The sequence below is a fragment of the Allobosea sp. P1_B10 genome, assembly GCF_056406735.1.
Genome location: NZ_JBFTZP010000001.1, coordinates 497,458 through 722,062, shown reverse-complemented (window position 1 = coordinate 722,062; position 224,605 = coordinate 497,458). Strand labels below are relative to the sequence as shown.

Here is a 224,605-nt window from a genome sequence, read left to right as displayed (position 1 = left end):
CCTCGGTCGCGAGGGCTCGCTGCACGGCATGGATGAGTTCGTCGAGATCAAGTACATGCTGATGGGCGGCCTTGGAGCCTGATGGCGATGACCGCTGACGAACTGAAGAAGCTCGCCGCCGCGCGCGCGCTCGAACTGGTCAAGCCGGGCATGCGGCTCGGCCTCGGCACAGGCTCGACCGCCAAGCATTTCGTCGATCTGCTCGGCGCACGCGTGGCGGGAGGGCTCGATGTGATCTGCGTCGCGACCTCGGAGTTCACGCAGGCACAGGCGCTGGCGCTGGGCATCGCGATGTCGACGCTCGACGAGACGCCCGAACTCGACCTCACCGTCGACGGGGCCGACGAGGTCGACGGCGAACTGCGGCTGATCAAGGGCGGCGGCGCTGCGCATCTGCGTGAAAAGATCGTCGCGGCGGCGTCCGCCCGGATGATCGTGATCGCCGACGACAGCAAGCTTGTCGCGACACTGGGGCGTTTCCCGCTGCCGATCGAAGTCGTGCCCTTCGGGCTCGAGGCGACCCGTCGCGCCGTTGCGGCCGCGATCACCGCCAGCGGGGCGAGCGGCGAACTGGTGCTGCGTCGCAGGCCGGACGGCAGCATCCTGCTGACCGATGGCGGGCACTACATCCTCGACGCCCATCTCGGTGCGATCGACCAGCCCGAGGCGCTCGGGGTGGCGCTGAACATGGTGCCCGGCGTCGTCGAGCATGGCCTGTTCATCGGACTGGCCAGCGGGGCGATCCTGGCAGGGTCGGACGGCCTGCGCCTGTTTGGCGCCGTCGACTGAGCCGCCCGTGCCGAGGGCAGGTGGTTTCAGGCCAAAATCCGGTTTCCACTTTTCGGCATCATGTTCTAAGGATCGCGCCACGGCGCTGCCGAACCGAAATACTGCCCTCTTGGGCCCGCCATCGCAGATGTTCTGCGCAGTACGATGAAGGACTTGAGCATGACGATCCGTCACCACCTCGCCGGCGCGGCTCTTGGCCTCGCTTTCGTCCTGGCGGCCCCCGCCTTTGCGCAGGCTCCTGCTCCGGCACCCGCGCCTGCGGCAACGCCCGCTCCGACCCCCGCCCACGTCGCCGTCGCGCGCGAGGTGCTGGAGCTGACGGGCATCTCGAATTCCTTCGACACGGTCTACTCGGAGTTCGGCGAGCAGACCCGCCGCATCGTCGGCGTGACCCGGCCCGAGCTGACCAAGGACATGAACGAAGTCATCGCTTCGCTGAAGCCTGAGGCCGACCGCAAGCGCGACGAGATGGTCCTGACAGCGGCGGACATCTTCGCCCGCAGGATGAGCGAAGCGGATCTGCGCGAGATCGCGGCGTTCTTCAAGTCGCCGGTGGGGCAGCGCTACAACGCGGCGCGCCCGCTCGCGATCGACGCGATCTATTCGGTGCTGCAGACCTGGAGCATGCAGGCGACCAATGCCCTGTTCCAGCGCTTCACCGACGAGATGGGTAAGCGCGGTCACAAGATGTGACCTGGCACGGCCTTTCCTAAGCCTAAACGGAACCCGCCTGCGCCGACGCGCCGGCGGGTTTCCTGTTTCTGGACCAGTCCCTGTTTCCCGTCCGGTTGGCTCAGTTCACCGGCCCGGCACGTCCGAGATCCTGGCCTCTGGGATGACCGGGCTGCACGCCGCTGGCGCGATTTATCATCACGGTCACGAGCCAGAGCAGGACGCCGATCCCGATCAGCACGCCGGCGATCTCGTATTGCACCATGGCGCGGCCGGTCCACGGGCCCGCGAAGAAGGCGCAGGCCAGCGCGCCGAGGATAGGCAGCGGCGTCGGCGTGCGGAAATGCCGGTGCTCGACCTTGTCCTTGCGCAGGACGAGCACCGCGAAGTTGACGACGCAGAACACGCACAGGAGCAGAAGCGCTGTGGTCCCTCCCAGAGCTGGCACCTCGCCGACGAAGGTGATCAGTGCGAAGGCCAGCAGCGACGTGAAGCCGATCGCAATATAGGGCGTGCGGCGTTTCGCGTGCACCTTGCCCAGCAGCGGCGGCAGGACATGCTCTCGGCTCATGCCATAGACCAGCCGGCTCGCCATCAGCATGTTGATCAGCGCGCTGTTGGCGACCGCGAACATGGTGATGAAGCCGAAGATCCAGATCGGAAAATTCGGCGCGCCGGCCTGCACGACCTTCAGCAGCGGCGTCTCGCCTTCGCCGAGTTCCTCGGGCGGGACGAGGGTGATCGCAGAGATCGAGACGAGCACGTAGATCGTGCCGGTGATCACGAGGCCGGCCAGCAGCACCTTCGGGAAGATGCGCGTCGGGTTCTCGCATTCCTCGGCCATGTTGACGGAGTCCTCGAAGCCCACCATGGCGAAGAACGCCAGCGTGGTCGCCGCGATCACCGGCCAGAAGGCGCCGCCGTCGACGGCGGTCTTGAACTCCAGCACACGCGACACGTCGCCCTGGCCCGCCATGATCGCCATCACGCCGATGCAGATGATGATCAGGAGCCCGGTCAGTTCTACACAGGTGAGGACGACGTTCGCCTTCACGCTCTCGCCGACGCCGCGCAGGTTCACGATTGCGACCAGGACCATGAAGCCCAGCCCGATCAGGGTGACCCCAAAGCCGCTTAGCCCGAGTCCGAAGGCGGTTGACATGTTGGCGGCAAAGGCGCGCGAGGCCGTGGAAGCCGACGTGATGCCCGAGCACATCACCGCGAAGGCGACGATGAATGTGATGAAATGGATCCCGAAGGCCTTGTGCGTGTAGAGCGCGGCGCCGGCGGCCCGCGGGTACTTCGTGACCAGCTCGAGATAGCTGAAAGCCGTGATCATCGCGACCACGAAAGCGACCAGGAACGGCAGCCAGACCACCCCTCCGACCTGCTTGGCGACCTGGCCTGTCAACGCATAGATGCCGGTGCCGAGGATGTCGCCGACGATGAATAGCAGCAGCAGCCACGGCCCCATCACGCGATGAAGGCTCGGCTCTGCGGGGCTGGTCGTTGGGGAAGCCTGGAGCGAGATGTCCGTCATGGTGCGTCCTCCGTCCGACAGGGAGGGGCGCGGAGTTCGCGGTCTCCCGGTCTCACTTCAACACATTCACGTCGCGCTTGTTCGGGCATCGCCGCCGATTGCTCAGCGCAAGCGATGCCCGGGGGGCAATGTCAGGCCATCAGGCTTCCGCTCAGTCCTCCGAAGCCTTGAACTTGTTCAGCCCCTTCATGGCAAAGGGCGCAACCAGCGCGATGAAGGCCAGGCCGAGCAGGGTCGCCGAGATCGGGTTCTCCAGCAGGATCATCGGATCGCCGAGGCTGATCTGCAAGGCTCGCCTGAGCTGCGCTTCCGCCATCGGCCCCAGGATCAACCCGACCACCATCGGCGCAACCGGGTAATCGTAGCGTCGCATGAGATAGCCGAGATACCCGAAGACGAAGAGCATGCCGAGCTCGACGGGCGATGCGTTGACGGCCAGCGTACCCATGGTCGCGAAGACCAGGATGCCGGCGTAGAGCCAGGGCTGCGGGATCGCCAGCAGCCTCACCCAGATGCCGATCAGCGGAAGGTTGATGATCACCAGCATCACGTTGGCGATGAACAGCGAGGCGATCAGGCCCCAGACGAGGTCCGGCTTCTCGGCGAACAGCAGCGGCCCGGGATTGAGCCCGTATTGCTGGAAGCCCGCCAGCATGATCGCGGCGGTCGCCGAAGTCGGCAGGCCCAGCGTCAGCAGTGGCACCAGCGTGCCCGCCGCCGAGGCGTTGTTGGCGGCCTCGGGACCGGCGACGCCCTCGATCGCGCCCTTGCCGAACTCGTCGGGATATTTGCAGAGCTTACGCTCGGTCGAATAGGACAGGAAGGTCGGCACCTCGGCGCCGCCCGCGGGCAGGGCGCCGATCGGAAAGCCGAAGGCGGTGCCGCGCAGCCAGGGCGCCCAGGAGCGCTTCCAGTCCTCTTTGGTCATCCACAGCGAGCCCTTGATCGGAATGATCTCCTCGGGCGCATGAGCGCGCTTGCTGGCGACGTAGAGCGCTTCGCCGACGGCAAACAGTCCGACCGCGAGTGTGGTCACCTCGACGCCGTTCAGGAGTTCGGGCACGCCGAAGGTCAGGCGCGCCTGCCCGGTCAGCTTGTCGATGCCGATCAGGCCGAGCGTGATGCCCAGGAACAGGCTGGTGAGGCCCCGCAACGGCGAATCGCCGAAGGTCGCAGAAACCGTGACGAAGGCGACGATCATCAGTGCGAAGTAGTCCCAGGGGCCGAACTTCACCGCGATCTCGACGAGCCAGGGCGCCAGGAAGGCGAGGCCCAGCGTCGCGATGGTGCCGGCCACGAACGAGCCGATCGCCGACGTCGCCAGCGCCGGCCCGCCGCGTCCGGCCTTGGCCATCTTGGAGCCTTCGAGCGCGGTTGCAAGCGACGCGCTCTCGCCAGGCGCGTTCAGCAGGATCGCGGTCGTCGAGCCCCCGTACATGCCGCCATAGTATATGCCGGCGAACATGATGATGGAGCCGGCCGGGTCCAGCTTGAACGTCACCGGCAGCAGCAGCGCCACCGTCAGCGCCGGGCCGATGCCCGGCAGCACGCCGACGGCCGTGCCGAGGAACACGCCGACCAGGCAGAAGAGCAGCTTGGAAGGCTCGAGCGCGACGCTGAAGCCGTTCAGAAGGGCAAGTGTGGTGTCCATGATCGGTCGCCTTCAGACGAGGAGACGTTCGAGCGGCCCCATCGGGAGCAGCAAGGTCAGAAGCTTGGCGAAGACCACGAAGATCACGAGGCCGAGCACGAAGCCGATGATCGCGTCGACAAGCAGCGCCCGCCGGCCGAAGCCACGCGCCGTGCAGGCGAACACGATGGTGATCGCGATGATGAAGCCGCCGCCGAGCGCGATGCAGGCGATCAGCGCGACCAGCCCCGCAACGATCCAGAGCAGGGCGCCACCGTCGGCTGCGTCGGGCTTGGGCAGGCCCTCGCGGAAGGCGACGAAGAAATGCGCGAGCCCGAGCGTGACGAGGCCGATGCAGACGACGTAGGGCATCGCGGTGGGGCCGACGCCGTAATTCGAGGTGATGGTCTGCTGCGAGGCGTCATAGCCGACAAGGGCGGCAACTATCAGCAGCAGGAGGCCTACGACCAGGGCTGGCCGATCGGGGCCGTGTCTCAGATTTTCGTGCATCATGGCGGTCCCCGGTGCCGGTAGGCGTGCATTGCGGGCGAGAAGATGGGTTGAGGCGACAAAGGGGCCGGTCTCCCGGCCCCTTTGCCTGTCTTCGGGCGTAGGCGCCGGGTTTACTTCACCAGGCCGACGTCGTGCATGACCTTGGAGACGCGCTCGGTCTCCGTCTTCATGAAGGCCTCGAACTGGGCGCCGCCGAGATAGGCGTCGTCCCAACCGCGGGCCTTGAGGATCTCAGCCCATTCCTTCGACTTGACCAGCTTCTCGACAGCGTCCGACAGCGTCTTGCGCTGCGCGTCGCTGAGGCCCGGAGGGGCAACGACAGAGCGCCAGTTCAGCAGCTCGAGACTGACGCCGCCTTCCTTGAGGGTCGGCGCGTCCGGAGCGTTGTCGAGGCGCTTGGGTGCCGACACGCCGATGACGCGCAGCTTGCCGGCCTTGATCTGGCCTTCGAATTCGCCATAGCCCGAGATGCCGGCCGTGACGCGGCCGCCGAGCATGGCTGCCAGCGCTTCGCCGCCGCCCGAGAACGGGATGTAGTTGATCTTCTTGGGGTCGCCACCGGCGGCCTCGGCAAAGAGCGCGGCGAGGATGTGGTCGGCGCCGCCGGCCGAGCCGCCAGCCCATGTGACCTTGGCCGGATCGGCCTTGACCCGCTCGGCCAGGTCCTTGGCCGACTTGATCGGCGAGTCCGTGGGAACCACGATGACCAGCGCCTCGGCGGTGAGCCGTGCGATCGGGGTCGTCTGGGCCAGGGTGACGGGAGACTTGTTCAGCAGGATCGCGCCGACCATGACGAAGCCGTTGACCATCAGCTGCGAGCCGTCGCCCTTGGCGTTGATCAGTTGCGACAGGCCGATGGTGCCGCCGGCGCCTGTGACGTTCGTCACCTGTGCGCTCTTGGCGATGCCGGATGCCATCAGCGCCTGCTGCATCGAGCGCGCCGTGCCGTCCCAGCCGCCGCCGGGCGAGGCCGGTGCCATGATCTTGAGTTCGAGCTGGGCAAAAGCGGCCGTCGTCAGGCCGGCGAGCGCCACGGCCGCTACGGCCGAGCGCTTGAGAATGGATGTGAGCATTGTTTCCTCCGATCGCGGATTTCCGCGCATTTTGTCACACCCTACAGCAGTCGCATCGCTGCCCTCGCTACGTCAACTCGCCCTAAGTGTATAAGGTGGCCGGAGCCATTCCTTGCGGCACAGTTCCGCTGCAGCTTCGCGGGAGGAAACGAGCGCGCCCGCCGCTCTCGCTCGCGCAGCCTCTAGGCGTTCGCGGCCCAATCGCGTAAGCGCAGGCGCCATGAACGCGCGCCCTGTCGTAAGCCTTGATCCTTTCGCTCCCCGTGCCGAGGCCCTGTGTGCGCGGCGTCTTGGCCAGCTCGGCGCCGGGTTGCTCGTTGCGTTGCCCGTCGCGATGTGGCTCGCCAATCGCTCGGCGCCCCTGATCTTCGGTCTCGGCACAGTCTCGCTGCTTGCCGCCGCCTGGTTGAGCGAAGGGTTCCGGCCGCTCCTGAGTCGGATGGGAGCGGGGCTGGCGAGCCCCATCGGTCTTGCCATCGGCCTGTTCCTGGCCTGGGCTCTCGTCTCGGTGGGCTGGAGCCACAGGCTCGGTCCGGGGCTGTCCATGTGGGGCGAGCTTGCCTTGCCGCTGCTCTGCGGCCTCGCCCTGGTCGCCAGCAGCCAGCTGCGCCTGAACTCCGTCTTCTATCGGGCGCTTGCGCTTGCGCTCTGCATTGCCGCGGCACTGATGCTGCTCGAGCTCGCGATCGGCCTGTCGCAACGCGTCATGCTGGGACTGGGCAAGGGCGTGAACCGCACCGACGTCTTCAACCGCCCCGTGCTGACCAGCCTGATGCTGACTGCCGCCGTGCTGCCCGGGCTCTGGGCCCGCCCCAATGGCGGGTCGGTCGATCGCTTGCTGTGCGTCCTCACGGTCGTCCTCGTCGCGAGTGCGACCTTCGTTTCCGAAAGTGGCGCCGCCAAGCTCGGCCTGCTGATCATGGCCGGGACCTGGGTGCTTGCCCTGCTGGTTCCCAGGTTGACGCTCGCGGTCGTCGCGCTGGGTTTTGCGGTGACCATGCTGACGGCGCCGGTGATCGGGGAACTCGTCGACCGGGCGATGCCCGAGGCGCTGCACCAGCAGCTTTCCAGCTCCCATTCCCGCGCCCGCGTCGATATCTGGCTGAGCTTTGGCGAGGCCATTCGGCTCCACCCGCTCGTAGGCTCCGGCTTCGGCGCGACAGCCGCGCTGGAAAATCACCCGGTCGCGCAATCGGTCTCGCCCGCGCATCGCGAGATGCTGGCCGTCGGCCACCCGCACAGCGCGCCGATCCAGGCCTGGACCGAAACCGGCGCGATCGGCGCGGCCTTGCTGGGCTTCGCTGGCCTCGCCTGCTTGTGGCGGCTGCGGCGACTTGCGCGCGGGGTATTGGCGCCACGCCTTGCACTGTTCGCCTCGGCCTTCGGCATCGCCGCTGTGGCGCATGGGGCCTGGCAGGGTTGGTGGATTGCCTCATTGGCGGCAGCCGCGGCGGTGCTATGGCTGGCACTTCGGCAGACGACCCTTCAGACGGAAGCTCAGGACAATCGACATGGCTGATTTCGACGTCGACCTTTTCGTCATCGGTGCCGGTTCGGGCGGTACGCGCGCGGCCCGCATCGCCTCGGGCCATGGCGCCCGCGTCATGATCGCGGAGGAAGATCGCATCGGCGGCACCTGCGTCATCCGCGGCTGCGTGCCCAAGAAGCTCTTCGTCTACGCCAGCCGCTTCGCCGATGATTTCGAGGATGCGGCGGGCTTCGGCTGGACGGTCGCCAAGCCGAGCTTCGACTGGCCGACCTTGCGGGATGCAGTTGCCAACGAGGTTACGCGGCTGTCCGGGCTTTACCGCAAGGGACTTGAGGGCGCCAAGGTCGCGATCCGGGAGGAGCGCGCCGTCGTCGAGGGGCCGCATCAGGTCAGGCTCGCCAAGAGCGGCGAACTCGTCCGCGCCCGCCATATCCTGGTGGCGACCGGTGGCTATCCGGCCTTCGATCCGCCGATCCCCGGCGGTGAACTCGGCATCTCCTCCAATGAGGTATTCCACCTGCCGAGCCTGCCCAAGCGCATGCTCGTGATCGGCGGCGGTTATATCGCGCTCGAATTCGCCAGCCTTTTTGCGCGTCTCGGGGTCGAGGTCACGCTGCTGCATCGCGGCGACAACATCCTGCGCGGCTTCGACGAGGATATCCGCACGCGCCTGCGCGATGCGCTCCAGCACGCCGGCATCACCATGCGGCTGGGCTGCACCGTTGATCGCATCGAGTTGCTGCCTGATGGTTCCCGCCGCGCCCATTGCGCCAAGGGCGATCCGATCGACGCCGAGGTGGTGCTGGTCGCCACCGGGCGCCGTCCCAACACGGTTGGCCTCGGACTGGAGGAGGCCGGCGTGAAGCTGGGCCCCGTTGGCCAGATCCTGGTCGATGCCGACTCGGCCTCGAACGTACCCTCGATCCATGCGGTCGGCGACGTCACGAACCGCATCAACCTGACGCCTGTCGCGATCCGCGAGGGGCACGCCTTTGCGGATTCCATTTTTGGCGGAAAGCCCTGGACCACCGACCACAGCATGGTCGCCTCGGCCGTGTTCACCACGCCGGAGATCGGCTCAGTCGGTCTGACCGAACAGCAGGCGATCGCGGCGGTCCATGACGTCCGTGTCTTCGAATCCGCCTTCCGGCCGATGAAGGCGACGATCTCCGGCCGGCAGGAGCGGATCTACATGAAGCTCGTGGTCGACGCGAAAACCGACAAGATGCTCGGCGTCCATATCCTGGGCCATGATGCCGGCGAGATCATTCAGGCGGTCGCGATCGCCGTGACGATGGGCGCGACCAAGGCCGATTTCGACCGCACGATCGCGCTGCACCCCAGCGCGGCGGAAGAACTCGTGACGATGCGGACCGCGCGGGCGGGGTAGGGATCAAGGCAGGACCGGGACGTCCAGCGCCCTCGCAGCGTTTGCCAGGGCTCGGTCCCGCGTTGCCAGCACCGCGCCCTTGCGCAGTGCGAGTTCCAGATAGGCCGCATCGTAGCTGGTCAAGGCGTGCGTGCGCGCCAGAGCGAGTGTTTCGCGCAAGGCCCGTGCGGATGTCTCGGTGTCGGTCGCGATCGCCAGGTCTTCCAGCAGCGCAATCCGCATTGCGATCTGAGCAGCCGAGATTCGGCCTCTACGTTGCGCCTGGAGCAGGATGTTTCCGAGTTCCAACTGGAACAGGCCTGGCACGATCGCTCCTTCGCCCTGCACGCGCTCGGCGATTGCGTCGGTCTCGGGTGAAGCCTCGTCCTCGAAGCACCATGACAATGCTATGGAGGCATCGAGGACGAGCATCAGCGCCGTCCTGCGTCACGCAGTTCCTGCCAGGTGAGGTCGCCAAGCGTGACGCCCTTGCGCGCGAGCTTCAGGCGCTCAAAAGCCTCGCTGCGGCGCGCGGCGTCAGGATCGTTCGCGCCCACGAGTCGGGCGAGCGGCTTGCCGTGCTTGGTGATGACGACATCTTCGCCCGCTGCCGCGCGCTCCAGCAGCGAGGAGAGATGCGTCTTGGCCTCGAATGCGCCAATCGTGACCATAGAATTCAAACCTGAAATTCAGACTAGTTGATAAAATAGGTTGGGCGCGATGGGAGCGCAAGCCACTGCACGCGCCTGATGTTAGGCGGGGAAGTGATCGCTGCGTTCAATATGCAAACGTATTGATTCAAGATGCGAGGGTGTTGAACCAATCAGCAAACAGCTGAAACCGAGATCTCAATAGATCAGGCTAGCACGCTGAAATGAATCGGTATCGGTCGATTGCGCTGGCGCTGCCGATCGGTCGGGCGTGCGGTACGTCACCTCGGAGGTGGTCAGCCCGGGCGTATCGGTGTATAGGCGCGGCTTCGCGCTGACAAACGGTTAACGGGCGCGATTTGCAAGCAGGAGCATGAGTGTGATGTCCGAGCGGTGGACGCCCGAGAGCTGGAGGGCAAAGCCCGTCCAGCAGATTCCGGAGTATCCGGACCAGGCAGCCTTGAAGGCGGTCGAGCAGCAGCTCGCCGGCTTTCCGCCGCTCGTTTTTGCAGGCGAGGCGCGCAAGCTCAAACGGGCGTTGGGCAAGGTCGCGGCCGGTGAGGCCTTCCTCCTGCAGGGCGGCGATTGCGCCGAGAGCTTCGGCGAGCACTCTGCCGACAACATCCGCGATTTCTTCCGTCTGTTCATGCAGATGGCGGTGGTCCTGACCTTCGCCGGCGGCTCGCCGGTGGTGAAGGTCGGCCGTATCGCCGGTCAGTTCGCCAAGCCGCGCTCGGCCCCGTCCGAGACGATCGGCGGCGTCGAGCTGCCGAGCTACAAGGGCGACATCGTCAACGACAACGAGTTCACGGCCGAAGCGCGCATCCCCGATCCGCGTCGCCAGCTCGAGGCCTATCGCCAGTCGGCCGCCACGCTGAACCTCATCCGCGCCTTCGCGACCGGCGGCTACGCCAATCTCGACAACGCGCATCGCTGGATGCTGGGCTTCGTCAAGGATGCTCCGGCCTCGTCGCGCTACAACCAGGTGGCCGAGCGCATCACCGAGGCGCTCGACTTCATGCGCGCCATCGGCATCGATCCCGAGACGCATCCCGAGATGCGCACGACGGATTTCTACACCAGCCACGAGGCGCTGCTGCTCGGCTACGAGCAGGCGATGACCCGCACCGACTCGACCACCGGTGAGTATTACGACACCTCCGGGCACATGCTCTGGATCGGCGATCGCACACGCCAGCTCGACCATGCCCATGTCGAGTTCTTCCGCGGCATCAAGAACCCGATCGGCCTGAAATGCGGTCCCTCGACCACGGTCGACGGCCTGCTGAAACTGATCGACGTGCTCGATCCGCAAAACCAGGCCGGCCGCATGACGCTGATCGGCCGCTTCGGTGCCGACAAGGTCTTCGACAACCTCCCCGCGCTGGTGCGCGCCACCAAGCGGGAAGGGCGCAACGTCGTCTGGTCCTGCGACCCGATGCACGGCAACACGGTCAAGGCGGCGAGCGGCTACAAGACGCGGCCCTTCGACCTGATCATGTCCGAGGTGAAGAACTTCTTCGCCGTCCATCAGGCCGAGGGCACCCACGCCGGTGGCCTGCATCTGGAAATGACGGGCAAGAACGTCACCGAATGCACCGGTGGCGCGCGCGGCATGACCGATGCGGACCTCAACGACCGCTACCACACGGTCTGCGACCCCCGCCTCAATGCCGAGCAGGCGCTGGAGCTGGCCTTCCTCGTTGCCGAGCTGGTCAAGCGCGACCGTGCCGGCAAGGCCCGCCCCGAGGTCGAGGCGGCCGAGTAGCCGCAACGGCGCCAGTCAAAACGAAAAGGCCGGGCGCAAGCCCGGCCTTTTTTGTAACCTGAGAGGCGATGGTTCAGAATTTGACGCCGGCGCCGACTCGCGCGGTCGTCGTCTCCACGACGACGTTGCCCTGAGCTTCCATTCGCACGTAATTTGCTTCGGCCCGCAGCAACAAGCCTCCGAACAGCGCCTCGACGCCCGCTCCGACAGTTCCGCCGAGCATGGTCGAGTTCTTGCGGCTGCTGATGAGTGTGCCGGAAGCGGATGAATAGGACTGGAGCACCGGGTCCTCCGCGGGGTTGGCATCGTACCCGGCGGCTATAACGCTCGCTCGACTGACCACCGAGCCATTACCTATGGCGAGACCGCCCGTGATGAACGGCATGAACGGCCCCATGACATAGCCGGCGCGCACACGCAGCGTGCCGACGTCCTTCAGCTCGGCAGCGGTCGCGCCCTGCAGGAAGACCGAGGTATTGTATCCGTCGCTGAGCACCCGGCTACGTCCGATGGCATCCACGGATTCACCCTTTGCGCTGTGACGGGTATAGTCCGCTTCCAAGCCAACAACGACATCTCCGATCTGGAAATTATATCCGGCGAAGCCGCCGAATGTCGAAGCGCGCTTGCCGAAGCTCGGCATGTTTAAAAGCGAAGAAGCCTGCATCTCCGCTTCGACGGTAGTCGATCTGAGATGGTTCGCGACGAGATTGGCAGCGCCGCGCCCAACCTGGAAATTTGCATCGGTGTAGCCACCGAAGCCGCCGACATAGAACCCGTTCCAGTCGGCTTGGCCAAATACCTCGGATGGCGACGGCGGCAGATCCTCTGTCTGGCTGCCACGCAGCACCGGATAATCGGCAGCGCCAGAAGCGACAGGCGTCAGGATTGTCGCGGTCAGGAGGGCAGCAACGCCCATGAATTGGATCTGGCGAATACGCATCGTCGGTTCTCCGAACGGCAGCCGGCACGTAATGGCGTGAGGCTCGTCCACAATTCATCGCCGATTAACCCTAACACCAGGTTAAGCGCCCAGAAGTCCCGGCGTTCCAGCTACGTTGCCGCCATTGCGACACCGGGCTAGAGGCAGGCGATGAACGCGACGTCTCTTTGCATTGCCCTTGCCCAGCTGAACCCTGCCATCGGCGATATCGCCGGCAACGCCGCAAAGGTGCTCGCCGCCCGCGCACCTGCCCATGCCGCCGGCGCGGAACTGCTGGTGCTGCCGGAACTGTTCCTGAGCGGTGCGCCAGCACTGGACCTCCTGGCGAGCCCGGCCTTTCAGGATGCCTGCCGCAGGGCCTGCGAGGAGCTGGCGCGCGAGACCGCCGACGGCGGGCCTGCCATCCTGATCGGCTTGCCCTGGCGCGAGGAGGGCAGGCTCTACAACGCCTATGCGCTGCTCGATGGCGGCGTCATCCAGTCTGTGCGCTTCAAGGCGGCCCTCTGCGACCGGGGCATCCGGGACGAGACCCGGATGCTTGCGCGCGGACCGTTGCCCGGCCCGATGCTGTTTCGCGACAAGGTCCGGCTCGGCCCGGTGATCGGGGAGGACATTTTGAGCGACGACGTCGTCGAATGCCTGGCCGAGACCGGTACCGAGATCCTGTTGGCCCCTTGCGCGTCGCCCTACCACCGCGATGTCTGCGATATCAGGATGAACCTCGCAGTCGCGCGCATAGTCGAATCCGGCCTGCCGCTGGTCCAGCTCAACCAGGTTGGCGGGCAGGACGAACTGGTCTTCGACGGCGCATCCTTCGTCCTGAACGGCGACCGCACGCTGGCCTGGCAACTACCCGCGTTCCGCGAAGAGATTGCTCTCACGCAATGGCAGCGCGAATCCGGCAACTGGCGTTGCTCTCCGGGCGACATCGCTGCGATCGAAACGGGCGACGAGGCGGACTATGCCGCGATCGTGCTGAGCCTGCGTGACTATATCGGCAAGACAGGCGCAGCAGGCGCTGCGATCGAAGTCTGCGGGCTGCTGGAAGCGAGCCTCTGTGCCGTGCTCGCGGTCGATGCGCTCGGAGCCGATCGCGTCGTCTGCTTGGCGATGACATCTGCGTCAGGTGGACAGGACACTGCGGAGGATCCGCAGACCGGCCTCCACCCGCTCGGTGCCCGCCTGGAGACAGTCTCGCTGGCCCCACTGGCACGGGCGCTCGAAACCGCATTGGCCGATAGCGCTGCCTACGCCCCAAGCGATGCGATGCGCGCCGATCTCGCGGACAGGGCGCGTGGCGTCATCCTGGCGGCGCGGTCGGCGGCGTTGGGGTATGTCCTGCTAGCAACGAGGAACAGATCGGCCATGGCGTGCGGGGCCAGCCTGGTCCACGGCGCCCCTGATACCAGCTTCCAGCCGCTCAAGGACGTCTCCGCGACCCAGGCGCATCGCCTTGCAGCCCTGCGAAATCGCTGGCGGCCGGCAGCGGCCTTGGGGCCCGATGGTCCGGTCGTCCCCGAACTCGGACCCGCTCCAGCAGGGCGTCTCGATGACATCCTGGACCTGCTCATGGATGAGGTGGGCGTTTTCGACGTGGTTGCCTTGGGGCACGAGCTGGAGACGGTCAAATCGGTCGAGCGGGGCCTGAGGTCTACGCAGCGGGCTCGGCACGACGCGATACCCGGTGTCAGGCTCAGCGCAAAAGCCGTGAACGGAGAGAGCCGCTACCCGATCGCGCACGGTTTCAACGATGACGGTGAGCCAAGGCTTGAACCCGATCAAGCGTTGACCAAAGGGGGTAGGGCGGCCGGCAACGGATAATTTCGATATCTAGGCCGGTTGCCCGGAGAGCGTGTGCGCGGCGCTGGCGCACTGATGGTCCCGCTTGCGTCTGACCGATTGTCTGGAATCGGCAAAGGGCTCATAAGCCGCGCATGACAACTCCGCTCGTCCGCACCGCCCCGTCTCCGACCGGCTATCTCCACATCGGCAATGTCCGGTCCATCATGCTGAACTGGCTGTTCGCGCAGCGGCATGGCGGGCGCTTCCTGTTGCGCTACGACGACACGGACCTCGTGCGCTCGAAGCCGGAATTCGCGGATGCGATCGCCGAAGACCTCGCTTGGCTGGGCGTGAAGCCCGACCTCGTCATCCGGCAATCGGACCGCATTGCGCTCTATGATGCCGCTGCCGACAGGCTGCGCGCCGCCGGCCGGCTCTACGCCTGTTACGAGACCGCCGATGAGCTCGACCGCCGCCGCAAGCGCCAGCTCGCGCGCGGCCTGCCGCCGATCTATGACCGCGCGGCGCTGAAACTCACGGCCGAAGACAAGGCGAAGCTGGAGGCCGAGGGGCGCAAGCCGCATTGGCGCTTCATGCTCGAGCCGCGCAACGTCGCCTGGAACGATCTCGTGCGTGGCGAGGCCCATGTCGATTGCGCCTCGCTGTCGGACCAGGTCGTTATCCGCGAGGACGGCAGCTACCTCTACCACCTGCCCTCGGTGGTGGACGACATCGAGACCGGCGTGACGCATGTCATCCGGGGCGAGGATCACGTCACCAATACCGCAGTCCAGATCCAGATGTTCGAGGCGCTGGGCGCGGCGCTGCCGGAGTTCGGCCACCACAATCTGCTGACCACCGCGAGCGGCGAGGGGCTGTCAAAACGGCTCGGGCATCTTTCGCTGCGTGGCCTGCGCGAGAATGGCGTCGAGGCCCTGGCCGTTGCGGCGCTGGCGGTGCTGGTCGGTTCCTCGGACGCCGTGCGTCCGGTTGCGAGCCTCGATGAACTCGCCGGGCTGGTCGACCTCAGCCATATCTCGCGCGCGCCGGCCAAGTTCGACGAGCACGAGGTCGAGACGCTGAGCGCCCGTACGCTGCACCAGTTGCCTTACGCTGCGGTGGCTGACCGCCTCGCTGCTCTCGGAATACCCGCGGGCGAGCCTTTCTGGCTCGCCGTGCGTGGCAATCTGGGCAAGCTCGAGGACGCGAGGAACTGGTGGCGGGTGGTCGAGGGGCCGCTGGACTCCGCTCATGTCGATCCGACATTCGCCGCCACCGCCGCCTCGCTGCTGCCGCCGGAGCCGTTCGACGCGACCACTTGGAAAAGCTGGACGCAAGCCGTCGGCGCCGCGACGAGCACGAAGGGGAAGGCCCTGTTCATGCCGCTGCGTCTGGCGCTGACCGGGCTGGAGCACGGCCCTGAACTCGCCGCGCTGCTCCCGCTGATCGGCCGCGACAGGGCGCTGAAGCGGCTCGCCGGCGAAAACGCCTGACCCGCCATAGCCGTCATTGCGAGGAGCGCATCGACGAAGCAATCCAGAGCCGCAGGGCTCGAGGTCTCCCTGGATTGCTTCGCTGTGCTCGCAATGACGGAGCGGGCGTCAATCGTGCCGGTGCATCGCCGAGGCGTGCTTGGTGTCGCGCATCGTCACGTAGACCAGGAGCGAGACGAAGATCACGCCGGCGAGGTAGTAGAAGAACCACTGCTCGTGGCCCTGCTGCTTGAAGAACAGCGCGATCGCCGGCGCCGTGCCGCCGAACACCGAAACCGTCACGGCATAGGGCACTGCGATGCCCGTCGCGCGGATGGAGGTCGGGAACAGCTCGGCCTTCACCACCGCATTGATCGAGGTGTAGCCGGCGACGAAGATCCAGGCTCCCGAGATCAGCAGGAACGCCATCCAGGGCGATTTGGTGCCGGCAAGCGTCGTCAGGATCGGCACCGTCAAGAGCGTGCCCGCGACACCGAAGAAGATCAGCAGAGGCTTGCGGCCGACGCGGTCGGAGATCGCGCCATAGATCGGCTGCAGGATTGCCGCGAAGATCAGCGAACCCGCGATGACATAGGTGGTGGTCAGGTCGGAGAGGCCGACCGTCTGCTTCACGAAGGTCTGCATGTAGGTGGTGAAGGTGTAGAACGCCGCCGTGCCGCCGGCCGTCAGGCCGACCACCAGCGCGACCTCGCGCGGATACTTCAGCAGGCCGCGCAGCGAGCTCTGGCGCTTGACCGGGTTCTTGCTGGCCTCGGTGAAGGCCTCCGTCTCCTGCATGTGGCGGCGCATGTACATCGCCGTGATCGCCAGCAGCGCGCCGATCACGAAGGGGATGCGCCAGCCCCAGTCGACCAACTGCTCATGGGTCAGGAAGACGTTCTGGAGCAGCAGCAGCACGACGATGGCGGTGAGCTGGCCGCCGATCAGCGTGACGTACTGGAAGCTCGAATAGAAGCCTCGATGCTCGGGATCGGCGACCTCGGTGAGATAGGTCGCGCTCGCGCCGTACTCGCCCCCGAGGCTGAGGCCCTCGATGATGCGCGCCAGCGCCAGCAGGGCGGGAGCGGCGAAGCCGATCGTGGCATAGGTCGGGGTCGCGGCGATGATCAGCGAGCCGAAGCACATCATCAGCACCGAGACTGTCAGCGAGAGGCGCCGGCCATAGCGATCGGCCAGATGCCCGAACAGCCATCCGCCGATCGGCCGGACGATGAAGCCGGCGGCAAACAGTGTCGCTGCGTTGAGCTGCTGCACCACCGGGTCGTGCGAGGGGAAGAAGGCCGGCGCGAAATACAGCGCGAACGCCGTATAGGCATAGAAGTCATACCACTCGACGAGATTGCCGACCGAGCCGATGAAGATCGCCTTGATCCGCCGCTTCGCGTCGTCGAACTCGATTGGATGGGGATGCAGCGTCGCGGGCGTCTCGGCCATCACGGGCCTCCAATGCTGGGGAGGCGCCCGGTGATGCGCTGTTGAGCTCAAGCAGCGTGCGCAGTCCTGGTCGGCGCCCCCGTCTCCGGGATCGACCTTCAATGCGCGTTGTTTTGATATGCGTCTAGGGACTGTGTTTGCGTATTAGAATGGGTAGATATGCGTTACGGGCATGGAACTAAGCCGAGTCTTGCTAATTCCTGGTGCTTGATGGGCCAAGATTCGGCGCAAGGTTCGGTGCGACGATACGCACGGTCCGCTTCTCCCCAGTGACGCTGCGGGTCTCGCGCTGGACGCCGTCGCCCTTGTCCAGCACGCGCTCACCTACGCTGTCGGGTCCTACGCCTGCGGACTCCGTGCCGGATGTCGGCGAGTTTTCGGAGGGCATCGGCTTCTCGTCGACGGCGTCTGGCACGGCCGCCGGTTGAACCGTCGGGGCCGGCGCGCCACGCCGCTTCGGATCCGCTCGCTTGGGGTCGGGCACGCGCGGGCGGGACAACTCGTCGGCGCGCTGCTGGGTGACGATGACGTCGCCCTTGCGCTTGTCGAGCAGGTATTCGGCTTCCTTCAGCGTCTGCGCCCAGCTCTGGCCCTGCGGCTTGCAGGTACAGGCGGCGTCAAAGCTGCGGGTATACTTGCCGGCATTCGGAAGCGAGGCATAGGGCGTGCCGCCGCGCGACACCGCATTCTGGATGTCGCCGCCGCTCTGCATGCCGAAGGCCGAGGTCTCGGTGCCCGGGCACAGGGCCTGGCACATCTCGTCCTGGCTGGCGCCGCCGCCGGGGCTGTTGGCGAGCGGGAAGAAGAAGCCGTCGCAGCTGCGCACGCAGACCGTATAGGGGCCACCCATGCGCGGACGCTCGGGCTCGCCATCTATCGACTGCTCGGGCTCGAGCTCGGGCAGGGTGGTCTCGATTTCACCGCGGCGCGGCTCGACACCGAATATCGTATCGAAGAATCCACGCTGCTGCGGCTGGGCGCGGCAGTTGTTGTCGATCGCGGCGGTCAGCTGGGCCCGACGTTCCTCGACGCCACCAGACGCCTGGCGCTGGAGCGAGCCGTGCTGGGCCTGCAACTGGTTGATCTGCGCACGCAGGCCGCCGCATTGCGGAGGCGCGGCCTCCCCGAAGAACAGGAAGCCGCCGCGTTCGCAGCCCATGGCGCGATACTGGTTCGTGGCCTGGGCGAGCTGGGCGCCGACGCGTTGGGCTGCCTGCGCAGCGCGCCCATCGCCGCGCTGGCCCTGCAGGCTGGCGAGTTCTGAACGCCAGGCATTGCAGGCCGGGGATTGCGCGAAGGCGGCGCCGCTGAGGCCAACCAGTGCCGTCAGCACCACACCGAGATGTCGGGTAAACTGGACTATCATCGCCGGTCGGGCCACATCACCTGTTTGCTGGCCGGCTTTCGCCGCACCGCTTGACGTTGTCAGCAACTTCATCAGCCAAACGCGACCGAACTAAGGACTGCCGCGTGGCGACGCACAGCGGATTCGCGCGGCAGGAACCACGCTCCGCATGCCATATCCGGCAGTTTCCGGCAATCAGCCTTCGTCGCTGCGATAACTGCCAGCCAGATGGCGGCCGCGCTCGTTCAGCGTCGACAGCACGCGCTCGAACACCTTGAGTTCGTCTGCGGCTATGCCCTCCGTCCAGCGCGCCTGGAACGCCAGCGCCAGCGGCACGATCTGGGCGTAGATCCGGGTTCCGGCGGGCGTCAGGGCGACGAAGGATTCGCGACGGTCCTGCCTGTTGGCGGTCCGCGAGATCAGGCCGCGGCTTTCAAGCTCCGTGACCGCGCGCGACACCTTGGTCTTGTGCATCTGCGCGAGCTCGCCGATGTCGCGCGAGGTCAACTTCCCGAACTCGCCAAGCTGCGCGATGACCCGCCATTGCGGGATGTCGATGCCGAAATGCGCCTCGTAGATTCGGCCCAGGCCGCGGCTGGCGAAGGCGCCCACGACATTCAGGCGATAGGGCAGGAACTGCTCCAGCCGCAGCGGCTGCGCGTTCTGGGCGGTGTCGGTCTCGGATGGGGAGGAGGGCGATTTCACATGCGGCCGATCGGAAGGACTTGGAACCCAGCGTCGTACCATCTGTCGATGCCCGCGCCGCTTGTCAAAGCCCGCCTTCCGGAAAATGGCAGCGCCCCTCCCGCGCCCGAGCGGGAGGGGCGACAGGCTCAGCGCGATTTCAGGCGGTTCATGAAGGCGTCGTAGGAGAGCTCGCCGAACTGCCACCAGAGCAGGTTCTCGCCGCGGAACGCGACCATCGACTCATAGCCCTTCTTGAAGTCCGGGCTCGTGGCCGAGGTTTCGGCGTAATACTCCTCGGCCGCCTTGAGCGCGGCTTCCATCACCGGCATCGGGAAGGCCTTGAGCTGCGCGCCCTGGGCCACGAGTCGGCGCAGGCCGCCCGGGTTCACGAAGTCGTATTTCGCCAGCATCCAGTTGTTGGCGGCGTCGCAGGCATGCTGCACGATCGCCTGGTAGTGCTTGGGCAGCTTCGCCCAGGCTTCCTTGCCGATGATCAGGTGCAGCATGGCGCCGCCCTCCCACCAGCCGGGATAGTAGTAATACTTGGCGACACGGATGAAGCCGAGCTTCTCGTCGTCATACGGGCCGACGAATTCCGCGGCGTCGATCGTGCCGCGTTCCAGCGCCGGATAGACGTCGCCGGGAGCGATCTGCGTCGGCACGACGCCGAGCTTGGAGAGCACCGCGCCGCCCATGCCGCCAATGCGGAACTTCAGGCCCTTGAGGTCCTCGACCCCGTTGAGCTCCTTGCGGAAGAAGCCGCCCATCTGGCAGCCGGAATTGCCGCAGGGGATCGAATAGGCGTTGAAGCGATCAAGCACACCGTTCACGATCTGCTCGCCGCCGCCGAAATACCACCAGCTATGCTGCTGGCGGGCATTGAGGCCGAACGGGATACCGGTGCCGAGGCCGAGCGTCGGGTCCTTGCCGATATAGAAATAGGTGGGCGAATGCGCGCATTCGACAGTGCCCGAGGAGACCGCGTCGAGCGCCTGCAGGCCGGGCACGATCTCGCCTGGAGCAAACACCTGGATCTGGAATTTCCCGTCGGTGGCGTCGCTGACATATTGCGCGAACTGCTGGGCGGTGCCGAAGATCGTGTCGAGCGACTTCGGGAAGCTCGAGGTCAGGCGCCATTTCACCTCGGGTTGAGACTGGGCGAGAGCAGGCATCGCGACTGGGGTCGCAGCGGCGGCAAGAGCGCCAGTTTTCAAAAAGTCGCGACGTTTCATATGGTCTCCTCCCAAAAGCTTGTTGAGCCCTTTCTGGCGTGTCTGCGGAGGAATGAAAAGACATGAAACTCGCGTCGCTTGTGAATGGACGAGATGGCCGGCTCGTCGTCGTCTCAAATGACCTCACCCGGGCGACAGACGCCTTTCCCGTGGTGCCGACGCTCCAGGCCGCGCTCGACGATTGGGGTCGGCATGCCCCTCGTCTGGCCGACCTCGCCGAGAGCCTCGAGCACGGCTCCGTGCCGTCTTTCCGGTTCCACGAGCATCACTGCGCGGCGCCGTTGCCGCGCGCCTACCAATGGCTCGACGGATCGGCCTACGTGAACCACGTCGACCTCGTGCGGAAGGCGCGCGGCGGGACGCTGCCGGAGAGCTTCTGGACTGATCCGCTGATGTACCAGGGCGGTTCCGATTCGAACCAGGGTCCGCGCCAGCCGGTTCGCGCCCGCAGCGAGGACCACGGGATCGACTTCGAGGGCGAGGTGGCGGTGATCGTCGACGACGTGCCGATGGGCACGAGCGCCGCCGCCGCACAAAAGCATATCCGCCTGGTGATGCTCGCCAATGACGTCAGCCTGCGCAACCTCGTGGCCAACGAACTGGCGAAGGGTTTTGGCTTCGTCCAGTCCAAGCCACCAACCGCATTCTCGCCCGTCACGGTGACGCCCGACGAACTCGGCGAGGCCTGGAGCGAGGGCAAGCTCAGCCTGCCGCTGCTGTGTCTGCGCAACGGCAAGCTCTTCGGCAAGCCGTCGGCCGGCATCGACATGACCTTCGACTTCGGCACGCTGATCGCCCACGCGGCCGCGACGCGTCCCCTCGGCGCCGGCACGATCATCGGCTCCGGCACGGTCTCGAACCGCGCCGCCGATGGCGGTCCCGGCCGCTCCCTCGCCGATGGCGGGCAGGGCTACGCCTGCATCGCCGAGCAGCGCATGGTCGAGACGATCCTGCACGGCGCACCCGCGACGCCGTTCCTGCGCTTCGGCGACAGCGTCCGCATCGAGATGAAGGACGCCGCCGGCCATTCGATCTTCGGCGCCATCGAGCAGGAGATCCTGCCGCACGCCGAATGAGCGTCGCGCGCGGCGTCGCCCCGGTTTCGAGCCGGGGCGGTGCCGCCGCGGAAGCGCTGGTCTAAGCCGCGAGAAGCCGTGGCCTTGCTCGCGTAGGCACGCTACGCTCGTCTCCGTGATTTCTCCGCGAGACCTAGCCGCCATGATCGACGCTGTGCCGCTCTATCCGACCACCATCCCGCTCGCCTTCTTCATCTGGGGGCCTGTGCTGGTGATGTTGCTGTTCTGGCTGGTCGGCGTATGGGCGAGCCGGCAGGGCGTGCCGCGCCTGCTCGAGAACGATTGGGACGGTTTCAACGTCGCCGACGTCGAAAAGCTGTTTGCCGCCTATGGCGATGAACGCCGGGCCCGCTATCGCAGCCGCATCTTGCCGGCGGATGCCGCCTTTGCCTTCATCTACGCGATCGTCGGCGCGATCATCGTGGCCGGACTCTTCATGCGCGGGCAGCCCTGGTGGGTCGCAGCCCTTTGCGGAGGCGGCTGGGTTCTGGGCGGGCTTTGCGACGTCGCCGAGAACCTCGCTCTAGCGCGCTTGCTCGACAAATATCCCCGGGTCGAGCCCGGCGACACGGCCTTTGCATCCACCGCGACCCGACTGAAGCTGGTGCTGTTCTCAGCCGGCATCATCGGCGCCGTCGCCGCGGCCTATCTCGCCTTCAGGCCGCTGGCCGGCTAAGCGGCCTCTGGCGCCGGCGCGTCTGCGGGGCCATATCCCCGCAGCGAGCGCTCGAGCCTGCGCCGCACTAGGAGAGTTCCATGCGCATCCGAACCACTTTCGCCGCCGCCCTCGCGCTGACGCTCGGCATTGCCGGCGCGGCACTTCCGGCGCTCGCGCAGGAAGACCTGATCTTCCGCAAGTCGACCGTCTGGAAGATGATGACGCCCAACGACAAGCTCGCGGTCTATGGCGTCGACGACCCTATCGTCGAGGGCGTCGCCTGCCACTACACAGTTCCCGAAAAGGGCGGGGTATCGGGCATGTTCGGCGTGGCGGAGGAGGTCTCGGAGGTCTCGCTCGCCTGCCGCCAGGTCGGCCCGGTCAAGTTCAAGGAGAAGGCCGAGCAGGGCGATGTCGTCTTCCGGGAGCGCCGTTCGCTGATCTGGAAGAAGATGCAGATCGTGCGCGGCTGCGATGCCAAGCGCAATGTCCTGGTCTATCTGGTCTATACCGACAAGCTGATCGACGGTTCGCCGCAGAACTCCACCTCGACCGTGCCGGTGATGCCCTGGGGCGCGTCTGGCGAGGTTCCGAAGTGTTCCGACTGGATCAAGTGAGCCGAAGGCTCATTCGCCGCAGGTGATGACCAGCGGTTGCTCGGCTGCGGCGGCTTCGACGTGCTTCGTCTTCGACAGCGAGCCGGTGAAGTCCTCTCGGTTGGCAACGCCGAACTCGGTCGCCTTGGCAAAACCCTGCGCCTCGCACCAGGCATTGGCGACGATCGTGCCGCACTCGGCCTTAGTCGAGATGCAGTCGGCGACGCCGTAGCCGTCGCCGGCCGGAATCAGGAAGGTGCGCTGGGCATTCGAGGCTGCGACGGTCTTGGTCGCGGGAAGGACCGAAAGCGACAATCCTCCGCCAACCATTCCAAGCAGGCCGACGATGGCGATGGCGCGACGCATGATACGATTCCTCCAGACCAGTGCGGCCCGAACCTTCGAAGCGGAAGAATGGTTCCGATCGGTTAAATTTAAGTGAAGCGACCGGCCATGGTGCGCCGCAGCAAACAGGCCGCCCTCTTGACGCAAAGCCCGCGCACAGGCAAGCAGAATGTCATGACGCGCGCCGCAAACCGGATTTGCATTATTTGCCGCTAGCTCTCGCTGGCCGGCTGCTCACGTCTTCGTCCTGAAACGACCCCGACAACAGCGCCCCGGCCAGCGGCCAGGAATTGTTTTGTCGTCTTTTTGGGACTTTTCGCGATGTCGCCCCAGCTCAGGCTCTACAACACGCTGACGCGGACGAAGGAGGATTTCACTCCGATCGACCCGCATAACGTCCGCATGTATGTCTGCGGTCCCACCGTGTACGACTACGCCCATATCGGCAATGCGCGCCCGGTCATCGTTTTCGATGTGCTGAACCGCCTGCTGCGGCATCTCTATGGCGACGCCCACGTCACCTACGCCCGCAACCTCACCGACGTTGACGACAAGATCAACGCCCGCGCCGCCCGCGACTTTCCGGGCTTGGCCCTGAACGAGGCAATCGCGCAGGTCACCCAGGCGACGACGGCGCAGTTCCACAAGGACATCGCTGCCTTGGGCTGCCTGCCGCCCGACGAGGAGCCGCGCGCCACCGACCATATCGAGGAAATGCGGGCGATCATCGAGCGCCTCGTCGCCCGAGGTATCGCCTATGTCGCCGAAGGGCACGTGCTCTTCCACGTGCCCGCGGTCGAGACGCTTCGCAACGCGCCGAAATACGGCTCGCTGGCGCGCCGCCCGCTCGACGAGATGATCGCCGGGGCGCGGGTTGATGTTGCCCCCTACAAGCGCGACCCCATGGATTTCGTGCTCTGGAAGCCCAGCCGCGACGGCATCGACCCCGGCTGGCCGTCGCCCTGCGGCATCCCCACGCCCGGTCGCCCGGGCTGGCATATCGAATGCTCGGCGATGTCGATGGCAAAGCTGCTCGCGCCCTTCGGCGGCGGGCTGGCTTGCGACGATCCCTCGAAGAACGTCTTCGACATCCATGGCGGCGGCATCGATCTGGTCTTCCCGCACCATGAGAACGAAATCGCGCAGTCCTGCTGCGCCTTCGGCGGCGCCGACGGGGCAGGGCGCATGGCGAACTACTGGATGCATAACGGCTTCCTGCAGGTCGAAGGCGAGAAGATGTCAAAATCGCTCGGCAACTTCGTGACCATCAACGAACTGCTGGAGACGGAGGTGTTTGGCGGGCGCAAATGGCCCGGCGAAGTGCTGCGCCTTGCGATGCTCAAGACGCATTATCGCCAGCCGATCGACTGGACGGTGAAGGCGTTGGAGGAGACGCAAGCTACGCTGCTGGAGTTCCAGGAGGTCGCGGCGCGCGGCGATGAGAAGGCAGTCGTGCCGGCTGCGATCGTCGACGCTTTGAGCGATGACCTCAACACCGCGATGGTTTTCGCCGAGCTTCACCGCCTGCGCCGGGCCGGCGACGCCAGCGGACTGCGAGGTGCGCTGCGGCTTCTGGGCTTCGGCGTCGCGCTGCAGGCGCAAGCTGCGCTGAAGGCCGAGGCGATGGTCAATGCCAATGGCGCGACAATTGACGGGCTGATCGCCGCCCGTCTCGAAGCTCGCCGCGCCAAAAACTTCGCCGAATCCGACCGCATCCGCGACGAACTCGCCGCGATGGGCATCGCGCTCAAGGACGGCAAGGACCCCGCCACCGGCGAGCCGGCCACGACCTGGGAAGTGAAGCGATGACCCGCGCCGACGCTCCCAAAATCCGGCCCGCGGGTGCGCTGTCCCTGACCATGAAGCTCGTCATGCTGGCGATGGTCATGCCGAAGGTGCTGCGGTTCAAGCTGAGGCGTGAGCTGTGACGGCTGACCGGATCCACCTGTTCGACACCACGCTGCGCGACGGCGCGCAGACAACCGGTGTCGATTTCTCGCTCGACGACAAGCGCGCGGTCGCTGCGATGCTGGATAAGCTCGGCATCGACTATGTCGAGGGCGGCTATCCCGGAGCGAACCCGCTCGACACGGCATTCTTCGCAGAAAAGCCGACGACGCGCGCGAAATTCGCCGCCTTCGGCATGACCAAGCGTCCGGGCCGCTCGGCCTCGAACGATCCCGGCATTGCCGCCCTGCTCGACGCCAAGGCCGACGCCATCGTTTTTGTGGCCAAGGCGTCAGACTATCAGGTCCGCGTCGCCCTGGAGATTTCCCTGGAGGAGAATCTCGACGGTATCCGCGAGAGCGTCGAAGCAGCCAGGGCCGCCGGCCGCGAGGTCATGCTCGACTGCGAGCATTTCTTCGACGGCTATAAGGCCAACCCCGACTATGCGCTGGCCTGCGCCCGCACCGCATACGAGGCCGGTGCGCGCTGGATCGTGCTCTGCGACACCAATGGCGGCACGCTGCCCCAGGAGATCTCGGCCATCATTGCCGAGGTCATCAAGGTCGTGCCCGGGGACCATCTCGGCATTCATGCTCATGACGATTGCGGCTGCGCGGTCGCCAATTCGCTGGCGGCGGTCGAGGCCGGGGTGCGTCAGGTCCAGGGCACGCTGAACGGGCTGGGCGAGCGCTGCGGCAACGCAAATCTGGTGACGCTGATCGGCGCACTGAAGCTCAAGGACCGTTATCGCGAGCGCTATGTTCTGGGCGTCGACGACAAGCAGCTCGCGGAGCTGACCTATGTCTCGCGAGCGCTGGATGAGATGCTGAACCGCGCGCCCAACCGGCATGCGCCCTTCGTGGGCGCCTCGGCCTTCGCCACCAAGGCCGGCATCCACGCCTCGGCCGTGCTGAAGGACCCCAACACCTACGAGCACGTCGCGCCCGAGGCGACGGGCAACATGCGAAAGGTCCTGATCTCGGATCAGGGCGGCAAGTCGAACCTCGTCGCCGAACTCGAACGTATTGGCGTCACGATCGGTCGCGACGACCCCAGGCTTGGTCGCGTGTTGCAGGAGGTCAAGGAGAAGGAGGCGCAGGGCTACGCTTTCGAGGGCGCCGATGCCTCGTTCTTTCTACTTGCCAAGCGGATCATGGGGGAGGTTCCGGCCTATTTCGAGATCGAGCGCTTCGCCGTGAACGTCGAACGCCGGTACAACGCGCTGGGCGAACTCGTCACCTTCTCCGAGGCAATCGTGAAGGTGAAGGTCGGCGACGAGATCCTGATCTCGGCGGCCGAGGGGGCTTCAGGTCCGGTCAACGCGCTCGACGTCGCGCTGCGAAAGGATCTCGGTCGCTACCAGTCGCTGATCGAGGGCCTGCGGCTGGTGGACTACAAGGTCCGCATCTTCCAGGGCGGTACCGACGCCGTGACGCGTGTGCTTATCGAATCCGCCGACGAAACCGGCGAGCGCTGGACCACCGTCGGCGTCAGCGCCAACATCATCGACGCCTCGTTCCAGGCGCTGGTGGATTCCATCACCTACAAGCTGGTCAGGGCCGGCGCGACGGCCTGAGCCGATAGGCCGTCATTGCGAGAAGCGCAGGCGAAGCAATCCAGGGACGGCTGCGCGCTACGCCGCTGGATTGCTTCGCCTGCGCTCGCAATGACGGCTAAACTGGCCGCTCAATCGACCAGGCGGATCACCCGTTCCTTGCACAGATCCATGCTGTCATTATTGCCCTCGGCCTCGTCGTCGAAACGCGCCAGGACGAAATAGCTGCAGCCGGCGGGCTTGTTCAGCTTGATCGCCGTGCTCTTTCCCGGCGCGAGCGGCTGGGCGAGCTTTCCGACGAGCCGCGACTGTTCGCCGATGGTGGCGATCTCGAAGGTGGTCAGCGGAGCCGCGCGCATGTTGGTGATCTTGATCTGCGCCGGCGGTCTCGGCTGCTGGGCGGCGGTGGGCAGGATAGCAAGCGCTGCGCTCGCACCTATGCTGAGCGCGGCAATGGCGATAACCCTTTGAAATGTCATCCTCAGTGTCCTTCCCCATAGCAGAGCGTTGGCCGCTCTCGGGATATTTGACACCCGCCTTGGGACAAGAACAAGGCGGCGTCCGGCGCAGGCCCGACCCCGCAGCTCTCCGCATGCATTCGCCCGCGATTATGCCTATATCTGCGGCCCAATCTGGAATCGCTTCAAAATGTCCCCGCTTCCTGCGCCGAACCCGGCGACGACCTTCGCGCGCTCCATGGTGATCAAGCCGGGCTCCGGTTTCGTCGCGACGTTCCGCGCACTCTGGCCCTATCTCTGGCCCGCCGATCGTGCCGACCTGCGCAAGCGCGTGGTCCTCGCCTTCCTGCTGCTGGTGCTGGGCCGCTGCGTGCTGATGGGCGTGCCGTTCACCTTCAAATGGGCGACGGATGCGCTGGCCAATACGCCCTCCAGCCTTGAGCGCTGGCTGCCGATCCTGGTCGGCGCGCCCCTCGCGCTGACGGTGCTCTACGGCCTCGCACGTGTCGGTTCGGCGGCCTTCATCCAGGCGCGCGATGCCCTGTTTGCGCCGGTCTTCATGCATGCGGTGCGCACGTTGGCGCTGCAGACCTTCGGCCACCTGCATCATCTCTCGCTGCGCTTCCATCTCGAGCGCAAGACGGGCGGTCTGACCCGCGTGCTGGAGCGGGGCCGCAACGGCATCGAGGAGATGGTGCGGCTGGGCCTGAACCAGTTGGTGCCGGTCACGATCGAGCTCGTGCTGATCATCGCCGTGCTGCTGACCCTGTTCGACTGGCTCTATGTCGTCGTGCTCGTCGCGATGGTGACGATCTACATGGCCTATACCATCAAGGCGACGGAGTGGCGCATCGCCATCCGTATGCAGATGAACGAGTCCGATACAGACGCCAACTCGAAGGCGATCGACTCGCTGCTGAACTACGAGACGGTGAAGTATTTTGGCGCTGAGGCCCGTGAGACCGCCCGCTACGATCTCTCGATGGCGCGTTATGAGCGCAATTCGGTCAAGGCCTACACCTCGCTCGCCTGGCTGAATTTCGGCCAGGCCGCGATCTTCGCGGCGGGCCTGACGATCTCGATGGTGATGGCGGTGCAGGGCTTTCGCGCCGGCACGCATACGGTCGGCGACTTCGTGCTGATCAACGCCATGCTGATCCAGCTCTACCAGCCGCTGAATTTCATGGGCACCGTCTATCGCGAGATCAAGCAGGCGACGCTCGACATCGAGCAGATGTTCTCGCTCATCGGTCGCGATCCCGAGATCCAGGACAATCCCGACGCAAAGCCGCTCGACGTCCGGGCCGGCGAGGTTGTCTTCGAGAACGTCCACTTCGCCTACATCCCCGAGCGGCCGATCCTGCGCGGCGTCTCGTTCACGGTGCCGCCGGGCAAGACCATCGCCATCGTCGGCCCCTCGGGCGCCGGCAAGTCCACGATCTCGCGGCTGCTGTTCCGCTTCTACGAGCCGCAGGCCGGGCGCATCCTGATCGACGGCCAGCCCATCGCCGACGTCCAGCAGGTCAGCTTGCGCGCCGCCATCGGCATGGTCCCGCAGGACACCGTGCTGTTCAACGACACCATTGAATACAACATCCGCTATGGCCGGCCCGATGCGACGGAGGCCGAGATCGCGGAAGCTGCTCGGCTGGCGCAGATCGACCGCTTCATCCGCTCGCTGCCGGAAGGCTACGAGACATCGGTTGGCGAACGCGGGTTGAAGCTGTCGGGCGGCGAGAAGCAGCGCGTCGCCATCGCCCGCACGATCCTCAAGGGGCCGCCGGTGCTGGTCCTCGACGAGGCGACCTCGGCGCTGGATTCCTTCACCGAGAAAGAAATCCAGGACGCGCTCGATCTCGTCAGCAAGGGACGTACGACGCTGGTCATCGCGCACCGGCTCTCGACCGTGATCAATGCCGACGAGATCATCGTGCTCGACAAGGGCCTGATCGTCGAGCGCGGGCATCACCGCGAGTTGCTGGCAGCCGACGGCGTCTATGCCGCGCTCTGGAACCGCCAGCGCCAGGTCGACGAAGCCAAGGCAACGCTCCAGCGTGCCACTGCCGAGGAGGCGCCGAGCGTGCGGGTGAGCCTGACCGATTAGGCCTCAAGCGCCTCCCGCGCCGCGCCAGCAGTCCGGCCCCAGTTTGAAACCGCTCGCATCTGCGGCCCGTTTCCTGCATTCTGACGCAACGTCGGGCATGGAGGCTCGGCGTGGTGCGGGGGGCTCGCAATGTTCGATCCGACCAGTTTCGTAGGCTTCCACACCTGGCTGAGCTTGATCGCGATCGTCGCGGGCTTTCCGATGATGATGGGCCTGCTGCGCGGATTCACCCGGCCCGGCTGGACGGGGGTCTACCTGTCCACAGCCTTTGCAACCAGCGCGACCGGCTTCGGATTCCCATTCACCGGAGTGCTGCCCTCGCACATCCTCGGCGCGATCTCGCTCGTGCTGCTCGCCATTGCCGGCTATGCGCTGTACGCACGCCAGCTCGCGGGCGGCTGGCGCAGGGCCTATGCGATCAGTGCGATGCTGGCGTTCTACATCCTGATCTTCGTGCTGGTCGCGCAGCTCTTTTCCAAGGTTCCGGCGCTGCACGCCATGGCGCCGACGCAGGCGGAGCCGCCATTTGCGATCGCCGAGGGCGCGGTCCTCCTCGTTTTCGTGGTGTTGACCTGGCTGGCGGTGCGGCGCTTCAGCAGCGAACGGCCACTCCTGCCCGTGTGACGACTTAAGGGAACAGGCGCGGCGGGAACCGCGACCGGGAAGCCTAAGGAATGCTTCCTTAGAAACGATCTAAACTATTGTAATTGCATGGAAATCCCAACTGGGGTATCGCCTGCATCTCGCTCTTGCGAGATCAGGCAGCCGCATTTCGCTGCCTTTGCGGATGGCCTGCGCCGCGCCTCCGGGACCCGGCGTGCCAGTTATGGGATTCGTGTTTCGATGCTGCGTGTTGTCCGTTTTGCCGTTTTGGCGCTCAGCCTGCCGTTGCTGGCCGGAGCCGGCTCGCCGGGAAAAGCGCTCGCCCAGGCAACCCAGCAACCGTCAGTCGAGACGCCCGCCACCCCCGGCATGACCGCAGTGCCGCTTCCCCCGCTGGCGCCGCATGGCGTGGCCATGCCCTCGACCGCCCACCCGCAGATGGTGCCAGGCATGCAGGCGCAAGCGCCCGCGGCGCAGCTGGCTCAGCCCGCGCCTGCCGCAGCCCCAGTGGAGCCCGGCACGCCTGTGCAGGTCGCGCCGGCCGTGCCCGCTGCTGCGCCGCCGGCACCCGCTGCCGCCGGCGTCCTGCCGCATGACCTTTCGCCCTGGGGCATGTTCATGGCGGCCGATATCGTCGTCAAGGCGGTGATGCTCGGCCTGGCCTTCGCGTCTCTCGTCACCTGGACGATCTGGCTCGCCAAGGCGCTCGAACTCGCCTCGGCAAAGACACGCGCCAGCCGCGCGTCGCGCCAACTCGCGGTGGCGGCATCGCTAGAAGCTGCCGCCACCGCCATCGCCGGCCGCAGCGGCAAGGCCCGCGGCACGGTCGCGGAACTGCTGCAGGCCGCCATGACCGAGCGCGAGCGCTCTGCCGGCCTCGGCGAGGATGGCGTCAAGGAGCGCGTGTCGATCGCGCTGTCGCGCATCGAGGCGCGCGCCGGTCGCTCCATGGCACGCGGGACGGGTCTGCTGGCAACCATCGGCTCGACCGCGCCCTTCGTCGGCCTGTTCGGCACCGTCTGGGGCATCATGAATTCGTTCATCGGCATCTCACAGGCGAAGACGACCAATCTTGCTGTCGTTGCACCGGGTATCGCCGAGGCGCTGCTTGCGACCGCGATCGGCCTCGTCGCCGCCATCCCTGCCGTCATCATCTACAACGTCTTCGCCCGCGCCATAGCCGGCTACCGGGCCGTGCTCTCGGATGCCTCCGGCGAGGTGCTCCAGCATCTCTCGCGTGATCTCGAGCGGGCGCGACGTGCGCCGACGGCGCCTCGCGTGGTGCAGGCTGGGCCCCAGGCGGCCGTGGCGCTGCCGCGCGCCCATGCGGAGTGACGAGCCATGGCTGTATCGCTCAAGGAAGCCCAGGACGGCGATCTCGGTGAAGTCTCCGAAATCAACGTCACGCCCTTCATCGACGTCATCCTGGTCCTGCTGATCATCTTCATGGTCGCGGCCCCCCTGTCCACGGTGGACGTCGCGGTCGACCTGCCGGTCTCCAATGCGCAACCCCAGCCGCGTCCCGACAAGCCGATCTTCCTGAGCGTGAAGGGCGACCTTTCGCTCGCGCTCGGCAACGACCCCGTGCCGCGCGAAGGCCTCCAGTCGGTGCTCGACCAGCGCACGAGCAGCGACCGCGACCAGCGCGTGTTTCTTCGGGCCGACGGTGCCGTTGCCTATCGCGACCTGATGGAGGTGATGAACCTGCTGCGCAACGCCGGCTACCTCAAGATCGCGCTGGTGGGCATCGAGGATACCGGCCAGAAGCCGGCCGCCGCAGCCGGGGTGCCTGCGCCATGATCATGCGGGACAATCCGCGGCGCTGGCTTGGCGCCCTTCGCTGGGGCGCGGCAGCGCTTGCCGTCGCCAGCGCCCACGGCGGAGTGGCCTGGGTCGCCGTGCACTGGAAGCCGGCCCATGCCGAGGCCGCTGCGGGCGCGCCCGAGCCTGCCGTGATGATCGAGCTTTCCGCGGTTTCGGTCGCGCCGGAGGCGCCTGCGGAGGAACTCCCGCCCGCGCCGCAGCCGGTCGAGGCCGAGCAGCCGCCACCGGAGTCCGTCAAGGAGACGCCTCCGCCCGAGCCCGAGCCGCCGCCGCCGGAGCCCGAGCCCGTCGTCGAGCCGCCGCCGATCGAGCCACCGCCGCCTGAGCCGGTGACGGTCCAGGTTCCCGAGCCCGAGATCAAGATTCCCGAGCTGCCGTCGATCCCCGACGCGCTGGCGGTTCTCGCGCCGCCGCCGCCGCCGCCCCCCAAGCCTGTCGTCAAGCCGGTCGAGCGCAAGCCACCGCCGAAGCCTAAGGTCGTCGAGCGCAAGCGCGTTGAGCGTCCGCGTCAGCGCGAGGCGGCCGCGCCGCCGCCGGCGCCGGCTCCGGCTGCAGCCCCCAGCCGTGAGGCTCAAGGCGCGTCGGCCCCGTCGCCATCGGTCTCGACCGCCTCATGGCGTGGCACGCTGATCGCGCATCTCAATCGCTACAAGCGTTTCCCCGGTGGGGCGCGCCCCGGCACGGTCCAGGTCGCGTTTTCCATCGATCGCGGCGGGCGCGTCCTGTCTGCCCGGCTTGTCGGTTCTTCGGGCGATGCGGCGCTCGACGATGAGGCGGTCGGCATGATCCGGCGCGCGAGCCCCGTACCGGCGCCGCCGGCCGGAGTCGGCGGCGGCGGGGCGGTTTCTCTTGCCGTGCCGGTCCGGTTCTCGCGCTGAGGGTGCAGAAGATCATCGCCCTCAGGATAGGACTAGTCCGATCGGTCGATGCGCCTTCACTCTCTGGTAGGCTCTTCGGGATACGCTTCGTATCGCTCCTACGGGATGTTCCTCGCGCTGCCTCCATTATTGGCAGCTCAGCGGACGCCTTGGGGCGATATGGTGATACGGAGCAGCAGGGCAGGTGCCAGCACGTTTTCCGGCAAGAAGGCTGATCGATTCGAGCTCGCGGTGGCTGTTTGCCAGCCTTGCAGGCGTCTCCGTCGTCGGTCTCAGTGTGAACTGGTATTTCGCGGCGCAACTCAGGTCCGCCAGCGCCGCGATCGAGAACAGTCCAGCCGCGTTGAATGCAGAAGAGCTCGCCTGGCAAGCCGAGGCGGCTGCATGGCAGGTCCTGGCCCTGACCGTAAGCTGGATCGGACTGACCCTGCTTGCGGCCGCTTGCCTTTGGACTGTGCTGCGCCGATCAGACAGCGACCGACAGAGCCTCCAGTCCACCCTCGATAGCCTACAGCCGGGCCAGCCATTGGCCGCCCGGGCAGGCGAACTCGTCGGCTATGAAGCGATCCTGACAGCTGTCGATCGCATTCGCGTCCTTGATCGCAGCTTGGCCGTGTCCGAGCAGGGCGCAATCTCGCATGCCGACATCGTCGAGCTCTGGCGTGCCTCCGTCGAACAGACGGCGCCGCAATTCGCAGCGGTGAGCCAGGTCGTCGCCGAGACTGCCGCCGCGATGCGCCTGTCGACGACCGAACTGGTCTATTCGACCGAGGAAACCCGGGGCGCCCTGGAAGAACTCACCCGCAACTCGCAGCGTGCCGAGGCTGCAGCCGTCAGCGTCTCCCTGGCGCAGGAGAAGATGATCGCCGCGAGCACGGCATTGGCTGACCGGCTCCGCTCCACCTTCAACCTCGTCGTCGAGGCCGATGGCATTGCCCGCGACGCGACCGGCCTGGTCCAGCATCTCGACGTCGGTGCCGCCAAGATCGGCGAGGTCGTGGCCTTGATCCGTTCGATCGCCACCCAGACCAACCTGTTGGCCCTGAACGCCACGATCGAGGCCGCACGGGCGGGCACTGCCGGGCGCGGCTTTGCCGTCGTCGCAGGCGAGGTGAAGGCGCTGGCGAACCGCAGCGGCCTTGCGGCGCTGGAGATCGCCGAGCAGGTCCGCAATATCCAGGAGACCTCATCGCGCTCCGCCGCCGCGATCCGCGCGATCACGGAAAAGGTGACCGAAGCGGAGCTGCATGCCTGCGAGATGTCGACGGCGCTCGACATCCAGGACAGGGCCGTCAACGAGGTTGCGAGCGCCTCGATGAAATCGCTTCAGAATTCCACCGAAGTCTGGCGCGGCGCCGCGCATATCCAGGTGCAGGTGGGCGCAACCGAACAGGTTGTCTCGATCTTCGATACGACCTCGAAGAAGGTGGCTGCTGCCAGCGCCGAACTCGATACCGCCCTCGACGACCTGCTGAAGCGCGCCGCACCCAGGTGATGCAGCTTCAGCGGCAAGCGATGGGCTGCGCCGGGCTTTCTAGCGCACGACGAAGCCGCTGACCCGCTTGGCATTGGACAGGCGGCACTGGCAGGAACTCTCCAGCGCGCGGGCCTTTCCAATGGCACAGACACGTCGCGGAGTTTGGCAGTGGCGGCCGAGCTGCCGCGCCGTCCGCACGGTTGTCGCGCGGCCTCGGGGCGCGGGCGATCCGCCATAGACGCGTTGGTACCCGCTGCCCTGCACACCAGGCGGCGTATAGGTCGAGGAGCCGCCGCTCGGCTGCAGGCGCAGGTCCGGAACGCTGTCCGTGATCGATGGCGGGCCGATACCGCGCCGCGGGCCATCGGGGGTCAATGGTCCGCTACCGGGAATGCCGACCTGCGCGAATGCCGGCAAGGCAAGGCAAAGGGCCGAAACAAGGGCGAGTGCGGCGGATAATCTGCGCGTCATTGCGAAAACCTTTTCCTCGACGGTTTCGGCCGGATTGCCTGCCCGTCAATCGCGAGGCGTCGGCGATTCTGAGCTGCGACCGGCGGGTGTGGTGTCCGGCGCCTCCTGCGTATGCTCAGCCTCCCACGCCGTCGTCAGTTCGACCAGTACATTGAGCTCCGTCTCGGCGCCGGGCGTGCCTTCCGGCAGTTGCCCTAGCGCGCGGATGCGCCGCTTGGCATCTTCATACTCGGCATGGCTCTTGAGCGTCATCGGCAGGACACCTCCCAATGCATTGAACCCGACACCATCCCGCTCAGTTCCGATGACCGCGGCGGCCGTGCCTTTTTCCCGCCCGCTTGAAACTCTCTCGGCCGGGCCGTGTTGAGGGATAGGGCGGCCGACGAGGTCCCTTGCATCGTCGGCATAACTGGCCGGGCCGTCAGGCTCGGCCATTTTTTCAGGCCGCGAGCCAGAGCAGCCGGCGCTGCGGCAAAGTCAGCTGCGCTGGAGCGCCGATCTCGAGAAGGTCCGCGCCCGAGTGGAACGGCGCATCGACGCCGATCTCGATGGCGCCAAAGCGCACGCCGTAGCGGACGCTCGCGCCGAGGAATTCGCGATGGGCGATCGTGCAGGGCAGGGCGGGGGCGTTGCCAGAGGCAGCTGCAGCGGGGATCAACTGTGCGTGCTGGGGCCGGAACACCAGCTTGGCGCCTGATGGGACGACGATGTCGCTGGTCAGCGGAACCTTGATGCCGCCATCGATCTCGAAGTGCCGGTCCGCGCCCGAGCCGGCGACACGGCCGGATATGATGTTCGCCGTGCCCAGGAAGTTCGCGACGAACAGGTTGTCGGGGTTCTCGTAGAGCTCCATCGGCGTGCCGACCTGCTGCACCGTACCGTCGTTCATCACCGCGATGCGGTCGCAGATGGTGTTGGCCTCTTCCTGGTCGTGGGTCACGAAGATCGTGGTCAGGCCCAGCCGCTGCTGGAGATCGCGCAACTCGCGCCGCACCTGGACGCGCATCTTGGCGTCGAGGTTCGACAAGGGCTCGTCGAGCAGCAGGACTTTTGGCTCGACAGCTACCGTGCGAGCTACCGCGACGCGCTGCTGCTGGCCGCCCGAGAGCTGCGAGGGGCGACGCTCGCCGAGATGGCCGAGCCCGACGAGATCCAGCGCAAGACTGACCCGGCGCTCGATCTCAGGCCGTGCGACGCCGCGCTCCTCCAGCCCGAAGGCGACGTTCCGGCGAACCGTCATATGCGGCCACAGAGCATAGGACTGGAACACCATGCCGACATCGCGCTTCCAGGGCGGCAGGGCAGAAATGTCCTTGCCGCCGATGGTGACGCGCCCGGTATCGGCCTGGTTGAAGCCGGCGATCAGGCGCAGCAGCGTGGTCTTGCCGCAACCCGACGGGCCGAGGAAAGCGAAGAACTCGCCCGGCTTGATCGCGAGATTGACGTTCTTGAGGACGTGGTTGTCGCCATAGGACAGGTTGACCCCTTCGATATCGACGGGGACGGCGGGCGTGGTCAGCGGAGCGATCGCGTTCATGGTCAGTGACCCATGCCTTTAGCCTTCTGGCTACGTTCGATGATCAGATGCGACAGGAAGGTGCAGATCGCCACGAGCAGGACCGCGACGACGCCGAGCGCCGCCCCCGGCCCCCGGCCCGCCGCCGACTGCATGAAGACGTAGAGGCCATAGGCCAGCGGCGCGTCGGAGTTGGACTGCACCAGCATCAAGGTGGCCGAAAGCTCGACCGCTGCCGTCGAGAAGGAGGTGACGAAGCCGGCCAGAATGCCGCCCGCCATCAGCGGCACCACGACGCGACGCACGGTGCGGGCCTTGGTCGCGCCGAGGTTTTCGGCTGCCTCCTCCAGCGACACCGATATCTGCTGCAACGCCGCGTGGCAGGCGCGCAGCGCATAGGGCAGGCGGCGAATGGCCAGCGCCAGCACGATGGTGATCCAGAGCGAGGCCAGCGGCGTGCCATCGGGCAGTGTCACGCCATAGAAGGTGCGGAGATAGCCTATCCCCAGCACGACGCCGGGGATCGCCAGCGCCGCTGTCGCCATCCAGTCGAGCCATTCTCGCCCGACAAGCTTAGTGCGCAGCACGAGATAGGCGATCGCGACGCCGAGTACGACGTCGATTCCGCCGGCGATCGAGGCGTAGATCAGCGTGTTCTTTATGTAGATCGAGCTCTCCCCGAAGACGCGGGCGTAATGGGCGGTGGTGAAGGCGTCGGGCAGCGGCGAGAACGACCAGATTGTCGCAAACGAGAGCAGCAGCAGACCCAGATGCGGCGCCAGCACGAGCGCCAGGATCAGGATCACGACACCATAGCCGGCAACGGCCTGCAGCGGCGTCATCTCGCGCTTGGCAAGCCCGCCGCCGCCGCGCTGCGTCGTGGCGTAGTCGCGGCCCTTCAGCGCCAGCGCCGAGAGCCACATCGCCAGCACCGAGGCGATGATCAGCACGACCGAGATGACATAGCCCATCGGGTCGGCGATGCCGATCGAGGTGACGCGCAGATAGGCCTGCGGGGCCAGCATGTCCTTGACGTTGAGCAGGAGCGGCGTCGCGAGATCGTCGAAGACCTTGACGAAGACGAGCGAGGCGCCGGCGAGATAGCCCGGCAGCGCCAGCGGGAAGACGATGCGCCGGAACAGCCGGAAGCCCGAGGAGCCGAGGTTCTGGGCCGCTTCCTCCATGGCGCGGTCGATATTGCGCAGCGCAGCGGCGAGGTTGATCAGGATGAAGGGGAAGTAGTGAACGGACTGGACGAAGATGACGCCGTTCAGCCCCTCCATGAAGCCGATCTTGAAGCCGAACCAGTCGTCGAGCAGCAGGTTGATCGAGCCGTTGCGGCCGAAGAAGAGCTGCATCGCGACGGCGCCGACGAAGGGCGGCATGATCAGCGGCAGGAAGCCCAGGGTCTGCACGATGGCCGCGCCGCGAAACACGAAGCGCGTCGTGAGATAGGCCAGCGGCAGCGCGAACACCGAGGCCCAGACCACCGACATCGCCGAGACGTAGAAGGAGTTCCACAGCGAGCGCATGAACAGCTCGGTGTTCACGAAGTCGTAGAAGTTCACCAGCGTGAAGGTCGATGTGCCCTTCTCGGTGAAGGCGACATAGATCACCGTCGCCACCGGCAGGACCAGGAACATCAGCAGGAAGGCGGCGATCGCGAGCGCCAGCGCGATCTGGCCGGGCGTAGCGGAGATGCGGCGGGCGCGCGGAGGCGTCGAGGCTGGAATTGCGGTCATGTTACTCGGCTGGGATGTTCGCTCGCGAGGCCATTCGCGTCATGGTCGGGCTTGTCCCGACCATCCACGTCTTCGACCGTCGAGCCCTTCGACCAAGACGTGGATGCTCGCCACAAGGGCGAGCATGACGGCGCGAGGGCAGTGAGGGCTTCGGCGCTGCTTACTTCGCCGCCTTCAGTGCCTCTTCCGCCTTGGCCTTGGCCTTGGCGTAGTGGTCACGGGCGAAGCTCGCCCACTGCGCCTCGACCTCGGCCTGGCGGGCACCCTTCTCCTTCGAGCCTGTGAAGGCGCCGCGCAGCTCGGGGCTGGAGGCCTGCGCCTCGCTGACCGGCATGGCTGCGATCAGGGTGCGGGCTTCGTCGGCCAGCGCCTTGGCCTGCGGGTTGGCCTTCTTGGCCAGCGCCCCGTCAACCTCGTGCAGGACCTTTGTGACATCCTTGAGCGCGTCGAGCTGGAAGGAGATCAGCTGGTCGAACAGGGTGTCGACGACGGCCGTGCGGGTTTCCGACTTGTCGACGTCGAAGCCGATCATCTTCTGGAAGCGCGGATCGGTGAAGGGGTTGGGATAGTCGGCGCCGGCCTTGGCGTAGACGGCCGGGTTGACCGGCAGGCGGCGGATGCTCGGCTCGAGCAGGACTTCCTGGCCCGTCGGCGACAGCAGGAACTCGACGAAGGCCTCGGCCGCCGCCTTGTTGGGCGGGTTGGAAACGATCCCGACATTGGCGGGCACGACGGTGGTCACGCTCGGATAGACGAACTTTACGGGGAAGCCCGACGCCTGCGCCGAGAAGGCGAAGAAATCGATGACGATGCCGACGCCGACCTGGCCGGAGTTGACCGCCTCGGGCACGCCGAAGGAGCGCTCGTTGATCGCCCGGAAGTTGCCCGACATCTCCTTGATCGTGCGCCAGCCCTTGTCCCAGCCCTCGCCCTGCAGGACGGTTTCGACGGTCAGGTGCGTCGTACCGGAGCGCGAGGGCGCCGCGATCGAGACGTGATCGTAGAAGATCGGCTTGGCGAGGTCCTGCCATTCCTTGGGGTCGGGCAGCTTGTTGGCCTTGGCGTAGCGCTCGTTCCACATGATGCCGTAGCCCGACGCGGCGAAGCCGGAATAGAAGCCGGCGGGATCGTTGATCGGGTAGGAGCCGATCTTTTCCGGGATGCCGGTCGCTTTGGGCTTGTACGCCGAGAGCAGCTTCTTGCCCTTGAGCACCTCGAAGGCATCGGGCGCCGAGGCCCAGAACAGGTCGACCTGGTTGTTGGCCTTGGTCTCCTCGAGATACTTCACGCCGGCATTGGTGTTGCGGTTCTGGACTTCCAGCGTCACGCCCGGAACGGCCTTCTCGAAAGCCTTCTTGATGGGGTCGGTAACGTCCTTGGAAAACGAGGTCACAACCGTGACCTTGCCCGACGGGGCCTGCGCGAATGCGGCCGAGGCCGTCAGGCCCAAACCGATAGCGGTCGCAAGCGCGATCCTGCGGTTGATCATGGTGTCCTCCCGAATTTGTTAGAGATCGCCGACATCGAGGTCGGGCGATCCAAGGCAGGCCGCAGGTCCACCTGCGGCAAGTCATAAAGCTGTCACAAAAGGGGTGGGCGTGTCATCTCGGTCTTTGGCCGAAGACGGCTTAATCGCAGGCGCGGGGAATGAAGTTTGCGTTGCGTCATGCCCGGACGGCGGCTTTTACGCAGATTTTCGATGCATTCTCAGTCGCGAATCCACGTCCAGTGAGAGTTCTCCCCTGAAACGCGACGCTTCGCCTTTACAGCCAAACTGGGAGCGCCTATCGCCACCTGCGACAATTCAATGACGAAAGGCGGCTCTGATGCTTGCTTGGTTTCAGAAGCTCCTGCCTAAAGAAGACAAGTTCTTCGATCTGTTCGAGCGCCATGCCGCGACCCTGGTCGCAGGCGCAGGCGCGCTCGACGCGCTCCTGTCGGGCAGGACGGCGATCGAGCCCGGCTGCGAGGCGATCTACGAGCAGGAGAATCGCGCCGACGACATCGCCGGTCAGGTCATGCTGGAAGTCGGGCGGACGTTCATCACGCCGTTCGATCGCGGTGACATCGAGGAACTGATCGGCTCGATGGACGATGCCATCGACCAGATGCAGAAGACGGCCAAGTCCATCACGCTGTTCGAGGTCGAAAGCTTCCAGCCCTGCATGGAAGAACTCGGTGCGGTCATCGTCCAGGCAGCCGAGCGCGTCACCGTGCTGCTGCCCATGCTGCGTGACATCAAGAAGCACGCGGTTGCAATCGGTGCGCTGGCCAAGCAGATCGGGGCCATCGAGGAGCGTTCCGACAGGCTCTACGATCAGGGCATGAAAACGCTGTTCAAGGACCATCAGGCCTCCGACACCATGGGCTTCATTGTCGGCGCCGAGATTTACGACCATCTCGAGAAGGTGGTGGACCGCTTCGAGGATGTTGCCAAGCGCGTCAGCCGCATCGTCCTCGAACACCTCTGAGCGACCCTCGTGGATCTGTCCAGCGTCGCTCCTGCCCTTATCTTCCTGATCGCCGTCGCGTTGCTGTTCGATTTCCTGAACGGCTTGCATGACGCAGCGAACTCGATTGCCACCATCGTCTCGACCCGGGTGCTGGCGCCGCGCTGGGCCGTGTTCTGGGCGGCGTTCTTCAATTTCATCGCCTTCCTGTTCTTCGGTCTGCACGTCGCGCAGACGGTAGGCTCCGGCATCGTGCAGGCGGCGATCATCGACGACCGCGTCATCTTCGGTGCGCTGAGCGGCGCCATCGTCTGGAACGTCGTCACCTGGGTCGCCGGCATCCCGTCCAGTTCGTCGCACGCGCTGATAGGTGGGCTCGTCGGGGCAGGGCTCAGCAAGGTCGGCTTCTCGTCGATCGTGTGGTGGGGACTCGGCAAGACGGTCCTCGCGATCTTCATGTCGCCGGCACTGGGCTTTGCGCTGGCGTTGCTGCTCGTCCTGATCGTCTCATGGAGCTTCCTGCGCGTCGCACCGATCAAGGCCGACAGCACCTTCCGCGCTCTCCAATTCGTCTCGGCTTCGCTCTATTCGCTGGGGCACGGCGCCAATGACGCGCAGAAGACGATGGGCATCATCGCGGTGCTTCTGTTCTCGCACGGCATGATGGGCGACACCTTCGCGGTCCCGTTCTGGGTGGTCATCTCCTGCCAGACTGCGATGGCACTCGGCACGCTCTGCGGCGGCTGGCGCATCGTCCACACCATGGGCTCGAAGATCACGCGCCTCTCGCCGCAGCAGGGCTTTTGTGCCGAGACCGGCGGCGCAATCACGCTGTTCATGGCGACCTATCTCGGCATCCCCGTCTCGACCACGCACACCATCACGGGCGCCATCGTCGGCGTCGGCGCGGCGCGGCGCGTCACGGCCGTCCGATGGGGCGTGGCCCGCGGCATCGTCTTCGCCTGGGTCGTGACAATGCCGATGGCGGGTGTGATCTCGGCGCTCGGCTACGCAGCCTCAGGCTGGTTCCTGACCGGGCGGTAGCGGCCGCGCTCCCGCTCAACGGCAGCGGGCACGGATACTCCCAGCCCCGCTCACGCCAACGCATTGTCCTGAAACGAAAATAGGCGCCCGCGAGGGCGCCTATTTCTGATAGCTGATGTAAAGGCGAGCCTTTCCTCAGGCGCGCATCGTCTTCGCGAGATTGTCGGCACCGCGGGCAAGCGTCAGCAGATCCGAGCCGCAGGCGACGAAGGAAAAGCCTTCGGCGATCAGGCTTTTGGCGAAGGCGGGGTCGAAAACGAGCGTGCCGACCGGGATGCCGGCCTTCATCAGCTTCCTGGCGGCCTCGCGGATGACCTCCCAGACGGCAGGGTCTGTCGGCTTGCCGAGCAGTCCGATGGCGGCTGCGATGTCGGCGGGGCCGAAGAAGACGCCATCGACACCGTCCACCTGGCCGATCTCGAGCACCTGGTCGAGCGCCGCGCGGGTCTCGACCTGGACGAGCACCGCGGTTTCCTCGCCGATGCGGCTGAAGTAGTCGCTCATGCGGCCAAAGCCGTTGGCGCGGGTGCAGCCGCTGACGCCGCGAACGCCGTGCGGCGGGTAGCGCGTGGCGCTGACGGCGCTGGCGGCCTCATCGGGCGACTGGACCATCGGGAACAGCAGGCCCGGCGCGCCCATGTCGAGCAGGCGCTTGACCAGGACGGTGTCGTTCCAGTCGGGCCGTACGATCGGCGTGACGTCGTGGGCGGCCAGGACCTGCAGCTGCGCCATGACGGAGTTGAGATCGTTGGGGGAGTGCTCGGTGTCGATCAGCAGCCAGTCGAAGCCCGACGCTGCGACGGCTTCCGTGCTGAAGGTGTTGGCCAGGCTGAGCCAGTAGCCGATCTGCGGCGTGCCGCTGCGGATGGCAGCCAGGAACTTGTTCTGGGGCAGCTTCATGATGGTGTTCTCACGCTATCGACCGGAGTGGCTCCGGCAGGGCAAAGCAGGGCAGGGCAGTCACAACGAAAAACGCGGCGGCCCGGAAAGGCCGCCGCGCTGGAATGATGTCAGCGGGGCAGGTCGCCACGCCGGGAGGTTGCCAGGACCTCCGCGACTTTCGCCTCGGACAGCCCGTATTGGGCGCTGGCGGCTTCCGTCGAGATGTAGCCGAGAGCCAGGTCGCGTTCGATATGGCTGGCCTCACGCTCGGCCGGCGCTCCGTATCCGGCACCGCCGGGGAAGGCCATGACCACCCTGCGGCCATGCGGCACGAACTGCTTGCCCTTGCCCTTCATGGCGGTGCCATCGTCGAGCGCGATCGTCGTCGGGGCGCCTGCGCCGCCGCCACGCCGCCCGCGGGCGGGATGGTGGACGCGGTCGAACATCGCCTGCATGTCGAACTCGTAGCCCTCCCAGGCGCCGACTTCCATGTGCTGGCCGAGGCCACCGCGATGGCGACCGGTGCCGCCGGAATCAGGCCGCAGTTCCTTGCGCCAGACGATGACGGGGCCGACCTGCTCGGTCGCCTCGACCGGCATGGTCATCACGCCGGAGGGGAAGGCCGTCGCATTCATGCCGTCGAGTGTCGGGCGCGCGCCTGATCCGCCGGAGTTGAAGGTCAGGACCTCGGCGCGGACCGCGTCGGCAGGGATCGGAGCGTCGCTGCGGGGACGCAGCGAGACCTGGAAGTTGCACAGGCTGCCGGCGCCTTCGGCGGGAGCCACGCCCGGCAGGATCTTGTCGAGCGCGTCATAGATGGTGTCGGGCACCATGTGGCCGATGATGTGGCGCAGCGCGACCGGGGCCGGCCAGACGGCGTTGACGATGGTATTCTCCGGAGCCGAGATGCGGAAAGGCTCGAGCGAAGCCGCATTGTTGGGAATTTCCGGCGCGATCGCGCATTTCAGCGCGTAGCAGGTGTAGGCCTTGGTGTAGACGAGCGGCACGTTGATGCCGTTCTTGTCGACGCCGGAGGTGCCGGTCCAGTCGCAGAGCACGCCGTCGGCTTCGATCGTGATCTTCACGCACAGGTCGATCGGGCGGCTGTAGCCGTCGATGCGCATATGGCCTTCAGCCTGGGCGCGGGGCAGGGCTGCGATCTTCTCCAGCGTCGCGATGCGCGAATTGGTCAGGATGAAGTCCGAGATACCAGCGAGGTCGGCGAGCTTGAACTCGACCATCATGTCGACCAGGCGGCGATGGCCGATCTCGTTGCAGGTCGCCAGCGCATAGATGTCGCCGACGAGTTGATCGGGCTCGCGCACATTGCCACGGACGATCGCGACCAGAGTCTCGTTGACCGTGCCCCGGTCCGCGAACTTCATGATCGGGATGTGCAGGCCTTCTTCATAGACCGAGTTGGCGTCGGCGCCGAAGCCGCGCCCGCCGATGTCGACGATGTGGGCGGTGCAGGCGAAGAAGCCGACATGGCGGCCCTGGTGGAAGGACGGCGTCACGACGGTGATGTCGTGCAGGTGGCCCGTGCCCTCCCAGGGGTTGTTGGTGATGTAGACATCGCCTTCGGCGATGTTGGCGCGGCCGATGCGGCGGATGAAGTGGGCCACCGCGTCGGCCATGGCGTTGACGTGGCCGGGCGTGCCGGTCACGGCCTGGGCCAGCATCAGGCCCTCGGCGTTGTAGACGCCGGCGGAGAGATCGCCGGCCTCACGCACCGAGGTCGAGAACGAGGTGCGGATCAGCGCCTGCGCCTGTTCCTCGACGACCGAGATCAGGCGGTTCCACATCACCTGGTTGGCGACTTTTGAAGTCTCAGACATGGGCGACCTCCTTCCGGTTCGTGGCGGCCGATTCGGACGAGGCGTCCTGCAGGCGGATATCGATGCAGCCATCGTTGAGGGCCACGGCGATGCGGCTCGACGGCAGGACGATGGTGGTCTCGTCCTCGGTGATGATCCCGGGGCCACGGATCGCACTGCCCGCCGACAGGTCGCTGCGGTTATAGGTCGACGCCTCGATCATCCGGCCGAGGCCGGCGTCGAAGAAGCTGCGATCGGCATGCTTCGTCGCGGCCTGCGTCGAGCCGAGCGCCTCGACGGCGACAACGGGGTTGGGCGGCGTGAATGCATTGACCGACCAGACGGTGATCTCGGCCTCGAGGCCCTTCACGGTGCGTCCGAACAGGTTGACGTATTCGCGCTCGAACCGCTCGAGGATGACCGCTGGATCGGCAGCGTTTGCCTCCTCCGGTGAGAGCATCACGGGGATCTCCCAGCCCTGGCCGGCATAGCGCATGTAGATCTTGTGCTCGGTCAGGATGTCGCCATCCCAGCCGCATGAACGCACGACGCGGGTCGCCTCGTCCTTCATCTCGGCGAAGACCTGCGTCACGCGCTGCGTGTCGAACTTCGCCAGCCGCATGAACAGGGTGCGGTTGGCCTCGAAGCTGAAGGGCGCTCGCAGGAAGCCGATCGCGGAGCCGACGCCGGCGCCCGGAGGCACGAGGCAGCGCGAGATACCTAGCTTTTCGCAGAGGCGGCCGGCATGGAGCGGCGCTGCACCGCCGAAGGCGATCATCGTGTAGTCGGAGAGATCCTCGCCGTTCTCGACGGCGTGGACACGGGCCGCATTGGCCATGTTCTCGTCGACGACCTCGGCCACGCCCCAGGCGCTCTCAGTTGCCTCCATGCCGAGCCTGCCGCCGATCACGCTATCAAGCGCGGCCGCCGAGTCCTTGGCGTAGAGCGGGATCGTGCCGCCTGCGAAGTTGTCCGGATCGATCTTGCCGAGGATGACGTCGGCGTCTGTCACGGCAGGGCGCTTGCCGCCACGACCGTAGCAGGCCGGGCCGGGCTCGGAGCCCGCGCTCTCGGGTCCGACGCGGATCTGGTTCATCGAGTCAACATGGGCCAGGCTGCCGCCGCCCGCGCCGATCTCGACCATGTCGATGACCGGGATCGAGATCGGCATGCCCGAGCCCTTCTTGAACCGGTAGGTCCGGGCCACCTCGAAGACGCGCGCGGTCTTGGGGGTGTAGTTCTTGATCAGGCAGATCTTGGCCGTGGTGCCGCCCATGTCGAAGGACAGCACCTTCTTGAGGCCGTGGCGGGCCGCGATGTCGGCCGCGAAGACCGCGCCGCCGGCAGGGCCGGACTCGACCAGGCGCACCGGGAATTCCGAGGCGCTCTCCAGCGAGATGATGCCGCCGCCCGAATGCATCAGGAAGATCGGGCAGACCGCGCCCTCAGTGGCGAGCCGGTCCTTCAGCCGCACCAGATAGCTCTTCATCAAGGGCTTGATGTAGGCGTTGGCGATCGTCGTGTTGAAGCGCTCGTATTCGCGCATCTGCGGCGAGACTTCCGAGGACAGCGAGATCATCACGCCCGGCAGGCGCTCGCTCAGAACCTCGTAGACAAGACGCTCATGGGCGTCGTTGACGTAGCAATGCAGCAGACCCACCGCGATGCTCTCGTAGCCCGCGTCGCGCAATTCATCGGCGAGCACCTCGATGTCGGCGCGCGCGAGCGGGATCAGCACATTGCCGCGTGCGTCGATGCGCTCGCGCAGCGTGTAGCGTCGGTTGCGCGCCAGCAGCGGCTCCGGCAGCGTCATGTTCAGGTCATACTGCTCGAACCGGCTCTCGGTGCGCATCTCGATGACGTCGCGAAAGCCTTCGGTGGTGATCAGAGCGGTCTTGGCACCACGCCGCTCGATCAGCGCGTTGGTGGCCAGGGTCGTGCCGTGGATGATCTGCCCGATGGCGGTGGCAGGAATGCCGGCCTTCTCGCAGACGCGGTGCATGCCCTCGATGATCGCGTCTTCCGGCGCGGAATAGGTCGTTAGGACCTTGGTCGAGAACCGTTGCCCACCCTGTTCAAGGACGACATCTGTAAAAGTTCCCCCGATATCGACGCCTAGTCGCGCCCCGAGAATGGACATGGCTGGATGGCCTCCTGTGTCTGCTATTTTCGAGGATACGAATGGCGCCCTATGTCGTCGAATTATTAATATCTATCTCTGTCGATAGAGAATATTTATCGAGGGGTCGTTTTGCGCATTAATGGTGCTGAGCGGCTCGCTCGCTTGCCAATTCCGCCGAACGTCTGAGCAGGAAATTGGCTGGTGTGTGCGCAAATGAGGCGGTGAAGGCGAGGGGCGAAGGCACCCAGTCATAGGGAATGGTCGTGAGCGTTCCGTTCGCCAGCCCCTTCTCCACCAGCGTCCGCGGCAGGGGCGCGATTCCCAGTCCATCGATCGTCATCTGCAGGCAGGCGGCCAGGTTGCTGGAGGGCACGATGCGCACCGGCCGCTCCCAGACATCGCGAAAATGCGCCGAGAGCTCCACGAAGTGCCGCGTATTGCGCGCATGGGTCAGGATCGCGTGGGCGGCGAGGTCGGCGACGCCTGCACCTTTCATGGGCAGGATCGTGGCGGCGACCCAGACATAGGGCACGGAGCCGAGATCGACATTCGTGATGTTGAAGTTGGAGATCGGCCCATTGAGCAGGCACAAATCGAGCGAGCGTGACACGAGCTCGTCACGCAGGTTGATCGTCAGGTCGACCTTGAGCTCGACGTCGACATTGGGAAAGACGCGCTTGAGATCGAGCATGTAGTCGCGCAGCCAGGTCTGCGAGATGAGCTCGGCCACGCCCAGCCGCAGAATGCCGACCTGCTGATCCGAGCGGATCGATTGCTGGGAGAACTCTTCCGACGCCTGCAGGACGCGCTCCGCATGACCCATCAGCGAATGCCCGATCGGCGTCAGGGCAACCGAGCCGGAATCGCGGTAGAACAGCCTTGTCCCCAGCACGGCTTCCAGCTGTGAGATGCGCACCGATATATTCGGCTGCGTCGTGTTGAGTCGCTCGGCCGTGGCGCGAAAGCTGCCTAGTTTTGCGACCCACACAAAACTCTCGACCTGTTTCAGGGTCCAATTTGGCATCACGCCTCCGTGCGGCGCTGTTTCGAGCGCAAAAAGAGGGCAATAATGCCCCTCGATAAAGGTCCTTTATCGCAAGAACAGAAAAATTCAATTGGATGCTATCGCTGTAACGCGATGGAGTATAGCAGGCCGGCTATGGAGCTGGACTTGAGAGCGTCTCGTTGATCCGCGCGGACAAACCGTGACGAGAGACGAAAGAGGGAAACGATGAACCGCAGAGCTTTGATCGCATCCGCTGCCTTGGCGTTGACTGTCGCCTGGACCGCGCCGACGCTTGCCCAGACGTCCTGGACGATGGCGAACGGCTATCCGGAGAGCAGCTTCTTCACGCAGAACATTCGCCTCATGATCAAGGAGATCGAGGAGAAGAGCGGCGGCAAGCTCAAGATCGATCTGCGCTCCCACGACAGCCTGATCAAGCTCGATGCGGTCAAGCGCGCGGTTCAGTCCGGCCAGATCCAGATCGGCGAAATCCGCCTGGGCGTCTACGGTAACGAAGGCGCGATGTATAACCTCGACAACATCCCCGGCGTCGCCACGACCTACGAACAGGCGACCAAGTTGACCGAGGCGCAGAAGCCCTTCTTCGATGCGCTGTTCAAGAAGAACGGCATGCGCGCGATTACCTATATCGCATGGCCGGGTCAGGGCTTTTACACCAAGCAGCCGCTCAAGGGGCTGGCCGAGCTGAAGGGCCAGAAGCTGCGGATCTACTCGAAGCAGACGCAGATCATGGGCGAGAAGCTCGGTATGGAGGCGCTGATCCTGCCCTTCGCCGAGGTTCCGCAGGCCTTTTCGACCGGCATGATTCAGGCGCTCTGGACCAGTGCGCAGACTGGCACCGACGTCCAGATCTGGGACTACGTCAAACACTTCACCTATACCGGCACGATGCACAACAAGAACGCGATCCTGGTCAATGAGCGCGCCTTCCGTGCGCTTGATCCCGCGACGCAGAAGGTCGTGACCGAAGCCGGCGAAGCTGCCACCAAGCGCGGCTTCGAGCTGTCGCAGAAGGCCGGCGAAGAGCGCGAGGCGCTGCTCAAGAGCCACGGCATGACGGTTGCCCAGTCGCCCAAGGACATCCTCGACGCCATCGAGGTCGCAGGCAAGGGCATGGTCGACGAATGGCTCGCCGCCGCGACGCCCGAGGAAAAGGCCGTCTACGAAAACTACACGAAGAGCCTGAAGTAACAGGGTCCTCCAGATCAACCATCAATCAACATTGAAAGCGAGGTAGCCGGTGCTCCGGGGGCTTCTCGATAAATTCTACGAAGCCTGCGGCTATCTCGCCGCGGTCTTCATGGTCGGTATTGCGGTGGCGATCGTCATCCAGATCGTCTCGCGGATGCGGGGTGTGACGGTGGACGCCACCGAGGCGGCGGGGCTTTGCCTCGCCGCATCGACCTTCTTTGGTCTCGCCCACACCTTCCGGCGTGGGTCGCATGTCCGCATCAACCTGATCATCGATCGCCTTTCGGCATCTGCCCGGCACAAGGTCGAGATCTTCAACTGCCTGCTGGGCACCGTCGTCGTGTCGTTCCTGGCCTGGCATGTCAGCCTGCTGGCCAAGCAGTCCTTCGAGTTCAACGACGTCAGCCCTGGCCTTTTGGCCATGCCGTTCTGGATTCCGCAGGCAGGCGTCGCCATCGGCGTGATCGCTTTCGCGATCGCGCTGATCGACGAACTTCTCTGGCTGCTGACCGGTGGTCAGCCGCGTTACGAGGCGCCCGATGAAATCGGCCTCGACAAGCCAGTGGCATAGGAACAGTTCATGGATCCGATAGTCATTGCGTCGCTGGTCCTCGCCGGCACGCTGTTCTTCCTTCTCGCCACCGGAGTTTGGGTCGCGCTGGTCCTGCTCACCTGCGGCATGGTGGTGATGGGTCTCTTCACCACGGCGCCGATGGGCTCGCTGGTCGCCTCGACTTTGTGGGACTCCAGCTGGGGCTGGGCGCTGACATCTCTGCCGCTCTTCATCTGGATGGGCGAAATTCTGTTCCGCTCGAAACTGTCCTCGGACATGTTCCTCGGGCTGGCGCCCTGGGTCTCGCGTCTTCCGGGCCGTCTCCTGCACGTCAACGTGCTTGGCTGCGGCATCATGGCGGCGGTTGCTGGCTCCTCGGCCGTGACCTGCGCCACGATCGGCCGCATCAGCGTCCCCGAGCTCGACAAGCGTGGCTACCCGCTCAACATGACGATCGGCACGCTCGCCGGCTCCGGCACGCTGGGCCTGTTGATCCCGCCCTCGATCATCATGATCGTCTACGGCGTGACGGCAGAGGTCTCGATCGCGCGGCTCTTCATCGCAGGTGTCGTTCCGGGCCTGCTGCTGATGCTGCTCTTCATGGGCTACACGGCCGTCTGGAGCCTGCTCAACCCCGGCAAGATGCCTCCGGCCGATCCGCCGATCCCCTTCCTCGAGAAGGTCTACCTGTCGCGCCGGCTGATCCCCGTCGCGCTGCTGATCGGCTCGGTCGTCGGCTCGATCTATGGCGGCATCGCCACCCCGACCGAGGCCGCCACCATCGGCGTCGTCGGTGCGCTGATCCTGGCGGCGGTCGGCGGCGGGTTGACCCGCGCAAGCTTCATGGAAAGCCTGATGGCGGCCATGCGGACCTCCTGCATGATCTCGCTGATCATCGCCTGCGCCGCCTGCCTGACGATCGCTGTCGCGTTCGTCGACATCCCGCGCTCGCTGGCGAGCTGGGTCGATGCGATGCAGCTTTCGCCCTATGCGCTGCTGGCGGTGCTGGCGGTGTTCATGCTGATCCTGGGGTGCTTCCTCGAGGGCATCTCGATCATCGTGCTGACCTCGTCGGTGATGCTGCCGATGGTCCAGGCTGCTGGTATCGACCTGCTCTGGTTCGGCATCTTCGTCGTCGTGCTGATCGAGGCCGCGCAGATCACGCCACCGGTGGGCTTCAACCTGTTCGTGCTGCAAAGTATTACCGGCAAGAACATCCTCGAGGTCACGAAGGCGGCGATGCCGTACTTCTTCGTGCTGATGCTGCTGCTCGTGCTGATCACGATCTTCCCGCAGATCGTCACCGGCCTGCCCAAGATGATGGCTGGCTGAGCCGAAGGGCTGACCCGCCGACGGCGTCAAGCCGCCGGTGGGCTCCGCCGATCCCTGCTTGTACCGGCGTTTCCAATTGTGCGGCGGAGGCCTTCCCTGGAGGGTCTCCGCCGCATTGCTATGATCGGTTTCGATTTCGCAGAATGCCTTTTCCACAATCGATTGTTCCCTGGCGCCCGCTCGGGCGCGGCTGTCGGACTCATCGAGCGCGCGCTCGGGGTGTTGCGCCCTTGCCACCGGGCATCACGGAGGGTTGGTCTAAGCTCAATAATAGTTTGTAATAGCCGCAGTGATTCGGGCCGGGGGGCTAAGTCCAGTCGTAGAACAGTGGCTAGAGCGCGTCGATTTTTGTTAAAAATGTGGTCAAAACGCCATGATGGCTCTGACATGTCGGTCTGCGTGCAGATGAGCCAATCCGGTTTCCTTCCCACCCAGCTCTGCCCACGCTCGCAGGCGATCCGCCGCACGACGGCGCTTATCGCGGCCGCGGTGCTTGCGGGCCTGGCGGGCGGCTGTGGCGAGCAGAGGCTGGCGGACAACGATCTCTCCTTTGCGACCCGCTCCATCGCGGTCGACCCGGGCCGGGCGATGATCTCGCTGTCCCCCGGCGCCCCTCCTGTCGTCAGCGTCACGCAGCGTAGCTACGAGAACGCCGTGACCCAGACCATCGCCCTCTCGACGCGCGGGCGGATAGCAGGCGAGAACGCGATCTATGTCGCCTTCCTGACCTCGGCCGATGTTCCGGAGATGGGGCCGAGCTTCGAAGGCAACCTCCTGGCGAGCCCGAGCATCGAGGATCACGCGATCGCGCTCGAGATGGAGGAGCGCCTTCCAGGCGTGACCATGGTTCCGACCGCCGCCTATGTGCAGAACCGCTACGGGCCGTTTTCCTATGCCTTCGGACGCAGCCCCGCGGGCGATGGCTGCATCTTCGTCTGGCAGCGCATCGCCGGCCAGGACAGCTTGATCCGTCCCAAGACCGGCCTGATCTCTGTGAGAATCCGCGTGTGCTCGCCCGGCGCCGCCGAGACGACGCTGCTGCGGCTTGCGTACGGCTATTCGGTCAACGCTTCGCTGAACCGGTCGGGCTGGGGTCCGATCGGCGACACCCCGCCGCCGTCGCCCGATGTGGGCCAGACGGGGGTGTCGATCTATCCGGCGCCGCTGACCTCCGGCCCCGACGCAATAGAACGCGAGGCAGCGCCTGCGCGCCCACGCCCGCGGCGGACGCTGCCGGTCAGTCCCGAAGCTCTCGAACCCATCCCTGATCGGCCATTGGAAGGATACCCGATCGTCCCGCCAGCTCCCGCACGTTGACCAGAACCGTGATGGCTCAAAGCCCGATGCGAACAACAATCTCAGTCATCGTCTGGGCCGTGATCGCGGCTGTCGTCGTGGTGCTGATCACGCTGCCAATCAGCCTGCAGGCGCACCTGATCGCCGGAGCGATCGTCGTCGCCTCGATGATCCTGCTGAAGTTCCTGAGACCCTACGGCGTCTGGCGCCTGATCGCGCTCGGGCTCGGGACGGCGATCGTGCTGCGCTACATCTACTGGCGCACGACGAGCACCTTGCCGCCCGTCAACCAGATCGAGGACTTCATCCCCGCGATGGCCCTCTATCTCGCCGAAATCTACAATATCGGCATGCTCTTCCTGAGCCTATTCGTTGTCGCGATGCCTTTGCAGCGCCGCGCCGCGCCGCCGATCGATCTCGAGAACGCACCCACCATCGATGTCTTCGTCCCGACCTATAACGAGGAGCCCGAGCTGCTGGCGACGACGCTCTCGGCTGCGCTCGCGATGGACTACCCAGCCGGGCGCGTGAAGGTCTATCTGCTCGACGATGGCGGCACGGACGAGAAATGCAACGCCGATAATTTCGTCGCCGCCAACGCCGCCCGAGAGCGCCAGGCAACGCTGAAGGCGCTCTGCGAGGGGCTCGGCGTCACCTATCTGACGCGCGAGCGCAACCTCAGTGCCAAGGCCGGCAACCTCAATAACGGCATCGCGCACTCGCAGGGCGAACTCATCGTCGTGTTCGACGCCGATCACGCGCCGGCCCGCTCGTTCCTGGCCGAGACGATCGGCTATTTCGGGCAGGATCCGAAGCTGTTCCTGGTGCAGACGCCGCACTTCTTCATCAATCCAGATCCGCTGGAGCGGAATCTCAAGACCTTCAAGGACATGCCGTCCGAGAACGAGATGTTCTACGGCGTCATCCAGCGCGGCCTCGACAAATGGGATGCGTCGTTTTTCTGTGGCTCGGCCGCCGTGCTGCGCCGGGCCGCGCTCGAGACCACCAACGGCTTCTCGGGCCGCAGCATCACCGAGGACGCCGAGACTGCGATCACCCTGCACGCCACCGGCTGGCACAGCGTCTATGTCGACAAGCCGCTGATCGCCGGGCTGCAGCCCGCGACCTTCTCGAGCTTCATCGGGCAGCGCTCGCGCTGGGCGCAGGGCATGATGCAGATCCTGATCTTCCATCGGCCACTGTTCAAGAGTGGACTGTCTCTGCCACAGCGGCTTTGCTACACCTCGTCGGCCCTGTTCTGGTTCTTCCCCTTCGCGCGCTTGATCTTCCTGGTCTCGCCGCTGTTCTATCTGTTTTTCGGGCTGCAGATCTTCACGGCGTCAGGAGCTGAATTCTTCGCCTATATTCTCAGCTACATGGTCGTGAACCTGATGATGCAGAACTACCTCTATGGCCGCTATCGCTGGCCATGGATCTCGGAGCTCTACGAATTCATCCAGGCCGTCTACCTGCTGCCGGCTGTGATCTCGGTCCTGCTCAACCCGAGCAAGCCCACGTTCAAGGTCACGGCCAAGAACGAGACCCTGGAGAGGCGACAGATCTCCCAGCTGGGCAAGCCGTTCTTCATCATCTTCGCCGTTCTCGCGCTCGGCGTGGTCGCCACCTACTGGCGCACCATCGCCGAACCCTACAATGCCGATACGACCATGGTCGTCGGCCTCTGGAACATCCTCAACCTGCTGATGGCGGGCTGCGCTCTGGGCGTCGTCTCCGAACGACCCGAAGGTCGCGCCGCCAGGCGCTTCGACGTCAAGCGCCGCGGCGAGATCACGGTCAACGGCCAGACGGCCTCGATCGTCACCGAGAACGCCTCGGTCGATGGCATCGCGCTTCGCGTGCTCTCGTCGGCCTTCGACAAGCTGCCCGTCGGCAGCGAGGCGCTGATCTCGTTCGAGACCACGATCAACATGCCGCGTGGCAAGCTGCCGATCCAGGTGATGCGCCTGGCGCCTGACGAGAAGGGCCTGCTGCTGGGCTGCCGCTATCAGCCCACGGAGCCGATCCACAGCCGGATGATCGCCGATCTCGCCTTCTCCGACGCCGAGCGGTGGACCCAGTTCCAGAAGGCGCGGCGCCAGAACATGGGTGTGGTTTTCGGAACGGTGCGCTTCCTGCGCATAGCGGTCTTCCAGACCAGCCGCGGACTGTCCTATTTCTTCGGGCTCTACCGGCTGAGACGCTCCTCCGCGACGCGCGCAGGGGAAGTGAAATGAAGCGTCGCCTGTTTCCGGCCCTGGCCTCGGTCGCCCTTCCGCTTCTCTGCGGAGCGATGCTTGCCCAGGACAGCCGCGCACAGACCGCGCCCGGCGGTCCCGCGCCCTTCATGATCGCACCACCTGGCCCGCAGCCGGCCAAGCCTGCTCCGGTGGATCCGGCGGCCGCGGTCAAGTCCCCGCAGGGTGCATCCGCAGCGAACGATCAAGCGGCGTTCGCGAACAAGCCGCTTCTTCCGGCCGCGCGCGTCAACCTCGAAGGCGAGAGCGACACCCGCAATTGGGCGTTCTACCTGACGCAGGACGAAGCCGCGGCCGATATCAGCCTCGACGTCGCCTACCAGAACGCTTTGGTGGTGATGCCTGAAGCCTCGCGCCTGACCGTGCGCATCAATGGCGAACGCGTTATCGAGCAGCCCATCGCCTCGTCTGACCGGTTGGGCCGCCTCTCGGTCGTGATCCGCAAGGGACTGTTGCGACCCGGCCAGAATACGATCCGCTTCGAGGCCGTCCATCGCCACCGGACCGACTGCACGCTGGGGTCAACCTACGAGCTCTGGACCCGGATCGACGGCGCGGGCACGCGCCTGCGTTTCCGCGGCGCCGATGCGCGGCAGTTCCGGTTCCGGACCATCGACGATCTCCCTGCAATCGGGGGAGACGAGGGCGGCCAGACCACCATCAACATCGTTGCACCAAGCGCCTCCAGTTCGATCGCCGGCCACACCATCCTGGCAGTCGCGCAGGCCGTGGCGCTGCGCGGGCGATTTGGGCAGGCAGTCGTGAAAGTATCCGAGCGGCCGCCGGAACGGATGCGCCCGGGCTCGCTCACTGTCGTCATCGGAACGTCCAATGAGCTGCGCGAGCTGCTCGGAAGCGTTCCCGAGGAGGCCGCGACGCGCAACTTCCTCGGCTTCCTCAATGGTTCCAAACTCGGACCGGCAACGCTACTGGTGACCGGGCAGGCTTGGCCCGAGATCGAGGCGATCGTCGCGAGGGTCCTGACGGATCCGGTTTCGAGGCCGACCAATATCAGCCGTACCATGATGGACACAGCGAGCTGGCACATGCCGGATGCACCGTTCGTCTCGGGCAACCAGGTGCTTCGCTTCTCCGACCTCGGGATTCCGACGCAGGAATCGACTGGCCGTCGCATGCGCGTTCGCGCCGTTACCGCCATGCCGGGCGACTTCTATGCCAACGCCTATGGCGAGGCGACGCTCTATCTCGACGGCGCCTATTCCGCCGACGTGCTGCCGGGCGAAAGCCACATCGAGATTTTCGTGAACGGCAACGTCGCAGCGACCGTGCCGCTCAACACCACGAATGGCGGGCTGTTCCAGCAATTCCCGATCACCGTCCCGCTGCGCCATTTCCGGCCGGGTATCAACGAGGTCTGGCTGGAGACAGTCACGATGACCCGGTCCGACAGCACCTGCGGCCCGGGCGCCACGTTGCCGGGCAAGAGCCGCTTCGCGCTGTTCGACACGACCTCGCTCTCGATCCCGGACTTTGCCAAGATCGGCGTCAGGCCCAACCTCGCCGCAACGGCCGGGACCGGCTTGCCCTATTCGCTCGCGTCGCATGTGGCGCTGATCATGGGTCGGCTCGATTCCGCCAATTACAGCGCCGCGGCAACGCTGCTCGCGCGCCTTGCCCAGCGCGCCAGCCGTCCGATGTCCGTCGACCCGATGGCGACGCTGACGACCATCGGTGATCGCCCGACCTTGATCGTGGCGTCGGCCGGCCAACTGCCGAGCGGCCTGCTGCCGCGCGTCGGCATCGCTGACACCGTCCGCGCCACCTGGCCGATGCGCGCCGATGCGGTCGTGGTCACGCCGGACGCTGAAGGAGCGGCCGTATTCGACGCCGTGCTCAACCGTTTCCAGGGTCGGCCGACGACGCCGGAGGCCTCCGGTGGCGGGCCGCGCGCGCCGATCGATATCCGGGATCGCTGGCACAACACGCTGGGCGGTCCGCTGGCCCGTTACTTCGTCGCCTTCGACGGCTGGATGCAGCGGACCTTCGACCTGTCCTTTGCGCAATTGCGCGCGCCGACGCGGACGACCGCCCTCTACGAACCCGCCGAGGGCACTGACCTGATCGCAGCACAGGCGGTCGATCCGACCACCAACCAGGTCTGGACCGCGTTCATCGCCCGGCGCGAGGAACTGCTGGAGAGCAGCATCGCGCGGATCGTGAGCCCGGGAAACTGGGCGAGCATGGCCGGAAAGATCACGGCGTTCCGCGGCGCGCAGGAGACGCATGTGCTCTCGGCTGACAGCACATCCTTCGTCATGACGCGGCCATTCAGCATCGCTAACATGCGCCTCGTCCTTGCCAACTGGATGTCGAGCAATATCGGCGCCTATGCGCTTGCGCTGCTGACGGCCTGCATCGGGCTTGGCATCGGCACCTCGCTAATGCTGAGACGTCTGGGGCGGCGCCTATGAACAAGCTCCTGGCCACTTTGGCGGCGACCATGATGATGCTGGCATCGGCAGCCCAGGCCGCGCTTCCCGATGGTGCCTGGGAGCTCTATCGACAGAAGTTCGTCATGCCCGAGGGCAGGGTGATCGACGACGTCAATGGCGCGATCAGCCATAGCGAGAGCCAGGGCTACGGGTTGCTGCTGGCCTGCCTCGCCGACGACCGCAGCAGCTTCGCGAGCATCTTCGCCTTCACCCGGACCGAACTCCTGATCCGCGACGACGGGCTCGCAGCCTGGCGCTGGGACCCGAAGGCGAACCCGCATGTCACCGACATCAACAATGCCAGCGATGGCGATCTGCTGATAGCCGAGGCCCTCGCTTGCGCAGGCAAGCGCTGGACAATGCCGGCCTATACGACTGCGGCGCGGCAGATCGCGCGCTCGCTGACGAAGGTCGCGTTGCTGAAGCGCGGAGCCGATACCTGGCTGATGCCGGGCGCCAAGGGGTTCGGCGAGAAGGATCGTCCCGACGGGCCGGTGGTCAACCCCTCCTATTGGGTCTTCGAGGCGCTGCCGACCATGACGCAATTGACCGGGGACCAGTCCTGGATGCAGGTCCAGACCAGCGGCCTGCGGTTGCTCGATACGCTCGCCAAGGCGAAGATGCCCGCGCCGGAGTGGCTGTCGGTCAAGGCGGCGCCCAAGCCGGCCGACGGCTTTCCGAGCCATTTCGGCTACAATGCCTTGCGCATCCCGCTCTACCTGCTGCGGGCAGGGCTCGTTGACCGGGCGCGCCTCGAGCCCTTCCGGCAGGCCTGGGCCGGCGGCACGGCCGTTGTCGACGTCACGACCGGCAAGCAGGTCGAGCCGCTGCCGGATGCCGGCTATCGCATTCTTGCCGCCGCCATGGCGTGTGCCCTGGATGGAACCGCAATCCCGGCCGAGCTGAAGAGCTTCCAGCCGACCGCCTATTATCCTTCGACCCTGCACCTTCTCTCCCTCTCGATGCTTCACGAGAGGTATCCGCAATGCATGTGAAATACACAGTTCTCGCCGTCGCCGCCGCTAGCGCCCTGTTCTACGCTGTGGGGCGACAAGGCCAGGATGCCGAACCGTCGCTTGCCGCGCCTGGCACGGTTCAGGAAGCGATGGCGGCAGGCGTCTCGCCAACCGAGGGCCCGCGGCCCCGGACCGAGGTCGCCCAGGCTCCGCCGCCAGCAGCGCCTGCTCCCGCCGGTCCGCGCCCGCCGTCCGTCGATGAGAGCGCGCTGCGCTATTTTGCGGCGCAAGGCGACACGCGCCGGCTCGAGGCCGAACTGGCCCGGCTGCGGGCACTCTATCCCGAGTGGCGGCCACCTGCCGACCTGATGTCGCCCGGTCGCACCGGGGATCCCGAGCTCGAGCGAATGTGGAAGCTCTTCGCGGAGGGCAAGATCGGCGAGGTTCGTTCCGCCATCGCCCAGCGCAGCACGGCGGACCCGACCTGGCGCGCACCGGAGGATCTGGTGGCGCAGCTCGACAATTTCGAAGCGGCGCAACGCCTGGTCAATGCCTCGAACGCGCGGCAATGGGAGCAGGTGATCAGGATCGGCACCGAGACGCCGGGCTTCCTGACCTGCGGGAATGTCGATGCGCTCTGGCGCGTTGCGGAAGCTTTCGTTCAGACCGGAAAGCTCGACCGGGCGCGTGATGCCTATGCCTATGTGCTGGGCAACTGCAACACGCCGGTCGAGCGCGTCGGAACCATGCAGAAGGCGCTGGCGACGTTGCCGGACCCGCTGACGGAAGGGCTTTTGGGGCAGGAGCGCGAGACCGAGTTCTCGAGCATCCGCGACGAGATTGCGCGGCGCCGCATCGGCCGTGCGGCTGAGGATGCCAAGCTCACAGCCTCACCCGAAGACCTCAAGCGGATCGAGGCGCTTTCGAGCGCGGCGACGACGCCCGACGACGCGATCCTGCTCGGCTTCTACGCCCTGCGCCACAACGACCCGGTCAAGGCCGAGGCCTCATTCCAGACGGCGCTGTCACGCAATGGCGGCGCCAAGGCCGCCGAGGGCGCGGTGCTGGCGCTGGGTGCCAACCGGAAATACCAGGAGGCCGAGACCCTTGGTGGGCAATGGCTCGAGGCGGGCGCCGCCAATCGCAAGGCTTATCTGGATGTCGCAACGACGTTGATCACGCAGGAGCCAGCCCCGAAGCTCGAGCGTGCCGTCGTGGAGCGTATTGCCAAGACGATCGGGACGGACCGCTACGCTCCCGGCGCGGCCGGCCTCGGCTGGTACGCCTATAACTCCGGCCAGACGTCGCCCGCGGCGAGCTGGTTTGCGACAGCGCTGTCCTGGGATGGCGGCTACGAGGCCGCTGCCTATGGGCTCGCCCTGGCGCGCCAGCGACTGCACGACACCGCCGGTCTGCGGACGCTGGTCGCCGAATGGGGCACCCGTTCCGACCGGATCGCGGCCATACTGGATCCCCGCCGGGCTCGCGCGATGCGTGGACCGCAGTTGCCCATGCGAGACGTGGCTGCGAGGGCGATGCCGGCTGCACCAATGCGCGACGCCGTCGAGCCTGCGCCTATGCGTACGGTCCGTGCACCTGTGTTGCGGCAGGAGGTGCCCGACGACCTCGCCGCAGAGCCGGTTCAGCGCCGCCAGGCGCCCGCCCGCACGGCTGATCGCTGCGGCGATGCCAGATCGGGCGCTGCCGCGCTGCAGCGCGGCTGGTGCCTGCTCGGGCTCAAGCGCCCCGCCGCAGCCGCCGATGCCTTTGACGCCGCTATGCGCACCGGCACCGGCAAGGTCGCAACCGACGCTGCCGCGGGCAAGACCTATGCAAAACTCCAGCAGGGGCTGACGACTGAGGCGATCGCGGCCGCTGCGAACACAAACATGCCGCGCGCGCAGCGCACCGAGTTCGAGGCGCTGCTCCTGTCAGAGCGCTTCTTCGCGCAATACGACAAGAGGGAATACAATGGGGCCCTCGTGACGCTTTCGGAACGCGCACGCCTGGTCCCCGAGACATCCGACCTGATGTTGATGCGAGGGTGGACCTACTTCAACCTTGGCCGCTACCAGGACGCCCACAAGATGTTCTCGGCCTTGTACAAGGCGACGCGCTCCTCGCAGTCGCTGTCCGGTCTCAGTGCGATTGCCGATGTGACACGCATCACGCGCTACTGAGTGCAGGGCGGCCCTGCGCCCGCGGAACTTCTCCTGGGCTGGGCCGTACTATCTCCAACGCATCCGAGCCGTTGGAGAACCGATGAAACCTGCCCCTCGCAGCCAGTTGGGCTTGCGCATCGCCTTGCTGGCAACCGTTCTGGCCGCGGTAGCAGGGCAGCCTGCCCTGGCCCTGACGGCCGAGGAGGTGAATGCAGTCACTTTCGCCGACCGTGACAGGCAGTCCGGCAGCGGGCCCGACCCTTTCATCGTCAAGGCCCAGGTCCTGCTCAGCAGGCGCAGCGTCTCACCCGGTGTGATCGACGGCATCGACGGCGAGAATTTCCGCAAGGCGGTGGCTCAGTTCCGCCGCCAGGAACGGCTTCCGGACGGTGAGGAGGTGGATGAACTCGCCTGGCAGAGCCTTGGCGGCGATGCCGCGAATGACGTCATCGCGGAATACGCCCTGTCTGAAAAGGACGTGGCGTATGACTTCGCGGACGCCATCCCGCGCGACTACGCCAAGCAGGCGAGGATGAAGCGCCTGTCTTATACCAGCCCGCAGGAGATGCTTGGCGAGCGCTTCCATATGAGCGAGGGGCTGCTCGGCGCGCTCAATCCGAAGCAGGCCTACTCGGACGCCGGCGCGCGCCTGCTTGTGGCGTCCGGGCGTCGCTCGCCCGAGAAGGGCGCTGCCATCCGCGTCGACGCCGTCAAGAGCACCGGAATGGTTCTCGTCTTCGGCGCGGACGAGAAGGTGCTGGCGAGCTATCCCGCGACGATCGGCAGCGAGGATACGCCTTCGCCGTCAGGCGAATATACTGTCGAGCGGGTCGCCCGGAACCCAAACTATACGTACGACCCCGAGAAGAATTTCCAGCAGGGCAAGAACACCGAGACGCTCGTGCTTCCGCCTGGGCCCAACGGCCCGGTGGGTACCGTCTGGATCGCGCTGTCGAAGCCGACTTTTGGCATCCACGGTACGCCCGAGCCGGCAAAGGTCAGCAAGACGACGTCGCATGGCTGCATCCGGCTGACCAACTGGGACGCTGAGGAAATGGCCGATCTGGTGAAGCCCGGCGTCCCCGTGCGGTTCGTGGATTGACCGGAATGCTTAGCTGCGCGCGAGCGCGATCGGCCTTGGCGTTGGCGGCCGGCCTCTGCGCCTGCCTCGCGCAGGCTGCGCAGGCCCGCAATGTCACGCAAGTCAGGAGGCCGGTCGCGCGACCGCCCGTCGCCGCGCCCCTGCCTCCGCCGCGCCCAAAGGATCTGGACGCGCCTGCGGCGCCAGCGACTAACGCTGCGCCCGCGCGCGACCTTGCGAAGCCTGCGACGCCGTCGGCCTGCCTCGCGACCTTCGCCGAGCGCGGCGGCATTGCGCTGCCGCCTGCGCCTGAGACCGCCGAGGGCGCCTGCGCCATTTCGGAACCCGTCACCTTCCGCGTCATAGCCATGCCTGACGGCTCCAAAGTTGAGCTCGACAGCGCCGTCACGGTCAGATGCGCGTTTGCGCTTGAGGTCGTGGGCTGGGTTCGCGACGATCTTCCAGCGATAGCGACCCGCGAGAACACCAAGCTGGCCGCTCTGGTGGGCGTCGGCGGTCATGCCTGTCGCCCTCGCAACGGGGCGGCGGGTGCCCCGATCAGCGAGCATGCGAGCGGCAACGCGCTTGACCTCAGTGGACTGCGGCTGGAGAGCGGCCGTACCATCAGCCTCTCGGCTACGGATGCTGCGACACGCCTTGTTCGCGACGCGGTTCAGGAGAGTGCCTGCGCGCGTTTTGCCACCGTGCTCGGCCCTGGTGCCGACAGTTCGCACAAGGACCATCTGCATCTCGACATGCGCAAGCGGTCGCGGGACTTCAAAATCTGCCAGTGGACCGTCGAGTGAGGGCGCAGGCTCGCGCCCGTTCAGCGCGCGCGCAAGGCAAGTACGATCCGGTAGGCGCGGCGGATGGCCGTCAGCGCCGCGCCAGCCGCGATGATCCACAGCGCAACGACCATAACCTCCCGATCGCCGCGCCAGAGCGGTTCGAACAGGGAGAGCAGGGCGGCTGCCGTGATAACGGCCATGCGGTGCGGCTTTGCCATCGGTCCCGAGAAGTCGGCGGGCAGGCCGCAGGCGCGGCCAAGCTCCCGCGTATAGGCCGTGAGCACCGCAAACGCGGCCGCCGCCCAGCCCAGTGCCGGTAGTCCGACGCCGTAGCCGGCGCCGACGAGTATCAGGATATCGGCGACGCGATCGGGAAACTCGTTCCAGAACGGCCCATCCGGCGCCTGCTTGCCGCCCTCGATTGCCACCATCCCGTCGAAGAGATTGCACAGCAGGCGAAGCTGGCAGAACAGGGCCGCGACAAGAAGCAGCGCGACGCGCTGGCCGCCCCCAGCCGTGCCGGCAAGCCAGAAGGCGGTGCCGGCGCCACCCGCCATCACCATGCTCGCCATCGAGATCTGGTTCGGCGTGATGTCGGCCGAGCTGAGCCGGCGCGCGATCGAGCGGGCCCAGCCGGAGTCACGGCTCGCGAGGGGGCGTCGATTATCGCCTTGCGCCACGGTTCAGGCTCCCCGGGTCCGCCACAGTGAAAAATTGTAGAGCGCCGCATAGCTCGTCGCGACGGTCAGAGGCACGGCAATCGTGCGAGCGATCTCGGGCGTGCCGCCGACCAGATGGATGGTGCTGAGCAGGGTGGCCGAGACGAGCCCGGCGATAATCGGCGGCAATAAGAGCGCGCTCGTGCCCGTGAATCGCCGCGCCAGTGCCTCGATGCCCCGCTTCAGCAGGAGCGTGATGACGGCCGACAGCGTGCCCTGGATCAACCCTGCGTAAAGCGGCGCCGGGATCGGATGGTCGCGGTTGGCGAATGCCGCCCAACTCCCCATCGCGACGAAGGCGAAACCGACATGCACGACGCTGCTTCGCACCAGCCGGGGGAGCAGCAAACTCATGTCGCCGACCAGCCGTAGCGGACGAGGTGGAAGAAGATCGGGGCCGAGAACACCACCGAGTCGAGACGGTCGATAAAGCCACCATGGCCGGCAATCAGGTGTCCCCAATCCTTGATGCCGCGGTCGCGCTTGATCGCCGACATCACGAGCCCGCCGAAAAAGCCCATCAGCACGATGACCAGCGAGAGGAACGCGGCCTGCAATGGCGTGAACGGCGTCATGAAGGATAGAGCGGCACCCACTGCCGTCGCGCTGAGCGCGCCACCGACAAAGCCCTCGACCGTCTTCGACGGCGACAGCCGAGGCGCGATCTTGGTGCGACCGATCAGCTTGCCCCAGACATATTGCAGCACGTCGCTGACCTGTACGACGATCACCAGGAAGGCGATGAGCAGGACGTTGCGCCCCTCATTGCCGGGGATGTCGAGGCTCAGCAGCGCCGGTACATGCGAGGTGCAGAACACGCAGATCATCAGCGCCCACTGCACTTCGGCAATGCGCACCAGGAAATGGTCGGTGTCGCCGCGCAATGCCGCGATGATCGGCATCAGCAGGAAGGCGTAGACCGGGATGAAGATTGAATAGAGCCCGTACCAGTCGATCCACACCAGGTAATATTGCAGCGGCAGCACGACGAAGAAGGCCGCGGCCAGTGCCCAGTGGTCGGCGCGCCGGGTGTTGGTGAGCGTGATGAATTCACGCAGCGCCGCGAAGGAGCAAAACCCGAAAAGTAGCGTCACGCCGGTCTTGCCGCCGACCAGAGCGAGCCCCATCAGCAGGACCATGACCCACCAGGCGCGTATCCTGTCGTTCAGGTTCTCGATCACGGCGTTTGAGCCATCGAGCGAAAGCCGGCGCTGCAACACAAAGCCGATTGCCGAGGCCACGATCAGCACGCCGAGCAGCCCGCCCAGCACAGCGACCAGGTTGGGATGCGGCATGGTCATGGCGCGCTCACTTTGGGAGACAATGCGAGCAGCGCGGCTTCCGCCCGCGCCAGGAAATCCTGTTTCGCTTCCGTCTCCAACACCCGCAACGCGGCGCCGAATGTGACGGTGCAGATCAGCGGGATCGGCACGAACTCGCCCTTCGGCATGACGCGGTTGAGATTGTCGATCCAGACCGGCACGAGATCGATGTCCGGCCTTGCCTTCGCGAGGTGAAACAGTCCGCTCTTGAACGGCAGCAGCGGCGCATCCGTTGTGTTGCGCGTGCCTTCCGGGAAAACGATCAGCGACGACCCGGCATCCAGCGCTTCCGTCATCTGCGCGACGGGATCACCGGTCCGGCTCGCACGATCGCGATCGATGAGCACGGCATTGAAGACGTCGCGCCCGATGAACCGCCGCAGACGGCTCTTCAGCCAGTAATCGCTGCCGGCGACAGGGCGGGTCGCAAATCGCATCCGGCGTGGCAGCACGGTCCAGATCAGCACGAGATCGCCATGGCTGACGTGGTTGGCGAAGTAGATGCGCTGGGCGTCGGTCGGTGCGACCCCGTCCCACTTGCCGCGAACCGCTGTCAGGAACCGGGCAAAGAACAGGATGAACGTGCTCGCCAGGCTAATCGCTGCTGCGCGCATTCCCGTTCCCCAACCCCAGGCAATGACCTAGCGTTCTAATCGCTCCTTGTCGATGTCCCGCATGCAGCCATGTGGCCTAAGACTTTCCAGTTTGCGGGATGCGGTCGCGAAGTCTGGGGTACTGCGCTGGTCCGGCGGCAGTAGTCTCAGCCCTGCCGACAGAACGATGCAACCCGCTCGTTTCGCAAGGCTACTTCAGGTTCGGATGCTTGCCAGTGATGGCGCCTGAAAGTCAGCCGGCAGCGCCCGACCTCAGCGGTCTGGAAATCAGGCTGCGCGCGACGCGCAGCCTGACGATGAAGCTCACCACTGTGTTCTGCGCAACATCGAGACGTCGTAGCCGAGGTTCGCAGCACGCTTGACCAGGTCGTCGTATTTGCGCTGGCCGACATTCGGCGAGCGGGACAAGATCCAGAGATACTTGCCGGAAGGCTCGCCGACGATCGACCAAGAATAGTCCGCGGCGTGATCCAGGACCCAGTAATCTCCGAAGAACGGGCCGAAGAACGAGACTTTGAGCTTGGATCCGTTCGATCCCTCGGCGAGCTTGGCCACCGCTTCGGCGGCGCGGGCAGGGCCGGTGGGTCCGCCCTCATGGCATGTGTTGATCACGCGGATGTCGCCGTCGCTGCGCAGGGAGTAGTCGGCTGTGACAGCGTCGCAGTCCTTCTGGAAACTCGCCTCGTAGCGAGCCAGCTCAAACCACTTGCCGAGATAGCGCTTGAGTTCGACCGGCTTGGCGGGCTCGGGAACCTTGGCGTTGCCGACAGGCTGGTTCGCGGAAGGGTTGCAGGCAGAAAGAAGCAGGCCGGCGGCAATGGCGGCGGAGGTCAAAAGACGCATGGCAAATCCTGGAAATGAAAAAGGAAGGTGCCCGTCAACGCCTCGCCCGCCGGCAAGTTCCTGGTCTGACTGGCGGGATTATCCGAGATTTCCAGGCGTCGTGTGAGACGACCTCAAGCGAAACTTGTGCGACGCAACATAAGTCCTTATCTCTCTCCTGCCCGAGGCAGCCCTCCCACAATTTGAAAGGAGAGATTCATGCTGAAACGGCACGATTCCGACTGTGTGCTCGACACCGAGAACGACAGTGAGGACGAGATCGAGACCCTTGAGCCCGAGGATGCGGACGTGTTCTCGCCCCGCGCTCACCAGGCAGGGTTCTGGAACTAGATACCCAAAGCGACACCGAGGGGCTGAAATCACGCCCCTCGGCGAGGCCCTGCGGGTCCCGCAGCGCCGAGACCGAGCACTTTCAAATTGCAGTCGCTGTCCCCCCGCAAGGGTTCGAATTCTTGCTCGAAACATTGGCAGCGCCTTGAATGCGTGTCGCGCCAGCGCGCTGCGTTTAACCCCAAAACACGGACTTCACCGTCCAAGGCACGCCTCATTCTCGTGAAGCCATCGCCAGGCTCGGGCGACGGAACAAGAACGTCCTCACTCCGTTTGAGCGGCAGCAGCTCGCGTGAACGCCGAGCAGATCCACGCAACGGAGATGCATCATGGAAAATGGCAGCACCGCGTCGCACGAGGGCGGGTTCAAGACCATGTCGCAACATGCGGACATGGCTGGGGGCGATGACAGCGATCTTGCAGGCGGCGCCGCGTCGGCTATCGCGTCCGGCCTGAAATCGCATGGCATCGATCCCGATCGCATCACCGAGGCTGCGGGCGAACGCGCCAGCCAGTTGCAGGAACTGGTCATGGATGAAATTCGGGCCCGGCCGATGCGCGCGCTCGGGTGGGCCGCAGCTGCGGGCTTGATCGTCGGCTTCTGGGCTTCGCGGTAATCTGATGGGCGGGCTTTTCGCCTATCTGGCTGCGGAAGCCGTCACCGCGGCAAAGCGCAAGGCGACCACCTACGGCATTCTTGTTGCCGGCGGGGCGCTCTTCTTCTTTGCCGCCGCCTACGCGCTCGATGCCGCCTATGTGTGGATCGCGCTCCGTCAAGGTCCGATCGCTGCCAGCCTCATCGTCGCGGGTGTTCTTCTGGCATTGGCGATCATCATGGTCATTGCCGCCCGCGTCGCCGCGCGCGGCGGACGACCAGCCGAGCAGATCGCGGCCCGCGCGTCCCCTTACAGTCACGCGCCTTTCCGCCGACCCTATTCCGGCAGGCGCGTGGTTGCAGTGATGGCGGCGCTGGCCGGTGCGGGTAGCGCGGCTGCTGCGCTGGCCAAGTTCAAGTCCCTGCGAACGGCTCTCAAGCGCCTGTAACTGAGGCGCCCGACTGGTATCCCGAGATCACGAGGGTCGAGCTATTTCAGCACGAGATAGAGGACGCACCCATGGTCGATCCGCGTAAGGGCGAAAAGACGGCTGGCCAGGCGCGGCGGTCAAGTGACAGCCGCCCGCGTCCCGGTTCGGAGACGCCTTCATCCGATCATTCCGGGGAGGGCTCCGGGCACGCGGCTCCTTCAGCGAAGGGCGCTCACATGCCTTCGCGTTCCCCGGGCGCCCAGAAACCCGGAAGTTCGACCAAAACCTAGGGGCCTTGTCTCAGCGAGCGGTGCCATGATCCACCACGTATCGTTGGGCACGAACGACATCGTGCGCGCCCGAGAGTTCTATGATCCGGTTCTCGCCGTTCTCGGCATCCGTCTGTTGAACTCCAGTGAGAACTCAGCCGATTACGGCGTCGGCTCGATCGCCTTCAGCCTCGAGACGCCTGTCGACGGACAGCCGGCATCGCCCGGCAATGGTGTCCACATCGCCTTCGCCGCGGGCCGCCGGGCGATGGTCGAGCTGTTCTACAGGGTCGGGCTCGAGAACGGGGGCTCGGACGCCGGCAGACCTGGGCTTCGTCCGGAATATGACGCTCATTATTTCGCGGCCTTCGTCCTCGACCCCGATGGCAACAAGATCGAGGCCGTCACCTACTCGGCAAAGTGACAGCCAGGGCGGCGAGCATGGTCCAGTCAGGCGATTTGAGGCTGACCGCGAGATCGCACCATCTCTGCATCGACATGCAACTGCTGTTCTCGCAGACTGGGCCGTGGCCGACGCCATGGATGTCTCGTGTCCTGCCCATGCCTGGCCGCGACAGTAATCTCTAAGCTCATTCGGTACCATTGGAGCAACTTTGGCCCGCGGCTGTCCGGCGCTCATTCAACCGGGTAGCCCGGTTCGCGTTTAGCTCCATCGTCCCAGTCGCGGATCGCATCGAGCAGCGCTTGCAACTCCTGCTCCTCGCTCTCGTCCCTCGGTCCACCGCGCAACGCGGCGATCCTCTGCAGAGAGAGTGCGTAGTCCTCATTTGTTTCGATCGATACGCGCAGGGGCCTCGCCTCGCGAGCACCTTCCGATTGTCCAAGGCGCGTCTTCATCACGGCCTCCATTTACATGCGTTTCACCGGCATGGCGTCATGCCGCCACGCCGGAGCCTCCGCCGAGCTCAGTCGCTCTCGTTTGACCAGCGCTCGCGGGCCTCTGCCGCGGGCACCAGCAACTTGATGGTTCTATCCTCGACCCCAACGACCAGCGCGATATCGAGGAAATGATGCGTGCCGCCCGAAGCAGGACCGCTGCGCTTCAGTTTCAGCAACTGGCCGGCAAGGCCATCGACGGTCCCGACATGAGCGCCGTCCGAACCGACGATGTCCATGCCTTCCCGGATCTGCTCGACGAACATCATGGCCGGTCTTCATTCTCGCGGTCCGATGATGGCTGGAAAACCTCCGGCTCGAGCCGGTTGTTCCGCACGCATCGTTAGAACCGCGAGGCCGGAAGGTTCGGGGGCCCCTTCCGGTCGAAGAACCGGCCGCAATCAGCTCTAGCTCACCCGACCTGTCCCGATTGGATCGCGCGCCAGACAGCCTGGGGCGTAGCGGGCATGTCCAGATGCGTGACGCCGTAGGGAGCCAGCGCATCGACCACCGCGTTCATTACCGAGGGCAGGGAACCGGCGCAGCCTGCTTCGCCGCAGCCCTTGGCGCCGACACGATTATGCAGCGTCGGCACGCCCTGGCTCACGAACGAGAAGAACGGGACATCGGCAGCCCGTGGCAACGCGTAGTCCATGTACGAGCCCGTGATCAGCTGGCCGCTGTCGTCGTAGACCGTCCGCTCGAACAGCGCCTGGCCGATGCCCTGGACGACGCCGCCATGGAGCTGCCCCTCGACGATCATCGGGTTCACGACGGTTCCGAAGTCGTTGACCATGACGTATTGCGCGACTGCGACACGTCCGGTCTCCGGATGGATCTCGACCTCGGCGACATGGCAGCCATTGGGATATGCCGATGGCGCGATCTTGAGGACATGGTCCACGTCCAGCGACTGCGGAAGCTCGGCAGCGAGCGCCGTCCCGGAATGCAGCCTTGCCGCGATGTCCATGATGCCTATCGAGCGATCAGTGCCGCTGACGGTGAAGTTCCCGGCAGCGAACTCGATATCGGCGACATCGGCCTCCAGGAAGTGCCCAGCGAGCAGCCTGCCTTTTTCCACGACCAGTTCGCTCGCCTCGATTATGGCCGTTCCGCTCGCCATCAGCGATTTCGAGCCTCCGGTGCCGCCGCCCGCGATCAGTCGATCGCTATCGCCCTGCACGAGCTTGATCTGGTCGAAGGGGACGCCGAGCTGGCTGTTCAGAAGCTGGGCGAATGGCGTCCAGTGGCCTTGGCCGTAGTCGAGCGTACCTGTGACGATGCTCACGCTACCGTCCGGCTCGAAATGGATTCCGCCCATTTCGTTGGTCGGCGGCGCCGTGACCTCGAGATAGCAGCCGACGCCGCGCCCCCGCAGCAGCCCAGCCTTGCGGCTCGCCCGCTGGCGCCCGGCGTAGCCCTTCCAGTCGGAGGCCTCGAGGGCGCGCTCGAAGAGCGCGGGAAAATCGCCGCTGTCATAGACCGTGCCCATCGGCGTCGCCCAGGGCAGCCGGGCGGACGGGATCAGGTTGCGCCGTCGCAGGCTCGTCCTGTCGATCCCCATCTCGCGGGCAGCCGTATCGATCAGCCGCTCCATGAAATAGTTGCCCTCGGGGCGGCCCGCGCCGCGATAGGCGCCGATCGGCGACGTGTTGGTCACCGCGCAACGCGTTTTGATCTCGACGAGCGGCGTCCGGTACATGCCGACGGAATTCTTGCCGATATTCATCGTGGCCATGTTGGGCCCGGCCGGGGTGAGGTAGGCGCCCATATTCGCCACGCCCGTGAAGCGCGTGGCGAGGAAGCGGCCGCGCGCGTCAAGCGCCAGTTCGGCCTCGAAGACCATGTCGCGACCGTGATGGTCCCCGACGAAGCTCTCCGAGCGCTGATCGGTCCATTTGACCGGGCGTTTCAGCTTCCGGGCCGCGTGCAGCAGGACGACGTATTCGGGGAAAACGGCAGCCTTCATGCCGAAGGAGCCACCGACATGGCCGGTGACCAGCCGCATATCGGCAGGCGTCACGCCCATGGCGGCGGCCAGGCTGTTGCGCATGCCGAACGCACCCTGGCTCGGGGCGTGCAGCGTGTATCGCTTCGCCTTGCCGTCGAAACTCGCAATGGCCGTGCGCGGCTCGATCGGATTGACCACCACGCGGTTGTTCACGATCCGCAGCCGGGACACATGCGCGGCGGCGTCGAAGGCCGCCGCGACCTTCGCGCTGTCGCCAAACTGGAAATCGACGATCAGGTTGCCGGCCAGATCGTCATAGAGCTGCGGGGCATCGGCGCTCAGCGCGGCTTCGGCATCCGTGACGGCGGGTAGCACATCGATGTCGAGCCTCACGGCTTCGGCGGCGTTGCGGGCCTGATCGGCCGTGTGGGCGACGACCACCGCGACGGGGTCCCCGACGAAGCGAACCTTGCCAGCCGTAAGCGCAGCCCGCGGAGGCTTCTTCATGGCCGTGCCGTCGCGACCGGGCACATCCATCACGGTCAGGATGGCATTGTAGCCGCAACCCTCCATGTCGGCCGCCGTGTAGACCGCGACGACGCCCTTCATCGCGCGCGCATCAGCGGCATCCACGCCACGAAGAATGCCATGCGCATGGGGGCTGCGGACGAAGGCTGCGAAAAGCTGCCCGTCGACACTGAGATCGTCGGTGTATCGCCCGTGCCCCTGCACGAGGATCGCATCCTCCTTGCGCGGCACGGGCTGTCCGATCGCAACCGACGCCGCGGGTTGAGTGCCAGGGGAAACGCGAGAGTTCATCGAGGACCGGTGGTTGAACGAGGGAAACCAAGCCTATTGATAGGTCGGCCGACGGGTCAGCCAAAGAGCGCCAGATGCAGGACCGCCAAGCGCCCAGCAGTTGTGAAACTTGCAGAATGAGCCAGCATGCGCACACAGGCATGTCGGTTGGTACTCAGGCAGCCGGAACGCTACAGGTGGTCGATGGGTCTTCGCTTCATTTTCATGCTCACACGCAATGATCGCACGGTCAGCGATGCGATGGAGCAGCTTCGCACGGCACTGACCCTCGGAGTCAGGCATATCGGATTCAAGGATATCGGCCTGCCGCTCGAGACGTTGAAGGAGCTCAGGACAGCGATCAATGCCGGCGGCGCGACCTCGTATCTCGAGGTGGTTTCGCTCGATCGCGACAGCGAGATTGCATCCGCGAAGGCTGCTGTCGAGATCGGCATCGACATCCTGCTCGGCGGGACGCGGGTCGACGACGTGCTGCCGATCATCGCTGGCACGGCGATCCAGTACTGCCCCTTCCCGGGGACGATCTCCGGACATCCCAGCGTACTCGAGGGCAGCATAGACGACATTGTCGCCAGCGCGCAGGCTCTGGCCACGCGGGAGGGCGTGCACGGTCTCGATCTCCTGGCCTACCGCTCACATGAGAACGTGCCGGCGCTCATCGAGGCCGTTTGCTCCGCGGTGCCGAAGCCTGTCTATGTCGCGGGATCGATCGACACGCCCGGCCGCATTGCCGCCCTGAAGCAGGCCGGGGCGGCGGGCTTCACGATCGGGACGGCGGCGCTCGATGGGAAATATCCCGCCGACGGCACGGATGTGCCGAGCCAATTGGCGACGATCATCCGCGATGTCGCGATGCTCAACAGGCACATCTCGCCGTTTCACAAGGAGAACCTGGACAGCGCTTTCGGGCGATTTTCCGAAACCTGGCCGCCTCAGCTCGCCGCGAGCGTCAATAACCTGCAGATCAAGCTTGCGAAGTTCGAGGGCGAGGCCGGCTGGCATTTCAACAGCCGCGAGGACGAGGTCTTCTTCGTTCACAAGGGCCGCCTGCTGATGAAGTTCCGTGACCGCGACGAGGTGATCGAGGAAGGCGAGTTCATCGTGGTGCCGCATGGCGTCGAACGCTGCCCGACTGCCTTGGGCAAGAGCTGCGAACTCGTCATGCTCGAGGTCGGGGCGGGTAGCCGTTAATTCGCGCTCGGGCAGCCGACAGAATTTTGAATCTGTCGTGCAGGCCCGGGCTTCCGGCCAGGTCAGATCTGCGACCGAGCGAGGCTGGCGACCCAATCGGAGAGCTTCTCGTTGGCGGAGCGGTTCTGCCAATCCGCAAGGCTGTAGGGCTTCGAGGCCTCAGCATCCTTGTCGAAGATCGCAATCTGCGCATTGGCAAATCGCTGATCGAACAGGTTGACGTTGGCCTCGTCGTTGAGCCTCAAGGCGCGATAGTCGATGTTTGTCGAGCCGACGGACGTCCAGACGTCGTCGACGACCACCAGCTTGCAGTGAAAAAATGTCGGTTGATATTCGCTGATCTTCACCCCGGCTTGGAGCAACTCGCCCCACAGGTGCCGGGATCCTTTCCTGACGAGGCGTGCATCGGTCTGAGGGCCGGGCACGATGATCTGCACGTCCACGCCCCGCTTGCGGGCCTCGATCAGCTGGCGCCTGATGAGGTCGTCGGGAACGAAATAGGGCGTCGCGATCCGGATGGTCTTCTGAGCCGAGGCGAGCGCGGTCATCAGCATGAGGTGCATGACATTGCGCTGATGGGTCGAGCTTATGACCACCTGCGCAGCGTGATCGCCTGCTGGCTCGATCTCGGGAAAGAAGCGGTCCCCGAGCAGCAGTTCGCCAGTCGCCTCGATCCAGTGCTCGGCGAACGCTGCCTGCAGTTCGGCCGCGGCCGGTCCCTCCAGGCGATAGTGATTGTCGCGCCATTCGGCCGGCGAGCGGGCATCTCCATTCCACTCATCGGCGATGCCGACGCCGCCTGAGAACCCGATGCGACCATCCGCGATCAACAGTTTCCTGTGAGTGCGATTGTTCATCCGGTCGATCGTGTACCAGGTCACCGGGCGGAACCGGACGACCTGCACGCCGGCATCCTGCATCCGCTTGATGAGCCCTTCATCCATCGGGATGCTGCCCACCCAATCGAGCAGGACCTTTACGCTCAGGCCTTCGCGGGCTTTCCCCGCCAACGCATCGGCGAACTCGTTGGCGATGGCGCCGCGCCAGTAGATATAGGTTTCGAAGCTGATCGTGTGCCGGGCTTCGCGGATGGCCCGCAGCATCGAGGGGAAGATCTGGACGCCGTTTACGAGCGTATCGACCCTGTTCCCCGGCACGTAGTTCGAGCCGAACAGGACGCCCATCGACGTCTTGAGCTGACGATCCGACGACGCCAGGTTGTGCGGGAGCGGTTGGCGCAGTTCCTGTGGCTCGGGCAGCAGGTTGACGATAACCAGGCAACCGAGAGCGCCCAGCGCTGCGGAAATCAGGCCGATGATGAGGGGATGGCGTCGTAGCTTCATACTCACGACAAACTCGCGGCTGCGCCCATATCGGTCGGCGACGTCAACAAGACGACGCGTGTCTAGGCGTCTTCCATGTCGTCCCGTAACCCGGAATGACATTGCGACATTCAGCCGTCGGTGGCTGACGCCCCGATGCCGGCGCCGGGATGTTCCCGGCGCTGGCGAACGTGTTCAGTTCAGGAATTCCGGCGAAATCAGGCTGGGCAGGAACAGCGAGACTTTCGGCCACATGATGATCAGGGCAAGCACGAGAAGCATCGGCATGAGCATGATCATCGTGTCCTTGATCGCGGAGCGCATGCTGATGCCGGCCACCGAGCAGGCGATCATCAGGCACAACCCATAGGGGGGTGTCACCAATCCGAATGCGAGGCTGACGATGCCGATCATCGCGAAATGGACGGGGTCCATCATCACCGTCTTGGCAAGCGGAGCCAATATGGGCCCGACGATGATGATCGCTGGAATCGCATCCAGAAAGCAGCCCACGAGCAGGAAGACGCCGGCTATGAAGAAGCCGGTCTCGTAGAAGCCCATGCCCCAGGCCGATACGCCTGTCAGGATCGCCTGCGGCATCTTGTAATACGCCATCAGCCAGCCGAAGGCCGAGGCGGTTCCGACGCAGAACAAGGTGATGCCGGCCAACTTGCCCGTGTCGAGCAGCGCCGCGTACAGCCCTTTGAAGTTCATCTCGCGATAAACCACAAGCGACAGGAACGCCGCATAGACGACCGCGATCGCTGCCGATTCCGTCGCCGTGAACCAGCCGAATACCTTGCCGCCGATAATGATGCCGGGCGTCGCGAGAGCCAGGATGGAATGCTCGAACGACTTCAGCACCTGCCGGATGGAGGCGCGCGGATAGGTCGGGTAGCCGCGCCGGACGGCATAGGCATGCACGGTCGCCATCTGCGCCACGCCGATCAGCACGCCCGGTATGACGCCGGCGAGGAACAACGCACCGATCGAGGTCGTCAGGATCCCGCCCCAGACGATCATCAGGATCGAAGGGGGAATGATCACCGCCAGAACGGCTGAGACCGCCGTGATCGCGACGGAGAAGCTGTCGTCATAGCCCTCCTTGCGCTGGGCCTCGATGAAGATCTTGGACTGGCTCGCCGCATCCGCCGTCGAAGATCCGGAAATGCCGGCGAAGAAGAAGGACAGCACCACGTTGATCTGGGCGAGGCCGCCGGGGAAATGCCCCACCAGCGCCCGTGACAGACTCATCAGCCGGTCGGTCACTCCGCCGACATTCATCAGGTTGGCTGTCAGCAGGAAGAACGGGACGGCCAAAAGAATGAAGGAATTGAACGCGTTGAACGTCTCGCTCATCAGCGTCATCGTATCGAGCCGGGGCTCGATGATCAGGATCGGCAGACAGGCGAGCCCCAGCGCGAACGCGACAGGGATCCGCAGGAAGAGGCCGAGAAAGAAGCAGCCGAAGAGGACGGAGGCAGCCTGCCCCGACGAGAGGACGCTACCGGTCATGGCGTGTGGGTCTTTCCAAGGAGGACGCGGAGATCATCGACGAATTGCTCGCCCAGGAAGGCGATCCAGCTCAGCCCTGTGATCGGCCACGCAATATGGATGAGCCAAAGCGGCATGTCGGCCAGTTCGGAGGTGCGGTTCCAGGCAAATTTGGTGAACTCGATTCCGCCGATCACGAAGACGATGGCGATCGCCAACACACCGAGCTTCGCCACGATGCGCATGAAGGCGTCGCCTCTGGCCCCGAGGTTCGGCAGCAGGTCGACGTCAAAATGTGCGGAGTCGCGTACCCCGAGTATGGCGCCGATCATGACTGTCCAGATGAACAGGAAGCGGGCCAGTTCCTCAGTCCAGATATAGGAGGGGATGAAGTCCGTGTAGCGCGATACGATCTGCAGCATCACCGGAACGACCAGGATGCCGACCGACAAGACGAGGGCAAACGATAGAAATTGCGAATAGGCAGCCGTGATGCGCCGCCACAGGCCGAGCCTGCCAGACAGAGTGGCATCCATTGTTGGGAGATCCCGCATGCGAAGGGAATGCCCTGAACGCGCTGGCGCCCAGGGCCGATGAGTTAAACGCCCGCGATGGCGGTATGGATGCCGGTGGCGTCGACTTCCTTCGCGTAGGCCTGCATGACGGGCTCGGCGAGCTTCTGCATGTTGGCGCGGTCCTCGAACGGTATGCGCTTCAGCCTGCCTGCCGCTTCGAGCCGGGCGAGGATTTCGGAATCGCCGCCGGATTCGACCTTGCGCTCATAGTCGGCCGCTTCCTTGCCGGCCTGGATCACGGCGTCCTGCAGATCCTTGGGCAGGGTCGCCATCGTCTTCATCGAGAAGCATATCGGCCGGACCGACACGGCGTGCTGGGTCATGAGGATATTCGGCGCGACTTCGTAGAACTTCATCTGCTCGATGCCTGCGGACTCGTTTTCGGCGGCCGAGATGACGTTGTTCTGGATGGCGTTGTAGATCTCGTTATAGGCGATCACGGTCGGGGACATGCCGATCGCCGAGAAGCTGCGGGACCAGATCGGCGCACCCTGCACGCGCACCTTGAGGCTCTTGAGCTCCGCGACGCTCTTCAAGGGCTTGTTGGCAAACAGGTTGCGGACGCCGCCTCCACCATAACCGATCAGCCGAACGCCGGCCTTTTTCTCGATTTCGTCGGCGATGGGGTTCAGCAGCCCCTTGTTCACCACCGCTTCCATATGCGCGAAATCGCGGAACACGAACGGGGCGTCGATGAAGGGCGCGGCCTTGGCGAAGGTCGACATATGGGCGGGGGACACCACCGCATAGTCGACGTTCTTTCCCTGCGCCATGTATTCGAAATATTGCTTCTCGAGCCCGAGAGAGGAATCCTTGTGGAGCGTGAAGTTGATCGGCTTGTTGTAGAGAGCCTTCACGCGCTCCTCGAACTTGAGAAGTCCCTGCGTGAACGGGTGCGCGTCGCCAAACTGCACGGCGCCGACAAGTGTCGGCACGGATTGCGCTCGACCGATAGCAGGGGCGACGATCATCGCGGACACGGCGCCTATGCCTTTAAGCAAGTCTCTGCGTTCCATGATAAATTCCTCTCCTGGGGTGCTCCTCTGCTGGGAGCTGCGCACAGAATGTCAGAGCAATTCAGGTTTGACCATCATGTCTGATGCAAAACAGACGGAGAGTGTCGGTCTGCCCGAAAGTCAGGGGTAGTACGGGAGCGTATTGTTTGTTCATCTCGCGGAAGAATTCGCAATCCGAAGGCTATCCGGCTTTTGAGGGGCGCGCGTTCTGGCTGGCGGTGGGGCGCTGTGCCAAGATGTCACTTTTTCAATCAGGTTCGCGGACTGCGTCAGGTTAAAGATCAGAAGACAATATAGGAAGTGATAGCCTTATTGTTTCCCGATCAATTCTAGCGTGGTTGCCGTTTCTTGGTGATTGCTTTCGGCTATACATGAGTTTCGCGCATGCCGCGGCGATGTTCGCCGGGCTAACTCGGGATGGATAGTGCTCGGGGAACGGGACCACGATGGTCCGCCCGCGCGATGGCCGGCCACCACGGGGAACCTGGGCAGCGGCAGTCCGTTGCTGTTTCGCGGCTGATCCATGTCGCGGAGGGGGCTTGCGAATGGCGGATGACAGATTGCTGGGCCATGGCGCGAGCTCGCTTCCGGCTGCAAGTGTCGAGAACTACAATCTCGACGTGAAGCATCAGGGCGAGATCGCCAATAATCGGGTCCGCAAAGGCGCATTCCTCGAAACGATAGAGAAGCTTCGCCAGGATCTCGCGAAATTCGGCGCCGACCCTCTGGGCGATGTCTCCACGGCTGAATTCAGCAAGAAGCAACTCGGCACCCTGCTCAATGGCGAAGAGCCGTTGGCTGCGGCTGTCGTGCAGACGGCGATCGATCAATTCTCGAACGACATCGCCGACGTGCTCCAGAGATTTCTGAAGGACAAGAACTGGGCCGGCGTTGAACGTATCGTGGTAGGTGGCGGCTTCAAGGAAGGGGTTGTCGGCGAGCGAACCATCGCCGCTGCATCGTTACGCCTCAAGTCGCGCGGAATCGGCGTGGATCTTGCCCCGATCCGACATCACCCTGACGAGGCCGGACTCATCGGCGCCCTCCATCTTATGCCGTCCTGGATGTTCAAGGGGCACGATGCGATCCTGGCGGCAGATATCGGAGGCAGCAACATTCGCGCAGGCGTCGTGCTGCCGCAGCTGAAAGATGCCGCGGACCTGTCCAAGGCGGCCGTCTGGAAGTCGGACCTCTGGCGGCATGCTGACGAGGAGGTCCGGCGAACGAAAGCGGTGGACTGGCTCGTCGAGGCCCTTCAGGAATTCATCGCGCGGGCCGGGAAGGCGGGTCTGAGCCTTGCCCCGTTCATCGGTGTCGGCTGCCCCGGCGTCATCGAGGCCGACGGCACGATTTCCCGCGGCGGCATGAATCTGCCCGGCGGCAATTGGGACGACAGCAGGTTCAACCTGCCCAAGGTGCTCGCCGCTGCGATCCCCAGGATCGGAGATCACGACACGGTCGTCGTGATGCACAACGATGCGGTCGTGCAGGGGATGTCCCAGCGTCCCTTCATGTCGGACGTCAAGCGTTGGGCTGCGATCACGATCGGCACCGGCCTCGGCAATGCCTCGTTCACGAACACGGCGGGTTGATTCATGCGGTTCCAGGCGCTGGCCACCGACTATGACGGGACGATCGCCCGAGACGGGATCGTGGACGACGAGACGAACCTCGCGTTGGAGAGGCTTCGGGCGTCAGGCCGCAAGCTGATCCTGGTGACGGGGCGAGAGCTGGACGATCTGGTTCGCGTCTGTATGCGGCTCGACTTGTTCGATCTCGTCGTCGCCGAGAACGGGGCCGTATTGTACGACCCGGCTGACAAGCTCGAAGCGGTCCTGTCGGGGGGGCCCTCGTTGGAGCTGGTCAACCGCCTGAAGGCGGCTGGCGTTCCCAATATCTCGGTCGGGCGCTCCATCATTGCGCTCTGGAAGCCCAACGAGGTCGAGGCGCTCGAGGCTATCCGGGATCTGGGCCTGGAGCTCCATATCGTGTTCAACAAGGAGGCCGTCATGATCCTCCCGAGCGCGGTGAACAAGGCGACCGGCCTGGCCGAGGCGCTCAAGCGGTTGGGCCTCGACGTGACCGGCGTCATTGGTATCGGCGACGCCGAGAACGATCATTCCTTCATCAGCGCCTGCGGCTACCGCGTGGCCGTCGCCAACGCGATCCCGTCGCTGAAGGACGAGGTCGACCTGGTTACCGAAGGCGCGCGAGGCGAGGGCGTCCAGCAACTGATTGTCCGCATGATCGACGCGGAAGACCAACTGGCGAGCGCCAGGCGTGGCCCACAACATCCGCGGTGAAAAGCAGCACTGCCGGTGTGTCCGGGCGTGAACCCACGCTGCCGTGGCGAAGCCTCGCTGCAGGTCTCACGGCCCGCCTGACCAGCATTTGAGCACGCGGTTGTCACGGCAAACGCAAACGCGGCTTGCGTTCTGTCGCTCATGGGCGTTGCATAGCCTGCTCAGAGCCTTGCTATCGCGCGTCATGGACATCCCTGGCCTTCCAGCGAGCGAAGAAGGAGATACTGATGACCGTCTTCGTCGTGAATGGAACCGAGCGTCGCTACGATGGCGACCCTGAGATGCCGTTGCTCTGGTACCTACGGGACGAGCTCGGCCTGACCGGCACCAAGTTCGGATGCGGTGTCGCGGCCTGTGGAGCCTGCACGATCCATCTCGATGGAGCGGCCGTACGAGCCTGCCAGACTCCGGTCTCCGCCGCTGCGGGGCTCACGGTGACGACCATCGAGGGCCTGTCTGCCGATGGCAACCATCCGGTGCAGGCGGCCTGGCGCGACCTCAACGTCTCGCAGTGCGGTTACTGCCAGCCCGGCCAGATCATGCAGGCCAGCTCTCTGCTGAAGGACACGCCGAACCCGAGCGACGAGGATATCGACAGCGCGATGAGCGGCAATCTATGCCGCTGCGGCACCTATCCGCGCATACGAGCCGCGATCAAGCAGGCAGCGAAGGGAGCACGTCCATGACGAGACATGTTCCAGACCCCGGCAACATCCTGGCCAATGTCAGCCGCCGCGCCGTCGTGCAGGGCTTGGGCGCTGGCGTCTTCGTGCTGGCCGCGGGGCTGCCTTCAGCCTCGCCCGCGCAGGACAAGAAATTCGGCGCCGATGGGATGCCCCATGGCTGGCGCGATGATCCGGCTGTCTTCATCGCCTTGGCCGAGGACGGCACGGTCACGATTACCTGCCATCGCTCGGAGATGGGGCAGGGGGTACGCACCTCGCTCGCCATGGCGGTTGCCGACGAACTCGAGGCGGACTGGGCCCGGATCCGGGTCGTGCAGGCCTGGGCGGACGAAGAGCGCTTCGGCAACCAGGATACGGACGGCTCGCGCAGCCTGCGCCACTGGTTCATGCCGTTGCGCCGCGCCGGCGCAGCCGCGCGCGTGATGCTGGAGCAGGCGGCCGCAGCCCAGTGGGGCGTTCCCGTGGCTGAGCTGCGCGCCGGCAATCACGCGATTCTTCATGCTGCCAGCGGCCGCAGCGTCGGCTATGGCGCTCTGGCCAAGGCAGCCGCTGCCCTGCCGGTACCTGACCGCAGCAATCTGAAGCTCAAGCCGGCGTCCGCCTTCCGCTTCATCGGCAAGGACACAATCGGCCTCGTCGACAACCACGACATCACCACCGGCAAGGCGATCTATGGCATCGATGCCCGGGCTGAGGGAATGTTCTACGCTGTTGTCGCCCGCCCGCCGGTCTATGGCGGAAAGGTCCTGTCGCATGATGCGGCCGAGGCGCTCAAGGTGCCAGGCGTCGTCAAGATCATCGCGATCGACCCTCCGGCGATTCCGTCTGAGTTCGAGCCGATCGGCGGCATTGCGGTCATCGCGCGCAACAGTTGGGCCGCGATCAAGGGCCGCGAAGCTCTGAAGATCACTTGGGAGGACGGCCCCAACGCCGTCTACTCCTCCGACACCTACCGAGCCCGCCTCAGCGAGGCGGCGCGCCAACCCGCCAAGGTCGTCCGCAACGAGGGGGACGTCGACCGCGCCCTGGCGGCGGCCGACAAGCGCGTTTCGGCCGAGTACTACATACCTCATCTCGCGCAATCGCCGATGGAGCCGCCGGCGGCGCTGGTGCGCATCGTCGCTGGCTCCGCCGAGGCCTGGGCCTGCACCCAGGCGCCGCAGGTGACGCGGGCGCGCCTCGCCCAGCGTCTCGGCCTGGCGGAAGACAAGGTCAAGGTCAACGTAACGCTGCTCGGCGGCGGCTTCGGCCGGAAGTCCAAACCTGATTTCGTGATCGAGGCCGGCCTGTGCTCGAAGGCGATGGACGGTGCGCCGGTCAAGCTGATGTGGACGCGCGAGGACGACCTTCATCACGGCTATTACCACACGGTTTCGGTCGAGCGACTCGAAGCAGGGCTCGACAGCACCGGCAAGGTCACCGCCTGGCTGCATCGCAGCGCGGCACCGACGATCGGCTCGATCTTCGTGCCTGATCCCAAGCATGAACTGCCCTTCGAACTCGGCATGGGTCTGGTCAACCTGCCCTTCGCCATCCCCAATATCCGGGCCGAAAACCCGGAGGCGCCCGCCCATGTCCGCATTGGCTGGTACAGGGCAGTGTCCAACATCCCCCATGCCTTCGCCGTGCAGTCCTTCGTCGCCGAACTCGCCCATGCGGCGGGCCGCGACCCCAAGGACTTCCTGCTGGAGTTGATCGGTCCGGCGCGGCTGATCGATCCCACCAAGATCGGCGACGTCTGGAACCATGGCGAGGATCCCGAACGCTACCCGATCGATACGGGTCGCCTGCGCCGCGTCATCGAGACGGCCGCGAGCGGCATCGGTTGGGGGCGCAGCCTTTCGAAGGGCAGCGGGCTCGGCATCGCCGGGCACTACAGCTTCGTCAGTTACATCGCTGCGGCTGTCGAGGTGACGGTGGGCGAGCGCGGCAAGCTGTCGATCCCGCGCGTCGACATCGCGATCGACTGCGGGCCGATGGTCAATCCCGATCGCGTCCGCTCCCAGATGGAGGGAGCGGTGGTCATGGGCGCCGGCATTGCAAGCTCGGCCGAGATCTCTTTCAGGAACGGTCGCGCCGAACAGGATAATTTCGACAGCTACGAGCTAACCCGCATCGATTCAGCGCCGCGCGATATCCGCGTCCATCTCCTTCCGACCACCGACTATGAGCGGCCGCTTGGCGGTGTCGGCGAACCCGGCCTGCCGCCCATCGCGCCGGCTATCGCCAATGCGGTGTTTGCAGCCACCGGCAAGCGGATCAGGCAGTTGCCGATCCGGGACCAACTAGGCGCTTGAGCGGGAGGCGCGCGATGATCACGCGTTGCATTGCCATCGCCATCGCGGCCTTCCATTTCGCTCTTGCAGGTCTGGCCTCGGCGTCGACCTGCACCGAGCGGATGAGCGCACTGGAAATTCGGCTCAACCAGGCGGGCGAGGCTGCGAGTTCGGCGTCGTCCGGCGGGCAGGGCGTAGCCGCGGCGCGCGAGAGCCAGGCCATGCAATCGCGCACGGAAGGCAAGCCTGTCGAGGCGCAGAGCGTCCCGCCGTTCCAGCCCGCCGGCAAGGAGGCACAGGCCACCAAGCAGGCTGCAGACGCTGGCGGTGGCGGCGACCTCGTGATGCAGGCAAGGGCTAAGCTGAATGAGGCCCGCGCGCGCGACAGCAGCGGAGACGCCGCCGGTTGCCTCGACCTAATCGGGCAGGCGGAGCGACAACTCGAGACCAGGTGATCCCTGGATGATCCTCGCCAATCTCGCGAGAGGGCGGAGCCGCGCGCTCGGCGCAGGAGATCGCGGATTGCGCTTACATCCGGGATGCCGCTGCTCCCGTCCGTTTTGGCTCAGCGCCCCGGCTGCTGAGCGCCTCGCGCTGCGCAAAAACGCGGCTGACCTCGGCCATGTTCGCCGTGTCCCATGAGCACAGCGGAACGAGGGCGTGGCCCAGGCTGTGGCCCAGCGGCGTGAGGCTGTAGTCCACGCGCGGCGGGATCTCCTTGTAGTCGGTCCGCTTCACCAGACCGTCGGCCTCAAGCTCCTTGAGCTGCTGGATCAGCATCTTGTCGCTGACATCGCGTACGGCTCGCCTGAGTTCGCCGTAGCGTGTCGGTCCGCCCTGCGCCAGGAAGTATAGGATGAGCGGCTTCCACTTGCCGGCGATGACCCGCAGCGTTGCGTCGAGCCCGCAGGTGAAGCCGGGCAAATTCGGCGTGCAACCTTGTACCGACGGAGCAGGCGGCAGGCGGTCTGGCGGAGCGGTGTATGAACGATCTGACATTTTCTGATACTTACCAAAAGGTGCATACTTGTCGATAGGTGGGTAGCGCGCCAGCTCAGTGCAACCTCAATGAAGGAGCACATCATGAGCAGGCTACAAGGCAAGACAGCAGTGGTAACCGGCGGCGGAAGCGGCATCGGTCTGGCTGCGGGCAAGAGATTCATCGAAGAGGGGGCATTCGTCTACATCTTCGGGCGGCGGCAGGAGGCGCTCGACGCAGCCGTCGCGCAGTTGGGGGCCTCGGCGCGAGCAGTCAGCGGTTCGGTGACGGATCAGGCCGATCTCGACCGGCTCTTCGCTACCGTCAAGGCAGAGCGCGGCGGGCTCGACATTCTGTTCGCGAATGCTGGCACCGGATCCTTCGCGCCGCTCGGCGAGATCTCGACCGAGCACTATGATCAGGCTTTCGACGTGAACGTGAAGGGGCTGATATTTTCGGTGCAGACGGCGCTGCCGCTGATGGCGCCCGGCTCCTCGATCATCCTGACCGGTTCGAGCGCGGGGGTGATGGGGACCCCAGCGTTCAGCGTGTACAGCGCCACCAAGGCAGCAGTCCGGAATCTGGCGCGAAGCTGGGCGCTGGATCTGCGTGGGACCGGCATACGCGTCAACGTGCTTTCCCCGGGTCCGACCAAGACGGAGCTGGCGCTGGCGGCGCTCGGGGATGAAGGCATGGACGAAATGGGGGCGAAAACCGTGCTCGGTCGCGTCGGCGAGCCCGCTGAGATGGCGGCGGTCGCCGCGTTCCTGGCGTCCTCGGACAGCAGCTACATGACCGGCGGCGAAGTATTCGTCGATGGCGGCATGGCACAGGTCTGAAACGACACTTCGCCCGGGTGCGAGGGTTTCGATGTCGGACATCGAAACCCTCGCTGTCCTGGCTCTCACTAATTCAGCGGTGCGAAGTCATCGGCTCGGCGGCAGCATCAGCACGCATCCTCGGGCTCTCGGAGGCAAGACGACACGTTTCAGCTGCCGGGCCGGGAAGGGATACGGTGGTGCGCAATGCCGAATGCGGGAGTTTGCTGGACCGCTGTTCGAGTACGCGCATCCCGCATCCTAACCAGGACAGGCTGTGCTGGTGAGTAAGACGGAGGACTGTTGCGGGACGCGAGGACGGCATTCGCCGTGAGGCTGCACTCCAACGAGATCGTCAACGCCATCGGCCCGGATGCAGACAGAGCGCAGCCTGATATCGGGACGATCCCATCGAACGTCGTAGGAAAGCACCGCGGAGCAATCCGAGCCGCTTGAATCAGATTACAGCGATTTCAGTAGGTTGGAATGGCGGAGACGGAGGGATTCGAACCCTCGATACCCTTGTGGGGTATGCTCATTTAGCAAACGAGTGCCTTCAGCCTCTCGGCCACGTCTCCGTTGGATGCTCTATGCCCGATTGCCGCGCGCTTTGACAAGCCGTCTGCGAGGAAAGATTTTTGCCTCCACAGCCAATCGAGGAAAAGCGCAGGTTTTTCGCCTAGCCGCGTTCCATGCGGGCCGGGACACGCGGACGACCAGGGAGCTGGCGCTCACTAGCATCTGCCATTCCGCTGCCATTGGCCGCGGCTGCCAGCCGAATCGCGAGCTGGTGACGGCGCACGGCCTATAGACCGGCGTGCTCTGGGCCAATCACCGGGGATTTGGCGGAGACATGACCGAGGGCTCGGGTATCGTCGAGTGCGTCGATCCATGCCAGCGCCTCGGGCAGAGTGCTGAAGACGGGCCCATGCTTGAGCGCATCCTCGGCCTCGCTCAGGCCAAAACGTATCCCGTAACCAGAGACCTCGCGACGGATGGCAATCACATGGGGCGTAAAATCCAGCACGGGCGGACGTACATGTTCAGGAGAGGGCATGGATGGAGCTCCGAGGCAGGACCTTCGCCAAACGCACCTCGCTGGAGCCGGTTCCCGATGGAGAGGGCATAGGCGACGCTTGGCTGCCAGCGGGTTTCTGCGCTCGGGATTGGGCAGCAATGTGTTTCCTGCGGGATCGCGAGGATCGAACCATCAGGCGACCATGAGGCGGGCAAACGAGCGCCTGTTCTAGCGAGGGGCATGGGCATCAGCCATGCACGGGAAACTCGGATAAGGAGTATCGCATCTCTTTTCTTATGGGATGATGCTGTGATCCCGCCACAACGAGCTCTTGCCCCGAGCAACGGATTATACCGCGGTTCCCGTCCGCGGCGCGTCCTGCTCACGCCTACCGTCGCAAGATGCTCTCGCAACGGCAACACCGCGATGTGAACGAGTTTCCGACATTGCCGCTCCACTGTACTTCACGAGTTCAGATAGGGCGAAGCCGACATCGCTCTTCCGCCAAAGACAATTGCTCGGCGTCGCCGTCCGGAGAATTCTCTTTGATTAGCACCGCGTCTATGCGAGGCACTCCGTTTGATGTGGAGTTGCTTGATGCCTGTTATCGAAATCGAACTGCCGGATGTCGCGACGTGGAACAAGACGGTGTTTGACGCGGCGGGAATCCCGCCCAAGACTCTCTACTCGACCGTGCGATTTCGAAAGAATGCCAAGGTCATCACGCAGTCGGTCAGCGAGGATGGCGAAACGCTCCGCAAGCGCTTGATGTCCATCAAGACCAAATCCGGCCCGACGGATCGCCAGATCAACAAGCTGCTCAGCGGCTACATCACATGCACTATGATCGCCAATATCCACGACCCTGAAGAACTGGCTGCTCCTTGAGCGACGCGCGAGGGCAGGCTCGATCGCCAGCCCTCGTCGTCTTGCCTATCCGATAAATGTCGTGCGGTAGGGCATGCTGGTCAGTGCTAGCTGACGTACTCCCCGTTTTCCCCACGGTCATGAGTTGCGACGCCCTATCCGAACTGGCGAATATCTATGATGACCGGCCTGAGCTACGGCCTGGGCGTTCCCGGAACGGGCACAAGACAGAGGGCCGGCCACCCCGAAGGATGACCGGCATCGTGACTGGAAAAGTCAGTTCGACCTGCAGCGCCCGGTCCGGGTGTTCTCCTTATCGCCGTCATCATAGGCGATTGAGAGACGGTCTGCGCTGAGCGCAGTGATCTTTCCGGGAAACCAGCCGGTGCCTTTGAAATTGCACTCGACCTTAGACCCGATAGCCCAGGTGTAAGGACGCACGCTGCCAACGCTCATCGTCTCCCGGTCACCGTCGTCATACTTGATCGTCAGGCGATCGCCGGACACGCTCTGGATGATGCCGGGGAACCAATGCTGGCCGTTCTTCCAGCGGGCCAGAACCCAGTCGCCCGTGGTCTGAGCCTGCGCCCCAGAAAGGGCAGCGAGCATTGCTCCGGCAACAAGAATAAGACGCATATTCATCTCCATGATGCCGTTTCGGAAACCGCCGGCGGGTCGTCATCATGGTTTGCCTATGAACCGTGGATGAAGGCTGGGCGGCTCTTCAATCATCGGCGCGCTCCAAACGAAAAAGGGCTCCGCAAACGCAAGCGCGCAGACCCCAATATTTGGGGAGAAACGCCCGAAGGCAGCCGGTTACGCCGGCCAGGCGATCGGCCGGGGCATCCCGGCAGATTCAAGACCGCGAGCCCTGCGCCAATGCTGACACCACCGGCGACGATCGGGCCGATCCTAATCCATTTTAGCGTCGGCAACCGTCCGGCAAGGAACTCCGGCGCCATCAGACGGCAGATGCCCGCAAAGCACGAAAGCGGCAGGTGCAAGCCCCACAGGATCTACTCCCCCTGCGCGTACCATCATGCCACGCATATCGTGGCGCCACTTAGTTCTTTCGGGACGGCCGTCCGGAACCAATACGTCCCGGTCTTAGGGTGCTTGTAGGGTCGCGTCATCGATAGGACCACTTGCATCGCCGGTCTGCATCACCGGTGCCTGCAAGTCTCTGATTCGCTGAGTTTCTTCGCTAGTTAGCCCCTTAGCAGGGGAATGGTGCCCAGAGCTGGACCACGGAAACCTAAGTAAATCAGCCAGATAGGGCAGGGGTGGGCAGATTTTCGTCCCATATCGTTACTATGGTTTCGCTTGGCCCCTGTCCCACCGACTGAGAGCACAGATGCGGTTCCGGATAGCGGAATCGAACGGATAACCAACAATTTGAGGAGTCCGCCGATGCGGATTGAAGACTTCATACCGACCGCCGATCCCGGCGGCGGCTCGGGGATCGTTGCTCGGTTCGCAATCCGCCTGACGCCAGATGCCAAGTTGGTTGGCTACCGCTTGCGGCAACGCGACGACGGCACGTTCCGGATGGTGCCGCCTTCCGTAGGTGGAAACACCTCGGCTCACTTCGCGCCTGACCTTTACCGATCCATCACCAATGCCGCCATAGCGGCCTTTGAAGGGCATTACGCCGTTGACCGCTCCGCAGCCTGAATTCCCACCGATCACAGACATCCACCTCGACGATGATGATGAAAAATACGTCACAACGTGGATGCACGATCCAGATGCCACGCCCGAGCAGTGCGCCGAGATCGAGGCCCAACTGGCTGAGATGCTGGCCGACGTAACTGCACGCGCCGCCCATACATCTGAACTCCGTGCTGACATGCTTAAAACCGGCCCGTTGCCGGACTGGTGGCCCCAGCGTGACAACGACAATTGTCCCGGATCGACTGAGAAGCGACCGCGTTTCGAACTCACTTGGTTTGATGATATCGCCCCCGAACTGCCTAAGGTCGAGATCATCGAAGGCGTTTTGGGCGAGGGCGAATTCAGTGTGGTTGTCGGGAAGCCAGGGTCGGGCAAGTCGGTCATCGTCACCGATATGGCATGTCACGTCGCTGCTGGGCGGTCCTGGCACGGGCACGAGGTCTCCAGGGGCCTGGTCGTTTACTTCGCCGCAGAACGTCGCTCGCTGACGCTGCGTCGGATGCTGGCTTTCAGAAAGCATCACGACATTTCCGGGCTACCTCTTGTCGTTGTCGGCGGCAAACTGGATATGACGAGCAACATCCTCGACGCGGCGGCGCTGGCCGGGGTCATCGAGCAGGCGTCTGCCGAGTGCGGCCTGCCGTGCGTTTGGGTCATCATTGACACGCTGTCCCGAGTGTTCGGCGGCGGTGATCAGAACGCGTCGAAAGACATGGGCAAGTTCGTCCAGTCGGTCGATGAAATCACTCGTAGCCTCGGTTGCCACACGACCGTGATTCACCATTCTGGTTGGGGCACTGAGGAGCGTGGAAAGGGCGCAATCGACTTGGATGGCGCCGTCGACACTTCGTTCTTTGTGCGGAAGGCAGGGGAGGGTTTCACCCTGGTCTGCGACGGCACGAACGATGGCGTGGCTGGCCCAGTGGCAGCATTTGGTCTGACGTCGGTCGCGGTTGCTACCGACAAGAACGGGGTCGTTACGACCGCGCCCGTCGTCGTACCTAAGGAGCTTGGCAACATTTCCGGCGTCATCCGCGAGCCCGAACCGGTCAAGCCTACGAAACAAGACGAGGCGTTTGCTCACCTGCTCAAGGCGATCGAGCAAGAGGGCCTATTGCCGGACAACGACCTGCTTTCGGGCGGTGAAATGGTCGTGGGAGAGGAGGCCTGGAGGCAGCGTTGTTATGACGCTGCCGGCGACGTGCTAACCGACACAAAGAGCAAATCTTTTCGGAGAGCCAAAGACGCACTGCTAGCCGCCGGCCGGGTCTGCCACGGCGCGGAATGGTACTGGCCGGCCGCCTAAGCCGGACAACGGAGCCGGACAGCCGGACAAGCTGGACATGGCGTTGTCCGGCTCTGCACATTTAAGACCCGGACATCCGGACAGGACAGCCCCGGTCTTTAGACCGGGCGTATCTGTCCGGTGTCCGGGGTGTGTGGAAGAACAAAAAAAGGAGCCCTCGGAAGAGAGCGCCTTTGAATTAATCGTAGTACCCCCGACCAAAACCAGCCGGCGGGCCGTACCGGCGATCCTCACGGTAAACGCGTTCTTCGCGATAACCGCGACCGTAGCCGCCGCGACCCGATAGCTGACGATTCGTCTCGTCGATGATCTGCAGACGCCGCTCCTTGGCCGCGGTCATCGAGAACTCGGAAGCTTGCCGATGGAAACCCAGACCCGCGGCACGTGCAGGATCGAGGAGGGCGGAGACGTTCCCGACGTTGTTATGCCATCAGAACCGGCGACGGCTGATGTCGTCGCGATGCCAATTCGGGATGGCGACGCATAACACTTGCAGTCCAGCGAGCAGCCCCAAAATACAGATATCTCGTTGATTTATTGAAATAATCCTTGACAATCGCCCTTATACAGGCCTAGATACCAACAGGTTCGGCGCTATGATGGCTCCGAATCAAAGCAAAGCAAAAAACATGAGCTGACTGCCGACCTGCATTTCGCAGGCCGGTTCTCTGTTTTGGAATTTGCAATGCTCACTTCCGGTCTAGATGCCTCGAACAACAACAACACGCCCGCACGAACGCCGGCAGAACACCGCGCCACTGTTGCGGCTTGGGCAAGCATAGCGCCAGACCTCGACCACAACGTTCTGCCGCGAAAGATTAGGCCGGCTCGCCCCCGGCATCGAGAACTAGCGGATGAGCTAAAGCCTCTACTTGTTTGGCGTTCGCTTGCCTCCGCGGTGGAAGCGGACTGCTACGCACCCGGCTGGGTATCGGCCGTCCCGGAGGATTTTGGCGCTGCAAATGACAACCAGCGGGCAGACGGCGACCATGAGATATTTCCGACACCCGAAGAAATCATGGAGCGGCTCGACGGTGTCGAAATGCTGTGGGTTGCCGAATGCGGGCTGAACGTCAAGACCCCGGGCCGGCTCGTAATCCAAGGTGGTGATGTGGAGCGTAATGACGACGGTATCCTTGTTCGCATAGGCGGACTTAGGCTATCCGGCCAGAGCGTCGGTAGGGTGACCGCCTATCGGTGCGAGAAGAAGTATCGCGATCGGGTAGTGCCCGTCTGGGTACGGGCTAAGGAGCGTCTGGTAGAACAAGTCGGCATCAAGACGCCAGCCCCGCCCGAAGCGCATCCAGCCGATCCGGACGACACGATCGATGCTCGGCGCGAGGCGAGACGCCTTCGTCATCAACTTTCGCTGCAATCCGTCGCTGTGCTCGATGCCTGCATGCGTGCCGCGAGCTTCGAGGAAATAGGCAAGACGCTCGGCAGGCAGGGTCGGAACGCCAAGGAGTGCGGCAAGGCCGCTGTCATCGCGGCGTGTGCAGAGCTGCAAGCGAAGCTGGATGCCGCGGAAATGCAAATCGCGGCCTGACTGCACTTTCTGCCAAGTAAATAACAAACACTTTGAGCGGGTTTTCCTGCCCAGTCCTCCCGGACAACGCGCCCTGGCTTCGGCTCGGCGCACCAATTCCCTCTCCGCCGCCTGGTTGTTCACGGGCGGCGTCGAGACCCGGGCCGTCTGCGGGGCGCAGGCGGCCCGGGTTATTCTTGCCCAAACGAAACCCCTATCGCAAATTTCGAGGAGGCCGCCATGAGCGCGCTTGACCTACCGCGCGTCCGCACCGGCGATGCGGCCTATGCTTCCGGCTTAGCTCCGGCTGTTCTTCAGCAATGGCTAGACCGCGGGCTTGTAACACTGAGTCCGCTCGATAAGGCATCGTCTGGAAGCGGCGATAATAGGCTGCTGACAATTCGTCGTGTCACACAGATCGCAATCGTCACTGCTCTGAACGATCACGGCGTGCCTGTCCGGGTTGCCGCCGGCATGGCTCGTAGATACACCGACGAGGGTAACGTCGGCCGTCAACCCGGCGAGCTTTATCCTACCGGGTCAACTTTCCTGGTGCAGGATACGCCCTCAGCGGCCCGGGTCGTCAACGAACTGCCGGTGCCATTCCCAATGGTCGCGATAGCTGCGGATATCGGAGAGATCGTTGCGTACACGGCGGCACGCCTTCGTTCTCGCGGGATCGACATCGATGCCGCGGCCTAAGCTGACGACGACGACTAATGGCGAGCGCGCAGCACCAAACGCTCGTCGCGCGCGGCCGCCGCCTTCATCTCCAACCTGGCACGCACTGCAGCGAGATAGCGCTGCTCGCCGAGAGGGCGCCCGCCTCGTTAGCGCGAAAGCCGTTTCGCGGCGCATGTCGCCCGGCCTGCGCCACTGACCACCCGCCACCCAGCGCCGTCCCATCCCCCGCACCGATATGCCCCCGCGGTCCGCGGCGCGCGGCCGGCTGCCCATTTTTCCGGAGATAGAATGTCCCGATTCAACGAACCCGAACTGACGCCAAGCCAGTTGGCCGATGCCCTTGAAGCGGCTCGTGCTGATGATGCTGCCGCCCTTGCCGCCGTCGAGGCCGCGAAGTCAGAGTACGAGGCCGCGCTGCTTACCGCCACGCCCGACCAGCTCAAGACACTGGACGAGGCCCGTTCCGCAACACAACGCCTCGCCGACGTCAGCCGCGCCAAGATTGCCGACCTCGATCGCCGGCACAAAGCGGCGACCGACCCGGCGCTGATCGCCGCTCAGCGTAAGCGCCGCGCCGAGGCAGTGAAGCAGACGGCGGCCGCACGGGCGCTTATGACGGAGCTGTATCCGAAGGCCGCCGCTGAAATTCGGACTGTTATCCGAGCGGTGGCATCTGCGCAGGCCGCGGTTTTGGCGAGCCGGGCCGACATTACAGACGAAGACAACTTGCCGGACGTAGAGGCGACCAGGTCAAGCCCCCGCGAATGGTCATCGGTCCTCAGCGAGGACCGCGTCAGCCTGTGGGCCGGCGCGTCGGATTCCAAGCCTCTCGATCCCGATCAGCAGGCACGTGTCGTTCCCCACGCCGAAGCCGGCAGCATCGAGGAAAGGCGCGCGATGCGTATGGCCGGTGCCAACTACGTTCCGCGTGGCAGCCTCGCCGTGGAGCACGGCTGGCTTGATTGCGTGTGCAAGACGTTCGTTCGCCGGGAGGTCTTGCCAGACTTTGCAGGCTGGCGTGTGGACGATCTCCACTCGACCCTGCGACTGCCTGCCCTGTGGGCGGGCTCGGAGGATTTTTGGGAACCGACCCGGGGCTCGCCGCACGACATCATCGCAAAGCTGGACGCGCCCTTGCGGCCCCAGCCCGAGGCACCCAAGCGCGAGCCGGTGTTCGAATACAGCCTCGCCCATTGACCCTCCCGGCGGCGCCTGCGGGCGTCGCCTTCAATCTGGAAACAGCTAATGATCGACACCAGGACCCAGCGCGGCGTGCCGCCCAGCTCAACAACCGGCCCATTCAGCTCTGCCGAAATCGCTGCGGCAGAGGAGCGGCTATTGGAACGCGCACGCTTGGATGCACTTGCCGCAGCCGCCGAGATCACGGCGAGCTGGCTCGCTGTGATTGCGCGTGCGAGCGGCGCGGCCCATCAAGGAGGCGCGCCGGCCGAGCCCACCCCAAGCCCGTGGAGGAAGGTCATCGCCCACCACAACGCCACCCATGGCTCGCCAGGCGTGTAGGGCGCCAAGGAGGACCGTCGGACGCCTTCCTGCTCGACCGCAGCTGAGCCCGGTACGACGAGTTGCGGTCCGGCAACAGACCCCCCTCGGACGGGGCCCGTCCCAGCGGCCCCTCAAACTGTCGGGTGGGGAGCCCCGGGCTATCTGGATTCGTAGCTTCGAAAAAGAGGTTGACGGTTGACGATGATGGATGGCAGCCAGGCTGCGTACGCGCGATATAAAAACGTCTCCAAGCAGACCGTAACAGATTGGAAAACAAGAGGTCTGGTGGTTTTTTCGGAAGCCGGCGGCGTGGACTTTTTGGCCACAGACGCCGCGCTGGTTGCCCATGGTATTCGTCAACCCGAAAGCAGTGAACTTGACACTCTGGCTACGAAACTACTGACGGCTGACGGTCGGGAGTTATGGTCGAAAGCCGAAGCCGAACGGGTGCTTGAGAACTACGCGGCTCTATTGCGACAGCTCGCCTACGATCGCGAAAGCGCTAAAGTCGTTGAAATCGACGACGTAATTAGCGCCGTTCGCCAAGAGTACGGCATCGTTCGCGACCGGATTGGCAAAATCAGCGCGAATGTTGTGCCGCATCTAGTGGCGCTACAATCGCCTGAATTGATCAAGGCAGCAATAGACACGGAGGTCAACGCGGCGTTGGCCGAGCTTGTCGACATCGTCCCATAGTCCGACCCAGGCCAGCCCTAAGGACCACCATGATCATCCCGACCGGCGCTACAGCGCCTGATGACGCACGCGCCCAGATGGCCACTGCGACGAAAACCGCGATCGCCGATGCATTTGGGCGGTCTGCCCGCGCCTCCCAAATCCGCGACCGCCAGGCCGAGCACGACGCTCGCCGCCGCAACCTTCTGATTGGAAATCCTAATGTCTTCGCGCACCCTTGATCTGCTCTCGCCGGTTCCTTTCGCTGGCAGGTCCGTCGACAGCCTGAGTTTCCGCGAGCCGCGTATGCGGGAATACGCCGCCCACGGCGAACCGGTGATTCAGACCCGTTCGGCTGACGGAGGTTGGGTGGTTGTCGAGAACACCGACGCTATTTTCGCTTACGCCCGCGCGCTCCTTCCCGATGACCTGGCAGGCATTCTTGACCACGTCGGATTGGCGGACCTGCTTCGCATCAAGGAGGAGGTGCTGAGTTTTTTCGGGGACGCTCGGCTGGCTGGCGCGACCAGTCAGCAAAGCTCCTCGTCCTCGAACTCAGATGGCTCGACGCCGGAGCCTTCGGCGACCTGAATTTCGGCGAAGTCGATTTTTGGATAGAGCGCGGCTTGTCAGCCGGCCAAATACGAATTGGATAAATGATGGCCCGGCTTACCGCAGAATTGGTTGCCTCCTTAGTCGATAAAGTCTCTGGACCTGCCCGCTTAATGGGGTCTGCATTGAAAGCTGCCGACGCGCAGGCACGCGCGCTTGCTGCTGCGTCCAAGGCAGGCCTCGGAAACAAATTTGCCGGCGATCTGACTCGGCTTGGGTCATCTGCAGGAACCATCGATAAAGTCACCCGCGCGTGGGAGCGTTACCGCCGCGAGGCTGGGCTTGCGGCGGACGCATCCAAGTGGAGCAAGCAGCAGATCGGCCAAGTCCGTTCGTGGGAGCGCTCGCACCTGGCCGCCCTCAAGTCGGTCGAGGCTGCAAAGACGCGCATGCACGCGCCCGCGTCGCCCCAGGCCGTCAAACGCGCTGCAAGCCCCCAGACGAGCGGTGCGGCTACTGCCGTACTGGCAGCGGCACCGCGTTTCCTCGGGCCGGCGGCGTTGGCTTACGCGGGCGTCCAGAGCGTGAAGAAAAGCGCTGCAGCCGAACGGGCAGTCACGCGGATAGGCGTGACTGCAGACGCGTCGGTAGAGTCATTAGCCAAGGTGAGCGAGACCGCCCACGGCATCGCGCAGGAAGTCGCGATGCCATACGCCAGTGTCGTTGGTGGCCTGGACGTGCTGGTGGCCCAGGGACGCAGCCTGCAGGATAGTCTCGCGTTCCTCCCGTCAGTGGCCAGGACCGCGTCAGCAGCAGGCGCGGAAATCGATGATATCGCCAACACTGCGGACTCGGTGTCGTCGAATTTCAAGATCGCCGGCAAGGATATGCAGACCGCTTTCGACATCATGGCTTCGGGCGGCAAGGCCGGAAAATTCGAGCTTAAGGACATGTCCCGTTACCTGCCATCCCTCGGGCCGGCCGCGGCGGCGATCGGGTTCAGCGGCGAAAAGGGGCTGTCAGACCTAGTGTCGATGCTGCAGGTCATGCGGAAAGGATCGGGTTCTGCTGAGGAAGCCGTGTCCAGCATGAACAACATCTTGGCCAAGATGGAATCTGACAAGACCGCCAAGGCATTCAAGGGCTTGGGCGTCGACAGCGAGGCAGCGTTCAAGAAGGCACGCAAAGAGGGCCGGAACCTCGTCGAGGTATTCGAGGAACTGGTCGACAAGGCGCTGAAGGGCGACCGGTCGCGGCTCGGCGAAATCATCGACGACATGGAATTCAAGCGCGGCACCCAGGCGCTGATGACCTATCGAGGCGAATGGCAGAAAATGTCTGCGACCATCCGCTCGACATCGGCGGGATCGGTGGTTCGCGACCTCGATAAGGTCACGAACAATGTGCAGGCGAAGCTGGATCGCCTCGCTAATGCGTACGAACGGCGCATGCGTCAGATTGGCGGCGTCATCAGCGACATATTGGTGCCGATCAGCGATAAAATCGACGAAATAACCGAAGGCAAAAACCCGCGTGTGAACGCTGTGAATGACCGGGCAAAACTGGTCGTCAGCGACCACATTGCTCGCGCTGAGATGAATGGTGAACCGGCCCGACCATACGATGCCGACACACGGCGCACCATCGACGCCCGTCGTCAGTTCCTCGATCGCCAGCAATACGAAGAGAAAATAGCCGACCTCGATCGGCGGATCGCCGAAAAAGAGAAGCAGATAGCAAGCGTCCCCGGCCCGGGTCGTGCTGCTATTGCAGCGGGCCAGGCTCGGATCCGCGCACAAGTCGCTCCACTGGTCGCCGCCCGCTCCGGGCTGACGTCGGCACAGTCCGCCGTAGACGAGACGCAGGTCAGAATCACTGAGAATGACGCCCAACGGGCGCGCCTGCGTGGCACACGTCATAAGGGTTTCGGCGACTATTATGGCGACCAGCCGACGCCTCTGGCTCCGAATTCTTCGATGTCATTCGGCTTCAGCCCGCACGGCACCCGCGGCAGCGTCGCCAATGGACTGCCTGTCGCGGCACCGTTCCCGCCCCCTCGACCAGACAGCCTGCCGAGGGCTGTGCACCCGCTAAAGTCGTTTGACGACATCTACGCGCCGCAAGTCGATTCGACGCAGGTCGAAGCGGCCAGGACTAAGGCCGGCGAGGCAAAGGAGAAGCTCAGCGAGCTAAACCAGACCGTCACGCCCACCGTCAATCTGGCGTCTGTGCAGGCGCTCAGTGCGGAATTGGACGTCGTCCTGGCGAAATTTCAACGCATCGGCGGCGCAGCAGCCGCTGCGCGATCATCAGTAGCAGGAATCGCCGGGGAGGGCGCCGGGCGGGGGCGGTCTGACATCGCCACGGCTACTGCGGATCTCAGCCGCTCCAGGCAGACCAACATGACCGACCGAAGCTATACGGGCTGAGCCGCAGCAGGGAACTTAGTACATACGAGGCCCGCCCGGCGACGCTGAACCGCGCGCACCGGGCGGGAAGCTAGAGATCAGTAACGGTAGTACCCGCGGTCGAATGAGCGTCGGCCATAGGCTCTTGCATGGGGAGGCGGGCCGTGAAAACGGCGACCATAACCCCGGCCTGGACGGTCCCAGTGGCGCCGGCTAGGACGCCAATCGCGGTCACCGCGATAGTACTGTACGGGGTCAACGCCCATGGGCGCCGCAATCGGCGCACTGGTCGCTACTGGGCTCGCTATCACCGGGCCTGTGATCAACGCCCCGAAGGTTATCGCGGCGGCCACGATAAAATTGCGCATTTCGTCTCCTTGGTTCAACGAATTCATAAATGAGCTGAAGTTGATTGAATGCCAAATGAACAAATAATTTCACGCTTATTCATAGGCGTCTCGCTTATTTTTCTGTCTGGAATAGATGAACGCAGAATGAACGGTTTTCTATTCGATTATTATTTGTTTGGCGGAACATTAGAAAAGACCTTGGGTTGTGCTGCAGCTACCGCCGATCTGGATTGTCCCGATATCGGCAGGCAGAGGAGACACAAAATGATCAAGCAGATCGCGATTATTGCGTCACTGACCGTTATGCCGGCTGTTGCGTTCGCGCAAAACGCTCCTGCCGCACAGGGTGGTGCGGCTAGCGGTGCGCTAACGGGAGCGGTGGGTGGCGCCATTGTCGGCGGTCCAGTTGGAGCCGTGGTCGGCGGCGTCGGCGGCGCTGTCGTTGGCGCGATCATCGGCGACAATACGCCGAAATTCCGCGAATATGTCGTCACCCAAAAGCGACCTTCATATGTGTACGAGCAGCCGGTAGCAGTTGGCGCAGTACTCCCGCGCCAAGGAGTGCAATACTATGAAGTACCGAGCGAATACGGGAACACGCAGTACCGTTATACCGTCGTGAACAACCGGACCGTGCTGGTTGACCCCGAAACCGGTCGCATCGTTCAGATTATCGACTGACAACTTCTGCGCCGCAATAGTTTTATCTGCTGGATTGGCGCAAATGAAGCCGGTCACCTTTTGGTGACCGGCTAGTACCTGTCCGCAAGTCGCTCGGTTGATGGATCAGCTGGTGCGTACGAGTGCGCTCTTGATGCGCGTCAGCGGCGGTTAGCTGTAGAACGAGGGATCATGCAGCCCTCGGTATCCGCGACGTGAAGGTTGCGCGCGTGATCTCGATGCTCATGCCGGCAGCGCTGCTCGTTATTTCCATAACGGCATTCAGCTGCTTGACCAACGCCTGCACAATCGCCGTCCCCAGGCCGGAACTGCTCGCGGTAATCTCGCTGAAGCCTTTCCCCACGCCATTGTCTGAGACCGTCAGCTTCCAGTCGTTGCGGTCGATCTCATAGGTCACAAGTATGATCGCGCCCGCCTCGGCGGCGGGAAAGGCGTATTTGATCGCATTGATCACAAGTTCGGTAACAATCAGGCCGATGCTGACGGCCTTATCGGACCCGATCTTACCAGCATGCGCCATCACCTTAAGGGTGATCGGCTGAGTGTCGCCAATCATGGATGAGGCGAGACTTTCGCAAAGCTTCTCCAAATAGGTGTCTACGTCGATCTCGTCGATGCCTTCAGAGGCATATAGATGACGTTGGACCTCGGCCACCGACATGACGCGCTGATGTGCATCCTTGAGATGCTGGCGGGTCTCCTCAGATAGCACGGCGCGGGCCTTCAGCAGCAAGATGCTCGCGATGATCTGGAGGCTGTTGGCAACGCGGTGCTGCATCTCTTGCAGCAAGACGCCTTTCTGGCGTAGCAGCTCCTCGGTCTGCGCGAGCAGTTTCTCTTTCTCGCGCTCGATCAACCGGCGTGCCGTGACGTCCATGAAAGCGAGCAGGATCGTGGTGTTCGCGCCGTCGTCGTAAACGACCTGCCGGGCATTCAGCAGCATCGTCCTGCGACCGATCCCAGGAAAATCATGCTCGACCTCGAAGCCGTCCATGGCAACGCGCTGCGGGATGACCGTTTCCAGAAGCACACGAAGTGCGGGAATATCCCATTGGCCATCTCCAAGCGAATAGAGCAGCCGGCCGAGCGTCTGGTCCGGCTCGACCTTGAAGCTCCGATAGAAGGAGGCGCTAGCGGCCAAGACGCGGAACTGATTGTCGAGTACGACAAACGGTTCAGGAATTGTATTGACTATCGCTTGAGCGAGCGTCTGGGCGTCTTCTAACTTCTGGAAATCTAGCACAAAAAAGCCTTGTTGTAACGCCGGGCGTTCATCTGGATCAGATCGACAACCCTCAGCATGCTTACAGCATGCCGCCCCGCCTGTCGTGGAACCAATGAAGGGGACGCGCTAGCGCCGAGAGCAAGCTGGGGGCGCCCTACATGCTGTGCAGGCCTGACAGCATGACGACCTCAAGCGTCGGCTGGCGCTCAGGCATCGCACGTGCCTCCAAGCCGGAACATCCAGGACCAGCTCGTAGTTGCCTTCGTATGTCGCCCAAAACAACGTCGTCGCAGACCACCGTTCTCGTAGTCGAGGACAATGCCATCTTGATGATGGGCGCAGTCCAGATGGTTGAGGACGCGGGCTATCTCACGTTGCAATCTGTCGGCTCTGCCGCGGCTATCAAAATGCTCGAAGCGCACGTCGAGATCAGCGTCCTTTTCACCGATATCGAGATGCCGCCGGGCGAGGACGGATTATGGCTTGCTCGGTCGGTGCGTGAGCGCTGGCCGTTAGTAACCCTAGTCATTGCCTCGGGTCGCGTCTCGCCCTTGGCATGCGACATGCCGACCGAAACTGTATTTCTGCAGAAGCCATACCGCGAGGCGGCGCTTGTGAGCGCTCTGGCAGGGCTTCGCTGAGGGCCGACCGCGGCTCCGAGCCTAATGCACGGTAGCCTCCCTGTTCTAAACCGCGTGCGCGCTAGAGCGGGGAGCCAGCGAAAGCCCGCCCGATTACCGCGGATGTAGCGGGATCGGGCGGGCAAGAATCCTCACACCACCGCCTTCTTTGGCCGCCCGCGCTTAGCTTTCGGCGTGGGCTCAGGCATCGGCTTGACCGCCGCAGCCGCCTTGCGTCCGAGGCCGATCGATTTTGCCAGGGCAGAGCGCGCTTCTGCATAATTGGGGGCGACCATCGGATAATCGGACGGCAGGCCCCACTTGGCGCGATACTGGTCGGGCGTCAGGCCGAACTTGCTGAGGTGGCGCTTCAGCGACTTGAAGGCCTTGCCGTCTTCCAGGCAGATGATCGCGTCTGGCGTCACCGACTTCCTGATGGAGACAGCCGGAACGAGAGCCGGTGCGGGCGGTGCCACTGGCTCGCCGCCAAGTTTAATGAGCGCGGCATGCGTGCTGGCGATTAGAGCGGCTAAATCGCCGGCCGGGACATTGTTGTTTGCCACATATGCGGAGACAATTTCTGCCGTGAGATCGAGAAGTTCTTGAGGGGTATCGGACATAGGGACTCCAGCGGGATTAGTCAGTCCATCCGACAAGAACAGGCTGAAATCAAGCGATAGACCAATTGCCGCGGATTATAAACCTTAGGGGAGCCGCTTGGAAGGCCCATCCGAAGCCGGCTCAGCCGAAGAGCGGGATCAGCACAACCGAAGCAATGACAACGACAACCGCGGCCCGAACCAGCACGCCATGACAGGCTGCCATCGTCTTCTCGGATTCCATTTTTTGGCCTCCCGTCGCCCCCTTTGACATGGTCGCGCGAAGGCGGTCGGACGACAATGCTGGTTTCAGGGGTAGTTCTCGTTTGGCAGGCGGCGTGGCCGAAACGGCACGGTGAACTGCAGGAGCGTACCGGGCGGCTTAGCTGGTTGTGAAAACCCGCCCGGGCGACTGTGGACGTACCGGCGCGCGGCTCGCCCTGCTTGCTGCGGCCAACGCTGTACACGCGCCATTCCGTGGGCCTCATACCAGTCATCGATTTTACGGGCCGTCGTACAGCAGCCCGCATGACTACCCGCATTTAGTGTTGCAGCGAAGAGCCGAGAGTATTCGCCAGCGCACGACCGCATACGGTTCGTTTTTTAAAGGATAAGCTTATGCACACAGAGGTCGACCAAGTGTTCAACATAGCTCAGGCATCCGCGTGCGCGGGCGTCACGCCCGAAATGGTGCTGGGATGGATGCGTCGCAAACAGTTTTCGCTGGAAGACGGAGATATCACCAACCAAGGCGACAAAGAAGCGAGATGGTCTAAATCAGGCATTCACCGCCTCGCTATATTCTGTCGCCTTGTAAGAGAAGGCAGATCTTATGCTTCAGCTAAGGTTGATACGGAAATTATTTTAAAAAACCAAACCACAGCAAAAGATATTCAGAGATTATCACCCTTCGATCCCTACGACGCGCGAACGATAATCTCCTTGACAGAGAAGCGTATCGCCAAATTGCAGCGCCGCCTCAGTCGAAGCGCTTGTTGACCGTTTCGTCTAGTTGCTGGAGCAGAGCTTCGTCGTACTCTTCAAAAGCCTCATCGATTTGTGCGCCAACCGCATCTACGAGGCGTCGAGTGATGATACGCTCAACGCGCGCATCTGCCACTTGGAAGCGGAACACGTGCTTTCCGCCCAACTCGCTTTGCGCCGTACCATTCTGAACCACTAGTCCGGCATCCTGCCAGACCTTTATTTTATTTCGCGCGCCTTGGTCGCCTATTTTAAATGCAAATTGGACATCACTATTAACAAATGAAACCTGACCAAGCCGAAGCACCTGCTGTAAATGACGTGGATTAAACCATCGGCCAATTGTTTCAACGGCGTATTTGTTTAATCCAATAGTCAACGAATTATTGTCTATAACGTCTCCTGCGTCCTCTCCCAACGCATCATGCTCTCTGAAAACAGTGTCGAATAGCTTTATTAGTTCGCGGGGCGATGTAAGTGCGAGAGTGCACATGTGCGAAAAGACATCGTCGGGATCGAGATCGTCCGCGAGCAGATCCGCGAAAGATAGGCGCCCCTCGGAAAAAAACCGAACACGCGCTTCGATAAGCTCTCTCAGATTGTACTGGTTCCACGAAATCGTGGCGTGCGCGATCTTGTCCAGCCGGACAGGTGTTTTCCCTTCGAAGTGATCTTTCACCTTGCTCCAAAGGAAAAATATCCATGAGAATCCATTGACCTCCAGAAGCTGGATCTGGGCCAATAGCGGATGTATCAAGGATGCTGTTGCCTCTGCGGAGTTGGCTGTCGCTTGAATTTCGTCGACTTTGTCCACAAGGACGACGATGCCGGAGAAGCCGAATGCCCGCACTAGGTCGGTCAGTCTGCCGAGAATTGCACGAGGGACGTTCGGCGCGTCGCCTATCAAGGATTTGAGAAGGCTCTCAGCGGGGGCCGCGACGTCGAGTGGGATGTCGCTTTTCTTTGAGAGGGCACTCACTACTGACGCGAGGATTTTCGACAGCGAATCCCACCGCTGGGTGGCCCAAACTCTGCTCTTTTCGCTCCATGCGCTATTCAACAGTCTCAAAGCTTCTTCGGTCGAAACGCTCCTGTCGATCTCCCCCACATTTAAGTAAAATCCTTGCAAAAGAGCAAGGGACAGCGATTTTTCTGCGGCGTTTAAGCCTTCGACAAAGATCGCGCGATCATCTGCGTTCATAGAGGCCAGCCACGCTAATAGCTGCTCTAATACGGCAAATGCAACAATGTTTACGATATCTCTTTCATTGAATTTACCCTTCTTAAATTGATGCTCAATTCGCGAATAATCAGTCAGATTTACGACGAATGGAAGTGTCTTACCAGTATTTGCGTCTGCGTATCTTTTCCAAATTTCATTAAATACTGTAATTCTTGTTGCGCTTTTGCCGGCGCCTCTGTCTCCAAATAGTATAAAGGTAGATAGTCCGTTTACCCGTTCCGATATTGCTTGCAGATACGGCGGGCGCACTGCGTAATCGGCAATGTTTGGTTCAGTTTCTGCGGTGTAATGTTCAAAAGGATTGCCCAGGAGGCCAAGCTTCGTAACGAGCGTCTTCATGTAGTTCCCGCAGGCATCCAAGCGACGAGCCATTTTCAGCCTCAAAAATGCGCATCACACCGCAGCAAGTCAACGCCTGCATAAGGCCAATCGACGCGGATATGCGCATCGTCCGACTAGGTCGTCCTGCTGGTAGATCTCGTTGTATGACAATACGCGTCGGTCCGCGTTGGTCTCCGTGGACAGCCTTTCGTTTGCATCGACCGCTAGGATGCGCGCCGCTTCACCCTCGACTACGATCGTATCGCCGCCGACGACTGTGGCTCGCCCGGCGATATCCGACGCGTGGGCAGGAAGGGCTAAGAGAGCGAGCGGAGTAGACTGCGCTGTCGTGGCGACGGCGTGCTTCAATCCTTTTGCATGTCTGCTGGCACGTGTCTGAGGTTTCCCCCGGGTCTGGGATTGTCGCCGCGCTCACGCGCTTTGCGCAGCTCTCCGTTCAGCCTTTCAGCAATCTCCCAGCGCTCACTCCATCGAGCATCTGTTACATAGCCCTTCACGCAATACAGGTTTCGGGCCAGTCTTTCGACATATACCCTCGCCGCATCGAGGCAGATATCCTCGGTCAGATAGAAGCTCGGATCGAGGGGGACGACCCTAGAATCAGGGTTATAGAGTGGGTTCATTAGGAACCAGACCAGATAGGCTTTCAATAGGCGATCCTCACAGCTTTGCAGGAGGTATCGAAGGTCATCTCCTGAGCATGTCAACTGCGAGCCGGCACATCGCCCCTCCGCACGGGCGCTCGGCAACTGTCACCAATGCCCCGTTAGCCCATTAACTCTGCATCTGTGATGTTCCTTTTGTGTTCTCAATTCGAGGACACGAAGATGACGCAGCCCCAACCGCAACCAGAGCCGGATCTGAACGACATCGAATGCCAAATTGCCGACCTCGTGGCCGAGCACGGCAGCGAACGCGCTGCGCGCTGTGTTGCAGGACTGGGATACGCTGCTTGCCGACGCCGATCGTTCGGGATCGCGGGGCTTCCTGCGCGGGCTATTCTCAGCCGGCGCTAGGCCCGTCAGAGACGACAAGTGATGGTGACGCGATCTAAGCGCAGCATGTCGCCCGAGCGCGCCGCTGCGATGAAGGCGTCCGTCCTGGCATTCCAACACGAAGTTCGGGGATGGTGCGGGCAGATCCCAATCGGCACGACAGTTTACGTCGCCCTGTCTAACCTCAACGACGCCCTCAATCTGGCCGACTCGCAGTTGAACGCCGCCATCGATGACAGGCGCCGCGGCAAGGGCGCAGGCGACATCCACGATTTTGATTGATGCTGCGCTCGGGAGAGCGTCAGATCGGACGATCCCGGCCCGTCGTCAAAGATTGGATAGAGGAGTTTGGCCCGAACGGTTCGGCCCAATCGGCGCGTAGCCTCCAAAGGCCGTGAGCAGCGCTGCCTGGGCAGGAACATTGTCCAAGGCCCCCTGCAGGTGAGCCACCGCCGCTCCACAGCGCTGTTTCGAAGTGGGTCACAGCTCTTCGAAACCAAATTCCCCCTGGGGCGTTACATTCCTATCCCAAGCGATCAGAGGAGAGTCCGATGGACTGGAACCGCGTCGAAGGCAACTGGAAGCAGATGAAGGGGAACATCAAGGAGCAATGGGGCAAGCTCACAGACGATGATCTAGACGTCATCGCTGGAAAGCGCGACCAGCTCGAGGGTAAGATTCAGGAGCGCTACGGCCTCGAGAAGGACCGCGTAAAATCAGACGTGGATTCTTGGTATAGCCGCCAGACTTGGTGATCGGCTGACGGCGAGCTAGCCCCGCTGCCCGGAGCATGCTCTCATCAGCGATAGCCCGGCGCCCCCGCGGCGTCGGGCTTTTCCATTTTCGTTCATGCCGCCCCTCGGCCACAACCGTCCCCACTTTGAGGCGCCCGTCTGCTTGGATACCTCGGCAACTGATCACCGGCGTTCATGTCCGATCGTGACCACGCCCGCTGCCTCTGCGCTAGAGTGAGCCCTCCGCACTCTGCAGCAAATGGTTCAGCGCCGTCTCTATCGCTGCGAGGCTAGCCTCAGCGGCGGCTTGGCCCTCTAGTGCTTCGCGCATCAACAGCCGAAACTGGCTCAACTCTGCGGCAACCCCGCGCAGGATAATTGTCGGCGAAAATGGCAGCGTCCCGCTGTGCGCAAGTCCGCTCGGCGCCGTGTTTACGGTATCTGTTCCCCTCGCGGCGAGCCGCTGATCGATGTGTTTGCTGTACTTCATCACCATCAGCATGGACATTCCGACCATGGCGGCTATCTGCTGGTGCGACTTCCCTGAGATGCGCTCGTCGCACACCTTGGTCGCCCGAAGGTCGTGCGGCGTGAACGTCGCTAAGGCTTGTCCAGCCTGTGTCGACCGATAGGCATTCCAGACCGTCCGCAGCGTGTCCTCGGTGTACGGGCGCCCGTTTGGCTTCCTGATATATGGCGCGTCACTTGGCTGCTGCCAGCCGTCGATTATCGCCAGCTCATCAGGCCTGAGCGGGCACCAATGAGGCTTTCCCTTAAGCTTCGTGATGGTCGTCATGATGCCGTCTTGGTCACGGTCGCAAGGGCGCATACGGATCAGGTCCGAAATGCGCTGGCCAGTGGCCTTCCCGAGTACTGCCAGGCGGCGCAGGGCGATCGGGGCGTGGTCGGCCGTCAGCGCAGCCCACGCAGCCTCAGAGAGCGGCTGGGCCCCGTCGCTGACCTCAAGCAGCTTGTCCACTTCACGTGTCGGATTGTCCGAACGCAAACCCTTCTGAACGGCCAGTTTCATCAGCTGTTTGATCTGAACGCGAACCATGTTGCCCATAGCAGGACGGTCTGCGAACTTGTTGATCAACACCATCACGTGAGAAATTTTGATCCCGTCGACGCGGCGGGATGCCCATGCCTCGAGGATATGATCGAGCGCCGTCCCGTACGTAACTATCGTGTTCCGGCTCTTGGCTGCCCAGGAGGGCTGTGCCTTGTAGGTCTCGACCAAAGCTGAGATCTCATGCCTCCGGTCCCGCTTAGATCGCTCAACCGGCCTCGTCAGCCGATCGTACTCCCGATCGAAGGCAGGGGATCCAAAATCAGGCATGCGGATCATTGGCCCTCGGTCGAGCTTTCCGCGGCGAGCCTGATAGTACCAATAGACGGTTCCGTTAGGTTTCTTGACCCGGAAAACGCCGGAAGGAGGCGCGCGCAACCCGCGCCGACCCGAAACGGTAACGTGGCCCATGGATTGACACCTCGCCTCGACGCGGCATCGTATCTTCCGAGCAGTCAGTGCTCAACGTCGCCGGGCCCGGATGTCACGGTGTTACCTATCCAAGAAATCGGATCTTATCACCAAAATAATCCACCTTTGATTGAAGTTCATCAATAATATCCTTCATTTCAGAGCTATATATCTCCATTTTCTCAGATTTTACATGATCAATATCTGGGATTCTGGAAATTCGATCACACAACGCGACGAGAGACTGAGCGCGCGCTGAAATTACATCGCACATCGCAATGGCGTAGAGCGTCGGATCCGGAAGGGACATGCTTCTGTTCTTTCATTGATTCAAACAATGAAGTCATAGATTGCGTACACGCTTAAGATCGTCAACAAAAAAGTTTGTAATTCGCAATTATATTATCAAGATAATCTCAGGTGATTATCTTGATAATAGGTTGATCGATTATTTTTATTAATCAACGCTAGTTATCTGTCTCGGATCGTGCTGCCTCTCGCCGGAACCCAAGCACTGGCCGCTAGCGCCCCAGCTATCACTCCCCCTAAGCTTCACGACGCCTTCGCCGCGCTTGTCAAAGACGAACTCGATGCCGGCTGCGCGATGCATTCAGTGCAGCGTCTCGCCCTCGTCGGTCTCCAAGATCTTCTTCAACCCAACGCGTTGGATTTCGGCCTGAAGGTAGTCCCAGGCGGCTTGGTCGGTTGGAAACGTCTCATCCCAGACGGTGGAGTTCCAATCCGCGTCGACCAACTCCAAGGCCCAACCTTCGCGATCATCTAGGCCGTAGATATCAACCTTGACCGTGATTCCGTCGTGCGTGATCTCGCGTGAGAGATTCGAGTGTATGACGTTGGGCTCTTTCTCGTCGCTTGCCATGTCGGTCTCCGTTTGAGCTACTGGACGCTCTTCAGCGCCACGCCCGGGCCGGTTGCTGTGTCGCCGTTGTCGAGGAAGGTGACGCCGGCTGCCTCAAGGGCGGCGCGGATGGCGTCTACTGTGCGCTCCTTAAGGTCCTCGCCCCTCTCATACCGAGTTAGCGTGTTCGTGGACACCTTCGCAGCCTCTGCCAATTCTCGAACGCCGATCTGAAGCGCTGCGCGGGCCATACGGCATTGTGCTGGGCTCATAAATCGCTACTCCGTTGCGATTTCGCCTTGACGGGGCGATACAAGGCGCTATTGTTTACACCGTAGCGAAATCGCCTCTGCGATGCAATAAGGAGCCAGCCCCATGACCATGCTTCCACGAAACGCAGTTAATGAACACGCCAAGCCGTCCGCCGGCTTTACGCCGATGGAACCCGGCGACTACACGCTTGTCATGATCGAAAGCGACTACGTCGCCAACGCCAAGGGCAACGGCATGGTGGCCAAGCTGCAGTGCCAGGTCATCGGCGGCGAATATGACGGGCGCCCATACTACATCAACCTGAACCTGGAACACGAAAACCAGCAGGCGCAGGATATTGCGCAACGTGACTTCGCAGCCCTTCGCCGTGCGGTCGGCGTGCTGTCGCCGCAGAACACAGTCGAACTCCATAACCGCGCGTTCAACGTCAAGATGGGCGTCAAGCCGCGCAAGGACACAGGCGACATGGAGAACGTCATCAAGGAGTACATTTTCGCTGACGGCGGCGCGCCTGCCAACGACAACGCGCGCCCGACGCCTGCCGCCGCCGCTCCGGAAACCGCCAAGTCGCGTCCGTGGGATAAAAAGGCCTGAGCAAAGCCGGGCGGTCGCCTGAGCCGGGAAGCAACCGGCGACCGCCCTATACCCCCTCAACCAAAGTCCGCTATGGCTCTCAAGGCGATGCGCGATCAAAGCTTGAGCTAATTCTCAGTTCTCCGGCCCGGTTGAGATAGCGGACGATGGCTATTTCGAGGGCTGATGCCTCTAGGCCTGCTACCGTGTTCGGAGCGGCGCCCTTGATCTGCCGCAGCCGAGCAATTGCGTGGAGCATCTCATCATAGGTTTCGAGGCGAATAATCGGAGCTTCCGGGTGCCTTCCATTACGATCTGACATGGAAACCTCCCCCTTTTGGAAGGGTACCTCACGGGGGCGGCCGCACAATAAACTAAGTTAATCCGAATCGCAGGCAGCGAAAACCCACAGCAGCAGCGCCGTGACAGCCCGTCAGTCGAAAGGGGGCTTCAATGGGCAAGCCGGCCACCCTACGCCCCTACTCAAAGGTACCGGTGGATGGCGGATGCTTGGATTCCCACGCCTCCAGCGCGTTGGACACACGGGCAAGCTCTGTGCGTTCCTGATGACCGCTGCTCGGGCCTAGCAATTCGGCCTTGCGCGTCTTGGCCGCCTTGTATTCGGCCTCGGATGCGATTGCCTGGCTTCGCTCGGTCGGGCCGTTGGCCTCGCTTCCGATATCCGTGGCGTTTTCCCATAGGGCGCACGCCTCGGATAATGCCGTCAGCTCCGCTTCAAGCAGCGCCTGGCGATCATCGGGTGCACTGCGGATCTCGTTCACGCGAACGCGGGCAAGCTCGTATACTTCAGGCGAGTCGATAACAGAGCGAACCGGAGCCATTGCAACCTCAATCTGTCGTTTGAGGTTGAACGGCAAAGGTCGCGTGGGTTCCACCGCACCGCGAGCGAGCCGAAAAGTCGTACGAACCCACGAGCAAGCGTGTCCTGAGCAGCGGGACTCCTCAGGCCTTAATGCGCTCAATGCGCTTGAAGGGCGGCGGTGGAAATTCGCGAAGCTCAACGCCCATCGGCGTGAACGTCACGCCGGCTCGGACCAGTTCGGAGATGATGACGTACATCGTTGATTCGTGCGGCTGGCGCTTGTCCGTTTCGAGGTCGGCGATTGTGGACTTGCCAAGGTTGAGGTTCGCGGCAAGTTCGGCCTGTGTCCAGCCGAGCAAGGCGCGCGCAGCGCGCACCTGAGCAGACAAAATCGTTGGTTCATATTTTTTGGATGAAATCATGCTTTTAGATTGACATCTGTCGCTGCGGTGCCTAAGTGCTAAGCGTCTGTTGGACCTATGTCAATATTTTAGGTTGGTTCTCGGAGGGTGGGGCATGAAACCGGCAAACGATAACCGAAGCGACTGCAGGTTTCCGCCGCGGGGTCTCTCTCGCACCGACGCTGCACATTACGTCGGTATATCGCCGTCACTCTTTGATGGCCTAGTCAGCGAAGGCCGTATGCCCGTCCCTCGAATGATCAACACGCGCACGGTATGGGACGCGCGCGAGATAGACGCTGCTTTTGACGACCTGCCGCGCAAACAAGAAGCCAACCCCTGGGATGATGAGGAGACAATCCATGTTCCGCTGCAAGATGCTGGACGGCAGCGGGTACGTCGAACTGACGCGGATCACGGAGGACACTGACCGTCACGGAAACGTGCGCCTCTATGTCCGGATGCCGGGCAGGGTCAAGGTCCGCCTGCGGGCCGCGCCGGGTTCACCAGAGTTCATGACGGAATACAAAGCAGCCGTTGCGGGGCAGGCGGCCCCCGTCGGGCCGGTGACATACCAGCAACTGACCAAGATTGCGCCAGGAACCATCAGGTGGCTCGTCCAGCGCTATTATGATTGCGCCGAGTTCAAGCAGCTGAACGCCAGGACGCGGCACGTCCGACAGCTGATCCTTCGACGCGTCTGCGAGGCTGATGGCGACAAGCCGTACGCCTTGCTCGAGCCCAAGCATATTCGGTCGCGGCGGGATAAAAAGACCGACACTCCTGAAGCCGCGAATTCAATGATCAAAGCATTGCGACAGGTTTTTGCCTTCGCGATGGCCAACGACCTCGTAAAGAGCAACCCCGCCCTAGCCGTCCCTTTCTTGAAAAAGAAGGGCGACGGGCACCATTCATGGACCGACGGCGAAGTCGCGAAATTCGAGGCACGTCATCCAATCGGGACACCGGCTCGCCTTGCGCTGGCATTGCTGCTTCTGACGGCGCAGCGTCGATCGGACATTGTCCTATTCGGGCCGGGGCATGTTCAGGACGGTTGGCTGATTTTCACGCAGGTGAAGAATGCCGAGCGAAAGCCGATATCGCTGCACATTCCGATTAAGCCGGAACTACAAGCCGTGATCGACGCGACGCCAACCGGCGCGAAGACGTTTCTCGTGAACACGTACGGAAAGCCGTTCACCGCCAATGGATTCGGCAACTGGTTCCGCGAACGTTGCGACGAAGCAGGCCTTCCGCAATGCTCGTCACACGGGCTTCGTAAGGCGGCTGCGTCGCGGCTGGCGGAGTCCGGGGCGACCGATCGAGAGATCATGGCCATCACGGGGCACACTACGTCGAAAGAGGTCACGCGCTACACAAAAGCGGCAAATCAGAAGCTGCTAGCTGAAGCGGCGTTCGGGCGCGTCGCCCCTGGTGGGCATGACGTGATAATTGTCCCACCTGTCCTAAGCGGCGCAAAGGGTGGGACACCAAGTGTCTCTAACCCTCTGAAAACAAGTCAGAAAAAGGGAGGAATGGTGCCCAGAGCTGGAATCGAACCAGCGACACTGCGATTTTCAGTCGCATGCTCTACCAACTGAGCTATCTGGGCGCCGGGAAGCGGCTGGCGCGTCCTGTTGGTGGGCGGGGTATAGTCGGTGATGCGGGGGCTGTCCAGTCGCTTGCGACAGCTTTGTCAGGCAAATTTTTGGCGCTCAGCGAAGGCGGCCGTTTTTTCCTTCCAAGCCGCCTTGCGGGGCCTTTCCTGCGCCAAACGACGGCTTCCCCGCTGGACGCTGCCTGTGGATAGTGCTGCTCAGCGTTCCTCGTCGATCTCGGGCTTGCCGGTTTCGGCCTCGTCGACGGGCTCTCCGGGAATCACATAGCTGCCCTTGAGCCAGCGTCCGAGGTCGATGTCGGCGCAGCGCGACGAGCAGAACGGCTTGAAGCGCGCCACCATCGGCTTGCCGCAGATCGCGCAGGGCTTTTCGCGCAATTGCTTTGCGGGGGGCGGCGTATTTTCGTTATCAGCCATATTTAAGCGTAATGCCTCCGTCGACGACGAGTTCGATGCCCGTCACATAGCGCGCTTCGCTGCTGGCGAGAAACAGCGCCGCATAGGCCACGTCCCAGGCCTCGCCCATGTGGCCCATCGGCACCTGCGCGTCCCGCGCCGCCCACATCGCCTCGACGTCGCCAGCGCCATAGGCCTGGGCCAATCCGGCGGAATGCTCCACCATCGGTGTCTTCATCAGGCCGGGCAGGATTGCATTCACCCGGATCTTTTCGGGCGCGTACTGCGCGGCGGTCGTGCGGGTCAGCTGGTTCAGGGCCGCCTTGGTGGCGGAGTAGCTGGCATAGGGCACACCAGTGTGGCGAATCGAGGCGATCGACGAGATGTTGATGATCGAGCCGCCTTCGCCGGTTGCAGCGAACTGGCGCTGCATCACCGGGATGACATGCTTCATCGCCAGGAAGGCGCCGGTCAGGTTGACCTTGAAGACGCGGTCCCAGGTTTCCTCGGGCAGGTCGACGACGCTGCCGACTTCCGCGATCCCCACATTGTTGTCGAGGATGTCGATGCGGCCATAGCGGCCAAGCGTGCGCCCCACGAGGTCGGCGACGGCATCGCTGTTTGTCACGTCGGTCTGGACCGCAAAGGCCTGGCCGCCCTCGTTCTGGATGAAGGCCGCGGTTTCCTCTGCGGCGGCGAGGTTGATGTCGGCGCAGATCACCTTGGCGCCCTCGCGGGCAAAGACCGTGGCCGTCGCCTTGCCATTGCCCCAGCCTGGCCCGATCGAGCCCGCCCCGGCAACGATCGCGACCTTCCCCCACAGACGTTCAGACATAGGCATTCCTCCTGGCGGCGCGCCTTGTACGGCCGGCGCGGTTGCCCGGGCAGGATCGGGGGTTATCGGCCCGGCCGCAAGTGCTCAGCAGGATGCCCAGGGGGGCGTGTTGGGCAGCTCCGCCCTAGAGGGGCGGGCTGCGCCCTTAGAGAGGCTGCTGCTGAGCCCTGGAGGTCCTGCAGGTGCGCCACGACATCCTCGCGCCTAGCCGGACGGGGCTGGGCAGCGAAGCCGCCTACAGGAACTCTGCCAGCGCCTGCGTCAGCCGCTCGAGGTCAGACGTCGAGCCGATCGTGATGCGGATGAAGTCTGCCACGCGCGGGTGAGAAAAGTGTCGGACGAGCACCGCGCGCTCGCGCAGGGCCGAGGCTACGCTGGCGCCGCTATGGCGCGGGTGCCGCGCGAAGACGAAGTTGGCGCTCGATGGCAGCACCTCGAAGCCGAGCTTCGCCAGTGATGCGGTCAGGCTTTCGCGATTGGCGATGATGGTCGCCCGGCTCTGCTGGAAATGCGTCTCGTCCTCGATGGCGGCGATGGCGCCGGCCTGGGCGGGGCGCCCGAGCGGATAGGAATTGAAGCTGTCCTTGACCCGCGTGAGCGCCTCGATCAACGCGGAATCGCCGATGGCGAACCCGACCCGAAGGCCGGCCAGCGCTCGCGACTTCGACAACGTCTGGACCACGAGCAGGTTGGGATGGTCATGGATGAGGGGCACGGCGCTCTCCGCGCCGAAATCGACATAGGCCTCGTCGATGACCACGGGAACATCGGCGTGCGCCGCCACGAGCCGCTCGATCTCCGCCCGCGACAGCGCGATGCCGGTCGGTGCATTCGGGTTGGGGATGATGATCGCGCCGCCTCGCCCGAGATAGTCAGAGGTGCGCACGCGCATCCCCCCGTCGAGCGGGACGGTTTCATGCTCGATCCCCAGCAGACGGCAATAGACGGGATAGAAGCTGTAGGTGATGTCGGGGAAGAGCAGGGGGCCGGCTTGCTTCAGCAGTCCGGCGAAGGCGTGCGCGAGCACCTCGTCCGAGCCATTGCCGACAAAGACCTGCTCGGGCGCGACCTTGTGATAATCGGCCAGAACCTCGCGCAGGCGGGTCGATTGCGGATCGGGATAAAGGCGCAGGCTGTCGTCTGCGGCCGCGCGGATGGCCTCGATCGCCATCGGCGAGGGGCCAAACGGACTTTCATTGGTATTCAGCTTCACCAGCCCGGGAATCTGGGGCTGCTCGCCGGGCACATAGGGGGACAGCCCCCGGGCCAACTCCGACCAGTAGCGGCTCACGTGCATTCCTCTTCCACCAGCGGGATTAGTCGCCAGCCCAGTTCTGGGTCTAGCCGAGGTTCATCCAGCCCATGCGGACCGGAAAGCCTTCGCCGCCGAGCAGGTTGACCGTCTCGTAGAGCGGTAGCCCGACGACGCCCGTATAAGAGCCGACCAGCTTGATCACGAAGGAGCCGGCGATGCCCTGAATGGCATAGCCGCCGGCCTTGCCACGCCATTCGCCCGAGGCGAGATAGGCGTCGATGTCTTCGCTGGAGAGGCGCTTGAAGCGCAGCCGCGTCTCGACGATGCGGTCCCTGATCGTGCCCGATGGCGTCACGATTGCCACGGACGTGTAGACCCGGTGAGCGCGGCCCGAGAGCAGGCGCAGGCAGGCGGCAGCCTCGTCGACGATCTCCGCCTTGGGAAGGATGCGCCGGCCGACCGCGACCACGGTATCGGCCGCGACAATGTAGCAGCCTTCAAGATCGGCGCGTGATTTCGCGCCGTCTCGCGCCGCTTCGGCCTTGCCGCGGGCGAGCCGCCGCGAGAGGTCGCGCGGCCGCTCGCTCTTCAGCGGGGTCTCGTCGATATCGGCGGGCAGCACTGCGTCGGGCTTCAGCCCGGCCTGCTCCAGCAGCGCGTGCCGTCGGGGCGAAGCCGATCCCAGCACGAGCATGGGCCGCCATCCGGGGTGTTTGGGAGTGGAAAAGAAGCTCAAGATGCGGCCTGACCGATGGTTCTTGCGCAAGGCGCACGCGAACCCAAGCCTCTAGAGCATGATGCCGGAAAGGGGAAATCCGGATTATGCCCGCATCGGCATCCTGGTCCTTCCGTGATCGATTTGTGTTGCGAATAACGCATGCGAACTCGGGTATTTCGAGCTAGTCATGCCGATTATGCATAAAAAGAATGCCGCTCGCCGCTTGCGTGCATTGCACAATGAGGCTGGACCGGCCACACTCGGGGGCTGCGAGCCCAGGGTTCGCGGCGTGGGCCGGCCGTCAGGCGAGGCCCTGGAATATCCGGAGTGACCCCAGAGATGACGAGATCGAGCAAGTCCCTTCAGGCTGTTGCCGGAGCGGGCGTGGAAGCACAGGCGCTTGCCGCCCGGATGGTGACGCTGCAGGCGGATGCCGGTCTGACCATCGCCATGCGGATGCCAATCCTGCTGAAGGGTGCTCTCGGCGACAGCCGTGGCCAGCGCGAGGCCGCCAAGGCGGTGACAGAGAAAATGTCGGCGGTGATGGAAAGCGGTCTGGCAGCAGGGCAGGCGGCCGCGATGTTCTGGTGGGGGCTCGCCCTCAACCCGCTCGCTCAGGTCGATTTTGCCGAGGCCGCCGCCAAGGTCGCCAACAGCACGCTGGAGCCGTTCTCCAAGCGCACCCGGGCCAATGCGACCCGCCTGACGGGCCGCAAGCGCTAACCGTTCAGCTCGCGTCTGCCGAGCTGTCCACGACGGCGGCGGCAGGTTCCGATGCAGCCGTCTCGTGTTCGCGCTCCAGCTTGCGATAGCGGGCAACGCTGAGCGGGATCAGGGCGAGATAGCTCACGACGACCAGCGCCAGCATCTCGAACGGGTAGGCGAACAGCAGCCCCACGACGATGACCGCGATGACGAATATCGGGAGCACCTTGTCGCGCGGCACCCGTGTGCCCAGCGTCTTGCCGGCATAGCAGGGGATGCGCGAGATCGTCAGTAGCGCGATGAACAGGATGTAGAGGCCGACGAAGGGGGCGCCGTATTCCTGCACGGGCACGCCGATGAACTGCAGGTAGAGCGGCAGCATCGCGGTGATCGCGCCGGCGGGTGCCGGCATGCCGACGAAGAAATTCTTCTGCCAGTCGGGCCGGTTGGGATCGTCGATCATGACGTTGAAGCGCGCCAGCCGCAGCGCCATGGCGCAGGCGAGCGTGAGCACGGCGATCCAGCCGATCGATTTCAGGTCGTGCAGGACGAAGACCCACAGCACATAGCCGGTGGCGACGCCGAAATTGACGAAATCCGAGAGCGAATCGAGCTCTGCGCCGAAGCGCGAGGTTCCCTTCAACAGGCGCGCAAGGCGCCCGTCGACGCCGTCGAGCGCGGCTGCGATCAGGATACAGATCGTTGCGGCCTCGAGCTTGCCCTCGACGACCAGCCGCATCGCGGTGAGGCCGAGGCAAAGCGCCAGCAGCGTCACCAGATTCGGCGCCAGCAGACGAAACGGAATCGGCTTGAATCGGGCGCGCTTGGACTCGACGCGCTCGGGCTCGAAAGGCGGGAACAGATCACTCATGCGAGCCGGAATACGCGCTTTTGCAGGCGTAGGCTAGGCGGGGTGCGCCGTCATCCCACGCGCGCTGCAGGCGGATGCTGCGGGGCGCGTGGGACGAGGGACGCTCAGATTCCGCGATAGATCCGCGCAGGAGCCTCGTTTGCGGAGAAATCGGCCAGGACAGTCTCGCCGGCGATCATGGTCTGGCCTTCGCCGACCAGCACCTGCGTGCCGACCGGGAGGTAGACGTCGACGCGCGAGCCGAAGCGGATCAGGCCGAAACGCTCGCCGGTACCGATGGTGTCGCCTTCCTTGACGAAGGGCACGATGCGGCGGGCGATGAGGCCTGCGATCTGCACGACGCCGATGATTCCCGAACCGGTCTCGATCGCGAGCGCGTTGCGCTCGTTGTCGTCGCTGGCCTTGTCGAGTTCGGCGTTGAGGAAGAGGCCCGGCGTATAGGCCATCTTGACGATGCGGCCGGCCAGCGGAGCGCGGTTCACATGGCAGTCGAAGACATTCATGAAGATCGAGATGCGCGTCATCGGCTCGGCCGGCAGGTTCAGCTCCGGCGGGGGCAGGGCCGAGGCGATCTGGCTGACGCGGCCATCGGCCGGCGAGATCACCAGCCCTTCACGTTGCGGCGTGGTCCGGATGGGATCGCGGAAGAAGTAGCAGATCCAGATCGTGATGATCGCGCCGATCCAGCCAAAGGGCGACCACAGATTGGCGAGGATGATCGTCGCCACCAACCCGATGGCGATGAAGACATAGCCTTCCTTATGGATGGGCACGATCACCTTGCGGACGGAATCGACGAGCGACATGAATGGGTTCCGTGGGTCTGTTCGGCGCGGCTCTGCGCGGATGTTGCGGCATTCTGCGGCGGAAGTCTCGCGCAGAGGATTGGCGCTGGTTTAGGGGGTTAGGCGTCCCGGGGGAAGAGCCCTCCCATTTTGCTCGCGGGGATGGGCCGGCGACGCCTCCCGGCGAACCGGTTTTCAGCGTCCTGGTGCATCGCCAACCCTGCTGATGGGACGCAACGCGCGATGCCACGCAGGGGAAACAGGCTGTTCGATCGCCGCCGAACAATTGGGAGGAGGGCGAACCGAAGGGCTCGCCGGCTGCTCTGCCCTGGAGCACGAGTGTCTCGAAAGCCAACAGCCTCGCCGATTCGCGTCGCACCAGCGCGCCGGCCGCCACGGTGAAGCCACTCACCGTGAGGGCGAAGCAGGAATCGAACCCGTTCCAGCGTTCCCAGAGTTCGCCGCGGAGTGGCGCAAGGGAAGCTGTGGGTTTCGTTGCGTTCGCACCATGGACTTGCGGAGGCCGGCCCGTAGGCGTACCGGCCTTTCTCGAGCCCGATCCGCAGACGCCGCTCGCTTTATCGGCGGTGATGGAGATGCCGATGACCTGGTCCGCTACGCAGTACACGAAGTTCGAAGCCGAACGGAACCGTCCGATCTTTGACCTGCTGGCGCAGCTTCCGCCGCTCGAAAGCGGCCTCGGTGCCGATCTCGGTTGCGGGCCCGCCAACTCGACGGAACTTCTCAAGCGGCATTCCCCGGGTCTCGAACTCGTCGGCATGGATTCCTCGCCGGAGATGATCGAGGCCGCGAACAAGCGCATGCCGGGAACGCGCTTCGAACTCGGCGACATCGCCACTTGGGCCAATCCCGCGCCCGTCGACGTGATCCTTGCCAATGCCTCGCTGCAATGGGTCCCCGATCACCAGGCGCTGATGCCGGCCCTCATCGACAAGCTCAAGATCGGCGGGCGCCTCGCGGTGCAGATGCCGGACAACCTCGAGGAACCCGCCCACGTCCTGATGCGCGAGACCGCGGCGAATGGGCCCTGGGCCGGCGTACTCGCCAATTCCGCCAACGCGCGCACCGCCCGGCAGGAAGTCGACTGGTACTACCGCCTGCTGCGCGGCGCCGCCGCCGAAGTCGATATCTGGCGCACCACCTATTACCATGTGCTGGCCGGCGGGGCGTCGGGGATCGTCGAATGGTTCAAGGGCACGGGCCTTCGCCCCTTCATCAACCCGCTCGACGAGGCCCAGCGCGCCGCCTACCTCGAACGCTATACCGCCGCGGTCGCGAAGGCCTACCCGGCTTTGCCTGATGGCAGCGTGCTGCTCGCGTTCCCGCGTCTGTTCTTCGTGGCGAGACGATAGTCTGCGATCTGTGAGGTCCCTACGATGCCGGACGATGGCGACGCCGTTGGGGATTTGCGAGCCTCGTTCGCCGGCCTGGCCTTCGAGGATGTCTCCTTGCGGCTCGATCATGTCTATGAGGTCGAGCTGTCACCCTGGGGCGTGCAGGCCTTCCGGTTCGCGATTCTGGCGGATGAGCGGATCGCCGGGACGATCACCTTGCGGCCCGAGGCCACGCATCTCCTGACCCATCTCTCCGGCCAGATCGGCTTTTCGGTGGAGCCGGAATTTCGTGGACGCAACCTGGCGGAAAAGGCGGTGCGCGCGCTTCTGCCTGCGGCGGTCGCCAAGGGGCTGCGCGAGATCTGGATCACGACGACGCCGGAGAACGCCGCCTGCCGCCGCACGCTGGAGAAGCTTGGCTGCGTGCTGATCGAGAGCCTGATGGTCCCGCAGGATTATGAAAGCTACGCCCGGGGCGAGCGCGCCAAGCTGCGCTACCGGCTGGACCTGGGAAAGCCGGCCGGGTGATCCCGGCCGGCCGCGTCGGCTAGCTCAGCTCTTGAGCTTGGTGTTGCACTGGCTCCAGTAGCCGCCGCCCTTCTCGATCCACTTGAGCGTGCCGTTGGCGTTGGCTGCCTTGTTGGCGTTGTACTGGTCGGCGCAGGTTTTCAGCCGCGCCTTGCCCGGCGATTCCTCCGAGTACTTCGTAGCTACCGCCTTGGGGAACACAGCGGCCTTGGCGCGAGTCGGGGCAGCCGGCATAGCCGGCTTGGCGCCGGCCGCCGGCGCGGCCATCGTCGCGGGAGCGGGCGTCGGTTCGGCGACCGCCGCTGCGGCATCATTCTCGGACGCATCGTCATCGCCGCACTGGGCCTTGCGGAAGTCGTTCCACTTCTGGCCCTTGAGCGTGTTGGCCTTTTTGGCGTCCTGGTATTTGACGCCGCATTCCTTCATCGTCAGCGCGGCGGCGGGCGTGATGGAAACGGACGCGACCGCGATCGCGGCTGCGGATGCTAAAATCATCGTTCTCAGCATGGGTATCTCCTGGGCTCGGTCCGTTGCCGGCACGCGATCCAAATCCCATTCGCGTCGCGATTCAAGTCCCGTCTTCGTGCGCGAGCCCGTCTCCCGTCAGGCCTCGCCAACGTAGCGCCGTTTCAGATGCGCCTTGAACACCGCGGCATCGAGGGGGCGGCCGGTGGCGCGGGTAAGGAGCTCGTCCGTCTGGTATAGGCTGGCCTGGCTATGGATGTTGCTGCGCAGCCAGCCGACCAGCGGCGCGAATTCGCCGCGCCCGATCGCCGGCAGGATCTCGGGATCGGCGGCGCAGGCAGCGTCAAAGATCTGCGCGGCGGTCATCGCGCCCAGCGTATAGGTCGGGAAATAGCCCCAGCCGCCGCTCGGCCAATGGATGTCCTGCAGACAGCCGACCCGGTCATTGGGCGGGGCCACCCCCAGCAGGCTCTGCATTCCGGCATTCCATGCCGATGGCAGCTCCGACAGCGGCATCGCATCGGCGATTAGAGCCTTCTCCAGCCGGTAGCGCAGGATGACATGGGCGGGGTAGGTCACCTCGTCGGCATCGACACGGATGAACCCGGGCTCCACCTTGGTATAGCGGGCGAGCACGGCCTGCGTCTCCCAGGCGGGCCCCGAGCCGCCGAAGGTCTCGCGCATCAGCGGCGCGGCGAAGCCGATGAACTCGGCCGAGCGGCAGGCCTGCATCTCGACCAGCAGCGACTGGCTCTCGTGCAGGCTCATGCCGCGCGCGGCGCCGACGGGCTGGTTCATGAAGCCCCGCGGCCGGCCCTGCTCATAGAGTGCGTGGCCGGTCTCGTGGAGCACGCCCATCAGCGCCTTGGCGAAATCGGCCTCGTCATAGCGCGTGGTGATGCGCACATCATTGTCGGCCCCGCCGCAGAACGGATGCGTCGAGACATCAAGGCGTCCGCGCTCGAAATCATAGCCGAGCGCCGCCATCATGCGCAGGCCGAGCGCCCGCTGCTTCTCGATGGCAAAGGGCCCCTCCGGCGCGGGAACCAACGGGCGCCTGGCCTGATGCTCGAGCGCCTGCTGCAGGAAGCCCGGCAGGAAGCCGGCGAGATCGTCGAACAGCAGGTCGATCTTGGCCGAACGCCCGCCGGGCTCGTAATCGTTGAGCAGCGCGTCATACGGGCTCAGGCCCAGCCGCTCGCCCTTGGCGACGCCGATCTGGCGCTGCAGGTTCAACACCTCCGCGAGATAGGGCAGGAGGCCTGCGAAATCCGACTCCGCGCGCGCCTGCCGCCAGCGCATCTCGCAGGCCGAGGTCGCCTTGCTGGAAGCCTCGACGAGATCGGCCGGCAGTGCGGTCTCGACAGTCCAGACGCGTCGGATCTCGCGCAGATTGGCGCGCTCCCATTCGCCGAGGCCCGTATCTGCGTCGGCATCGGCGAGCCAGTCGCCGATGCGGGGCTCGACCACCATGCCGTGCCGCAGCACCTCCAGCAGGGCCATGCTCTCGGACCGCGTCGGCGAGGCGCCGGCCGGCATCATCGCGGCCGTGTCCCAACTCAGGATGCCGATGGCGTTGGACAAGGCGGAGATGCGGCCGAAATGAGCGGCGAGCTCGGAATAGGCGGTCATTGGGTGTCTGCTCCGGTAATGGCGCGGAAGGGCTCTAAGGTATTTCTGCGGACTGAATCGTCATTGCGAGCGTCAGCGAAGCAATCCAGGGGCGGCAGTGCCCCACGCCGTCTGGATTGCTTCGTCGCCTTGCTCCTCGCAATGACGGTCCTGCTTGGGCGCAGGGCCAGCTCAGCCGAAAAGCTGCTTCAGATTGCGCGGCTGCGAGCGCAGATACTGGTTGGGCGCCTTGACCGTCGCGCCGAGATGGGCTGCCGCGCGCCAAGGCCAGCGCGGATCGAACAGCATCCCGCGTGCCAGTGCGACGAAGTCCGCATCGCCAGTGCCGATGATCGCCTCCGCCTGGTCGGGCTCGGTGATCAGCCCGACCGCCATCGTCGGCAGGCCGGTCGCATGCTTGATGGCGCGTGCCAGAGGCACCTGGTAGCTCGGTCCGAGCGGGATTTTCTGCGCCGCCGAAAGGCCGCCGCTCGAGACGTCGATGAAATCGGCGCCATGAGCCTGCGTCGCCTTGGCGAAGGCGATGGTCTGCTCCAGATCCCAGCCGCCCTCGATCCAGTCCGTGGCCGAGACCCGGAAGCCGACGGGATATCCGCCGGGGACGGCGGCGCGCACCGCGTCGAGCACCGCGAGCGGGAAGCGCATGCGGTTTTCCAGCGAGCCGCCATAGGCATCCTCGCGCCGGTTCGAGATCGGCGACAGGAACTGGTGCATCAGGTAGCCATGGGCGCCGTGCAACTCGATCGCCGCGAAGCCGGCTCGCACGGCCCGTCTGGCCGAGTCGGCAAAACTTTCGACCAGGCGCGCAATATCGCTCTCGCTCAGTGCGACCGGGGCCTCGGCGTGGCCCTCGAACGCGACAGCGGACGGGGCAACACGGGTCCAGCCGCCTTCGCTATGGGGCAGCTGTCCGCCGCCGTTCCAGGGCTGGGCCGTGCCCGCCTTGCGGCCGGCATGGGCGAGCTGCACACCGATCGGCATGTCGGACTGGCTTGCGATCGCGGCCAGCGTCTTCGTCAGCGCAGCTTCTGTCTCGTCCGACCAGAGCCCGACATCGAAGGGCGAGATCCGGCCCGCGGGCTCTACGGCCGTCGCCTCGATGAACAGCAGCCCTGCGCCCGACAGCGCGAGGTGGCCGAGATGGATGATGTGCCAGTCGGTCGTGCAGCCGTCCTGCGCGGAATACTGGCACATCGGCGCGATGACGATCCGGTTGGCGAGGTCGAGATCGCCGATCGGGGAGGGGCTGAAGAGCTGGCTCATGTGTATCGTGTCGCCTCGTCGATAGGGCTTGTGCATGGCGGCGACACTATCCGCATCGCCGTCACGCTGGCCATGGGCAGGGGCGCAGATGCCGGCCGCTCCTGACGCAAGGAGGTGCCCTGTGCTCAGGGCGTGAGGCTCTGGCCCGAAACCAGCCAGACCGCGAGCGGGAATGTGAGCGCAGCCAGCGCCGTCGAGGCGACGATGGCTGCCGCGATTGGCTTGCCGCCGGTTTCGAAGCGCTCGGCGATGACGAAGACATTGGCGGCGGTCGGCAGGGCGGCATAGAGTACGCCCGCCGTGACCCAGAACGGATCGAGCTGCAGCACGGGGCCTAGCAGGCACCAGACGAGCAGCGGATGCAGCACGAGCTTTCCCAGGACCAGCGGCGCGATTCGCGTGACCGAGAGCCCGCTGCCACCCCATTGCCGGGCCGCCAGGCCGAGCGCGAACACGCCGACCGGCGCCGCCGCGTTACCAAGGAAGGACAGGAACCGATCTGCGGGCTCGGGGATAGACACCCCGCTCAGCGAGAGCGCCAGGCCTGCCGCGATCGACAGCATGAAAGGATTGAGGAGCGTGCCCTTGACCAGGCCGGCGACGATCGACAGCGCCGAGCCCGTGCCGCGCCCGGCCTCGATCAACCCGATTGCCAGCGGGATCAGCAGCGCGGTGTCGAAGATGAGGCCAATCGCGATCGGCGACGCTGCACGCTCGCCGAGGAAGGCAAGCATGAGCGGAATCCCGAGAAAGGCGAAGTTGCCGCCGACCATGGCCTGGCCGTGCGAAACCGCGCCGCCATAGCTGAGCCCGCGGCCGCGCAGGAACAGTGCGGTGGACAGCAGCATCAGCACCCCGATGGCGGCCAGCGCGACGAAGAAGGTCGTGTTCCAGAGTTCCGCGATAGGCTGGCGTGACATCACGCGCAGGATCATCGCCGGCGTCGCGATCATGAATGCGAAAGTATTGAGCACGCGGACCGCCTCGGGGCCGAACAAGGTGCGCCCCGAGGCCAGTGCGCCGAGCGCGATCACGGCGAAGAACGGCGTGCTGGTGGCGAGAAATTGCAGCATGGGGCCTCGCGGAGCACGCGCCGATCGTTGTCATAAAGCGCGTCGTCATCCTGGGCGGCCGAAGGCCGGCCCGGGATCCATCATGGGGAACTGAGCCCTCCGATGGATCCCGGGACTTCGCGACGCGAAGCCCAGGATGACGATGCGCTAGGACGGCGTTGTAGTCAGCAAGCCAATCGTTCCGCCATGCTCCGCCACGCAGGGCGGCAGCGCGTCAGTTCGCCTGGAATGCCCCGATCATGTAGCTCTCATTGCCGATCTCGGTGACGCGGCCCTTCACCTCGTAGCTCGCGAGATCGACGATCCAGACCACGCTGGAATTCGACTTGCCCTTGGGCGCGCCGGTGATCGCGGCATATTTCCCGTCGGGCGTGATCGCGATGCCGCGCGGCCGCGAGGGCTCGCCGCCCGGCGTCTTCAGTTCGATTCGCTTGAGCGTCGCCGGCTGGCCCGCCAGCGCCTTCTCGACATCGATGACGTCGATGTTGTTGGCGCGGAACTGGGTGGAGAGGATGCGCTTGCCGTCCGGCAGGAAGGCGGCGACGAAGGGCCTTGTCGGCGTCGCTTTGTCGTCGGTGCCGACCAGCACGCGCGCGACCTCGGCCTTGGCAGGGTTGGCCAGCGCCTTCTCGACATCGACGATCGAGACCGTGTTTCCGGCGATGTCGGTCTGCGCGCTTTCGCGGGAGGCGTGCGCGACCAGCTTGCCGTCAGGGCTGGTCGAGATGCCGAAGCCGCCGGCCTGCACCGGAATGCGCGCGAGTTCGGCGCCGGCCTCTCCGGCGATGGCCTTGGCCAGGCTCATCACGGTGATGTCGTCGGTGCCGCCATTGGCGCCAAAAATCGTGCCGCCGCCGAGCGGGCTGATGGTGACGCCGTTGGTATCGGGGAAGCAGCCGAACTTCGGATCGGGCGCGCGATGCGGCACCGGGTCGGGCGGGCAGGGGAAGCCGGGCTTGCCAAAGGCCTGCTCGACCTTGCGGATCACTTTTCGGGTGCTGAGGTCGACGATGCTGATATGCCGCCCGCCATCCTCGTCGCCCTCGCGCTCGGCATGGGCGAGCACGGCGTGCCGGCCGTCGGCCGCGATCGCGAAGCCGGTGGGGCCAAAGCCCTCCGTCTCGATATAACCTTCAACGGCGGCGAGCGTCTCGTTGCTGGCGGGGTCGAGCGCCTTGCCGAGATCGAGGACCGTGACGGTGCCGGCATGGCCGTGCTGGAAGGCGGCCGCCGCATCGGGCCGGGTGCGACCGGAGTGATTGACGACATAGGCGCGCCGGTTGTCGGGCGCGATCGCGATCGAGATCGGCTGGCCGCTGGCGATCACGGTCTTGCCGTCGACCTCGATATCGGGCGTCACGCGCAGCCGGTTCACCACCGCCTTCGGCGTGCCGTCGTTGGCCGGGTCGATCGCCTTCTCCAGGTCGATCACCAGCACGACATTGTCCCAGCGCCCGCTCGCCAGGAAATAGTCCTTCGCCATCGTCTCCGTTCCCCCCAGCGCGCAAAGCGCCGTCATACCCGTCAGCAGCATCGTCCGTAGCATGGTCCATCCTCCCTGGATTGGCCCGGTTGCCGGGTCGTTGGTCGAGTGCCTCTCGCAGCCCTCATCCTGAGGAGCCGCAGAGCGGCGTCCCGAAGGATGCTTCAGTCGGAATTAGCCCTGTGGACCATCCTTTGAGACCCAGGCTTCGCCTGCTCCTCAGGATGAGGGCCGATGGTTCTTCAGCCGCCTCAATCCTCCAGCGCATCGGCCAGCACGCGCGCGACATGGATCGCCTCGCGTCCCGCACCGTCATGGATCTGGTGGCGGCAACTCGTGCCGTCGGCGACGATGACGTCGTCCGCTCCGGCCTTCCGAACTGCCGGCAGCAGCGAGAGCTCGCCCATTGCCATCGAGACGTCGATCGTCGCCGCGCCATAGCCGAAGGCGCCGGACATGCCGCAGCAACTCGACTCGATCGGCCTGATCTCCAGCCCCGGTACCGCCCGCAGTGTCGCCTCGACGGCGCCCATCGCGTCGAAGGCCTTCTGATGGCAGTGGCCGTGCAGATGCGCGACGCGCCCGCCCTGATCCTTGAGCGGCAGGGTGGTGGTGCCGGCCTTGATGTCGGCCGCCAGCAATTCCTCCAGCAGGAAGGCGGACTTTGCCGCCGGCTCGACTTCGGCCTTCGGCAGCAACGCGGAAAACTCGTCGCGGAAGGTCAGGAGGCAGGAGGGCTCCAGCCCGACGATGCGCGCGCCCTTGGCGACGAAGGGAGAGAGCGCGTCGAGCGTGCGCCGTGCCTCCGCCCGCGCCTCGTCGACCAGCCCGGCCGAGAGGAAGGTGCGCCCGCAACACAAAGGCCTGCCGCCATCGGCAGCCTCGACCTTGTGCAGCCGGTAGCCGCCGGCAGCCAGCACGCGCTCGGCGGCCTCGAGGTTCTCGCGCTCGAAATAGCGGTTGAAGGTGTCGCCGAAGAGCACGATGTCGCGCCCGTCGCCCTTCACGTCCGCAAGCGATGCCCTGCCGCCGCCCTGCTTCCAGGGCGCGCGCCAGACTGGCAGCGAGCGCCTTGCGCTGAAGCCGAGCAGCCGCTCGCTCAGCTGCGCCAGCGCCGGAATTTTGTCGCGCAAATTCATCAGCGACGCGAGTTTCGCGGCCAGCGGCGCGTAGCGGGGGAGGTAGGCGATCAGCCTTTCCTTCAGCGGCAGGCCGTGGCGCTGGTGGTACTGGCTCAGGAACTCGACCTTCATCCGCGCCATGTCGACGCCTGTGGGGCAGTCGCGCTTGCAGCCCTTGCAGGAGACGCAGAGATCGAGCGTCTCCTTCATCTCGGGTGAGGTGAAGGCGTCGGGTCCGAGCTGGCCGGAAATGGCGAGGCGCAGCGAATTCGCCCGGCCGCGCGTGACATGCTGCTCTTCGCGCGTGGCGCGATAGGAGGGGCACATCGTCCCGCCCGACATTTTTCGGCAGGTGCCGTTGTTGTTGCACATCTCGACAGCGCCGCCGAGGCCGCCCCAATCCGACCAGTCGAGTGCTGTCTGGACCGGGATCGGCGTGGCATAGCCCGGCGGGAAGCGCATCAGCGAGCGGTCGTCCATGCGCAAGGGGCGCACGATCTTGCCGGGGTTGAGGCGGTTGTCGGGGTCGAAGCCGTCCTTCACCTGCTCGAAGGCGCGGGTGAGGGGGCCGCCGAACATCGGCTCCACGAACTCCGAGCGCGAGATGCCGTCGCCATGCTCGCCGGAATAGGAGCCCTTGAAGCGGCGCACGAGATCGCAGGCCTCCTCGGCGATGCCGCGCATCGCCTTCACGCCCGCCTCGTCCTTCATGTTCAGGATCGGGCGCACATGCAGGCAGCCGACGGAGGCATGGGCATACCAGGTGCCACGCGTGCCATGCCGCTCGAACAGGGCGGTGACGGCGTCGGTGTAATCCGCGAGATGCTCGAGCGGCACCGCGCAATCCTCGATGAAGGAGACCGGCTTCCCGTCGCCCTTCATCGACATCATGATGTTCAGGCAGGCCTCGCGCACCTCCCAGACCGGTTTCTGCCGCGCGGGCTCCACCACTTCGACGACGGCGTCAGGGTAGCCGTGATCGGCCATGCACTGGTCGAGCCGCTTCAGGTCGCGCCGAAGGACAGCGAGCTCGTCGCCGGCGAATTCCACCAGCAGCAGGCAGTTCGGCGTGCCGCGCGTGATGTCGGCGAGCGTGCGCACGAAGAGGGGGATGTCGGCGCCCAGCACCAGCACATTGTTGTCGACGAGCTCGACCGCGACCGGCCCGAGCGCGACGATGTGCTGCGTCGTCTCCATCGCGGCGCGGAAGCTCGGGAAATGGCAGACGCCCATGACGCGATGGGTCGGCAGGGGAGAGAGCTTCAGCGTCGCCTCGGTGGTGATGGCGAGCGTGCCCTCGGAGCCGACCAGCAGATGCGAGAGATTGGGTCGCGCAGGCAGCAACTCGTCGAGATTGTAGCCGCCGACGCGGCGCTGCACCTTCGGGAAGATCGCCTCGATCTCCACGCGGTGGCTGTCGGCGAGGCCGATCATCCGGCTCATCAGGTCGCGCGCACGCACCGACTGGTTGTCGCCGACCGCGGCCTCGCCCAGCGCAAAGCCTTCGCTGTCATGGAACATCGCCTTCATGGCGAGCACGTTGTCGACCATCTTGCCGTAGCGCAGCGAGCGCGCGCCCGACGAGTTGTTGCCGGCCATGCCGCCGATGGTGCAGCGGCTAGCCGTCGAGGGCTCGACGGGGAAGAACAGCCCGTCCTTCTTCACCTGCGCGTTCAGCGCCTCCAGCACGATGCCGGGCGCGACAGAAACCGTCGCGCTCGCCGGGTCGTAGTTCCGGATGCCATTGAAATGCCGGCTCATGTCCAGGATCAACGCATCGCCGATCGGCTGGCCGTTCTGCGAGGTGCCGCCGCCGCGCGCGATCACGGGCACGCCATGCTCGGCAGCAATCGTCAGGGCCGCGGCGATGTCGGCTTCGGATTTCGGGAAGACCACGCCCTGCGGGATGATCTGGTAGATCGAGGCATCGGTAGCGTAGCGCCCCCGCGTAAAAGCGTCGAAACGCACTTCGCCCTCGAGCGTCTGGGCCAGGCGGCGCTCCAGCCCGAGATTGCGGGCGTGGGGTTTGGTCGGTTGTTCGGTCATTCTGTCATCCAGCAGGCGCAGGCACTTGGCGTCCAGGCACTTGGCGTCCAGGCACTTGGCGTCATTGCGAGCGCAGCGAAGCAATCCAGCCGGGGCAAGGCACGACGCTTGCCTCTGGATTGCTTCGCTGCGCTCGCAATGACGGTTTCATCTTATTCCGCTGCTGCGGCTTCGACCGGCCGCCCCCGCCGCCTTGCGAAGCCGAGCAGGTCGGCGAGCGGGCCCCAGAGCAGCAGGAGCATGGCGAGCACGACCAGCGTTCCCACAAGTCCGTTCGCCCAGAACACGTTGAGCGAGCCGGCCGAGCCGAGCAGCGCCTGGCGGAAGGCGTCCTCCGCGCGGTCTCCCAGCACCAGCGCCAGCACGAGCGGGGCCAGCGGATAGTCGAGCTTCTTGAAGACGTAGCCGATGATGCCGAAGATCAGCATCAGCCAGATGTCGAAGATCGAATTCGAGATGGTGTAGGCGCCGATAGCGCAGACGATTAGGATCACCGGCGCGACGAAGGAGAACGGCACCCGCATGATCGCGGCGAAGAGCGGCACGGTGGCGAGCACGATGATCAGCCCGGCGAGGTTGCCGAGATACATCGAGGCGATGAGCCCCCAGACGAACTCCTTCTGCTCGACGAAGAGCAGCGGCCCCGGCTGCAGCCCCCAGACCAGCAGGCCGCCGAGCAGCACGGCGGCAGTCGCGGAGCCCGGAATGCCGAGCGCCAGCATCGGCAGCAGCGCGCTGGTGCCGGCGGCGTGGGCGGCGGTCTCGGGCGCGAGCACGCCCTCGATCTCGCCCTTGCCGAAATGCTTGCCCCGCTTCGAGAAGCGCTTGGCCAGGCCGTAGCCCATGAAGGAGGCGGCGATGGCGCCGCCCGGCGTGACGCCCATCCACATCCCGACCAGAGAGGAGCGGACGAGGGTGGCCCAGTAACGCGGCAGGCTGGCCCAGGTCCGCAGCACGACCTTGAGGTCGATGCGCGCCTGCTTGCCCTTGAACACCAGCCCTTCCTCGACGGTGAGCAGGATCTCGCTGACGCCGAACAGGCCGATGACCACGATCAGGAAGTCGAAGCCGCGCATCAGTTCCATCGAGCCAAACGTCATGCGCAGGTCGCCGGAGATCGAATCCAGCCCCACGGCGGCCAGCAGGAAGCCGATGCAGAGCGAGGCCAGGATCTTTGCGCGGTTCTCGCGGCCCATCCCGATGAAGGAGCAGAAGGTCAAAAGGAACACCGCGAAGAACTCGGCCGGGCCGAATCTGAGCGCAAAGGAGGCCACCAGCGGCGCCACGAAGGTGATCAGGATGACGCCCGAGAGCGCCCCGATGAAGGAGGCAGTGAAGGCGGCGGTCAGCGCTTCCGCAGCCTTGCCCTGCACAGCCATCGGGTAGCCGTCGAACGTCGTCGCCACGGACCAGGCTTCGCCGGGGATGTTGAACAGGATCGAGGTGATCGCCCCGCCGAACAGCGCGCCCCAATAGATCGACGAGAGCAGGATGATGGCGGAGGTCGGGTCCATGCCGAAGGTGAGTGGCAGCAGGATCGCGACGCCGTTGGGGCCGCCCAGCCCAGGCAGTACGCCGACGATGATGCCCAGCACTACGCCGAGCGCCATGTAGCCGATATTGTGCCAGGACAGCGCGAGCTGGAAGCCGGCCATCAGTGAGGCGAGATCATCCATGCGTCGTCCTCAATAGCCCAGGGCGGCCTCGAGCGGCCCCTTCGGCAGGGGCACCCGGAACTGCAGCTCGAAAATCCAGAAACAGACCAGCGGCACGAGGACCGCCGTGAGCGCGATGGCCCACCAGCGCGAGGTCGCGATGATGCCCATGAAGACGAGGATGAAGATGCCCGCAGCCACGTAGAGGCCCAGCGGCTGGATCAGCGCAACGAACAGCACCAGCGGGCCCAAGACCCGCACGACCATGCCAAGCTGCTCATAGGTGACGAAGACGCTGTCCTGCGGCGACCTGAAGGATTGCACCAGGATGAAGACCGACGCTGCGAGGAAGATCCAGCCGACACGAGCCGGGAAGAAGCCGTTCTGCGGGCCATTATCCCAGCCGGCACCGCGCCCGTGGGAGTCGTAGAGCACCACGAGGGCCAGGAGGATGAGGATCGCAGCGGTGATCCGCTCGACCGGGCGGCGCGAAATGCCGCGCTGTGGGGGGCTTTGCTTGGTTAGGTCTGACATCGATTACTCCCGCGCGCGTCGTGGCGGACAGGCCGCGATCCGGGATCCATTCCTGAAAGCTTCGGGCATGGATCCCGGGTCTTCGCTTCGCCTAGTCCGGGATGACGCGCACCCCTCGAAAACCCGTCACTTGGCCATGAATCCGGCGTCGCTCATCAGCTTGGCGTGCAGGGCCTCATCGGTCTTCAGGAAGGAGACGAAGGCGTCGCCGTCGCGATAGTCGGGCACGAGCGCGCCGCGGGCGAGATACTCTTTCCACTCCGGCGTCTCGGAGACCTTCTTGAACATTGCGACGTAATAGGCCTGCTGTTCCTTGGTGACCTTGCCGGGCATGAACATGCCGCGCAGCATCTGGTAGCTGACATTCAGCCCCTGCGACTTGCAGGTCGGGATGTCGGCCCAGGACTGCCCGTCGGCGACCTTCTCGGTGTAGGTCATCTTCTGGTCGGAGAAGACGCAGATCGGGCGCGTGGCGCCGCCGCGCCAGTTGGCGACATCCTCGGCGGGGTTGTTGGTCGAGGCCTCGATATGGCGGCCGGAGAGCTGGGTCGAGGTCGTGCCGCCGCTGGTATGCGGAATGAAGGCGAACTTGGTGCCGCCGGCCTGTTCCATCGCGAAGACGATCAGGTTGTCCTCGCGTTTCGAGGAGGTCCCGCCGATCTTCATCGGCGGCGAGGCCTTCTTGGCGGCTTCCATGAAGTCGCCCGCGGTCTTGTAGGGCGCCTTGGCGTTGACCCAGAGCACGAACGAGTCCTGCGCCATCATCGCGATCGGCGTGTAGTCGGTCCAGACCAGCGGCAACTTCGTCGCCATCGGCGTCATGAAGATGCCGCTCGAGGTGGTGATCAGCTTGTGGGGATCGCCCGCCGATTTCTGGATTTCGAGCATGCCCTCGGCGCCGCCGGCGGCTGGCTTGTTGACGACGATGACCGGCTGCGAGGTCAGATTGTGCTTCTGGATGATGCCCTGCATCGTGCGGGCCATCTGGTCGGACGCACCGCCCGCCGCGAATGGCACGACGATCTCGATCGCCTTGGTCGGCTCCCAGGCGAGAGCGGGCATCGCTCCGCCGATGACAACCGCCGATGCGGCAAGCCAACGCTGCTTCATGGTCGTTCCTCTCCCTGTCCGCGCTCTTACGGCGTCGTCAGCGGGAGCGTAGAACCAAAAAATTTTGCATTCAATCTGAAAATCGCAATGGAACGAAGTGACGACCATGCAGTCGCCGGGGTTGCGGCTAAGCGGTCCAGCAAGGTGCTGGCTCGTTGCTCATGCAATGCTCGGTTGCGCCGCGTCGGGGCGGGCTCGCTACGCCATCTGAGACTGCGCTGCCTTGCGCTTGTTGCGCAGGTGCAGGAACAGGATATCGCTGAGCTCGCTGCCGGCGCGGCGGCGCAGCGCGTCGAGGATTGCCTCATGCTCGCGCATCGCCTCGCCCCAGCGGTCGCGATCCTTGGCGAGGTTGGCGGAATAGCGCACGCGGCGGATGCGCCCGGCGAGATTTTCGTAGGTCGCGCTCAGCGTGGCGTTGCCGGCCGCTGCGACGATCATCCGATGGATGTCCTGGTTGCACTGGAAGTAGCCATGCATGTCGCGGCGCAGGTAAAACCGGTACATCTCGTGATGGACCCGCTCGATCTCGGCGACGTCGTCGTCAGAAATCTGCTCGCAGGCTAGCCTGCCGGCCAGCGCTTCCAGCCCGCCCATCACGTCGAAAAGCTCGCGCAGATCCTCGGCTCCGAGTTCGCGAACGCGGGCGCCGCGATTAGGCAGGAGCTCGATAAGTCCCTCCGATGCCAGGACCTTGAGAGCTTCGCGCAAAGGCGTGCGCGAGATGCCGAAGCGGTCGCAGAGCAGGCGTTCGGGGATGCGCGCGCCATCAGCGAGATTGCCTTCGACGATGTAGTCGCGCAGCGCCGCCAGCAACTCGCCATGGAGCGTAGCGCCCGGGCGCGACAGCGCTGCCGTGGCGGCTTCCTCGGTCGTTCCTCGCGCGGAATGCCCGGCCATGTCTGTGTCGGCGGCGACGTCTGTCATGCCATCGCGTTACTCCAAACTCCGGTGCATGTCGAGATATTGACGGCAATCTGCGTGCTGGATGGCGGTTGCAATCCCAAAAAATGAATGCAAAAACTCGCCAACCAACAGGTGTCTCGGAACCGCCGGTTTCGAAGTCGCTCCCGGGAGGACACGTCATGGCAGCGCAGCAGGGTCGCCACTTCCTGCATATTCCCGGTCCGAGCCCAATCCCCGATCGGGTGCTGCGGGCCATGGACATGCCGATTATCGACCATCGCAGCGCCGAGTTCGCGCGTCTCGGCAAGGCTGTCCTGGAGGGCTCGAAGGCGATCTTCAAGACCACGCAGCCGGTGGTGATCTACCCATCGTCGGGCACCGGTGCCTGGGAGGCTGCGATCGTAAACACGCTCTCGCCCGGCGATACCGTGCTGATGGCGGAGACCGGCCATTTCGCCACGCTCTGGCGCCAGATCGCGGCCCGTTTCGGCATCGAGGTCGATTTCATTCCCGGCGACTGGCGTCGCGGCGCCGATCCGGCCGCGATCGAGGCCAAACTCTCCGAGGACACGACCCGCAAGATCAAGGCGGTGATGGTCGTCCATAACGAGACCTCGACCGGGGCGACCAGCCGCATCGCCGAGATCCGCAAGGCGATCGACGCCAGCGGCCATCCGGCACTGTTCATGGTCGACACCATCTCCTCGCTCGCCTCCGTCGATTACCGCCACGACGAATGGCAGGTCGATGTCACGGTCTCGGGCTCGCAGAAGGGCCTGATGCTCCCTCCGGGGCTGAGCTTCAATGCGATCTCCGAGAAGGCGATGGCTGCGTCGAAGATCAACAAGCTGCCGCGATCCTATTGGGACTGGCAGGAGATGGTGAAGATCAACGCCAACGGCTTCTTCCCCTACACTCCGGCGACGAACCTGCTCTATGGCCTCAGGGAAACGCTCGCCATGCTGCAGGAGGAGGGGCTGGACAATGTCTTTGCCCGCCACAAGCGCCTTGCGGCCGCGACGCGCGCCGCGGTGAAGGCCTGGGGGCTCGAGATCCTGTGTGAAAACCCGGCCGAGCAATCGCCGGTGCTGACCGCGGTTATGATGCCGCCGAGCCACAGCGCCGACCGCTACCGCAAGATCGCGCTCGAGAAATACAACATCTCGCTCGGCTCCGGCCTCGGCAAGGTCGCCGACAAGGTCTTCCGCATCGGCCATCTCGGCGAGTGCAACGAGTTGATGCTGCTCGGCGCGCTGTCGGGCGTCGAGATGGGGTTGGTTGCCGCCGGAGTGCCCCATCGCAGCGGCGGCGTCGCGGCCGCCATGGCGACACTCGAAGCGCCGGAGGTCGGCAATGAGCGCGCGGTCGCCTGACGGCGCGCGGCATCTCGCGCGGTAAGCCAGTGCGATGCTAGAACCGCACCGCGCCGCGCAATAGCGGCCGTCCGGAGCCCGCCGATGTCAGAAGCCGCCGCGCCCATCCTGCTCGCGATCGACGCCGGCGTCGCCACGTTGACGCTCAACCGGCCCGGCGTCCTGAACGCTATCGATGTGGCGATGGCTGAGGCCTTTCTGGCAGCGATCGAGGCCATCGCTGCCGATAACACGGTGCGGGCGATCCTGATCCGCGGCGAGGGCAGGGGCTTTTGCGCTGGCGGCGACGTCTCCCAGTTCACCAAGGGCGGGGATCCGGAGGCGGCGATCGGCGCCATCATCAAGCCGCTGCATGCGGGGCTTGTTCTGCTCGGCGGGCTCCGGCAGCCATCGGTGGCTTGCCTGCAAGGGGCGGTCGCCGGGGGCGGCTTCAGCCTGGCGCTGGCCTGCGACTTCGCCGTGGCCGCGGAGAACGCCAAATTCACGATGGCCTATGCCCGCATCGGCGCGACGCCCGATGCTTCGGGCAGCTTTCATCTGGCGCGCGCCGTCGGCATGAAGAAGGCGCGCGAAATCGCGCTGCTGGCGGAGACCTTCGATGCCGCCGAGGCGTTGAGGCTCGGGCTGGTCAATTGCGTCGTGCCGCTGGGCGAGGTCGAAAGCGAGGCGTTCGCCTTGGCCCGTCGGCTCGCGGCCGGCCCGACTCAGGCCTATGGCCGCATCAAGATGCTGCTCGATGCCTCCGGCACGAACACGCTCGGCGAACAGCTCGAGCTCGAGCGACAGACCTTCGCGGCATCGACCCGCACAGCGGATTTCAGAGAGGGCATCACGGCCTTTCTCGAAAAGCGACCTGCGACCTTCACCGGACAATAGAGCGCTCCGCGGGGCTCCACGCAGATAGCGGTTCTGCCGTGACGCGCGGGAGCGCTCAAGCAATGCGCCGGTGAGGCCTCGGCGCACCCGCAATCACGTTCTTGTGCGCTTGCGAAGGCGTTCCGGAAAACGCCGCAATCTCTGCCCATCTCCTAAGCAGGCTTATCATAAGGAGGCATGCGAGATGCGGCGCCCGCCCAAGCGTGAGTTGACCTTCCAGCTTGTCGAGACCGCGCGGTTGATGCGCACCCATATCGACCAGCGCGCGCGGCTTCACGGCACGACGCGGGCGCAATGGGGCGTTCTCGCGCGACTGCGCCGCCATGAGGGCCTCACCCAGGCGGCGATTGCCGAGATGCTCGACCTGCAACCGATCTCGCTGGCGCGGCTCATCGACCGGCTGGAGCAGCAGGACCTTGTGCGCCGGGGCCGCGATCCCCGCGACCGGCGCGTCTATCTGCTGACGCTGACGGAGGAGGGGCGTCGTCTCGTCGATGATCTCGATGCGCTGCGTGACGAGATCGCGGGAGAAGTCCTGCACGGCATCGAACCGGACGCGCTTGTGACGACCCTCGCCACGCTGGCGGCCATCCGCGAGCGGATCAAAAGCCCCGGGGCGACCGTTGCTATTGGCAGCGCGGCCTGAGGAGCGCCCGATGAAGCGTATGAGCTTTCTGACACTGGCCGTCGTGGTTGCCGCAATAGGCGGCGGTGCGTGGTTCCTGCTCCCGCACAGCAAAGGCGGTTCGGGCGACGCCGCATCTGTCGCGCGGGCGGGCAGGACTGGCGACGGTGCTCCGGTTGCCGTCGTGACGGCCGTTGCCCAGCAGGCCGACATGCCGGTGCGCAAGCGCTCGATCGGCTTCGTCGAGACGCCTGCGACGGTGGTCGTCAAGTCGCGGATCGACAGCCAGATCACCGAGCAGCACGTCACCGACGGCCAGTTCGTCAAGGCCGGTGACCTGCTCTTTGCGCTGGATGACCGCGATATAAAGGCGCAGATCGCCAAGGACGAGGCGGCAATCGCGCGCGACGAAGCTCTCCATAAGCGCACGCAGGCCGATCTCACACGCTATGAGCAATTGCTCACTAAGAACGCCGGCACGCAGCAATCCGTGGATCAGGCAACAGCCGACGAGCGCTCCGCCGCAGCGACCATCCTCTCCGACAAGGCGACTCTCGACGCCGACAGGCTCAAGCTCGGATACACCCGCATCCTGGCACCGATAGAGGGCCGCGTCGGCGCCGTGCAGGTCACTCCAGGCAATCTCGTCTCGGCCAACAGCACCGGTACCGGCCTCGTCACCATCACGCAGATGAAGCCGCTGCGGGTCACTTTCACCTTGCCCGAGCGCGAGTTGCCGGTGCTGCAGGCGGCGTTGGCGTCGGGCGCGACCGTGCCGGTGACAGCGAGCGTGCCCGATTCCGGCAAGCCCGCGGCCGAGGGCAAGCTCAACTTCGTCGATTCCAGCATCGACATGACCTCGGGCACGATTACCGCGAAGGCCGCCTTCGCCAATGACGATCTCGGCCTCTGGCCGGGGCAATATGTCGATGTCGAGCTTTCCGCCGATACGCTGAAGAACGTCACGACCCTCCCGACCGTCGCCCTCCAGACCGGGCAGAAGGGCCCCTACGTCTATGTCGCCAAGGCCGACCAGACCGTCGAGCTCAGGCCCGTCAAGGTCGCGCTGAGCGATGGCGCACGCACGGCGCTGAGCGAGGGCCTGGCTCCCGGAGAGCGCGTCGTGGTCGACGGCCAGATGCGGCTGAAATCCGGCAGCCGGATTCGCGAGCATGACAAGGATAGCAGCGCCAAGCCCGGCTCGCAGGGCACTCCGGTCGCCGAAGGTGAGAAGCAGCCATGAACATCTCGGGCTTCTGCATCCGCCACCCCGTCGCGACGATCCTGATGTCGTTCGCGCTCGTCCTGGCCGGACTGTTCGCCTACCGCTTCCTGCCCGTGGCGGCGCTGCCGCGCGCCGAATTCCCGGTGGTGAACGTCTCGGCCCAACTGCCGGGCGCTTCGCCCGATACCATGGCGACCTCCGTCGCAACGCCGCTGATCAAGCAGTTCACCACGATTGCCGGCATCGATTCGATATCGACCACGAATTCCCAGGGCTCGACCTCGATCGCGATCCAGTTCGTGCTGAACCGCAATATCGACGCGGCCGCCGCGGACGTGCAGGCGGCCATCGCCCGTGCACAGCGGCAGTTGCCGATCGAGATGACGACGCAGCCGAGCTACCGCAAGGTCAACCCGGCCGATGCGCCGATCATCCTGCTCGCGCTGAAGAGCGATGTCGTGCCGCTCTCACAGCTCGACGCCTTCGCCCAGCAGGTGATCTCGCCGGCGCTCTCGACCGTCGATGGCGTCGCGCAGGTGCTGATCTTCGGCAGCCAGAAATACGCGGTCCGCATCCAGATCGATCCCGTAGCGCTTGCTTCGCGCGGCATCGGCGTCGACGAGCTTCAACTCGCTATCACCGCCACCAACGCAAACACGCCGGTCGGGACGCTGCAGAACACCAACCAGCAGCTGACGATCCAGGCGCATACCCAACTCGCCAATGCCGCGCAGTTCGCAAATGTCATCATCGCCACGCGCAATGGCCGCCCCGTGCGGCTCGGCGACGTTGCCAAGGTCATCGACTCCGTCGAAAACACCCTGACCGCCAGCGCCTATGACGGCATGCCAGCCGTGGTGCTCGCGGTCCAGCGCCAGCCCGACGCCAACACCGTCGAGGTGGTCGACCGCGTCAAGGCGATGCTGCCGGCCTTCTCCGAGCAATTGCCGGCGGCGGCCTCGCTGGCGCTTCTCAACGATCGCTCGCGCTCGATTCGCACGGCCGTCGATGACGTCCAGTTCACGCTGCTGCTGACGATCGCGCTCGTCGTGATGGTGATCTTCGTCTTCCTGCGCCGCCTCGCTGCGACCTTCATCCCGGCAGTGGCGGTGCCGATCTCGATCATCGCCACGCTGGCCGCGATGTACGCGTTTGGCTTCTCGATCGACAATATCTCGCTGCTGGGGCTGACGCTCTCGGTCGGCCTCGTAGTCGACGACGCCATCGTCATGCTAGAGAACATCGTCCGGCACATGGAGGAGGACGGCCTCTCGGCCTATGACGCCGCGCTGAAGGGTTCGCACGAGATCGGCTTCACGATCATCTCGATCTCGCTGTCGCTGGTCGCGGTCTTCATCCCGGTCCTGCTGATGGGCGGCGTCATCGGCCGCATCTTCAACGAATTCGCCGTGGTGGTGACGGTGTCGATCCTGGCCTCCGCCTTCGTCTCACTGACGCTGACGCCGATGCTCTGCTCGCGCCTTCTTTCGGGCTATTCCGAGCATCATCAGGAGAACGCCTTCGGTCGCGTCCTCGAGAACGGATTCGCCGCCATCCTGCGCGGCTATGATCGCTCGCTGGGCTGGGCGCTGCGCTTCCAGCCTTTGATGCTGCTGACATTCTTCGCGACACTCGGCTTGAGCGTCTGGCTGCTGCAATCAGCGCCCAAGGGCTTCTTTCCGCAGGAGGACATCGGCCAGCTCCAGGTGTCGACCGAAGCCCGGCAGGACATCTCCTTCCCGGCGATGCAGGAGTTGCAGGCCGAGGTCGCCGAGGTCTTCCAGAAATCCCCCCATATCGCCCATGTCGCCTCGACGGTCGGCGGCAGCAGCGGCAGCGCGGGTGCGCTCAATGCCGGGCGGCTATTCGTCGAGCTCAAGCCTCAGGACGAGCGCCCTGCATTGCAGAAGGTGCTCGCCGATCTCAGGCGCGACCTCGCGCAGGTGCCCGGGATCACGGCCTATATGACGCCGGTGCAGAACCTGAACATCGGCGCGCGCTCCTCCAAGAGCCAGTACCAGCTCGTGGTGCAGGGCCTCGACCAGGCGCTGATGAACGAATGGGCGATTAAGCTCGCCGACGCGATGACGCGCGAGCGCGCGACCTTCATCGACGTCACCACCGACCTTCAGAACAGCGCGCTGGAAGCCACCCTGATCGTCGACCGCGACAAGGCCAACCAGCTTGGCATCGGCTCCGACATCCTGCGCTCGACGCTCTATTCGGGCTTCGGCGTCCGGCAGGTCTCGACGATCTACGCCACCGGCGACAACTACAATGTCGTCGTCGAATTCGACCCCAGGCATGGTTGGTCCCCAGAGCGGCTCGACCAGATCCGCGTGCGCGCCGCCAACGGCAAGCTGGTTCCGCTGGGCTCGTTTGCGCGGGTGGAGCGCACTGCCGGGCTGCTCACCGTCAACCAGCTCGGGCAGCTGCCGGCGGTGACAATCTCCTACAACCTGCCGGCGGGGGTGGCGCTGGGCGACAGCGTCAACCGGATCAACGCGCTGAAGAGCGAGATCAACCTGCCATCCTCGCTTTCGACCACGCTGGCCGGCACGGCAAAGACGTTTCAGGATTCGCTGGCCAACCAGGGCCTGCTGATCGCAGGCGCGATCCTGACGATCTACATCGTACTGGGCATCCTCTATGAAAGCTTCATCCACCCGCTGACCATCCTGACCGGGCTGCCTTCGGCTGCTATCGGTGCGCTGGGCGCGCTCAGGCTCTTTGGGCTCGACCTCTCGGTGATCGCCATCATCGGGCTTCTGATGCTGATAGGCATCGTCAAGAAGAACGCGATCATGATGATCGACGTCGCGCTGGTGCTGAAGCGAGAAGGCAAGCCGCCGCAGGAGGCGATCCATCAGGCCTGCGTGATGCGGTTCCGGCCGATCCTGATGACGACGCTCGCGGCGTTGATGGGCACGCTGCCGATCGCGCTGGGCGCCGGCGCCAGCGCGGAGCTGCGCCAGCCGCTGGGCATCGCGGTGGTCGGCGGCCTGCTGATCAGCCAAGTCCTCACGCTCTACATCACGCCGGTGCTGTTTCTCTACATGGAGCGACTGTCGGTGCTGCTGGAGCACCTGTTCTCGCGCAAGCCGCAGGGGGGCGAGGGCGCGGAGGTTCATCAGGCGCCAGCGGAGTAGCGCGACCAGTGGCCGAAGCTCTCATCGTCATTGCGAGCGCAGCGAAGCAATCCAGTCGGGCGTAGCGCGCGCGGATTCTGGATTGCTTCGTCGCTGCGCTCATCGCAATGACGGGATCGTCACTCTGCCGTCTTCACATAAGGCCGCTTCACGCCCTGTTCGTCGAAGGTCGAGCGGTTGCTCTGCTGGCGCTTTTTGACCTCGGCGCGGGCGATGGTGCGCAGGTGCACCTCGTCGGGGCCGTCGATGAAGCGCAGCGCCCGCCCCCAGGAATAGATGAAGGCCAGCGGCGTGTCGTTCGAGAGCCCGCCGGCCCCAAAGACCTGCATCGCGCGGTCGGCGATCTTCGTCTGCAGCCGCGTCGCCACGACCTTGATCGCCGAAACCTCCGTGCGCGCAGCCTTGTTGCCATGGGTGTCCATCATCCAGGCGGCGCGCAGGCAGAGCAGCCGCGCCTGGTCAATTTCCATGCGTCCTTCGGCGATCCAGTCCTGCACATTGGCGTAGTCGGCGACCTTGCGGCCAAAGGCCTCGCGTTCGAGCGCGCGCTCGACCATCAGTTCGAGCGCGACTTCGCATTGCCCGATAGAGCGCATGCAGTGGTGGATGCGCCCCGGGCCCAGCCGCGCCTGTGCCAGTGCAAAGCCAGCGCCTTCCTCGCCCAGCATGTTGGCGGCGGGCACGCGGACATGGTCGAAATCGGTCTCGGTATGCCCCTCCGGCGAAAAATGGTTCAGCAGCGGCAGATTGCGCATGATCGTCAGCCCGGGGCTGTCGAGCGGCACCAAAATCATGGAATGGCGCTTGTGCGGATTGGCGTCGGGGCTGGTGTCGGACAGCCCCATAACGATGCAGAATTTGGCCTTGGGATGCAGCGCGCCGGTGGTCCACCACTTGCGGCCGGTGATGACATACTCGTCGCCGTCGCGGGTGATCGTGGTCTGCAGGTTGGTCGGGTCCGAGGAGGCGACGCCGGGCTCGGTGATGCCGACGCAGGAGCGGATCTCGCCATTCATCAATGGCACCAGCCAACGCTCGCGCTGCTCGGGCGTGGCGAACATGTGCAGGATTTCCATGTTGCCGGTGTCGGGCGCGTTGCAGTTGAACACCTCCGAGGACCAGAAGATGCGGCCCATGATCTCGGCGAGCGGCGCGTATTCGAGGTTGCTCAGCCGCGTGCCGGGCTCGTCGGGCTTCAGCGCGGGCAGGAACAGGTTCCACAGCTCTTCCGCCTTGGCCTTCTCCTTGAGCCCGTCGATCAGTTCGGTCGGATAGCGCCCGGCCTCGACCTCGTGCTTCCACTGCGCATCGGCCGGCTGGACATGGGTATCCATGAACGCCTGCAGCTTTTCGCGCAGCGCATCGACCTTGGCGGAATAGGCGAAATCCATGGGCTTCCTCGTCTCGTTCTCTTATTCGCTAATGCGCCGCGGCGCGTCAGTCCGCCCGGTCCTCGACGACCGCCAGCGCCCGTTGCGCAAAACTCTCGGCCATCTCGCCGACAGCGACGGCGTTCTCGGCCGCTGCGTTGCCGGTTTTGGCGCGGGCCGCGATGCCGTCGAGGATGACTGCGAAGCGGAACAGGGAGAAGGCGACGTGGAAACGGCCCGGGCCGTCGCCGCGGCCAGCTGCCTGGCAATAGCGTTCAAGATATTCGTTCTGCGCGGGGATGCCCAGCGCATCGCGGTCGAGCCCGAGGAACCCGCCATACATGTCCGGTGTCGAATGCCAGGGCAGACAGGAGAATGCGACGTCCGACAGCGGATGCCCGAGCGTCGAGAGCTCCCAGTCGAGCACAGCGACCACATTCGGCGCGTCCGGTGCGAACATCAGATTGCCGAGCCGGAAATCGCCATGGACGATGGTCGTTTCCGCGGATTCGTCGAGATGGCTGCCGAGCCAGTCGATCAGCCGGTCGACAGCGGGGATGTCGCGCGTCTTGGTCTCTCGCCATTGCCCGCCCCAGCGCCTGAGCTGGCGGGCATAGTAGTTCCCGGGCTTGCCGTAATCGGCGAGCCCGGCGGCCTGCCAGTCGAAGCGGTGCAGCGCGGCCAGCGTCTCGGCCATGGCGAAATACATGGCGCGGCGCTCGTCGCGGGAAACGCCGGGCAAAGCGGTGTCGTGGAAGACGCGGCCCTCGAGCCGCTTCATCAGGTAGAAGGGCGTGCCGACGACATCGTCCTGCTCGTGCAGCAGGAGCACGGGCGGCACCGGCACGTCGGAGCCGGAAAGCGCCTTCAGGATGCGGTATTCGCGCTCGACGGCATGGGCGGAGGGGAGCAGCGGTCCCGGCGGTTTCTTGCGCAGGACAAGCCGCGTGCCCGCCTCGGGATAGCTGACGAAGAACGTCGGGTTGGACTGGCCGCCGCTGATCCGCTGCAAATCCATGGCGCCGCGCGCCCGTGCCGGCAGCGCGGAGCGCAGGAAGGCATCAAGCCGGTCGGCGGAAAATTCCGGGGCGGCGGAGGCGGGGCCGTCTGGCATGGCGCCATCATTGCGGCTGGCCGCCGGACGGTCAACGCAGGGCGCTCGGTAAAATCCGCCAAGCGCCCCTGCGGAAATGCCTCAGGCGGCGTCGAGGCCGTAGAGCGAGTGCAGCGTGCGCACGGCAAGCTCGGTATAGGCGGCGTCGATCAGCACCGAGAACTTGATCTCGGACGTCGTGATCGCGCGGATGTTGATGCCCTTCTCGGAGAGCGCCCGGAAGGCGCGCGCCGCAACACCGGCATGGCTGCGCATGCCGACGCCGATCGCCGAGATCTTCACGACATCGGTCGCACCCTGCAGCGCCTGGTAGGCGATCTCGGCATGACGGCTCTCGAGCAGCGTCTTCGCACGCTCGTAGTCGGCCGTCGGAACCGTGAAGGTGATGTCGGTGGTCGCCTGGTCGTCGGACACGACCTGGATGATCATGTCGACATTGATGTTGGCGTCGGCCAGGGGTCCAAAGATATTGGCGGCCACGCCGGGCTTGTCGGCTACGCGCCGGAGCGTGATCTGGGCTTCGTCGCGCGAGAACGCGATGCCGGTTACGATCTGCTGTTCCACGATATCGTCCTCGTCGCAGATGAGGGTGCCGGGATTGGGGTTTTCGGGGTCGTCGAACGAGGAGCGGACATAGGTCGGCACGCGCTGGACCATGGCGATCTCGACCGAGCGCACCTGAAGCACCTTGGAGCCGAGCGAAGCCATTTCCAGCATCTCCTCGAAGGAGACCTTGTCCATGCGGCGCGCCTTCGGCACGACGCGGGGATCGGTTGTGTAGACGCCATCGACATCGGTGTAGATGTCGCAGCGATCGGCCTTCAGGCCGGCTGCCAGCGCCACCGCGCTGGTGTCGGAACCGCCGCGGCCGAGAGTGACGATGCGGTGCGACTGAGCATGCAGGCCCTGGAAGCCCGAGCACACTGCGATCTCGCGATTGCGGTCGAAGCCGGCCAGGATACCCGAACCGTCGACGCCCTCGATGCGCGATGAACCATGCGCGTCCGAGCCGAAGATCGGGATCTGCCAGCCCTGCCAGGAGCGCGCGGGCAGGCCCATCTGCTGCAGGGCGATCGCCATCAGACCGGAGGTCACCTGCTCGCCGGAGGCGACGACGACGTCATATTCGGCGTGGTCGTAAAGCGGCGAGGCTTCCTTGCACCAGGCGACGAGTTCATTGGTCTTGCCGGACATGGCTGACACCACGACCGCCACCTCGTTACCGGCGTCGAACTCGCGTTTGACGTGGCGGGCGGCGTTCTTGATGCGCTCGACAGTGGCGACGGACGTGCCGCCGAATTTCATCACCAGACGGGCCATAGCGGTCCAGAGGCTCTCACAACAGGGCCGGGCTTTTGACCCGGACGAAAGGTCGCCCTCGCGCTGCTTGCGGGGCGGGTGTAGATGACGGGCAGCGGCCGGACTGTCAATGCGGTGCAGGCAGCGATCGCATCAATGAAGGATAATGCCATGGCGGCGACGGCCCAGACCGCGGACACCACGATCGACCCGGCCGAGGTTGCGCGCTTCGATGCGATCGCCCGGACCTGGTGGGACCAGAAGGGCCCGATGGCCGTCCTGCACAAGTTCAATCCGGTGCGCCTTGCTTTCGTGCGCGATCTTGCCTGTGCGCACTATGGACGCGATCCCAAGGGTCTCAGCGCCCTCGACGGACTGACGCTGGTCGATATCGGCTGCGGCGGCGGCGTGCTCTCGGAGCCGCTCTCGCGCCTGGGCGCAGAGGTCACGGGGCTCGATCCTGCTCCGACCAATATCGCCGTCGCGCGGGCCCATGCCGAGCGCAGCGGGCTCGCGATCGACTATCGCGAGGAGATGATCGAGTCGCTGGTAGCCCAGGGGCGGACCTTCGATGTCGTGCTGGCGATGGAGGTCGTGGAGCATGTCGCCGATGTCGACGCATTTGTCTCCGCCTGTTGCAAGGCGGTGAAGCCCGGCGGCCTGCTCGTCATGGCGACGCTCAACCGCACCCTGAAATCCTACGCGCTGGCGATCGTGGGCGCCGAATATCTGCTGCGCTGGCTGCCGAAGGGCACGCATGACTGGAACAAGTTCGTCACGCCCGACGAACTCGGACGGGCCATCGAAGCCAGCGGGCTCGACCTCGGCGAGAGCACGGGCGTCATCTACAACCCGTTGGCAGACCGCTGGTCCGCCGCGCGCGATATGGACGTGAACTACATGATGGCGGCAACCAAGCCCGCCTGAGGGACGTTCGGCGCGAGCTCGAAGCGCCATTGCGACATTCGCGATGGGCTCCAGAGCAGCTCGCGGACCAGCGCGCCTCAGATCCAGCGTCGTAGCACGCCGCAGGTTATCAGCGTCGCAATCCCCGAGGCGGAGGCAACGAGCACCAGCGTCTGCGGCAGGTTGGCCATCGTGCCATAGCCGAGCTTGCGCCAGAGCAAGGCTCCGATGATCGCGCCGACAACCAGCATGCCAGTGTTCAGGAGAACGCCGAAAGCGCCGTCGCCGAGGATGACATCGGCGATCCAGGCGAGAGCGAAGGCGCATGCCCAGACCAGCGCGACGATGACGAGCATCTGCGACATCGACAGTTCCGGCAGTCCAAGCATCAAGAAAAAGCTCCGCATCGGATCTGCCCTCTGTGTACCGATATCAGCATGTTAGCATGGATCGCCACCGGGGCGGGGGCAGACCTCGCCGCGTGGTGAAGGATCCTTTTGCAGCAGGGGCGGTTTTTGCGTCGCGACATGATTCCTTAGGGGGATGGCGCAGTGCAGCATGACGCTGCATCATGCCGGCGGGATCGGGGAAGCGACGCGCCTGTGGCGAGCGGCCATCGCACGAGAACCGGGGAGATGACCATGTCCATGCCTCACGCGAAGCCGGCCCTCAAGGACCTCTACGAACTCGGGGAATTGCCGCCGCTCGGCCATGTCCCGGCGAACATGTATGCCTGGACCATCCGCCGCGACCGTCACGGCCCGCCGCTCGACAGTTTCCAAGTGGAGGTGATCCCGACCTGGGAGATCGGCGAGGAGGAGGTGCTGCTGCTCGTGATGGCAGGCGGGGTTAACTACAACGGCATCTGGGCCGGTCTGGGCCAGCCGATCTCGCCCTTCGACGTGCACAAGGGCACGCTGCACGTCGCCGGCTCCGACTGCTCCGGCATCGTCTGGGCCGTCGGCACCAAGGTGAAGCGCTGGAAGGTCGGCGACGAGGTCATCGTCCACTGCAACCAGGACGATGGCGACGACGAGGAGTGCAATGGCGGCGACCCGATGTTCTCGTCATCCCAGCGCATCTGGGGCTACGAGACGCCCGACGGCTCCTTCGCCCAGTTCTGCCGCGTCCAGTCGCGCCAGCTCATGCAGAAGCCCCGGCACCTCGCCTGGGAGGAGGCCGCCTGCTACACGCTGACGCTGGCGACCGCCTACCGGATGCTGTTCGGCCACGCGCCTCATACCATCAAACCCGGCGACAACGTGCTGATCTGGGGCGCCTCGGGCGGCCTCGGCGTCTTCGGCGTGCAACTTTGCGCGGCCTCGGGCGCCAACGCGATCGGCGTGATCTCGGACGAGACCAAGCGCGACTATGTGCTCGGGCTCGGCGCCAAGGGCGTGATCAACCGCAAGGATTTCAACTGCTGGGGGCAGATGCCCAAGGTCAACTCGCCTGAATACAACGAATGGACCAAGGAGGCCCGCAAGTTCGGCAAGGCGATCTGGGACATCACCGGCAAGAAGGACGTCGATATCGTCTTCGAGCATCCCGGCGAGGCGACCTTTCCGGTCTCCTGTCTCGTCGCCAAGCGCGGCGGAATGATCGTGTTCTGCGCGGGCACCTCAGGCTTCAACATCACCTTTGACGCCCGCTATGTCTGGATGCGGCAGAAGCGCGTGCAGGGCTCGCATTTCGCCCATCTCAAGCAGGCGAGCGCCGCCAACCAGTTCGTGCTCGACCGGCGCGTCGACCCCTGCATGTCCGAGGTCTTCCCCTGGGACAAGATTCCCCAAGCGCACCAGAAGATGTGGAAGAACGAGCACGCGCCGGGCAACATGGCGGTGCTGGTCTACGCGCCGCGTACGGGCCTGCGCACCTATGAGGACGTGGCCGAAGCTCTCGCCAGCTGAGCAGGACCCTTTCGCCCCATGGCATAGTCCGAATTCCCGCGCCCGGAATCGGAACCATTATCCCCTGCGATCGTTGGGAGTTCGCATCGGCGACGTGCCGCTGCGTCGGCATGTGCCGGCCATCCGAAGGGGGAAGACGACGATGGGCATTATCTGGACGATCGTGATCGGGTTTTTGGCTGGCGTCGTCGCAAAGTTCCTTGCGCCGGGCTCTAACGAGCCCTCAGGCTTCATCCTGACGACAATCCTCGGAATTATCGGCGCCGTGGTGGCCACCTATCTCGGCCAGGCCATGGGCTGGTACGCACCGGGCGAGGGGGCCGGTTTCATCGGCGCCGTGGTCGGCGCGATCGTCGTGCTCGTCCTCTGGGGCATGTTCAGCCGTCGCAGCGCCTGAGTGGCGATGCCAAGCGCGACTGGCGCGATCCCCGGATCGCGCTCATTCGACAGATCTCATGGAGGTTCCCGATGAGCGACAATAACGGATTTCCGTCAATGACGGCGCTGCTCGGCCTGTTGGCCGTTGCAGGCTACCAGAACCGCGACAAGCTCGCCGAATGGTTTTCGGGCATGCAGGCGGGCCAGCAGCCCGAAGGCGCGCCCGCGGGCCTCGACAAGGTTGTCGGCCCCGCCGGTGCAGGTGCAGCAGGTGGGCTGGGCGGCCTGCTCGGCGGCGGCCTTTCGGAGCTGATCGAACGCTTCAAGCAGGGCGGGCGTGGCGATGCCGCCGACTCCTGGGTGCGCACTGGGCCCAACCAGGAAATCAGCCAGGGCGATGTCGAATCGACGATCGGTCATGACGTCCTGGCGGAACTGGAGCAGCGCACCGGCCTGTCGCGGCAGGAACTGGTCGCTCGCCTCTCGCGGGCGCTGCCCGACGCGGTCGATCGCTACACGCCGGATGGCCGCGTCGGGGCCTAACCCAAGCTCCGACAAAACCGCTCGGCCAACGATACCGATCGCCACGCGCAGCCCCGGCTGCCGTGGCGATTTGCGTTTGGGCACAACGTCCGTGCGAGCGACAGGGTTGCCTTTGTCGACGAAAACACTTAATCAGTTGGTAAAGTAACGACGTTCCGAGGTTGCGATGTCGCTGGTACTTTACGCTCACCCGTTCTCCTCCTACTGCCAGAAGGCGCTCACTGCGCTCTATGAGAACGACACGCCTTTCACCTACCGCCTGCTGGCAATGGACGACCCTGCCGTTGGCAAGGAACTCGAGGCGCTGTGGCCGCTGAAGCGCTTCCCGGTCCTGGTCGACGACGGAGCGACGGTGCTCGAATCCAGCGTCATCATCGAACATCTCGGGCTGTTCCACCCGGGTCGCGTCAGGCTGGTTCCACAGGAGCCGACAGCCGCGCTCCACGTCCGGACGATGGACCGCTTCTTCGATAATTACGTGATGACGCCAATGCAGCGGATCGTCTTCGATTTCATCCGCCCGCCGGGGGAGCGGGATCCCTATGGCGTCGCGGACGCCCGCGCGCAACTCGATACCGCCTATGCCTGGCTCGACGATACGATCTCGACGCGGCAATGGGCCTGCGGCGATGCCTTTTCACTCGCCGATTGCGCGGCTGCGCCCTCGCTCTTCTACGCCGACTGGGTCCATGAGATCGACGACGCCTATCCGCATGTCCGGGCCTATCGCCAGAGGCTGCTCGCCCGCCCTTCCTTCAAGCGCGCGGTCGACGAGGCGCGGCCCTATCGCCATTACTTCCCACCTGGAGCCCCCGACCGCGACTGAGGCACACGACCGGCCCGCGGCACATGGCAGGCGGGCGTTCGCGTACTGACGGGCATACACGGAGCCATGTAAGCATCGCGCCGAACAGGCGATCCATGCTCTCATCCCCGCTCTTCCTGCGCTTCGTGCCGGTGATCTTCACCTTCCTGTGGTCCACGGGCTGGGTCGTGGCCGGCTATTCGGCCCGCTATGCCGACGCGCTGACCTTCCTGCTGGTGCGCTATGCCTGCGCCGGCGTGCTGATTGCGGGAATCGCCTGGGCCATGGGCGCGACCTGGCCCAAGGGCCGGCGCGCGATCATCGACTGCATCGTCACGGGCATCCTGCTGCACGCGGCCTATCTAGGCGGTGTCTGGTGGGCGATGCGCCACGGACTGCCTGCCGGCATTTCCGGATTGATCGCGGGCCTCCAGCCGATCCTGACGGCGCTGTTCGCACCAGCCCTTCTTGGCGAGCGCATTTCGCTGCAGCGCTGGGCCGGTATCGTCTGCGGCTTCCTCGGCATAGGGCTCGTGCTGGAGCCTCAATTGGCCGGCGTCGCACCTGCTGCGCTCTGGGGCGTGCTGCTGCCGGTGGCGATCAATGTGCTTGGCATGCTCGCGGTGACATTCGGCTCCTTCTACCAGAAGGCGCGGATCGTCACTGGCGACCTGCGCACCGTGACGGCTGTGCAGTACGGGGCGGCCTTCCTTGTGACATTGCCCTTCGCCTATGCGCTCGAGCCGATGCGCATCGAGTGGAACCTGACCATGGTCCTCGTCCTGGCCTGGTCGGTTCTGGCACTCTCTCTCGGAGGCATCGGGCTCTATCTGTTCATGATCCGGCGCGGCGAGGTCTCGCGCACGGCGACCTTCCTCTATCTGGTCCCGGCGACGGTCGCGGTCGAGGCCTGGCTACTCTTCGGCGAAACCATGTCACCGCTGCAACTTTGCGGGATGGCGGTGACGATCCTTGGTGTCGTGCTCGCCAGCCGGAAATAGCGGGCTCGGCGTTTGCGTCATCGTGACCAGAGCGACCGCTCCAGGAGTCACAGCGCTGCCGCTCGGGATTTCTTCGCTTTGCTGGCATTGACGGATGCGTGGGCCTAACCCAAAGGCGGCTTTTCGTTCGGTTCCGGTTAAGTCTATGCTGCGCCGCAACAGGGGAGAAATCCGCATGAGCGCGACCGCAGCAGATACAAGCGAAACCCGTTCCACAGCTACGAGCCTGATCGGGGCGGCGCTGCCGGGTTTCGAGACGCTGCTAGGTGATGCGATTTCCGCGGTGCGCGGGAAGGTGGTCGTCGACGGCAGGATTTCCGCCGCGCGCCTAGAAGCCGAGCAGCATGCGGCGCACGGCCTGTCCTGGCTGGCGACCTATGTCATGGCGCTGCGAGAGATGAAGGCCTATGGCGAGCGCCTCCAGGCAGAGGATCGCTACGGCGCGACCGAGGACTACGCCCTCAGGATCGGCGCTGGCGAATACGCCGCGCAGATTTTTGGCGGCATTCCGATGAGCCAAGGCGAGATCGTCAGGCTGGGCGCGCTGGGCCTGTCCGCAAAGCCGATCGCCGCCGCCCGCAGTGACGCGGCCGAGGCGCTGATCGCTCAGGGCAACACGCCCGAGAACCGCGTTCGGCTGGTCTCGCTGTTCAGCCAGAGCGATGGCGCGGCAAGCGTCGGCGATCCCGGCCTCGACGAGACCCTCGAGGCGATCCGCAGCGAGATGCGCCGCTTCTGCGCGGCCGAGGTCACGCCACACGCCCATGAATGGCACCTGCAGAACCATTACATTCCGATGCCGGTGGTCGAGCAGATGGCCGAGCTCGGCGTCTTCGGCCTGACCATCCCCGAGGAGTTCGGCGGCATGGGCCTGAGCAAGGTCTCGATGTGCGTGGTCTCGGAGGAGCTGTCGCGCGGCTATATCGGCGTTGGCTCGCTCGGCACCCGCTCGGAGATCGCCGCCGAACTCATCCTGTGCGGTGGCACTGACGCGCAGAAAGCCAAATGGCTGCCAAAGCTCGCGGCCGGCGAGGTCTTGCCGACCGCCGTCTTCACCGAGCCCAATACCGGCTCCGACCTGGCGAGCCTGCGCACAAAAGCGGTCAAGGACGGCGACGCCTGGAAGGTTTTTGGCAACAAGACCTGGATCACGCACCCCGTCCGCGCCGACATCATGACGCTGCTGGTCCGCACCGACCCCGACGCCGCAGGTTATCGCGGGCTCTCCATGCTGATCGCCGAAAAGCCGCGCGGCACCGACGCGGATCCGTTCCCGGTCGCAGGCCTGACCGGCGGCGAGATCGAGGTGCTCGGCTATCGCGGCATGAAGGAATACGAGCTCGCTTTCGATGGGTTCGAGGTCAAGGCCGAAAACCTGCTCGGCGGCGTCGAGGGCCAGGGCTTCAAGCAGCTCATGCAGACTTTTGAGGCCGCCCGCATCCAGACTGCGGCGCGCGCCGTCGGCGTGGCTCAGTGCGCCTTCGATCTCGGGCTGAAATACGCGCAGGACCGTATCCAATTCGGCAAGCCGTTGATCGCTTTCCCGCGCGTCGCCGACAAGCTCGCCATGATGGCGGTCGAGATCCTGATCGCGCGGCAGCTGACCTATTTCGCCGCCCGCGAAAAAGACGCCGAGCATCGCTGCGATCTCGAGGCCGGCATGGCAAAACTGCTGGGCGCCCGCGTTGCCTGGGCAGCGGCCGACAATGCGTTGCAGATCCATGGCGGCAACGGGTTTGCGTTGGAATACCCGATCAGCCGCGTGCTCTGCGACGCCCGCATCCTCAACATCTTTGAAGGCGCTGCGGAAATTCAGGCGCAGGTGATCGCGCGGCGGCTGATCGAGGGCTGAGGGGCGTCCCTATGCCAGAGCCCAAGCACGCCGTCATTCCGGGGCTGCGCGTAGCGCAGAGCCCGGAACCCATGACCACGCGTGCCGGTCGGATGCGCGCCTCCGAGCCTCATCTTGGCGCGGTCGTGTGCATGGGTTCTGGGCTCGGACCTTTCGGCCCGCTCCGGAATGACGGTTCCCGTGAAAACGTCGCACCGTCCTGACAGTCGGCAAGGATCCGCTACTTCTTCAGCCCCGGCACGACAGCCTCGGGATCGACCGCGAAGCCCATCGCCTGATAGCCGGTGCGGTTGGGATGGAGCTTGTCGCCCGGCCCGCCCGTCGTCGATTCCGGCACGAACGCCGCCTTTAGCCCGCCCGTGGCGGTGTCGAGCGTCGCGGCGTCGAAATCCACCACCGCGTCAAAACTGCCGGCTGCACGGATGAAGGCATTCAGCGCCTTGCGCTTCTCGTCCTGCTCGGGTGAGCCATGCGCCGGGCTGGTGCTGCCCAGCGCACTGACGACCGTCGCGCCGACCGCGCGGATACCCTTCGCCCGCAGCCGCGCCACACCCTCTCGCATCCCCGACTGGACCGCCTCGACGCTGGCATTGCCGTTCTTGCTGAAGTCGTTGATCCCCTCGAGCCAGACCAGGCTGGTGACGCCCGAGAGCGACAGCACGTCGCGCTCGAGCCGCTGGCCCGAGGCCGGGCCACCCGGAAACGGCTTCGCTGAAGAATACTCGGCGGGGCCGGCGACCTGGTTGCCGCCGATGCCGGCATTGACGACCGCGACGCGACTGACGCCGAAGGCCTGTGCCAGCCGGCGCGCCAGCACATCGGGCCAGCGGTCGTCGCCATTCATGACGGACGCGGTGCCGTCGCTGATGGAATCGCCGAACGCAACAACGACCGGCGTATCGGCGGGAGCCTGCATGTCGAGCGCGTCGAGGAAGAACCAGGAGGCGGTCGCATGCGGGAAAGCGACTTCGCCGTCCTCGGCGCCCTTGGCCCCGGCGCGGGGGGCGCTGACATAGGAGGTCTGGAGCGCCTTGGCGTGCCAGGTCATCGGACCGCTATCGCCGGCGATATGGAACGACACTGCGAGCTTGCGGCCTTGCAACAGCGGCGCGGCCGGATCGCTGGCGAAGGGCAGTTCGACCGGGTCGCTCCAGGCGGAGGCGCCGGGTTCGAGTGTCAGCGTGGCCTTGCCCGCGAAGTTCACAGGACGATTGGTCCCGGGCACGAGCGCCGCTGCGCCGAGTTGCAGCCCGATATGCACGTCGCCGAAGTTCACGGGCTTGGTGCCGAAGGCGTTGCTGAGGCGGATGCGTGCCTGCCGGCCCCAGAGGGTGGGGCGGACGATCAGGCGAAAGCTCTGGTCCTCGGCGCCACGTGCAGGTTCCGGGAAGACGAAGCGCTGGTCCGGTTGGGCGGACGGATTGCCGATGGGGTAGGGTCCCTGCGCGGAGGCGGCCCAACTCGTCTTCCAGGCAAGAGTGGCCGACTGCGCGAAAGCCGCGCCGCTCAGGCTCGAAACAAGCGTCATGATGATAAGGGCCGCCCTCAGCATGTGAACCTCCCGATGATTGTTGTTTTCTCGGGAGAATGCTGGCTCGCGGCCCGCGCGGCAAGCGCTCAGTTCACCCCTGCAGCCGCCACTTGGCGAAACCCTCGGGGCCGTCCCCCACCGGTGCGGCGCTGAGCGCCTCGGGAGCTTTCCCGGCAGCGTTGGGCGAGGTCAGGAAGGTGACGTTGACCGAGGGCGGTAAGGGCACAAGCGCCCAGTTTCCGTCGGCCCTGGGCTCGATCGTCTTCCTGTCGAGGATGTAGCGCACGATCACGTCTCGGTTGAGGTCGGGCGCCTCGAGCACCACCGTCGATTTCGTGCCGGGGAAATTGCCGCCGCCCGAGGCGCGGTAGTTGTTGGTGACGACGATGAAGTTGGCTTTTTCGTCGATGGGCTGGCCCTCGAAGGCGAGATCGACGATGCGATGGGCGTTGGCGTTGGCGAGCCCGCCATTGGCGTCATAGCGCGAGGCCCGCGTCACATCGATCCGGTAGGTCAAACCGTCGATCACGTCGAAATTGAAGGCCGGAAAGTTCTGGTCGATGAGGGGCTGTTCCTCGGTTCGGGCCGGGTCGATGCGATTGAACAGGCCCGCCGAGCGTTCCAGCCATTCGCGGAGTTGGGCACCGGTGACTTTCACGATTTGGACCGTGTTCGGGTAGAGATAGATATCGGCGACATTCTTGATCGCGATCGGCCCGGCCGGAATGTCGGTGAAGAAGTTCGGCCCTGCGCGCCCGCCGGACTTGAACGGCGCGGCGGCCGAGAGGATCGGCAGCGCCTTCCATTGCGTCTGCGCCATCAGCCCCTTGGCATAGGCGATCTGCGCCTCGGCCACGATCTGCACGGAGGGGTCGTCGGTGACGAGCGCGAAGAAGCTGTTGATCGGGGAGGCGGTGGCGCCGACCGGCTCGCGCATATAGGTCAGCGTCGCCTCGTGATCGGCCTTCACCGTCGCCAGGATGGCCGGTTCGCTTGCAGCTTTGGCCACGATCTTGCGGTCGGGCGTGCGCTCATAGATCGGCCTGGCCTCGACCTTGAAGCCCGCCATGCGCCACTGCTCGCCGCGCTTTTCCAGGTCGAGATCGACCAGGCCGAGATGCGATCCCCAGAACCCGGGCTGGCAGGCCGGCTTTCCGTGCAGCGTACCCTTGACGTTGTCGACGCCGTCGATGCCGTCGAAGGCCTTGCCGCCGGGGAAGACGAGATGCTGGTGGCCGGTCAGGATCACGTCGATCCCGTCGAGCCTGGCGAGGTGCAGCGCGGCGTTCTCCTCCATGCCCTTGCGCGCGCCGCCGGCAATGCCGGAGTGGCACAGCGCGATGACGAGATCGGGCGCGGCAGCCAGCAGCGCCGGCATATGCTTCTGCGCGGCGTCGACGATGTCGATCGCCATGAGCTTGCCGTCGAGATTGGCCTTGTCCCACTGCATGATCTGCGGCGGCACGAAGCCGATCACGCCGATCTTCAGCACATGGCTCTGGCCGGCTTCGTCCTGGAAACTCTGCTCGAACAGCCGCCACGGATCGAACTGGGGCGGCCCGCCGAGGCGTTCGATATTGGCGCAGACCAGCGGGAATTCCGCCTTGGCGAGGCCGTTGTCGAGGAAGTCGAGCCCATAGTTGAATTCGTGGTTGCCGAGCGTGCCGCAGAGATAGGGCAGCGCGTTCATCGCGGCGAGCATCGGGTGGGTTTCGCCGGCTTTGAGTCCCTTCTTGTAGGCGACATAGTCGCCCAGCGACGAGCCCTGCAGGAAGTCTCCATTGTCGAAGAGCAGGCTGTTCTTGGCCTCCGCCTGAGCGGCCTTGATCAGGCTTGCTGTCTTCGCAAGGCCGACCGTATCGTCGGCGGCATCGCGGAAATAGTCGTAGGGCACGACATTGACGTGGAGGTCGCTGGTTTCCAGCAGGCGCAGCTTGAGGCGCGGCGCCGCCTGCGCGAACGCGGAACCCGGAAGTGCTGCGCTGACCGCAAGCGCGGCACCCGCCATCAGCGTGTCACGACGGTTGGGATGGCTTGCGCGTGACATGGCTGTGCTCCCGATCGCATCTGCCGCGACGAGAGGCTAGCATTGCGGCGATGGCGTGACACGAGCAAAGCTTGGGGCTCCAATGATCCTGATCGGGCAATATGACTCACCCTTCGTCCGGCGCGTCGGTATCGCGCTGCGCTTGTATGGGCTGCCCTTCGAGCACCGGCCCTGGTCGGTTTTCGCCGACGCCGACAAGGTCCGGGTTTACAACCCGCTGATCCGCGTTCCGACACTGGTGCTGGACGATGGCGAGGTGCTGGTGGACAGCGGCAGCATGATCGATTTTCTCGACAGCCTCGTCCCGGCCGAGCGGGCGATGTTCCCGCGGGACGAGCCGGCGCGGCACCGTGCGATCAAGGTCGCCGTGCTGGCGATGGGGCTCGCCGACAAGGCCGTCAGCCTGTTCTATGAGAGACGACTGCATCAGGAGGTCTCCGAGACCTGGGCGAGGCGGTGCGAGACCCAGATTTTTGCGGTCCTGGCCGCACTGCAGGCTGATTGCGCCGGCATGAGCGGACGCTATTGGTTCGGCGACAGGATCGGCCATGCCGATATCGCGGTAGCGGTCGCGCTGCGTTTCCTGAGGGACGCTCATCCCGGGCTGGTCGACTGGCCGGGCTATCCGGCGCTTGTCGCCCACGCCGGATATCTCGAGGCATTGCCAGCCTTCCGCGAGATCGCCCAGCCCTTCCTACCGCCGGCTTGAGCCTAGTCAGGTCGCGCGGCTGATGCCTTCCATCCGTACCCGGCCGTCGGCTCCTTCCGTCCAGGCCTTGATCGCGCCATCGGGCAGCTGCTTCGCCTTCACCACGAACGGCGCACCCGCAATCAGCGGGCTGAGGCCGCGATAGTCGAGCTTGATCGGCGCTCCACCCGACAGTGTCGCGATGATGTTGAGCATCAGCGTCGCCTGGATCGGTCCGTGAACCACGAGCCCGGTATAGCCTTCGACCTCCGTGACATACGGCTCGTCATAGTGGATCCGATGGCTGTTGAAGGTGATCGCCGAATAGCGGAACAGCAGCACCGGATTGGCGTCGATCTCCCAGGTCAGATCGGCCGGCTGCGGCTCGACCGGTTCGGTTGCCGTTGGAGCGGGCGCACCCGGCAGCGCCGCTTCGCGATAGACGATATTGTGGCGCTCGCGCAGCGCCACGCCGCGCGCTGTGGATATCTCGTGGTCTACGGCGACGAAGCAGAGCGGGCCGCTGCGGCCGTCCTTGTAGGCGATGTCGCTGATGGTCGAGCGGCGGGTGACGAGGTCTCCGACCTGAAGCGGAGCCAGAGTCTCGATGGTCCCCCCGGCCCACATCCGGCGCGGCAGTGGCACCGGCGGCAGGAACTCGCCCTTGGCGGCGTGTCCGTCCTGGCCGATTGCGTGCATCGGCGTGATCGGTGGAGCCAGGCACCAATGCAGGGCGAGCGGTGCTTCGCCGGTCGGGGCCGGCGCGAGATGGGGCGCGAAGGTCGCCTCGAAGCTGCGCATCAGCCTGGGCGTGATGAGGTCGGAGGCCTCTTCGCTCCTGCCGATCCAGGATTTGAGATGGGCGATGTCGATGGTCATGCTGGTTGTCCTTCGGCGCAGTTTCAGCCGTGGCAGATTCGCGACGGTGGCGCCTGGCTTTCGCGCATCCTTGCAGCGTGTGGCGAGGGTGGAGGGGAACGCGGCGCTACATCCTGATGACGTGGCGGATCGTGCGGCCTTCGTTCAGGGCATCGAAACCCGCATTGATCCCGTCGAGGTCGCTGGTGCTGGTCAAGAGCCGGTCTACAGGCAGTTTCCCGCGCAGATAAAGGTCGACGAAGCGAGGGATGTCGCGCACTGGAATGCAGGAGCCGACATAGGAACCCTTCAGCGTTCGCTCCTCGCCGACCAGCTTGACGGGCGCCAGCGACAGCGTGTGGGCGGGGTTGGCGAGCCCTGCCGTCGTCGTGGTGCCGCCGCGGCGCGTGATCTGGTAGGCGAGTTCCAGCGCCTTGACCGAACCCGCCATCTCCAGCCCATGGTCGACGCCGCCCTTGGTTGCAGCCCGGATGGCCTCGATTACGCCGGGATCTCCCGCGTTGAAAGTGTCTGTGGCGCCCAGTTCTCGCGCGAGGGCGAGCTTGTCCTCGGCGAGATCGACGGCGATCACCCGCGACGCGCCACAGGCGATGGCGCCCAGCAGGGCGCTCAGGCCAACACCGCCAAGTCCGACCACCGCGACCATCTCGCCCGCGCGGACCTTGGCCGTGTTCACCGCCGCGCCGACGCCAGTCAGTACCGCGCAGCCGAACAGGGCGGCGATCTCATGGGGAATGTCGGCCTCGATCTTCACCAGCGAGCGCCGGGAGATCACCGCATATTCTGCGAAGGCGGAGACGCCGATATGGTGGTGCACCGGCTTGCCGTCGAGCGAGAGCCTGCGGCCGCCGCCCAGCATCTCGCCGGCGCCGTTGGCGGCATTGCCGGGCTCGCACAGCGCCGGGCGACCTTCGCTGCAGGGCGCGCAATGGCCGCAGGACGGCACGAACACCATGATGACGCGGTCGCCGGGCGTCAGGTCATGTACGCCGGGACCGCATTCGACGACTTCGCCGGCAGCCTCGTGGCCCAGCACCATCGGAACGGGGCGAGGGCGGTTGCCGTCGATCACCGAGAGGTCCGAATGGCACAGGCCGGCCGCGCGAACCTTGACCAGGACCTCGCCGATTCCGGGCGGCGCCAGCTCGACCTCCTCGATCGAAAGCGGGCGGCTCTGCGCATAGGGCGCCGAGACGGGGCTGGCCTTCAGGACGGCGGCGCGCATTTTCACAGGGCATTTCCTCGGACGGTCTTGGGTTGCGCTATCGGGGCCGAACAGGGCCGCTGTGTCAAAGGCGAAATCGGGCTGTCGCGCGCTGGACGGCGTAACCCCCTTATGCGCTGCGCGGACTTGCCGGCCCCTGCGTCATCCCTAGTCTGCGCGCCACAAATCGGCGGCGGCCTCGGGCGAGAACGCCAGCTTGGCTCGGGGAGGGCACTATGGCCAGAATTCAATCGGTTACGTCGGGTTTCTATAGAATTCCGCTGGAGGTCGCGCTCAGCGACAGCATGCATGGCGAGATGACCGCCTTCGAGCTGAACACCGTGCGCATCACCGATGCCGATGGCGCGGTCGGCATGGGCTACACCTATACCTGCGGCCGCAACGGCGCCGCGATCGACGCGCTTCTCCAGCGCGATCTACCGAGTTTGCTGATCGGCGAGGATGCCGACCGCATCGAGCATCTCTGGAACAAGGTCTGGTGGGCGCAGCATTACGGCGGGCGCGGCGGCCCGACGGTGCTCGCGCTTTCGGCCGTCGACATCGCGCTGTGGGACCTCAAGGGCGTGAAGCTCGGCGTGCCCCTCTGGTCGCTGCTCGGCGGCAACAGCGACCGCGTCACCTGCTATGCCGGAGGCGTCGACCTCGACTTCACCCTCGACGACCTGTTGGCCCAGACCGACCGGAACCTCGCCAAGGGGTTCCGTGCCATCAAGATGAAGGTGGGGCGCAAGCGCCTCGCGGAGGACGTCGAGCGCGTCGCGGCGATGCGTGGGCATCTCGGCGACGGTTTTCCGTTGATGGTCGACGCCAACATGAAGTGGAGCGCCGACGAGGCGATCCGTGCTGCGCGCGCCTTCCAGCCCTTCGAACTGACCTGGCTGGAGGAGCCGATCATCCCCGACGACGTCGCGGGCTATGTCCGGTTGGTGCGTGAGGGTGGCGTGCCGGTGGCGGCGGGCGAAAACCTGCGAACGCTCTGGGAATTCAAGCAGTTGATCGCGGAGGGCGGCGTGACCTTCCCCGAGCCGGACGTAACCAATTGCGGCGGCATCACCGCCTTCATGAAGATCGCCCACCTTGCCGAGGCGTTCAACCTGCCGGTGACCTCTCATGGTGCGCATGATGTCACGGTGCATCTGCTGGCGGCGGCGCCCAACGGCTCCTTCCTGGAAGCTCACGGCTTCGGGCTCGACCGCTACATCGCCGAGCCGCTGCGTATCGAGGAAGGGTTTGCGATCGCGCCCAGCCGCCCGGGCCACGGCATCAGCTTCGATTGGAAGGGCCTGGAGGCGCTCAAGGCCTGAGTTTTCATAATACGAGTCACTGCACGGTCATCCCGGGCGCCCGCAGGGCGACCCGGGATTCATTCCGCAACGGTTTCGGAATGGATTCGGGGTCTGCGCTTCGCTCGCCCATGGTGACAGTCTGATCGTCAGTTCGCCACGCTCACCATCCCACCTTCGCGGGCGGCGCGGCCGACGGCCTCGACCACGGCCAGCGTGCGGGCGGCGTCGGCGGCGGTGGTGATCGGCTGCTCGGTACCGCGGATTACCGCGCAGAAATGGCGGATCTGCTCGGCAAGCGGCTCCACGGGCTCGACCGTGCGGCTCTCGTGCAGCAGAGGCTCCCACCAGCCCTGGCGGCCCTCATAGTGCCAGAAATCCATCTTGGGCATCGCCAGCGAGCCCTTGTCGCCGGCGATGAGATAGCAATGGCCGTCGCGCTGCGGATAGGCCTTGTTCTCGCCCGAGCTCAGCTCCCAGCTCCACGGCGTCGGTGTCACGTCCGACACCGTCGCGGTCCCCAGCGCGCCACTGGCGAAGCGGAAGGTCAGGGCGGCGGTATCCTCGACCGCGAAGCCGCGAGTCGCATTGGACGTCATCGCCTGCACGGTGTCGATCTCGCCGCAGATGAAGCGGAGATTGTCGATGTCGTGGATGAGGTTGATCAGCACCGGCCCGCCGCCGACCTCGCGCCGCCAGGCGACCTCGAAATAGTCGTCGGGCTTGCGGATCAGGAAGAGCGAGTTCACGGCGACGAGCCGACCGATCGCGCCCTCCTGCACGATCCTGCGCGCCGCCTTGACGATCGGGTTGTGGCGCCGGTGATGCCCGGCGAGAACCGGCACGCCCGTGCGCGCCTGCGCCGCGACCAAGCGTTGCGCCGCCTCGACGCTTTCGGCCAATGGCTTTTCCACCATGACCGCGACACCGGCTTCGAGGCAGTCGATGGCCCCCGGCACATGCAGCGCGTTGGGCGTGGCGATGATTGCGCCGTCGGGCTTCAGTTGCGCCAGCATCTCGCGCTGCGACGGGAACCAGGGCAGGCCTCGCTCGGCGGCGAGCGCTTTTGCAGCATCGGTCGGGTCGCAGACCGCGGCGCAATCACACTCAGTCGAGGCGTCCAGGCGTTCCAGATGTGCCCGCCCGATCAGGCCGGCGCCGACAAGGGCGATCTTGAGGTGAGCGGTCATAAGGCAGGCCTCGGCTGGCAGAGGGATTGGCTTTCACAGGATGGCGGGGACAGGGCGCCCGTCACAAGACCTCGCGCACCCGCAGCAGCGTCGCGTCCATATGGCGCCCGATCACTTCGGACAGGGAGGCAGCGTCCCGTTTCAGCAACGCGGCCATCATCTCCTCGTGCTCGGCGACAGCGCCTGCCCACTTGACCGGCCCCTCATTGCCGATGAACCGCAGCCGTTTGATCCTGGCCTGCAGCGTCTCGTGCATCTCCATCAGCACGGCGTTCTCGGAGGCGGCGACGATGGCGCTGTGGATCGCCTGGTTGAGCTTGAAATACTCGAGCCGCTCACGTGTTTCGTAGAGCACGAGCATGCGCTTATGCAGGGCGTGGATCGCCTCGATCGTGGCGTCGCTGGCCTGTTCGCAGGCCATGCGGCCGCCGAGTTGCTCCAGCGATTTCAGCACCTCAAGGACCTGGTACAGGTCCTTGGCAGTGAACTTCCGCACGATCGCGCCCTTGGCGGGCTGGATCTCGACGAGACCCTCGCTGACGAGGGTCTTGATCGCCTCGCGGAGCGGCGTGCGGGAGACGCCGAGCTGCGCCCCGACCTGCCCCTCGTTGATCCGCTGGCCGGGTTCGAGCCGGCCCTCGATGATCATGTCGCGCAGGCGCTCCAGCACCTCCTCATGCAAGGTGCGGCGTGTGATCCGGGGATACTCTGCCGCATCGCTCATCGTATCGCTGTCGCTCCTGTCGTTCAGCCGTTTACGGCATGGCGCCTGAAGGCTGTCAATTCGCGGCCGTTTTGGGGCCTCCGAACAGCGCATCCTGGCGTCGGCGCATCGCGAGCAGCCCCGACGCCGGGTCGATCTCGACATCGCCGAGGCGAATGGCGTCGCCGGCCTTGACCGTCCTGACCAGCTTGCGGTCCGCGACCAGGTAGAAGGGGGCAGGGCGGTCCTCGGCCAGCGGTGCCGCCGGACGCACCTCGGCGGCGACGCCGTCGATGTTGTGATGATGGCCGCCCATCGAGAGCACCGTCCCGGCCGGGAAATCGCGCTGGGCGACCGCGACGAGATCCTGCCGCGGCAGGTAATCTTCGCCATAGCCGGAGCGCCCGAGGCCGGCTGCGTCGAGCACGCTTGTCGCGGCTTCGACGCCGAGGAGATGGCGAGGCAGGTAGAGCATCGCCGTGCCGGTGCCGAGGCTCACGACATGGCCCTTGCCAGCCAGCATCTGCCAGGTTTCGTCGTTCTCGCAACGCACCACGATGAACACGCCGCCAGCGAAGCTCGCCTCCTCGGCCAGCCGCAGATGGTGAAAGACATCGATCCGCCGCGTGCCGGAGAGCAGCCCGCCTTGCGCCGTCTCGGCGAACAGCGCGGCGATCTCGGGGATGCGCGCCACGGGCGCGTGGAAGCCCGGCGTATCCGCGAACAGATCTGTCGCGTTCGCGACGAGGGTCATCTCGCAGAGATCCGGTACCGCCCGCAGCGGGAAGGCCTGTCCCAGGATGCGCCCGCGCTCTGCCGCCACCGCGGTGACTGCCCGGCCGGCCGGCAGCCAGTGGTCGCGCAGCTCCGGAAGGGCGCATGTCACGCCATTGCAGGTCACGGAGCCCGCCGCGGCATCGAGCACGAAGTCGTATTCGCTCGACTTGCCAGCCGCGATGATCTCGAGCCCCAGAACTTCGGCCCAGGTCACGAGCGCGATCAGCAGGCTCGGCTGGTCACCATCGACCGGCGTGACCACGACGCCCTTCTTCTGGGCAAGACGCGCCAGCCCGGGGCCGACGACGCTGTCGGCTTCCTTGGAGACCAGGGCGACATGGCGCCCGGCGTCGATCGCCATCAGGCTGTGGCGGGTTGCGGCTTCCGGCCCGCCTGTCGCCTCGACGAGCAGGGTGAAGGGCAGGTCGATCACCGTCTCCAGCGAACCTGCCGCGACGTATTTGCCGGCAGCCCAGGCAGCTTGCGCCTGGGCGGGAGTCTCGCAAGCTGCGATCTCATCAGCGGCGATGCCAGCTGCCGCAAAGGCGCCGGCCGCCGCCTCGGCCGAGATGTCGACGGCAATGCGCGCATTGACCAGCTTCATGCGCCGCGACTGCGTCAGGAAGCTGCGCCCGAAACCGCCGCTGCCGACCAGACAGGTTTCGATCGGCTTGGTGATACCGGCGTAATGCGCGTGGAAATTCATGCAGACATCCTCCCTGGGCACGGCCTTGATCCGACGCACCGGACAGCCGCTGTTGACCCTCCAGTACAACATTAGAATTATGCTGCATACAGCATACTTGTCGCTGCGGGATGGGCATGCTAGCCATTGCGACATCGAAAGAGGCTGGAGAGCGCCCTGATGGAAACCCAGGCCAACGGCCCGTTGCCCGTGATCGCGGTTGCGATAGGCGATCCCTCGGGCATCAGCCCCGAACTCGCGGCTCGCATTCTCGTCGAGCCAGATCTGCGCCATGCGGCACGCTATGTCGTCTTCGGCGACAAGCGCCTGCTCGACCTCGGTGCGAGCGATGCCGGGGTCGATCCCGATGTCCATGTCATCCGCGACGGCGACGCGATCCCCGCTGACGCGGGCAAGCCCGTCTTCATCGACCTCGCCAATCATGATCCCGCCGATTTCCAGCGCGGCAAGGCGACGCTCGCAGGTGGCAAGGCCGCGACCGACAATTTCCGCCGCGCGCTGAAGTTCGCGGCATCCGGCAAGGCCGATGCGGTGTTCTTCACGCCGTTCAACAAGGCGGCGATGCGCTTCGCCTATGCCGGCTATGACGACGAGATCCGCTTCGTGCGCGATGCGATCGGCTTCGAGGGGCCGGCCAGCGAGTTCAACGTGCTCGAGAAGCTCTGGAACTGCCGCGTCACCTCCCACATTCCGCTGTCGGAGGTCGCGCAGAACATCACGCAGGAGCGTATCCTGCGGGCGCTGACCCTGGCGGATGCCAATCTCCGTGCGGCCGGCTTCGAGCCGCCCCGGATTGCCGTGGCGGGGATCAACCCCCATGCTGGCGACGGTGGCAATTTCGGCCGCGACGAGATCGATACGATCGAGCCCGCGGTGCAGGCCGCCAAGGCCAAGGGCTTCACGGTCGAGGGGCCGTTCCCGTCCGATACCGTGTTCCTGCGTGCCAAGAACGGCAATTTCGACGCGGTTCTGACAATGTACCATGACCAGGGCCAGATCGCGATGAAGCTGATCGGCTTCGACCGTGGCGTCACCCTGATCGGCGGCTTCCCGTTCCCTATCTGCACGCCAGCTCATGGCACTGCCTATGAGATCGCAGGCAAGGGCATCGCCAATCTCGGAGCGACCCGCGCCGCGCTGCAACTGGCAATCAAGATGGCTCAGGACGGCAAGGCGAGGAACCGCGCCGCCGCCTGACCCGAATAGCTTCATTCAAGCTGCCGCAAGAGCAGCCATCAAAACCATCAGGGAGACAAACGCATGAAATCACTCAGCATGTCCGTGGCGCTCGCCACCGCTTTCACGATCGGCGGCCTGAGCGCTGCGCAGGCCTGGCAGCCGACCAAGCCGGTCGAGTTCGTCGTGACCTCGGGCGCCGGCGGCGGCACGGATAATTTTGCCCGCATCGTCCAGTCGATCATCACCAAGCACAAGCTGATGGACCAGCCCATCGTCGTCGTGAACAAGGGCGGCGGCTCCGGCGCTGAAGGCTATGTCTACGGCAAGGGTGCCAAGGGTGATCCCAACCGCGTCATCTTCGGCACCAACAACGCCTATCTGCTGCCTTACGTCGCCAAGCTCGGCTACAAGCTCTCCGACCTGACTCCGGTCTCGGCGCTGGCGCTCGACGAGTTCCTGCTCTGGGTCAAGGGCGATGCCCCCTACGCCGACGCCAAGTCCTATATCGAGGCGGTGAAGGCCAAGCCCATGGGCTTCAAGATGGGCGGCAGCCAGTCCAAGGACACCGACCAGACCCTGACCTCCATGATCCAGACCGCCACCGGCGCCAAGTGGATCTACGTGCCCTTCCAGGGCGGCAGCGCCGCCGCGGTGCAGCTTGCTGGCGGCCACATCGACTCCAACGTCAACAACCCCAACGAGAACATCGGCCAGTGGAAGGCCGGCCAGGTGAAGCCGCTCTGCGTGTTCTCGCCGGTGCGCCTGGCCAAGGGCGAAGCCGTGTTCGAGGGCAAGGGCTGGGGCGATGTCCCGACCTGCAAGGAAGCCGGGCTGCCGCTGGAGACCTTCCAGATGCCGCGCACCGTCTGGCTCCCGGCTGAAGTTCCCGCCGACGCCGTCGCCTACTACGCGGACGTGCTGGAGAAGGTCAGCAAGACCCCGGAATGGCAGGAATTCGTCGCCCGCACGGCGCAGACCGGCCGCTTCATGAAGGGCAAGGAGATGACGGACTTCGTCGCCAACGACGAGGCCGCCAACAAGAAGGTCTTCGAGGCCGAAGGCTGGGTCGCTAAGTAAGGCGCCCCGCTCTCGACGTCATCCCGGACAAGTCGCGACGACGCGCAGGGCCGGGATGGCGGCGCGGCTGTGAAACAGCCGCCGAACCCTGCCGGAAAGGACATCCCTGCCATGGTCTCCCGTTTCTGGGCGGAAACTGCGACAGCTCTGGCGACACTGGCATTCGGCCTGGTCATCGTCCACGGGGCCCTCGAGTTCGGCATTGGCTGGGACGCATCGGGGCCGCAGCCGGGCGCCTTTCCGTTCTACACGGGCACCATCGTGGCCCTTGCGAGTCTCGGCACACTCGTGGTGACCCTGGTGCAGCGGGCGCGTGGCAGCGCGATCGTCACCGAGACGTTTCTCGATCGCGAGCGGGCCGGGCGGGTCGCATCCTTCTTCCTGCCACTGGTTGCCTTCGTGGTGATCAGCCATTTCGCGGGCATGTATGTCGCGACGATCGTCTACCTCGTCTACGCCATGCACTTCCAGGGCGGCTATCGCTGGCCCGTCTCGTTCGCGACCGCCATCGCCACGGCTCTGATCTTCTATGTCGTGTTCGAGCGCTTCTTCCAGATCGGGCTGATGAAGGGTCCGCTCGAGCAGATGCTCGGGTTGTGATCCAGCTCCGGCCACGAACGGGACAATCTCATGGATAATGTCGCCTCGTTGATGCACGGCTTCTCGGTCGCGCTGACGACACACCACATTCTGCTGATGATTGCGGGCGTGCTGCTCGGCATCCTGGTCGGGGTCCTTCCCGGCCTTGGCGCGCCGAACGGCGTCTCGCTGATGCTGCCGCTGACCTTCACCATGGACCCGGTCTCGGCGATCATCCTGCTGACCTCGCTCTATTGGGGCGCGCTTTTCGGCGGATCGACCACCTCGATCCTGTTCAATATCCCAGGCGAGCCATCGTCCGTCGCGACGACGTTCGACGGGCACCCGATGGCCAAGCAGGGCAGGGCGACCGAGGCACTCTCCTTCGCCTTCCTCTCGGCGGGGTTCGGCGCCATGGCCGGCGTCATCCTGATCACGCTGCTCTCGGGCTGGGTGGCGAACTTCGCTCTGCGCTTCTCCTCGCCGGAGTATTTCGCGGTCTACTTCATGACCTTCGCCAGCTTCATCGGGCTCGGCGGCTCCTCGCCCTTCAAGTCGATCGTTGCGATGGGCGTTGGCTTCGCACTGGCCTCGATCGGCATGGACTCCGTTTCGGGCAATATTCGCCTGACCTTCGAGTTCGACGTCTTGCTCGCCGGCGTCAGCTTCCTGATCGCCGTGATCGGTCTCTTCGGCATCGGCGAATTGCTGCTGACGATCGAGGAGGGGCTGCGCTTCGAGGGGGTTACCGCCAAGGTGCGGGTTGCCGATGTCCTCAGGACCGCTGCCAAGCTGCCGCGCTATTGGGTTGCGCTGCTGCGGTCCAGTCTCATCGGCATCTGGATGGGCATAACGCCCGGCGGGCCGACCGCAGCGTCCTTCATGAGCTACGCGATGGCCAAGCGCTCCTCGCGCAACCCGGCGAAGTTCGGCAAGGGCGAGCCCGAGGGCGTGATTGCGCCCGAGGCTGCTGACCACGCCGCAGGCTCCGCGGCGATGCTCCCGATGCTTGCGCTGGGCATACCCGGCTCCGCCACGGCGGCTGTGATGATGGGCGGCCTGATGATCTGGGGGCTCAACCCCGGCCCGATGCTGTTCATCGAGCGCCCGGATTTCGTCTGGGGCCTGATCGCCTCGATGTATCTCGGCAATGTCGTTGCGGTCATCGTGGTGCTCGCCACCGTTCCGCTGTTTGCCTCGATCCTGCGCATCCCGTTCTCGATCGTCGCGCCGCTGATCGTGATGATCTGCTTCATCGGCGCCTATACCGTCGCGAGCAAGGAGTTCGACATCTGGGTCGCGCTGATCTTCGGGATCGTCGGATACGTCTTCAAGAAGCTCGATTATCCGATCGCCCCTCTGGTGCTCGCCATGGTGATCGGCGACAAGGCCGAGGACGCCTTCCGTCAGTCGATGATCTTCAGCCAGGGCTCGCTGAAGATATTCTGGTCGAACCCGCTGGTCTCGACGCTGATGGCGATTGGCTTCACCCTGCTGCTCATGCCAGTGATCGGCATGACTTTCCGCCGAATTTTCGGCAAGGCAAAGAGCGCATCCAGCGCCGCCTGAACAACGAGGAACGCTTATGACCACGGCCTACAAGGGCATTTTCCCGATCGCCCCGACCATCTTCCACGAGAACGGTGACCTCGACATCGAGGGCAACCGCCGGGTGATGGACCTGATGATCGATCAGGGCGTCGACGGGATCTGCATCCTTGCCAACTTTTCGGAGCAGTTCCTGCTGACCGATGAGGAGCGCGACCAGGTGATGCGCCTCTCGATCGAGCAGGTGGCGGGGCGCGTGCCGGTCATCGTCACGACCTCGCATTTCTCGACCCGCATCGCAGCCCAACGCGCCAAGGCCGCCGCCGATCTCGGCGCCAAGATGCTGATGATGATGCCGCCCTATCACGGCTCGTTCCTGAAGGCCGACGAGCAGGGCATGATCGAGCATTTCAAGGAAGTGACGGATGCCTGCGGTATCCCGATCATCCTGCAGGACGCGCCGCTCTCGGGCGTGACGATGACCGTGCCCTTCATGGTGCGCCTCGCCAAGGAAGTCCCGCTGGTCTGCTACTTCAAGATCGAGGTCCCTGGCACGGCCAACAAGCTGCGCGCCTTGATCGAGGCCGGCGGCGACGCCGTCGTCGGTCCCTTCGATGGCGAGGAGGCGATCACCCTCATGGCAGATCTCGATGCCGGTGCGACGGGTACCATGACCTCGGCAATGATCCCCGATCTGATCAAGCCGATCCTGGGCCTGCATGCCTCGGGCGATCGCAAGGCTGCGGCCGCGCTCTACGGCAAGTTGCTGCCGATCATCAACTACGAGAACCGCCAGTGCGGCCTGCGCTCGGCCAAGGCCGTGATGAAGGAAGGCGGCGTGATCAAGAGCGAGGCAGTGCGCCATCCGCTGACGCCGCTGCACCCCAAGACCCGCGAGGGTCTGATCGAACTCGCGCGCGAACTTGATCCGCTGGCGCTACGCTGGGGCAAGTAAGCGACACGCACCCTCTTGACCACGGTCGGGCCTGCTGGCCCGGCCGTTTCTGATTCCGGCATGCGCTTCGCCTGAGCTGCCCCGAATGCGTCGCGCGTTGCCGCGCTGATCGTTGCCCTCTCATGCCGGATCGAAGGGTGCCTGTGCCGTCGCGGCTGATATAGCTGCTTGGCAAGTCCGAGGCCGCCTGCGCACCATGACGCAGACAATCCGACACGACGCCGATAGGGAAAACAACGATGCCGACCCCGAATGAAACGCTTCGCGATGCGCTCGTCGCCGCCCGACGCGACAAGACCCTGATCGAGATGACCAGCCTGCCGGTGCCGGGGTCATACAGCGACGGCATGGCGCTCCAGGCCGAGGTCGCCAAGCTTTCCGGCCATGCAGAGGCCGGTTGGAAGGTCTCCCTTGCACCCGACGGCACGCCCAATGCCGGCCTGATGCCCGGCCCCTTCCTCAATCCTGGCGACATCTATGAGGGCGCCATCGGGGCCGAACTGCGCGTCGAGATCGAGCTCGGGCTGCGGCTTGCCCGCGACGTGCCGTTTCGCCCCGACCAGCCCTATACGCGCTCCGAGTTGCTCGGCTACTGCGACAAGGCCTTCCTCGGCATCGAGATTGTCGAAAGTCGCCTCGCCAATTGGGCCGGCGTGGTTCCGCTGGAACTGTGGCTCGTCGACGCACTCGGACATGGCGGCTATTTCATTGGTCCCGACCTCGACATGAAGGTGCTGGACGATCAGTCGGGCCTCGGTTGCTTCATCTCGCTCAACGGCGTCACGATCTATGATCAGCCGGCCGTGCACGGGAACGTCGATCCGATGGTGCCGTTCCTCGCCTGGGCGAACCGCAAGGAGGACGTCATGACCGGCCTGCGTGCCGGACAGGTCGTCACCACCGGCAGCCTCTGCGGCGGCGTGCTCGCGCCCGGCAAGGGCGAGGTCGTGACGAAGCTGAGCCCGCTAGCGACAGTATCCCTGACGCTCCGCTAGATCTGATGAAAAGACATTGTCGATGAGCGCGAGCCCGTCGACAATGCATTTACCATTATCAGACCACAGTTCAGCCTTAGTCGTTGCGTGCTGGTGGCGTCGTTTCGGAGGATGGATGCGGTTGCGTAGGAGGACGTCCCGCTTGATTGCGGGCGGAGGCGGCTACGCTTTCGCGGCGTTTCTTGGCGTCCTGCCATTGCCTGTTCAGGCCTTCGATCTGTCCTCGCTCGACGTCTTCGGCCTGTTCGGTTCCAAGGAGAAGCCGCCCGAGGTCAGTGCGACGACGCTGCCCTATCAGCTGAGCTTCGACCTTGGCGACGCAGCCGACGCAAAGGCCCTGACGCGGACACTCCAGGACGCTTCGCTGCTTTATCGGCTGCGCCAGGATGCGCCTCCCGATGCCGAGACGCTGGCGCGCCGCATGGCCGCCGACCTCAACCCGCTCGTCGATGCGCTCTGGTCGCAGGGTTATTTCAATGCCGAGCTCGTGCTCGTGGTGGACGGCGCGACCTTGCGCCCGGGCGCCGAGCCCGACGCTTCTCTGGTGCGGGCGCTGGCGGCCTACCGCAATCGCGAGCCGGCCCCGATCTCCGTTCGCGTCCAGCCCGGCCCGGTCTTCGGCCTGCGCAACATCGCGGTGCAGGAGCGAGGCGCGGGCAGCGGCGCCGCCATCCCCGATCCCGAAAAGATCTCCCGGCTCAAGCCCGGCGATCCCGCTACATCGGCCTCGCTGCGCGCCGCGCAGGCGTCGCTGATCGACTATCTCCGCAACCAGTCACGCCCGCTGGCGAAAATTGTGGAACTCCGGCCCGTCGTGGACCACGCCGCCGGGATCATGGACGTCACCTATGTCGTCGAGCCCGGCCCGGTCGCGGGCTTCGGCGACATCGGCATCGGCGGAACCGTCGACGTGCCGCCCGCGGTGGTGCGCTCATTCATCTATCTGGAGCCGGGCGACCCCTATTCGCCAAAGGCCCTGGCCGACACCCGCAAGTCGATCACCAGCATCCCGGCCATCGGCTCGGCCCGGATACGGGAAGACGACAAGCTCGACCCGGCAGGGAACCTGCCGCTTTTCGTCGAGGTCACGGAACGGCCCAAGCGCCTGATCGGCTTTTCAGCTCGCTATTCCACCATCGATGGCCCGGCGATCAAGACCTATTGGGAGCACCGCAACCTCTTTGGCGGTGCCGAGCGCCTGCGCCTGGAAGGCGACCTGTTCCTCGCCCCGCGCATCGACGGCACCAAGATCCAGAAGTTCGGGGACTTCCAGGAATCGGATCTAGGTGGCCGCTTCTCCTTCAGCTTCATGAAGCCCGCGCTGAACGGCAGCCGCTATGACTGGCTCGTCGACGGCACCGGCGCACGCGAGCGCGTCGGCACAAACCGCTATGGCGGCTACACGGCGCGCTACCTGAACCTGACGACGGCGATCCGCCGACGCTTCAGCGACACCTTCTCGGTCCAGGCCGGTCTGGAGGTCGAGCGTGGCCAGACCAGCGATGTGCTGGGACAGGTCAACTATACGCTCGTGGGTGTCCCGCTCTCGGTTAAATACGACTCCACCGACAGCCTGCTCGACCCCACGCGCGGGATCCGGGCCATAGCCTCGGTCACTCCCTATCCGAGCTTCTTGGGCTCGACGGTCAATATCGTGCAGTCCAAGGCCGCACTATCGGGCTATTACGCCCTCGACGAGGATGCGCGCTATGTGCTGGCGGGACGCGTCGGCCTGGGCTCGATCGCGGGGGAGGGACTAGCCGATATTCCCGCCTCCCGCCGCTTCTATGCCGGCGGCGGTGGGTCGGTGCGTGGCTATGCCTATCGCACGCTCTCGCCGCTGGGTCCGTTCGACAATCTGATCGGCGGCCGCAGCCTGTTCGAGGCGTCCGTCGAGGCGCGCATCAAGATCACCCAGACCATCGGCATCGTGCCCTTCTTCGACGCCGGCATGGCCTTCGAGTCGAGCATTCCCAACTTCAAGGAAGAGCTGCAATACGCAGCCGGGCTTGGCCTGCGCTATTATACGCCGATCGGCCCGATCCGGCTCGACGTTGCGGCGCCCCTCAACCCGCGCAAGGGCGACAAGCCGGTGGCGGTCTATATCAGCATCGGGCAGGCCTTCTGATGGCGCGCCGTTTCACCTTTCCCCGCCTGGCGCTGCTGGTGCTGGCCCTGCTGGCGGGCTTCCTCGCCTCGGCTCATTTCGGCGGCTTCGCGCAGAATGCGCAGACCGATCGCGGCATCGTCGCCGATCTCATTTCGAAGGCGCTGTCGTCAGATACCAGCCAGGTCTCGATCGGCGCAGTCGACGGCGCGCTGTCCTCCGACGTGACCATCCGCGACATCGTGCTGTCGGACCGCGACGGACCCTGGCTCAGGCTCGATCGCGCCCGCCTGATCTGGACACGGACCGCGCTGCTGCTGCGGAGGCTCGAGGTCAACCGCCTTGAGATCGGCAAGCTCGAAATCCTGCGCAAGCCGCTGCCGCAGCCCTCCGCGGCTGCCGTCGACAATGCGCCGATCCTTCCGGAGCTCCCGCTCAAGGTCATCATCACCGCCTTCCAGCTCGGCGAACTCTCGCTCGAGGAGCCGCTTCTGGGCACCGCCGCCCGCCTGGGCGCCACCGGCGCAGCGACGCTCGGCCCGCCGGCCGAAGGCCTGAACCTGACGCTGGATGCACGCCGCCTCGACCGGCCGGGTGAGTTCACAGTGCGGCTCGGCTTCGTGCCCGAGACGACGCGGCTGCAGATCACCGCCAAGTTCGACGAACCGGCTGGCGGCCTGATCGCACGTGTCGCAGGCCTGCCTGGCGAGCCACCGGTCAAGCTCGACCTCAATGGCGACGGTCCGCTCGACGCGTTCCGCTCGAACCTCACCTTCACCGCGGGCGAGACCATTGGCGCCCAGGGGTCTGCCAATCTCACGCGCGCCGGGACGGGGCGCGATCTCGCTTTGGCGCTGGATGCACGTATCGAGGGCCTGATGCCGGCTCCGGTCGCGCCGGTCTTTGCGGGCTCGACGCGGCTCGACGGGGCCGTTGCCTTCCGCGACGAAGGCGGGGTCGAGATCCGCAATCTCGCGCTGGTCTCGGCTCTGGCCCGTCTCGACGTGCTTGGCCGCTACAATCCGGACAAGACGATCGACATGCGCGTCACGGCGGCGGCGCGTCCCAATGCCAACGGCAAGACGGTCGCAGCCGAGACCGAGATCGGCAAGCTTGCCTTCGACGCCACGCTGAAGGGCCCCGTCGCCGGACCGGCCGTCGTCGCGACACTGGATGCGGCCGATGCGCGCCTGCCCCAGGGGAGCCTCGGCAAGCTCACCGCCCGCTTTACCGCGACGCCGAGCGGTATCATCGGCGAGCCCGGGACGCAGATCGCGCTGGTGTCCGACGGCGAGGCCAGCGGCGTTGAGCTCAAGGATGCCAAGATCGCCCGCATCGTCGGGGACCGCGTGGTCTTCACCCTGCGCGGCACGGGGAACAACGATTCGACCGCGGATTTCGAGACGCTGCGTCTGGCAATGTCGGGCGTCGAGATCGATTACAAGGGCAAGCTCGGACAAGCCCGCGTTCTCGGCCAGGCCAAGGCGGTCCTGCCCGATCTCTCCCGCCTCAGCGCATTGGCGGAGCGAAAGCTCGCTGGCCGCGCCGAGCTGAAGGCCGACGTCGACGCCACCCCGAAAACACAAGCCTATGGCGCGGTGCTGGACGGGCGTGTCGACGACCTCTCGACCGGAGAGGCGGTGCTGGATCGCCTGCTCGCTGGCAACCTGACCCTGGCAGGGCAGGTGGGATCGGTCGCCGGCGCCACGACTGTCACCAACCTGCGGGTAGCTGGCCGGCACGCCACGATCACGGCCGATGGCTCGATCAATCGCGAGCGCTCGGACCTGCGGGCCGCGCTCGCGCTTCCGGATCTGAAGCGCGCCGACCCGCGTCTGTCGGGGCGCGGCGACATTACGCTCGAGGTCACGGGCCCTCAGGATCGACTTGACGCAACGGCCAAAATCGCAGTCGCCAATGCCACCGCGCTCGGCCGGCCCGTGCCGCGCCTGACGATAGACGCCGTCATCCGCGACCTGCAGGGCGCGCTCGATACGCAGGCAACGCTGGCCGGCGAAATCGACGCCAAGCCGGCCAATGGTACGGTGAAGCTGGCGCGGGCAGCCGACGACGGCTGGAACCTCTCGGCTCTCGATCTGGCGATCGGTTCGGTCAGGCTGAACGGCGCCTTGACCCTCGATCGGGCCAGCCGCGCGGCCGGGCGCCTGACGCTTGCGGCGCGCAATCTCGACGATCTCTCGCCGCTCGCGCTGACCAAGCTCGGCGGCCAGCTCAATGCCGACATCGCTCTCGCTGTCACGGACGGGCGCCAGAACCTCGACTTGAGCGCACGTGGCCAACGCCTTGCTGCGCCTTCGATAACAATCGACCGGCTCGATGCGACGATCGCAGCCCGTGACGTCTATGGTCGGCCGGCGCTCGATGCTGCAGTGGCGATCGACCGCGCGGTCGTTTCCGGCGAGGCGATCAGCGCGATCCGCTTCGATTCGAAGGGGGCAGCCGAGGCAAGCGCCTTCACCCTCAGCGCCGCCGCGCGCGGCTTTGCCCTGAACGGGGCAGGGCGTCTGGTACCCGCCGAACCGGTCCGGCTCGAGCTTGCGTCCTTCGAGGCGCGTCGTGACGGCCGGCGGATTGCGCTGAGCCAGCCTGTGACGCTGAGCTTCCCGACCGGCGGGGTCGAGATCGCGGGGCTCGCGCTCGCCATCGATGCCGGCCGCCTCACCCTGGATGGCAGTGCCGGCGAGACGCTCGATCTGCGGCTGACCGCGCGCAACGTGCCGCTCTCGGCTGCCCGTATTGCTGCGCCGAAGCTCGATCTCGCGGGCACGCTGAATGCCGAGGCGCAGGTGACCGGCAAGCCGGACGCGCTGTCGGGTCCGTGGAAGCTGCAGATTGCCGGTCTTGCTACGCCGGAGACCCGGCAGGCCGCGCTGCCGCCCATCTCGATCGACGGCAGCGGACGCCTCAATGGCGATCGCACGAGCGTCGAGGCGACGTTGAACGCCGGCCGGAACGCCAACCTCACGATCCGTGGCACAGCGCCCTTGAATGCGACCGGCGCGCTCGATCTCTCCGCCCAGGGCCGCGTCGATGCGGCCATCGCCAATCCGTTGATTGCGGCCCAGGGCCAGCGGCTCACCGGCGCGCTGGCGCTCGATCTGCGAGCCACCGGCAATGCCAGCGAGCCGCGACTCAGCGGCAATGCGACCTTCTCAAACGGCAGTTTCACCGATGCGCTTCAGGGCGTACGCCTGACCGACATCGCCGCGCGAATTTCGGCCAACGGAGACAACCTCGCCATCCAGAGCGCCTCGGCCCGCTCGGCCAATGGCGGCACGCTTTCTGCCAGCGGACAGGTCAAGCTCGACCCCGCGGCCGGCTTCCCCGGTTCGGTGCGGATCCAGGGCAATCGCGCCCAGCTCGTCTCCAACGGCATCGTCACTGCCGTTGCCAATCTCGGCATCGATATCGCCGGGCCGCTCGCGCAGCGTCCCCGCATCGGCGGTCGCGTCGACGTCGTCTCGCTCGACGTCGCAGTGCCCGATCGCCTGCCGGCGTCCCTGCGCCCTGTCGACGGTATCAAGCACATCAAGGCGAAGGGCACGGCAGCGGCCCGTCTCGCTGCCGCCCGGAAAGCGCAGCCCGCACGCAAGGGCGGAGGGCGGCCGGCTCCCGCTTTCGATGCTGCGCTGGCGCTCGTCGTCTCGGCACCGAACCGCGTCTTCATCCGCGGACGCGGCATCGATGCCGAACTCGGCGGCGAGATTCGCGTCGGCGGCACCCTTGCGGCGCCCGCGCTCGACGGCGGCTTCGAACTACGTCGCGGTCGCCTCAGCGTACTGAGCCAGCGCCTCGACTTCAGCCGTGGCCGCCTCACCTTTGCCGGCGGGACCATGCCCGAGCTGGATTTCGTGGCCGAGACGCGCGCATCCGACGTCACAGCGAAGATCCTGATCACGGGACCCGCCAACCAGCCGGCCTTCGCCTTTACCTCGCAGCCGGATCTGCCGCAGGACGAGGTGCTCTCGCGTATCCTGTTTGCCCGCGCTTCCGGTTCGCTCTCGCCGTTCCAGGCGCTGCAACTCGCGCAGACCGCCGCGCAATTTGCCGGCGGCGGCGGCGACGACTCCTTCGAGCGCCTGCGCAAGTCGCTCGGCGTCGACAACCTCGACATCCAGATGGGGCAGGGCGGCCCCACCATCGGAGCCTCGCGCTACATCGGAGACAACGTCTCGATAGGCGTGAAGGCCGGCACCAAGCCCGAGGATAGCGGCGTCTCGATCGGCATCGACGTGACGCGGCGCCTGAAGGTCCAGGCCGAAACGGGGGCCGATGGCAGCGCTTCGGTCGGCGTCGGAGCCGAGTGGGAATACTAAGCCAAGAGCCCTGAGAATCGGGAATCACCGCGGGATCCGCAGGAACCTCGCAGTCGCCCGCGATTCCCGCTGATTTTCGCAGGATCGGTCCGCAATCCCGCCATCTTGGTAAAGCGCTGGTAAATTTCAGGGCTCAAAGCGTGGCGCGCCTGCAACACCGGTATCCAAAGCACCCCCTCGGGGCTCTCGGCAGCGTGATCTAGGTTGATCGGCAACCCGGCATTCGTATGGTGATCCTGCGTCGGGACATTCCCGGTCGCTGTTTTTCGTCTTCGCCTCTGAATGGTCAGGGGCGCGGGCGAAAGGCCGGGAAGAGGCAAGTATGGCGGTTGGTCTCCTGGGACCGGTCGCCGGATACGAACCAAAGCCCGAGGGTCTCGAAACTCATTTTGGAGGTTACCAATGAAGCTCGTTAAGAGCCTCCTCCTCGGTTCCGCCGCCGGCATCGCCGCGGTCGCCGGGGCTCATGCAGCCGATCTTCCCTCGCGGAAGGCTGCTCCCGTTGAATACGTTCGCGTCTGCTCCGCTTACGGCGCTGGCTTCTTCTACCTGCCCGGCACCGAGACCTGCCTCCGCGTCGGCGGCCGCGTTCGCGCTGAGTACCTGGTTCAGGAGACCTTCAACGCTCCCGGCTTCGACACCTCGGCTGACTACGGCTTCCGCGCTCGTGGCCGTCTGAACGTCGACGCCCGCACCGCCACCGCTTACGGCACGCTCCGCACCTTCATCCGTTATGAGATGACTGTCTCGAACGGTTCGTACAACCAGGGCGTCAACTCGACTGGCCCGCAGTTCGTCGCTCCGGGCGCTCGTGGCGCTTCGGGTGCTACCAGCTCGGCTCTCGACAAGGCCTTCATCCAGTTCGGTCCGGTCACCGCCGGTCGCGCTCAGTCGTTCTTCGACTTCTACGCCGACGCCCACAACTACGGCCCGATCCGTGGTTCGGACCTCTCGGCTAACCTGTTGGCTTACACCGCCACCTTCGGTTCGGGCTTCTCGGCCACGATCTCGCTCGAAGATCGTGCAGAGCGCGAAATCGGCGCCGGTGCTGGCAACTTCGTTGCTGGTGGCCAGACCTACCCTGACCTCGTTGGCTCGCTGAACATCACGCAGGGCTGGGGTTCGGCTCAGCTGTCGGGCGCCGTGTTCGAGCGTAACTCGCAGACCAACCTGCTGCTCGGCGGCATTGGCAGCGGCTCCAGCAAGACCGGCTTCGCCCTTCAGGCTGGCGTGAAGATCAACCTGCCGATGCTCGCCGCTGGCGACGAGCTCTATCTGCAGGCTGCTTACGCTGAAGGCGGCATCTCCTATCTCGGCTACGGCGGCAACAGCCCGCAGTCGACCTGGGGCGCCAACAGCAGCGTCGGTCGTCTTCTGGTCACCAACTCGGATGCCAACGTCGACGTGTTCGGCAGCGTTAAGCTGACGAAGGGCTATGCCTTCACCGCTTCGCTGCTCCACTACTGGACCCCCACGATCCGTCAGGCCGTGTATGGTTCGTACTCCAAGCTTGAGTACGCCAACAACATCGGCGCTCTCGGCAACGTCGGCCTCGACCCCGCTGAATACCGCGTCGGTTCGAACCTGATCTGGTCGCCGGTTGCTGGTCTCGATATCGGCGTGGAAGTCCTCTACGCTCGCGTCGAGGTCAAGAGCCCGGTGCAGGCCGCTGGCAAGCCGCTTGGCTTCCTGATCAAGTCGGACGATGCCTTCCAGGGCCGTCTGCGCATCCAGCGCGACTTCTGATCGGTTTCCGATCTAAGTCTGAAAGCCCCGGGGAAACCCGGGGCTTTTTGCGTTTTGGCCCTGTGAGTACTGCTCCTCCCGATCTACCCGCCGAACCCGCTGCTGGAGCCTCGGCGAGCCCTCCCGCACTCCCGGTTATGCGCTGAATTTCAAGGACTTCGCGGCTGACGCTGCGTGATCTTGTGGGCGGCCGGGTTTCCGGCGCTTCGGTGCTTGACAGCGCCTCGCTATACGGCCTGATTTGAGTCCGTCGGTTCGATGCGCGATGCCGGCGGGCTGCGGGGAGTAGGGATGGCGCAACCACTGCGTTGGCTTTGGGGTCTGGCACCTCTCGCGTGCCTATGGGGTGCAGGCAACGTCTTCCTCGACGACGGGATCCAGCAGGATGTCGGGCGTCGTTCGATCGCCGCTGCAGTGTCACTGGCCGGCGAGGCGCCCGGTGCCAGGCCGGTCACTGCGCGCGTCGTGGGGCGCGATGTCATCATCGGCGGCGAGGCGTTGTCGGCTGACGGTGCGGCGAAGGCGATCGCGCAGCTCAACGCGGAGTTCGGCATCCGCCGCGCGTTGGGGGGGCTTTCGCAGGTCGTCGCGCAGAAACCCTATAGCTGGTCTGCGACGCGCCAGGATCAGGTCGTCACACTGGGTGGCTTCGTCCCCGACGAGGCAACGGCCAAGGCCAATGTGGCGGCTGCGGCCGCCGCGCGACCGGGACTTCGGATCGAGGACCGCCAGGAGCTGGCCTTCGGCGCGCCCGCCGGCTTCGCGGCGATGACAAGGGCGGTGCTGGCCGAACTTCCGAAACTGGCTTCCGGCAAGATCGCGCTCGACGACCAGCGCTTCTGCATCGAAGGCAAGGCGGACAGCTCCGATGCCTATCTCGCACTCAAGGCGACGCTGGGAACGCTCGCTTCGGGGGGCTTTCAGGCCGTCGAATGCCAGCTCGAGCCGCCCGTGATATCGCCCTATGCCTGGAGCGCCGAACGCAAGGCGGATGGCAGCCTCGGCATTTCCGGCCATTTTCCCTCCGACGACATACGAAACCGGCTCACGGCGCAGCTGCGCGCGAGCTTTCCCGATGCTCGGATCGACGACCTGACCAAGCCGGCGCTTGGGGCTCCGGCAGCGTTTCTCGCCAAGGCGACACGGGCAATCGGCGAGCTTGCGCGCCTGCGCAACGGCAAGGTGGAGCTGACAGGCGATACCTACGCAATTTCCGGCCAGGGCCCCGAGACTTACGAGGCCTGCCAGGCGCTGCGCCTCCAGATCGCGCAGCTCGACGGGCCCGATTCAGTCGCGCAGGCCACGATTGCCTGTCCAGACGCGCCGCCACCGTTGCCGCCCATGCCGCCCCTTCCGGACATCCCGCCGGTTTTCGTCCCCATCGAGCCCCCGCCCGTCGAGGCACCGGCACAGGCCGCCGCGCCAGCGCCGGCGCCGCCTCAGGTCGCTCCTGCGCCACCGGTCGCCCCGCTGCCGGCGCCTCCCCCTGTCGCGCTTGTTTGGCAGGCAGAGAAGACCCCTCAGGGTCTCGTCGTCACCGGCTCGGTTCCAGACGAGGCAGCGCGCGTCAGCCTGCGGGCTGCCGCCGCCGAACTTGCAGATGCGGGATCGCTCGACGATCGCATGACGGTCGAGGCCAACCTCGCCAGGGATGCCGACTACCCGGCCGCGACGCGCTTCGCCTTTGAATTGCTCGGGCATATGAGGAGCGGCGTCGTGTCTCTTGCCGGGACCGGAATCACGCTTGCCGGCGATGTGGCTGGCGAGGCGGGTTGGCGTGGCCTGCAGGCGGCCTTGGCGCGGACGCCGTTGCCGGGTGGGCTTCAGCTGCGCCCGCAGGCCTCCAGTTTCGCGGTAAGGCCTTACGATCTCTCGATTTCGGTCGACAAATCCGGCGTTGACATCTCGGGATATTTGCCCGATGCCGCCAGCCGGGATGCGCTCGCGGCGCTCGTCGAGGCCTCGCCGCTCAAGGGCAAGTTCAGCGACAGCTCTACCCTCGTTCCCAGCGCTCCCACCGGTTTTGCAGCGGCGACGCGGCTGGCCCTCGCGGATCTGCTGCGCCTGGACATGGGAAGCGCCGAAATCACCGACACGGGCGTTGTGATCCGTGGGCTGACCTGCCGCGAGTTGATCAAGAGCGAGGTCGAGACCAGCGCTGCCGAGAGCCAGAGCGGCCTCAAGGTCGAGGCGATCATCGGCTTGCGTCAGACGGGCTGTGTCATCGATCCCCCCAACACCTGCCAGAACGATCTCGATGCGCTGACCCAGCGCAATTCGGTGCTGTTCGGTCAGGGCACGGCGGTCGTCAACCTCGATCCGACGACGGAGCGCGTCATCAACGAGGCCTTCACGATCCTGAAGCAGTGCCCGACCTCGCGGATCACTGTCGAGGGGCACGCCAATCGCGATGGCGATGCGCGCGGCTACAACAATCGCGATCTGTCGCAACGCCGCGCTTTGCGGGTTCGCGACGAACTGGTCCGACGCGGCATTGACCCGGCACAGCTCGAAGTCAGTGGCTTCGGAACGGCGAGGCCGATCGTGCCCCATGGTGCTCCCGAGGCTCGCGCGATGAATCGCCGCGTCCAATTCACCGTCGCGAAATAGGGGCGAACATGCTGTATCTCGCCTCACAATTCGCCTGGTTCCTGGTCGCCGCCTTGGGGCTCGGCTTCGTCATGGGGTGGCTTGGCCGGGACGGCGCCGCGCGCCAGCTCTGGCACCCCAAGCTCGGCTATCTCGCCGCGGCCTGCGCGGTCGCGGCTGCCCTGACATGGACGCAGGCGCTCAACGGTGTCGTAGCGCTCTGGATCGAGAGCGCGCTGCTCTTCGTTGGCGCCTATGTCGCCGGCTGCGTGCTGGGAGCGATCCTGAAGCCGCAATACGTGGCGCAGGCGACCTCGGCGATAGAAGCCGCTGTAGCGATGCCGGTCGTCGCCGCCTCCAAGGCAGGCGCCGAGTCCGTTGCCGAACTTCCGAAGGTCGAGAACCAGGACAGCATTCCGGGTCGACGTCCCAGTGGACTGGTCGCAGCGCGCTATGCGACGCCCGACGATCTCAAGGTTATCAAGGGCATAGGGCCCCAGAACGAAGAGCGCCTGCACGCGCTAGGGATCTGGCATTTCGAGCAGATCGCCAACTGGACGCCAGAGAATATCGAGTGGGTCGGCAGCTATCTGGCCTTCCCCGGCCGTATTGAGCGCGAGGAATGGATCGAGCAGGCGAAGTCTCTGGAGGCGGCATCTGAGGGCTCCACGTCTGGCAGCGAGGCGCTGAAAGCCTCCAGCGCCTGAGCCTCAGGCCGCCAACCGCTCGGCGCGCGCGATCAGCTTGCCGATCCGGCGCACCATATCCCTGGCGCCAAGCAGAGGTGCATGGCCCTGTCCCGGCGCGACGAAAATCTGGCAGTCGGGGTGGCGCGCCTCCATCTCGGTGAGCGTCGCCTGTGCCAGAAGGTCCGAATTCGCCCCCCGGATCGCGAGGACAGGTACGCCGTTCAGTCCGGCAAAGTAGCTCCATAGCACCGGGAGCGGCGCCTCGAGGTCCAGTTCCTCGAGCACTTTCAGGAGATTCGGATCGTAGTCGGTGACGAGGCGGCCATCGCGGTCGGCCCAGGTCCGCCGCGCCATCATCTCCCATTCGGCTTCCCCGAATAGCGGAAACTGCTGATCGGAGAGGCGCTTCAGGATTTCCGCACCCTCGGCATAGCTGCGCGGTACCGGCATCTTGCCGACATAGCCCCTGATCCTCAGCAGCCCGCGTGCGTCGATAACGGGGCCGACATCGTTGAGCACGGCGCCCTTGATCAGAGCTGGCCGCGCCGCCGCGAGCGCCATGGTCAGCAGACCACCGCGCGAGGTGCCGATGAAGATCGCCGCTTCGATGCCGGCTGCGACGAGGACCTGCATGAGATCGTCGAGCTCGAAGCGGATATCGTAGTTCTTCCAGTCCTTGTCGTAGTCCGAGCGCCCACGCCCGCGATAGTCCAGCGCCAATACGCGTCGCGGTCGCGCCTCGTCTTGCGCGAGCGCCAGCGCCAGCTCGTGGAAATCAGCGGCCGTGCGGGCAAATCCGGGGAGGCAGACCACGGGCAGCGCTTCGGCGGCAAGCGGGCCATAATCGCGGGCATGAAGCCTCAAACCGTCGCGTGCGCTGACGAAGAGCGAGGTGAAGCCGGTATCGCTGGTCATCCGCAGGTCCGTCATCGTGGCTATTGTCGCCAGCTAACCACGGATCCCTGCCGTTTCAAAAGCTGCGCGGATCGCACGGCACTATCGCACCGCCATGCCGCAGGCCTCACTCCCTCGGGCCTCCGCGCTTCAGATCCCAATCGATGAGATAGGCGGTGCGCTGGTCGAGCCGCTCGCGATAGACCTGCAGGTTCTCCATCACCCGCTGAACATAGTTGCGGGTTTCGTAGAACGGGATGCGCTCGACCCAGTCCACGGCGTCGACATCCGGCCTGCGCGGATCGCCATAGGCGGCAATCCATTTCTTCACATTGCCCGAGCCGGCGTTGTAGGCGGCGAAGGTGAGGATGTATGAGCCGCGCCATTCCTTCAGGAGATCGTTGAGATGGGCAGCGCCCATCTGTGCGGAGTAGAGCGCGTCGCGGCCCAGCCGCGGCCAATCGAAGGGCAGGTTGGCGCGGCGCGCGGTCTCGCGCGCGGTCGCCGGCATCATCTGCATCAGACCGCGTGCGCCGGCATGGGAGCTCGCGGCAGGGTCGAAGGCGCTTTCCTGCCTGGCGATCGCATGCACGATGGCACGTTCCATCGGATCGCCAAGGACATCGAAGTCGGGCACGCCAGAGGTCGGGAACGCAGCCGCATCGAGTGGAAAGCCGCGCTGCAGCGCCTGTTTACCGATGGCCAACTGGGCGCGGACATCGCCTTCGCTCTTGGCGATGGCCGCGATTGCTTCCAGCGCCGGCGTCGTGTGCAGCCTCTGCGCGAGATCCGACAGCATGATGCCGGCCAGGTCGCGCGCACCGATCCGGTAGAGCAGGCGCAATCCCTGGTGGCCGGGGAGATGCATCAATGCGGCCGAGGCGGTGCGGCGCAAGGGCAGGCCGCGCAGCCCGAGGCGGGCCCGCGCCAACTGCCCGTAATAGGCGATCGGGTGCGCTGCTGCTCGCTCATAGGCTTCGCGCGCCAGTTCGGCCTTGCCGAGCGCCTCGGCGGCGCGGCCCTGCCAGTAGGCGGCGCGGGCGACCGATATCGGGGTTTCCGCCAGCTTGGCCGCCGCCTCGAAATGAGCGGACGCCTTGGCTGCATCATCCTGGAAGCGCAACGCGATGAAGCCTGCATGCCATTCGGCGTCGATGCGCTCGGCATTGCTTTCCGCGCCATGCCCGGCCGAGACCTCATAGGCACGGGCGGCATCGCCGAGATCGAGCAGCTTGCGTGCAATCACGCGACGTTCGGTCCACCATTCGTCGCCGTCGCCGAGCAGGGCTGGGTCGCGCGGCACAGACGCGAGAGCCTTGGCCGCGTCAGCGAGTTTGTCTGCGCGCCGTGCCTGCTGCGCCTGCAGGAAAGCGAATGAGACGTCGCCCTTGAGCGCGGCCGGCACGCCCGCAATCAGCGCAGGCGCGATCGGCTGCCGTGACTTGGCGCTGGCGAGCCGGACCTTTGCCAGCGTGACGTAGTCGGGGGAGACGCGGGCGGCGTTGCGCAGGGCGGCCGAGGCGTTCTCCTTGAACAGGTAGCGCTCGGTGCGCAGGCGATGGTCGTCGCGTGCAAGCACATCGCCGAATTCGGCGAGCACGATCTTCTCCAGCGCCTCGCCGAACTGATCTTGCCGCCAGAGCTGGCGGACGATCATGCCCATCTCGTCCCTGGCGCCCTCTGTCTTGAGCGCAAGCGCCAGCGCGACGCGCCCCGCAGGGCTGATTGGGCGCTGTGCATGGAAAAAGGCACGGATGACCGCGGGGCTCTTCTTCTCGGAGATCAACGCTTCCTCGGCCCGGCGCCGAAACAGGGCGGTCGCGGGGTAATTCGGATAGCTTCGCAGGAAGCCGTTCAGCCTGGAGAACGGCATCGCATTGGCACCGCTGCGCAGCGCGACCCATTCCAGCAGCGCGCGAGCCACGCGATCATCGATCGTGGCTGCGATGGTATCGCCCTCTGCGAGAGCTCCCCGCCGATAGGCCGCGACCGCAGCCTTGACCTGCTCGGGGTCGGCCACTGCGGCAAGGCGCAGTTGCTCGTCGGGGTGGGACGACAGCGACGCGGTGATGTCGAGCTCAAGGCTCGCCCGCTGCGGTTGCTGGGACGGGTGGATGCGGTCATCGCCGGCCTGCAGCACCGTGCTCGACAAAAGCAACGGCAGGACGAGGCAGGCCAGCCGCTTGCGAGCGGGTGTGGGCGCCATCACGGGCTCCGAAGAGACATGCATTATCCGTGATGGTGGGCGAGGGGGGTTGATGAAGCCTTAACCATAGGACCACGCTTTTTAATGGGTTGCCGGCTTTGCCCCGGCCTGCCAAGGGTTTATGTCTGTCGGCCCTCTATTGCCTTCCCTGTCAGGACGTTCGCCCATGACCAAGCAAATTGCCCTTTCCGGCTCGATGCCTGCGCTGGTTACGCCTTTCAAAGGCGGCGCCATCGACGAGGACGCTTTGCGCGCTTTGGTGGACTGGCAGATCGAGAGCGGTTCGACCGGCCTGGTCCCCGTCGGCACGACAGGGGAGAGCCCGACCCTGAGCCACGCCGAGCACAAGAGCGTGGTCGAGATCGTCATCGCGCAGGCCAAGGGCCGTGTGCCGGTGATTGCCGGCGCCGGCTCCAACAGCACGAGCGAGGCGATCGAMCTCGCGATCCATGCCGAGAAGGCTGGTGCCGATGCCGTTCTGGTGGTGACCCCCTATTACAACAAGCCGACCCAGGAAGGCCTGTATCAGCACTTCAAGGCCGTCAACGATGCGGTCGGCATCCCGATCATCATCTACAACATCCCGCCGCGCTCGGTCGTGGACATGTCGGTCGAGACCATGACCCGGCTCTACGAACTCAAGAACATCGCCGGCGTGAAGGACGCGACCGCAAACCTCGCTCGCGTGTCCCAGCAGCGCCATGCGATGGGTCCGGACTTCATCCAGCTTTCGGGCGAAGATATGACCGCGCTGGCTTACATGGCTGCCGGCGGCCATGGCTGCATCTCGGTTGTCGCCAATGTCGCGCCGAAATCCTGCGCCGACCTGATGAACGCCGTGCTCAAGGGCGACTATGCTACCGGCCTCAAGCTGCAGGACCGGCTGGTGCCGTTGCATGACGCGATCTTCAAGGAGCCGGGCCTTGCCGGCGCTAAGCATGGACTGGCCCTGCTCGGCCGGATCCAGGAGGAGGTCCGCCTACCGCTGCTGCCGGTGACGGCGCCGACAGGCAAGGTCATTCGCGAGGCGATGGTTTTCGCCGGCCTGCTGAATGCCTAGATAGAGAGTTCGCGTTTGATCCGGTCACCCCGGCCAACGCCGGGAGACAGATGATGTACGAGCCGAGCTACAGCAAGATCGAGTACCGCGCCGAGCACCATGCGCAGACGCGTCCCCATGCGGAATTTCGCGACGTCTTCAATGGCTTGTGCCCGATGGTTGAATCGGATTTCGAGGAGATGGCGGCGCTCGTGAATACCAATGGAATCGGATTGTCGGCATGAGCAAACTCGATCCCGATCGCTTCAAGCTCGCGGCCGATAACCGCAAGGCACGCTACAACTACGAGATCATCGAGACCTTGGAGGCCGGCATCGCCCTGCAGGGCACCGAGATCAAGTCGCTGCGCGGCGGGCGTGCGACGATCGGCGAGAGCTATGCCGGGCCGATGGGCACGGAGCTCTTCCTGTTCAACGCCCATATCCCGGAGTATCTCGAGGCCAACCGCTTCAACCACAACGTCAAGCGGCCGCGAAAGCTGCTGCTTCACCGGCGCCAGATCAACAAGCTGATGGGCGCGATCCAGCGCGACGGCTACACCGTCATTCCGCTCAAGGTGTATTTCAACGACAAGGGTCGCGCCAAGGTCGAGCTCGGTTTGGGACGCGGCAAGAAGCTGCACGACAAGCGCGAGACCGAGAAGAACCGCGACTGGAACCGCGACAAGGCCAGGATCATGAAGGCCGGCACAGCCGGTTAGACTGCGTGCCACCGCGGGATGCGTTGACCTGTGAATGCAGAAAGGGCCGCGTCAGCGGCCCTTTCCAGTTTTCGGAAGGAGTGCTCAGCCTTCCGCCGGCTCGTCTCCCTGGCGAATTCCGTAGCGCCTCTCCAGACCCGGATTGGCTGGCGCGCCCGGCGCGCCCGCGACGACCGCCCCGCGCGAGGCGCGCTCGGACGGGTCCCGTCCGATCTTCTGCATCAACTGCGCGAGATCGAGGAAATCATCGCATTGCCGGCGCAGTTCGTCTGATACCATCGGCGGGTTGGTGGAAATCGTCGAGACGACCGAGACCTTCACACCCTTGCGCTGAACGGCCTCGACCAGCGGCCGGAAATCGCCGTCACCTGAGAACAGGTAGATCTGGTCGAGATGGGGCGCGAGCTCGAGCATCTCGATGGCCAGCTCGATATCCATGTTGCCCTTGACGCGGCGGCGACCGGTGGCGTCGGTGAACTCCTTGGCTGCCTTGGTGATGACCCGGTAGCCATTGTAGTCCAGCCAGTCGACCAGAGGTCGGATCGAGGAATACTCCTCGCTCTCCACGAGCGTCGTGAAATAGAACGCCCGGATCAGGTTGCCCCGCCCCTGGAATTCCTTGAGCAACCGGCGATAGTCCATGTCGAAGCCGAGTTGCTTCGACGTCGCGTAAAGATTTGCGCCATCGATAAAAAGTGCGATCTTTGGATCGACGGCCATGGCAATAACTCCTGCTCGAAATAACGCTGAACAGCCAGGTGTCGCAAAAAAACGCGGTCTAACAATGTCGAATGACAGTCGTTTCCTCGCTTACGACTGTTCACTCGTGCGACGTCTAGCCGCAGTCGGCCGAGACTTTGCGTCAGGCGCTGAGGCCGCGGCTTCCGGGCTTGATGGCGGGAATCGCGGCCAGCTCGGGGGGCAGGGCGTCGGGCGCATAGGCCGGAATGTCGAGTTGCACGAGGCTCACCAGCGGCACGCCGAGATCGGCACGGCCCGCCGAACGATCGACGAGGCAGGCGGCGCCCAGGATCGTTCCGGGTTCGGCAGCGATCGAGGCCAGGCATTCGCGCGACGACAGGCCCGTGGTGACGATGTCCTCGACCATCACGACCCGCGCGTCTTTGGGAATGGCGAAGCCGCGGCGCAGGCGGAACTGACCGTCCTCGCGCTCGACGAAGATCGCCTTGGCCTTGAGGTGCCGCGCGGTCTCGTAGCCCGGCACGATGCCGCCCACCGCCGGGGAGACGACGTAGTCGACGGTGCCGAACTGCGCTTCGATCTTGGCGGCCAGCGCCTTGCAGAGGCGCTCGGTGCGGACCGGGTCCTGGAAGATGGCCATCTTCTGCAGGAAGACCGGGCTGCGCAGGCCCGAGGACAGGATGAAGTGCCCTTCCAGCAAGGCCCCGGCGTCGCGGAATTCGGCAAGCACTTCGGCGTCGGTCATGGTCGGCTCTCGGGTTGGAGTCATTTTGCGACCCTCTTGAACCCGATCTCGCGGCCGCGCAATCCTCGCCTACTTCGCCGGGCAGATTGTCTCCAGGGTTGGGCTGGTGATCGTCGCGACGCGTCCGTCGGACAGGATCAGTTTGGCGCTCAGGGGGCCGTTGGCGCAGGAGAAGCGCTCATAGGTCACCAGCGAGAAGCCGAATCGATAGGATTTGAGATCGGGCCTTGAGGCCTGGTCTGCGATCCTGGGACGCATGCGCCGCATCCGGTCGAACCCGATCGGCTTGCCACCCTGCTCGATCACGACATGCGAATCCTCATCGGGTGCCGATGCGTCGATGCCGTAGCCGCGCAAGACCAGCCGTCCATCGTCGAGAGGCATCGTGCTGTCGACGCCTGCGATGACGCTCGGCAGGGGGCTCGCGGGGTTGTTGCTATAATGCGCGCGCGCCGTATCCGCAGCCTTCCGCGTCAGCCGCTCGTCGATATCCATGGCCACCGCAATGCCGACGAAGGCGGCGATGCCCGCAAAAGCCGAGCGTGAGACGGTTTGCGGTGAGAGCTTGTCGGCCCAGCGCTTGAGCAGGGCATGAAGCCTCAGGTCAACCGGGCCGAGCACCAGCGCAAGCGCAATCGCCCCGGCACTCCAGGCAAGCCAGAGCACGAGCCCGGGCGTAGAGGTGGAGACGAGGTTGCCGGTGATGACGATCAGCGGCATGTGGCAGAGATAGAGCGCGTAGCTGGCATCGCCGAGGCGGAGGCCGACCCTGTGTGCGAAACCGAGATTCGTCACGGGCGCGGCCTTCAGCGCGGCCCCGACCAAAAGCAGCGCCGAGAGACCCGAGGGCCAGCGCAGCAGGGTCGTATCGACCGTGTAGAGCCCGATCACCGCGAACGGCACGGCCAGCATGCAAAGCACGGGCGCCGAGGGCACCCATCGCTTCTCCAGTATGCGCGGCAGCAGGAAGCCGAACAGGAAGGCGCAGTTCGCCGATTGTCCGAACAACTGGCTGATGGTCGGCGTCGCGGTCGCGAACGGTGCGGTATCGGTGACGCCCATGACGACGAGCGCAACTAGCCAGGCGGCGAAGACCCATTCGAGCCAGGCTCGCAAGCCGATCAGCGTCATGGCCGCGATGATGACGTAATAGGTCATCTCGAACAGCAGGGTCCATTCGACGCCGAGAAAATAGTCGCGAGGCCCCGCCGGGACTAGAGACAATGCGACGAGGTCGGGGCGCTTGCCGAAGCCGGTCGCGAAGTAGCCCACGAGGGCGATTGCGACGACCACCAGCATCATCGGATAGATGCGAAGGATTCGGTTGAGCAGGAAGCGGCGCGGATCGTCGCGCAAGCTGAGCTGCGCCATCAGATAGCCCGACAGGACGAAGAAAATGGCGACGCCATAGGCGCCCCAGAAATCACCAAAAATGGCGATGAGCGCCTTTCCGCCCGTGATCTTCTCTACGTAATGGGCAGCGTGATAGACGACGACGGCGATAGCCGCAAAGCCCCGCAAATACTGAAGCCTGGCGTTGCGTACGAGCGCAGATGCCGTCGCGCCCGATGTCTCGGCGGCAGTAAAACCTGCGCCCCGCAGCGCCTGCGGCATGGATTGGTTAGTCACATCGGCCATTTTTTCGCTCTCGTCCTGCCATTTTCCTAGCAGGGAGCGCCACAATCGCAAACAGGCCAGGTGGTGACCTGAACTAGACTGTGCTGGATAAGCGACTGCTCAGGGGCAGATCGTGGCGCCCGGGCGTTGCGCGACAGTGACGACGCGCCCGTCGGTCATGACCAGCCGAGCTTCCAGGGGGCCTTGCCGGCATTCGAAGTCGGCTGGTAGGTCGACCGAGAAGCCGAAGCGCCGCTTGGCGATGTCCGGCCGGCCGAGGTCGCGCGCGGTCGCGCTGCGCATGCGAGTCATGCGGTCGAGTGCCAGGACGCGGCTATTCTGCATCACGGCGATGTGCGCGACTGCATGGGGATCGTCGAGGTCGATGCCATAGCCGCGCACGGTCCAGCTGCCATCCGCGCGTCGCTGCACCGAATCGATCTCGCTGCGAATGCTGGCCTGTATGCTCGGTTGGCGAGCCAGCAGCGTCTGCTCGGCCTTGATGCGATCGGCCCGCTGCTGGCGAACCTGCATCTCGAAAATGCCCGCGACAGTCACGAAGAGGCCGATGAAGACCACGGCGAGCCAGAGGAGCTTGGCCGGGGTCGCCTGCGCGATCCGGCGCTTCAGCCAGCGATGCAAGGCGAGGTCGGCGCTGCCCAAGGGCAGGGAGAGCCCGATGGCCGCAGCGATCCAGACCAGCCAGAGCAGGGGCGTCGGGATCTGCTGCGGCAGCAGGATGAGGAGAACCTCGAAGATCAGGACATGGCTGAGGTAGAGCACATAGCTGGCGTCGCCGAGCCGCACGCCGATCCGGTCGAAACGTCCCGGCGCGTGCGGGGCAGGCGCGCGCACCACGGATGCGACGAGAAAGCTCGCGGAAAGGCCCGTCAGCAGCCTGAGATATTCGGCGTCCGCCAGGGCAGCACCAATGGCGGACGCCGCGCTCGCCAATGGCAGCCCGGGCGGTAGCAGGCCTCGGCGCTTGCCGGAGGAGGCCAGGAAGCCGAGCACGAAGGGAAGGTTGAGGATTCCGAACGGGAACTCGCTCAGGATCGGGGTCGAGATGTCGAGGCGCCCGGTCCCGGAAATCCAGGCAATGGCAAGGACCGCGAGCCAGATCAGGGCGAAGGCCACGCCGAAACGCGCAAGCCCGGCAAAGGCCAGCAGGGTCAGGACGACGTAATAAGTCATCTCGTAGATGAGCGTCCACTCGACCGCGAGGAAATAGCCCCGCGGCCCGACCGGGACGAGTGTCAAAGCGATCGCATCGACGCCGCGGGCGCGTCCCAGCGCCGCGAAGACCAGCACGAAAAGGCCGGTGATCAGCAGCATTGGCGGATAGATTCGCGCCAGCCGGCTGACCAGGAATTTCGCGGGCGTGTCACGCCGGATCAGTTCGGCCATCAGGTAGCCCGACAGCGCGAAGAACACCGCGACACCGTAGGCGCCGAAATAGCCGCCGAACACGGCGACGAAGCGGCCATCGCCGCGAAATCCGTTCAGATAGAACGACGCGTGATACACCACCACGCAGATCGCAGCGAAGGCCCGCAGATGCTGAAGCCTGTGGCTGCGGCCTTGTTCGTCAGTACTGAGCGGCTGCATGCTGGGCGCGTCTTCGAGCGAAGTGAAACCGTTTCGCGCGAAAACGACGCGACAGGGTGGATTCATAGAGCATTGTGACGGTCCGGGTGGACCGAAAAATGCTCTATGGCCTGGCGGCAGGGGCGGGAGCACCCACCCCGGAGATCACGCCTTCGGGAATTCCAGACCCATCTCGCGATAGCGCTCCGGATCGTCGCTCCAGTTTTCCCGGACCTTCACGAACAGGAACAGGTGCACCTTCTGCTCGGCGGCTTCCGCGATTTCGATGCGCGCCTTCTGGCCGATCGACTTGATCGTCTGTCCGCCTTCGCCGAGCACGATTTTGCGCTGGCCCTCGCGCTCGACATAGATCGTCTGCTCGATGCGCACCGAACCGTCGGGGCGCTCCTGCCACTGCTCTGTCTCGACGGTCGAGCGGTAGGGCAGTTCGTCGTGCAGGCGCTCGAAGATCTTCTCGCGGGTGATCTCGGCGGCCAGGAAGCGCAGCGGCGCATCCGAGATCTGATCCTCCGGATAGAGCCAGGGGCCGGGCGGAAGACGGGTTTCGAGCCAGGCCAGAACGTCCTTGACGCCGTAGCCGGTCAGCGCCGCGATCATGAAGGTCGACTCGAAGCGGCCCAGTTCGTTCACCTTGGTGGTGATCTCGAGCAGCTTCTCCTTCGCGACCAGGTCGATCTTGTTGAGGATCAGGAATTTCGGCTGCTTCAGCTCACCGAGCTTTTCGAGCAGGCGGGTGTTCTCCTCGTTGTCGAAGCGTTCGACATCGATCAGCACGCCGATCAGGTCGGCGTCGGTGGCGCCGCCCCAGGCGCTCGTCACCATGGCGCGGTCGAGCCGGCGCTTGGGCGCGAAAATGCCCGGCGTGTCGACGAAGATCACCTGTGCGGCGCCCGACATGGCGATGCCGCGAACCTGGGTACGCGTCGTCTGCACCTTGCGCGAGACGATCGAAACTTTCGCGCCGACCAACTGGTTCAGCAGCGTCGACTTGCCGGCGTTGGGAGCGCCGATCAGCGCCACGAAACCGCAGCGCGTTGGGGCTTGCGCCTCAGCCATTGTTATTCTCCATGGTCTCGCCCCAGAGCCCTTCGCGGCGCAGGAAGGCTTCTGCAGCGGATTGTTCGGCCAGCCTCTTGGATGGCCCCTCGGCTTCGGCATCGACAAGCCCGGTGATCCGCGCCGCTATGCGGAAACGCGGAGCGTGGTCAGGGCCCGAGCGGCCGCGCTCGGTATAGGTTGGCGTCGGATAGCCTCGGCCCTGCGCCCATTCCTGCAGCGCGGTCTTGGCGTCGCGCAAGGGCTTAACCGGCTTTTCGAGCCGTTCACCCAGTGCGCGCTCGACGAGCCCGCGGGCCGCATCATAGCCGCCATCGATGAAGACCGCACCGATAACCGACTCGCAGGCATCGGCGAGGATCGCCTTGTTCTTGCGTGCGCCGGCGAGGATCTCGCCGTCGCCGAGCTTCATGAAGGAGCCGAGATCCCAGGCCAGCGCCACCTCCGCGCAGGTTTCCTTGCGCACGAGATCGGCGAGGCGGCGCGACATGTCGCCTTCCTCTGCCTGCGGGAAGCGCTTGAACAGCATGTCGGCGACGCTGAGGCCGAGCACCCGGTCACCGAGAAATTCGAGGCGCTGGTAGCTGCCCAGGCGCGAGGCCTCTGCGCTCATATGCGTCAGCGCCGTTGCCAGCAGGCTGCGATCCTTGAAGCTGTGGCCCAGCGTGGCTTCCAGCCGCGACAGGTCGGGGGTCTTGCGCCCCTGTTCGCTCGACTTGCTCACTTGATGCCGCTGAACAGGCGGTTCCAGCGCACCGTCCAGGGCCACTCCCAGACGCGCCAGGCGGAAGCACCGTCCTCGATCGAGAAGAAGATGATCTCGGCACGGCCGACGAAATTTTCGAAGGGCACGAATCCGACGCTGCGGTCGCGTGAATCCAGCGAATTGTCGCGGTTGTCGCCCATCATGAAGAAGTGGCCGGGCGGCACGCTAAAGACCGGCGTGTTGTCGAAGGTGCCGGTATCGCCCTCGCGTTCGATGATCTGGTGGGAGACGCCATTGGGCAGCGTCTCGCGATACTGGACGACTGGCGCGCTGCGACCCCAGTTATCGGTGGTGACGAAATCGGCGATCTTCTCGCGCTTCACGGGAGTGTTGTTGATGTGGAGGATGCCGTCGATCATCTGGATGCGGTCGCCCGGAAGGCCGATCACGCGCTTGATGTAGTCGGTCGAATTGTCGCTCGGCAGCTTGAACACGGCAATGTCGCCGCGCTTGGGCTCTGCCGCCCAGACGCGCCCCGAGAACAATGGCGGGCTGAACGGGATCGAGTGCTTGGAATAGCCATAGGTGTATTTCGAGACGAACAGGTAGTCGCCGATCAGCAGCGTCGGGATCAGCGAGCCGGAGGGAATGTTGAAGGGCTGGAACAACAGCGTGCGGATCACCAGCGCGATCAGCAGGGCCTGGACGACGACTTTGATCGTCTCGAGGATTCCACCCTCGTCCTTGGCCGCTTTGCTTTTGGTTTCGACGTCGTTGGCCACGCGGGCGCTCCTGTCTGGGCTGTAGCGCGCGGTCTATCTGACTATTGTCCGCCGGACAACGCCGGGCCCCGCCGCCGGAGCATCTTATCAGCCGGCGGCGTTTTCCGCGCGCACCAGAGCGACGGGCAGGGGTGCGTTCATCGAGGGTTGCGGTTGCTCGGCTCGAATTCGCGGCAGGGAGCGCGGATGCTCGCGCTGGAGGAAGGCGATCAGCTTCTCGCGGACCTCGCAGCGCAGGTCGAAGGCGCGCGGCGACGTCCCCGCGCTGACCAGGATGCGGACCTCCATCGTGGACTGGCGGAAATCCGTGACCTGGACATTGACGACGCGTCGGTCCCAGAGTTTCGAGGCGGCGGCGATCTCCTCGACCTTGGCACGCACGGCTTCGATCGGCGTCTCGTAGTCGAGATAGATCATCACAGTGCCGATCAGGGCGGCATTGTCGCGCGTCCAGTTCTGGAACGGCTTCTCGATGAAATAGCTCAGCGGCAGGATCAGCCGGCGCCAGTCCCAGAGCCTGACGACGACATAGGTCGAGGTGATTTCCTCGACGTTGCCCCACTCGCCTTCGACCAGCAGCGCGTCGTCGATGCGGATCGGTTGCGTAACGGCGAGCTGGATGCCCGCGAAGACGTTCTTCAGCACCGGTTGCAAGGCCAGGCCGACCACGAGGCCTGCCGCGCCCGCCGACGCGAGCAGGCTGACGCCGTACTGCCTGACGCCGTCGAACGTCATCAGCATCGCGGAGAAGGCGATGATGACGATCATGAAATCGCCGACGCGACGCAGGATGCGCGTCTGGGTGACGTGCTTGCGCGCCAGCAGGTTGTCCTCGGCGTCGAGCTTGAAGCGGCGCAGATAAACTGTCGTCCAGATGTGCAGCGCCGTCTTGGCGATCCAGCCGGTGAGGGCGATGAAGCAGAGGAGCAGGCTCGCCCGGATAAGCGCGGCCTGTCCGGCTGTGAGCGGCGACACGCTGGCTGCGAATGCAAGCGCCACGGTGATGATGGCGAACCGCGTCGGGCCGTGCGTGCGCGAAACCAGCGAGCGCCAGAACAGGTCCATGCGGGCCACAAGCCGCGTCAGGATGGCGAAGACGAACCGGTGCACCACCACGGCCAGCCCGACAGCCATGGCGAAGACGAGCGCGCTCACCAGCCACGAGGGCAGGAAGCCGAGCTGAGCCACGAGCCAGCGCGGCGTGTCGTCCGTGAAATCCATGCGGGCTCCCGATCGCTGCGAATTTTGTTGCAACGCGGCAGCAGGAGAGGGGTTCAATCCGGTGAGCGACGGGCAAGAACGAGCCGCATGGGCCCGCTTCCCCGGTCGATAGGCCTATGCCCTGCGGCAATTGACCACTGCCTGCGCAAGCAGCAATGTCGATTCTCCGGAACTGGGGGTTTTGCAATGAATACAAAGAAATATGTCGCGGAAGCGATCGGCACCTTCTGGCTGACCTTTGCCGGTTGCGGCAGCGCCGTGATCGCGGCGGGTTTTCCGCAGGTCGGTATCGGTCTCCTCGGCGTTTCGCTGGCCTTCGGCCTCACCGTCGTGACGATGGCCTACGCAATCGGCCACATCTCGGGCTGCCATCTCAATCCGGCTGTGACCGTTGGTCTCGCCGCCGGCGGTCGCTTCCCCGGCAGCCAGGTGGTGCCCTACATCGTGGCGCAAGTCGTCGGCGGCGTCATTGCCGCGGCGCTGCTCTACTTCATCGCCAAGGGCGCACCCGGTTTCGATCTGGCCGGCGGCTTCGCCTCGAACGGCTATGCCGAGCATTCACCGGGCAAGTACAACCTGGTCTCGGCCTTCACCATGGAAGTCGTCATGACGGCGGTCTTCCTGTTCGTCATCATGGGCGCGACCCATGGCAAGGCGCCCGCCGGCTTCGCTCCGCTCGCCATCGGCCTGGCCCTCTGCCTCATCCACCTTGTCAGCATCCCGGTGACCAACACCTCGGTGAACCCTGCCCGCAGCACCGGTCCGGCGCTGTTCGTCGGTGGCTGGGCAATCCAGCAGCTCTGGCTGTTCTGGGTCGCTCCGCTGATCGGCGGCGTGCTTGGCGGCGTGATCTATCGCTGGCTCAGCGACGAGCCCCAGGGCGAGGTCACCGGACGCGGCTGAAGCCGGCCTGGCTGCGGCGGCTGGCGGATGTCTTATCGCCAGTCGACCCAGCGGCCGTGAAAATCGGCACGGGCGATCTCTCGCTCATGCCCACCCGGCCAGAGGGTCAGCGTCACCGCGGCGCTGGTCTTTTGCGCATCCGCTTCCATGCGCAGCCAGGCGAGGGGGCGTTCCACCGTCGCCAGCGCGCCGGCCCGGGCCATCGCCTCCGCAATCCGCTGCTGGATCGCCTCGGGCATGTACTGCCACATGATCGTGTGCATCAGCACGCGCGCCCGGCCCGCCTGGGCAGGCTCGCCCAGCCTGGCTTCGACCCAGTCCGCGGCATCTGCCCGCTCGACCCGCCAGGGCCTTGCGGCGGCGGCATCGAAGGCGGCCTCGGTCGCAGAAATGCGCGCGGCCTGGTCCGGCCAGATATAGGACATCACGCGTGCACGGTCGGCCGAATCCGATGGGTTTAGCGGGTTGAGGTCGCAAGCCTGTCGCGCGGCAATCTCCAGCCTTGCGTCGAGCGGCGGCAGCGGCGCTCCGCGCCATTCGCTGCGTACGGTCACGGGCGAGGCGGCATCGCCCCAGTTCATGCCGCCGAGGTCGTAGCGATAGCGCTCGAAGCCGAGATTGAGGCCTGCGCTGGCTCCGATCTCGAGCAGGTCGAGCGGCAGGCCCGTCGCCTTGGCAATGACAAGTGCGCCGCCCAGCAGCACGGCGCAACGCCGCACCTCATTGGTCTGCGGCGGGCTGTCGAGATAGGCGGTGAGAAAGGCGTCATGCTCCGCGATAGCGTCGAGCAGGCCCAGCCACAGCACCTTGGCCTCGGTGGCGGCGGGTGGGTAGAGCGCGGACAGCGCCTTGGCCCTGCCAGAACGGGCCAGCGCATTCAGCCCCCCCGCGGCGCGCAGCGCGAGCGCATCGGCGCGCGGATCGCCGGGCCAGTGCAGGATGCGCGCGCCGAAACCGCTGGTTTCATCGAGGCGTTCTCCGAGAAGGTCGCAGACGAGCCCGGTGAAGGGAGATCCGAGCGATCGGCAGGCATCGGCCTGGTTGGCGAAATGCGTCCGCACGCCCGTACTCATTGCCGCTGCATCGCTCATGACTGATCTCCGGTCCTACCCGATGGCACGCGCCTCGATCACGACGAAGGCCTGCGCCATTGGCGGGTCGTCCGTCATCGTGACATGCACGAAGGCCTCGCAGCCGGCGGGTGTCATGGCCTTGAGCCGTTCTGCCGCGCCGCCTGTCAGCCGCATCGTCGGCCGGCCGCCGGGCAGGTTGATGACCTCCATGTCGCGCCAAAACACCCCCGCGGCCATGCCGGTGCCGAGAGCCTTGGAGCAGGCCTCCTTGGCCGCGAAACGGCGCGCATAGGATGCCGCCCGTGTCGCGCGACGGTCGGATTTGGCGCGCTCGCCCTCGGTGAAGACGCGATGGGTGAAGCGCTCGCCGAAGCGCGCGAGCGACTTCTCGATGCGTGTGATGTCGCAGAGATCGGAGCCGATGCCGAGGATCATGAAGCGGGCTTAGAGCATCGGCCCGAAAAGTGGAATGCGGTTTTCGGCCGATGCAAGAACAAGCACCTAGGTCCGTCGTCCCTCGTCCATGGCTTGCCGCATCCGACCCAGCGCGGCGTCGAGCCCGATGAATATCGCCTCGCCGATCAGGAAATGGCCGATGTTGAACTCGACGAATTCGGGTACGGCGGCGAGGATGCGCGCGGTGTCGTAGTCGAGCCCGTGCCCGGCATGCATCTCAAGCCCGAGCGACGCGCCGAAGGCTGCGCCGCGCGCCAGCCGCGCGAACTCGACCTCGGCCTTGGCCGCGTCTCCGTCGAGCACGGCGTGGCACCAGGTGCCGGTATGGAGTTCGACCACGGGCGCACCCAGCTTGGCGGCGATCGCGATAGGCGCCTCGTCGGCCTCGATGAACAGCGAGACGCGGCAGCCGGCGTCGCGCAGGCGCGCGATCTGGGGTGCCAAAGCAGTCTCCTGCCCGACGACGTCGAGCCCGCCCTCGGTCGTGCGTTCCTCGCGCTTCTCCGGGACGAGGCAGGCCGCGTGCGGCTTCAGCCGGATCGCGAGCGCCATCATCTCGTCGGTCGTCGCCATTTCGAAGTTGAGCGGCTTGGTCAATTCGGCCGCGAGGCGCTCGATATCGGAATCGCGGATATGGCGCCGGTCTTCGCGCAGATGCGCGGTGATGCCGTCGGCGCCGGCGGCGACAGCCTGATGGGCCGCGCGCACCGGGTCGGGCAGGGCGCCGCCGCGGGCGTTTCGGACCGTCGCGACATGATCGATATTCACGCCCAACCGCAAACGATTCATCGCCGGCCACCCCTTGTTGCAACGGCTTGTGCATAGCCTCGGTGCCGGCTCGGCTCAAGGCAGGGAATGTGATCGCGGCGGTGACTTTTACTGATGATTCTCAGGTTCATGCGCCGCGCTTCCTTGGCGTTTCAGTAACCGTGATCGCAACAGCGAAGGCACGGTAAACGTAATCGTAAGCGTAAAGCGGATACCGCTAGGGATTGACGGAGCAGTGGGGGGCGGTCGGGTCGTGCAACTTGCAGTAAAGACAGGCATCTTCGAGAGCGATATCTCTGCGGATCGTCGCGATCCCAACCAATTGGCCGAGCGCACGCTTGGGCGCGTGGTCTTTTGCGATGGTTCACGCGCCACGATTGCCGGCACGGTCTCATCCGCCAACCGTCTCGGGCCCGATACGTGGACCATCGGCAAGATGATCTCCATGAATCTCGGGGACACACGCGTCGTCGGGCTCGTCTACGAGATCCGCGCCGTCGAATCGCAATGGGTCGAGGATGGCGAGAACACGATCCTCGCCCAGGTCGAACTGCTCGGTGAGGTGACGGATCGCGATGGCGAGGCCGCGCGCTTCCGCAGCGGCGTCAGCACCTATCCGCCTATCGGCACGATCGCTCACCGCATCCGCACCGGGGACCTTGCGCTGGTCCATGATCTCGGCGAGCGCTCCGGCGTCGTCGTCGGCCATCTCACGCAGGATCCAAGCGTCCCCGCCACCATCTCGATCGGCGGCATGCTGTCGCGCCATTTCGCCATCCTGGGCACGACGGGCGTCGGCAAGTCGAGCGCCGTGGCACTGCTGCTGCGCCGGGCGATTGCGGACCGGCCGCGCCTGCGCGTCCTGATCCTCGATCCGCACAACGAATACGCCCATGCCTTCCCCGACAAGGCTCTCACCATCGACGGCGAGACGCTCGACCTGCCGTTCTGGATGTTCCGACTCGATGAACTCGGCGATGTCGTCTTCCGTGGCCGCCCGGCCATGGACGAGGAGGTCGACATCCTGCGCGAGGTGATCGCCTCGGCGCGGATGCGATTCCGGGCCCCGAAGCCTCAGGACATGGCACGCGACCTCGGCTCGACCCTGCTCAAGCGGCCGCTCGACCTCGGCGCGCCGCGAGAGGGAGCGGAGCCCGTCGCCAGCGCCATCGACGCCCCGACGCCCTATCGCATGAAGGATGTCTTCGCGCTGATCGAGGAGCTGATCGGCCTGCACGAACTGCGCTATCCGCGCGCAGCGCTGCGCTCGCTCAAGGTCCGGCTCGAGGCCCTGTACGCTGACCCGCGCTATCGATTCATGTTCGCCCGCGCCAACATGATCGAGACGATGGCGCCGATCATCGGCCAGATCTTCCGGGTGCCGCATCAGGGCCGGCCGATCACGGCGTTCCAGCTAGCCGGTCTTCCCTCTGAGGTCGTCAACGCGGTCGCCTCGGTGCTCTCGCGCCTTGCGTTCGATCTCGCCCTGGCGAGCCAGGGCGCCTGCGAAGTGCTCGTGCTGTGCGAAGAGGCGCATCGCTATGTGCCGTCAGATCCCGCGCTCGGCTTTGCGCCCACCCGGCAGGCAATCGCCCGCATCGCGAAGGAAGGCCGCAAATATGGCTGCTATCTCGGCGTCGTGACCCAGCGCCCCGGCGAACTCGATGCGACGATCCTGTCGCAGTGCTCGACGATCTTCGCGATGCGCCTGTCCAACGAGCGTGACCAGCAGATCATCCGCTCGGCGATTGCAGATGCATCCGCGAGCACGATCAACTTCCTCTCCTCCATCGGCAATCGCGAGGCCATCGCCTTCGGCGAAGGGGTGGCCACCACGATGCGGATGCGCTTTGCGGATCTGCAGCCGCACGAGTTGCCGGCGATGGCGGGCGGGCATGCGCAGTCTGCACATGAGCGCGGCGAACCAAGCCTCGACGATCTGGTCCGGCGCATGCGGGGCGGCTGAGCCGGGCAGGGGTGCGGGCAAATCTTGCAATCGCCGCACTTTGGCTGTAAGGCCGGGGCAACACCATCTTGCCCTGCATCGCTAAGATCAGAAGGAGCCGCGCCATGGCTCGCGTAACCGTTGAAGACTGCATCGACAAGGTCGACAACCGCTTTGAACTCGTGCTGCTCGCCAGCCATCGGGCCCGCATGATCCAGTCGGGCTCCGCGATCCTGGTCGCGCGCGACAACGACAAGAACCCCGTCGTCGCTCTGCGCGAGATCGCCGACGAGAAGCTGAAGCCCGAGGATCTCAAGGAAGACCTGATCCACTCGCTGCAGAAGCATGTCGAGGTTGACGAGCCCGAGGCCGAGACCGTGCCGCTGCTGACGACGTCGGTCCCCAACGCTTCTGCCTCGGATTCCGAGGTTCAGTTCGACCGCATGAGCGAGGACGATCTCCTGCGCGGCCTCGACGGCCTGGTGCCGCCGACCGAGAGCGCCGACGACGAAGATTGAGCTGATTCAAAATCTTCACCGCATTTGCTAAAGCCCGGCTTTGCCGGGCTTTTTCATGCCCGCCCCACGCAAATGCGCCTTGCCGGGGGGCTTGCCTCGGCGGATATTGAATCATTGCAAAATTTCGGCAGGCAGGACAGAGGGCCCGCATGGGTATGATGCGGCAATACGAGCTCGTTGACAGAGTCAGGAGCTATAATCCGAACACCGACGAAGACCTGCTCAACCGGGCCTATGTCTACGCGATGCGCGCGCATGGCACGCAGAAGCGCGCCTCCGGCGATCCCTTCTTCGCCCATCCCCTCGAAGTCGCCGCGATCCTCACCGATCTCAAGCTCGACGACGCGACCATCGTCGCAGCCGTGCTGCATGACACCGTCGAGGATACCGCCGCCACTCTCGAGGAAATCGAGAGCATGTTCGGCCCCGATATCCGGCGCCTGGTCGATGGTCTCACCAAGATCAAGAAGCTCGACCTGGTCTCGAAGAAGGCTGCCCAGGGCGAGAACTTCCGCAAGCTGCTGCTCGCCATCGTCGACGACGTCCGCGTGCTCCTGGTCAAGCTCGCCGACCGGTTGCACAACATGCGCACATTGCACTTCATGGCGCCCGAGAAACGCCTGCGCATCGCCGAGGAGACGGCCGAGATCTACGCGCCGCTGGCAGGCCGCATGGGCATGCAGGAGGTCCGCGAGGAACTCGAGGAACTCGCCTTCCGCCATATCAAGCCGGAAGCCCACGCGACCGTCACCAAGCGCCTGGAAGAGGTGACCGAGCGCGAGGGCAAGGTCATCGGCATCATTGAGAAGGACCTCAAGGAGAAGCTCGCGGCGCGCGGCATCCAGGCCCAGGTCTCCGGGCGTCGCAAGCGGCCGTATTCGATCTGGCGCAAGATGGAGCGCAAATCGGTCTCCTTCGAGCAGCTCTCGGACATCTTCGGCTTCCGCGTCATCGTCGACTCCGCCGATGATTGCTATCGCGTGCTCGGCATCGTCCACATGACCTGGCCGATGGTTCCTGGCCGCTACAAGGATTACATCTCGACGCCCAAGCAGAACGACTATCGCTCGATCCACACCACAGTCGTCGGGCCCGGGCATAGCCGCGTCGAACTGCAGATCCGTACCGACACGATGGACCGCATCGCAGAGTTCGGCATCGCGGCGCATGCCCACTACAAGGATGGCCGCACCACCGAACTCGTCCAGTTCGCCGATGAGAGCCGCGCCTACCAATGGCTGCGCCGCACCGTCGACCTGCTGGCCGAAGGCGACAGCCCGGAAGAGTTTCTGGAGCACACCAAGCTCGAGCTCTTCCACGACCAGGTTTTCTGCTTCACGCCCAAGGGCCGCCTGATCGCCCTGCCGCGTGGCGCGACGCCGATCGACTTCGCCTATGCCGTCCACACCGATGTCGGCAACAGCGCAGTCGGCGCCAAGATCAACGGCCGCATCGCTCCGCTCCTCACCGAACTCGACAATGGCGACGAGGTGGAGATCACGCGCGCGGAGGGGCAGGCGCCTCCCGCTGCCTGGGAATCGCTGGTCGTGACCGGCAAGGCCCGCGCCGCCATCCGTCGCGCCACGCGCACCGCGGTGCGCCGCCAATATGCGGGCCTCGGCCGTCAGATCCTGGAGCGCGCCTTTACACGCGCCGAGCGTCCCTTGACCGATGAGAAGCTGAAGGCCGCGCTCAAGCGGCTCGCCCGAACCACCGTCGATGACGTGCTGGCTGCCGTCGGCCGCGGCGAGATGTATTCCGGCGATGTGGTGAAGGCCGTCTACCCCGATCTCGAGGCCGAAAAGCGCTCGCCGGTCGACCCCAAGAGTGCCGGGGCAGCACCGCAGAGCGGCGCGGGCTGGTTCGAGCTGCGCAAGGGCGAGAACCTCAAGTTCAAGCTACCCGGCGAAAAGCCGGAGGCCAACGCGATCCCGATTCGCGGCCTCGGCGGCGATCTGCCGGTGCGCTTCGCGCCTGACGGCGGTGCCGTGCCCGGAGACCGGATCGTCGGCATCCTGACCCCGGGCGAGGGCGTCACGATCTATCCGATCCAGTCCTCGGCGCTGGCGGCGTTCGACAACGAACCGGAGCGCTGGCTCGATGTGCGCTGGGATCTCGACGACAAGGTGCCGCAGAGATTCCCGGCCCGCATCAAGCTGAACTCGATCAACGAGCCCGGTTCGCTCGCCCAGATCACCACGACGATCGCCGAGCATGACGGCAATATCGACGCGGTGCAGATGGTTCGGCCGAACCAGGATTTCACCGACGTCACGATCGACCTGACGGTGTGGGACCTCAAGCATCTCAGCGCGATCATCAGCGAACTGCGCGAAAAGCGGGTGATCAGCCGCGTCGAGCGGGTGATCGGGTAGGGATCAGCGGAAGGCGGCGGCGAGCTCACGCACGAAGGCCACGGTGCGTGGTGTCGTCACCTGGCTGCGCAGCACGACCTCCGAGTTGCCGAGATCGGGCAGGTCCCATTCACCGGACACTTCGACGGTCCCCGGCGGGGCGATGCGCCGGGCCAGGGGAGAAACACCCAGGCCTCCCAGAAGGGCCGCCGTGACGGCGGCCATGCCGCCTCCGATCACGGCCTCGCGCCAGGCGAGGCCGGCGCGCTCCAAAGCATCGATGCCGTGCCGGCGCAATCCGCATTCTGCGACGAGGCTGACTATCGGTACAGGCTCGGTCGCCTGGCGTTGCAGAGTGGCAACCGCAAACCAGCCGAAATCATCTTCGCGCAGCACCTCGCCCGTTCGCCCCGGCTGCACGCGTCTGACGATCACGGCATCGAGCTCGCCGCGTTCGAAGGCATCCTCGAGCGCCTGGGAGCGCTCGATCCGCAGGTCGATGGCGAGCCCGGGGTCGCGCCGCGCCAACTGTGACAGCACGACGGCGATATCAGCGCCGACGGCTTGCTCGCTGATTCCCACGGCGACGCGCTCTCGCCGTTCGGCGAAGACGGCGATCGCCTGCTCCTGCGCGACGAGCAATGCGCGGGCCGCTGGCAGGAAGCGCTCGCCTTGCGGCGTCAGTCGCACGAGCCGGGGATGGCGTTGCAGCAATGTGTGCCCGAGCCGTGTCTCGAGCCGCTTCACGCGCGTACTGACGAGCGATTGCGCCATGCCGAGCGCCTGCGCAGCCTTGGTGAAGCTCGCAAGCTCAGCGGCCTGGAGGAACGCCGCGACATCATCCAGATCGAGAGTCGGCGTCATAATGATCGAAATTCCGTATCTCTGATATCGCTAAAGATACGCTTATCCGATCAATACGGCAACGCTAGCTTCAACTCGTCCGCGAGGCCGCGCCTCGCCTTCGTGCTGGAGCCAGCCATGCCTTTGATCCGTGTTTCCATGCGTCGGGGCCGTCCGGCCTCGCATCCCGCAGCCATTGTCGACGGCATCTACCGGGCGCTGCGCGCGACCTTCGAGGTCCCCGAAAACGATCTCTTCGCCGTCGTGCACCAGCACGATGCCGACGAGTTCGTCTTCGATGCCAACTACTTCGGCTTCGAGCGCTCGGCGGGGCTCGTCATCATCCAGCTCTTCGTCGCCAATACGCGCGGCGTCACCCAGAAGAAGGCGCTTTACGCCGCGATTTCCGAAAACCTCGCGCGCGAACCCGGGCTGAAGCCCGATGATGTCTTCATCAACCTCGTCGAGGTCAAACGCGAGGACTGGTCCTTCGGGGGCGGCATCGCGCAATACGTCGCCTGACGGTGCGAGCTGCCGCGCCCTTCCTCAGTGGGCCGAGTAGCGCATCCCGCCATCGACCGGGATCACAGCGCCGGTGATGTAGCGCGCCAGCGGCGAAGCCAGGAACGCCACGAGATGGCCGATGTCCTCGGGTTCGCCGAAGTAGCCGATCGGGATGTTGCGGGCGATGAAGGTCTGGCGCGCCTCTTCGGTCGGATGCAGGCGGTTCAGGATCTGCTCACTGTTGATCCGCCCCGGCGGGATGGTGTTGACCGTGACGCCGTCTGCCGCCACGTCGACCGCCAGTCCCTTGGCCCAGAGATGCAGCGCTGCCTTTGCAGCGCTGGCTGCATTCAGGCCGCGGGGCTCCATCGAGCCGCTGATGTTGATAACCCGGCCCCATTTGCGCGCGCGCATTGCCGGCAGCAGCGCTTCGGTCAGGCGACGGGCTGCGGTGAAGTTCAGCGCGAAAGCCTCGTCCCAGGCCGCATCGGCGGCGTCGGTCGCGATCGGGCGCGAACCGCCGGCGGCATTGACCAGGATGTCGACCTGGCCCAGCGCCGTGGTCGCGTCGCGGGCGATGCGGGCGACGTCGGCGGCGTCAGTCACATCGCCCAGCACGATGACCGGGGGGCGTCCGCCCGCCGCGATGACCTCGGCAACCAGGGCCTGGAGCGGATCGGCGCGCCGCGCCGTCACCACGACCTGGGCGCCCTCGCTAGCGAGCACGCGGGCAATGCCGGCGCCGATGCCCGAGCTGGCGCCCGTGACCAGGGCGGTGCGCGATGAGAGATCGAGGTTCATCAGAGGTCTCCGGGCAATGGCGGAAGCGGTGCAGTCACACCCGCAATGCCCGAGCGTAAGCGCGCACACAATTGGCCCGAAGACATGGCGGCCTTCCGATGACGCACGGAAGTTGTGGCAATGCAGGCCGCCTTGCCTCTAACTGCGGCGATGGAATGGAGCGACGAAGGCACGATCATCGGGCTCAAGCCACATGGCGAGAACTCGGTGATCCTGGAGGTGATGACCGCAGGGCACGGGCGGCATCTGGGACTGGTCCGCGGCGGGCGCTCGTCGAGGCGACTGGCCTCGCTGCAGCCCGGAAACGCCGTTAGCCTGACTTGGCGCGCGCGACTCGACGAACATCTCGGCGAATACCGCGTCGAATTGCTGACCTCCCATGCGGCGCGCCTGATGGAGGCGCCGGTTGCGCTGTACGGGCTGGGCTGCGTCGCCGCGCATCTGCGCCTGCTTCCCGAGCGCGATCCGCATCCGGGCCTGCATGAGGGCCTCATGGTGCTGATCCAGCATCTCGACGAGCCGCGCCTTGCGCCAGCGCTTGTCGTGCGCTTCGAGATCGCCATGCTGGCCGAGCTTGGCTTCGGGCTAGATCTTGCGCGCTGTGCCGTGACCGGCTCGCCCGACGATCTCAGCCATGTCTCGCCGAAGTCGGGCAAGGCGGTCAGCCGCAAGGCGGCCGAGCCCTATATCGACCGCCTGCTCGCGCTGCCGGCCTTCCTCAGCGAGGGGCAGGGCGCCCGCACACCGGCCGCCAGCGAGATCGCGGCGGGCTTTGCCTTGACCGGCTTTTTCCTGCGCCGCTATCTCTACGAGCCGCGAGGACTGGCCGAGCCCCCCGAGCGCGCTCGCCTCATCGAGCTTGCTGCAAAAATCCACTGATTTCTGCGGCTTTTCGTCCCGTTTGGGTTGGAGAAACTTGCATTGAACCGGCATCGTCATGCCAAGTGATTCGCAGAGAGTCCCTCAGCCCTCATCCTGAGGAGCAAGGCCTTGAGCCTTGCGTCTCGAAGGATGCTCCAGCGCGCTCTGGAGCATCCGTCGGGACGCCGCTTCGCGGCTCCTCAGGATGAGGGCTGAACAGGAAGCCACGTAGAGAGTCGAATAACACCATGGGCAAGCCCGTCGAGCCGCCGCCGGAGGATGAGTCCGAGCGCATCGATCTGAAGACTGCGCTGGAAGAGCGCTATCTCGCCTATGCGCTCTCGACGATCATGCATCGCGCGCTGCCGGATGCCCGCGACGGCCTGAAGCCGGTGCATCGCCGCATCCTACATGCGATGCGCCTGCTGCGGCTCGACCCCGGGCAGGTCCACAAGAAATGTGCCCGCATCGTCGGCGACGTCATCGGTAAATTCCACCCGCATGGCGACCAGTCGGTCTATGACGCGCTGGTCCGCCTCGCGCAGGATTTCGCGCAGCGCTATCCGCTCGTCGATGGCCAGGGCAATTTCGGCAATATCGACGGCGATAGCGCGGCTGCCTATCGATACACCGAAGCGCGCATGACCGATGTCGCGCGCCTCCTGCTCGATGGCATCGAGGAGGACGCGGTCGATCTTCGCGAGACCTATAACGGCGAGGACGAGGAGCCGGTCGTGCTCCCCGCCGCCTTCCCGAACCTGCTCGCCAACGGCTCGCAGGGAATCGCGGTCGGCATGGCGACCTCGATACCGCCGCACAACGCAGCCGAGCTTTGCGATGCCGCGCTCTATCTGATCCAGCATCCGGAAACCTCCTCCGAGCAGCTGATGACCTTCGTGCAGGGGCCTGATTTCCCGACCGGCGGCGTCATCGTCGAGACGCGCGCCTCGATGGCCGAGACCTATCGCACCGGACGCGGCGCCTTCCGCACGCGGGCGCGCTGGGAGGCGGAGGACCTCGGCCGCGGCACCTGGCAGGTCGTGGTCACCGAGATCCCCTACATGGTCCAGAAGGGCCGGCTGATCGAGAAGATCGCCGAGCTCCTGAACGACAAGAAGCTGCCGCTGGTCGGTGACATCCGCGATGAATCCGCAGAGGACATCCGCGTCGTCATCGAGCCTCGCGCCCGCAATGTCGACCCCGCGCTGATGATGGAATCGCTGTTCCGGCTCACCGAGCTGGAATCGCGCCTGTCGATGAACATGAACGTGCTGACCGGCGGTCTCGTGCCGCGCGTGCTTGGCCTGAACGAGGCCCTGCGTGCCTGGCTCGACCACCGTCGCGACGTGCTGCTGCGGCGCTCGCGCTTCCGGCTCGGTCAGATCGACCGGCGGCTCGAGATCCTGCGCGGCCTGCTGATCGTCTATCTCGATCTCGACCGGGTGATCAAAATCATCCGCGAGGAGGACGAGCCCAAGATCGAGCTGATGCGGTACTTCGAACTCAGCGAGATCCAGGCGAACGCGATCCTCGACACCCGCCTGCGCGCACTGCGCAAGCTCGAGGAGATGCAGCTCAAGACCGAGCTCGACGAACTCATTAAGGAGAAGGGCCAGATCGAGGAACTCCTCGCCTCCGAGCCCGTGCAGTGGAAGCTGATCCAGCACGACATCCGCGAAGTGAAGAAGCTGTTCGGCCCCGAGACCAAGATCGGCAAGCGCCGCACGACCTTCTCCGACATGCCCGACACCACCGATATCGACCTGACCCAGGCCATGGTCGAGCGCGAGCCGGTGACGGTCGTGATCTCCAAGAAAGGCTGGATCCGGGCACTCAAGGGGCACGTCCAGGACCAGTCGACGCTCACCTTCAAGGGCGACGACACCCTCAAGACCGCATTCTTCACCGAGACCACAGCAAAGATCTTGGTGCTGGCCTCGAACGGAAAGGTCTTCACTCTCGAGGCTTCGAAACTGCCCGGCGGGCGTGGCTTCGGCGATCCGATCCGGCTGATGATCGAGCTGGAGGAGACGGCCGAGATCGTCTCCGCCTTCCCCTATCGGCCGGGCCTCAAACTGCTGATGGTCACGACCGACGGCCGAGGCTTCATTGCGCCCACGGACGATGTCGTCGCCAACACGCGCAAGGGCCGGCAGGTCCTCAACGTGGAGGCGCCGGTCATGGCGCTGCTGGCAGCACCGGCCGAAGGGGACCATGTCGCGATCATCGGCGAGAACCGCAAGCTGATCTGCTTCCCGGTGACCGAGGTCGCAGAGATGTCGCGCGGCAAGGGCGTTCGCCTGCAGCGCTACAAGGATGGCGGCGTCTCGGATGCCAAGGTCTTCAAGCTCGCCGACGGCTTGACCTGGCGCGACACTTCGGGCCGGACTTGGACGGTCGCCCAGGCAGATCTCCTCGAATGGCTCGGCCACCGCGCCGAGGCCGGCCGCCTGCCGCCAAAGGGCTTCCCGAAGAACAACAAGTTCGGCGGGTAACCCGGGCTGTCACGGTCGCCAAAAATCATTGGCCGGCCGTGTGCCGACCATGCGCGTCTTCTCTTTTCGAGGGGCGGACGAAGATCTGTCTGTTAGCGCTACGCGCGGGCGTGACGGCGCGGAAATCGATGAGATATCAGGAGATTGCGCGTGATTGCGGAATCAAGTTCGCAGCGGCCTGAATCAAGCTCTCAGCGGATCGCCTGGCCTGCAATGCCGACCTCGAAGCCCAGCGTCAGGTTGTTGGTCACGGCCCATTCGACGCCGGCGCGGGCTTCCGGGCGAACCGCGATATCGCTGCGCGTGAACGGCATCGAATTCGGTGTTGCTCCGTAGCGCCAGGTCTCATTGATCGCGGCCGCGCCGAGCTTGGTGTAGAGCAGGACTTCGGGCGTCAACAATACGCCCGCCTTCACCTGGAAAGCGCCGGAGAAGTCGCGCGTATAGGCGGCCTGGCCGAAGCCGGGCGTGCCGTAGCCTCCGACTGCCGGCATGAATTCGAGCGCGCCCACGACGCCATAGACGAAATTGCCCTCCTGCCGCATCGTCCCGGCTTCCAGTCCGAAGAATGGGCCGGCATTGCCGCCGAGGCGCTTTGAGCTGGTGACCTGGAAGCCGGTCGAGATGCGGGCATAGGAGCCGTCCCACTTCACGCCGCCGGGCGCGAGCGTCGGCTGCGACCAGGCGAAGGAGGGCAGGGCGTCGAAGCTGCCGAACGGCAGGAACGCCTGGGCCTGCGCACCGGCTGAACCAAAGGCCAGCGCGCAAAGCGAAACCGAGAGCGGGAGAAGCGAAAACCTCAAATCGAAAGCGTCCTTGCGACCAGCCTGGATAGGCTACCAGAAGGTCGCGCGATTGTCGCGGATTTGTGGCGGGCGGCGCCGAAACGCGCGCTCAGGCCAGCTTGGTGCGGACCTTGAGGAAGCGCAGCGTGCGATCTGCCATGGCGACATCGAGCTTGGCATATGCCTCCAGCGCGTCGTCGAGGTCCTGCGCGGAGAAGTACAGCCGCCGGCTCCGCAGCGTGAGGATGGCGCGGAAGGCCTCCGCACCGACGCCGAGGGACTTGCAGGTTACGCCGATGCCCCTTGCATCCTTTTGCATCAACACGCGCAGCGCCTGTTCCGCGGTGATATCGCACGCCTGCGCGAGCACCTGCGCAAGGTGATAGGCCCGGTCCTCATCGGCCAGCATGATCAGGACATCGTCGAGCTGGCGGGTCTGGGCCGTGAGGTCGGCGAGGAGGAGCTTGACCTCCAGGCGCTGCTGGCGCGCCACCCGCGCGAGCGACTGCCCAGCGGTGATCTGCGAATTCGGAACCGCTGGCGCATCGGCCATCTGCTCGACGATGCGCAGCACCCGCTCGGCACGGTTCGGCGTCAGGTCCGAGCGCCTCGCCAGCGCGCCGGTCACGACGACATCGTCGCCACCGCGCGACAGCAGCCGGTCGAAACCCTTGTCGGAGAACTGCGCCCCTTCGTTCGAGCTCACGGTCTGGAGCACGTCGCTGCCGCCGCGCTCGACCAGGATGTCGGTGACGCTCTCCGACAGGCGCGCACGCTCGGCGATGGCCACCATGTGGCGCTGCGACTGGCTGACGGCGATGGCGGCGAGGTCTGTGTCCGTGAGGACCGGTGACAGCTTCAGGACGAGGCGCGCGACGTCGGCGTCGGCGTCGCCGGCGAGCGTCATCGCGACCTCCCGCGGCAGGCTGGGCACGGCCGCGACATGGTCGGCATAGTCGCGTCGGTCGCCGTTTTCGAGACGCGACAGAGAATGCACGGCGATCTCGCCGTAGTGCTCCTTGGCGAGTTCGCTCGGGTCATGGTCGAGCAGGAAGAGGTCGGTGACCGCGTTCAGCAGCTGCCGGCGCGAATCCGACGACATGTCGGAGGGCATCCGATTCAAGGATGGCAGCATGGAAGTCCCCGGCTCAGGCAATGTGTCGCGGGGACACTGAACTGTGCTTGCTTGCCGTACTCTTAAGCCGCTGCCGGATCTCTAGTGAAAGCAGCTAATAATTTGCTGTTTTCACTAGATGCTTGTGAGTTGTTGTCGCGGTTATAGGCGACAACAACGTAATTCAACTCAAGGTTGCAACGATTCCGGCGCGCGACTCAGAACTTGCCGAACTGGAGATAGGCAGCCTGCGGGTCAGTTCCGGCCAGGATGGCGGTGCGGACCTTATTCTCTTTCGAGATGTCTGACTCAGCCTTGTCGAGGACCTCCTCGATGACCTCGACCGGGATTCGCACGATTCCGTCGCGATCGCCCAGGATGTAGTCGCCGGGCCGGATCCAGACCGAGCCGATCTTGATCGGTTCGTCGACGGCCTTGGGCAGCCAGTAGCCCACGATGTCACGCGGGGTATAGGCCTTGAAGAAGGCCTGAAAATTCATGTCGATCATGAATTCTGTATCGCGCGATAGCCCGTCGATGACGCAGCCGCGCACGCCCTTGTTCTTCAGCGTCTCCGCCGAGAGCTCGCCCATCAGCGCGACCTCCTCGGTATTGGGCTGGCAGACCCAGACATGGCCGGGCTTGGCGGCCGAGAGCAATCCGGTCCAGCCGAGCAGCGTTTCATGTGCGTCGAACTCGCCAGTCTTGCCTTCCACGGTGAAGGCAGGCCCGGCGAGCTTCTGTCCGGGCAGGAGCGGGCGCAGCTCCGGCGGCAGGGTGAAATCGCTCAGGCCCATCGCCCGCATAACGTCATGGATGACACCGGTGTAGCAGCGCTCGAGACGCTGCGTCAGTTCTTCGCTCATAGGTCCTCCCAATGGCCTGTCCCGGCCGATGGCGGGCACAGTGCTGAGAACCCCTGCCGGCGACAAGCGCGTTTTGCGCCCGGCCCTGATGCGGTCCGGTCGGTTCGGGCTGTCAGCCGACGCGGTCCCAACCCTGGGGAGAGAGGCGTTCCTGCGGCTGGAAGCGCGCCTTGTAGGCCATTTTCGGGGACCCATCGACCCAATAGCCCAGATATACGTAAGGCAGCCCGCGCTTGCGGGCGCGCTCGATATGGTCGAGCACCATGTACGTCCCCAGCGAACGGGCCTCGAGGCCGGGGTCGAACACCGAATACACCATCGAGAGCCCGTCGCTCAGCGTGTCGGTGAGGGCAAGCGCGAAGAGATCGCCCTGGCCGCGACCGTTGAGGGCGCTATCGGGCCCGCGCCTGCGATACTCGATGAGCGAGGTCTCGACATGGCTGTCCTCGATCATCATCGCGAAGTCGAGCGCCGACATCGTCGCCATGCCGCCGTCGGGGTGGCGCTCGTCAAGATAGGACCGGAACAGCGAATAATGCTCCGAGCGCGGCTGCGGTGGGAGAACCTCGCCGATCAGGTCGCTGTTGCGGGCCATCACCTTGCGGAATCCGCGCGAGGGCCGGAAATCGTCGACGCAGACACGCACCGACACGCAGGCGCGACAGGTCTCGCAGGCCGGGCGATAGGCGATGCTCTGCGAACGCCGAAAGCCGCCCTGACTGAGGACGTTGTTGAGGTCGTTGGCGCGGGGGCCCACGAGATGTGTAAAGACCTTGCGCTCCTCGCGGTCCGGCAGATACGGGCACGCGGTGGGCGACGTCAGGTAGAATTGCGGGGCATCCCGCAACGGGCGCGTCACGTTCGGCTCGCTCCGGCAACGGTTTCGAGATTCAATGTAGCACTCGCTGGCGCCGCAACAAGCGCCGTCATGCTCTTGCCCTGTTCACGCCCCAGGCCAGTTGCCGGGCGCTGCGCAGCGGGACGGCACGCATGAGCGAGAAGGTCACCCTGACCGGCGAGAAGGAAACTCTCCTCGTCACGCTCTTCGCCAAGGCGGAGGAGAGCCGGCTGCCCGATTCGCTCTTGCGGGACCGATTCGCGGCCATGGCCGTCGCGGGAATCGACTACGATTTCGCGAGCCTGTGCATCGATCGCGACCTGATGATCGGGCTGGCGTTGCGGGCCGACATTCTCGATCGCTGGACGAGGGACTTCATCGCGCGTCATCCGACCGCGACCGTCCTGCATATCGGCTGCGGGCTCGACAGCCGGGTGTTCAGGATCGACCCGCCGGCTGGCGTCCGCTGGTTCGACGTCGATTATCCCGAGGTGGTGGACCTGCGCCGGAAGCTCTATCCCGACCGCGAGGGCTACCGCCTGATCGGCTCCTCGGTGACACAGCCCGACTGGCTCGGCGAGGTGCCGTCGGACCAGCCGATGCTGGTGATCGCCGAAGGCCTGCTTCCTTATCTTGCCGGGAACGAGGTGCCACACCTGCTCGGTCGCCTTGCCGGCCATGCCCCGAGCGGCGAACAGATTTTCGACGCCTATAGTCGCCTCGGCCTGCGCCTGATCAGCCTGCAACCTTCGATCAGGGCGACCGGCGCGGCGCTGCATTGGGCGCTCGACGACCCCCACGACCTCGAGCGCCAGGTGCCGGGCCTGACGCTGGCGACGTGTCTGAGCGCCCATGATCCGGAGGGCTATGATCCCGCACAGATCGCGCGCATGTCATGGCTCGCGCGCGTCAGTGTCTGGGCCTTCGCGCTGGTGCCGGCCATTGGCAACATAGGCTGGCTGCTGCGCTATCGCTTCTGATGCGCGCTCACGCGCGCACCACGACGAGGCCGGTCAGGAGATCATGGCCCATGCGCCGGTCGGCGCGTGCAAAACCGCACAGGATATCGAGCACCCAGAGCCCGACCGTGCCCGCAGCGACGTAAAACAGCAGTGCGTGCACCGCTGCGGCGAGGCCATCGGGCCGCCCGCCGGTCACGGTCTCGACCTTGAGGCCCGCCATCCGCATTCCCCAGGTCGACTGGCGTGGCCCGCCGATCGTCAGGGCTGCATAGCCCAGCCCGGTCGCCACAGTCGCGATCGGGATCAGCAGCCAGGTCGCGCCGAACGTCACGACGCCAAGGATGAGCAGGAGCACGAAGATGATGCCGCCAAGGATCGACAGGATGATGATGTCGCCGATCCAGGCGAAGAGACGCGAACCCAGCACGCCGCTGACATCCTGCAGTGGTCGGGTGTCGATCGGCGTGATCGGGGACTGGCCGTAGCGCTGGTCGCTCATCTCGGAGTGTGTTCCATCGTCGAGGGCGCCAAATCGCCCTTTCCCACACAATGTTTGATCAGGGGCCCGGTTTCGCAAGCCCTCGCGGCAGGACACGCTGCGGTGCGAAGCCGTTTTCTCGCAGCATCGCTTCGATCGCGCGGCTATGCGCCGCCCCGCGCGTCTCGATCGTGACGTCCAACGAGACGCCCTTGGCGGGAACGTCGAGGAAGAGGCGCCCGTGGCTGACCTCGAGGATATTGGCGCCCTGCGCGCCGAGCAGGCTGGCGACCTTTCCGAGAAGGCCGGGGCGGTCGCTGGTGGTCAGCCGGAAGGCGACGATGCGGTCCTCGCGTTCGAGTTCGCGCACCATGATCGCCGCGAGCAGTCGCGTATCGATATTGCCGCCGCAGAGCACGAGCCCGACTTTTCTTCCGGCATAACGCTCGGGTTCCAGAAGCATGGCTGCGAGACCTGCCGCGCCGGCGCCCTCCGCCAACGTGTGCTGGAGGCAGGCATAGGCGTTCACGGCACGCTCGATCAGGTCCTCGCCGACAAGCACGATGTCCGAGATCAGGCTGGAAATCACAGGCAATGTCTGCACGCCGACAGTCTTGACCGCGATGCCCTCCGCCAGGGTCGCGCCGCCGATCGGCATGTCCTCGGCATTCACCGCATTGTAGAACGACGGATAGAGCGCCGCTTCCACGCCGATCAGCTCGATCTCGGGCTTGAGCGCTTTTGCAGCGATCGCGTTGCCGGCCATCAGGCCGCCGCCGCCGAGCGGGATGATCAGAACCTCGATATCGGGCTCGTCGTCGAGCATTTCCTGCGCGATCGTGCCCTGGCCGGCCATGACCGCCGCATCGTCGTAGGGATGAACGAAGACCAACCCCTCGGCATCGGCGAGTTCGCGCGCTTTCTGGGCGGATTCGTAGAGTGTCTCGCCAAACAGCACGACGCGTGCGCCGTGGGATCGGGTGTTCTCGACCTTCACCAGCGGTGTCGTCTCGGGCATGACGATCGTGGCCGGAATGCCGAAGCGGCGCGCATGATAGGCCACGGCCTGGGCATGATTTCCAGCCGACATGGCGATGACGCCACGCGCGGTCTCGTCCTCTGTCAGGCTGAGCAGCTTGTTGACCGCGCCGCGCTCCTTGAATGAGGCCGTCGCCTGCATGTTCTCGTGCTTGACCAGCACCGTAGCGCCGGTGAGTTCCGACAGGCGCGGCGCCGCAACCAGGGGCGTGCGCAGGACATGGCCCTCGATACGCCGCGCGGCCGCCTCGATGTCGGCGAAGGTGATCGAGAAGGGCTCTCTCATCGGTCGGTTTCCAGGGCTCGGCTCAAGGCAGGGACGGAACGATCACGGTTGTCGCAACAATCAGACTTGTCGCAACAATCAGACTTGTCGCAACGGTCAGACTTGGCGAGGTGCCAGGGCACCATCGCCGAAAAAACCGCCGGGGCGAAAGATCAATACGGCAGCGAGCAGCGCGTAGACGGCGATATCGCGTTGTTCCAGAGGCATCACCGAGGACCAGGCCACCTCGAAGAGCGCGATGCAGATGCCGCCGAGCGCGGCCCCGCCGACTGAGCCGATTCCGCCGAGGATCGCGGCGACCAGCGCTTTCAGCCCCAGGGAGAAGCCGCCTGCGAAGCCCATGCCGCCATAGATCACGGTGACGATCACGCCGGCCATGCCCGAGGCGGCGCAGGCCAGGATCAGCGCGATGTCGTGAACCACGCGCGCATCGACCCCAAACAGCGCCGCGGTGCGTGCATCGTCGGAAACCGCGCGCCAGGCCCGGCCATAAGCGCTCCATTTGATCAGCAGGACGAGCCCAAGCGCGCAGGACAGGCCGATTGCGCCCAGTGCCAGGCCGATCGGCGTGACTGTGACGACGAAGTCGCCGGCTCGTGCCAGCGCCCAGGGCGTGTTGAAAACCGGCGGGAGCCAGCGCAGATCGGGCCCCTGCGCCAGCCGGAGATATTCCGACATCGCAATGGCGAGCCCGATCGTTGCGATCAGCATCTGCTGGCCGGTGGCACGCCGCAAGGGCCGCAGCATGAAGCGGCCCATCGCGAATCCGTGCAGGGCACAGACGATGACCGCCACGCCAAAGGCGATGACGAGGCCCGATGCCGGCGTCGAGATGGCGAGCGTCAGTACGAGCGCGACGCCGACGACTGAAGCGAGCGCGCCCAGGGCCGCGAACTCGCCGAAGCTCAGGATGATGCGTCCCGTCAGCCCGTAGATCAGCGCGTAGGCGGAGGCGAGCAGCGTGTAGATCGCGGCCGAGGGCAGGGCGCTGAAGCCCTGTTGCAGGCCATAGGCGAGCGCGGCGGGAACCCTGGGGAGGTCGTCGATATCGGCTGCGGCGGGGTCCGGGGGCGGTTCCTTGCGATCCTCCAGATAGAATCGCCGCAGCAGATAGAAACTCGCATCGCTCATCGGCCTGCCGTCGGAGGCGATACCGATCAAGGCGCGGCGCTGGAGACCCTGGTCGTCACCGGCGAAAAGGCAATCGATGCTGCGCTGGCGCGCCAGGCCCGAGCCGGTCTCGGCGCGATAGAGGATGCGCAGCGCTTTGGCTCGCAGTCCCTTGGTCGTGCCGTCGATGGTGATGCGCGCATCGGGCGGGTTCAGCGGCGGGATAGCCTGCCGGCAGAGGCGCTGCTGATCGGTGTCGAAAGGCTCGCCGCACGAGGCGAGCGCAAGGACGAGCAGAATCGACAGCAGGAGAGGGCGCATGTCCGGTCACGCTAGCGCGGGCCGGACGCCGGTGCCATCCCGCGGCTGGAGGGGCGGGACGGCGGCTGGTCTCAGGCTCCGGCCTTCAGCTTCTCCGCAACGCGGGGTGCAAAATAGGTCAGCACGCCATCGGCTCCGGCGCGCTTGAAGGCGATCAGGCTCTCCATCATTGCCTTGTCGCCGTCGAGCCAGCCATTCTGCCCAGCGGCCATGATCATCGCGTACTCGCCCGACACCTGGTAGGCGAAGGTCGGCACGCGAAACTGGTCCTTCACCCGCGCCACGATGTCGAGGTAAGGCAGGCCGGGCTTGATCATGACCATGTCGGCGCCCTCTTCGAGATCCAGCGCGACCTCTGCGATGGCCTCGTCGGAATTGCCGGGATCCATCTGGTAGGTCCGCTTGTCGCCGATCAGGGTGGCGTTGGTACCGATCGCGTCGCGGAACGGGCCGTAGAACGCCGACGCGTACTTCGCGGCATAGGCCATGATCTGCACGTCTTCATGGCCCGAGGCGTCGAGCGCTGCCCGGATGGCCGCGACACGCCCATCCATCATGTCGGAAGGTGCGATCACGTCCGCGCCGGCATCGGCCAGTGCCAGTGCCTGCTGCGCCAGGATGTGAACGCTCGCGTCGTTCAGGACGCGTTCGCCCGACATCACGCCGTCATGGCCGTGGGAGGTATAGGGGTCCAGCGCCGCATCGCAGATGATGCCGATCCCCGGGACCTCGGCCTTGATCGCCCGGACGGCGCGGCACATCAGGTTGCGATCGTTCAGCGCTTCCGAACCCGTCGGATCACGAAGAGACTTCTCGACGAAGGGGAAAGGCGCAATCGCCGGGATGCCGAGTTCTGCGGCATGGGCAGCCTGGCGCACGGCCTCGTCGATGTTCAGGCGGTCGACGCCCGGCATCCAGGCGACCGGCGAGCGCGGCTGGTCGGTGTCCATCAGGAACAGCGGCCAGATCAGGTCGTCGGTGGTCAGCACCGTCTCGCGCACCATGCGGCGCGACCAGTCGGCCTTGCGGTTGCGTCGCATCCGGCGCGTCAGCCCCAGCGAATCCGACGCCTGCGCCGAGGCTTCGCCCTGCCGTGCCTGCGGAGCAGGAAACGGCCGCACAACCCGAGAAGTCATTGAAAAGGTCTCCCTCGCGCCCCGTGCGCGGTGCCCTGTTTTGCCGGAACATTAACACATCGGAACAATTCCAAAACAGGCGCGATGGTCGCACCGCGACGTTGCGCGTGGTGCGCGACTGCGTTGACAAGCAGGACCGCGCCAGCCCAGAACCGGCGCCAACCCGTAGGAGCGCCCCACCATGTCGCAGGACGCCGAGATCATCTGCGAAGTGCGCGGCGCCGCCGGCGTCGTCATCCTCAACCGGCCAAAAGCGCTCAATGCGCTGAGCCTGACGATGGTGCGCGAACTTGCCCGCGCGCTCGACGCCTGGGAGCACGACCCGCAGGTGACGCGCGTCGTCGTGACCAGCACCAGCGAGAAGGCGTTCTCAGCCGGTGGCGATATCCGCCATCTGCACGACCTCGGTCGCGAGCGCCGCTTCGACGAGATGCTGGCCTTCTGGCGCGAGGAATACATCCTCAATGCGCGTATCAAGAACTACCCGAAGCCCTATGTCGCTGTGATCGACGGCATCGTCATGGGTGGCGGCGTCGGCATCTCGTTGCATGGCAGCCACCGCATCGCGGGCGGTCGCTATCTCTTCGCGATGCCGGAAGTCGGCATCGGCTTCTTCCCCGATGTCGGGGCAACCTACGCCCTGCCGCGTCTGCCGGATGCTGCCGGGATCTACCTTGCCTTGACGGGGGACCGCGTCGGCGCGGCCGATGCGCTGGCGCTGGGGTTGGCCACCCATGCGGTGCCCAGCGAGCGCATGGCAGAGCTGTCGGACGCCCTCACGGGTCGCGGGCAGCTCGAGGACATCCTGGCTGGCTTCTCGGCTGATCCCGGCCCCGGCAAGCTCGGTCCGTCGCGTGCGATCATCGGCGAGTGCTTCGGTGCCGCGGACCTGGCGGGGGTGCGCGAGCGCCTCGCGTTGCGCGCGGAGGCAGGCGATGGCTTCGCCGCCAAGGCCCTGCAGACGCTGGCCACGAAATCTCCGACCAGCGTGGCGATCGCCTTCGAGCAGATGCGGCGTGGCGCGACGCTGGATTTCGCCGAAGCCATGCGCACCGAGTTCCGCGTAGTCTCGCGCATCGTTGCCGGCCATGACTTCTACGAGGGCGTGCGCGCGGTGGTCATCGACAAGGACCATGCCCCGTCCTGGCGCCCCGCCACCGCCGAGGCGGTCAGCGACAGCGCCATCGCGGCCTATTTCGCCCCGCTCGGCGACACCGAACTCGTCCTGGCATCCTGAAATGGGTCCTGACGGGAATGGCGATCTGATGAATGGCGGGCAGGCGCTGGGCCTCGCCTCGAATCAGGCGCGCAAGACACGCTGGCGAATCGTGCTGGTCTGGTTCCTGCGCCTGCTCTCGATCGCCTGGATGGCTAAGGGGCTCCTGGCCTGGTCGGTGATCTTCGGCTTCGGTCCTGCTGAGCAGCCGCCCTTCGAGGCGCGGCTGCTCAGCTTCCAGGCCATCATCGTCTACTTCGCGGTGATCGATCTGGTCGCGGCGGTCGGGCTGTGGTTGACCAGCACCTGGGGCGGTGTCTTGTGGCTGCTCGCGGCGGTGAGCCATCTGCTGCTGGGCTTCTTCTTCCCGCGAATGCTGCCGATGACGACGCCCCTGATAGCGGGCTATGTCGGTCTGATGCTGGCCTATTTCCTGGCTACCTGGCTTGCAGAAAGCGAAAACTCCTGAGCGCAGCAACGCCGCGATTGCGAGCTAGCCTGGTAAGAATCGCTTCAGCTTAAGGGTTTCTGACTTCACCTTGCATTCACCGAAACGGCTAAATCTCTGATTCATCCTGATATTTAAACTCGTTTTCATCCGTGCCGCCTATGGTGTTTTTCAGAAGCGGACCGGGAGCAAATCCTGGCCGATAGTCAACAGGCGGGATATACAATGAAAGCGAGCGTCAAGACTGCGGCTGTTGCCGCCGAAGCGGAAGTTAGTCTCAAAGTGAAGCCCCTCTACCTGGAGTCGCTGACCCTGGTGGAGCGGCTTCACCGCCGGCTTCTCGACGTGATCAAGGACGAGTTCGAGCGTCGCGGTCGCGACGACGTCAACAGCGTCCAGGCTCTGCTGCTCTACAATATTGGCGATGCCGAGCTGAGCGCCAGCGAACTGCGTACGCGTGGCTATTACCTCGGCTCGAACGTCTCCTACAACGTCAAGAAGCTTGTCGAGCTCGGCTACCTCCACCATGCGAGGTCGCGTATCGACCGTCGTTCGGTGCGGATCAGCCTGACCGACAAAGGTCATGAGGTGCACAATCTCGTGAAGGGCGTCTACGACAAGCATGTCCAGACGGTCGAGCAGATCGGTGGCATCGCGTCGGACGACTTCGAGCGCATGAACAACGCCCTGCTGCGCCTGGAGCGCTTCTGGACCGACCAGATCCGCTACAAGCTCTGAAACCAGCCGCCTATCAGCGGTATCGGAGCGAAAACAGGTCCCGGCGCATCGCCGCCGGGTTGTGCGGCGCCCAGGCGGGTTGTGGCATTCAGGTCACGCTCGCTCGCCTTCGGGTGCGCAAGCCGCCATGCATCGGGCACGGCGGCGGCATGCCCTAAAATCGCCTCGCTCATCACACGGTGTTAACCGTGATAAGGGACCGTCGCATGGTAAGCCGCTCCTGTATAAGGAGTGCGGCGTTGTCGTGTTGTGTGTCCGCGTCGAGCCCGGTCGGGCCGTGGTGAAGAAGAGGGATATGATGTCGAACTTGAGCCTGACCCGCCGCGAGACCGTTCTCGCGCTGCTATCGGGCGCTGCGACGTCCGTCAGCCTGCCGGCTTTCGCCCAGCAGGCGGAATGGCGCCAGAGCTATGATTCCGGTGCGCGCAATGCCGTCGCCCGCTCCCACACCCCGATGCTGTCGCAGGAATCGCTCCAGGCGACCGAAGCCGCGATCGTTGCCTACCGCGATCTCGCTTCGCGCGGCGGCTGGCCCTCGGTGCAGATCGGCGACAAGCTCGGCGTCGGTTCGCGCGGCCCCAGCGTGGTCGCTCTGCGCCAGCGCCTGATCATCACGGGTGATCTCGACGCCAATGCCGGCAACAGCAATGTCTATGATTCCTATGTCGAGTCCGGCGTGCGCAACTTCCAGGCGCGCATGGGGCTTTCGACCACCGGGGCCGTCAACCGCGCGACGGTGAACGCCCTGAACGTCCCGATCGACCGCCGCATACGCCAACTCGAGACCAACGTAGTGCGCCTGCGCTCCTGGTCGGGCAATCTCGGCAACCGCTACGTCGTCGCCAATATCCCGGCCGCGATGGTGGAAACGGTCGAGAACGGTCAGGTCGCGACGCGCCACGCCGCCGGCGTCGGCAAGATCGACCGTCAGTCGCCGCTGCTGCAGACCAAGATCCCCGAGGTCAACTTCAACCCGACCTGGACCGTGCCGGCATCGATCATCCGCAAGGATCTGATCCCGAAGATGCGCAAGGAGCCGGCCTATCTGACCGAGAACAAGATTCGCATCATCGGCCCCAGCGGCGAGATCGCGCCCGAGCGCGTCAACTGGAACTCCGACGAGGCGACCCGCTACACCTTCCGCCAGGATCCGGGCGGCGAGTTCAATTCGCTCGGCTTCGTGCGCATCAACATTCCGAGCCCGCACGGCGTCTACATGCATGACACGCCGGCCAAGGGCGTCTTCGGCGACGATTTCCGCTTCGTCTCCTCGGGCTGCATGCGCGTCCAGAACGTGCGCGACTACGTCGCCTGGCTGCTCAAGGACACGCCCGGCTGGGACCGCGCCAAGATCGACGCGACGATCGCCTCTGGCGAGCGCATCAACGCCCGCATCAGCAATCCTGTGCCGTGCTACTGGGTCTATGTCACCGCTTGGGCGACACCCGATGGCGGCGTGCAGTTCCGCGATGACATCTACAACAAGGATGGCCTTGGACCGGCTCCGGTCGCCGCCCTTCAGGGTGAGCAGGACATCTGAGTTCGCAACGGCTCGCGCCTCGCAGTTTCGATCTGAACCCCGGCCTCGCGCCGGGGTTTTGCGTTGATCGAGCGGTTGCAATCAGCGCTACGATGCCAGCGCCGGCCCCCGGCGCGACGTGCCGATGGCGCCAACGATTACCACCAGCAGAACAAGAGCGACGAGGACGAGGGCGGTCGCGTGCAGCACCGCATCGAAGCCGAAGGCGGTGATCAAGGGCGTGCTCAGCACTGGCGAGCAGAACTGCCCGATGAAGATCGACGCGGTCAGCATCCCACCGGCGAGGCCGCGATGCCTGAGCGGCGCCAGTCCCAGCGCCAGCGTGATGAAGCCGGGAGAGACGAGCGCATAGCCCGCGCCGATCGCCGCGGTCGCCGCAAGAAGGCACGCCTCGCTTGCCGCCAGCGACAACAGCACAAAGCCGAGCGCCATCACGCCATAGCCCAGAGCGAAAGTCCCGGGAACGCCAGTGACAGGCTGGATCCGCGGATAGAGGAGCGCAAAGCCTCCGCCCGATAGCATCAGCGCCCCCAGTGCCGTGCCGGTGATGATCGCGCTATTGTAGCCGCGTGCCTCCAAGAAGAACGCCAACTGCGTCGGCATGAGGAAGAACAGCATGTTGGTGAGGCCTTGCAGCGCGATAACCAAGCCCAGGCGCGTGCGCCAACCAGGCGGATCCGCGATGAGGTCGGTTGGCTTTCGGCCGGCTGCCGCATCGGGGCGGACCGGATCGACGATCGCGGTCCACATCACAGGCAGGAAGACGGCGGCGAGGCCGTAGATCGCGAACGGCAAGCGTGGCGAGATCGTCGCGACCCAGCCCGCAAGCGAGATGAAAACGAAACCGCCGAAGTTTCGGGCGGAGATCTGCAGGCCTGTCAGAGCGTTGCGGTCTGCGCCCGCGAAATAGTCGCCAACCAGGGCCGTCTGTGCCGTCATGATCAAGGCGACCGCAACGCCGAGCACGATGCGGCTGGCAAAGATCGTCGGCAAGTCGGGCAATACCAGGCCGGCGCATCCTGCGATCACGAACAGGACCGTGCCTCCAAGCATCATCGCGCGTCGTCCGCAACGGTCTGCCAGGAGCCCTGCGAATGGTGCACAGAGGGCGACGCTGAGCGCCGGAGCCGGCACCAGCAGCCGCGTCAGCATTGCGGCATTCGCATCGTCCGCGAACAGGCGTTCGAGCCCAGGTAGTGCCGGGCTGATCGTCGCATTGGCCATGGTGGTGAGCGATGCCGCCATCAGAAGCGCGATTGCGCGACGATCCCGCCACACCTGCGTTGGCCTCATGTCGAGCGTGTTTTCCATGATTTACCTCTTGCTGAAACCCAGCGATCGGCAGAGCGTACAAGTTCAAGTCAACTTGAGGTCAAGTATGCCGGTTCTGGACATCGGGGAGGTGGCCGAACGCTCGGGCGTCCCGGCTTCGACGCTGCGCTACTACGAGGAAATTGGCCTGGTCCGCTCCGAGGGTCGGCGCGGTCTGCGTCGGCAGTTCGATGCAGATGTGCTGCTGAGGCTGTCCCTCATCACGCTCTGCAAGGCGGCGGGCTTTTCGCTGGTAGAGATCGCCGGGATGTTCGGCGAGAATGATCGGCCCAATCTCCCCCGCGACAGATTTCGTGCAAAGGCGGAAGAGCTGCAGCGCCAGATCGTCGGCCTGAGCGCTTTGCGCGATCTGCTCGGGCACATCGCCGACTGCCCCGCCGCGACGCATCTGGAGTGCCCGACCTTCCGGGGCCTGTTGACGGCGGCCCGGCGCGGCGCACTCGTCTATCCCACCGCTGGCAAAGACGGCGGCCGTTTGAACAGGTCGGCCAGGGGGCGCTGAGGCAGCCCAGGCGGCGCCCGGCGCCGCGCGCGCCGATCTGGCTTGGACAGCGCCCCCTGCCGCGTGATAGGGACGCCGCAACCGCGTCGGGCCGTGATCGGCCGCCGAGTCGCCAGGAGCCGGACATGACCCAAGCCGCCGCCCAAAAGCACCTCTCGAATTCATTCTTCGCAGCATCGCTCGCCGATGCCGACCCCGAAATCGCCCGCGCCATCGAGCTCGAACTCGGTCGCCAGCGCGACGAAATCGAACTGATCGCCTCCGAGAATATCGTCTCGCGTGCCGTGCTCGAGGCGCAGGGCTCGGTCATGACCAACAAGTATGCCGAGGGCTATCCGGGCCGGCGCTATTATGGTGGCTGCCAGTTCGTCGACATCGCCGAGAAGCTCGCAATCGAGCGCGCCTGCAAACTGTTCGGCTGCGGTTTCGCCAACGTCCAGCCGAACTCCGGCAGCCAGGCCAACCAGGCCGTGTTCATGGCGCTGATGCAGCCCGGCGATACCTTCATGGGCCTCGATCTCGCCGCCGGCGGGCATCTCACCCATGGCGCGCCGGTCAACCAGTCCGGCAAGTGGTTCAACGTGGTTTCCTATGGCGTCTGCGTGGTCGACCAGACAATCGACTACGATGCGCTTGAGCGCCTGGCTGTCGAGAACAAGCCGAAGGTCATCGTCGCCGGCGGCTCGGCCTATGCCCGTCACTGGGATTTCGCTCGCTTCCGCGAGATCGCCGACAAGGTCGGCGCTTACCTCTTCGTCGACATGGCCCATTTCGCCGGCCTCGTCGCGGGCGGCGCGCATCCCTCGCCGTTCCCGCACGCCCATGTCGCCTCGACCACCACGCACAAGACCCTGCGCGGCCCGCGCGGCGGCATGATCCTGACCAATGACGAGGCGCTGGCCAAGAAGATCAACTCGGCGATCTTCCCCGGCATCCAGGGCGGCCCGCTGATGCATGCGATCGCGGCCAAGGCCGTCGCCTTCCATGAGGCGCTGCAGCCCGAGTTCAAGATCTACGCCCGCGCGGTCGTCGAGAACGCCAAGGCGTTGGCCGAGACGCTCAAGACCAAGGGGTTCGACCTCGTTACCGACGGCACCGACAACCATTTGATGCTGGTCGATCTGCGCTCCAAGAAGATCACCGGCAAGGCGGCCGAAGCAGCCCTCGGACGCGCCCACATCACCTGCAACAAGAACGGCATCCCCTTCGATCCCGAGAAGCCGATGGTGACCTCCGGCATCCGACTCGGTACGCCGGCTGCGACCTCGCGTGGCTTCGGCGTCGCAGAGTTCCAGCGTGTCGGCGAACTGATCGCCGAGGTGCTGGACGGTCTCGCAGCCAATGGCGAGGAGGGCAATGCCGCCATCGAGCAGGCGGTGAAGGCCAAGGCTCACGAACTGACGGCGCGCTTCCCGATCTACTGATGCGCCAGGCGGGGCGGGGGGATCTCCTGTCGCCCCGCTTCCGGGCCAACCCTGCCGAGATGCCACCATGCGCTGTCCCTATTGCGGTTCCCTCGACACGCAGGTGAAGGATTCGCGCCCGACCGACGATTCCGCCTCGATCCGCCGCCGCCGCGTCTGCCCCGATTGCGGCGGGCGTTTCACCACCTTCGAGCGCGTGCAGCTGCGTGAGCTCACCGTGGTCAAGCGCTCGGGCCGGCGCACGCCCTTCGATCGCGACAAGCTCCAGACCTCGATCGACGTGGCCCTGCGTAAGCGGGCGGTTGCGCCCGAGCGCGTCGAGCGCATGGTCAACGGCATCGTGCGTCAGCTCGAAAGCTCCGGCGAGTCCGAGATTGCGAGCTCGGACATCGGCGAACTCGTCATGGAAGGGCTCAAGGCGCTCGATGACGTCGCCTATGTCCGCTTTGCCTCCGTCTACAAGAATTTTCGCGAGGCCCGCGATTTCGAGGAGCTGTTGGGGCAGTTGAGCGCCGATGACGAGGAGGGTGTCAGCGCCCTGCCGCCTGTCCGTACAGATGACTGACGACGCGGCCCGACAGGCCGGGCTCGATGCCATGTTCATGCGGCAGGCGCTCGACTTCGGGGCCCGCGGGCAAGGCACGACCTGGCCCAACCCGTGCGTCGGCGCACTCGTCACGCAGGACACCGCCGACGGCCCTGTCATCGTCACGCGCGGCCACACCCAGCCCGGCGGGCGGCCTCATGGGGAGGCCAACGCCTTCGACCGGGTCGGCCCCAACGCGGCAGCGGGAGGCACGCTCTACGTCACCCTCGAACCCTGCTCGCATCGCACAATCCGGGCCGCGACTCCCTGCGTCGAGCGCTCGATCCTGGCCGGCGTGACGCGTGTGGTGGCGGCGATGGCCGATCCCAATCCGCTTTTCCGTGGGCTGGGCTTCGCCCTGCTGCGCACCGCCGGCATCAGCGTCACCACTGGCGTGCTGGAGGCTGAAGCCCAACGCGCCCATCGCGGCCATGTCCTGCGCGTGACACAAGGGCGGCCGATGGTCACCTTCAAGATCGCCCGCACCGCCGATGGCTTTGCCGGCGGGGCAGGGGGCACGCGCCTTGCGGTATCGGGTCCTGCCGCCGCCGCCTGGGTCCACCTCCAGCGCGCCCATTACGACGCCATCATGCTCGGCATAGGCTCGGTGCTGGCCGACGACCCGCAACTGACCGTGCGCCTGCCGGGGATGGCATCGCGCTCGCCGGTCCGGATCGTGCTCGACACGCATCTGCGGCTGCCGCTGTCGTCGCGGCTGGTGACGACGGCCGCCGAGGTTCCAGTCTGGGTGATCGCGACCGAAGCCGCTCCCGTCGAGCGCGAGACCGCCCTGGTGGCGGCCGGAGTCGAGGTCATGCGCGTCGCGGCCGCAGCCGACGGCCATCTCGACCTCGCCGAGGCCTTGCGCCTGCTGGGGACACGCGGCATCACGCGCGTCTTCTCGGAAGGCGGCCCCACCATCGGCGAAAAGCTGGCGCAGGCCGGTCTCGCCGACGAGATCATCGTCTCGACATCGCCAAACCTGCTGGGGCAGCACGGCGTCATCGCGATACGTCCCGGCCTTGCGCGATTGCTGGCCGACGACGAAATTTACGCACGCGCAGAGACCGGCCTGATCGGTCACGACCATTTCGAGCATTTCGTGAGGACAAGCTGATGTTCACCGGCATCGTCACTGCCATCGGCACCGTCGTCGAGGCCGAGAGCAAGGGCCCGAGCCTCAAGCGCCTGGCCATCGCCTGCCCCTATGAAGCCGCCGGCATCGAGATCGGCGCCTCGATCGCCTGCGCCGGGGTCTGCCTGACGGTGACGGGCCTGCGCCCGCGTACCGATGGCGAGCCGGGCTGCCTGTTCCAGGTCGAGGCGGCGGCCGAGACCCTCTCCAAGACTGTCGTCGGCACCTGGACGCCCGGCACCCGGATCAATCTTGAGCGCTCGCTCAAGGTCGGCGACGAACTCGGCGGCCATCTCGTCACCGGCCATGTCGATGGTGTCGCCAGGATCGAGAGCATAGAGCCGATCGCTGCCGATCCCGACGAGCCCTGGGGAGCGACGGCTCGTTTTCACATCCGCGCGCCCAGGGAACTTGCCCCCTTTATCGCGGGCAAGGGCTCGATCTGCCTGGATGGCACGTCGCTGACGGTCAATTCGGTGGAGGGCGATGTCTTCACAGTCTTGTTGATCCCGCATTCCTTCAGCGTGACCACCTGGGGCGCTCGGAAGGAAGGCGATTCCATCCATCTCGAGGTCGATCTGATGGCGCGTTACGCCGCGCGGCTTGCGGACGCCCGCCGGGAGGGGTAAGAGCCGCTTCCAACTCAGCCCTCATCCTGAGGAGCCGCGGGACGCGGCGTCTCGTAGAATGCTCCAGATTGCGACTGGAGCATTCTACGAGACGTCATTTCTGGCGAAATGGCTCCTCAGGATGAGGGCTACTGGTGTTGCAGGCGTCCGATTCGCCGCGCCACGTATTTCAAGAGGACTGTAATTATGGCCGGACCCCGGCAGATCTCGGCCGAAGCGACCGAAACCCCCGTCATTCCTCTGGATGGCGCCCGCGTTCTCGTGGTCGAGGCGCGCTTCTACGACAAGCTCGCCGACGAACTGCTCGAGGGCGCTCTGGATGCGCTCGACAAGGCGGAATGCCGCGTCGATGTCGTCACCGTGCCCGGCGCGCTCGAAATTCCCTCCGCCATCATCATCGGCCTGCGCGCCGCCGACGAATCGGTCGATCCCTATGAGGCCGTCGTGGCGCTCGGTACCGTCATCCGTGGCGAGACCGGCCATTACGATATCGTCGCCGGCGAAAGCTCGCGCGCGCTGATGGACATTTCCGTCGCCTTCGCCCTGCCGCTCGGCAACGGCATCCTGACGGTCGAGACCGAGGCGCAGGCGTGGGCCCGTGCCAACCGCTCCGACATGAACAAGGGCGGAGGCGCTGCCGAAGCGGCGCTCGCGGTGCTGCGCTACAAGCGTTCGCTGGCGGAGCAGTCGAAGTGAGCCGCGCGGAACTGAGACGTGGTGCGCGGCTGTCGGTCGTGCAGGCGCTCTACGAGATGGAGATCGGCGGGCGCGGCGTGGTCGAGGCCATGGCCGAGTTCGAAGCCTTCTGGATCGGCAAGGAGGTCGAGGATATCGAGCTCCCCAAGGCCGAGATCGCGTTCTTTCGCGACCTGCTCGGCGGTGTCGTGCGCGAGCAGCGCCTGGTCGATCGGTCGGTGGATGACGTCCTCGCCGCCAGCTGGCCGCTGAAGCGCGTCGAGGCTGTCGTTCGCGCCATCCTGCGCGCCGGTGCCTATGAGCTCGCCTTCCGCAAGGACGTTCCGGCCCGCGCCGTGATCTCGGAATATGTCGCAGTCGCCCGCGCCTTCTACGAGGGCGAGGAGATCGGCATGATCAACGCGGTGCTCGATAAGATGGCACGCGACTTCCGCTCCAAGGAATTCGAGGCGGCGTCGGCCTGATGAAGGGCCGGAACGGGCAGGCACCATGACCGCGCGCGAACCGGACCGTCCAGGCGAATTCGAACTCATCGCCCGCCATTTCGCGCCGATGGCTGGACCCGGGGCGCTGGGGCTCGTCGACGATGCCGGGCTGCTGCGCCCGTCGCGCGGCTACGAGATCGTGGTCACGACCGACGCATTGGTCGCCGGCGTGCATTTCTTCCCGGACGATCCCGCAGGCTCGATCGCGCGCAAGGCGCTGGCGGTGAACCTGTCCGACCTCGCGGCCAAGGGCGCAAAGCCCGAAGGGTTCGTGCTGTCATTGATCCTGCCGACCGGCTGGACCGAGACGTGGCTCGGTGACTTTGCCGGCGGGCTGGCGCAGATCTCGCGCGAGATGGCCTGCCCGCTCATCGGTGGCGACACGACCTCCACCTCGGGGCCGCTCACGCTTTCGATCACCGCTTTCGGCAGCGTCCCGGCCGGCCGCATGGTGCCCCGCTCCGGTGCGAGGCCCGGCGATGTCGTGCTGGTGTCGGGCACGATCGGCGATGGCGCGCTCGGGTTGAAGCTGCATGGTGCCAACGCGCCCGCATGGCGCGCCAAGCTGATCGAGGCCGACCGGGCTCATCTCGTCGACCGCTATCTCCATCCGCGCCCCCGCCTTGTGCTGGCCGCCGCTCTGCAGGCCCATGCCACGGCTGCGATGGACGTCTCCGACGGGCTGGTCGGCGATCTCGCCAAATTGCTCTCGGCCTCAGGCGCGGGCGCCGAAATCGATCTCGAAAGCGTTCCATTTTCGACTGCGGCCCGCGCGGCGGTCATGGCCGATCCCGCGCTGGCGGAACTGGCCTGGACCGGCGGTGACGACTACGAAATTCTCTGCACGGCTTCGCAGGGAGAATATCCTGCTTTGATTGCAGCGGCCGAGATAGCAGGCGTTCTCCTGACGCCTATCGGCCGGATCACGACAGACGGCGCGGTGCAGTATCGCCAGAACGGCAAGCCACGGCATTTTGCGCGCGGCTCGTTCTCGCACTTCTAGGGCGCGGCCTCTTTCGGCCGCCCTGTCTCGACTGGCGGCGCGGACGATGAACCAGCACATGACGACCCATGACGGCGATGCCCTGGCCAAGCGCAATGCGCTGGTGCTGGCCTGCGCGCAGGCGCTCGGTGGCGCCAGTCCGTCGATCGTGATCTCCCTCGGCGGCATTGTCGGGGCCAGTCTCGTCGCCGACCAGACCTTTGCAACCGTCCCCGTCAGCCTGATGCAACTCGGCATCGCCTGCGGCGTGATTCCGGCGGCCATGCTGATGCGCCGCCTGGGCCGCAGGAGCGGCTACCTCATCGGGGCGCTCACCGGCGCCGTGGCGGCGAGCATCGCGGCAGCCGGCGCAAGCACGCGCCTGTTCTGGCTGTTCTGCCTGGGAACATTCATGTGCGGGCTCTATGGCGCCTTCGTGCAGAGCTATCGCTTCGCCGCGGCCGACACCGCGACCGAAAGTTTCCGACCTCGCGCAATCTCATGGGTCATGGTCGGTGGGATCGCCGCAGGCGTGATCGGGCCGCAATCGGTCTACTGGACGCGCGACCTCACGCCGGCCGCCCCTTTTGCGGCGAGCTTCCTGGCGCAGGGTGCGCT

At 65.1% G+C, this 224,605-nt stretch carries 210 protein-coding genes, 2 tRNA genes and 1 pseudogene (2 of these 213 running past the window's edge); 112 read left to right on the top strand and 101 right to left on the bottom strand.

The features are described from left to right. From AC1D2L_RS03620 to AC1D2L_RS03610, 3 genes are all read left to right on the top strand, one after another. On the top strand, positions 1-82 hold the 3' portion of the coding sequence (locus AC1D2L_RS03620) for an NAD-dependent succinate-semialdehyde dehydrogenase (protein ID WP_476844439.1). Its footprint begins 1,370 nt before the window's first position; only the last 82 of its 1,452 coding nucleotides appear in the window; its start codon lies off the left edge, out of view; it ends in the stop codon at positions 80-82. A 5-nt stretch (positions 83-87) separates the two neighbouring features. Then, entirely contained in the window at positions 88-789 is a 702-nt protein-coding gene (gene rpiA / locus AC1D2L_RS03615) for a ribose-5-phosphate isomerase RpiA (protein WP_476844438.1), read from the top strand. A gap of 159 nt (positions 790-948) precedes the next feature. Then, complete coding sequence (locus AC1D2L_RS03610) at positions 949-1,482, top strand: DUF2059 domain-containing protein (protein WP_476844437.1); 534 nt, start codon at positions 949-951, stop codon at positions 1,480-1,482. 100 nt (positions 1,483-1,582) lie between these two features. Here the strand turns inward: AC1D2L_RS03610 and AC1D2L_RS03605 are convergent, their stop codons facing one another. From AC1D2L_RS03605 to AC1D2L_RS03590, 4 genes are all read right to left on the bottom strand, one after another. Further along, positions 1,583-3,001, bottom strand: a complete 1,419-nt coding sequence (locus AC1D2L_RS03605; protein WP_476844436.1) for an APC family permease — start codon at positions 2,999-3,001, stop codon at positions 1,583-1,585. Between the two features lie 151 nt (positions 3,002-3,152). Beyond that, positions 3,153-4,652, bottom strand: a complete 1,500-nt coding sequence (locus AC1D2L_RS03600) for a tripartite tricarboxylate transporter permease (protein ID WP_476844435.1) — start codon at positions 4,650-4,652, stop codon at positions 3,153-3,155. Between the two features lie 12 nt (positions 4,653-4,664). After that, positions 4,665-5,144: a tripartite tricarboxylate transporter TctB family protein gene (locus AC1D2L_RS03595; RefSeq protein WP_476844434.1), complete on the bottom strand. Its 480-nt coding sequence runs from the start codon at positions 5,142-5,144 to the stop codon at positions 4,665-4,667. 110 nt (positions 5,145-5,254) lie between these two features. Beyond that, positions 5,255-6,217, bottom strand: a complete 963-nt coding sequence (locus AC1D2L_RS03590) for a Bug family tripartite tricarboxylate transporter substrate binding protein (protein WP_476844433.1) — start codon at positions 6,215-6,217, stop codon at positions 5,255-5,257. A gap of 220 nt (positions 6,218-6,437) precedes the next feature. Here AC1D2L_RS03590 and AC1D2L_RS03585 point away from each other — a divergent pair, with 220 nt between their 5' ends. Then, positions 6,438-7,736, top strand: a complete 1,299-nt coding sequence (locus tag AC1D2L_RS03585; RefSeq protein ID WP_476844432.1) for an O-antigen ligase family protein — start codon at positions 6,438-6,440, stop codon at positions 7,734-7,736. Then, a complete protein-coding gene (gor, locus tag AC1D2L_RS03580; RefSeq protein WP_476844431.1) occupies positions 7,729-9,096 on the top strand; it encodes a glutathione-disulfide reductase in 1,368 nt (455 codons plus the stop codon). The genes AC1D2L_RS03585 and gor overlap by 8 nt, the downstream gene beginning before the upstream one ends. A gap of 3 nt (positions 9,097-9,099) precedes the next feature. Here gor and AC1D2L_RS03575 read toward each other — a convergent pair whose 3' ends face one another. Both AC1D2L_RS03575 and AC1D2L_RS03570 read right to left on the bottom strand, forming a co-directional pair. Next, a complete protein-coding gene (locus tag AC1D2L_RS03575) occupies positions 9,100-9,507 on the bottom strand; it encodes a type II toxin-antitoxin system VapC family toxin (RefSeq protein WP_476844430.1) in 408 nt (135 codons plus the stop codon). After that, the gene (locus AC1D2L_RS03570; RefSeq protein ID WP_476844429.1) at positions 9,507-9,746 is read right to left on the bottom strand and encodes a type II toxin-antitoxin system Phd/YefM family antitoxin; all 240 of its coding nucleotides are present in this window, start codon (positions 9,744-9,746) and stop codon (positions 9,507-9,509) included. Before AC1D2L_RS03570 ends, AC1D2L_RS03575 begins: the two co-directional genes overlap by 1 nt. Positions 9,747-10,107: 361 nt before the next feature. On the opposite strand from AC1D2L_RS03570, the gene AC1D2L_RS03565 reads away from it, so the two are divergent. Further along, positions 10,108-11,493, top strand: a complete 1,386-nt coding sequence (locus AC1D2L_RS03565) for a class II 3-deoxy-7-phosphoheptulonate synthase (protein ID WP_476844428.1) — start codon at positions 10,108-10,110, stop codon at positions 11,491-11,493. Between the two features lie 73 nt (positions 11,494-11,566). Here the strand turns inward: AC1D2L_RS03565 and AC1D2L_RS03560 are convergent, their stop codons facing one another. Continuing rightward, positions 11,567-12,436 carry an outer membrane protein gene (locus tag AC1D2L_RS03560; protein WP_476844427.1) on the bottom strand — a complete coding sequence of 290 codons (870 nt, stop codon included), beginning with the start codon at positions 12,434-12,436 and terminating at the stop codon, positions 11,567-11,569. 150 nt (positions 12,437-12,586) lie between these two features. Between AC1D2L_RS03560 and AC1D2L_RS03555 the strand changes: the two genes are divergently transcribed. Both AC1D2L_RS03555 and AC1D2L_RS03550 read left to right on the top strand, forming a co-directional pair. Then, positions 12,587-14,257, top strand: a complete 1,671-nt coding sequence (locus AC1D2L_RS03555; protein ID WP_476844426.1) for a nitrilase-related carbon-nitrogen hydrolase — start codon at positions 12,587-12,589, stop codon at positions 14,255-14,257. Between the two features lie 113 nt (positions 14,258-14,370). Next, positions 14,371-15,711 carry a glutamate--tRNA ligase gene (locus AC1D2L_RS03550; RefSeq protein WP_476844425.1) on the top strand — a complete coding sequence of 447 codons (1,341 nt, stop codon included), beginning with the start codon at positions 14,371-14,373 and terminating at the stop codon, positions 15,709-15,711. A gap of 108 nt (positions 15,712-15,819) precedes the next feature. Here the strand turns inward: AC1D2L_RS03550 and AC1D2L_RS03545 are convergent, their stop codons facing one another. From AC1D2L_RS03545 to AC1D2L_RS03530, 4 genes are all read right to left on the bottom strand, one after another. Beyond that, positions 15,820-17,145 (bottom strand): MFS transporter, encoded by a 1,326-nt coding sequence (locus tag AC1D2L_RS03545; RefSeq protein ID WP_476844424.1) that lies wholly within the window; start codon positions 17,143-17,145, stop codon positions 15,820-15,822. Positions 17,146-17,338: 193 nt separating this feature from the next. Then, positions 17,339-18,511, bottom strand: a complete 1,173-nt coding sequence (locus tag AC1D2L_RS03540; RefSeq protein ID WP_476844423.1) for a DUF2865 domain-containing protein — start codon at positions 18,509-18,511, stop codon at positions 17,339-17,341. A 174-nt stretch (positions 18,512-18,685) separates the two neighbouring features. After that, entirely contained in the window at positions 18,686-19,195 is a 510-nt protein-coding gene (locus AC1D2L_RS03535) for a MarR family winged helix-turn-helix transcriptional regulator (protein WP_476844422.1), read from the bottom strand. 128 nt (positions 19,196-19,323) lie between these two features. Then, entirely contained in the window at positions 19,324-20,409 is a 1,086-nt protein-coding gene (locus AC1D2L_RS03530; RefSeq protein WP_476844421.1) for a TRAP transporter substrate-binding protein, read from the bottom strand. Between the two features lie 62 nt (positions 20,410-20,471). On the opposite strand from AC1D2L_RS03530, the gene AC1D2L_RS03525 reads away from it, so the two are divergent. The 3 genes from AC1D2L_RS03525 (at position 20,472) to AC1D2L_RS03515 (ending at position 22,760) form a co-directional block, all read left to right on the top strand. Then, positions 20,472-21,485, top strand: coding sequence for a fumarylacetoacetate hydrolase family protein (locus tag AC1D2L_RS03525; protein ID WP_476844420.1), 1,014 nt, complete (start codon positions 20,472-20,474; stop codon positions 21,483-21,485). Positions 21,486-21,627: 142 nt separating this feature from the next. Then, positions 21,628-22,161 carry a hypothetical protein gene (locus tag AC1D2L_RS03520; protein WP_476844419.1) on the top strand — a complete coding sequence of 178 codons (534 nt, stop codon included), beginning with the start codon at positions 21,628-21,630 and terminating at the stop codon, positions 22,159-22,161. A gap of 80 nt (positions 22,162-22,241) precedes the next feature. Next, the gene (locus AC1D2L_RS03515; RefSeq protein WP_476844418.1) at positions 22,242-22,760 is read left to right on the top strand and encodes a CreA family protein; all 519 of its coding nucleotides are present in this window, start codon (positions 22,242-22,244) and stop codon (positions 22,758-22,760) included. Positions 22,761-22,769: 9 nt separating this feature from the next. On the opposite strand, the gene AC1D2L_RS03510 is transcribed toward AC1D2L_RS03515, so the two are convergent. Continuing rightward, entirely contained in the window at positions 22,770-23,105 is a 336-nt protein-coding gene (locus AC1D2L_RS03510; protein WP_476844417.1) for a hypothetical protein, read from the bottom strand. Positions 23,106-23,405: 300 nt separating this feature from the next. On the opposite strand from AC1D2L_RS03510, the gene cysS reads away from it, so the two are divergent. The 3 genes from cysS to cimA are packed head-to-tail and all read left to right on the top strand — an operon-like array spanning position 23,406 to position 26,607. Beyond that, positions 23,406-24,893, top strand: coding sequence for a cysteine--tRNA ligase (cysS, locus tag AC1D2L_RS03505; RefSeq protein WP_476844416.1), 1,488 nt, complete (start codon positions 23,406-23,408; stop codon positions 24,891-24,893). Beyond that, complete coding sequence (locus AC1D2L_RS03500; protein WP_476844415.1) at positions 24,890-25,012, top strand: hypothetical protein; 123 nt, start codon at positions 24,890-24,892, stop codon at positions 25,010-25,012. The genes cysS and AC1D2L_RS03500 overlap by 4 nt, the downstream gene beginning before the upstream one ends. Then, the gene (gene cimA / locus AC1D2L_RS03495) at positions 25,009-26,607 is read left to right on the top strand and encodes a citramalate synthase (RefSeq protein ID WP_476844414.1); all 1,599 of its coding nucleotides are present in this window, start codon (positions 25,009-25,011) and stop codon (positions 26,605-26,607) included. The genes AC1D2L_RS03500 and cimA overlap by 4 nt, the downstream gene beginning before the upstream one ends. 110 nt (positions 26,608-26,717) lie before the next feature. Here the strand turns inward: cimA and AC1D2L_RS03490 are convergent, their stop codons facing one another. Next, positions 26,718-27,065, bottom strand: coding sequence for a hypothetical protein (locus tag AC1D2L_RS03490; protein WP_476844413.1), 348 nt, complete (start codon positions 27,063-27,065; stop codon positions 26,718-26,720). Positions 27,066-27,234: 169 nt separating this feature from the next. On the opposite strand from AC1D2L_RS03490, the gene AC1D2L_RS03485 reads away from it, so the two are divergent. The 6 genes from AC1D2L_RS03485 to AC1D2L_RS03460 all read left to right on the top strand — a co-directional run bounded on the left by AC1D2L_RS03485 (position 27,235) and on the right by AC1D2L_RS03460 (position 33,948). Then, the gene (locus tag AC1D2L_RS03485) at positions 27,235-29,148 is read left to right on the top strand and encodes an ABCB family ABC transporter ATP-binding protein/permease (protein ID WP_476844412.1); all 1,914 of its coding nucleotides are present in this window, start codon (positions 27,235-27,237) and stop codon (positions 29,146-29,148) included. 174 nt (positions 29,149-29,322) lie between these two features. Beyond that, positions 29,323-29,772, top strand: a complete 450-nt coding sequence (locus tag AC1D2L_RS03480) for a hypothetical protein (protein WP_476844411.1) — start codon at positions 29,323-29,325, stop codon at positions 29,770-29,772. A 219-nt stretch (positions 29,773-29,991) separates the two neighbouring features. After that, a complete protein-coding gene (exbB, locus tag AC1D2L_RS03475) occupies positions 29,992-31,086 on the top strand; it encodes a tonB-system energizer ExbB (RefSeq protein WP_476844410.1) in 1,095 nt (364 codons plus the stop codon). Positions 31,087-31,092: 6 nt separating this feature from the next. Then, on the top strand, positions 31,093-31,551 hold the full coding sequence (gene exbD / locus AC1D2L_RS03470) for a TonB system transport protein ExbD (protein WP_476844409.1): 459 nt from the start codon (positions 31,093-31,095) through the stop codon (positions 31,549-31,551). Beyond that, positions 31,548-32,453: an energy transducer TonB gene (locus AC1D2L_RS03465; protein ID WP_476844408.1), complete on the top strand. Its 906-nt coding sequence runs from the start codon at positions 31,548-31,550 to the stop codon at positions 32,451-32,453. Before exbD ends, AC1D2L_RS03465 begins: the two co-directional genes overlap by 4 nt. 184 nt (positions 32,454-32,637) lie before the next feature. After that, entirely contained in the window at positions 32,638-33,948 is a 1,311-nt protein-coding gene (locus AC1D2L_RS03460; protein ID WP_476844407.1) for a methyl-accepting chemotaxis protein, read from the top strand. A gap of 39 nt (positions 33,949-33,987) precedes the next feature. On the opposite strand, the gene AC1D2L_RS03455 is transcribed toward AC1D2L_RS03460, so the two are convergent. The 5 genes from AC1D2L_RS03455 to AC1D2L_RS03435 form a co-directional block, all read right to left on the bottom strand. Then, positions 33,988-34,401: a hypothetical protein gene (locus AC1D2L_RS03455; RefSeq protein ID WP_476844406.1), complete on the bottom strand. Its 414-nt coding sequence runs from the start codon at positions 34,399-34,401 to the stop codon at positions 33,988-33,990. Between the two features lie 45 nt (positions 34,402-34,446). Next, the gene (locus tag AC1D2L_RS03450; RefSeq protein ID WP_476844405.1) at positions 34,447-34,836 is read right to left on the bottom strand and encodes a hypothetical protein; all 390 of its coding nucleotides are present in this window, start codon (positions 34,834-34,836) and stop codon (positions 34,447-34,449) included. Positions 34,837-34,840: 4 nt separating this feature from the next. Further along, the gene (locus tag AC1D2L_RS03445) at positions 34,841-35,938 is read right to left on the bottom strand and encodes an ABC transporter ATP-binding protein (protein WP_476844404.1); all 1,098 of its coding nucleotides are present in this window, start codon (positions 35,936-35,938) and stop codon (positions 34,841-34,843) included. 2 nt (positions 35,939-35,940) lie between these two features. Beyond that, a complete protein-coding gene (locus AC1D2L_RS03440) occupies positions 35,941-37,659 on the bottom strand; it encodes an ABC transporter permease (protein ID WP_476844403.1) in 1,719 nt (572 codons plus the stop codon). 160 nt (positions 37,660-37,819) lie between these two features. Beyond that, complete coding sequence (locus AC1D2L_RS03435; RefSeq protein ID WP_476844402.1) at positions 37,820-39,148, bottom strand: ABC transporter substrate-binding protein; 1,329 nt, start codon at positions 39,146-39,148, stop codon at positions 37,820-37,822. 337 nt (positions 39,149-39,485) lie between these two features. Here AC1D2L_RS03435 and AC1D2L_RS03430 point away from each other — a divergent pair, with 337 nt between their 5' ends. Next, the gene (locus AC1D2L_RS03430) at positions 39,486-40,130 is read left to right on the top strand and encodes a DUF47 domain-containing protein (RefSeq protein WP_476844401.1); all 645 of its coding nucleotides are present in this window, start codon (positions 39,486-39,488) and stop codon (positions 40,128-40,130) included. Positions 40,131-40,139: 9 nt separating this feature from the next. Further along, positions 40,140-41,153: an inorganic phosphate transporter gene (locus tag AC1D2L_RS03425; RefSeq protein WP_476844400.1), complete on the top strand. Its 1,014-nt coding sequence runs from the start codon at positions 40,140-40,142 to the stop codon at positions 41,151-41,153. Positions 41,154-41,288: 135 nt separating this feature from the next. On the opposite strand, the gene AC1D2L_RS03420 is transcribed toward AC1D2L_RS03425, so the two are convergent. From AC1D2L_RS03420 to AC1D2L_RS03405, 4 genes are all read right to left on the bottom strand, one after another. Then, positions 41,289-42,053 carry an HpcH/HpaI aldolase family protein gene (locus AC1D2L_RS03420; RefSeq protein WP_476844399.1) on the bottom strand — a complete coding sequence of 255 codons (765 nt, stop codon included), beginning with the start codon at positions 42,051-42,053 and terminating at the stop codon, positions 41,289-41,291. A 110-nt stretch (positions 42,054-42,163) separates the two neighbouring features. Then, on the bottom strand, positions 42,164-43,873 hold the full coding sequence (locus AC1D2L_RS03415) for a hydantoinase B/oxoprolinase family protein (RefSeq protein WP_476844398.1): 1,710 nt from the start codon (positions 43,871-43,873) through the stop codon (positions 42,164-42,166). After that, positions 43,866-45,992: a hydantoinase/oxoprolinase family protein gene (locus AC1D2L_RS03410; protein ID WP_476844397.1), complete on the bottom strand. Its 2,127-nt coding sequence runs from the start codon at positions 45,990-45,992 to the stop codon at positions 43,866-43,868. The genes AC1D2L_RS03415 and AC1D2L_RS03410 overlap by 8 nt, the downstream gene beginning before the upstream one ends. Positions 45,993-46,110: 118 nt before the next feature. Continuing rightward, entirely contained in the window at positions 46,111-46,998 is an 888-nt protein-coding gene (locus AC1D2L_RS03405; RefSeq protein WP_476844396.1) for a LysR family transcriptional regulator, read from the bottom strand. 207 nt (positions 46,999-47,205) lie between these two features. Between AC1D2L_RS03405 and AC1D2L_RS03400 the strand changes: the two genes are divergently transcribed. The 10 genes from AC1D2L_RS03400 (at position 47,206) to AC1D2L_RS03355 (ending at position 61,086) form a co-directional block, all read left to right on the top strand. Further along, positions 47,206-48,192, top strand: coding sequence for a TRAP transporter substrate-binding protein (locus tag AC1D2L_RS03400; RefSeq protein ID WP_476844395.1), 987 nt, complete (start codon positions 47,206-47,208; stop codon positions 48,190-48,192). A 49-nt stretch (positions 48,193-48,241) separates the two neighbouring features. Beyond that, positions 48,242-48,763, top strand: coding sequence for a TRAP transporter small permease (locus AC1D2L_RS03395; protein WP_476844394.1), 522 nt, complete (start codon positions 48,242-48,244; stop codon positions 48,761-48,763). 9 nt (positions 48,764-48,772) lie between these two features. Further along, complete coding sequence (locus AC1D2L_RS03390; protein ID WP_476844393.1) at positions 48,773-50,077, top strand: TRAP transporter large permease; 1,305 nt, start codon at positions 48,773-48,775, stop codon at positions 50,075-50,077. A gap of 387 nt (positions 50,078-50,464) precedes the next feature. Continuing rightward, entirely contained in the window at positions 50,465-51,394 is a 930-nt protein-coding gene (gene bcsN, locus AC1D2L_RS03385) for a cellulose biosynthesis protein BcsN (RefSeq protein WP_476844392.1), read from the top strand. A gap of 26 nt (positions 51,395-51,420) precedes the next feature. Then, the gene (gene bcsA / locus AC1D2L_RS03380) at positions 51,421-53,607 is read left to right on the top strand and encodes a UDP-forming cellulose synthase catalytic subunit (RefSeq protein ID WP_476844391.1); all 2,187 of its coding nucleotides are present in this window, start codon (positions 51,421-51,423) and stop codon (positions 53,605-53,607) included. Then, on the top strand, positions 53,604-56,060 hold the full coding sequence (locus AC1D2L_RS03375; RefSeq protein ID WP_476844390.1) for a cellulose biosynthesis cyclic di-GMP-binding regulatory protein BcsB: 2,457 nt from the start codon (positions 53,604-53,606) through the stop codon (positions 56,058-56,060). Before bcsA ends, AC1D2L_RS03375 begins: the two co-directional genes overlap by 4 nt. Next, positions 56,057-57,076 carry a family 8 glycosyl hydrolase gene (locus tag AC1D2L_RS03370; RefSeq protein ID WP_476844389.1) on the top strand — a complete coding sequence of 340 codons (1,020 nt, stop codon included), beginning with the start codon at positions 56,057-56,059 and terminating at the stop codon, positions 57,074-57,076. The genes AC1D2L_RS03375 and AC1D2L_RS03370 overlap by 4 nt, the downstream gene beginning before the upstream one ends. After that, entirely contained in the window at positions 57,067-59,217 is a 2,151-nt protein-coding gene (locus AC1D2L_RS03365) for a hypothetical protein (RefSeq protein ID WP_476844388.1), read from the top strand. The genes AC1D2L_RS03370 and AC1D2L_RS03365 overlap by 10 nt, the downstream gene beginning before the upstream one ends. An 82-nt stretch (positions 59,218-59,299) precedes the next feature. Then, on the top strand, positions 59,300-60,301 hold the full coding sequence (locus AC1D2L_RS03360) for a L,D-transpeptidase family protein (RefSeq protein WP_476844387.1): 1,002 nt from the start codon (positions 59,300-59,302) through the stop codon (positions 60,299-60,301). 35 nt (positions 60,302-60,336) lie between these two features. Beyond that, entirely contained in the window at positions 60,337-61,086 is a 750-nt protein-coding gene (locus tag AC1D2L_RS03355) for an extensin-like domain-containing protein (RefSeq protein WP_476844386.1), read from the top strand. A gap of 20 nt (positions 61,087-61,106) precedes the next feature. On the opposite strand, the gene AC1D2L_RS03350 is transcribed toward AC1D2L_RS03355, so the two are convergent. From AC1D2L_RS03350 to AC1D2L_RS03330, 5 genes are all read right to left on the bottom strand, one after another. Next, a complete protein-coding gene (locus AC1D2L_RS03350; protein ID WP_476844385.1) occupies positions 61,107-61,748 on the bottom strand; it encodes a CDP-alcohol phosphatidyltransferase family protein in 642 nt (213 codons plus the stop codon). A 3-nt stretch (positions 61,749-61,751) separates the two neighbouring features. Continuing rightward, entirely contained in the window at positions 61,752-62,141 is a 390-nt protein-coding gene (locus AC1D2L_RS03345) for a hypothetical protein (protein ID WP_476844384.1), read from the bottom strand. Beyond that, positions 62,138-63,088: a phosphatidate cytidylyltransferase gene (locus AC1D2L_RS03340; protein WP_476844383.1), complete on the bottom strand. Its 951-nt coding sequence runs from the start codon at positions 63,086-63,088 to the stop codon at positions 62,138-62,140. Before AC1D2L_RS03340 ends, AC1D2L_RS03345 begins: the two co-directional genes overlap by 4 nt. Next, on the bottom strand, positions 63,085-63,723 hold the full coding sequence (locus AC1D2L_RS03335) for a lysophospholipid acyltransferase family protein (protein ID WP_476844382.1): 639 nt from the start codon (positions 63,721-63,723) through the stop codon (positions 63,085-63,087). Before AC1D2L_RS03335 ends, AC1D2L_RS03340 begins: the two co-directional genes overlap by 4 nt. A 303-nt stretch (positions 63,724-64,026) precedes the next feature. After that, positions 64,027-64,566, bottom strand: a complete 540-nt coding sequence (locus AC1D2L_RS03330; protein ID WP_476844381.1) for a lipocalin family protein — start codon at positions 64,564-64,566, stop codon at positions 64,027-64,029. Between the two features lie 198 nt (positions 64,567-64,764). On the opposite strand from AC1D2L_RS03330, the gene AC1D2L_RS03325 reads away from it, so the two are divergent. The 4 genes from AC1D2L_RS03325 (at position 64,765) to AC1D2L_RS03310 (ending at position 66,615) form a co-directional block, all read left to right on the top strand. Continuing rightward, positions 64,765-64,896 (top strand): hypothetical protein, encoded by a 132-nt coding sequence (locus AC1D2L_RS03325; protein WP_476844380.1) that lies wholly within the window; start codon positions 64,765-64,767, stop codon positions 64,894-64,896. Positions 64,897-65,225: 329 nt separating this feature from the next. Beyond that, positions 65,226-65,513 (top strand): hypothetical protein, encoded by a 288-nt coding sequence (locus tag AC1D2L_RS03320; RefSeq protein ID WP_476844379.1) that lies wholly within the window; start codon positions 65,226-65,228, stop codon positions 65,511-65,513. 4 nt (positions 65,514-65,517) lie between these two features. After that, the gene (locus AC1D2L_RS03315) at positions 65,518-65,940 is read left to right on the top strand and encodes a hypothetical protein (RefSeq protein WP_476844378.1); all 423 of its coding nucleotides are present in this window, start codon (positions 65,518-65,520) and stop codon (positions 65,938-65,940) included. A 297-nt stretch (positions 65,941-66,237) separates the two neighbouring features. Beyond that, complete coding sequence (locus tag AC1D2L_RS03310) at positions 66,238-66,615, top strand: VOC family protein (protein ID WP_476844377.1); 378 nt, start codon at positions 66,238-66,240, stop codon at positions 66,613-66,615. Between the two features lie 212 nt (positions 66,616-66,827). On the opposite strand, the gene AC1D2L_RS03305 is transcribed toward AC1D2L_RS03310, so the two are convergent. From AC1D2L_RS03305 to AC1D2L_RS03295, 3 genes are all read right to left on the bottom strand, one after another. After that, complete coding sequence (locus tag AC1D2L_RS03305) at positions 66,828-67,049, bottom strand: hypothetical protein (RefSeq protein ID WP_476844376.1); 222 nt, start codon at positions 67,047-67,049, stop codon at positions 66,828-66,830. A 68-nt stretch (positions 67,050-67,117) separates the two neighbouring features. Next, positions 67,118-67,357, bottom strand: coding sequence for a DUF2171 domain-containing protein (locus AC1D2L_RS03300; protein WP_476844375.1), 240 nt, complete (start codon positions 67,355-67,357; stop codon positions 67,118-67,120). A 143-nt stretch (positions 67,358-67,500) separates the two neighbouring features. Further along, positions 67,501-69,858, bottom strand: a complete 2,358-nt coding sequence (locus AC1D2L_RS03295) for a xanthine dehydrogenase family protein molybdopterin-binding subunit (RefSeq protein WP_476844374.1) — start codon at positions 69,856-69,858, stop codon at positions 67,501-67,503. Positions 69,859-70,062: 204 nt separating this feature from the next. Here AC1D2L_RS03295 and AC1D2L_RS03290 point away from each other — a divergent pair, with 204 nt between their 5' ends. Beyond that, positions 70,063-71,049: a cupin domain-containing protein gene (locus AC1D2L_RS03290; protein WP_476844373.1), complete on the top strand. Its 987-nt coding sequence runs from the start codon at positions 70,063-70,065 to the stop codon at positions 71,047-71,049. A gap of 62 nt (positions 71,050-71,111) precedes the next feature. Here AC1D2L_RS03290 and AC1D2L_RS03285 read toward each other — a convergent pair whose 3' ends face one another. The 4 genes from AC1D2L_RS03285 to AC1D2L_RS03270 all read right to left on the bottom strand — a co-directional run bounded on the left by AC1D2L_RS03285 (position 71,112) and on the right by AC1D2L_RS03270 (position 75,375). Beyond that, positions 71,112-72,392, bottom strand: a complete 1,281-nt coding sequence (locus AC1D2L_RS03285) for a phospholipase D-like domain-containing protein (RefSeq protein ID WP_476844665.1) — start codon at positions 72,390-72,392, stop codon at positions 71,112-71,114. Positions 72,393-72,566: 174 nt separating this feature from the next. Next, positions 72,567-73,886 (bottom strand): TRAP transporter large permease, encoded by a 1,320-nt coding sequence (locus AC1D2L_RS03280; RefSeq protein ID WP_476844372.1) that lies wholly within the window; start codon positions 73,884-73,886, stop codon positions 72,567-72,569. Then, positions 73,883-74,401, bottom strand: a complete 519-nt coding sequence (locus AC1D2L_RS03275) for a TRAP transporter small permease (protein WP_476844371.1) — start codon at positions 74,399-74,401, stop codon at positions 73,883-73,885. The genes AC1D2L_RS03280 and AC1D2L_RS03275 overlap by 4 nt, the downstream gene beginning before the upstream one ends. A gap of 62 nt (positions 74,402-74,463) precedes the next feature. After that, complete coding sequence (locus tag AC1D2L_RS03270; protein ID WP_476844370.1) at positions 74,464-75,375, bottom strand: TRAP transporter substrate-binding protein; 912 nt, start codon at positions 75,373-75,375, stop codon at positions 74,464-74,466. Positions 75,376-76,001: 626 nt separating this feature from the next. Between AC1D2L_RS03270 and AC1D2L_RS03265 the strand changes: the two genes are divergently transcribed. The 5 genes from AC1D2L_RS03265 to AC1D2L_RS03245 all read left to right on the top strand — a co-directional run bounded on the left by AC1D2L_RS03265 (position 76,002) and on the right by AC1D2L_RS03245 (position 81,176). Beyond that, positions 76,002-77,048: an ROK family protein gene (locus tag AC1D2L_RS03265; RefSeq protein WP_476844664.1), complete on the top strand. Its 1,047-nt coding sequence runs from the start codon at positions 76,002-76,004 to the stop codon at positions 77,046-77,048. A 3-nt stretch (positions 77,049-77,051) separates the two neighbouring features. Further along, positions 77,052-77,759 carry an HAD family hydrolase gene (locus tag AC1D2L_RS03260; RefSeq protein ID WP_476844369.1) on the top strand — a complete coding sequence of 236 codons (708 nt, stop codon included), beginning with the start codon at positions 77,052-77,054 and terminating at the stop codon, positions 77,757-77,759. A gap of 227 nt (positions 77,760-77,986) precedes the next feature. After that, positions 77,987-78,445: a (2Fe-2S)-binding protein gene (locus tag AC1D2L_RS03255; protein ID WP_476844368.1), complete on the top strand. Its 459-nt coding sequence runs from the start codon at positions 77,987-77,989 to the stop codon at positions 78,443-78,445. Then, positions 78,442-80,742, top strand: a complete 2,301-nt coding sequence (locus AC1D2L_RS03250) for a xanthine dehydrogenase family protein molybdopterin-binding subunit (protein WP_476844367.1) — start codon at positions 78,442-78,444, stop codon at positions 80,740-80,742. The genes AC1D2L_RS03255 and AC1D2L_RS03250 overlap by 4 nt, the downstream gene beginning before the upstream one ends. Before the next feature lie 14 nt (positions 80,743-80,756). Next, positions 80,757-81,176: a hypothetical protein gene (locus AC1D2L_RS03245; RefSeq protein WP_476844366.1), complete on the top strand. Its 420-nt coding sequence runs from the start codon at positions 80,757-80,759 to the stop codon at positions 81,174-81,176. Between the two features lie 73 nt (positions 81,177-81,249). Here the strand turns inward: AC1D2L_RS03245 and AC1D2L_RS03240 are convergent, their stop codons facing one another. Then, a complete protein-coding gene (locus AC1D2L_RS03240) occupies positions 81,250-81,645 on the bottom strand; it encodes a winged helix-turn-helix transcriptional regulator (protein WP_476844663.1) in 396 nt (131 codons plus the stop codon). A 159-nt stretch (positions 81,646-81,804) separates the two neighbouring features. Between AC1D2L_RS03240 and AC1D2L_RS03235 the strand changes: the two genes are divergently transcribed. After that, positions 81,805-82,539 (top strand): SDR family NAD(P)-dependent oxidoreductase, encoded by a 735-nt coding sequence (locus AC1D2L_RS03235; RefSeq protein ID WP_476844662.1) that lies wholly within the window; start codon positions 81,805-81,807, stop codon positions 82,537-82,539. Positions 82,540-83,005: 466 nt separating this feature from the next. On the opposite strand, the gene AC1D2L_RS03230 is transcribed toward AC1D2L_RS03235, so the two are convergent. Beyond that, positions 83,006-83,096: transfer RNA gene (locus tag AC1D2L_RS03230), tRNA-Ser, on the bottom strand. A gap of 227 nt (positions 83,097-83,323) precedes the next feature. Further along, positions 83,324-83,575, bottom strand: a complete 252-nt coding sequence (locus AC1D2L_RS03225; protein ID WP_476844365.1) for a hypothetical protein — start codon at positions 83,573-83,575, stop codon at positions 83,324-83,326. A 558-nt stretch (positions 83,576-84,133) separates the two neighbouring features. Here AC1D2L_RS03225 and AC1D2L_RS03220 point away from each other — a divergent pair. Continuing rightward, complete coding sequence (locus AC1D2L_RS03220) at positions 84,134-84,424, top strand: hypothetical protein (protein WP_476844364.1); 291 nt, start codon at positions 84,134-84,136, stop codon at positions 84,422-84,424. A gap of 255 nt (positions 84,425-84,679) precedes the next feature. On the opposite strand, the gene AC1D2L_RS03215 is transcribed toward AC1D2L_RS03220, so the two are convergent. Then, complete coding sequence (locus AC1D2L_RS03215) at positions 84,680-85,051, bottom strand: tudor domain-containing protein (RefSeq protein WP_476844363.1); 372 nt, start codon at positions 85,049-85,051, stop codon at positions 84,680-84,682. 762 nt (positions 85,052-85,813) lie between these two features. On the opposite strand from AC1D2L_RS03215, the gene AC1D2L_RS03210 reads away from it, so the two are divergent. Together AC1D2L_RS03210 and AC1D2L_RS03205 are read left to right on the top strand one after the other, a co-directional pair. Continuing rightward, complete coding sequence (locus tag AC1D2L_RS03210) at positions 85,814-86,077, top strand: hypothetical protein (RefSeq protein ID WP_476844362.1); 264 nt, start codon at positions 85,814-85,816, stop codon at positions 86,075-86,077. Continuing rightward, complete coding sequence (locus AC1D2L_RS03205; protein ID WP_476844361.1) at positions 86,058-87,383, top strand: AAA family ATPase; 1,326 nt, start codon at positions 86,058-86,060, stop codon at positions 87,381-87,383. Before AC1D2L_RS03210 ends, AC1D2L_RS03205 begins: the two co-directional genes overlap by 20 nt. A gap of 178 nt (positions 87,384-87,561) precedes the next feature. On the opposite strand, the gene AC1D2L_RS03200 is transcribed toward AC1D2L_RS03205, so the two are convergent. Next, positions 87,562-87,723: a hypothetical protein gene (locus tag AC1D2L_RS03200; protein WP_476844360.1), complete on the bottom strand. Its 162-nt coding sequence runs from the start codon at positions 87,721-87,723 to the stop codon at positions 87,562-87,564. Between the two features lie 678 nt (positions 87,724-88,401). On the opposite strand from AC1D2L_RS03200, the gene AC1D2L_RS03195 reads away from it, so the two are divergent. The 8 genes from AC1D2L_RS03195 to AC1D2L_RS03160 all read left to right on the top strand — a co-directional run bounded on the left by AC1D2L_RS03195 (position 88,402) and on the right by AC1D2L_RS03160 (position 95,761). Beyond that, the gene (locus tag AC1D2L_RS03195) at positions 88,402-88,929 is read left to right on the top strand and encodes a hypothetical protein (protein WP_476844359.1); all 528 of its coding nucleotides are present in this window, start codon (positions 88,402-88,404) and stop codon (positions 88,927-88,929) included. Between the two features lie 219 nt (positions 88,930-89,148). Next, positions 89,149-89,610, top strand: a complete 462-nt coding sequence (locus tag AC1D2L_RS03190) for a hypothetical protein (RefSeq protein ID WP_476844358.1) — start codon at positions 89,149-89,151, stop codon at positions 89,608-89,610. Between the two features lie 270 nt (positions 89,611-89,880). Next, on the top strand, positions 89,881-90,789 hold the full coding sequence (locus AC1D2L_RS03185; RefSeq protein WP_476844357.1) for a hypothetical protein: 909 nt from the start codon (positions 89,881-89,883) through the stop codon (positions 90,787-90,789). 48 nt (positions 90,790-90,837) lie between these two features. Next, on the top strand, positions 90,838-91,113 hold the full coding sequence (locus tag AC1D2L_RS03180; RefSeq protein ID WP_476844356.1) for a hypothetical protein: 276 nt from the start codon (positions 90,838-90,840) through the stop codon (positions 91,111-91,113). 177 nt (positions 91,114-91,290) lie between these two features. Further along, positions 91,291-91,791: a hypothetical protein gene (locus AC1D2L_RS03175; protein ID WP_476844355.1), complete on the top strand. Its 501-nt coding sequence runs from the start codon at positions 91,291-91,293 to the stop codon at positions 91,789-91,791. Positions 91,792-91,992: 201 nt separating this feature from the next. Further along, on the top strand, positions 91,993-92,361 hold the full coding sequence (locus AC1D2L_RS03170; protein ID WP_476844354.1) for a hypothetical protein: 369 nt from the start codon (positions 91,993-91,995) through the stop codon (positions 92,359-92,361). A 68-nt stretch (positions 92,362-92,429) separates the two neighbouring features. Next, positions 92,430-94,751 (top strand): phage tail tape measure protein, encoded by a 2,322-nt coding sequence (locus AC1D2L_RS03165; RefSeq protein ID WP_476844353.1) that lies wholly within the window; start codon positions 92,430-92,432, stop codon positions 94,749-94,751. Positions 94,752-95,224: 473 nt separating this feature from the next. Beyond that, the gene (locus tag AC1D2L_RS03160) at positions 95,225-95,761 is read left to right on the top strand and encodes a DUF1236 domain-containing protein (RefSeq protein WP_476844352.1); all 537 of its coding nucleotides are present in this window, start codon (positions 95,225-95,227) and stop codon (positions 95,759-95,761) included. Between the two features lie 169 nt (positions 95,762-95,930). Here the strand turns inward: AC1D2L_RS03160 and AC1D2L_RS03155 are convergent, their stop codons facing one another. Further along, positions 95,931-97,004: a sensor histidine kinase gene (locus AC1D2L_RS03155; RefSeq protein ID WP_476844351.1), complete on the bottom strand. Its 1,074-nt coding sequence runs from the start codon at positions 97,002-97,004 to the stop codon at positions 95,931-95,933. A gap of 161 nt (positions 97,005-97,165) precedes the next feature. Between AC1D2L_RS03155 and AC1D2L_RS03150 the strand changes: the two genes are divergently transcribed. Beyond that, positions 97,166-97,627: a response regulator gene (locus AC1D2L_RS03150; RefSeq protein WP_476844350.1), complete on the top strand. Its 462-nt coding sequence runs from the start codon at positions 97,166-97,168 to the stop codon at positions 97,625-97,627. 131 nt (positions 97,628-97,758) lie between these two features. Here AC1D2L_RS03150 and AC1D2L_RS03145 read toward each other — a convergent pair whose 3' ends face one another. Continuing rightward, on the bottom strand, positions 97,759-98,226 hold the full coding sequence (locus AC1D2L_RS03145) for a Ros/MucR family transcriptional regulator (RefSeq protein WP_476844349.1): 468 nt from the start codon (positions 98,224-98,226) through the stop codon (positions 97,759-97,761). Positions 98,227-98,823: 597 nt separating this feature from the next. Between AC1D2L_RS03145 and AC1D2L_RS03140 the strand changes: the two genes are divergently transcribed. After that, positions 98,824-99,204: a hypothetical protein gene (locus tag AC1D2L_RS03140; protein ID WP_476844348.1), complete on the top strand. Its 381-nt coding sequence runs from the start codon at positions 98,824-98,826 to the stop codon at positions 99,202-99,204. Here AC1D2L_RS03140 and AC1D2L_RS03135 read toward each other — a convergent pair. Beyond that, positions 99,185-100,771, bottom strand: a complete 1,587-nt coding sequence (locus AC1D2L_RS03135) for a P-loop ATPase, Sll1717 family (protein WP_476844347.1) — start codon at positions 100,769-100,771, stop codon at positions 99,185-99,187. The genes AC1D2L_RS03140 and AC1D2L_RS03135 overlap by 20 nt on opposite strands. 347 nt (positions 100,772-101,118) lie before the next feature. Beyond that, a complete protein-coding gene (locus AC1D2L_RS03130) occupies positions 101,119-101,424 on the bottom strand; it encodes a hypothetical protein (protein ID WP_476844346.1) in 306 nt (101 codons plus the stop codon). A 411-nt stretch (positions 101,425-101,835) separates the two neighbouring features. Here AC1D2L_RS03130 and AC1D2L_RS03125 point away from each other — a divergent pair, with 411 nt between their 5' ends. Further along, a complete protein-coding gene (locus AC1D2L_RS03125; RefSeq protein WP_476844345.1) occupies positions 101,836-102,051 on the top strand; it encodes a hypothetical protein in 216 nt (71 codons plus the stop codon). Between the two features lie 269 nt (positions 102,052-102,320). After that, the gene (locus AC1D2L_RS03120; RefSeq protein WP_476844344.1) at positions 102,321-102,524 is read left to right on the top strand and encodes a CsbD family protein; all 204 of its coding nucleotides are present in this window, start codon (positions 102,321-102,323) and stop codon (positions 102,522-102,524) included. Between the two features lie 208 nt (positions 102,525-102,732). Here the strand turns inward: AC1D2L_RS03120 and AC1D2L_RS03115 are convergent, their stop codons facing one another. From AC1D2L_RS03115 to AC1D2L_RS03105, 3 genes are all read right to left on the bottom strand, one after another. Beyond that, positions 102,733-103,743: a tyrosine-type recombinase/integrase gene (locus AC1D2L_RS03115; protein WP_476844343.1), complete on the bottom strand. Its 1,011-nt coding sequence runs from the start codon at positions 103,741-103,743 to the stop codon at positions 102,733-102,735. An 850-nt stretch (positions 103,744-104,593) separates the two neighbouring features. After that, on the bottom strand, positions 104,594-104,863 hold the full coding sequence (locus AC1D2L_RS03110; RefSeq protein ID WP_476844342.1) for a hypothetical protein: 270 nt from the start codon (positions 104,861-104,863) through the stop codon (positions 104,594-104,596). Between the two features lie 17 nt (positions 104,864-104,880). Then, the gene (locus AC1D2L_RS03105) at positions 104,881-105,039 is read right to left on the bottom strand and encodes a transcriptional regulator (protein WP_476844341.1); all 159 of its coding nucleotides are present in this window, start codon (positions 105,037-105,039) and stop codon (positions 104,881-104,883) included. Positions 105,040-105,217: 178 nt separating this feature from the next. On the opposite strand from AC1D2L_RS03105, the gene AC1D2L_RS03100 reads away from it, so the two are divergent. Beyond that, complete coding sequence (locus AC1D2L_RS03100) at positions 105,218-105,709, top strand: DUF669 domain-containing protein (RefSeq protein WP_476844340.1); 492 nt, start codon at positions 105,218-105,220, stop codon at positions 105,707-105,709. A 79-nt stretch (positions 105,710-105,788) separates the two neighbouring features. On the opposite strand, the gene AC1D2L_RS03095 is transcribed toward AC1D2L_RS03100, so the two are convergent. The 3 genes from AC1D2L_RS03095 to AC1D2L_RS03085 form a co-directional block, all read right to left on the bottom strand. Beyond that, positions 105,789-106,010, bottom strand: coding sequence for a hypothetical protein (locus AC1D2L_RS03095; protein WP_476844339.1), 222 nt, complete (start codon positions 106,008-106,010; stop codon positions 105,789-105,791). A 157-nt stretch (positions 106,011-106,167) separates the two neighbouring features. Then, positions 106,168-106,566, bottom strand: coding sequence for a hypothetical protein (locus tag AC1D2L_RS03090; RefSeq protein ID WP_476844338.1), 399 nt, complete (start codon positions 106,564-106,566; stop codon positions 106,168-106,170). A gap of 85 nt (positions 106,567-106,651) precedes the next feature. Then, positions 106,652-106,933, bottom strand: a complete 282-nt coding sequence (locus AC1D2L_RS03085) for a helix-turn-helix domain-containing protein (RefSeq protein ID WP_476844337.1) — start codon at positions 106,931-106,933, stop codon at positions 106,652-106,654. A 323-nt stretch (positions 106,934-107,256) separates the two neighbouring features. Between AC1D2L_RS03085 and AC1D2L_RS03080 the strand changes: the two are divergent. After that, positions 107,257-108,294: pseudogene (locus AC1D2L_RS03080) on the top strand (tyrosine-type recombinase/integrase); the annotation flags it as partial. A 154-nt stretch (positions 108,295-108,448) separates the two neighbouring features. On the opposite strand, the gene AC1D2L_RS03075 reads toward AC1D2L_RS03080, so the two are convergent. From AC1D2L_RS03075 to AC1D2L_RS03055, 5 genes are all read right to left on the bottom strand, one after another. Then, positions 108,449-108,524, bottom strand: a tRNA-Phe gene (locus tag AC1D2L_RS03075). Between the two features lie 204 nt (positions 108,525-108,728). After that, positions 108,729-108,947 (bottom strand): DNA gyrase inhibitor YacG, encoded by a 219-nt coding sequence (gene yacG / locus AC1D2L_RS03070; protein ID WP_476844336.1) that lies wholly within the window; start codon positions 108,945-108,947, stop codon positions 108,729-108,731. Further along, entirely contained in the window at positions 108,940-109,761 is an 822-nt protein-coding gene (locus tag AC1D2L_RS03065) for an SDR family NAD(P)-dependent oxidoreductase (RefSeq protein WP_476844335.1), read from the bottom strand. The genes yacG and AC1D2L_RS03065 overlap by 8 nt, the downstream gene beginning before the upstream one ends. Positions 109,762-109,996: 235 nt before the next feature. Next, positions 109,997-111,052 (bottom strand): histidinol-phosphate transaminase, encoded by a 1,056-nt coding sequence (hisC, locus tag AC1D2L_RS03060; protein WP_476844334.1) that lies wholly within the window; start codon positions 111,050-111,052, stop codon positions 109,997-109,999. A gap of 49 nt (positions 111,053-111,101) precedes the next feature. Continuing rightward, complete coding sequence (locus AC1D2L_RS03055) at positions 111,102-111,710, bottom strand: Maf-like protein (protein ID WP_476844333.1); 609 nt, start codon at positions 111,708-111,710, stop codon at positions 111,102-111,104. Between the two features lie 363 nt (positions 111,711-112,073). Here AC1D2L_RS03055 and AC1D2L_RS03050 point away from each other — a divergent pair, with 363 nt between their 5' ends. Beyond that, the gene (locus AC1D2L_RS03050; RefSeq protein WP_476844332.1) at positions 112,074-112,457 is read left to right on the top strand and encodes a hypothetical protein; all 384 of its coding nucleotides are present in this window, start codon (positions 112,074-112,076) and stop codon (positions 112,455-112,457) included. A gap of 4 nt (positions 112,458-112,461) precedes the next feature. Here the strand turns inward: AC1D2L_RS03050 and AC1D2L_RS03045 are convergent, their stop codons facing one another. Together AC1D2L_RS03045 and AC1D2L_RS03040 are read right to left on the bottom strand one after the other, a co-directional pair. Continuing rightward, positions 112,462-113,310: a CDP-alcohol phosphatidyltransferase family protein gene (locus tag AC1D2L_RS03045; protein ID WP_476844331.1), complete on the bottom strand. Its 849-nt coding sequence runs from the start codon at positions 113,308-113,310 to the stop codon at positions 112,462-112,464. Positions 113,311-113,414: 104 nt separating this feature from the next. Next, entirely contained in the window at positions 113,415-114,158 is a 744-nt protein-coding gene (locus AC1D2L_RS03040; protein WP_476844661.1) for a phosphatidylserine decarboxylase, read from the bottom strand. Between the two features lie 539 nt (positions 114,159-114,697). Between AC1D2L_RS03040 and tam the strand changes: the two genes are divergently transcribed. Beyond that, complete coding sequence (tam, locus tag AC1D2L_RS03035) at positions 114,698-115,468, top strand: trans-aconitate 2-methyltransferase (RefSeq protein ID WP_476844330.1); 771 nt, start codon at positions 114,698-114,700, stop codon at positions 115,466-115,468. Between the two features lie 24 nt (positions 115,469-115,492). After that, positions 115,493-115,978 (top strand): GNAT family N-acetyltransferase, encoded by a 486-nt coding sequence (locus AC1D2L_RS03030; protein WP_476844329.1) that lies wholly within the window; start codon positions 115,493-115,495, stop codon positions 115,976-115,978. Between the two features lie 24 nt (positions 115,979-116,002). On the opposite strand, the gene AC1D2L_RS03025 is transcribed toward AC1D2L_RS03030, so the two are convergent. From AC1D2L_RS03025 to AC1D2L_RS02980, 10 genes are all read right to left on the bottom strand, one after another. After that, a complete protein-coding gene (locus tag AC1D2L_RS03025; protein WP_476844328.1) occupies positions 116,003-116,485 on the bottom strand; it encodes a hypothetical protein in 483 nt (160 codons plus the stop codon). A gap of 96 nt (positions 116,486-116,581) precedes the next feature. Next, a complete protein-coding gene (locus AC1D2L_RS03020) occupies positions 116,582-118,075 on the bottom strand; it encodes a carboxypeptidase M32 (RefSeq protein WP_476844327.1) in 1,494 nt (497 codons plus the stop codon). A gap of 171 nt (positions 118,076-118,246) precedes the next feature. Next, positions 118,247-119,338: an NADH:flavin oxidoreductase/NADH oxidase gene (locus AC1D2L_RS03015; RefSeq protein ID WP_476844326.1), complete on the bottom strand. Its 1,092-nt coding sequence runs from the start codon at positions 119,336-119,338 to the stop codon at positions 118,247-118,249. Positions 119,339-119,463: 125 nt separating this feature from the next. Further along, complete coding sequence (locus tag AC1D2L_RS03010) at positions 119,464-120,411, bottom strand: AEC family transporter (protein ID WP_476844325.1); 948 nt, start codon at positions 120,409-120,411, stop codon at positions 119,464-119,466. Between the two features lie 214 nt (positions 120,412-120,625). Next, on the bottom strand, positions 120,626-121,957 hold the full coding sequence (locus tag AC1D2L_RS03005; RefSeq protein ID WP_476844324.1) for a beta-propeller fold lactonase family protein: 1,332 nt from the start codon (positions 121,955-121,957) through the stop codon (positions 120,626-120,628). Between the two features lie 188 nt (positions 121,958-122,145). Continuing rightward, complete coding sequence (locus AC1D2L_RS03000; protein ID WP_476844323.1) at positions 122,146-125,061, bottom strand: FAD-binding and (Fe-S)-binding domain-containing protein; 2,916 nt, start codon at positions 125,059-125,061, stop codon at positions 122,146-122,148. Between the two features lie 152 nt (positions 125,062-125,213). After that, a complete protein-coding gene (locus tag AC1D2L_RS02995) occupies positions 125,214-126,737 on the bottom strand; it encodes a tripartite tricarboxylate transporter permease (protein WP_476844322.1) in 1,524 nt (507 codons plus the stop codon). Between the two features lie 9 nt (positions 126,738-126,746). After that, positions 126,747-127,250, bottom strand: coding sequence for a tripartite tricarboxylate transporter TctB family protein (locus tag AC1D2L_RS02990; protein WP_476844321.1), 504 nt, complete (start codon positions 127,248-127,250; stop codon positions 126,747-126,749). A 126-nt stretch (positions 127,251-127,376) separates the two neighbouring features. Continuing rightward, a complete protein-coding gene (locus AC1D2L_RS02985; protein WP_476844320.1) occupies positions 127,377-128,360 on the bottom strand; it encodes a Bug family tripartite tricarboxylate transporter substrate binding protein in 984 nt (327 codons plus the stop codon). Between the two features lie 198 nt (positions 128,361-128,558). Further along, entirely contained in the window at positions 128,559-129,287 is a 729-nt protein-coding gene (locus tag AC1D2L_RS02980; protein ID WP_476844319.1) for a GntR family transcriptional regulator, read from the bottom strand. 158 nt (positions 129,288-129,445) lie between these two features. Here AC1D2L_RS02980 and AC1D2L_RS02975 point away from each other — a divergent pair, with 158 nt between their 5' ends. The 5 genes from AC1D2L_RS02975 (at position 129,446) to AC1D2L_RS02955 (ending at position 136,514) form a co-directional block, all read left to right on the top strand. Then, positions 129,446-130,639: a pyridoxal-phosphate-dependent aminotransferase family protein gene (locus tag AC1D2L_RS02975; protein WP_476844318.1), complete on the top strand. Its 1,194-nt coding sequence runs from the start codon at positions 129,446-129,448 to the stop codon at positions 130,637-130,639. 84 nt (positions 130,640-130,723) lie between these two features. Then, a complete protein-coding gene (locus AC1D2L_RS02970) occupies positions 130,724-131,515 on the top strand; it encodes an enoyl-CoA hydratase/isomerase family protein (protein ID WP_476844317.1) in 792 nt (263 codons plus the stop codon). A gap of 184 nt (positions 131,516-131,699) precedes the next feature. After that, positions 131,700-132,161, top strand: a complete 462-nt coding sequence (locus tag AC1D2L_RS02965) for a MarR family winged helix-turn-helix transcriptional regulator (RefSeq protein ID WP_476844316.1) — start codon at positions 131,700-131,702, stop codon at positions 132,159-132,161. 10 nt (positions 132,162-132,171) lie between these two features. Beyond that, the gene (locus tag AC1D2L_RS02960) at positions 132,172-133,383 is read left to right on the top strand and encodes an efflux RND transporter periplasmic adaptor subunit (RefSeq protein ID WP_476844315.1); all 1,212 of its coding nucleotides are present in this window, start codon (positions 132,172-132,174) and stop codon (positions 133,381-133,383) included. Further along, positions 133,380-136,514: an efflux RND transporter permease subunit gene (locus AC1D2L_RS02955; protein WP_476844314.1), complete on the top strand. Its 3,135-nt coding sequence runs from the start codon at positions 133,380-133,382 to the stop codon at positions 136,512-136,514. Before AC1D2L_RS02960 ends, AC1D2L_RS02955 begins: the two co-directional genes overlap by 4 nt. 119 nt (positions 136,515-136,633) lie before the next feature. Here AC1D2L_RS02955 and AC1D2L_RS02950 read toward each other — a convergent pair whose 3' ends face one another. The 3 genes from AC1D2L_RS02950 to AC1D2L_RS02940 form a co-directional block, all read right to left on the bottom strand. Then, complete coding sequence (locus AC1D2L_RS02950) at positions 136,634-137,905, bottom strand: acyl-CoA dehydrogenase family protein (protein ID WP_476844313.1); 1,272 nt, start codon at positions 137,903-137,905, stop codon at positions 136,634-136,636. A gap of 46 nt (positions 137,906-137,951) precedes the next feature. Next, the gene (locus tag AC1D2L_RS02945) at positions 137,952-138,998 is read right to left on the bottom strand and encodes a phosphotransferase family protein (RefSeq protein ID WP_476844312.1); all 1,047 of its coding nucleotides are present in this window, start codon (positions 138,996-138,998) and stop codon (positions 137,952-137,954) included. Positions 138,999-139,079: 81 nt separating this feature from the next. Then, complete coding sequence (locus tag AC1D2L_RS02940; protein WP_476844311.1) at positions 139,080-140,318, bottom strand: aspartate kinase; 1,239 nt, start codon at positions 140,316-140,318, stop codon at positions 139,080-139,082. 150 nt (positions 140,319-140,468) lie between these two features. Between AC1D2L_RS02940 and ubiG the strand changes: the two genes are divergently transcribed. Continuing rightward, entirely contained in the window at positions 140,469-141,224 is a 756-nt protein-coding gene (gene ubiG, locus AC1D2L_RS02935; RefSeq protein WP_476844310.1) for a bifunctional 2-polyprenyl-6-hydroxyphenol methylase/3-demethylubiquinol 3-O-methyltransferase UbiG, read from the top strand. Positions 141,225-141,301: 77 nt separating this feature from the next. Here ubiG and AC1D2L_RS02930 read toward each other — a convergent pair whose 3' ends face one another. Then, complete coding sequence (locus AC1D2L_RS02930) at positions 141,302-141,592, bottom strand: hypothetical protein (RefSeq protein WP_476844309.1); 291 nt, start codon at positions 141,590-141,592, stop codon at positions 141,302-141,304. A gap of 252 nt (positions 141,593-141,844) precedes the next feature. Between AC1D2L_RS02930 and ccrA the strand changes: the two genes are divergently transcribed. The 6 genes from ccrA to AC1D2L_RS02900 all read left to right on the top strand — a co-directional run bounded on the left by ccrA (position 141,845) and on the right by AC1D2L_RS02900 (position 147,692). Continuing rightward, the gene (gene ccrA / locus AC1D2L_RS02925; RefSeq protein WP_476844308.1) at positions 141,845-143,113 is read left to right on the top strand and encodes a crotonyl-CoA carboxylase/reductase; all 1,269 of its coding nucleotides are present in this window, start codon (positions 141,845-141,847) and stop codon (positions 143,111-143,113) included. Positions 143,114-143,255: 142 nt separating this feature from the next. Continuing rightward, the gene (locus AC1D2L_RS02920; RefSeq protein ID WP_476844307.1) at positions 143,256-143,510 is read left to right on the top strand and encodes a GlsB/YeaQ/YmgE family stress response membrane protein; all 255 of its coding nucleotides are present in this window, start codon (positions 143,256-143,258) and stop codon (positions 143,508-143,510) included. A 71-nt stretch (positions 143,511-143,581) separates the two neighbouring features. After that, positions 143,582-144,034, top strand: a complete 453-nt coding sequence (locus tag AC1D2L_RS02915; protein ID WP_476844306.1) for a YidB family protein — start codon at positions 143,582-143,584, stop codon at positions 144,032-144,034. A gap of 166 nt (positions 144,035-144,200) precedes the next feature. Next, a complete protein-coding gene (locus AC1D2L_RS02910; protein ID WP_476844305.1) occupies positions 144,201-144,860 on the top strand; it encodes a glutathione S-transferase family protein in 660 nt (219 codons plus the stop codon). Positions 144,861-144,955: 95 nt separating this feature from the next. Continuing rightward, positions 144,956-145,840, top strand: a complete 885-nt coding sequence (locus AC1D2L_RS02905; RefSeq protein ID WP_476844304.1) for a DMT family transporter — start codon at positions 144,956-144,958, stop codon at positions 145,838-145,840. 175 nt (positions 145,841-146,015) lie between these two features. Continuing rightward, entirely contained in the window at positions 146,016-147,692 is a 1,677-nt protein-coding gene (locus tag AC1D2L_RS02900) for an acyl-CoA dehydrogenase family protein (RefSeq protein WP_476844303.1), read from the top strand. 220 nt (positions 147,693-147,912) lie between these two features. Here the strand turns inward: AC1D2L_RS02900 and AC1D2L_RS02895 are convergent, their stop codons facing one another. Together AC1D2L_RS02895 and AC1D2L_RS02890 are read right to left on the bottom strand one after the other, a co-directional pair. Beyond that, the gene (locus tag AC1D2L_RS02895) at positions 147,913-149,244 is read right to left on the bottom strand and encodes a GDSL-type esterase/lipase family protein (RefSeq protein WP_476844302.1); all 1,332 of its coding nucleotides are present in this window, start codon (positions 149,242-149,244) and stop codon (positions 147,913-147,915) included. Between the two features lie 70 nt (positions 149,245-149,314). Beyond that, a complete protein-coding gene (locus AC1D2L_RS02890) occupies positions 149,315-151,270 on the bottom strand; it encodes a bifunctional 2',3'-cyclic-nucleotide 2'-phosphodiesterase/3'-nucleotidase (protein ID WP_476844301.1) in 1,956 nt (651 codons plus the stop codon). Positions 151,271-151,352: 82 nt separating this feature from the next. Between AC1D2L_RS02890 and AC1D2L_RS02885 the strand changes: the two genes are divergently transcribed. Further along, positions 151,353-151,979, top strand: coding sequence for a glutathione S-transferase family protein (locus AC1D2L_RS02885; protein WP_476844300.1), 627 nt, complete (start codon positions 151,353-151,355; stop codon positions 151,977-151,979). A 6-nt stretch (positions 151,980-151,985) separates the two neighbouring features. Here the strand turns inward: AC1D2L_RS02885 and AC1D2L_RS02880 are convergent, their stop codons facing one another. Both AC1D2L_RS02880 and AC1D2L_RS02875 read right to left on the bottom strand, forming a co-directional pair. After that, positions 151,986-152,837 (bottom strand): HTD2 family dehydratase, encoded by an 852-nt coding sequence (locus tag AC1D2L_RS02880; RefSeq protein ID WP_476844299.1) that lies wholly within the window; start codon positions 152,835-152,837, stop codon positions 151,986-151,988. Between the two features lie 106 nt (positions 152,838-152,943). After that, positions 152,944-154,068: a zinc-dependent alcohol dehydrogenase family protein gene (locus tag AC1D2L_RS02875; protein ID WP_476844298.1), complete on the bottom strand. Its 1,125-nt coding sequence runs from the start codon at positions 154,066-154,068 to the stop codon at positions 152,944-152,946. A gap of 209 nt (positions 154,069-154,277) precedes the next feature. Here AC1D2L_RS02875 and AC1D2L_RS02870 point away from each other — a divergent pair, with 209 nt between their 5' ends. Then, positions 154,278-155,366 (top strand): mandelate racemase/muconate lactonizing enzyme family protein, encoded by a 1,089-nt coding sequence (locus AC1D2L_RS02870; protein ID WP_476844297.1) that lies wholly within the window; start codon positions 154,278-154,280, stop codon positions 155,364-155,366. A gap of 128 nt (positions 155,367-155,494) precedes the next feature. Here AC1D2L_RS02870 and AC1D2L_RS02865 read toward each other — a convergent pair whose 3' ends face one another. The 3 genes from AC1D2L_RS02865 to AC1D2L_RS02855 form a co-directional block, all read right to left on the bottom strand. Further along, entirely contained in the window at positions 155,495-156,535 is a 1,041-nt protein-coding gene (locus tag AC1D2L_RS02865) for a Gfo/Idh/MocA family protein (protein ID WP_476844296.1), read from the bottom strand. Positions 156,536-156,596: 61 nt separating this feature from the next. Continuing rightward, positions 156,597-157,259 carry a GntR family transcriptional regulator gene (locus AC1D2L_RS02860; RefSeq protein ID WP_476844295.1) on the bottom strand — a complete coding sequence of 221 codons (663 nt, stop codon included), beginning with the start codon at positions 157,257-157,259 and terminating at the stop codon, positions 156,597-156,599. Positions 157,260-157,314: 55 nt separating this feature from the next. Next, positions 157,315-158,721: a flagellar biosynthesis protein FlgA gene (locus AC1D2L_RS02855; protein ID WP_476844294.1), complete on the bottom strand. Its 1,407-nt coding sequence runs from the start codon at positions 158,719-158,721 to the stop codon at positions 157,315-157,317. A 159-nt stretch (positions 158,722-158,880) separates the two neighbouring features. On the opposite strand from AC1D2L_RS02855, the gene AC1D2L_RS02850 reads away from it, so the two are divergent. The 11 genes from AC1D2L_RS02850 (at position 158,881) to AC1D2L_RS02800 (ending at position 176,540) form a co-directional block, all read left to right on the top strand. Then, positions 158,881-159,918, top strand: coding sequence for a 4-hydroxythreonine-4-phosphate dehydrogenase PdxA (locus AC1D2L_RS02850; protein WP_476844293.1), 1,038 nt, complete (start codon positions 158,881-158,883; stop codon positions 159,916-159,918). A gap of 63 nt (positions 159,919-159,981) precedes the next feature. Next, on the top strand, positions 159,982-160,977 hold the full coding sequence (locus AC1D2L_RS02845) for a Bug family tripartite tricarboxylate transporter substrate binding protein (protein WP_476844292.1): 996 nt from the start codon (positions 159,982-159,984) through the stop codon (positions 160,975-160,977). A gap of 111 nt (positions 160,978-161,088) precedes the next feature. Beyond that, complete coding sequence (locus AC1D2L_RS02840; RefSeq protein WP_476844291.1) at positions 161,089-161,577, top strand: tripartite tricarboxylate transporter TctB family protein; 489 nt, start codon at positions 161,089-161,091, stop codon at positions 161,575-161,577. Between the two features lie 30 nt (positions 161,578-161,607). Continuing rightward, positions 161,608-163,125: a tripartite tricarboxylate transporter permease gene (locus tag AC1D2L_RS02835; protein WP_476844290.1), complete on the top strand. Its 1,518-nt coding sequence runs from the start codon at positions 161,608-161,610 to the stop codon at positions 163,123-163,125. 16 nt (positions 163,126-163,141) lie between these two features. Then, positions 163,142-164,059: a dihydrodipicolinate synthase family protein gene (locus AC1D2L_RS02830; protein ID WP_476844289.1), complete on the top strand. Its 918-nt coding sequence runs from the start codon at positions 163,142-163,144 to the stop codon at positions 164,057-164,059. A gap of 239 nt (positions 164,060-164,298) precedes the next feature. Then, the gene (locus AC1D2L_RS02825; protein WP_476844288.1) at positions 164,299-165,054 is read left to right on the top strand and encodes a hypothetical protein; all 756 of its coding nucleotides are present in this window, start codon (positions 164,299-164,301) and stop codon (positions 165,052-165,054) included. Positions 165,055-165,196: 142 nt separating this feature from the next. Then, a complete protein-coding gene (locus AC1D2L_RS02820; RefSeq protein WP_476844287.1) occupies positions 165,197-167,182 on the top strand; it encodes an autotransporter assembly complex protein TamA in 1,986 nt (661 codons plus the stop codon). Further along, on the top strand, positions 167,182-171,498 hold the full coding sequence (locus AC1D2L_RS02815) for a translocation/assembly module TamB domain-containing protein (RefSeq protein WP_476844286.1): 4,317 nt from the start codon (positions 167,182-167,184) through the stop codon (positions 171,496-171,498). The genes AC1D2L_RS02820 and AC1D2L_RS02815 overlap by 1 nt, the downstream gene beginning before the upstream one ends. A 402-nt stretch (positions 171,499-171,900) precedes the next feature. After that, on the top strand, positions 171,901-173,244 hold the full coding sequence (locus AC1D2L_RS02810) for a porin (protein WP_476844285.1): 1,344 nt from the start codon (positions 171,901-171,903) through the stop codon (positions 173,242-173,244). A 291-nt stretch (positions 173,245-173,535) separates the two neighbouring features. After that, a complete protein-coding gene (locus AC1D2L_RS02805) occupies positions 173,536-175,854 on the top strand; it encodes an OmpA family protein (RefSeq protein WP_476844284.1) in 2,319 nt (772 codons plus the stop codon). Between the two features lie 8 nt (positions 175,855-175,862). After that, positions 175,863-176,540, top strand: a complete 678-nt coding sequence (locus AC1D2L_RS02800; RefSeq protein ID WP_476844283.1) for a hypothetical protein — start codon at positions 175,863-175,865, stop codon at positions 176,538-176,540. 3 nt (positions 176,541-176,543) lie between these two features. Here the strand turns inward: AC1D2L_RS02800 and AC1D2L_RS02795 are convergent, their stop codons facing one another. After that, entirely contained in the window at positions 176,544-177,437 is an 894-nt protein-coding gene (locus AC1D2L_RS02795) for an alpha/beta fold hydrolase (protein ID WP_476844282.1), read from the bottom strand. Positions 177,438-177,543: 106 nt separating this feature from the next. Further along, the gene (locus AC1D2L_RS02790) at positions 177,544-179,622 is read right to left on the bottom strand and encodes a lytic transglycosylase domain-containing protein (RefSeq protein WP_476844281.1); all 2,079 of its coding nucleotides are present in this window, start codon (positions 179,620-179,622) and stop codon (positions 177,544-177,546) included. Positions 179,623-179,788: 166 nt separating this feature from the next. Here AC1D2L_RS02790 and dapA point away from each other — a divergent pair, with 166 nt between their 5' ends. The 3 genes from dapA to smpB are packed head-to-tail and all read left to right on the top strand — an operon-like array spanning position 179,789 to position 181,382. After that, positions 179,789-180,682, top strand: a complete 894-nt coding sequence (gene dapA / locus AC1D2L_RS02785) for a 4-hydroxy-tetrahydrodipicolinate synthase (RefSeq protein ID WP_476844280.1) — start codon at positions 179,789-179,791, stop codon at positions 180,680-180,682. A gap of 53 nt (positions 180,683-180,735) precedes the next feature. Beyond that, positions 180,736-180,906, top strand: a complete 171-nt coding sequence (locus AC1D2L_RS02780; protein ID WP_476844279.1) for a hypothetical protein — start codon at positions 180,736-180,738, stop codon at positions 180,904-180,906. After that, complete coding sequence (gene smpB / locus AC1D2L_RS02775; protein WP_476844278.1) at positions 180,903-181,382, top strand: SsrA-binding protein SmpB; 480 nt, start codon at positions 180,903-180,905, stop codon at positions 181,380-181,382. The genes AC1D2L_RS02780 and smpB overlap by 4 nt, the downstream gene beginning before the upstream one ends. Before the next feature lie 84 nt (positions 181,383-181,466). Here the strand turns inward: smpB and AC1D2L_RS02770 are convergent, their stop codons facing one another. From AC1D2L_RS02770 to AC1D2L_RS02735, 8 genes are all read right to left on the bottom strand, one after another. Beyond that, a complete protein-coding gene (locus AC1D2L_RS02770; RefSeq protein WP_476844277.1) occupies positions 181,467-182,102 on the bottom strand; it encodes a LabA-like NYN domain-containing protein in 636 nt (211 codons plus the stop codon). A 142-nt stretch (positions 182,103-182,244) separates the two neighbouring features. Further along, positions 182,245-182,829: an orotate phosphoribosyltransferase gene (gene pyrE, locus AC1D2L_RS02765; protein WP_476844276.1), complete on the bottom strand. Its 585-nt coding sequence runs from the start codon at positions 182,827-182,829 to the stop codon at positions 182,245-182,247. Between the two features lie 69 nt (positions 182,830-182,898). After that, a complete protein-coding gene (locus AC1D2L_RS02760) occupies positions 182,899-184,467 on the bottom strand; it encodes an acyltransferase family protein (RefSeq protein WP_476844275.1) in 1,569 nt (522 codons plus the stop codon). 99 nt (positions 184,468-184,566) lie between these two features. Then, the gene (locus AC1D2L_RS02755; RefSeq protein ID WP_476844274.1) at positions 184,567-186,054 is read right to left on the bottom strand and encodes an acyltransferase family protein; all 1,488 of its coding nucleotides are present in this window, start codon (positions 186,052-186,054) and stop codon (positions 184,567-184,569) included. Positions 186,055-186,198: 144 nt separating this feature from the next. Continuing rightward, complete coding sequence (gene era / locus AC1D2L_RS02750) at positions 186,199-187,110, bottom strand: GTPase Era (protein ID WP_476844273.1); 912 nt, start codon at positions 187,108-187,110, stop codon at positions 186,199-186,201. Further along, positions 187,103-187,834, bottom strand: a complete 732-nt coding sequence (gene rnc / locus AC1D2L_RS02745; protein WP_476844272.1) for a ribonuclease III — start codon at positions 187,832-187,834, stop codon at positions 187,103-187,105. The genes era and rnc overlap by 8 nt, the downstream gene beginning before the upstream one ends. Then, a complete protein-coding gene (lepB, locus tag AC1D2L_RS02740; protein WP_476844271.1) occupies positions 187,831-188,598 on the bottom strand; it encodes a signal peptidase I in 768 nt (255 codons plus the stop codon). The genes rnc and lepB overlap by 4 nt, the downstream gene beginning before the upstream one ends. Before the next feature lie 87 nt (positions 188,599-188,685). Further along, the gene (locus tag AC1D2L_RS02735; protein WP_476844270.1) at positions 188,686-189,819 is read right to left on the bottom strand and encodes a mechanosensitive ion channel family protein; all 1,134 of its coding nucleotides are present in this window, start codon (positions 189,817-189,819) and stop codon (positions 188,686-188,688) included. Positions 189,820-190,005: 186 nt separating this feature from the next. On the opposite strand from AC1D2L_RS02735, the gene aqpZ reads away from it, so the two are divergent. After that, the gene (gene aqpZ / locus AC1D2L_RS02730; protein WP_476844269.1) at positions 190,006-190,722 is read left to right on the top strand and encodes an aquaporin Z; all 717 of its coding nucleotides are present in this window, start codon (positions 190,006-190,008) and stop codon (positions 190,720-190,722) included. A 32-nt stretch (positions 190,723-190,754) separates the two neighbouring features. On the opposite strand, the gene AC1D2L_RS02725 is transcribed toward aqpZ, so the two are convergent. The 3 genes from AC1D2L_RS02725 to AC1D2L_RS02715 form a co-directional block, all read right to left on the bottom strand. Beyond that, complete coding sequence (locus tag AC1D2L_RS02725; protein ID WP_476844268.1) at positions 190,755-191,813, bottom strand: DUF2332 domain-containing protein; 1,059 nt, start codon at positions 191,811-191,813, stop codon at positions 190,755-190,757. A gap of 15 nt (positions 191,814-191,828) precedes the next feature. Continuing rightward, on the bottom strand, positions 191,829-192,230 hold the full coding sequence (gene acpS / locus AC1D2L_RS02720; protein ID WP_476844267.1) for a holo-ACP synthase: 402 nt from the start codon (positions 192,228-192,230) through the stop codon (positions 191,829-191,831). A 66-nt stretch (positions 192,231-192,296) separates the two neighbouring features. After that, positions 192,297-193,040 carry a pyridoxine 5'-phosphate synthase gene (locus AC1D2L_RS02715; protein WP_476844266.1) on the bottom strand — a complete coding sequence of 248 codons (744 nt, stop codon included), beginning with the start codon at positions 193,038-193,040 and terminating at the stop codon, positions 192,297-192,299. Positions 193,041-193,272: 232 nt separating this feature from the next. Between AC1D2L_RS02715 and AC1D2L_RS02710 the strand changes: the two genes are divergently transcribed. The 3 genes from AC1D2L_RS02710 to AC1D2L_RS02700 all read left to right on the top strand — a co-directional run bounded on the left by AC1D2L_RS02710 (position 193,273) and on the right by AC1D2L_RS02700 (position 197,857). Further along, entirely contained in the window at positions 193,273-194,985 is a 1,713-nt protein-coding gene (locus tag AC1D2L_RS02710; protein ID WP_476844265.1) for an ATP-binding protein, read from the top strand. Between the two features lie 104 nt (positions 194,986-195,089). Continuing rightward, positions 195,090-195,482 carry a DNA-directed RNA polymerase subunit omega gene (rpoZ, locus tag AC1D2L_RS02705; protein WP_476844264.1) on the top strand — a complete coding sequence of 131 codons (393 nt, stop codon included), beginning with the start codon at positions 195,090-195,092 and terminating at the stop codon, positions 195,480-195,482. Between the two features lie 155 nt (positions 195,483-195,637). After that, complete coding sequence (locus AC1D2L_RS02700; protein ID WP_476844660.1) at positions 195,638-197,857, top strand: RelA/SpoT family protein; 2,220 nt, start codon at positions 195,638-195,640, stop codon at positions 197,855-197,857. Between the two features lie 3 nt (positions 197,858-197,860). Here the strand turns inward: AC1D2L_RS02700 and AC1D2L_RS02695 are convergent, their stop codons facing one another. After that, positions 197,861-198,700 carry a LysR family transcriptional regulator gene (locus AC1D2L_RS02695; RefSeq protein ID WP_476844263.1) on the bottom strand — a complete coding sequence of 280 codons (840 nt, stop codon included), beginning with the start codon at positions 198,698-198,700 and terminating at the stop codon, positions 197,861-197,863. Positions 198,701-198,817: 117 nt separating this feature from the next. Between AC1D2L_RS02695 and AC1D2L_RS02690 the strand changes: the two genes are divergently transcribed. Then, positions 198,818-199,201, top strand: a complete 384-nt coding sequence (locus AC1D2L_RS02690) for a tautomerase family protein (RefSeq protein ID WP_476844262.1) — start codon at positions 198,818-198,820, stop codon at positions 199,199-199,201. Positions 199,202-199,225: 24 nt separating this feature from the next. Here the strand turns inward: AC1D2L_RS02690 and AC1D2L_RS02685 are convergent, their stop codons facing one another. Continuing rightward, positions 199,226-199,984, bottom strand: coding sequence for an SDR family NAD(P)-dependent oxidoreductase (locus tag AC1D2L_RS02685; RefSeq protein ID WP_476844261.1), 759 nt, complete (start codon positions 199,982-199,984; stop codon positions 199,226-199,228). A 150-nt stretch (positions 199,985-200,134) separates the two neighbouring features. Between AC1D2L_RS02685 and recO the strand changes: the two genes are divergently transcribed. Beyond that, complete coding sequence (gene recO / locus AC1D2L_RS02680; RefSeq protein WP_476844659.1) at positions 200,135-200,863, top strand: DNA repair protein RecO; 729 nt, start codon at positions 200,135-200,137, stop codon at positions 200,861-200,863. 230 nt (positions 200,864-201,093) lie between these two features. Beyond that, a complete protein-coding gene (gene parC, locus AC1D2L_RS02675) occupies positions 201,094-203,340 on the top strand; it encodes a DNA topoisomerase IV subunit A (RefSeq protein WP_476844260.1) in 2,247 nt (748 codons plus the stop codon). 191 nt (positions 203,341-203,531) lie between these two features. Here the strand turns inward: parC and AC1D2L_RS02670 are convergent, their stop codons facing one another. The 4 genes from AC1D2L_RS02670 to AC1D2L_RS02655 form a co-directional block, all read right to left on the bottom strand. Beyond that, positions 203,532-204,143, bottom strand: coding sequence for an outer membrane protein (locus AC1D2L_RS02670; protein WP_476844259.1), 612 nt, complete (start codon positions 204,141-204,143; stop codon positions 203,532-203,534). A gap of 91 nt (positions 204,144-204,234) precedes the next feature. Next, complete coding sequence (locus tag AC1D2L_RS02665; RefSeq protein WP_476844258.1) at positions 204,235-205,227, bottom strand: DUF2336 domain-containing protein; 993 nt, start codon at positions 205,225-205,227, stop codon at positions 204,235-204,237. A gap of 230 nt (positions 205,228-205,457) precedes the next feature. Beyond that, entirely contained in the window at positions 205,458-206,105 is a 648-nt protein-coding gene (locus tag AC1D2L_RS02660) for an RraA family protein (RefSeq protein ID WP_476844257.1), read from the bottom strand. Positions 206,106-206,217: 112 nt separating this feature from the next. Next, positions 206,218-206,964, bottom strand: coding sequence for an arginyltransferase (locus tag AC1D2L_RS02655; RefSeq protein ID WP_476844256.1), 747 nt, complete (start codon positions 206,962-206,964; stop codon positions 206,218-206,220). A gap of 131 nt (positions 206,965-207,095) precedes the next feature. Between AC1D2L_RS02655 and AC1D2L_RS02650 the strand changes: the two genes are divergently transcribed. After that, on the top strand, positions 207,096-207,923 hold the full coding sequence (locus AC1D2L_RS02650; protein WP_476844255.1) for a class I SAM-dependent methyltransferase: 828 nt from the start codon (positions 207,096-207,098) through the stop codon (positions 207,921-207,923). A gap of 7 nt (positions 207,924-207,930) precedes the next feature. Here AC1D2L_RS02650 and AC1D2L_RS02645 read toward each other — a convergent pair whose 3' ends face one another. The 4 genes from AC1D2L_RS02645 to hemB form a co-directional block, all read right to left on the bottom strand. Beyond that, positions 207,931-208,404 (bottom strand): RDD family protein, encoded by a 474-nt coding sequence (locus tag AC1D2L_RS02645; protein ID WP_476844254.1) that lies wholly within the window; start codon positions 208,402-208,404, stop codon positions 207,931-207,933. A gap of 58 nt (positions 208,405-208,462) precedes the next feature. After that, positions 208,463-209,707: a threonine ammonia-lyase gene (locus tag AC1D2L_RS02640; protein ID WP_476844253.1), complete on the bottom strand. Its 1,245-nt coding sequence runs from the start codon at positions 209,705-209,707 to the stop codon at positions 208,463-208,465. Positions 209,708-209,803: 96 nt separating this feature from the next. Then, complete coding sequence (locus tag AC1D2L_RS02635) at positions 209,804-211,138, bottom strand: branched-chain amino acid ABC transporter permease (RefSeq protein ID WP_476844252.1); 1,335 nt, start codon at positions 211,136-211,138, stop codon at positions 209,804-209,806. Between the two features lie 71 nt (positions 211,139-211,209). Continuing rightward, positions 211,210-212,274: a porphobilinogen synthase gene (gene hemB / locus AC1D2L_RS02630; RefSeq protein WP_476844251.1), complete on the bottom strand. Its 1,065-nt coding sequence runs from the start codon at positions 212,272-212,274 to the stop codon at positions 211,210-211,212. Positions 212,275-212,455: 181 nt separating this feature from the next. On the opposite strand from hemB, the gene AC1D2L_RS02625 reads away from it, so the two are divergent. From AC1D2L_RS02625 to AC1D2L_RS02610, 4 genes are all read left to right on the top strand, one after another. Further along, complete coding sequence (locus AC1D2L_RS02625; RefSeq protein ID WP_476844250.1) at positions 212,456-213,511, top strand: enoyl-CoA hydratase/isomerase family protein; 1,056 nt, start codon at positions 212,456-212,458, stop codon at positions 213,509-213,511. 1 nt (position 213,512) lies between these two features. After that, positions 213,513-213,959, top strand: a complete 447-nt coding sequence (locus AC1D2L_RS02620) for a DUF6163 family protein (protein ID WP_476844249.1) — start codon at positions 213,513-213,515, stop codon at positions 213,957-213,959. Positions 213,960-214,163: 204 nt separating this feature from the next. Further along, entirely contained in the window at positions 214,164-214,676 is a 513-nt protein-coding gene (gene ldtR, locus AC1D2L_RS02615; protein ID WP_476844248.1) for a transcriptional regulator LdtR, read from the top strand. A gap of 298 nt (positions 214,677-214,974) precedes the next feature. Then, complete coding sequence (locus AC1D2L_RS02610) at positions 214,975-216,216, top strand: L,D-transpeptidase family protein (protein ID WP_476844247.1); 1,242 nt, start codon at positions 214,975-214,977, stop codon at positions 216,214-216,216. A gap of 87 nt (positions 216,217-216,303) precedes the next feature. Here AC1D2L_RS02610 and AC1D2L_RS02605 read toward each other — a convergent pair whose 3' ends face one another. Continuing rightward, entirely contained in the window at positions 216,304-217,527 is a 1,224-nt protein-coding gene (locus AC1D2L_RS02605) for an MFS transporter (RefSeq protein ID WP_476844246.1), read from the bottom strand. A 67-nt stretch (positions 217,528-217,594) separates the two neighbouring features. On the opposite strand from AC1D2L_RS02605, the gene AC1D2L_RS02600 reads away from it, so the two are divergent. From AC1D2L_RS02600 to AC1D2L_RS02560, 9 genes are all read left to right on the top strand, one after another. Next, positions 217,595-218,050: a helix-turn-helix domain-containing protein gene (locus AC1D2L_RS02600; protein WP_476844245.1), complete on the top strand. Its 456-nt coding sequence runs from the start codon at positions 217,595-217,597 to the stop codon at positions 218,048-218,050. Between the two features lie 125 nt (positions 218,051-218,175). Then, on the top strand, positions 218,176-219,474 hold the full coding sequence (glyA, locus tag AC1D2L_RS02595; protein WP_476844244.1) for a serine hydroxymethyltransferase: 1,299 nt from the start codon (positions 218,176-218,178) through the stop codon (positions 219,472-219,474). Positions 219,475-219,541: 67 nt separating this feature from the next. Next, positions 219,542-220,039, top strand: coding sequence for a transcriptional regulator NrdR (gene nrdR, locus AC1D2L_RS02590; RefSeq protein WP_476844243.1), 498 nt, complete (start codon positions 219,542-219,544; stop codon positions 220,037-220,039). Continuing rightward, positions 220,032-221,177, top strand: a complete 1,146-nt coding sequence (ribD, locus tag AC1D2L_RS02585) for a bifunctional diaminohydroxyphosphoribosylaminopyrimidine deaminase/5-amino-6-(5-phosphoribosylamino)uracil reductase RibD (protein ID WP_476844242.1) — start codon at positions 220,032-220,034, stop codon at positions 221,175-221,177. Before nrdR ends, ribD begins: the two co-directional genes overlap by 8 nt. Continuing rightward, positions 221,177-221,824 (top strand): riboflavin synthase, encoded by a 648-nt coding sequence (locus AC1D2L_RS02580; RefSeq protein ID WP_476844241.1) that lies wholly within the window; start codon positions 221,177-221,179, stop codon positions 221,822-221,824. Before ribD ends, AC1D2L_RS02580 begins: the two co-directional genes overlap by 1 nt. Positions 221,825-222,007: 183 nt before the next feature. Continuing rightward, positions 222,008-222,520: a 6,7-dimethyl-8-ribityllumazine synthase gene (ribH, locus tag AC1D2L_RS02575; protein ID WP_476844658.1), complete on the top strand. Its 513-nt coding sequence runs from the start codon at positions 222,008-222,010 to the stop codon at positions 222,518-222,520. Further along, positions 222,517-222,984 (top strand): transcription antitermination factor NusB, encoded by a 468-nt coding sequence (gene nusB, locus AC1D2L_RS02570; protein ID WP_476844240.1) that lies wholly within the window; start codon positions 222,517-222,519, stop codon positions 222,982-222,984. Before ribH ends, nusB begins: the two co-directional genes overlap by 4 nt. 25 nt (positions 222,985-223,009) lie before the next feature. Beyond that, entirely contained in the window at positions 223,010-224,008 is a 999-nt protein-coding gene (gene thiL, locus AC1D2L_RS02565) for a thiamine-phosphate kinase (protein ID WP_476844239.1), read from the top strand. A 46-nt stretch (positions 224,009-224,054) separates the two neighbouring features. Next, positions 224,055-224,605, top strand: partial view of an MFS transporter gene (locus AC1D2L_RS02560; RefSeq protein ID WP_476844238.1) — the 5' portion only. 658 nt of this gene lie beyond the right edge of the window; the window shows 551 of its 1,209 coding nt (coding positions 1-551); it begins with the start codon at positions 224,055-224,057; the stop codon falls past the right edge of the window.

Coding starts and splice junctions, on each gene's coding strand:
- AC1D2L_RS03210 (WP_476844362.1), top strand. CDS start 85,814: ATGCGGATTGAAGACTTCATACCGACCGCCGATCCCGGCGGCGGCTCG.
- AC1D2L_RS03490 (WP_476844413.1), bottom strand. CDS start 27,065: ATGACATTTCAAAGGGTTATCGCCATTGCCGCGCTCAGCATAGGTGCG.
- AC1D2L_RS03485 (WP_476844412.1), top strand. CDS start 27,235: ATGTCCCCGCTTCCTGCGCCGAACCCGGCGACGACCTTCGCGCGCTCC.
- AC1D2L_RS03435 (WP_476844402.1), bottom strand. CDS start 39,148: ATGATCAACCGCAGGATCGCGCTTGCGACCGCTATCGGTTTGGGCCTG.
- AC1D2L_RS02845 (WP_476844292.1), top strand. CDS start 159,982: ATGAAATCACTCAGCATGTCCGTGGCGCTCGCCACCGCTTTCACGATC.
- AC1D2L_RS02975 (WP_476844318.1), top strand. CDS start 129,446: ATGGCAGCGCAGCAGGGTCGCCACTTCCTGCATATTCCCGGTCCGAGC.
- AC1D2L_RS03190 (WP_476844358.1), top strand. CDS start 89,149: ATGAGCGCGCTTGACCTACCGCGCGTCCGCACCGGCGATGCGGCCTAT.
- aqpZ (WP_476844269.1), top strand. CDS start 190,006: ATGAATACAAAGAAATATGTCGCGGAAGCGATCGGCACCTTCTGGCTG.
- AC1D2L_RS03305 (WP_476844376.1), bottom strand. CDS start 67,049: ATGAAGACGCGCCTTGGACAATCGGAAGGTGCTCGCGAGGCGAGGCCC.
- AC1D2L_RS03020 (WP_476844327.1), bottom strand. CDS start 118,075: ATGACCGCCTATTCCGAGCTCGCCGCTCATTTCGGCCGCATCTCCGCC.
- bcsN (WP_476844392.1), top strand. CDS start 50,465: ATGTCGGTCTGCGTGCAGATGAGCCAATCCGGTTTCCTTCCCACCCAG.
- AC1D2L_RS02725 (WP_476844268.1), bottom strand. CDS start 191,813: ATGAGCGATGCAGCGGCAATGAGTACGGGCGTGCGGACGCATTTCGCC.
- cysS (WP_476844416.1), top strand. CDS start 23,406: ATGTCGCCCCAGCTCAGGCTCTACAACACGCTGACGCGGACGAAGGAG.
- AC1D2L_RS03405 (WP_476844396.1), bottom strand. CDS start 46,998: ATGCCAAATTGGACCCTGAAACAGGTCGAGAGTTTTGTGTGGGTCGCA.
- AC1D2L_RS03120 (WP_476844344.1), top strand. CDS start 102,321: ATGGACTGGAACCGCGTCGAAGGCAACTGGAAGCAGATGAAGGGGAAC.
- AC1D2L_RS03455 (WP_476844406.1), bottom strand. CDS start 34,401: ATGACGCGCAGATTATCCGCCGCACTCGCCCTTGTTTCGGCCCTTTGC.
- AC1D2L_RS02690 (WP_476844262.1), top strand. CDS start 198,818: ATGCCTTTGATCCGTGTTTCCATGCGTCGGGGCCGTCCGGCCTCGCAT.
- AC1D2L_RS03440 (WP_476844403.1), bottom strand. CDS start 37,659: ATGACCGCAATTCCAGCCTCGACGCCTCCGCGCGCCCGCCGCATCTCC.
- AC1D2L_RS03565 (WP_476844428.1), top strand. CDS start 10,108: ATGTCCGAGCGGTGGACGCCCGAGAGCTGGAGGGCAAAGCCCGTCCAG.
- AC1D2L_RS02950 (WP_476844313.1), bottom strand. CDS start 137,905: ATGGATTTCGCCTATTCCGCCAAGGTCGATGCGCTGCGCGAAAAGCTG.
- AC1D2L_RS02860 (WP_476844295.1), bottom strand. CDS start 157,259: ATGAGCGATGCGGCAGAGTATCCCCGGATCACACGCCGCACCTTGCAT.
- AC1D2L_RS03605 (WP_476844436.1), bottom strand. CDS start 3,001: ATGACGGACATCTCGCTCCAGGCTTCCCCAACGACCAGCCCCGCAGAG.
- AC1D2L_RS03185 (WP_476844357.1), top strand. CDS start 89,881: ATGTCCCGATTCAACGAACCCGAACTGACGCCAAGCCAGTTGGCCGAT.
- AC1D2L_RS02605 (WP_476844246.1), bottom strand. CDS start 217,527: ATGGAAAACACGCTCGACATGAGGCCAACGCAGGTGTGGCGGGATCGT.
- acpS (WP_476844267.1), bottom strand. CDS start 192,230: ATGATCCTCGGCATCGGCTCCGATCTCTGCGACATCACACGCATCGAG.
- AC1D2L_RS03220 (WP_476844364.1), top strand. CDS start 84,134: ATGCCTGTTATCGAAATCGAACTGCCGGATGTCGCGACGTGGAACAAG.
- AC1D2L_RS02870 (WP_476844297.1), top strand. CDS start 154,278: ATGGCCAGAATTCAATCGGTTACGTCGGGTTTCTATAGAATTCCGCTG.
- AC1D2L_RS02960 (WP_476844315.1), top strand. CDS start 132,172: ATGAAGCGTATGAGCTTTCTGACACTGGCCGTCGTGGTTGCCGCAATA.
- AC1D2L_RS02755 (WP_476844274.1), bottom strand. CDS start 186,054: ATGCAGCCGCTCAGTACTGACGAACAAGGCCGCAGCCACAGGCTTCAG.
- AC1D2L_RS03010 (WP_476844325.1), bottom strand. CDS start 120,411: ATGCTGCAATTTCTCGCCACCAGCACGCCGTTCTTCGCCGTGATCGCG.
- AC1D2L_RS03140 (WP_476844348.1), top strand. CDS start 98,824: ATGCACACAGAGGTCGACCAAGTGTTCAACATAGCTCAGGCATCCGCG.
- AC1D2L_RS02990 (WP_476844321.1), bottom strand. CDS start 127,250: ATGTCAGACCTAACCAAGCAAAGCCCCCCACAGCGCGGCATTTCGCGC.
- AC1D2L_RS03390 (WP_476844393.1), top strand. CDS start 48,773: ATGGATCCGATAGTCATTGCGTCGCTGGTCCTCGCCGGCACGCTGTTC.
- AC1D2L_RS02945 (WP_476844312.1), bottom strand. CDS start 138,998: ATGCCAGACGGCCCCGCCTCCGCCGCCCCGGAATTTTCCGCCGACCGG.
- AC1D2L_RS03550 (WP_476844425.1), top strand. CDS start 14,371: ATGACAACTCCGCTCGTCCGCACCGCCCCGTCTCCGACCGGCTATCTC.
- AC1D2L_RS03515 (WP_476844418.1), top strand. CDS start 22,242: ATGCGCATCCGAACCACTTTCGCCGCCGCCCTCGCGCTGACGCTCGGC.
- AC1D2L_RS02795 (WP_476844282.1), bottom strand. CDS start 177,437: ATGACCAGCGATACCGGCTTCACCTCGCTCTTCGTCAGCGCACGCGAC.
- AC1D2L_RS03200 (WP_476844360.1), bottom strand. CDS start 87,723: ATGACCGCGGCCAAGGAGCGGCGTCTGCAGATCATCGACGAGACGAAT.
- AC1D2L_RS03110 (WP_476844342.1), bottom strand. CDS start 104,863: ATGGCAAGCGACGAGAAAGAGCCCAACGTCATACACTCGAATCTCTCA.
- AC1D2L_RS03510 (WP_476844417.1), bottom strand. CDS start 23,105: ATGCGTCGCGCCATCGCCATCGTCGGCCTGCTTGGAATGGTTGGCGGA.
- AC1D2L_RS03345 (WP_476844384.1), bottom strand. CDS start 62,141: ATGAGTTTGCTGCTCCCCCGGCTGGTGCGAAGCAGCGTCGTGCATGTC.
- AC1D2L_RS03125 (WP_476844345.1), top strand. CDS start 101,836: ATGTCGCCCGAGCGCGCCGCTGCGATGAAGGCGTCCGTCCTGGCATTC.
- yacG (WP_476844336.1), bottom strand. CDS start 108,947: ATGGCTGATAACGAAAATACGCCGCCCCCCGCAAAGCAATTGCGCGAA.
- AC1D2L_RS03595 (WP_476844434.1), bottom strand. CDS start 5,144: ATGATGCACGAAAATCTGAGACACGGCCCCGATCGGCCAGCCCTGGTC.
- AC1D2L_RS02620 (WP_476844249.1), top strand. CDS start 213,513: ATGGGTCCTGACGGGAATGGCGATCTGATGAATGGCGGGCAGGCGCTG.
- pyrE (WP_476844276.1), bottom strand. CDS start 182,829: ATGACCGACGCCGAAGTGCTTGCCGAATTCCGCGACGCCGGGGCCTTG.
- AC1D2L_RS02830 (WP_476844289.1), top strand. CDS start 163,142: ATGACCACGGCCTACAAGGGCATTTTCCCGATCGCCCCGACCATCTTC.
- AC1D2L_RS02650 (WP_476844255.1), top strand. CDS start 207,096: ATGAGCGAGAAGGTCACCCTGACCGGCGAGAAGGAAACTCTCCTCGTC.
- AC1D2L_RS02940 (WP_476844311.1), bottom strand. CDS start 140,318: ATGGCCCGTCTGGTGATGAAATTCGGCGGCACGTCCGTCGCCACTGTC.
- AC1D2L_RS03265 (WP_476844664.1), top strand. CDS start 76,002: ATGGCGGATGACAGATTGCTGGGCCATGGCGCGAGCTCGCTTCCGGCT.
- AC1D2L_RS03005 (WP_476844324.1), bottom strand. CDS start 121,957: ATGCTACGGACGATGCTGCTGACGGGTATGACGGCGCTTTGCGCGCTG.
- ldtR (WP_476844248.1), top strand. CDS start 214,164: ATGAAAGCGAGCGTCAAGACTGCGGCTGTTGCCGCCGAAGCGGAAGTT.
- ubiG (WP_476844310.1), top strand. CDS start 140,469: ATGGCGGCGACGGCCCAGACCGCGGACACCACGATCGACCCGGCCGAG.
- AC1D2L_RS03055 (WP_476844333.1), bottom strand. CDS start 111,710: ATGCTCGTGCTGGGATCGGCTTCGCCCCGACGGCACGCGCTGCTGGAG.
- AC1D2L_RS03415 (WP_476844398.1), bottom strand. CDS start 43,873: ATGTCTGAGACTTCAAAAGTCGCCAACCAGGTGATGTGGAACCGCCTG.
- AC1D2L_RS03540 (WP_476844423.1), bottom strand. CDS start 18,511: ATGATAGTCCAGTTTACCCGACATCTCGGTGTGGTGCTGACGGCACTG.
- AC1D2L_RS02665 (WP_476844258.1), bottom strand. CDS start 205,227: ATGTCGTCGGATTCGCGCCGGCAGCTGCTGAACGCGGTCACCGACCTC.
- AC1D2L_RS03260 (WP_476844369.1), top strand. CDS start 77,052: ATGCGGTTCCAGGCGCTGGCCACCGACTATGACGGGACGATCGCCCGA.
- AC1D2L_RS02695 (WP_476844263.1), bottom strand. CDS start 198,700: ATGACGCCGACTCTCGATCTGGATGATGTCGCGGCGTTCCTCCAGGCC.
- gor (WP_476844431.1), top strand. CDS start 7,729: ATGGCTGATTTCGACGTCGACCTTTTCGTCATCGGTGCCGGTTCGGGC.
- AC1D2L_RS03450 (WP_476844405.1), bottom strand. CDS start 34,836: ATGGCCGAGCCTGACGGCCCGGCCAGTTATGCCGACGATGCAAGGGAC.
- AC1D2L_RS03180 (WP_476844356.1), top strand. CDS start 90,838: ATGATCGACACCAGGACCCAGCGCGGCGTGCCGCCCAGCTCAACAACC.
- AC1D2L_RS03095 (WP_476844339.1), bottom strand. CDS start 106,010: ATGTCAGATCGTAATGGAAGGCACCCGGAAGCTCCGATTATTCGCCTC.
- AC1D2L_RS03370 (WP_476844389.1), top strand. CDS start 56,057: ATGAACAAGCTCCTGGCCACTTTGGCGGCGACCATGATGATGCTGGCA.
- AC1D2L_RS02955 (WP_476844314.1), top strand. CDS start 133,380: ATGAACATCTCGGGCTTCTGCATCCGCCACCCCGTCGCGACGATCCTG.
- AC1D2L_RS02580 (WP_476844241.1), top strand. CDS start 221,177: ATGTTCACCGGCATCGTCACTGCCATCGGCACCGTCGTCGAGGCCGAG.
- AC1D2L_RS03170 (WP_476844354.1), top strand. CDS start 91,993: ATGTCTTCGCGCACCCTTGATCTGCTCTCGCCGGTTCCTTTCGCTGGC.
- AC1D2L_RS02625 (WP_476844250.1), top strand. CDS start 212,456: ATGTCGCAGGACGCCGAGATCATCTGCGAAGTGCGCGGCGCCGCCGGC.
- AC1D2L_RS03255 (WP_476844368.1), top strand. CDS start 77,987: ATGACCGTCTTCGTCGTGAATGGAACCGAGCGTCGCTACGATGGCGAC.
- ribD (WP_476844242.1), top strand. CDS start 220,032: ATGACTGACGACGCGGCCCGACAGGCCGGGCTCGATGCCATGTTCATG.
- AC1D2L_RS03545 (WP_476844424.1), bottom strand. CDS start 17,145: ATGGCCGAGACGCCCGCGACGCTGCATCCCCATCCAATCGAGTTCGAC.
- AC1D2L_RS02790 (WP_476844281.1), bottom strand. CDS start 179,622: ATGGCGCCCACACCCGCTCGCAAGCGGCTGGCCTGCCTCGTCCTGCCG.
- AC1D2L_RS02660 (WP_476844257.1), bottom strand. CDS start 206,105: ATGAGCGAAGAACTGACGCAGCGTCTCGAGCGCTGCTACACCGGTGTC.
- AC1D2L_RS03050 (WP_476844332.1), top strand. CDS start 112,074: ATGACGAGATCGAGCAAGTCCCTTCAGGCTGTTGCCGGAGCGGGCGTG.
- nrdR (WP_476844243.1), top strand. CDS start 219,542: ATGCGCTGTCCCTATTGCGGTTCCCTCGACACGCAGGTGAAGGATTCG.
- AC1D2L_RS03275 (WP_476844371.1), bottom strand. CDS start 74,401: ATGGATGCCACTCTGTCTGGCAGGCTCGGCCTGTGGCGGCGCATCACG.
- AC1D2L_RS02965 (WP_476844316.1), top strand. CDS start 131,700: ATGCGGCGCCCGCCCAAGCGTGAGTTGACCTTCCAGCTTGTCGAGACC.
- AC1D2L_RS02880 (WP_476844299.1), bottom strand. CDS start 152,837: ATGACCATCGACATCGCCCATCTCAAATCCTGGATCGGCAGGAGCGAA.
- AC1D2L_RS02600 (WP_476844245.1), top strand. CDS start 217,595: ATGCCGGTTCTGGACATCGGGGAGGTGGCCGAACGCTCGGGCGTCCCG.
- AC1D2L_RS03320 (WP_476844379.1), top strand. CDS start 65,226: ATGGAAAATGGCAGCACCGCGTCGCACGAGGGCGGGTTCAAGACCATG.
- AC1D2L_RS03555 (WP_476844426.1), top strand. CDS start 12,587: ATGAACGCGACGTCTCTTTGCATTGCCCTTGCCCAGCTGAACCCTGCC.
- AC1D2L_RS02915 (WP_476844306.1), top strand. CDS start 143,582: ATGAGCGACAATAACGGATTTCCGTCAATGACGGCGCTGCTCGGCCTG.
- AC1D2L_RS03085 (WP_476844337.1), bottom strand. CDS start 106,933: ATGATTTCATCCAAAAAATATGAACCAACGATTTTGTCTGCTCAGGTG.
- AC1D2L_RS02700 (WP_476844660.1), top strand. CDS start 195,638: ATGATGCGGCAATACGAGCTCGTTGACAGAGTCAGGAGCTATAATCCG.
- AC1D2L_RS03100 (WP_476844340.1), top strand. CDS start 105,218: ATGACCATGCTTCCACGAAACGCAGTTAATGAACACGCCAAGCCGTCC.
- ccrA (WP_476844308.1), top strand. CDS start 141,845: ATGTCCATGCCTCACGCGAAGCCGGCCCTCAAGGACCTCTACGAACTC.
- glyA (WP_476844244.1), top strand. CDS start 218,176: ATGACCCAAGCCGCCGCCCAAAAGCACCTCTCGAATTCATTCTTCGCA.
- AC1D2L_RS02885 (WP_476844300.1), top strand. CDS start 151,353: ATGATCCTGATCGGGCAATATGACTCACCCTTCGTCCGGCGCGTCGGT.
- AC1D2L_RS03610 (WP_476844437.1), top strand. CDS start 949: ATGACGATCCGTCACCACCTCGCCGGCGCGGCTCTTGGCCTCGCTTTC.
- AC1D2L_RS03195 (WP_476844359.1), top strand. CDS start 88,402: ATGGAGCGGCTCGACGGTGTCGAAATGCTGTGGGTTGCCGAATGCGGG.
- AC1D2L_RS02865 (WP_476844296.1), bottom strand. CDS start 156,535: ATGACCGCTCACCTCAAGATCGCCCTTGTCGGCGCCGGCCTGATCGGG.
- AC1D2L_RS03335 (WP_476844382.1), bottom strand. CDS start 63,723: ATGCGCGCAGCAGCGATTAGCCTGGCGAGCACGTTCATCCTGTTCTTT.
- exbD (WP_476844409.1), top strand. CDS start 31,093: ATGGCTGTATCGCTCAAGGAAGCCCAGGACGGCGATCTCGGTGAAGTC.
- AC1D2L_RS02735 (WP_476844270.1), bottom strand. CDS start 189,819: ATGGATTTCACGGACGACACGCCGCGCTGGCTCGTGGCTCAGCTCGGC.
- AC1D2L_RS03410 (WP_476844397.1), bottom strand. CDS start 45,992: ATGTCCATTCTCGGGGCGCGACTAGGCGTCGATATCGGGGGAACTTTT.
- rpoZ (WP_476844264.1), top strand. CDS start 195,090: ATGGCTCGCGTAACCGTTGAAGACTGCATCGACAAGGTCGACAACCGC.
- AC1D2L_RS03575 (WP_476844430.1), bottom strand. CDS start 9,507: ATGCTCGTCCTCGATGCCTCCATAGCATTGTCATGGTGCTTCGAGGAC.
- AC1D2L_RS03280 (WP_476844372.1), bottom strand. CDS start 73,886: ATGACCGGTAGCGTCCTCTCGTCGGGGCAGGCTGCCTCCGTCCTCTTC.
- AC1D2L_RS02760 (WP_476844275.1), bottom strand. CDS start 184,467: ATGGCCGATGTGACTAACCAATCCATGCCGCAGGCGCTGCGGGGCGCA.
- AC1D2L_RS03315 (WP_476844378.1), top strand. CDS start 65,518: ATGGGCGGGCTTTTCGCCTATCTGGCTGCGGAAGCCGTCACCGCGGCA.
- AC1D2L_RS03375 (WP_476844390.1), top strand. CDS start 53,604: ATGAAGCGTCGCCTGTTTCCGGCCCTGGCCTCGGTCGCCCTTCCGCTT.
- AC1D2L_RS02810 (WP_476844285.1), top strand. CDS start 171,901: ATGAAGCTCGTTAAGAGCCTCCTCCTCGGTTCCGCCGCCGGCATCGCC.
- AC1D2L_RS03045 (WP_476844331.1), bottom strand. CDS start 113,310: ATGAGTGATCTGTTCCCGCCTTTCGAGCCCGAGCGCGTCGAGTCCAAG.
- AC1D2L_RS02920 (WP_476844307.1), top strand. CDS start 143,256: ATGGGCATTATCTGGACGATCGTGATCGGGTTTTTGGCTGGCGTCGTC.
- AC1D2L_RS03145 (WP_476844349.1), bottom strand. CDS start 98,226: ATGTCCGATACCCCTCAAGAACTTCTCGATCTCACGGCAGAAATTGTC.
- AC1D2L_RS02910 (WP_476844305.1), top strand. CDS start 144,201: ATGTCGCTGGTACTTTACGCTCACCCGTTCTCCTCCTACTGCCAGAAG.
- AC1D2L_RS03285 (WP_476844665.1), bottom strand. CDS start 72,392: ATGAAGCTACGACGCCATCCCCTCATCATCGGCCTGATTTCCGCAGCG.
- AC1D2L_RS02770 (WP_476844277.1), bottom strand. CDS start 182,102: ATGGCCGTCGATCCAAAGATCGCACTTTTTATCGATGGCGCAAATCTT.
- AC1D2L_RS02780 (WP_476844279.1), top strand. CDS start 180,736: ATGTACGAGCCGAGCTACAGCAAGATCGAGTACCGCGCCGAGCACCAT.
- rpiA (WP_476844438.1), top strand. CDS start 88: ATGACCGCTGACGAACTGAAGAAGCTCGCCGCCGCGCGCGCGCTCGAA.
- AC1D2L_RS03250 (WP_476844367.1), top strand. CDS start 78,442: ATGACGAGACATGTTCCAGACCCCGGCAACATCCTGGCCAATGTCAGC.
- AC1D2L_RS03525 (WP_476844420.1), top strand. CDS start 20,472: ATGAAACTCGCGTCGCTTGTGAATGGACGAGATGGCCGGCTCGTCGTC.
- AC1D2L_RS03000 (WP_476844323.1), bottom strand. CDS start 125,061: ATGACCGAACAACCGACCAAACCCCACGCCCGCAATCTCGGGCTGGAG.
- AC1D2L_RS03360 (WP_476844387.1), top strand. CDS start 59,300: ATGAAACCTGCCCCTCGCAGCCAGTTGGGCTTGCGCATCGCCTTGCTG.
- AC1D2L_RS03165 (WP_476844353.1), top strand. CDS start 92,430: ATGGCCCGGCTTACCGCAGAATTGGTTGCCTCCTTAGTCGATAAAGTC.
- AC1D2L_RS02800 (WP_476844283.1), top strand. CDS start 175,863: ATGCTGTATCTCGCCTCACAATTCGCCTGGTTCCTGGTCGCCGCCTTG.
- AC1D2L_RS02930 (WP_476844309.1), bottom strand. CDS start 141,592: ATGCTTGGACTGCCGGAACTGTCGATGTCGCAGATGCTCGTCATCGTC.
- AC1D2L_RS03030 (WP_476844329.1), top strand. CDS start 115,493: ATGCCGGACGATGGCGACGCCGTTGGGGATTTGCGAGCCTCGTTCGCC.
- AC1D2L_RS03330 (WP_476844381.1), bottom strand. CDS start 64,566: ATGCGTCTTTTGACCTCCGCCGCCATTGCCGCCGGCCTGCTTCTTTCT.
- AC1D2L_RS02840 (WP_476844291.1), top strand. CDS start 161,089: ATGGTCTCCCGTTTCTGGGCGGAAACTGCGACAGCTCTGGCGACACTG.
- exbB (WP_476844410.1), top strand. CDS start 29,992: ATGCTGCGTGTTGTCCGTTTTGCCGTTTTGGCGCTCAGCCTGCCGTTG.
- AC1D2L_RS03530 (WP_476844421.1), bottom strand. CDS start 20,409: ATGAAACGTCGCGACTTTTTGAAAACTGGCGCTCTTGCCGCCGCTGCG.
- AC1D2L_RS02980 (WP_476844319.1), bottom strand. CDS start 129,287: ATGACAGACGTCGCCGCCGACACAGACATGGCCGGGCATTCCGCGCGA.
- AC1D2L_RS03500 (WP_476844415.1), top strand. CDS start 24,890: ATGACCCGCGCCGACGCTCCCAAAATCCGGCCCGCGGGTGCGCTGTCC.
- AC1D2L_RS03465 (WP_476844408.1), top strand. CDS start 31,548: ATGATCATGCGGGACAATCCGCGGCGCTGGCTTGGCGCCCTTCGCTGG.
- hemB (WP_476844251.1), bottom strand. CDS start 212,274: ATGACTTCTCGGGTTGTGCGGCCGTTTCCTGCTCCGCAGGCACGGCAG.
- AC1D2L_RS02825 (WP_476844288.1), top strand. CDS start 164,299: ATGCCGACCCCGAATGAAACGCTTCGCGATGCGCTCGTCGCCGCCCGA.
- AC1D2L_RS03245 (WP_476844366.1), top strand. CDS start 80,757: ATGATCACGCGTTGCATTGCCATCGCCATCGCGGCCTTCCATTTCGCT.
- AC1D2L_RS03215 (WP_476844363.1), bottom strand. CDS start 85,051: ATGGAGATGAATATGCGTCTTATTCTTGTTGCCGGAGCAATGCTCGCT.
- AC1D2L_RS02805 (WP_476844284.1), top strand. CDS start 173,536: ATGGCGCAACCACTGCGTTGGCTTTGGGGTCTGGCACCTCTCGCGTGC.
- tam (WP_476844330.1), top strand. CDS start 114,698: ATGACCTGGTCCGCTACGCAGTACACGAAGTTCGAAGCCGAACGGAAC.
- AC1D2L_RS02890 (WP_476844301.1), bottom strand. CDS start 151,270: ATGTCACGCGCAAGCCATCCCAACCGTCGTGACACGCTGATGGCGGGT.
- AC1D2L_RS02850 (WP_476844293.1), top strand. CDS start 158,881: ATGGAAACCCAGGCCAACGGCCCGTTGCCCGTGATCGCGGTTGCGATA.
- AC1D2L_RS03300 (WP_476844375.1), bottom strand. CDS start 67,357: ATGATGTTCGTCGAGCAGATCCGGGAAGGCATGGACATCGTCGGTTCG.
- thiL (WP_476844239.1), top strand. CDS start 223,010: ATGACCGCGCGCGAACCGGACCGTCCAGGCGAATTCGAACTCATCGCC.
- AC1D2L_RS03160 (WP_476844352.1), top strand. CDS start 95,225: ATGAACGGTTTTCTATTCGATTATTATTTGTTTGGCGGAACATTAGAA.
- AC1D2L_RS03600 (WP_476844435.1), bottom strand. CDS start 4,652: ATGGACACCACACTTGCCCTTCTGAACGGCTTCAGCGTCGCGCTCGAG.
- AC1D2L_RS03365 (WP_476844388.1), top strand. CDS start 57,067: ATGCATGTGAAATACACAGTTCTCGCCGTCGCCGCCGCTAGCGCCCTG.
- AC1D2L_RS02995 (WP_476844322.1), bottom strand. CDS start 126,737: ATGGATGATCTCGCCTCACTGATGGCCGGCTTCCAGCTCGCGCTGTCC.
- AC1D2L_RS03430 (WP_476844401.1), top strand. CDS start 39,486: ATGCTTGCTTGGTTTCAGAAGCTCCTGCCTAAAGAAGACAAGTTCTTC.
- AC1D2L_RS03290 (WP_476844373.1), top strand. CDS start 70,063: ATGCTCACACGCAATGATCGCACGGTCAGCGATGCGATGGAGCAGCTT.
- bcsA (WP_476844391.1), top strand. CDS start 51,421: ATGCGAACAACAATCTCAGTCATCGTCTGGGCCGTGATCGCGGCTGTC.
- AC1D2L_RS03590 (WP_476844433.1), bottom strand. CDS start 6,217: ATGCTCACATCCATTCTCAAGCGCTCGGCCGTAGCGGCCGTGGCGCTC.
- AC1D2L_RS03585 (WP_476844432.1), top strand. CDS start 6,438: ATGAACGCGCGCCCTGTCGTAAGCCTTGATCCTTTCGCTCCCCGTGCC.
- AC1D2L_RS02635 (WP_476844252.1), bottom strand. CDS start 211,138: ATGCGCCCTCTCCTGCTGTCGATTCTGCTCGTCCTTGCGCTCGCCTCG.
- AC1D2L_RS03150 (WP_476844350.1), top strand. CDS start 97,166: ATGACGACCTCAAGCGTCGGCTGGCGCTCAGGCATCGCACGTGCCTCC.
- AC1D2L_RS02835 (WP_476844290.1), top strand. CDS start 161,608: ATGGATAATGTCGCCTCGTTGATGCACGGCTTCTCGGTCGCGCTGACG.
- AC1D2L_RS03310 (WP_476844377.1), top strand. CDS start 66,238: ATGATCCACCACGTATCGTTGGGCACGAACGACATCGTGCGCGCCCGA.
- AC1D2L_RS02985 (WP_476844320.1), bottom strand. CDS start 128,360: ATGAAGCAGCGTTGGCTTGCCGCATCGGCGGTTGTCATCGGCGGAGCG.
- AC1D2L_RS03325 (WP_476844380.1), top strand. CDS start 64,765: ATGCTGAAACGGCACGATTCCGACTGTGTGCTCGACACCGAGAACGAC.
- recO (WP_476844659.1), top strand. CDS start 200,135: ATGGAATGGAGCGACGAAGGCACGATCATCGGGCTCAAGCCACATGGC.
- AC1D2L_RS03420 (WP_476844399.1), bottom strand. CDS start 42,053: ATGAAGCTGCCCCAGAACAAGTTCCTGGCTGCCATCCGCAGCGGCACG.
- AC1D2L_RS02855 (WP_476844294.1), bottom strand. CDS start 158,721: ATGAATTTCCACGCGCATTACGCCGGTATCACCAAGCCGATCGAAACC.
- AC1D2L_RS03295 (WP_476844374.1), bottom strand. CDS start 69,858: ATGAACTCTCGCGTTTCCCCTGGCACTCAACCCGCGGCGTCGGTTGCG.
- AC1D2L_RS03015 (WP_476844326.1), bottom strand. CDS start 119,338: ATGAGCCAGCTCTTCAGCCCCTCCCCGATCGGCGATCTCGACCTCGCC.
- AC1D2L_RS03560 (WP_476844427.1), bottom strand. CDS start 12,436: ATGCGTATTCGCCAGATCCAATTCATGGGCGTTGCTGCCCTCCTGACC.
- AC1D2L_RS03225 (WP_476844365.1), bottom strand. CDS start 83,575: ATGCCCTCTCCTGAACATGTACGTCCGCCCGTGCTGGATTTTACGCCC.
- AC1D2L_RS03570 (WP_476844429.1), bottom strand. CDS start 9,746: ATGGTCACGATTGGCGCATTCGAGGCCAAGACGCATCTCTCCTCGCTG.
- AC1D2L_RS03400 (WP_476844395.1), top strand. CDS start 47,206: ATGAACCGCAGAGCTTTGATCGCATCCGCTGCCTTGGCGTTGACTGTC.
- AC1D2L_RS02905 (WP_476844304.1), top strand. CDS start 144,956: ATGCTCTCATCCCCGCTCTTCCTGCGCTTCGTGCCGGTGATCTTCACC.
- era (WP_476844273.1), bottom strand. CDS start 187,110: ATGGCTGAGGCGCAAGCCCCAACGCGCTGCGGTTTCGTGGCGCTGATC.
- AC1D2L_RS03340 (WP_476844383.1), bottom strand. CDS start 63,088: ATGACCATGCCGCATCCCAACCTGGTCGCTGTGCTGGGCGGGCTGCTC.
- AC1D2L_RS02640 (WP_476844253.1), bottom strand. CDS start 209,707: ATGAGAGAGCCCTTCTCGATCACCTTCGCCGACATCGAGGCGGCCGCG.
- AC1D2L_RS03520 (WP_476844419.1), top strand. CDS start 21,628: ATGATCGACGCTGTGCCGCTCTATCCGACCACCATCCCGCTCGCCTTC.
- AC1D2L_RS02900 (WP_476844303.1), top strand. CDS start 146,016: ATGAGCGCGACCGCAGCAGATACAAGCGAAACCCGTTCCACAGCTACG.
- AC1D2L_RS02815 (WP_476844286.1), top strand. CDS start 167,182: ATGGCGCGCCGTTTCACCTTTCCCCGCCTGGCGCTGCTGGTGCTGGCC.
- AC1D2L_RS03065 (WP_476844335.1), bottom strand. CDS start 109,761: ATGTCTGAACGTCTGTGGGGGAAGGTCGCGATCGTTGCCGGGGCGGGC.
- AC1D2L_RS02645 (WP_476844254.1), bottom strand. CDS start 208,404: ATGAGCGACCAGCGCTACGGCCAGTCCCCGATCACGCCGATCGACACC.
- AC1D2L_RS03235 (WP_476844662.1), top strand. CDS start 81,805: ATGAGCAGGCTACAAGGCAAGACAGCAGTGGTAACCGGCGGCGGAAGC.
- AC1D2L_RS02970 (WP_476844317.1), top strand. CDS start 130,724: ATGTCAGAAGCCGCCGCGCCCATCCTGCTCGCGATCGACGCCGGCGTC.
- AC1D2L_RS03445 (WP_476844404.1), bottom strand. CDS start 35,938: ATGAACGCGATCGCTCCGCTGACCACGCCCGCCGTCCCCGTCGATATC.
- AC1D2L_RS02610 (WP_476844247.1), top strand. CDS start 214,975: ATGTCGAACTTGAGCCTGACCCGCCGCGAGACCGTTCTCGCGCTGCTA.
- parC (WP_476844260.1), top strand. CDS start 201,094: ATGGGCAAGCCCGTCGAGCCGCCGCCGGAGGATGAGTCCGAGCGCATC.
- AC1D2L_RS02685 (WP_476844261.1), bottom strand. CDS start 199,984: ATGAACCTCGATCTCTCATCGCGCACCGCCCTGGTCACGGGCGCCAGC.
- smpB (WP_476844278.1), top strand. CDS start 180,903: ATGAGCAAACTCGATCCCGATCGCTTCAAGCTCGCGGCCGATAACCGC.
- AC1D2L_RS02715 (WP_476844266.1), bottom strand. CDS start 193,040: ATGAATCGTTTGCGGTTGGGCGTGAATATCGATCATGTCGCGACGGTC.
- AC1D2L_RS03025 (WP_476844328.1), bottom strand. CDS start 116,485: ATGCTGAGAACGATGATTTTAGCATCCGCAGCCGCGATCGCGGTCGCG.
- AC1D2L_RS03135 (WP_476844347.1), bottom strand. CDS start 100,771: ATGAAGACGCTCGTTACGAAGCTTGGCCTCCTGGGCAATCCTTTTGAA.
- AC1D2L_RS02895 (WP_476844302.1), bottom strand. CDS start 149,244: ATGCTGAGGGCGGCCCTTATCATCATGACGCTTGTTTCGAGCCTGAGC.